The sequence below is a fragment of the Pantoea sp. SGAir0180 genome (genome assembly GCF_043546245.1).
Window position 1 is genome coordinate 57,672 of sequence record NZ_CP028072.1, and the last position, 227,319, is coordinate 284,990.

Consider the following 227,319-nt stretch of genomic DNA (forward strand, 5'->3'; position numbering starts at 1 on the left):
CCTGTGCGTTTACGGTATGGAAGGGCCCGGTGGCTATCAGTTTGTGGGCCGCACGCTTCAGATGTGGAACCGCTATCGCGACGTCATCGATTTTGCCGGAAAACCCTGGCTACTGCGCTTCTTCGATCAACTGCGTTTTTACCCCGTATCCGCCGGGGAACTGATGCAAATCCGCCGCGATTTTCCACTGGGACGCTATCCGCTGCGCATTGAGCACAGCACGCTGCGGTTAAGCGATTATCAGCAGTTTCTTGCTCAGGAGGCGCAGAGCATCGCGGCGTTTCGTGACCATCAGCAAAAGGCGTTTAATGCGGAACGCGATCGCTGGATCGCCAGCGGGCAGGCTCATTTCGACAGCCAGGAAAGCGTGGTGGAAGAGGGCGGCGATAGGTCATTACAGCAGGACGAACAGGGCGTCGAAAGCCCGGTTTCCGGCAATCTCTGGCAGGTGCAAACCACGGCGGGAAGTCGCGTGCGTGCGGGGGATGTGCTGGTCGTGCTGGAATCCATGAAAATGGAGATTCCGCTGCTGGCGCCGTGCGACGGCATCATTCAGCAGATAAACGTGCAGCCAGGCAGTGCTGTGCGCACGGGACAGCGGGTTGCGGTGATAAGGGAAGAGAACGTCTGAAGCGGGAGCGGTTTCGGGCCCCGGATAGCGATTACCGCCGGGGCTGATCACGCTCGTTGGTGATCTCCGTCTGGCAGAGGCGCGAAGCAGGTATGGCTCGTGCACATGCGCGCCGAAAGCCATGCGCTCTGGCATGTTATCGGCGCGCTGTTTGCTAAACAAAAGCGGCTGTAAAGGTGATGCGTATTCCCGGCCTTTTACGCGTCGCGGACGCTGCCACCATAAGCTTCCGGCACCAGATCCTGCTCGGCATCCCCGCTCTCAAGTAGCATTAACAGACTTTCAGCGACTTTTTCAGGTGAATGCGCAAAGGCGGCAATCTCTTTTTCCTGCGCGCTGGCCTGCTCACGGCCTGATTTAACGGACTGGTAAAATTCTGTCGCGGTCACAAAGGGATAGAAAGTCGATACCGTGATCCCCTCAGAAGCCAGCTCCAGACGGGCAACACGTGAAAGCATATTCAGTCCGGCTTTCGCGCTGGTATAGGCCGCAGAGCCTGGATAGGTTGCCAGCGTTGCACCTGAGCTGACATTAATAATGCTGCCGCGTCCTTGCTGACGCATCGCGGCTAGGACCGCCTGCATCATCCTGAGTGGCGCAACCAGATTTACGTCCAGCAGTGCCATGAAGTCCTCACTGCCGATCGTGTCAATGGCACCATGCAGCCCTTGCCCCGCATTGTTGATTAACGCGTCAATGCGCCCAAAATGGCTAAGCGTGGTCTGAACGGCGTTGGTAATCTCATCATGACGCGTCACATCACAGGCTATCGCTATGGCGTTTCCCAACGTTTGCGCCAGCGCGCTAATGCGTTCTTTACGCCGCGCGATAAGTACCACCTGCGCGCCGGATTGTGCAGCCGCCCGGGCGGTTGCTGCACCAATGCCCGACGATGCGCCGGTTATCATGATTACTGCCCCTTTAATATTCATCGCTTTTCTCGCTCCGGTTGCGGCACTCTTCGCACTGATTTTAGTGCGCACATCATTGCCGTGCGGCCTGAATTCTGCTTATTATTTGCCTGTTTCTGCTTAATTCTGCGTAAGGCGGAGCTTATGACAACGGCATTAGACGCCCTGCGCGAGAGCGTGCAGGACTGGCCTGTGGATGCAAACGCGCGTTCGGCCATCCCACGACTGGACATCTACCGGGTCACGCAACCTCTTACTCTTCCGCCTGAGGTTTATCCGCCCTTTATTAGCCTGATCCTGCAGGGTGAGAAGCAGCTGCAGATTGGATCGCGTCTCTTTCGCTATAGCGCCGGGCAGGCCTTTATCTCGTCTGTCGATCTGCCAGCAAGCGGTAAGATTGTGGGTGCCAGCGATGCAGCGCCTTATCTGGCAGTGCGCCTGACATTCGATCTTGCCGTGATAAGAGCATTACTGCATGTGTCACCCGCAGTGAGTGAACCACCGGCCGGACCGGGGTTTGCTGTTGAGGATGCAGATGCAACATTACTGGATGCCTGGTTGCGACTGGTGCGTCTGACTCATCATCCCGAAGATATTGCTGTGATGGCGCCCTTAACGGAGCGTGAAATTGTTTACCGCCTGTTGCGCGGCCCCCAGGGTGCGCTGTTGCGTCAGGCTACTGACACAAGCGGTTATTTTTCATCCATCCGCAGTGCGGTGAGCTGGTTGAAAACGCACTATGCTTCGCCGGTGCGCATTGAACAACTGGCGCATATGACCAACATGAGTATCTCGGTATTTCATCGTCGTTTTAAAGCCAGCACCGGATTTTCTCCGTTGCAGTATCAAAAGCATCTGCGGCTTTATGCGGCGCGTAATCTGCTCTTTCGTCAGCCCGGTAACGTTGCTGCCGTTGCGTCGACGGTGGGTTATGACAGTTTGACGCAGTTTACCCGCGAATATAGTCGTCTGTTTGGCATCCCGCCCGCGCGGGACGCCAGAGATCATCGTGGGGTGGGCGCGTTTCAGCAGGTGAGGTCGCTTTGATGAACCGCACCCGAATAATGCATCAGGGCACAATAACCATTTGAGAGGGCGCGCCTACGGCAACGTAGTTTCCGGTAAAGGTGATGGCACCGCTCGCTTTGTCCACTCTGAAACTGGTGATGTTATCGCTACGCTGATTCATCACGTAAATCATGCTGCCATCGGGGGATAACGTCAGCGTTCGTGGGTAATCACCGCGCGTCCACACATCATCCTTATGCGTCAGTGTGCCGTTAGCATTGACCGCAAAGTGCGCAATGCTGTCATGCAGACGGTTGGCCACGTAAAGATTTTTCCCTGCCTTATCAATAACTAACCCGGCTGCAAAACTGGTGCCTTTATAACCGGCAGGCAGCGTAGAAACCGTGGCCTTTTCCTGCAAGGCACCGGTATGCGGATTAATAAGGTAATGCGTGAGCGTCGAGGCTTCTTCATTGACTAACCAGAGCGCACGGCCGTCGGTGCTAAAGACGAAATGGCGCGGGCCTGCTCCTGCTGACGAGGCGTTTATCCATGCGGGTTTACCGGGCGTGAGCGTACCGTCTTTATTCAGGTGATACTGGTAAATGCGATCCAGTCCCAGATCTGTCGAGTACACAAACTGGCCCGTATGATCGCTGGCGACCATATGTGCATGCGGACCGTTGTGGTCGCTAATAGCAAAGCTGCCCTCGGGCGCCGCCGCGGGTTTGCCTGCGCCTGCCGGGCCACTGTCCTGATGATGATCGATGGCCTGGCTCAGTTTACCCTCTGACGTCACCGCAAACACTGTGATACTGCCGCTGACATAATTGGCGACCATCAGGTAACGCTGGTCGGGTGTCAGAGACAGATAAACCGGCCCCTTACCTTGGGTGTCGACCTGATTTAATGCCGTGAGCGAGCCGTCCGGGCCAATCTGATAAGCGGTAACACTGCCTTTTTCGGTCTCACTGGCCACATAGAGATGTTTACCATCGGCTGACGCGACCATCTGCGCCTGATTGGGCAGTTGACTCACCAACGTTTTTCCCGACAGTTCACCCTGCGCATTGATCGTGAATCGATAAACCCCTTCGCCATCAGGATTATAGGTTCCCACATACGCATAAGATGCCTGAGCCATAAACGGCACGAAGGCCGTAACGCTTGCAACGGCGGCTGCTGTCAGAATCGTTTTATTCATAATTTTTCCCTATTTACCAGTGTCATTAAGCGAATATAACGGTTGCCCGTTCGTCAATGCAGTGACTGCGCCGTGAGTAAAAGGGCAGAACGCAGCGTTTCAGTGATGCGCGCTTTGCCTTCACGTCGAAACGATTGCCAGAAAAGTGTGGCGGAGAGTATCCATCCACTTTGTCGTGTCGCTTTTCGGCCTGTCAGAAGCGCCTCTGCGTGGCACGCATGCCTGGCTGCGGTTTTCTGAAGGTGTCCGTTAAGCGTTTGTATTGGGAATGTAAAGCCAGAGTCTGGATAAATTATCAGCAAGCTCTGATGGGATACAGAGAGTGTTTTTCCGGTAGTAAGCGGAAATGTTTTGGCTGGGGATGGGGGATGTCACAGGAGGGGGGAAGTACCCAAATTTTTAATCTCTGTCCCCGCGGTGGTTGAACGTATTTCCGCGCATATGTATAGGTATTCGGTGAGAATCAATCGATCCGAGTTCGCTTTAGGTCGGTTTTCCGGCTTTTCTCCCGTATACATAGAATAACCTTGCCGGCCGCAAATAAAAAAGGTCTCTCTGGTCTGTTGGCGCACCGCAAATGACGCTAACATTCCATCAAGTATGCCAGTGTCAGAATCTATCATAAAGTAAATATTAAGGATTAAAATGGTAATCTTTAAAGAAAAAGATAGCAGTAATTTTGGATTAAGATTGAAAGCACGGTCAGCCTTTTTTTCATTTTTTTTTATGCGCTATGCTTCCTGTGCTTTTTATATATTCTGATTTTACAAAATACAGCGCTCTTGGCCATTTAAACTCACCCCTAAAAATTATTTGTGTTGCTGTATATATACTCATTTCATTTCTTATCTTAATAAAAAGAAGATGGAATTATTTATTTTTTATTTTCCTTTCATTTACTATTCTCGTGATTTACCAATATTCAGGTTGGGATAATTTAATCATCGATAAAGGATTCCATACCCTTAGAGGTAAATTTTATAAAAATCTATCACATTGTACTGCACAACATTATGGTAAAAACCAGGAGCAAATACTCGCCTATTGTTTTAGAACATATCCTGAAATCGAAGGGGGTAATTATGATATTTTTTATGATTCAGGTGGGGAGGCGATGTTAACAGAAAATAGTCGTTCTTGCTCATGGTATACAGCTTGGTATTCGATTGCTAGAAAAAAGAATGACAGCATGCTCTATGGTATTGCTAGAGAAATTAGCATGCCTTCAATACTCATGAAAACATCTAGCATTGGTCATTCTTTTTACGCTGTGGAATATGATTTATTTGATAGGGACTTTAATTATTATCCTGTCTCTTACTGCGGCATAAAATAAAAATTAAAATTTAAGAATATGGATATGGATATGGATATGGATATGGAAAAATTAGGTATTACATCAAATTTTACGGTTTCAGGCTTCGATGAACACGGTGTAGGTTATCCAGTCGTAGAGGCACATTTCATATTGAATATGGATGGTAATCCTATTGTTGATCCGGTTCCTGGCGGGTCTCAAAGTTGCAATATACATTTAGCCGATGGTACGGTTCTGAGTGGTGTTGAAGCGAATCCTAATAATTGGTTATTAGGGCCTGCTAATTATACATATAACCCCGGCGGCGGTTCGCCATTGCCAGCGGCCCAGACTCGCTATAACGAACAGGCAGACGCCGGCGCGGGGGATGGGCCTTTTGTTATTTTTGTTGTGAACCTGAAAGGCGGGGTATCAAAAACCGTCAGTACGGTGACTCTGGCGCATGGCCTGCGGGTTCATCAGGATCTTCTTCAGCACGATCTTCGTATTCTGGTTGTGGATCTCGATCCTCAGGCCTCGAGTACCATGTTTCTCAGCCAGGAAAACAGCATTGGTTCCATAATGGAAACAGCTGCACAGGCAATGCTTAACGATCTGGATGCGGGCCAGCTCAGAGAGGACATCATTAAACCCACCATTATCCCCGGTGTTGATGTCATTCCTGCTTCTATTGACGATGGTTTTATTGCAAGTCAGTGGAATGATCTCGTCAGAGAACATTTGCCTGACAGGCTTCCCTCTGAAGTGTTGCGCCGGACGATTATTGATCGTGTCGGTGCTGATTACGATTTCATCTTTATTGATACGGGTCCTCACCTCGATGCCTTCATGCTGAATGCACTCGCCGCGAGTGACCTGCTGCTGACGCCCACACCGCCCGCACAGGTCGATTTTCACTCTACCCTTAAGTATCTCACGCGGCTGCCTGAAATGATTGAGCAGCTTGAGGAAGAGGGCATCACGCCGCGGATAAAGGGAAATATTGGCTTTATGTCGAAAATGACTTCGAAGCGGGATCATGAAATGACACACGGCCTTGCCCGTGATGTTTTTACCTCTTACATTCTTGACGCGACATTGCCCAGGCTTGACGGGTTTGAACGCTGCGGCGAAAGCTTCGACACCATTGTGAGTGCCGATCCCAGTTCCTATCCGGGAAGTGCCGAGGCGCTCAAGAAAGCGAAGCGTGAGGCGGAGCGTGAGGCGGAGCGTTTCACTCAGGCTGTATTTAAAAGGATTGAATTCATCAGAGGTGTGAAATGAAAAAGGAAATGGTCAAGCTGGGCCGGCAACTGGGTAATTCCAGTTTTTCAAAAATCATGAACGAGTCAGACAGCGAGCGTGTGTTTACCCTTAAGTCCGGTGCTCAGGCCCGGTTTGTCCTGACCAAGATACTGCATGACGAAATCGAAACACAGACGTTCGTTGATGCCACGGTAAACGGCCGTGACCAGGCATTTCTGACGCGCGAATCGGTCAGTGATATTTCCCGGACCATCCGGCTTCAGCAGTTCTTTCCTGCCATCGGACGTGAGGTTAATGGTCGGACAGAGATACTGGATGGTTCACGACGTCGTGCTGCCTGAATTTACAACGGAACCGCATTTGAGGTGCTGGTGACGCGTGATGCTTTGTCTCTCTCTGATGCCCGACAACTGGCTGTGGATATTCAGACTGCAAAAGAGCATACGCTGCATGAACTCGGGAAACGTCTCAGACTGATGTATCCTGAAGACATGAATCAGTCAGAGATAGCCGCTGCAGAAGGGCTGTCTGCCGCCAAGGTGACCCGGGCTTTTCAGGCTGCCGCTGTACCTGATGAAATCATTGCTGTTTTCCCCAATGTCAGCGAACTTTCCATCAGTGACTACCGATCCCTGCTGGAGGTGACGGATAAAGCACGGGCAAAACATATCGCCACTGACGCCTTAGTTGATTGCGTCCGCAGCCGGATGGAAGAGAATGCTTCTCATGACCTTGACGAACCCGCTTACAAGAACCGAATAATCAGCTATTTTCGTGCTGAAAGCGAAGGCCCCCGCAAAGCTGCGGGTAGCAAAAAATCGTGACAGAGAAGCTGGCGGAGTTTAGTGATAAAAAGCAGTTCGCCCGAAAAAAACGGACGCTGATAAACGTCTTGTCACTTATGAATTCTCCCGTCTTTCTGCGGCCTGTCAGGCTGAACTTGATGCCGCCGTCCGGAGCGTCATTGATCGCATGACGATTAAGTCTGTGAACGACCAGTGATCTGGCCCTGCTGCCGGTGCCTCTGTGAGTGAGTACAGGGAATTCACAATAAAATTTTACCCAGTGTGGATTTTGTGTAACCTTATGATTTAAATGAATAAATTAGTTTTATTTCAAGGTGAAATTCCCGTTTATGAATCTCATAGGCGGGAAGCGATTCTGACTTTTCCGTTATCTGCTTTAAGTAAGAAAGTTAACACTGAAGAATATTTTAATTAAGCGACCGGTATCGGAGTCGCTGTCTTGAAAGTTTGCTCTGAAAGAAAAACCCTTTACCTGCATGAAGCATTGAGATGTCTAAGACAAAATATTCAGAGCGGGTAGCATCTTAAAATCATTTTTCTGTTTAGTTAGCAGTATGTCGGTTAAAAATTATTCCCGATAAAAGAGAATCAGTTTTTAATGTTGATTATCGATGTTGATACGAGTATTGAGCCATCTCTGATAACGAAATCATGGACAATCCTCGAGCTGCTGAAAAGTCAGATCCACCTTTGGTGAAGCATCCTTAGCATGGTGTTATTCTCAAATTTGCTAAAATACAGCGTTCTTTTATCTGCGCAGACGAACTCTTTAACGCATACCAAACGTTGAAGCTCTCTAGCCTTTATTCCCTTTTCCTGTAAGCCGACATATCAATTTTAAGCAATTTTCCGTTGATCCCCTGCAAAGCTTTTATGGAAGGCGTTAAGGTAAAAAAGATAAAGGAGAAAACAATGAATAAAGACGATACCGGTATCATCCACCATGGATGAGTGTCCTCTGCCACTCTTTGTAGAAAAGTCACAAAAAACATAACACCATAGACTAAATAAATGGCGCTGAAAAATCTGTATAATAACCGTTTTCTTCGGAAGGCTTTTGACGCGAACTTAAAGTAAAACTTTTTTGACCTGCTCCCCGTTGATTAACACACCGCGATGTTAGTAATGTCTTCATCAGTCACATGAGGACATCCCCATGAAGAAGCGTTTTTCCGACGAACAGATCATCAGTATTCTCCGCTATGCTGAAGCCGGGGTTTCTGCCCGGGAACTCTGCCGTAAGCATGCTATTTCAGACGCTACTTTTTACACCTGGCGCAAGAAGTATGGCGGTATGGAGGTGCCCGGGGTTAAGCGCCTGAAGTCGCCTGAGGAACAGAACGCCAGACTCAGGAAGCTGTTTGCAGAAGCCATGCTGGATAAGGAGGCACTTCAGGTGGCTCTGGGGCAAAAGTACGGACGACAGGCCAGAAGCGGGAAGCCGTTGAGTTTATGTGTGATGCGACCGGTCTGTCGTAACGTCGTGCCTGCAGGCTTACAGGTTTGTCCCTGTCGACCTGCCGCTACGAGGCTAAGCGTCCGGCGGCTGATGCGCAGCTGTCTCTACCAATCACAGAGCTGGCACTGGAGCGCAGGCGTTTTGGCTACCGCCGCATCTGGCAGTTACTGCGCCGTGAAGGCCTTCTGGTTAATCACAAGGACGTGTACCGCCTGTATCATCTGAACGGACTGGGCGTAAAACGCAGACGACGTCGTAAAGGACTGGCAACGGAACGTCTGCCGCTGCTCCGCCCGGCAGCGCCCAACCTGACCTGGTCGATGGATTTCGTTATGGATGCGCTGGCCACCGGTCGCAGAATAAAGTGCCTGACCTGCGTGGACGACTTCACGAAGGAATGCCTGACGGTCACTGTTGCCTTTGGGATTTCAGGTGTTCAGGCCACGCGTATTCTGGACAGCATCGCGCTCTTTCGGGGCTATCCGGCGACGATAAGAACTGATCAGGGCCCGGAATTTACCTGCCGCGCGCTCGATCAATGGGCCTTTGAGCATGGCGTGGAGCTTCGGCTTATCCAGCCCGGCAAGCCGACACAGAACGGATTTATTGAGAGCTTTAACGGACGATTTCGCGATGAATGTCTGAATGAGCACTGGTTCAGTGACGTCAGTCATGCCAGGGAAACCATCAGTGAATGGCGTCAGGATTATAATGAGTGCCGTCCGCACTCCGCGCTCAATTATCAGACGCCGTCTGAATTTGCGGCGGGCTGGAGAAAGGATAATTCTGAGAGCGAAGGATCCGACATTACTAACTGAGCCTTGTATCTAATACTGGGGGCAGGTCACGCGCACAGTCCCTCGGGTGGGTAGTCTGTCCGCAGTTCATGCAAGGCCTGCTGAAGAAGCTCCTGACTAATTCCGTAAGCCAGTTGTACGCCACTGGACTGGCGTGTCTTTTTGGGCGTTTCGTTTGCGGGATTTTTTACTTTTGCTATGACTAATGCCCACCTTAATGTATGTGTAATAAAGAAAGTTAGGAGACTGCCGCTCGCCTAGCATGAGGATAATGTCAAATATGAAGCTATTTTGAAACTTTTTATGTATCCGTAGGCAATACACTACACACAAAAAGCAGTGAAGTTCACGAAGCCATTCAGTGATTGGTCATCGACTAAAATCTGTAAGCTGATGTCGGTTCAGATTAAAACGTCGTAGCGTAAATATCCTGGAATATACTGGTCAGCACATAAAGGACCACCACCATCATCCCAGAGTTTGATGGTATTTCTGCTTCTGTTGACGATGGTTTTATCAGGTGTCAATGGAATGATTTTTAAGCGAGTATCATATTTCGATATTGACAAAATGATTGCATTATATATCTTTGATTTTTACATTTTTTTTAATTAGAATTTAGAGGGTGATATGAATGTAGAAATTGAAAGTGTTAAAAACCCGTCAAGTGATGGCCGTGTTATTTTTTTAATTGAAAATTTAAATGTCACTCTCAACAAAATTACAGGAAGTGATGGGTCGAAAAATGCCGACCTGACAGATTTCTTGCAAGAGAAGGCGTTATTTTTGCTGGCTTTGCGAGGTGGGGAAGCCATTGCTTGTGGCGGATTTCGGCCGTTAAATTCCGAGATTTGCGAAATCAAACGGATGTATTCTCTGGAAAAAAATACTGGTCTGGGATCTAAAATCTTGCAGGAACTGGAATTTTCAGCCCAGAAATATGGTTATAATTTTGTTTGCTTAGAAACACGGCTAGTGAATACTGATGCCGTAAATTTTTATTTAAAAAAAGGATATAAAATTATTGATAACTATGGACTTTATATCGGTCGGCCAGAAGCTGTATGTTTTGGTAAATCATTACCTACTCACCATGAATAATAATATCTTATCTTATGTTTTTATGTCATATACTTTTCTTATTGGAGCAAATAACATATTTCCCTATGTTAATCTATTGATTTGTGAGTTTTTTAATTTTTTAAAATTCTTAATGTTTTATCATGTCAAGCAGATTTTAAAACCGTAAAAGCGTTATAAACCAGCGTTAAACACTAAGTATGTATGTTTTTTATAGTCTTTTTTTTAAAGGTCACACTTTTTTTATGTATTGCAAAACTTTTATGAATTTTTTCTTGCAGTGAAGTTGACAGTAGTTTACAAAACTGGATATATTGAAATTCATAAAGTAGTCCTAAAAATAATTTATATTCATTCGTGTTTGCTTTTTTTTACCAGGAATAAGATGTGGTGCCCTCTAACCGTAGGCGCTTTTCAATATTTTATTATCTGGTGACCACGAGTGAATATAGCTATTGTTGCAATGCAAGGAGTTTTTCCCGGGGCTAACGACGTAGATTCGTTATGGCAGAATATTAAATCTGGTACTGTTTCAATTCCTGAATTTCCGCCAACTGTTGAGGCGAAAGCCGGACAAAGCTGGATCCATCGTCGTCCGCTTCTCGCAAATCCTCAATATTTTGATGCAGACTTTTTTGGATTAACTGAAATAGAAGCCGAAGCGCTGGATCCGCAACTTAGGTTGTTGATGGAGCAATCCTGGCTAGCGCTTGAGCAGGCTGGAGGATGCCACGAAGATAAGCGCCAGCGCACGGGTATTTTCGCTGGTGTGCGGCATTCCCGCTATTTCGAAGATCATTTGCAGCATAACCCCCGTCATTTAGCCGCCTTTGGTCAAGACTATTTGCAAATGATGAACCGCAAAGACAGTGCGGCTACCCTTATTGCCTATCGTCTGGGACTAGGCGGCCCGGCCATTAGTGTAAATACGGCCTGCTCAACGTCGCTGCTTGCCGTTCATCTTGCCTGTAACAGTCTTCTGACTTGGGAATGCGACGTTGCGCTGGCGGGCGGGGCAGCAATACCAGCTTTCAGCGCTGAATCTCAGTTAACCATACCCGGTGGATTCTTATCGCCGGACGGCCTGTGTCGCCCATTTTCAGTGGATGCCAATGGCACGATTGACGGTGCTGGTATTGCCATTGTGGCACTCAAGCGACTTGATGATGCGCTTAGGGATGGTAATGCTATTCATGGCGTGATCCTTGGTAGCGCTGTCAACAACGACGGTAATGACAAAGTCGGGTATTCCGCACCCAGCGTCAGCGGACAGGCTCGCGTCATTGCTGATGCGTTGGCTGTTGCGGATGTCAGTGTAGACGATATTGGTTATATAGAAACTCACGGCACCGGCACTCAGTTGGGTGATTCTATTGAAATTCGTGCGCTGACCCAGGCCTGGATGGATCACACTGTGCGACTTGGTTTTTGTGCGCTTGGCTCTATTAAGGCCAATATCGGCCATCTTGGGACCGCCGCCGGGGTCACCGGACTGATCAAGGCATGCTGTTCAGTGCGCGATGGAATTATTCCCCACAGCCGCATTGTGAAACACCTCACCCGGCATTGAAATTAACCCAGTCACCGTTTCGTATTGCGCAACATGAAGAATCCTGGCAATCCGGTCAAAAGCCGCGGCTGGCCGCAGTCAGCAGTTTTGGTATTGGCGGCACCAATGTCCATTTGATATTGCAACAACCGCCCGAAAAGGTTCCCCGGCCTGAAGCCCCCCCACAGCCGTCACTGTTGCTGCTGTCAGCTAAAAGTCAGGCAGCCCTGGAGAACCAGCGGCAAAATATGGCTTTGAAGCTGGCCTCATACAAGGATGCAGATTTAGCGGGGCTGGCGACCACGCTGGCCTTGAGTCGTAGCCACTTTGCCTGGCGCATGGCAGTCACGGCGGAAACGGTCGATCAGGCGGCAAAAAAGTTAATGGCGTCGGATGTCAGTACAAAGGTCATCAGGGGCGACAGCAGGGTGGCCTTCCTGTTCCCGGGACAAGGCTCTCAATACCCGCACATGACTCTGGCACTTTATCACCAGCGGGCGGATTACCGCGAATGGCTGGATCAGGTGGCACGTTGTCTGCATCGTCATCTCGGCGTCGACCTGCTGACACTGCTGGAGTCGGATGCAGACACGTTAATGTCCACAGAGTATGCGCAACCGGCATTGTTTGCGATCGGATGGGCGCTGGCACAATGGTGGTGTCAGCATGGCGTTGAGCCGGAGATATTACTCGGCCACAGCATTGGCGAGTGGGTTGCCGCCTGTGTGGCGGGGTATTCTCCCTTGATGATGCTATGCGTCTGGTGTGCCTGCGGGGACGCCTGATGCAGGCCGCCCGCCCGGGACGAATGATGTCAGTGTCGCAAAGTGCCACTCTGATGAAGCCTCTGCTACCGCCTGGGCTGGAAATTGCCGTGATCAACCAGCATAACGCCTGTGTGGTGGGGGGCGATGCCGCGCTGCTTGAATCGCTGGAAAAGGTTCTGCTGCAACAGGAAATCACCTTTCGCTATCTGCACACTTCACACGCATTCCACACGGTTTCAATGATGCCCGCGGCACAAGAATTCCTTAAGTCGGTGGCTGCTACGCCCCGTAATGCGCCACGCGTTAAGATAGTTTCGAATATCACCGGCCAGATATTGACTACCGAGTTGGCATTGTCTGCGCAGTACTGGGCAGATCACATCTGTGAACCGGTGCAGTTTGCGGCGGGGCTGGAATGCATTGCCGCGCAGGGTGTGGATGTCTTGCTGGAGTGCGGGCCGGGCAACGTATTGTCATCACTGGCTCGCGGCGTCTTGAATGACGCCGTGATAATCAGCAGCCAGCCACATGCCTCCCGCGCAGAACTTTCAACTGCCGCGCTGTTGCAGGCCGCAGGGGAGTTATGGACCCAAGGTGTTGCATTCGATTATGGCGCACTGATGACTGCTCCCCTGGATCTTCAACATTACAGCCTGCCGGGCTACGGATTTAACCGTAGCTACCACTGGGCGGAACCTCATCCCGTTGGGGATACCACCACAATCAGTCAGTTATTAGCGTCTCGCGGTGCCGCGCTGAGTTTTAATGGCAAAGAATATTACAGCCAGCAAGAGATTCAGACCCTTTTAAGCCAGTTAATGGTACCCCCTGTCGATTCTCACACCTCAACCCCTGTCAGGAACCTCATGATGAAACAACCCGATGCCAACAGTCCTGCTCTGGAAAGTGATATTCAGACACAAGTTACCGTTATCTGGCAGGAAGTGCTGGCTTTGCCTTCCATCAGGTCAGATGAGAATTTTTTCGATCTCGGTGGCAACTCGTTATGGGCTTTGCAGATTGTCAGCAAGATTAACGCCAACTTTGGCTGCGAGATCCATCTTTCCGAATTGCTCCATGCCGCCACGATAGCCGATCTCTCCGCGCTTATTGAACAACGTCTGTTCAGCAGTGTGGATGATGCAGAGCTGAATACATTGCTCGGCGAGTTAGGGGATCTTTCCGAAAGTGAAATTCTGGCGTTGTTGCAGGAAGGTAAAGGGAGCAACGGATGAATGAATTCCTTAAAGAAAAGCTGGCGAGCCTGACGCCTCAGCAAAGGGAGCAACTGCGTCAGCGCAGCGCGCAAAGAGCGAAGAAACCATTGCCCGAGACCAGCGGTACACTCGATTTCAGTTTGTTCTTTTTCTCGGCCAGTGATAAAGACGACGCAGACAATAAATATGACATGTTGTTCCGCTGTGCCGAATTTGGTGACCGCAACGGGATTAAAGCCATCTGGTTGCCTGAGCGGCATTTCACCCCGTTTGGCGGCATGTATCCCAACCCTTCAGTGTTGGCTGCTGCACTGGCCGTGCGCACAGAAAATCTGGAACTGCGGGCGGGCAGTGTCGTGGTTCCTTTGCACAATCCGGTGCGGATTGTCGAGGAGTGGTCAGTCGTTGATAACCTCTCCAACGGGCGGATTGCTCTGGCATTAGCCAGCGGGTGGCACAAAGGAGATTTTGCATTACGCCCTGAAGCCTGGCATGACCGTCGTGAGCGGGTGGCCAGCGGCATGGAACAAATGCAACGTTTGTGGCGAGGTGAAGCGGTCACCGTGCCAGGCGTTGACGGGGAAGACGTCGAGGTACGTACCTGGCCACGCCCGGTACAGCCCGCGCTGCGCTTCTGGCTAACCTGCAGTTCACCTGAAGGTTGGGTTCGGGCCGGAGAGCAAGGTTGCAATGTGCTTTGTATGATGGGCAATTCTCTGAACATGCTGGAAGAGAACATTACGCGCTATCGCCAGAGTAGGGAAAAAGCAGGCCTTGATCCGCAAGGGGGAACCATCAGCGTGATGTTGCATACCTATCTGGACAATGACATCGACCGGGCTAAATCACTGGTTCGTGAGCCGATGTTGCGTTATCTCGAGGGATATATACGCCAATACGATGGTCTGGTGGACGCGGATATAAGCCAAAGTGTGAATGCCAACAAAGAGCAGTTCCTCGAATTTGCCTTCGAGCGTTATTTCGAGCAGGCCGCACTCTTTGGCCCGTTAGAAAAATGCCGCCAGCTCACCCACACCCTGAGCGCCATGGGTGTCAATGAGATCGCTTGTCTGATTGATTTCGGCGTCAGTGTCGACGATACGCTGGCGAGTCTGGCACTTCTTCGCGAGCTTGCTCCCACTCAATCCTGCCCGGCAGGGCAAGAGCCAAAGGTAAACTGATATGTCTGATGTCACTCCATCATTGTCTGCCCTGAGCCCTGAATTGAAAAATAAGCTGCTGGCTCAGTTATCCCGACGCGCTAAAACGGCCAATGAAGTTCAGGAAATGCTGGAAAATCAACCTGCACCCTGGCTGACACTGGATCAGCGGCCATTATTGACGCTTTTTGCTGCCGGGGAAGAGCAACCTGTCGACGCAGTGTCCATTACCTGTCTCAACGATCGCGTGGTGGGTAACGGTTTTAGTTTGCGGGATATCACCCACGGTATTTGCGGTGATTTACCCCTGCTCAGTAATATCCGCCAGCTTCCTGAAGGACGGATCGCTACGCTGACGTTGCCGCGTACTTATGGGCAAATATATTCCCAAAGTGGGGATATCGTCCGGCTGGTTGAGCAAAGCCTGAACATTGCCCGTTCGCTGGGCGCGCGTGCCGTTTCACTCACTGGCCTGATCCCCTCGGCCACCCGCTATGGTCAGGATATTCGCCATCAGCCTGACCAGCCTCTGATCACCACGGGGCATGCTACCACTACATCGACTGTGGTGCTGTCACTGCAAAAACTGCTCAAGGTTTCCGGTCGTAATCTGGCCTATGAAGATCTGAGTTTCATTGGGCTGGGATCGGTAGGCACGGCGGCACTCACGCTGATGTTGAAGGTGTTGCCCCATCCGCGCAGTCTGACATTGTGTGATCTTTACTCCCGCCGTGAAGCCCTGGATGTACTGATGCATCATCTTCGTGAAGATCTGGGCTATGCAGGCAATCTCAGGTTTGTCCCCTCAGGGCGTGTTTGCCCAGATGAAATTTATGAGGCGACGACATTGGTTGGCGCAACCAATGTCCCCGATGTTGTGGATGTCTCGCTGCTGCGTCCGGGGACGTTAATCGTGGACGATTCTGATCCGCATTGCTTTGATACCGCCATGGCGATTGAGCGCTTGGAAACGCAGGGCGATATTCTGTTCACCGAGGGCGGAGCGCTGCGTTCGCCAGCAGAAATCCGCCACCGCATTTATGTGCCAAAAGGGCTGGAATGGGCACTGCAATACCCGGCAGACGATGACAACGCTCATCATATCACTGGCTGTATTCTTTCCAGCCTGCTCTCCGGTAAGTTTGATTATCCGGTCACCTTGGGGATGGTGGAGCCGCAACATGCCGTGACGCACTATCAGGCACTGGTGGAAAGAGGGTATCAGGCTGCCAACCTGCACTGCGGACCCTGGCGTGTACCGGCTTCGGCGATCGCCGCATTCCGCCGCCAGTTTGGCGCGGGGGAGGCTTAAATATGGTTTCTCCGGTAGAACATCTCGTCTGTTTTCATCATGTGATTCAATACTGGGCGCAAAAGCGCCCGGAAACTGTCGCTTTCCATTATTTGCCGGATGGGGAAAGCGTTACGACGACCCTGAGCTATGCGCAACTGGACAGACAGTCGCGTCAGGTTGCGCAGATGCTGCGCGATCAGGGACTGAATAAGCGGCCGGTACTGCTCCAGTTCAAACCAGGAACTGACTTTATCTTGGCATTTTTCGGCTGTTTATACGCGGGAGCGATTGCTGTCTCTGCATATCCTCCAGGGACCAACCGGTCGAAAACGGACCGCCTGCAAAAACTAATTGCCAGCAGTCAGGCCACCACAATTCTGACCAATCAGGAAACCCTGGCGGAAGTTCAGCGAGAAAGTGAAGGCGAAGCGTTTACGATGCTCTGCCTGGAAGATGCGTTGTCTGTAGAAAAAATTGAGTGGCAGGAGACGGCACTGACGGGGGAAGATATCGCATTTCTGCAATACTCCTCCGGTTCTACCGGCGATCCGAAAGGCGTAATCGTCACGCATGCTAACCTGATGAGCAACCAGCGGGCCATCCGTCAGGGGATGGGTAATGGGGACCATACGGTTTTTGCAAGCTGGCTGCCTCTGTTTCATGACATGGGGCTTATCGGCAACGTCATGCAACCGCTGTATCTGGGCGTGAGCTGCTGGCTGATGCCGCCGATGGCATTTTTACAAAAACCGCTGCGCTGGCTAAAGCTTATTTCTGAGGCGGGGGTGACCTGCACCGGGGGGCCGGATTTTGCCTATGCGCTCTGTGTAGATAAGGTCAGCGAAGAAGAGCGTGAAGGTTTAGATCTTTCACGCTGGTCGGTGGCCTACAACGGCGCGGAGCCCATCCGCAGCGAAACCGTGGCGCGTTTTCAGGCCGCCTATGCCCCTTATGGCTTGCAGCCTGAGGCCATGTATCCCTGCTATGGCCTGGCGGAGGCGACGCTGTTCGTTTCCGGAGATCGTGCGGGGTGCCTCTGACAACGTTACTTATTGACAGTGAAGCGCTCAGTGTCGGTATGGCGAAGGCCAGTCAGGAGGGTACAGGCGTTACGCTGGTGAGCAGCGGACAACTCTGGGGAGAAATGCAGGTAATTGTCGCCGATCCGCGTGCCCTTACTCACTGTGCAGACGGGCAGGTAGGTGAAATCTGGCTATCGGGTGACAGTGTTACGCAAGGGTATTGGAATGCGCCTGAAGCCAACGCAACGCTGTGGGCTTCTTTGAAGCAAGACCCGGGCAAATGCTACCTGCGTACCGGCGATCTGGGATTTCTCTATGAGGGTCAGTTGTATGTGACCGGACGCTTAAAAGAGGTGCTAATTGTCCGTGGCCGTAACCACTATCCGCAAGACATTGAGCACACAGTGCAACGTGCCTGCCCTGAGTTTGTCCGCGACAGCGGTGTCGCATTTATGGCGGGTGACGAACTGGTGGTCGTTCAGGAAATCAGACGCAGTGCCATACGCCACTTTGACTTTGAGCGGGCGCTGGAACAAACCCGCAGCGCCGTTGCCCTGCAACATGGTCTGACGCTGGCGCATCTGGTCGCTGTTAAACCCGGCACGGTAGCAAAAACGTCAAGCGGCAAACTGCGCCGGCGCTTTATGTGCAGCCAGTGGCAAGCGGGACAAATTACTGCGATCGGGACCTCACACCGCGCAACATCCTCAATGGCCCGTGATTCGGCACTTTTCACGTTGCTGGAGGCCAAAGGACTCAGCGTCCGTCCACAACATACGCTGAGCGCGCTGGGGATTGATTCGCTACAAAGGCTTGAATTGCACGCCTCTCTGGAACAAAAACTGAACAGATCAATTCCGCTGGAATGGTTACTCGACGATCTGACTCTGGACGCGATTGATCAGCAACTTCAGGCGCAGCCTGTTTCCGGGCTGGCGGAGCAAGCCCCGGAAGTCCACGAAGAGCAGGCGTCGGAGATGTCAGAAGTCACACCTTGGCAGCAGGCGATTTGGTTGCACCAGCAGGCCAATCCTGACACCGCATTCTACAATTTGGCGACCATAGTCGATCTTCCTGACGGCGTTAACTCACAACACGTGCAACGTTCACTGGATACACTGACCATTACCCATCCTCAGCTCGCGGCAACGCTGACACAAACTGGGTGGAGCACCGGCGTCAGTGTGATGTTGGAATGTGTGGATGTCTCTGACTGGACACTGGCGCAACTCACGGCATGGCTGATGAATTTCCGTTCACAACCGTTCGATTTGGCGGTGACCGCACCGTGGCGTTGTGCGCTGCTGTCCTCAGAGGGAAAGGGCAGTCAACTGGCATTGGCGGTTCATCATCTGGTTATTGACCACATGGCAGCCCAGACGTTGTTAGAGGATTTGGCTAGGGTGGTCTCCGGAGAGCATTGCACGACCGGGGCTACCCCGTTGCCAGTCATGCTGGGCGCCTCTCACGCCAGCGCTGTCTGCAATCAAAAAGCCGATGCTGGCTGGCTGGCGTCGCTGGTCATGGCACCTGAGCAAATAGAATTTAATCTGCCTGTACCGCCGCAACCGGCGGCGATGGCCAGCGTACGCCAAATCTTGCCTCCGTCTGACACTCAGGCGCTTAAACACCATACGAGACTGACGGAAACGACGCTGCATGTTCTACTCGCCAGCGGATTTGCCGCATTACTTGCACGCTACAGTGGCGAAACGCATATCACGCTGGGTGTGCCGGTTTCAGTACGTACACCCCGGCAGACGCGATGGGTAAGTAACGCGGTCAACATGCTGCCATTGCCATTGCAGTTGGATGAAGAGACGACCCTCAATACCTTGCTACAACAGGTCACGGCAAAAACGCATTTGCTGCTGCGTCATCGTTTTCTGCCGTACCTTTCGCTGCTTGAGCAAGTACGTGAGCATCAGCCGCGTCGGAACAGCCTTTATCATGCTGTATTCGCCTGCCAAAACGAAATGCCGAATGCCCCGCGTTTCATTCCCGCAGCGGCAGCGCAAAGCACATTTTCACTGCTGGTTTTCCCTTCACCGCAACAGATTGTGCTGGAGCTGGAATTTGATCCTACTCGCTGTGATATTGCCACGGCACAACGGTTATTAGGGCATTTGCAACAGTGGCTGAGTGAGGCTTTACGTCAGCCGGATACTGAAATTAACCGGTTAGGGTATCTGCCGGCACATGAGCAGGCAGCATTAGGACTGCTCTGCAGGCCTGCCGTGCCTGATTTGCGCCGGGAGGATGTGGTGACCCGTTTCTGCCAGCAGGCAGAGAAACATCCTGAGAAGATAGCTGTTGAAGACCGTAACGGCGATTGTTCTTACCGGGATTTACTGACGCTGGCTGAAGGATACTCGGCGCTGCTGCATAAGCAGAATGTTCAGCCGGGCGAGCGTATTGGCCTGGCCATGGCGCGCGATCGTCACCTGCCTGCGGCCATGCTGGCGATCCATGCTGCAGGAGCCTGCTATGTGCCCATGGATCTCAGCTACCCAGCAGAACGTCTTGCGATGATGATGGAAGACAGCCAGTGTCGTATCGTGATGACGCGCGAATCTGCAAGATTCCCAGACCATCAGGTCATCACACCGGAAGAGTTAATGCCGGAAGTCATAGGGCGTCTGGCTGCGGCAAAGCCTGACACTATCGCCTATGTTTTGTACACCTCCGGCTCTACCGGCAGACCGAAAGGGGTCCAGGTCACACATGCCAATATCGCCGCGCTTCTTGACTGGGCACAAGGCTGCCTGAGTGATGAGGAGCGGGAGCGAGTACTCGCATCAACATCCGTCTGCTTTGACCTGTCGGTGTTTGAAATTTTTGTGCCGCTGTGTCTGGGTACCTGCTGCGTTATAATTGAGCGCATCCTCGATCTGGCCGTACATCCGGTGGATGTTTCGCTGGTGAACACTGTCCCTTCTGCTGTTGAAGCCCTGCTTCAGGCTAATGCTTTCCCTGAGGGCGTTCGGGTGGCGCTGGTGGCAGGTGAACCTTTCCGCCAGTCCTTGGTTGACCGCCTGCTGAGACGCGTATCGCTCCAAAGGTTACTGGATTTATATGGGCCGACTGAAGACACCGTTTATTCCACCTGTGCGCAGAGATATCTTGGCGGCGAAGAAACGATTGGAACTCCGTTATCCGGCACCCGGGCTTATGTGTTGGACAAATTCCAGCAGCCCGTTGCGGAAAACATGCCGGGAGAGTTGTGGCTGGCTGGCGAGAAGCTGTCGCAAGGTTATTTGCAAAGGCCCGAACTAAATGCTGCAGCCTTTATGTTGCCTGTAGCGCTGAGCCATCTTGAAACCCGCGCTTACCGGACCGGTGATCGCGTCCGCCGTCTGCCTGACGGGCGTCTGATTTACCTGGGGCGTCTGGATCATCAGATAAAGCTGCACGGCTATCGTATCGAAATCGGCGAGGTTGAACGCTGCATGCTACGTGCGCCGGGTCTGCGCGAAGTCGTCGTCGATGTGATCGATAATCCCGCCGGACAGAAGCAGTTATCCGCGTGGTATATCCCCGCAGGGCGCGATCCAGGTGTTGTATCGTTACGTCGCCACCTTTTGCAGTCACTGCCAGAATGGATGGTGCCTTCGGCCTGGCTGGCGATGGATACATTCCCACAGACACCAAATGGTAAAATTGACCGCCGTGCATTACCGCAGCCCGTGGCAGTAGACGCCGCATCGCAGCCTTTGTTGCGTGAGGATGAACATCAACTGGCGGATTTGTGGCATCAGGTTTTGGGGCAGCGCCCTCAGAGCCGAGAGGCGCATTTCGTCAGTCTCGGGGGGAATTCCCTACTCGCCGTGCAACTCCGTCAGCGGTTAAATAATCTCTTTGATGTCGAGATCCCAGTCGCTTTGCTGCTCAATCACCGGGTGCTTGGGGAACAGGCGGATGCCCTGAATACCTATTTGCAACAGAACGCATCTCGTGATGATCTTGAGGAAATTGCATTATGAACCAGATAATTGCGCTCTATGAGCAGTTAACGGCGATGGGAGTATCCTTAGAACTGGCTGGGGAACAGTTACGTGTCCGGGCGCCGAAAGGGATAATGAATCAAGAACTGAAAAACCGGTTGCAGTTGCATAAAACGGGATTGTTACAACTGTTGACCGGCGAAGGTGATGGTGTGCCTGCCGGCGAAGGACAAACCCGGCTTTGGTTGTGGCAACAGCAACAGGGCGGTGATGCCTATCATCTGGCACTGGGGTTGCAACTCACCGGGCCACTGGATACGGCATTGCTTTGCCGGAGTTTGCATGAAGAAATCGCGTCGCACCCGGTACTGCGTACCCGTCTGGCAGAAACCGATCAAGGCTTATACCAGCGCCTTGCTAAGGGACCTGCGGAGATTATATTACAACCAGCGCCCGTAGGTACGCCGCAGGAGTGGCTGAATGCGCTGGCTGCTCCGGCTTTTGATTTAGCACAAGAGGCACCGCTGCGCGTACAATTACTGCGGCAGAGCGAAAATTGTCATCTGTTGCTGATGGTTTTCCATCATACGGCGATTGATGGCTGGAGCCTAGGAATAGTGCTTGGCAGACTGGCTCAGCGCTATCAGGGGCAGGCACCGGCGGAAAAAAAACTGCCTTTATATCGTCGTGCCGCCAGGACTCACGACGCTGATGCCTGGTGGGATGACTGCCTGCAAGATGCACCCGAACCCATTTTGTTCGCGTCAGCCGGACGTGAGCCATCGCAGGCTGAACATCGGGTATTTCCCATTGACGACGCGCTGTGGGCGCGCCTTTCTGATTTATCTGGCCAGAGCGGTATTAGCCTGCACCACTGGCTGAATGCGGTTTTCCATCTGCTGCTCAGTAAACTGTATGGGAAAAACGACACCGTCTTCCAAACCCCTTATGCTAACCGCAATGACGTCCAGGATACCGCGCGTGTGGGGTTTCTGGTCAATACGCTTTTCAGCCGTGCGCGCATGAAACCCGAACAAACGTTGTATTCACTTGTGCAGGCGCTGGCGGAGCAGACGCAGGAAAGTCTGCTTCACAGTCACGCCTCATATCAGGGGCTGATGTCCCGGCACCCGAATGCTGTCAGTAATATTATGTTCAGCCTTGAAAGTGATCTGACGGACAGCTTTGCCTTGCCCGGCATTGATATCAGTCTGATTCGTTATCAGCCCCGGCAACCCAAGTTTGATTTGATGCTTACCGTCATTCCGGGTAAAAAGCCGCAGTGCCTGTTCGAATTCCGTAAGGGGGCCTTAACGTCTCAGGAAGTGAGCCGAATGGGCGAGGCCTACCTGCGCCTTTTGCAACAAACGGCAGAAGCGCCCGACACGCCGCTTCAGGCAACCCGTCTCTGGCCGGATGCCGGATTACCGGTGCTGCCGCCAGCACCGGAAGGCATGCTGGCGCGCATTGAGCGCCAGGTCAGGCGCACGCCACAGGACATCGCCGTCGCGCAGGGAGATCAATGCTGGTCTTATGCACAACTTTGGGCAAGAGTCGGCCGAATAGTGGAATGGCTGTGTGCGGAGGGAATTCGTCCTGGCTCCAGCGTAGGGATTTGTCTGCCTGCCGGACCGCAGTCGCTGGCCGCGACTTTAGGTGTCCTGGCCGCTGGGTGCGCCTATGTGCCGCTCGATAATCAACAACCTCCGGCGCGATTGCAGGGCATGATTGCGGATGCCGGACTAGTGCTTGTGATTGATCCTCAGTCTCTGCCAGCGGGAGAGTGCGCTGAGAGTTGGGAGCTGTGCTCTCCTTCACCAGCAGACCCTGCCTGGTTGATATTTACCTCCGGTTCAACGGGAACGCCTAAAGCAGCGATTGTGCATCACGGCGGGGTGTCGCGGCTGCTGGACTGGTATGTGCAGGTGGTTTCGCAGGAAGAGCCGATGCGTGCACTACTAATCAGCAATACGTCTTTCGACTTAACGCAAAAAAATCTTTTTGCCCCCCTGATGTGTGGCGGGCAGGTTCTTTTCCCAGTGATGGAGCAGTTTGATCCCCAAGCCATTCTGGCGGCTCTGACGCAGTTCCGTGCCACCGTCATTAACTGCACGCCTACCGCGTTTATCTCCCTGCTGCAAGAGTCCAGAGAACGGGATTATGTCGCACTGGACTCCCTGCGGTACGTAGTGCTCGGAGGGGAACCGATCCTGCTGGCACCGCTTCGCCAGTGGCAACAAAAACGACCAACGCCATGCCATTTCATCAACAGTTATGGTCCGACAGAGTGCGCCGATGTGGTGGCCTGGCACCGGCTGACTCATCCTCTGGACGCTCGGGATAACCCTGTCCCCATCGGGCGGCCTGTTCCGGGGGCTGTTCTTTCGGTAGTCGATCTTCACGGGCAACCCCTGCCGCCGGGCACCATTGGTGAACTGATGATAGACGGAGATGGCGTTGGTCTGGGCTATCACCAACGGCCTGATATCACAGTACGGCAGTTTTTGCCCGCGGGATGCGGCATCAATCAACGGCGTTATTTAACCGGCGACCGCGCTCAATTGCGCGAAGATGGCAATTTTTACTATTTAGGCCGCAGTGATCGCCAGATTAAGCTCAATGGTTATCGTATTGAGATTGAAGAAATCGAAGCCGCATTACTCGCCACAGCCCTAGTGGATAAAACAGCCGTTGCCTTACGTGACGATACCCATGGTCACGCCATTCTTGTCGCTTTTTATTGCAGTACCCAACCCGGTTTGACGGAGCGGAGCTTGCGAGATGCTCTCAGTCAGCGGCTGGCACATTATCAGATGCCAACACGTTACGTGCTGCTGGATGATATGCCACTGACTCGCAGTGGGAAAATTGACCGTAACGCGTTACCGCAGACTCTGCCTGCGGGCCAATATGTTTCACCGGAGGGGAATTACAGCCGGGACTGGAGCAGGAAGTGGCTGAGATTTGGCAATCATTACTGGGCTGTGCGGTTGAGGATCGTGATGCCGACTTTTTTGCGCTTGGCGGGCATTCTCTGCTGGCGATGGAAATGGTGCGTGAAGTCCGTCGTCGTCTAAACCGGCCTGCGCGCACCGGCCTGCTGTTGCAAAAGCCGCGTCTTGCCGATTTTGCCGACGCACTGGCCTGTTTGCCCGTAGAGCAACTTTTACCGGCGACGTTGAACACCCGTGATCCCCATGCGCAACATCCTCTTTCCGCGATGCAGCAAAGGTTATGGTTCCTTTGGCGTCTCGGTGGGGCGGGCAGCGATTATTCCATGTGTGCCGCTTGGCAACTGGAGGGCGTTCTGGACAGTTCCCGGTTGCAGAGGGCACTGGCCGCAGTGGTCGCGAGGCATGAAATCCTGGGCAGTCGGTTAATTGAGGATCAGCACGGGCCTCGTTACTCTGTCTCGCCACAGGATGGTCCGATAGCACTGGAAGAGTACGATGTTTACGAAGAGGATTTCCAGGCGTTCCGTCAGCGGTTTCATGCGGAACCTGTCGATCTGGCAAAGGATCGTTTTATCCGTTTTGCGCTAGTGCATACGGCACAAAAACGGCACTACCTGCTGGTAAACCTGCATCATATTGCCGCTGACGGGTTGTCATTTCCAGTGCTGATGGAGGATTTACAGGCGGCATGGCACAACGCACTGCCTGCAGAGCCGGCGCCCCAGTTTTCCGGGTTAATCAGCCTGCGTGAGGTCAATTATCCTGGGTTACGCGAGCACTGGAAACGCTGGCTGGCGGATGCGCCGCAAACGTCAATGTTTCCGGCGGATGGCGCAGAAGGACAATATCCGGGGCGTGAGGCCGGGATCCAAACACTGAATCTGACGCCACAACAATGGCAACGCGTCAAGCAACAGGCGCGCCAATGGAACGTCACGCCGTTTATAGTGATGTTAAGCAGTTGGTTTATTTTGTTGCAGCGATACAGCCGGCAGGATGATCTGATTCTGGGCGTACCGGTTGCATTGCGTGATGATCCTGACAGTGCCCGAGTCATCGGCCCATTGCTCAATAACCTCCCGTTGCGGGTGCAGTGCGATAGCGCCCTGTCAGTAGAAGAGATAGTCCGGCGGGTGGCGTCATCCTTTGACCAGGCCATGAGTGCTGCCGAACTTCCTTTTGAAGAGATTGTTGATGCCGTCAACCCGGTACGAAATGCACACCAGTCCCCTTTATTCCAGATTCAGGTGGTGGAAGATCCGGCCAGTCTGAGCAGACTGGAGCTTGAGGGGATAAATGTAACAGCCTGTCCTGCGTTGTCGCAGCAGGCAAAATATGATCTTAACGTTCATTTCCAACCGCAGGACGAGAACTTCAGGGGTTATCTCGCTTATCGCAACTCTTTGTATGGCAAAGACACAATGGCCCGGCTGGCGCTGGCCTGGCAGCGGCTTCTCATCGCCATGCTTGCAACACCACATGAAGCTACGGGCAAACTGAGCCTGCTATCTGCAGAAGATTTTGCTGACCAGCAGGAAAGGTTGTGTCATACCGATCTCTCGCTCAATACCACGGGCACATTGCATGGGCTATTCGAGCAACAGGTTCAGCGTACGCCACAGGCGACGGCGGTCATAGGGCCTGAGGGCAGCCTCAGCTACACGCAACTTGATGCGTGGGCCAACCGGCTGGCACATGGCCTCATCGCCGCAGGTGTGTCCTCGGGTGACTGTGTTTCCGTGTGTTTGCCACGCAGTGCCGCCCGTATTGCGGTGCTTTATGGCGTACTTAAAGCAGGGGGGATGTATCTGCCTGTCGATCCGCAGTGGCCGGCAGAACGGCAATCTTTGGTACGTGATCAGGCACAACCTGCGCTGCATATTGATGAGCATTGCCTTGCATTACTTGCTGGAGGACAGCCTGACACGCCGGTCAACCGGAAAATTGATGCGCAGATGTGCTGTTATCTGATGTACACCTCGGGTTCTACCGGTATACCGAAAGGCGTGCCAATCAGGCACGGCGGCGTGGCGCACGACTTGGTGTTCCTGATCCGCCGTCTTGCGCTGGGGGCGGGCGACCGTGTGCTACAACTCACGTCTTTCAGTTTCGATCCCGCTGTGCGCGATCTGTTCGCCACCCTTGCCTGTGGTGCTGCCGCCATTTTGCCTGATGATGATACGGCAATGCATCCTGCACGTATTCTTAGCCTGATGGCCGAACATCGCGTCAGCCATGTGCTGTCGATGGTTCCAACGTTACTGCGTGCATTGCTGGCAGAAAACCCCGCTCCTGGCGCGCTACGGGTACTCATGCTTAACGGCGAACGACTGCGCGGTGACGATCTCACTCATGCCCGGCGTGCTTTTGGTCAGCAGCTTATCCTGATCAATCAGTACGGGCCTACCGAAGCCACCATGACCAGCGCCACGCATGTTGCGACCCACGCCGATGAGCAGGCCCTGACCGTGCCACTAGGTATTGCCAATCCCAATACGCAATTGCTGGTTATGGATGAGCAAGGGGTGGTTTTGCCAGAGGGGGCCGTGGGCGAAATTTGCATCGCCGGACCAGGTTTGTCAGACGGGTATTTTGGGCAACATGCCTCTGAAGCGTTTGTCTGGCGCACCTTACCCGATGGCGAACGCCGACGATTCTACCGCAGCGGTGACCTCGGACGCTGGAACAATGACGGTGTGCTGACCTTCCTTGGCCGGATGGATTTTCAGGTTAAATTGCGCGGTAACCGTATAGAACTGGGTGAAATTGATGCCTGTCTGGGGCAACTGCCGGAAATACGCCATTGCGCAGTTAATGTTATTGGTGATGAACGTAACCCGGTGCTGGCGGCCTGGATTGCGGAAAGTTCACCGGGTGCGGTAAGGCTCGATACCCTTAAACAGGCGATGATTGCAAAACTGCCTGCTTACATGGTGCCGTCAAGCTTCACGCTTTTGCCCGAACTGCCGTTAACGGCCAGCGGCAAGGTGGATCGCCGTCGTTTACCCCAGCAAATTCCGCAGCAATCACGAGGAAAAGTCGAACCGCTCACTTCTGATGAACAGGTTATCGCTGAAGTCTGGAAACAGTTGCTTGAATTAAACGTGCTGCCCGATTGTGATACCAACTTTTTCGAGATGGGTGCTAATTCATTGATGATGGTACAGGCCAGCGAGCGGATCTCCGGGCCTTAGGCCGTCCTCTGGCGGTCGTTGATCTGTTTGCGAACCCTAACATCAGGGCGCTGGGTCGATCCCTTGATCAAAAGATAACCGGGCCACAAGGGCTCTCTGAAATCAATACGCATGCCAACAAACGCCGCGCTGCGCTGGCTCAGGTTCGCGAACGCCGTACTCCCGTTCAGACACAAAGGAATAACTCATGAGCAACACTCAGCCGGATCGCCTGATGCGTGGAATGCAGACTATTGAATCTTTGGCATTGCCGATGGGTAACCCGCATGGGCTTCTGCACGGGATGCGTCTGCATGCCCCTCAGTTTAAGCAACATTTTTTGCAGGAACTGGGCGATCATTTTGTAACGGGACAGGCTGTCGATGAGAAAACCCGCGTCCTGTTGTCGTTAGTACTGGCCTGCGCGGCGGGTACGCCTGCCGCACTGCTGGAGTTTTGTATCGGTGCGGCGTTAAGGCAGGGTTGGCAGCGGGAACAAGTTCTGAACGCTGTTGAACTCACGGCGTTATTTAACGGCTGGCCAGCGGCGATTGAAGCGATGCAGACTGTGATCGCGACTTTCGGCAAACTCGATACTGTCACTCAGGAGACGCGAAAAAATGACACACGCTGAGACACATGGTCGCTTCTTTCCGCTGGATGAGCACGGATACATTATCAATGATACCTCACCCAGCCATTTTCCGGCTGCATTTGGTCAGAGGTTGGTCGGGGCGTTCCAGCGTGCTTTTCCGTCCGGGTTGCGGGCTGTTTATCTGCGAGGTTCCGTGGCGCGCGGCACGTTTGTCCCGCATCTGTCCGATCTGGATGCCTTTGCCGTCCTTGATGATGCGTGTCCGACAGAACCGTTGATCATAGAAGCTGCTTTAGCCACGGAATTACGCACATTACTCCCCGGTCTGACAGAGCTGGAATTCACCACCTGTCATGAACACGACGTGCTGGGTAATTACTTGGGGGTATGGCCATTTTTTATTAAAACTCAATCGCTGCTGCTTTACGGGGTCGACTATGCACGCCAGCTGGCGCCTTATCGCCCCGGCGTTTCCATCATGGGAGAAGCGTTGTGGTTAGCTCAACGGGTCGCTGAATATCAACGGCGTTTGAACCAGCCTGAGTGGCAGGCAAAGCCGCAGCTTTTGTGTGAATGGATGATGAAGGCTGTAGTACGTGCTGCGTTCGAGTTGACGATGGAACAACAGCATTGCTACACGAGGGATCTTGCACTTTGTTGTCAGGTATTTAGCATTCATTACCCCCACCAGGCCGGTCTGTGTCACCAGGCAATGGTCTGGGCCATTTCGCCGGATGATGACCTTGTCGGTCAGCAGCAGTTGCTTGCTGAATTCTGCCCGTGGATAGAAAAGCAATTGAAGCGTGTGATGACTGAGCATCACCTTGATCCCAATGATTACCATCTCGCCCCGGCCGGGGAGGCCGCGCAATGAGCAATCTGACTGAAACACTGCGTAATAAAAGTCTGCAAATCATCTGGTCAGCCGTTTTGATCAGCACGGTGGGGAATTTTTTGCTGATGCTTTCGCTGTCGGTGTATGTCTGGCGGATCACTGGCAGTAATTTCCTGGCATCGGCAGTTTTCGCCGTGCAGTGGGGAGCTATTATATTTTCCGCACCGCTGGTCAGTCGCCTTTTGCAACGCATTCCTGCTGCCAGACTGGCGGCAGGAAGTGAGTGGCTGGGGGGCTTGGTGTCGCTGGCAATTGGCCTGAGCTATCAGCATTTATGGTTGATATTTGTACTGCTTGCTTTACGAGGGTTGGTAGAAAGCCTGAGCAAAGCGGCCCGTGTGGTCGCGTTGAAAGGCAGTGTTCCTGCGCCTTTACTTGGGCGCGCCGCTTCGTTGTTCGGCACCGGCACTTTCATTGGTATTGCCGTCGGTTCCTTACTTGGCGCTGTATTAGTAGAAAAAGTCTCATTGGTTGGGTGGCATTCATTGACAGTCTGACTTTTGTGGTTTCAGGCACTCTGTATTTTCTGCTATGGCTACGTAATCGAGAAATGGAAAGCGCTGCGCCGGCTAGCAGTGGCAACGCGTTGCGCCCGGCATTCGATGCATTACGGCAGCAACCCCAACTGCGTCGGCAATTTGTCTGGGTAATTCTGACCACGGCACTTTTGCAGGGATTTCATAATGTTGCTCGGACCCTGCTGCCTATCAATCTGCTGGGGCTGGGGAAGAGGGCGTCATGTTGCTTCAGGCCATTGCCAGTGCCAGTTTCTTTTTTGGTGCGTTAGTGGTGGCTTTGCTGATGCAGGGTGAAAACCAAAGCTGGCGTAATCAGCCGTGGCTTATTGCGTTACTGAGCATTGTGCTGATGCAGTTCTCACTATTGACGCCGGTGGTCTGGCTGAGTCTGACCGGCTATACACTCTATCTGTTCCTCTTCGAGATCGCTTTCACCTTCTGCCAGAAAAATATGATTGTTCAATGCCCTCAGACGGCGATGGCGGCGGTTTCATCCAGTGCGTTATCGGTCTCCACGCTCGGGATGGTGCTGGCTATTGTTGCGGGTGGTGCGCTTTCTGACCGGGTTGGCTGGTCGCGACAGGCTGGGTTTTCTGCGCGCTATTTGCTGCCGTTTTGTTGTGGGTTGAATTGCCTTACTGGCTGGGGAAAACACGACGTTCAACGCTGGAGGAGCAGGCAAATGATTAACTGGTTGCGCAGCGATTTGAGCGAAAAGCTGGTGTGGTGGATGAAACCTGGTGCGGAAAATTCGCCGTTGTCTGAGCTGCTGAGCATCCTGCGACGCGGAACGCTGACAGGTGAACTTCCTCCCTACATATTAGGAGAACGCCGCTGCATTGCTTTTAGTGAAATTCCCGTTATTCAGGCTGCACGACTGCTACTCAATGCCCGGTCGGCAGGGTTAAATTTTGCACCTTACGGGTTGCAGTTTGATCGCAATGCCATGTTTGCCAGAGGAGCTCGGCAAACCATCCATCAGCCTCTGTCTGAAGCGGAATGCCTCAGTGCAGATCAGCGCTTTCGTCACATCACGCTTGCACCCGAAAACGGCGTGGATTTTACATGGAAACGTGAATGGCGGCTGCCGGTGGATGAGTACGCATTTGACGCAGACCAGTGCAAGCTGATTTTGCCCAACCGTCAAGCATTGCTGTGGTTGAGACAGCATTTTTCCTCGCCAGTGACTGGCAATGTTCTTCTTCTGGAGGATCTTTTATGACCCTGGCATTGTCCCTCGGTGCATCACCACAGCATAGTTTATGGTCGCTAGACTCGCTACAAGACGCACTCCTGCTTGCAGCACATCATGCGGATAATGGGATTGAAACCTTGAATGCCGAAGGGGCACGAACGTTCTGGCGATACGCAGACTTTTATCCTCAGGCTATCGCCGCCAGTCATGCGCTGGCAGAAGCGGGAATAAAGCCAGGGGAACGGGTTTTGTTACGTCTGATCTGTCCGGCAGATTTTGTGCTTTCTCTCTGGGGATGTTTGTTGCTCGGTGCTGTTGCGGTGCCGATTGCCGCTGGACAACCTTGGCCGGAGGATGAGCAAGCTTTAACACAGGCACTGGCAGCCCTGAAGTTAATTCGTCCTGCGGCAATGATTGGCGCGGGTCGCGATCTGGCACATTTTCGTTTGCTTCAGCAAAACATGCCACAGGCACAGATGCCTGTTATTGACGCTGCGATGTTGCGCGCACTGCCTGCCAGTCATGAGTTGCCTCTGACGGCAGCACGAGGGAACGATTTAGCCATCATTTTCCCTACGTCAGGCTCTACCGGACAACCCAAGCTGGTAACTCAGAGTGTCCGTGCGCTGCTCGCAATGGCAGCAGGAAGCGCACAGATGAATAATTTTACGGATCAGGATGTTTTCCTGAACTGGATGCCTATGGAACACGTCGGTTCAGTGGCATTTTTGGTATTTTGCCTGTCTGCTGCGCGGCGAAACAAATCCATCTGGCCAACGCCTGGGTAGAAGACGATCTGGGTCGTTTTCCCCGTCAGATTGCGCAGAGTCGTGCTACGGTCGGCTGGGTACCTAACCATGTTTTCAGCCAACTGGCCCAATGCCAGCCCGCATCTGACTGGACTTCAGTAGCCTACGTTTTCTGGTTAATGCCGGAGAAAGTATCAGCGATCAGATGGATCACTTTGTCAGAAAATTCGCAGATTATGGTTTAACGGCTGCTGCATTGCGTCCAGCCTTCGGCATGTCAGAAACGTGTTCTGGACTGACCTGGTCAGCAGGAAACGGCAGTCGGATCAGAGGCTACATTGATTCAGGTATGCCAATCCCCGGCGCAAGCTTGCGTATCACGGATGCTGAGGGAGAGTTACTCCGGGAAGGTGAGGTGGGCGATTTGCATGTCCGTGGCCCTTCAGTGACCCGGGGATATTTTAATGGTGAGGCAGAAAGCTGCTTCCTGCCTGAGGGCTGGTTTGTGACCGGCGACCGCGCATTTCTGCAGCAAGGGCGGTTGTATATCACCGATCGTGAGGGCGATGGTATTGATGGGATCGCGATTCCCGGTTATCAGATGGAAGCCGAGCTGGAACGCCTTCCGGGCGTCCGTGCTGGCTACACCGCCGTATGTATGGCTGCCGGGCTTATCGGTATCTTCTACGTCGTCCAGGCAGGAGCCGATGCTCAGACCGTCTCAAGCCGAATAGCAAAGCGTGCAAAAGAAATTACAGATGCTGTGCCTTACCGTTTATTCCTGTGTGAAAGCCAGAATATCCCGCGAACATCCATCGGCAAAATTCAACGTAAGGTATTGCGTCGTCGTCTGGCCGGGATGATTGAACAGGAAGCGGTTGAATGAAATGTCATGCATTCGGTTATGCCGGTAGCAGCGACAACGCCTTCATCCCGCTCAAGGCTATATGGCCACGGGCATTATCGCTGCAACAATATGTCTATCCCGGGCGAGGAAGTCGTGTGTCGGCCGAGTTCGCCGTCTCGCTGGGGTCATTGGCGCGCCAGGCGGCGCAAGAGATCGATGTAGTGCAACCGGTGATACTTTTTGGTTACAGCCTGGGAGCGCTGGTGGCTTATGAAACGGCACGGGTCCTTCGCTGCCAGAATAAACCGGTGTCGGCTCTGGTTGTATGCGCGATGAATGCACCACATTGCCAGCAGCCGTCCCGGCAGGTACATCAAATGGATTTGCCTGAACTGACCCGTTATCTGGCAGATCTCGGTGGTACGCCGCAGGAAATACTGAACTCAACAGAACTCATGGCCTGGTTTGCCCCGGCGATACAGGCCGATTATCGTTTGCTTTATGACTATTCACCGCCTTCTGAGGGCGCGCTGGACTGCCCGATAGTGGCACTTTACGGTGAAGATGATCCGCTGACGACGCTGGCGGGGATTGAGGAATGGCATAGTTGCACCCGCGCCACTTTCGAATGCGGCAGCCTCCCTGGCGGACACTTCTTCCTGCAGAATCAGCCTGAAGCCATGACTTCATTGTTATTCAATCTGTTACCTTTCCCCATACTGAAGGAAATATCTGTATGAACGCAGATCTTTGTTTCGAATTTTGTGCAATGAACAGCCGTGTTGGTGATATCGCTGGCAACAGTCAGCGGATTCAGAAAGCCTGGCTGGAGGCGCAGGCACGTCATACTGACTTGCTGTTCTTACCGGAGATGGCGCTGTCCGGTTATCCGGCAGAAGATCTGGTGTTGCGGCGCGCCTTTATGCAGCAGATCAGGCAGGAAGTCGCTACCCTGATGGCGCTGTCGGTCAGAGCGGAGACGGCGTTAATGCTGACGACGCCGTGGTATGAAGAGGGAAAACTGATCAACAGCGCGCTGCTGATTGATAAGGGCGAAATTGTACAGGTTATCGCCAAATGCGAACTACCTAACTATGGTGTTTTTGATGAAGCGCGCTGGTTCCAGTCGGGCCAGTCACCTTGTCCGGTGACGTTCCGGGGGCAAAAACTGGGGGTGATGATCTGCGAGGATGTCTGGTTGCCGCGTCTGGCCCGGCAACTTAAACATGCCGGAGCGACAGTGCTGATTTCTCTCAATGCCAGCCCGTGGACACAAAACAAGCGTACTCAGCGCCTGCAAGTGCTGCGCCAGCGGGTCAGCGAAACCCGTCTTCCGCTGATCTATCTCAATCTGCTGGGAGGACAGGATGAACTGGTATTCGACGGGGGGGCACCGTATTGAATGCGCAGGGGAGTGTGGTCATGCATTGGCCCGCCTGGCAGGAACGGTCATTCACCGTTTATCTTGACGGACAAAGTGGTCAGCCGCGTCTGCCGTCGCCGGTGCCGGAGCCCGTTGAGGACCCGCTGGAGGATTTGTACCATGCATTGATGTCAGGCTTGCGTGATTACGCTGTGAAAAATGGTTTCGACAGCGTATTGCTAGGGCTTTCCGGCGGTATTGATTCGGCTCTGGTGGCGGTGCTTGCCGCTGATGCACTGGGTGCCGGGCAGGTTCGCGCAGTGATGTTACCTTCACGTTATAGCAGCCACGGAAGTATGGTGGATGCGCAGGAACTGGCGCAACGCAGCGGTATCATGCTTTATTCACTGCCAATAGCAGAGCCACATACCGCGTTAGAACACACACTTTCCGGGGTGCTGGGTGATGAACCCTTAAAAGATCTCATGGAGCAAAATCTTCAGGCCCGCACCCGCGGTACGCTCCTGATGGCGCTATCTAATCAGTGGGGATCTCTGTTGCTTTCTACGGGAAATAAATCCGAAGTGGCCGTAGGTTATTGCACGCTCTATGGCGATATGTGCGGGGGCTTTAATCCCATCAAGGATGTTTACAAAACGCTGGTCTACGCCTCTGCCAGTGGCGTAACCAACACCAGCCTCACCACGGATACCTGCGGGCTAGGGATGTTATCCCTCAAGAAATTCTGACCAAAGCGCCCAGCGCGGAATTGAAGCCGGGTCAGCAGGACAGTGATAGTCTGCCGCCTTACGAAACTCTGGATGCCTTGCTACGGCTACTGATCGAAGAAAACCTGACTTGGGAGGAAATTAAGGCTCAGGGTTTTGCGTCTGAGGATATCCATCGGGTTGCGGGATTGTTAGAGACAGCTGAATACAAACGACGTCAGGCTGCACCTGGCATTAAAGTCAGTGAGTTAGCACTTTCAAGAGAGCGGCGCTACCCCATCACTAACGGCTTTGTTTTGCCGGGGAATCACAATGCCAGCGAGGTTTTAAACGCATCATGATTGTGTCGAACATGTTGTTAACTTTCGTTCTCACTAATTTAGCGTTAAACGTAACGCCTGGTCCGGCGGTGATCCAGGTCACGAGCCATGCGTTTACTCAGGGCTGGCAGCGGGCACAACTATCTGTGTTGGGCATTTTGTGTGGTAACGCGGTGTATTGTCTGCTTTCTGCCGTGGGGTTGGGGGCATTGTTGATGGCGTGGCCTCATGTATATCAGATCCTGCGCTATGCCGGGGCTCTTTATCTGGTCTGGCTGGCGTTAAAACGTTTGTGGCAGTCTTCCAGGGGATCTACCCTGAAAATTGCACGTAAAGAGATGCATTCCTTATCTTCACTGTTTCGTGAAAGCTTTCTGTTGCAGCTTTCTAATCCTAAATCGCTCCTGTTTTTCTGCGCGCTGTTGCCGGTTTTCATTGGTGCTTCTGACGGACAGGGCGGGATAGCTATCCTTCTGCTCGGGCTGTTGGCTATAGCGCTGGAATATCCGGTGTTACTCGGCTATACACTGGCCAGTTCGACGCTGGCAAAACGTTTTAATCAGAGAAATGAACGCGGACGCAGAGTGATCGATGTGATTTGCGCGTTTCTATTGCTGTCTTCAGCATCACTGGTGCTTTTTGCCTGAGGGATACGGAGTTTTCATGTCAAAGGGTTATCGTCGTACAGGCAAAATTGTTTTGGGGTTTGTTGCTGGCATTTTTATATTGCTGCTGCTGTCCGGCATGGCCGGCTGGCTTGCATTGCATCAGAGCCTGCCCTCGCTGGACGGTATGCTGAAAGTATCCGGACTGGCGGGAGAAGTGAAGGTCACGAGGGACCAACGGGGGTACCAGATATTATTGCTGCAGATAGCCAATCGGCCTATTTTGCTCTCGGGTTTTTACATGGTCAGGATCGGTTTTTCCAGATGGATCTGTTACGGCGGAGCGCCGCAGGCGAGCTGGCAGCACTGGTGGGCAAAGGCGGGATCAGGATAGACCGGCAGCGACGGATATTTCAGCTGCGCGAGCGGGTCCGGCGTGAGTTATTGGCGCTGCCAGAAGATCAAAGACAACGCTTAGCGTCCTACACTGCCGGGGTAAATGCCGGCTTACATGCGTTGAAAAGCCGTCCATTCGAGTACTGGTTATTACGTACGTCACCGGAGTCCTGGCGTGATGAAGACAGTTTGCTGGTCATCGCTGCCATGTATTTCGACCTCCAGGGGACTCAGCCCGGCAGGGAATATGCACGTGGATGGATTGCCAGAAACAATCCTTCACAGGCCGGTTTTCTTTTGCCTGCAGGTAGTCGCTGGGATATGCCGCTTTCTGGTAACGTGCCCTTATCATCGGTAATTCCCAACACTGCACCGGACTGGTGGGGAAAACCTGGGGATACTGGCGGGATGAAAATCGGGGAGGATATGAAAGGAAGTAACGGCTGGCTGATCGTCCGGGATGGCAAAGCTTTTCTGGCAAATGACATGCATCTCGGACTGACGTTACCCGGAATCTGGTATCAGGCGCAGATTCAATATGTGCAGCAAAATGAAAAGATAAAGCAGGCCGGGATCACGCTTCCCGGTGTGCCTTTCTTAATCAGTGGCAGTAATGGCAATATTGCCTGGGTTTTACTAATAGTTATGTTGACACATTCGATTGGGTCATCTTGGATAGCAGCGTAAAAGTACGCTCAAAACAGTTTATGCTGGCAGTGAGCCATGGCCCGGCGCAAACATTCACGGCTCGCACCAGCGACTGGGGACCTGTGGTATCAACCCCCTAGGTGATATGGCGATGCGATGGGTCATTGAACTACCCGGATCGCTTAACCTTAACCTGATGGAAATCGGTGAAGAGAAAAGTGTTGATGCAGCCCTGGAGACAGGGAAACGCGCGGGGATCCCGGTGCAGAATCTTCTGGTTGCCGACAGTCATGGTAATATTGGCTGGACCTTGGCAGGAGCACTACCCGAACGTTTGTCTCCTGGACAGCAAAACACATTTCCGCTTCAAGCTACGCCGCAGAGTCGGTGGCGTGCAGAGTCTCTTGCCCCCGATCGCCACCCACAGCGCGTTAATCCAGCGGAAGGTGATATTGTTACGGCGAATAATCGCCTGCTGTTTGATAATACAGGAGATGAACTCGGTGACGGCGGCGCGGACATGGGGGTTCGTTCTTTTGCTATTTCACAGAAGCTGAAATCGAAAATTTCTGTCAACGTCCGAAGCATGAATGAGTTGCAACTGGATAATCAGGCACTGCTGCTGCAGTCATGGCGTGACTGGTTGCTGCATAGTCTGGGCCAGCATCAGGCAGGAGAAGCCTCTGACCTCATACAGATGCGCGCCCTGCTGGCTGCATGGGATGGCAATGCCAGCGACGGTTCGGCCGCTTATGCACTCATCGCCCGATGGCGAGATGATCTCTACTCAACTCTTTTCAGTGGGCTGGACAGCCTAATGTCAAGCCAGTGGCCGCAGGCTATTTACCGGCGTGCTAATCCTCGCTGGGATGAAACCTTATTTACCTTGATGCATGCGGGAAAATGGATGCCAGAAGGCAAACGCAGTTGGGAAGATTTTACGCGTCTTACATTAAGTATTACTTGGCACGAGATGGCAGCAGGACATACGACCTGGGGTGATATAAATCGTAGTAATTATGCGCATCCGCTGGCAAAATCCCTGCCATTAGTGGGGCGTTACTTGCGTTCACCTGCCGTGGCGTTGTCTGGGGATAATAATGTTATTCATGTAAGTCGACCTTCATTTGGCGCTTCTGAGCGAATGGTCGTTTCACCTGGTGATGAGCAGCACGCAATCCTCAATTTACCCTCGGGTCAAAGTGGTAATCCGCTGAGTCCGTGGTGGCTAAATAATTTTTCTGACTGGACGCAAGGGTATGCTCAGTCAATGTTGCCGGGAAAAGCTAAACATCAATTAATTTTAGAAGGATCAAAAAGTAAATAGTGAAGTACCCCAGCGCTTTTAGCCTGGGGCAGTTCAATTTGCAATAAGAGTTATTACATTTTCTTCAAATAGGCAATAATTTCCTGAGAATACTGTGCCGGATTGGAATTTATTTGTTAGCGACGTTGTCAATCTTAAGTGAAATTTCTGAGTGTTAATATCAATATTAATTATGGCTGCTGCAGAAAAATCAAAAAAAGCATTAACTTCAGGCCAAAGCGCCTTATACAAGCTCTCTTTGGCTGAAAAAGTAATTAACAACGCAAGGTCGTAAGGCATTTCTGTTGTTTGCAAATAAATTTGTTCTTGCGTCGATGTGAATTGATCGGCAATACTGATGAACACTTCCGGATTTCTAATCTCCAAATCAACCCCGATTAAGGTCAAATTATCTACATGTGCGACAACGGCGATTGCACGATTATCAGTGTGAGAGATGGAACCTATCAGCCCTTCAGGCCATAATGGAACTCTGGCTGATGAAACTGCAACCTGTTTGTTAAAAAAACCAAGTAAATTCATTGCCATATTTGCGCACAGTCGGCCAGAAAAAAACTCAGCCCTTCTTTTAATGACGGATTCCCTTATTTTTTCGGGGAGGTGTATATTATAATCGTTGTAAAGTTTGTCTTGATAAAATTTAATATCATAAAAAACAAAATAACTACCAACCCCTTTAGGTAGAAAAGTAAAATCAGTAATAATAGGCGTTAAAAACCCGTTGTTATTCTTATTCATAGCCATTTCCTTAATGCATGATGTATTTTATACTATCATATACCCTACAAAGAATGTCACCGATACGTGAAGACCTGCAGGATCCTGAGACGGTTTACTTCATTCAGTTTGAAAAATTCCTCACCAGAAGCCGTCATAACAGGATCCTGGTAAGGTCGACAGTAGCGGCGAGGTAAACTTTGCCATGATAACCAAAATGCGCATAATACATCTTATGTTAAATAAGGTTTCCAGTTACGCACTCACCCAGACCGTTTACGCCTTTACTGATTCACCCCTTCTTATAGTCCATCTCTTACACTGCCAGCATCCCTTTAGCACAGTAATAAGGGTGCTGGCACAGAGTCGTTATAACCCCTGAGAAACGCTCATTCCTTTCTGGATTGTCAGCCCCGACAATATGTCAAAGAACTGATGGAAAGTGCCGGCAAGTAAGTACAGGTGCTGGGAATCCTCATCACCTGCGATGTCATAATCCTGTTTTGCATCATCGACGTGCAGGCATGACCGGTCCCAGTAATAAACCCCGGATTGCTCACCTTCCGTAATCAGAATATAACCGTTATCACCCGGATCAATACCGATAATGACAGCATTCTCGACGAAAGAAAGCTCATCAAGGAGCTCATCATTCATAACGGAAATATCATAATTTTCTTTGCTGACATCGTGACCGAATAAAGCATCAAATGATACGTAACCGTTATCAACTTTATCAAAAGGTAAGTCACAGTAGTCGGGTGACTCGACTCTCAGTCCGTTATATTTCGCCAGAAAATCCCTGTAATCATCAGGAAAAGTAACCGCAAAGTTTTTGGCAAGCAGATCGATATCTGACTGACCAAGCCCTGCACCCGTTAAAATAGCCACCCGCGCCTCCTAAGCTCTGTTAACAGTTAGCTTTGATATGAGACACACTACCCCTGTGTGTGAACCGGCGGTGTATTTTCTTTGGAACTTCCTGCATTGTGACGCCATTTTCATGATGATGCCAGGTATTCACGTCATAATTCGCCATGCCTTTGCTTGCCTGAGCATCCGCTTTGCCAAAGTCACCCCCGGAGACTTACTGTGGTCGCCCTTCAAATCCGGAACGTCCACGCTCTGTCTTTCGTATGGGGTAAAGTCCGGGTAACCGTCAGGGTAACGGACGACGTTCCCTTCCCAGTCCTGATAAACCCACGCCCTGCCGTCTGTTTCCTGCCAGACCGTGCCACCTTTATCCAGCCATTTAGACATATCTGGTGAGTTCAGCGGTTTTCCGGTGCGACGTGAAGGGGGTGATTTCCGGGGCCTTGGCGTCGGCAGCCTGGGGGGGCATCAAAATTTTCAGCGATGGATGTGGAACTTAACATGGTAGCTGCGGAGTCCGCTATGAGCGAAGAACGGACGTTTGAGGTTGTTCTTAAGCCCTTCTGAGGTAATCTGATATCTGTCCGTAAAACTCAGGTTGATGCTGTTTTAGCAAGTAATGTGGTCCGGGTCCGTATGATGATTTTACTGGCGGAATTATGTATTAATCGACGACAAGTAATTCAGAGGCTTAAGACAATATCTGCTTCGCCAGACGCAATGAATCTGAAATATTACTGTAAAAGGGATTTAAGCAGACTCTGACTTACTGCAACTTTCTCAGTGACAGCTTTGTCGTTTATCAATCAGGCTATAAGTCAGACTTAAGAGGAAAAGTTATGTTTAAAGGTCTAAGCGCGTTTCCACTCACTCCGTTTATATCAGGCTCTCCTGATGAGAAAAGCTTCCTGAGAATACTGAGAAGACTGACAGATGCGAAAGTCGATTCTCTCGGCGTGCTTGGGTCGACAGGCAGTTACGCCTATATGACCCGTGAACAACGTGAGCAGATAGCCAGACTGGCTGTAGACAATGCCGATAATATTCCAGTAATGGTGTGTGTTGGAGCAGTAAGCGCAGATGAAGTGTTACGGCTGGCTGATGATGCGCAGGAAGCTGGCGCCAGTGCTTTGCTCCTGCCTCCACTTTCATACCAGGCACTATATGAAGAAGAAGTATACGAACTCTTTGAAATGGTAGCCCGCAATGTCTCGGTTCCCCTCTGCGTCTATGACAATCCTGGAAAAACCCATTTTACCTTCTCAGATAACCTGCACCGTAAAATTGCAACTCTGCCAGCCGTACATTCGCTCAAAATTCCGCCCGTTCCTTCGGATATGGAAGCTGCCGCTTCCAGGGTCAGGAACCTACGCGGTATATTGCCTGCAGACGTGACAATCGGCATCAGTGGTGACAGCTCTGCTGCTAACGGCCTTATAGCCGGCTGTGAGGTCTGGTATTCTGTATTTGGTGGTCTTTTCCCTGATGTGGCAAAGAAAATAACAGATGCGGCAGTGGCAGGTGACCACACGGCAGTAAGGGAACATCACGGACGACTCAGCCCACTTTGGGCGCTTTTTCATCAGTACGGAGGTGGTTTTAGAATCATCGCAGCTGCTGCCAGTATTCTTGGAGTGGCTGATGAAAACTGCCTACCTCGTCCACTATTGCCTATTCGGGGTGAAAGGTTTGCTGAGCTGAAGCACGTCATATCCAGTCTTGAACTTACTTAATTGCTTCTTTGGACGTATGGAAGATGTCCGCTTTGAGCGAGGAGCGGACCTTGATCGATTACAACTTATTTATCGACGTACTCTATATCTGACCTGCAAGATAAAAACCACCAAAAATATATATGTTTTAACGAATGTATAGTTGCTCGCTACCCCCTACTTAGCGATACTGCTCACTGTTTGTTAAACAGGAGTTTTAATGCTCCAGCTCAATCCTCTACAGCTTTTCAAAACGCTTTCTGACGAAACACGGCTCAGTCTGGTGCTGTTGCTGCGGGAAAAGGGAGAACTTTGCGTCTGCGAACTCACATCTACTCTCAGAGAATCTCAGCCCAAAATTTCTCGTCATCTTGCATTACTTCGGGACGCCGGTCTGCTTATCGACAGGCGTGATGGCAAGTGGATTCATTACCGGCTGTCACCTCATATGCCCGCTTGGGCGGCAGCTGTAATTGAACAGGCTTATCTGTGCCAGCGGGATGACATCCTGCAGCTCAGCCAGCAGGCTGAGCTGGACAATGTAACCACCAACGGCAAGCCAATCTGCATTTAAATTTTTTAATTATTCATATGCGTTTTAACGTATGTGTATCTTTAAGCTCTCTGCGCCAGGTCTGACAGGTGCAGTATCAAAGGAGAGTATATGTTTCTGGCGGGTGCGATTTTTGTTCTGACGCTGGTACTGGTTATCTGGCAGCCGAAAGGACTGAGTATTGGCTGGAGTGCCGTTATCGGGGCCGCTCTGGCGCTACTGACCGGCGTGGTGCATATCGGTAATATTCCTGCGGTATGGCAGATTGTCTGGAATGCGACGGCCACGTTTATCGCGGTCATCATCATCAGCCTGCTGTTAGATGAGTCCGGCTTTTTTGAGTGGGCAGCACTCCATGTTTCCCGCTGGGGAGGCGGCAGAGGAAGGCTGCTGTTCACCTATATTATTTTGCTGGGCGCGGCAGTGGCATCGCTGTTCGCCAATGACGGCGCGGCGCTTATCCTGACGCCAATCGTTATTGCCATGCTCCTGGCGCTGGGCTTCAGTCCGGCTGCCACGCTGGCATTTGTAATGGCAGCGGGCTTTATCGCGGACACTTCCAGCCTGCCGCTGATCGTGTCGAACCTGGTCAACATCGTCACGGCGGACTTCTTTAAGCTGGGCTTCAGTGAGTATGCTTCCGTCATGGTGCCGGTGAATATTGCTTCCGTGGTGGCTACCCTGGTGATGCTGCATCTGTTTTTCCGCAAAGAGATACCGGCAACCTATGACCTGGCGAAGCTGAAAGCGCCAGCGGAAGCTATACGCGACATGCGCACCTTTCGGGCTGGATGGTTTATTTTACTTCTGCTGCTGGTCGGATTTTTCGGCCTTGAGCCCCTTGGAGTACCGGTCAGCCTGGTGGCAGCGGTTGGGGCGTTTGTTCTCTGGCTGGTTGCCCAAAAAGGACAGGTTATCGACACCCGCAAGGTGCTGAAAGGTGCGCCCTGGCAGATAGTCATTTTCTCGCTGGGCATGTACCTCGTGGTATATGGCCTGCGTAACGCCGGCCTGACAGATTACCTCTCTGCTGCTTTGAACCGTTTTGCTGAGCACGGCGTCTGGGGCGCCACACTTGGCACCGGCTTCCTGACTGCGGCACTCTCTTCCGTAATGAACAACATGCCTACCGTGCTGATTGGCGCGCTTTCGATTGACGGCAGCACGGCTCTGGGCGTGGTGAAAGAGGCAATGGTATACGCCAACATCATCGGCTGCGATCTCGGCCCGAAAATCACACCCATTGGCAGTCTGGCGACACTGCTGTGGCTGCATGTGCTGGCTCAGAAAAACATCACCATCAGCTGGGGCTACTACTTCCGCGTGGGCATTGTGATGACCCTGCCGGTACTTTTTGTGACGCTGGCGGCGCTGGCCCTGCGCCTGTCTTTTCAACCTTAACCCCGGGGCTGCGTCTGTGCAGCTCCTTAACGGAGTACCGTTTATGACTGATATCACTATTTATCACAATCCGGCCTGCGGAACGTCCCGTAATACTCTGGCGCTTATCCGTAACAGTGGCGTGGAGCCAACAGTGATTTTGTATCTGGAGATGCCACCATCCCGCGACGAGCTTAAAAAGCTGATAGCTGATATGGGTATTAGCGCACGCGCCCTGCTGCGCAAAAATACAGAGCCGTATGAGCAGCTGGAGCTGGCAGAAGACCGGTTCAACGATGATGAACTGCTGAATGCGATGCTGGCTCACCCTATCCTCATCAACCGCCCGTGGTTGTGACGCCGCTCGGCACAAGACTCTGTCGTCCGTCTGAAGCGGTTCTGGACATTCTGCCTGACCCGCAGCAGGGAGCATTTACGAAAGAGGACGGCGAAAAAGTCATTGATGAACACGGAAACCGGATCAGCCACTGATTTTTTCAGTGTGCTGCCGGCAGGAAGGGAGACGCAAAAACAGAAGCCGGCAGATGCCGGCTTTTTTCATATACTGCGCTGATTAACCCGCTCAGAGAGCTGCGCGGCACTTTCTTTCCTTTCGCTGTAGCGATCGGTCAGGTACTCACTGCGCCCGCGCGTCAACAGAGTGAACTTCATCAGCTCCTCCATTACGTCCACGATGCGATCGTAGTAAGGCGAAGGCTTCATGCGACCATCTTCATCAAATTCAGCCCAGGCTTTTGCCACGGATGACTGATTCGGGATAGTAATCATACGCATCCAGCGCCCCAGAATGCGCATCTGATTAACTGCGTTGAAAGACTGCGAGCCGCCGCTGACCTGCATGACGGCCAGGGTTTTTCCCTGCGACGGGCGAACCGCACCTGACGTCAGCGGTATCCAGTCAATCTGCGCCTTCATGATGCCGGTCATAGCGCCGTGACGCTCTGGGGAGCACCAGATCATGCTTTCCGACCAGAGAACCAGTTCACGCAGTTCCACAACTTTGGGATGCGTTTCAGGGGCATCATCAGGCAGTGGCAGACCGGACAGATTAAAAATTTTCACCTCTGCACCCATTGCCGTCATCAGCCGGGCGGTTTCTTCCGTCGTCAGCCGGCTATAAGATCGTTCCCGCAGCGAGCCGTAGAGCATCAGAATGCGGGGCGGGTGCGCCACTTCTGCAGCCCTCAGCTTATCTTCCGTCAGCGGCACGTCCAGGAGTGAAGTATCAACATTTTTCAGGGTATCGTTCATGTCATTCACAATGAGGTCTCTTCGTGAGTCGTCGCGGGTGACAGGCTGCAGCTACTGCCTGCGCAGCATTCTTCTGTAAGAAAGGCCATCAGTTGTTCAAGCTGCGTATAGGAAGGTCTGCAAAACAAGGTACGGCTCTGCCGTTCCTGGCTGATCAGGCCCGCGGACATCAGCGCCGAAATATGATGACTGAGCGTGGAGGGCGGAATACCGAGGCGCTTCTGCAGAACACCGACTGGCAGGCCGTCATGACCCGCTCTCACCAGCTCCCGGTATACGCTAAGACGGGTCGGGTGCCCCAGCTCCCGAAGCGCATTTGCTGCTGTTTTTAAATCCATACGCCCTCCTTGAACTATATTTCCAGAATAATAGAAATATAATCAGCGTCAAATATTTTTCCCCGGAATGGATGGCTCGCCCTTATCCCGGTTCGGTCCAGCAGAGGAAGGATGACGACGCCAGATCACTATGGAAATCGCCGTGATGAACAGGGTAAGGATGGCAGATAAAAGCAGCGTGCCGGGTGTGCCGTATTGCTCCAGCAGTATGGCGTAAACTGACGGCGCGAGCGCCGTGAGCAAAAAAGCGGGTGACAGCAGTAAGCCTGTTTTACGGGCATACTGCTGCGGATCAAACAGCAAAAGAGGCAGGACGGCCTTAATGACCGTACTCAGTCCGTTTACAGCCCCGTAACTCAGAATAAAGATGGCTGTAGCCACCGGGGTAACATTCCCTGCAAGGCCAACCAGAAAGCATAATGGCAGAATAATGCCGGTAAACAGGCTCAGACGGATCGCTGAAGTACGTGCACCGGAAGCCACGTCCAGCAGTCTGGCGCTCACCTGTCCCACCCCCACAACATACCCGCTACGGCGGGCATACCATAAGCGGCCAGTATCTGAGGAAAATGAGCGGACACGCCGGTGGAAACAAAGCTTATCAGCGCTATCAGCGTGGCGTACCACAGGCCGCTGATGAAGGCTTTCCGGTCTTCTGCTGGTCCGATCGCCTGAAGAGCGGGCTGCCCGGCAACGGGAGGTTGACGCCGATAACCTGCCGGAACGGTGGTCAAAAAAAGCAGGCTGACAATGCCTGCACAGCCGTAAACGATAATGGCATGCCGCCAGTCGGTAAAGTGCAGTAGCGCAGCGCCAGCAGGCCAGAACGCGACTGACGCGAGACCACCCAGCAGTGTGACCAGGGTGATTGCCCGGCGGGCCTCTGCGCCTGCAATTTCTACAAGCAGCGCAAATGCGGCATCATACAGGGCAAGTCGCATGCCAGCTCCCATCAGGAGCCAGACGGCAACCCACGATGTTGTTGAATGGGTAAAAGCCATCAGAAAACAACCGAGGACTATGACGAAGGTTCCCACCATCATCACCGTACGCCCGCCGGTACGTGCTATAAGGGGGCCGGTAAGTGGCGAGACAAGCCCCATAACAAGCATGGCAATAGTCAGCCCGGAGAATGTCACAACTGGTGACCGGCCTGTCTCCGACATGATGGCGGTCCCGAAGACCCCCGGCATATAGAATGTGATACCCAGTTGATTAGCTGCGTCATGCCAATGCAGAAAATGGTGCGGCCTGTCAGATGCCCGTCAGTCAACCCGTGCTCTCCGGAAATGTGGCGTCGCCCTGCCCGAGCGTACGCTGCATGATGACCGTATCAAGCCAGCGTCCGTGCTTGAAGCCCACAGATCTGAGCGTTCCTGTAATGCTGAAGCCTGCCGCGCGATGCAGGGCAAGAGAGGCGCTATTTTCGCTGTTTCCAACTACGGCCACGAGCTGGCGAAAGCTACGGTCCTCTGCCCATGTGACCGCACTCAATAACAACTTTTTTCCGATCCCCTGGCCCTGAAAGTTGGGGGCAATATATACAGAATTCTCCAGGGTGAATCTGTAGGCACACCGTTCCCGGTAGAGTGACAGGTAGCAGTATCCGCGGACATTGCCGTCCTCAACAGCCACAAACCAGGGCAGTCCTGCTGCACGCACCTTTTTCAGGCGGGCTGTCATTTCAGCCGGATCCGGCGGTTCAGTTTCAAAAGTGGCGGTGCCATGCAATACGTGATAAGCATAAATCTGCTGGATGGCAGGAATATGTCGTTCATCTGCTTCGGTTATTTCCATCGTTACGGCTCCTTCTGCGGTCATAAGCAGAGACTAACCGGAATGAATAATTTCAGACAGGCAGCAGGACTTATCAGCGGCATAAGGAAAATTTTGGCATGGCAAACCTGAACCTCGATCACCTGGCTACTTTCAGACTGGTCGTCAGCCGGGGCGGTTTCTCCGGAGCGGCTGAAGCACTTGGTCTGTCGCAGCCGGCAGTGAGCCTGCATATAAGACAACTGGAGCAGGCGCTTCAGGTCCGGCTTATTGAGCGAACCAGCCGGGGAGTAAGGCCCACGCCAGCCGGGCTGACTCTCGTTGAGCACAGCATGAAAATTGATGCAGTGGTAAGTACAGCAGTTGAATCGGTGTGCCAGCATTCTGATGAGATAACCGGCACTGTTACTGTTGGCACAGGCGCAACGGCCTGTATTCATTTACTTCCCCCTTACTACAGCAACTGCGGCAGGCCCATCCCCTGCTGAAGGTGGACGTACGCACAGGTAACACTTCCGATATAGTGCGGGGCGTGGAGGAAAATCGTATTGATATTGGCCTGGTGACTCTGCCAGCTGCAGGTAAAAACCTGAGCATCATCCCGCTGGGTACGGATGAGTTTGTTGTCATCATGGAAAAGGATGCATCAGAGCCGAGTGCGAAAATATGGAATCCGGGCGCTTTGCTGCCGCTGCCGCTGATTATCTTTGAACCGGGAAGCGGGACACGCGCCCTGATTGACCAGTGGTTCCGGGAGACGGGACATATTGCCTGCCCGGTCATGGAGCTTGGCAGTATCGAAGCTATTAAAAGAATGGTCCGTGCCGGTCTTGGCTACAGCATTGTTCCCAGAATGTCCGTTGCATGCATTGAGGAAAGATCGGGGCTCGATCTTTACTCTGTGACGCCCTCTCTTCACCGGACTCTCGGGACAGTCATGCGGGAAGACCGGATTGTAAGCAGAGGTATCAGTGAAGTGCTGAAAAACCTAAACAGCAGTTTTGCAAAAAACGAAATCAGATAAATATTCTTCGATATCTAAACCGGACAGGTCTACTCTCTCCGGCGAAGTATCACTACAGCTTTTACCAGCTACCAATGTCCGCTTTTGGCACAGAGCGGACCATGCAACTTAAGTCTCATGATAATAAGCCGGGCAACGATGCCCGGCTTATTATTTGCCGTCCTACCGGAATGACACGCCGAGATTGACCAGACCGTAGTAGCCGCCTGCCTCGCCGCCGTGCAGCGACTCAGACCAGCCGCCCTGTACGCCCAGCGTCACGTTCTGACGGATGCGCGCGTTCACACCTCCGTTCAGGCCCACGCTGGTGCCCGACAGGTTATTCCGGAATGATGCCTCTGAGCCCGCCACGCCCGGCGCGGACGCCGTAAATCCGCTGTGTCCGGCGTACGACTGTGTCACCGACGGTGTCACCCACCAGGCCAGCGTTGCCTTCGCGTCCTGCGGCGTGCCCAGCTTCAGACCGGCGCGCACCGACTGCCGGCGGCTGTCAGACCAGCTCAGCGAGGCTGCCTCGTCCTGGCCGTCGTTCAGGCTCAGGCCCTGCACCGTGTACTGAAACTGCGGCTCCAGTGCCAGAGCAGGACTGACGGAGAAGGCCTGCCCCACTTCTGCCGACGCCAGCCAGCCCGTGCCGTGGGTTGACAGGCGCGTGTCGTCATTTGAGGCTGCCTTCAGGTTGTGGCGGCTCGCCTGCAGCAGGCCGTCAATATGCAGACCGGCATGGCTGCGGCCTGACACGTAAGCGCCGCCAGTGTAGACCGTGTCACGGTCCGTGCCGGCGTCCGCACTGCCGCCGTCACGCCACACGTCGCTGCGCATCAGGCCGGTGGCACCAAAGATGCCCGCGCGCCAGTCGGCGTCTGCGCCGTCAAGCTGCCACAGGTCGCCGCCCAGCTGGAAGAAGCTGTAGGCGCTGCTGCTTTCCGGTACGCTGCCGCCCGTGAGGCTGCCGCTGTCTGGATGGCGGAGCTGGCCGGCGGCCACGCGGCCCCAGACGCGGCTGTCCGGCGCGTAGTGGAAGCGGGTGTCGGCCGAGCCCGCCACCAGGCGGTCATAGTCCATCGACAGTGACGGCATCGCCGCGTAGCTCCACATGCCGTCACGGTAATTCACCGGCCCGGCCGGAACAGTGTCGTTACTGGCTGAACCACTCTGCGCGGTCTGCTGAGACGTCAGGTACCAGCTCTGGTCAGCGTTGCGGTACAGACTGTAAGAGTAGGCACCGGCAGCCAGGGGCTGCGTCATGCTGAACGCGCCTGCATCCGTGGTGGCTCCGTTAACGGCCTGAATAACCGCAATACCGTTGCCGGTGGTCTGTGCCCCAGACCGCCGCGGTTGAGCACGCGTAGTCCCGTTCTGCCTGAGGCCCGGCCGCCGTCGATGATGACTTTATCAACCGGAGAACTGCTGTCGCCCGCTACGGTGTTGAGGGTGATGGTGCCGCCGTTGCCGATCAGATTGGTTGCCGTCAGGGTATGCGGGGTAAATGCCCCCTGCGACGGCACAAACACGATGCTGCCGGCGTTGGTCAGGGTGTCCACCAGGGAGTCGCCAGTGATGTTCCAGGTACTGCTGCTGTCGATGTTCACGTCTGTGGGGTCGATGATACCGGTCAGCGTGGCGCTGTTAATCAGCGACAGTGTGGTACCGGCCTGGGCGATGATGTTCGTGAAAGCCTGTAACCCGTCCATCACCAGCGAGCCGGCGTTGAGGTTGACCTGAGACTGGCTGAGGGTTCCACCCAGCGTCAGCAGGCCCGTGCCGTTCTTGGTGAGCTGGCCGCTGCCGGTGAGATTGGTGTTAAGTATGGCACTGGTGCTGGTGTCATAAGTAGTGACACCTTCGTTAACAAAGCTGTTATTTGCAAGGGTCAGGACGGCGCCGTCGGCGATATTCAGCAGGCCTCCCGTAGCAACAGTTGTACCTGACGCAATCCCCCGCTACTGACCGACAGCAAACCGCCGCTATTAATCGTCGCCTGCAAGGCTGTGCCGCCGCTTAATACGGATAATTTTCCGTCAGCATTAACAACCGTGCCCAGCGCTTTGCCGAATACGCTCTCAGTACCTCCGGCATTAACAACAGTGCCGCTGGAAAAATCGCCGGACTGCACGGTCAGCAACCCACCGTTTTCCAGAAGCACATTTTTTGCCTGACCGCCACTGACCGAGAAGGTACCGCGCGCATTTGTTCCACTCACTACCGCACGGGTGCTGGCCTGTAACGCTGCACCGGACGCCTGAGTCAGGCCTGACACGATACCACCGTCAGCAACAGCAACAGTACCGCCTGAGTTAGCTGAGGCACCGGTTGCAGAACCGCCTGAGCTCACACTGAGCGTACCACCTGAATTTACGCTGGCACTGGTGAGCGAACCACCGTTATTAACCACAGCAAATCCTGCGTCGGTAACGGTTGTCCACGTCGCAACGGCACCATTATTAATATACTGCGTGCCGCCAGAAACAACGGTGGAGGTCACCGTGCTGCCTGAAAACACATTCATGATACCGCCCGTGTTGACCGCAGTACTCAGTGCTGAACCGCCACTCATGACGTTAACCATACCGCTGCTGCTTACACTTGTGCCGGATGCTGCTCCGCCACTGTAAACGTTCTGCGTACCGCCGGCAGTGACACTGGTTGACGTAGCATTACCGTATACCGTTTGAGCCCCTCCGGACAGCGTGGTCGAAGATACAGTGCCTCCCGCATTAATATACTGGTATCCCCTGTGTTTACCGCTGTCGACGATGTCACACCACCATTATTGACGTATTCAGTTCCGCCAGAATTCACCAGTGACGATTTTGCGACACCACCGTTCTGGACATACAACGTTCCGCCGTTGATTACTGAAGAAATGACTGAACCGTAGTTGTTAATGTAACCATAACCGCTGACTGTTGCCCCGTAACCAGTGCCGCCGTACATGATGTACTGCTGGCCTCCTGAAACCAGAGCGGAACTGGTCGTACCGCCACTGTATACCTGTTCATAACCACCACTTTTGATTGTGGTACTGACTGCGGAGCCGCCGGCTTCAACAAACAGTCTGCCGCCGTTTTCCAGTAAGAGGCTGTTTGCATGACCGCCACTGACCGAGAAACCGCCGAGCACGTTGGTGCCGCTTACGGTTGCGCCGGTGTAAGTCTGCAACGCGCCTCCGGAGGATTGCGCGACGGTAGCGGCAGAACCGCCGTCATAGACGACCAGAATGCCGCCAGAGTTAATGGCTGTGCTGACAGCAGAACCCCGCTGCTGACGTACTGAACGCCGTTCTGCCTGATGACGGTGCCGGAGGCATTGCCGCCAGTCTCCACGAACAGCGCGCCGCCATTTTCCAGCAGCAGACTGTTTGCCTGTCCGCCGCTCACGGAGAAACTGCCAAGAACGTTGGTGCCGCTTACGGTTGCCCCCGTGTATGTCTGGAGTGCGCCACCGGAAGACTGCGCCACTGTAGCTGCAGAACCGCCGTCATAGACGACCAGCATGCCGCCAGAGTTGACAGTGGTGCTGACAGCAGAGCCTCCGTTGACAACGTACTCAATCCCGCCCTGGTTAGCGGTCGTACCCGAAGCATGGTTACCTGACAGCACATATAAAAAACCGCCGTTTTCGAGCAACAGATTACTGGCCACTCCGTTGCTGACAGAGAAATTGCCGAGTGCGTTCGTGCCGCTGACAGTCGCGCCCGTGTAGGTCTGCAGTGCGCCGCCCGACGACTGCGCCACACTGCTCGCACTGCCGCCGCTGTAAACGGTCAGCGTTCCGCCAGTCCTGATTGTTGTGCTGACCGCAGAGTTGCCGTTTTCCACGTACAAAAAGCCACCATTTTCCAGCAGGACATTGCTGGCAAGGCCACTGCTGACAGAAAATCCGCCCAGCGTGTTGGTGCCGCTTACCGTTGCGCCCGTCCATGCCTGCAATGCTCCCCCGGCTGACTGCGCCACCTGTGTCGCGGTGCCACCGTCATAAATCCGCAGCGCACCGCCTGACCGTACAGTGGTACTGACGGCAGACTGACCACTTTGCACATACAGAAATCCGCCGTTTTCCAGTAGCAGACTGTTCGCCTGGCCATTGCTGACAGAGAATCCGCCGAGCGCATTTGTGCCGCTGAGAGTTGCACCGGCATACGCCTGAAGTGCACCGCCGGAGGCCTGGCTGATACTGGTGGCAGTGCCACCAGAGGCGACGTTGAGAAAGCCGCCAGAGTTCAGTGCGGTACTGGTGGCCGTGCCGCCGCTGCTCACATAAAGATGACCGCCCGATGTGACTGCTGTGCCCGTGGCAGTACCGCCGTTATTGACGCTGATCGTTGGCAGGTAATAGCCGACAAACGCGGAGCCACCAACATAGCTGCTGGTCGCCAGCCCACCGCTGTTTACATTGAGGGTTCCCCCGCCTGATACTACGGCGCTGTTGGCAGTGTCCCTGAGTTAAGCGTGAGGGGGTTATAATAGGTAACATGTGAGCCATTATAGGTAGCCGCCGCCGCCGCGCCCGCCACGCCCAGCAGCAGGAGCGCTCCCGCCACCTTCTTCACCGCCAGCGGCGGACGCCCGCCGCTGCCTGCCTTTTCTGACGCCACTATCCACGCCTGACGCGCTGCACTCCAGACTATCCGGTACGCTCTGTTCATATCCCTGTCTCTCTCATTTTTTATTGTTTTCCGGCACGGGCAATGTGCCGGGTATCGCTTCTGCTGTGTGGCGCCGGTTTACTCTGTGCGCAGCTGCGCGTGGAGCCGGTCAATGACGCCGCTGACCTGTTTTCCTGTGATAAGTCGTGTGCACTCAAACTGACGCTCCGTGCCTTTGTGGCGCGGACACCAGAAAAAATCTTTGTGGTCAAAGTTCTCGTGCGTGCTGTCCCAGCAGCCGCTGCAGCCGTGGCTGCTGAACACCCGCCAGGGGGTATAAAACTCGGCGTTCGGCAGGCTGAAACCGCTGATGAGCACCACCGGTATCTTTGCCGCCCAGGCAAGCCAGGAGAGACCGCTGGCCAGGCCAATAAAGAAGCTGGCGTGCCTGAGCAGATCGACCCGCGCCTGCAGCGGCAGCGCGCCGGTAAAGTCCTCGGCGCCCCGGGGAATGTGGTTCCAGACGAAGCCGTGCCCTGTGGTTGCCTCACGGTCGATGCACAGTACCCGGTAGCCCAGTGATTTCAGGTGCGCCACCACCTCTGCCCAGCCGTGGCCGTTGTTCCAGAACTTGGCCTGGCAGGTGGACTGTACGGCGATGCAGACGTAAGGTTCGGCGATGGTGCGGGGTGCAGAGAGGTCGAGACGGGGCGCCTCTTCTCTGGGGTCAGTGCCGAGGATATACCCCGCAGTGCGGTGGAACCCCACCTGGCGAAAATCGACGGGCTGATGCGTGTCGTTGCCGCCAAAAAACAGCCCCACGCGATAAGTCGCATAAGGTGCGGAATTCCGGACGGCATCGGGCGGCGAAAAGCGGATGTCCGGATACTGGCTTTCCAGCAACGCGATAATATTCGGCGCCATGGTGCACTCAAGCCGGCAGCCGTGAAGCTGGCGGAAGCGCTCGGCATAATGAAACCAGCCCAGCAGGTCACCCAGGGTGCCGGTGGGAAAGGAAATCAGCACGTCACGGTTTTTAAGGGACAGGGTTTCGTCCAGCAGGGGAGCGGTCTCATCCCCGCGCCACACCTGAATACGGAAGCGGACAAAATATTTCTTGGCGGAAGTTACCCAGCCTGCGCCGGTTTCGCACCGGAACAGAACGTTACCGGAGTCGTCATCCAGCAGCGCGACGCGCCAGCGCCCCTCCGGCAGCAGCACCCGTGCCCCGTCGTTGAAGTCGTAACGAATACCACATGGCCCCGTCATGGACGGTTGTTCCGGGGGCGCGACAAAAGGATAAGGAGCAGACTCAGCCGAAATGTCAGTGGGAGCAGTAACATTCAAAGAAGGAATTACCTCGGACATGATTTTCTCCAGGCCGTATCCGAAATACAGTGCAACTGTTTCTGGTGAACAGTAAGTGCCTGTATTCACGAACGTCCTTTAAAATTTCAGCAACAAAACTGTTCTGATTTATCGGTTTGAATAAATTCAATATCGGCAGGGATAATTCTTTAATGAGGATTTTTATGTAACAGTCAGTTCCGGCTCGCGATATATGTGCTATGAAGAGGTATCAAAAGCATCTGAACCTGGGTCAGCCTGAGAGACACTCTGTCCTGGTCCTTTTACAACCAAGATATGCATCATGTAACTCATTACTGACCTGTAAAAAGCAAGTCGAAAGACCCGCACTGTGTAAAATCATTGCAGAGAAGATGTATCAGGACTGGTCGCCGGAACAAATCGTTGGTTGGCTGAACGCTGTTATCCGGATAATCAGGAAATGCACGTGTGACACGAAACGATATATAAAGCGCTTTTTATACAAATCCGGGTGCATTAAAGAAAAGATCTGCAGCCATGCCTCAGAAGCGGGAGGGTCGTGTGTAGATTCAGGTTTCTAAAAACTCCTATATCGTCACCCTCGTAGAACGCCATTCCCGCTTTGTTATGCTGGCTAAAATCAGAGGCAACAAGACAATAACGTTTAAATCTGCACTTATCAGACAAGGCCGGAAATTACCTGCTGAACTTTATAAAACATTAACATGGGACCGGGGCGCTGAAATGGCCAGCCACAACCGGTTTACTGTAGCCACAGATATTCAGATTTATTTCTGCGCCCCTCAATCCCCCTGGCAACGCGGCTCCAATGAAAATACGAGCAGATTGCTAAGGCAGTATTTTTCAAAAGGAACTGACTTATCGGTATACAGCCAGCAAAGACTCAACAGTGTCACCAGACATGCGTCGACTTCGCTAGCCTTGCTTAAAGCAAATATCGGTAACGGCATAACAGCACCGAGTTTTATGCGGCTTTTGGTTCAAAAGAGGCGCTATTTAAAGAAGTTATTGATTGCTATTTGAAAACTTATGGTGGCGTTAACGATTGTCTTTGGGACGACAGTCTCACTCCGCGTGAAGCTATTGAACTGGCATTACGCCGTTCAGTAAAGATGCAGACAGAACAGGGGCATCCAAGTAGCTGTCTTATCGCGTTATCCATTGATACCTGCTCGCCCGGGCACGAGCATATTGGCCAGATTCTTGAAGCACAACGCACCCGTACTCGCGAGGGGTTCCTTAAGTGTGTCCTAAGAGCAATTGATTCAGGCGAACTGGCCGCAGACATGGCCATGTATTTGCACAGCTTTGAGATAGGACTGTCAACTGAAGCGCGTGATGGCATAACAGGCGAAGAACTTAATGCCTCGGTATCATTTGCAATGCTGGCCTAGGGCGCAAATTGTTTACTGAGTAATATTTGAGAATAAAAATGCTCATAACGTCCGCTTCTGGCACAAATCGGTCGGTCAGGCTGAAAACACAAACTAAAAATGCCGAATCGATGACAAGAAGGCTTAAGCCGATGCTAGCGAGTCACGGCCAAAGGCCGTTTTATAAGGCCATCAGCACACTGAGGCATTGGCAATAAATTTTCAGTTTGCTGGAACTCAGCCAAAAAAATCTGCCACACAGCTAAAACGTTTCCCTAAAAAATGTATTGACCAAGGATAAATCATGAACATGCTCTCAACAAAATCGGTACTGAAGACAACAGCATTCGCTCTCACTGCGTTTTTGTTAAACCAGGGTGCAGCACTGGCTGAAACCCCTTCAGCATCTACACAGCCTATCCACAACGGTGCGGTTTCACAGCTGAAGAATACTGCGCAAGGTAACGAAAACATGATTCTGGCCAAAGAGCCAACCCTGGCGAGTGGCCAGCGCGTCAACTCTGCCTGCGACGATGGCGGCCCGTGCCCACATGACGACATCACAGATGATGCATCATAAGCGCTTAAATCTTCCGGTCGTGACCTGCTGACCCGGAGTCAGAAATAGTAAAGCCGCCTAAAGGCGGTTTTTTCATTCTTAACAGCGCAGATTCTTTAAAAATACTGAGCCATTCCCAGGCAGGCAGGAAAGCATCGACAGAGGCGGACGTGATAATTTTGACTTACTCTGATTAATCATTAATTTACAACTTTTTTGTAATTGATCTCGCTAACAATATCTCTGCTATAAGCGGGCAGCCAAAGCGGGAGCGCTCGGATAAAGAGTAAGGCATCACACCAGGTATTGCATCGGCATGGACGGGATTTAAATATGCGGAGGCCGTAAAAATTTTCCACGCCGTGTACGCGTGATATACAGGCAAGTGCATCATGCGTTCCACTAAATTTGAGTACGTCAAAAGTGTGAAAATTAAGAGGCCAATGTTATTCGTCGTATGCATTAACATTATTGAGTGCTAAATTTTGAAAGGTTAAAATTGTTGAACCTTCCAAAATACAGGACATATTAATTTGGTGAATAACGCTGATGTTTTAAAGGAGCATCTGATTCTGGTACAAAATAGGTTAATAGTAAGGTATACGATTAACGATGCCACAAGTCAGCATTTCCCCTGCTCTTGTGATTCGTTATTCCCCTGTTCCGAATGCATTGCCTCCCCGATTATTGCTTCAGGCTTTCCCGCTTAATTTAGCACCTGGCATCAACGCTCATGCACGAAATTCTGTCTCTGCAATGTTGAAGCTGCGCATTCTTAATCGCTCTGAATGCTGAGCGTGAAAATACATTTCCAGCCTCTGGATTTGATGTGGAAGCGATTACGCAGTTATTATCAACCTTCAGCGAAATAAAAACACCACGCAAACTGAGGTCGGGGTTGTACAGGCACACAGCAAGCCATCCTCCCGTAAAGATTCTGTCATGTCCGTATAACGTTCTCCCGGAGCCATATCCTGGCAAAAGCCGTCAAATAAAAAAACTGGTTGTTTGCCATGCAGTTGGCCCCAGAGCGTCATGCCCGGATAATAATTAACTCAGCCGTTATCCTTAACCGCTAAAAAAATTTTATTTTTTACACTTTCAAGTGTATTGAAACTTTTCAGAGAGTTGACCGGAAATGTTACAGCGGCTATAACCCTATTAGGTTCGATACTAAAATCATAAGATTTTAAGTTTAACCAAGTTGCTTTGGTATAGAAATATTTCACTCTTGCCCGCGATAAGTCAGGATGTTATCCGCATCTTCGTTGTTAAGATTTTTTCTGCACACAGCCAAGGTATTCTGAATATGTCAAATTCTGACAGCGACGCCCTACCGTTCCAAACGTGCGCAAGCGAGGACGCCCAACAACAGCGCGCCATCATTGACGTAGCGCCGGGAAAGCCAGGGATTGAAGCCCGCTGGACATCGAGTGCCAAGAGCGGAATTGGCACCGCCCTTTCACCTGATTCCCGCGTCTGGTTCACCTTAAGCCACGGCATTCTCAACGAAATTTATTATCCGCGCGTTGACAGCGCCTGCACCCGCGATTTCGGGTTCATCATCACCGCACCTGAAGGTTATTTTTCAGAAGAGAAGCGCGATTGCTCCACAGTAACCCATACGGTCTCGCCAGGCATTCCGGCCTTTTCGATCGTTAACACGGCCCGGGATGGTCGCTACCGGCTCGAAAAAGATATCATCACCGATCCTGCCCGTGACTGTATCCTGCAACGCATCCGTTTCACCGCGCTAAAGGGGGATGTTGCGGATTACAAGATCACCGCCCTGCTCGCTCCCCATCTGGTGAATGCCGGGCAAATGAACACCGCATGGATCAGTGAATTTGAAGACAGGCCCGTGCTTTTCGCCACGGGTCGCTCTCGTTACTTAGCGCTCGTCTGCGATATACCCTGGACGGCAATGAGCGTGGGCTTTGTCGGCACGTCAGACGGCTGGCAACAGCTGAAAAAATACGGGCGCATCGCGAACTCGTATCAGCGCGCGGACGATGGCAATGTCGCCCTTGCCGGTGAGCTGGCATTCACTAGTGCCTGCCGTGAAGCCATGCTGGCAATCGGGTTCGGCCAGACGGAATCCGAAGCCGCAGCGGCGGCAACCGCCAGTCTGAAAGCAGGCTTTGACAAAGCCCGCAAGCACTACATCAGTAACTGGCAAGCATGGCAGAACACGCTCATTCCACTCGATCAACCCGAGCGGAACGGTGTGAATACATACCGGGTGTCAACCGCAGTTCTGGCCTCGCATAAAGCAGCCGATTGCCCCGGTGCCGTTGTCGCGAGCCTGACGATTCCGTGGGGATTTTCCAGGGGCGATGACGATCTGGGAGGCTATCATCTGGTCTGGCCGCGTGACCTGGTCGAAACGGCTGGGGGATTCCTGGCAGCTGGCGATGCCAACGAAGCACTCGCCATACTGGATTATCTCCGACGCGTTCAGGAGCCCTCCGGGCGCTGGCCACAGAACCTGTGGCTCGATGGAAAACCATACTGGTCAGGTATCCAGATGGATGAGTGTGCCTTCCCTGTTCTGCTAGCCGATATGCTGCACCGACTTGGTCATCTCGATAAAAAAGCGCTGAAACACATTATGCCCATGCTGCGCGGTGCGGCCCGCTATATTTTGACCAACGGCCCGGCGACCGGCGAGGATCGCTGGGAAGAAGACGCGGGCTACAGCCCGTTTACCCTGGCGGTCGAAGTCTCCGCCCTTCTTACTGCCGCGGACCTGCTTTCGCTAGACGGCGATGAGGTGGCTGCAAACCATCTGCGCGAAACCGCCGACTGCTGGAATGAGCAGATTGAAAAATGGACCTTTGCCGGAGAGCCCGATTTTTGCGCATCGGTTGGTATTGCCGGTCACTACGTCCGCATCGCTCCCCCCGGCGCAACGGATGAAGCAAGCGCATCCGGCGAAACCGAGATCCGCAACCAGACGCCGGATCGGGCGATTCTGTCAACCACCGATGTGCTGAGTCCGGATGCTCTGGCATTGGTGCGTTTTGGTCTGCGCGCCGCCGACGACCCGCACATCGTGGATACGGTAAAAGCAATCGACCATAGTCTGCGTGTCGAACTCCCTCAGGGGCCACTATGGTATCGGTATACCGGCGATGGCTATGGTGAGCACGAAGACGGCGCGCCGTTCGATGGTATTGGCCAGGGACGTCCCTGGCCCTTGCTGGCGGGCGAACGCGCGCATTACGAGCTGGCAGCGGGCAGGCGCGAGGTCGCGGAGGCGCTCTTATCCACGCTGGAGAAGTCGGCAGGTCCGGGCGGGTTGTTACCGGAACAGACCTGGGACGGGCCCGATATTCCTGAAAGGGAGCTGTTCTTCGGCCAGCCAGCCGGGAGCGCCATGCCACTTGTCTGGGCGCATTCCGAGCATATTAAACTCGTGCGGTCGCTCCGCGATGGCGTGGTCTTCGATATGCCACCGCAGGGCGTTGAGCGCTATATCCGGAATAAAACCGCATCGCACTTGCGTATATGGCGCTTTAACAACCGCCTGTCTTCTGTTCCTGTCGGGAAGCAACTGAGGCTGGAAACGGAAGCGAACGCACTGGTGCACTGGAGCACAGATAACTGGGCGACCATCTCTGACAGCCCGGCGATCCCTTCCGGACTTGGCACATACTATGTGGACCTGCCTTTACAGCATGAGGACGCAGGAACCCGCGTTGTCTTCACCTTCTACTGGCCTGATGTTGAAAACTGGGAACACACCGACTTCACCGTTCAGGTTGTGAATGAACCGGAAAATCAAATGCGCATTGACAGAGAGGAATGATATGCAGATTGGAATGGTAGGACTCGGCCGTATGGGCGCAAACATGGTTCGTCGTCTTCTTAAACAGGGCCATGATTGCGTGGTCTTCGACGTGAATGCCGATAACGTTGACGCACTGGTTAAAGAGGGGGCAACCGGCGCGTCGTCGCCAGCCGATCTTATTGCTAAACTGGCGGCGCCGCGCGCGGTCTGGCTCATGCTGCCTGCCGCGATCACACCGAAGATTGCGCGGGATTTCGCATCAAAGCTGAATAAAGGCGACGCCATCATTGACGGGGGCAACTCCTTTTATCGTGAAGCGATCGATCTCTCTGGAGAATTTTCCCCCCTTGGGATCGACTATATCGACGTCGGTACATCGGGTGGCGTGTGGGGCCTGGAACGTGGCTATTCCCTTATGATCGGTGGCCCGCAGGCGGCTGTTAAGCGTCTGGATCCGATTTTTGCGTCGCTCGCGCCCGGTGCCGGTCAGCACATTGAGGAAGATGCGGCCGTAGGCACAGCGCCGAGAGGCTATCTTCATTGTGGGCCAGCGGGCGCCGGACACTTCGTCAAGATGGTACATAATGGCATTGAATATGGTGTGATGGCCGCCTATGCCGAAGGCCTGAATATACTGAAAGCCGCCAATGCCGGAAACGGCGAACGGGAGGCAGATGCGGAAACCGCGCCTCTGTCCCATCCTGAATATTACCGTTTTGACATCAATCTTCCCGCCGTTGCGGAGGTATGGCGACATGGCTCGGTTATCGGTTCCTGGCTGCTTGATTTGACCGCCGAGGCGTTGAAGCAGGACCCGCATCTTAAAAACTATGATGGTCGTGTGTCAGATTCCGGTGAAGGCCGCTGGACACTGCAGACAGCGGTGGAAACGGGCGTTCCCGCGCCGGTTCTCGCGTCTGCTCTCTTCGGGCGTTTCTCTTCTCGTGGTGAAGCTCTGTTTGCTGAAAAAGTTCTTTCAGCCATGCGGCACGCCTTCGGTGGCCATCTGGAAAAAAACCGCTAAAGCGGAGGGACACAGCGATGGTACAGCAACGTTCAGACGTACTGGTAGTGTTCGGTGTCACAGGCGATCTTGCCTATAAAATGATTTTCCCTTCACTCTATGCAATGGTGGAGCGTAACACGCTCAATACGCCCATTATCGGTGTGGCGTTTGAAGACTGGACGCGCGACCAGTTGATTGTGCGTGCAAAAGAGTCGGTTGAAAAACACGTTGATGAGTTCGATGAGGCAGTCTTTGCTGCGCTGGCGGACAGGCTGTCCTATGTTTCCGGCGATTATCGCATTCAGTCAACATTCGATGGATTGCGCGATGCGCTGGGGGACCATCATCACCCGCTCTATTACCTGGCTATTCCCCCTCGCTGTTTGAAACGGTCGTCACAGGTCTGCAAGAGGCAGGTATCGCGAAAGGTGCCCGCCTGATGGTGGAAAAGCCGTTCGGCCGCGATCTCGCGTCGGCAAAACAGCTGAACAACGTGCTTCACAACGTTTTCGATGAGGACGCGATTTTCCGTATCGATCACTTTTTGGGGAAGGAAGCCATCCAGAATCTCCTTTATTTTCGCTTTGCCAACAGCTTCCTCGAACCAATATGGAATCGCGATCATATCGAAAGCGTTCAGATTACTATGGCCGAGGACTTTGGTATTAAAGGACGTGGCAAATTTTATGATGAAGTTGGCTGCCTCCGCGATGTGATCCAAAATCACCTGGTGAATGTGCTTCTGTTGCTGACTATGGAACCTCCCGCCTCCGGCGCGTCTGACGATCTGGTTGATGAGAAAGTTCAGGTGCTGAAGGCCATTCCTCCCCTGTCAGACGATGATGTGGTTCGTGGACAGTTTGCAGGCTATACCGATGAACCCGGTGTCAACCCTTCCTCTTCGACAGAGACGTTCGCTGCGGTTCGTTTCCGGATTGCGACATGGCGCTGGAGTGGTGTTCCCTTTTTTATCCGTGCCGGAAAAAATCTGCCTGCGCATGCGACGGAAGTGATCGTGCGCTTCCGGCGACCACCCGTTACACTTTTCGATGACATTGCCAACGAGGCCGCTAACTATATCCGCTTTCGCCTTGGTCCGGATATTACGATCGGCATTGGGGCGCGACGCAAGGCGGCTGGCGAAAAGATGCGAGGTGAGGCCGTTGAGCTAACGGCGCTTGACGATGGCATCGGCGATATGGCGCCCTATGAGCGGCTGATAGGCGATGCGATGGCTGGCGATCGTCATCTTTTTACCCGACAAGACGCAGCGGAACTGGCCTGGAAGATCGTTGAGCCAGTACTGGATAAGAAAACCGTCCCCCTTTCCTACAAGCCCGGAACCTGGGGGCCGGATACGATGGCAGACTTTGCGCCCCCCGGCGGCTGGGTCGATCCCGATTGAGTTATGGAGCACTATCAATGACGCGGCAACCTAAAAAGAAAAAAGATGAAATCGTTCTGGCCATCGACATCGGCGGAAGCCATGTAAAAATCCTCTCCAGCGCTGGCGGGGTGAAAAAGAAGGCGGACAGTGGAAAGACAATGTCTGCGGCTGAAATGGTTGCTGTGGTTAAGAGCCTGGCTGAAGGCATGACCTACGATGTGATTGCAATGGGATATCCCGGTCCGGTCGCCCACAACAAACCGCTTCGGGAACCCGCCAACCTCGGTGAGGGCTGGGTGGGATTTGACTATGCGGGCGCATTCGGTTGCCCTGTTCGTATCGTCAACGACGCCCTGATGCAGGCGCTGGGTTCCTATCAGGGCGGACGCATGCTCTTTCTCGGTCTTGGCACGGGATTAGGTGCTGCGATGATCGTTGAGAATGTCGCTCAGCCCATGGAGATTGCTCACTTACCTTATCGCAAGGGCAATAGCTATGAACATTATGTGGGTGAAGCCTATCGGATAAAAAAGGGCAACAAAAAATGGCAAGAGCGTGTTTTTGATGTAGTGGAGATGCTGACCGCCGCGTTACAGCCTGAGTACGTCGTCTTAGGCGGCGGAAACGTAGGTGAACTCGATTCACTTCCGCCCAACTGCCGGAAAGGCGACAACACGCTGGCATTCGAAGGTGGATTTCGTCTCTGGAACGACCCAAACTTGATCACGTGATTCCTGCCTTTTAAGAAAGCCAGAATAGCGGTGCTGTGTTTTAGGTTTACTGCCGTGAACGTTTATTCGCGGCAGACTAACGAAAACCGCCAGCGAATGCGACATTCATAGCTGGCCGACCCGCCCCGTCATTGCCGGTGACCGGCATCGGTGGGTTAAGAAAACCTGTCAGAAACCCCAAAAAAGCCTGAAAATGGCGTTTTTTATTGCTGCTTCATACTGACTGACATCACCCACTTTATCCCCTAACGCTTTCACCGGGACAGATGCAATGTCGGTTGTCACAACGCGGTACTTGCTGCCGTTAACCAGTACCTCAGGATAAAGTTCACCTGAACCCACGAACTCGCCCGGAAGAGCAAGGGGGGCAACCATTAAACGGCCTGGTGTGTCTATCAGGTAGCTTTGTATTTCAACAAGATAAGGATATTTTTTACCATTCTTGTGTGAGTAAACGTCAAATTGCATCCCTACCAGTTCCTGTACATATCAGAAAGCGATCCCTCTTCTCCCACAAAGTCAGAGAAGGCTTTCATGCTTTCACGGTTTTCTTCTTTCCAGCGTTCAGCCCGGATTCTGCGAGCCTCAGTAGTGACAAGCTCGTTAACCATTTTAGAAAGGTTTAAACCCGCAGATGAAAATATCTCGTAGGCTTCTTTATCAATGGTGACGTTAGTTCTGTATTTCATGTGCACCTCCGAAGTGTGAGTTATAAGTATACACTGCTGATACACACCAGCAAGGAACGATTTTTAGGTGTACTTTGCTTTCACGTGCGCCTGGTTTGACCCGCCCGAAAAGCGTTGTTCAGCTTGTCAGACTGCTTATGACCCTGAATGTACGATCGCACTGGCCCAGAGAAAAATGTCTGCTCAGATAACAGGCTCTTTCTGAATAAGTGGCCACTTTGTTTACGGTCTTGCACGGGCCAAAGCAGATAGCCGTGAAGAAAAACGAAACGGTGACGATATACTAGCTGACCACTTGTCCGCGTTTCTGAAGCGGATAGCTTTCTGTTGAAACCTTTCAGCGACAGGAAGGAAGGTGAATGCAGGAAGCGGATTAATGTAAGTGCAGGTTTAACTCTCGTTGTGCGGCAAGAGCAGAGGGACGGCAAAAAGCTCGTCCTGGTGGTCCGTCTGCCGTGGTTACTCATACACAATAAAAAAGTTTCAAGCTAGCCATTTAACTGGAGCACCGCATGTTAGACACCAGCATATATCACACCTCAGAAACAACCACCGGCGTTTCCTGCTCACCCACTAACCTGGTGACCCTCAGGGACAGAAATAATAAAACATGGATGATCCAGAAAGAGCTTATTGCCTGGGTCCGTGAAGAAGAATTTTCAAAAGGTTGCCGCGTCGTTCTGTCTAACGACAAATGGTTTGACGTTCCTCTCGGTATCGATGAACTGGTAAGCGCGCTAGGTTTGCCGGTTCCACCACATACTGACGACTAAGTAGGCGCCGTGAGACAGGTGCATAAGTGCCTGTCCAAAAAATATCACAGAACTGCGATGCCATAGGTTGAGTGCGTGTGCCGCTCAGAACGTATCGTTGAGTCTGTTGTTATCAGCATGGACATACGTAGGGTGACACTGCGTTCGCCCGGCGCAACAGCTTATCAGTCCAGTACATCAGCTCATAACAGGCATTCGGCACTAACATACCAACGACTTTTCCAGCAAAGTAATATTTTTGCCCGCCGAGTATTCGATCCGAAATTTATCCACATACCACAAAATCAATTTCAGCCCTCTGCCGCTTTCCTGGGTCATTGTCTGGTCAGAAAAAGCATCACAACGTGCCGCCTGGAGGCGTTCAGCGGGAAATACACTCCCCTCGTCCATAAAGCGAAGCGTAATGCTGATGTCTGACGCAATAAATTCCACTGTAAACCGGCGGTGACTGTCTTCGTTTAGCGCATGACGAATGATATTGGTTGCTGTCTCACACGCGGCGAGATCGAGTGAGAACCGCCAGTCATCATTCACGGGTAACGCATTGAGAATCAAAACGGGAAAACGGTGGGCAGTAATGTCCATGAGGAAAGCATTCAACGTGACGACTAAGGTAAATTGCCTGAAAACCCACGGTTTTTTTGCGAAAACCTCTTATGGAGTTGGGCTGATGCTACCGTGTACGGAGCACAGCCCTGTTTCACTGGCGGGCAGAGCGTTTTTCTTCCGCTTAGCCTCTTTGTTTCCTGAATGATGCTTTACGGGTACGTAAAAAACACCTGGTTGTCGTTCCGGCCCGCTCCGCCCTTCCTGCTTCTCCGGCTGAGGAAAAGATCCCGGTTTACTCCTTCACCACCGCCTCCGTCTTCACCCCTGGCTGTGCGCTTGCCATTTTGCTTCGGCTCAAAAATGCATTCAGCAAAATCGCCCCGAAGGTCGCAGTGCCGATCCCGCCCATGCTGAAGCTGCCGAGCGTCAGGGTAAAATTGCCTGCGCCTAAAACCAGCGTGACCGCGACCATGATAAGGTTGCCGTTCAGCCCCAGGTCGACGTGGTTTTGTACCCAGATGCGGGCACCTGCCACGGCAATCAGCCCAAATACTACAATGGATGCGCCGCCGAGCACCGGGCCGGGAATGGTGTGGATCAGTGCGCCAAATTTAGGTGAGAAGCCCAGCACAATGGCAATGACCGCCGCGGCGACGAAAATCAGCGTGGAGTAAATTTTGGTGACAGCCATAACACCTATGTTTTCTGCATAGGTTGTCACGCCTGTTCCGCCTGCGGAGGCGGACAGCATCGTCGCCAGGCCATCACCGACAAACGCGCGGCCCATGTAGGGATCAAGGTTTTTACCGGTCATACCGGCCACCGCTTTAATATGGCCGAGGTTTTCTGCGACAAGGATTACTGCGACCGGCGCGATCATCAGCATGGCATGCGCGCTGAATACCGGCGTCGTAACGGTTGGTGCGCCAAACCAGGGTGCCTGAGCGACCGCGCTAAAATCCACTGGCGTGCCCAGTCCAAGGCCGTTGGTGATGACCATATAAATCAGATAAGCGGCCACCAGCCCCAGTAACAGCAACAGGCGCTGCACCAGACCGCGGGTGAATACGGCTACCGAACCGATGCAAAGCACGGTCATGACGGCCATCCAGCTGTCAAACGAGGAGGCGGAGACGCTGTGAATCGCAATCGGCGCGAGGTTTAGCCCAATCGCCATGACCACGGTACCGGTCACGACGGGCGGCATCAGACGTTCAATCCACCGCGTGCCAACCGCCATTACGATAAAACCGATCACCATATAGAGCAGGCCGCAGGCAATAATCCCGCCAAGGGCCACACCGATATTGGGATTCGCACCCTGACCACTGTAGCCGGTTATCGCGATAACCAGTCCGACGAAGGCGGCACTGGACCCGAGGTAACTTGGTACGCGGCCGCCTACCACCAGGAAGAACAGTAAGGTACCGATCCCCGACATCAGGATGGCCATATTAGCGTCAAAGCCCATCAGTAAGGGCATGAGGACCGTGGCGCCAAACATCGCTACCGTATGTTGCAATCCCATAATGATCGTCGTGCCTGACGGCAGCCGTTCATCCGGCGCGATGACGACGCCCTCCAGATTGCCTTCTCTTTTACGCCATTGCGGAAACCAGGTATTTGCCATGCACGACCCTTACTAAGTTGAGAGGAGTGAGTTAACAGGCTGTCTGACGCATCAGTGGGTGATAGCGCCGGTCGAAATACACCAGTCCATGGCCGTTGTCGTTGCGCTGAATAGCAACGACTTCACAAAACAAAATATCGTGGGTGCCGACGCTGGTGATCTGCGTAATGTTGCAGTCAAACGACACCAGCGCATCGGTGAGGATCGGCGATCCGGTGGCAAGGCTGGCCCAGTCAGCGGCCGCGAAACGCGCATCCATCGGTGTCTTTCCGCCGAACAGATTGGACAGCGACGCATGACCGTCTGAGAGCGTGTTAACGCACAGCACCTGGTTTTGCGTAAACGCCGCATGAACAGAGGCCGCGCGGTTCAGGCATACCAGCAACGTCGGTGGCGTATCGGTCACGCTGCATACCGCAGAGGCAGTAAAACCGGCCCGTCCACCTGCCCCGTCTGTGGTGATGATGTTGACGGCGGAACCCAGGTGCGCCATCGCATCGCGGAACTCTTGCTTTTCAACGGCAGCCTGTTTAGCAGCGGTTGCGGGCTGTGTGGCGTTCAGAGTGGATTGCATGCTCGTGTCCTCATAATGAAACAGGGTGCTTACAGCACGCGGCAGGCGCGGTCAAAGTCAAGACGCGGTGCGCGCGGATACAGTTTGCTGCTGTCGCCGTAACCGATGTTGATGAGAAAGTTGGATTTCCAGCCCGTCTGCGCCAGGAAGGTTTCATCCACTTTCGCATTGTCGAAACCAGACATCGGTCCGGTGTCCAGTCCGAGTGAGCGGCAGGCCATAATCAGATAGGCTGCCTGCAGACTGCTGTTGCGAAATGCCGTATCGTGCGCCAGCTGCGGGCTGGAGGTGAACCACGAACGCGCATCGCCGGAGGGAAACAGTTCGGGCAGTAATTCATAAAACGCAGGATCCCAGGCAATGATCGCCGTCACCGGTGCAGTCAGGGTTTTCTTCAGATTGCCGCTGGACAGCGCCGGTGCCAGTTTCTCTTTGGCCGCCTGGCTCTGGATAAACACAATGCGCACCGGGCTGCAGTTTGCAGATGTTGGCCCCATGCGCGCCAGCGCGTAAATCGTTTCCAGCTGTTCATGGGTCACCGGTTTATCCAGCCAGCCGTTATGGGTGCGGGCGTCGGTGAACAGGGTTGCCAGGGCGCTGGCGGTTAAGGCTTCGGCCATGATATCTCCGTTGAAAAGGGCTCGGACACGATGTCAGCTGCATGAAAAGCATGCCGCCGCAGCCAGTCCAGTAAAATCGGGTTAAACGTATCGGGGTCGGTCACACTCATGGCGTGACCGCCATACTGCATTTGCTGGTGCTCCCCCAGAGGAAGACGGGCAGCGAGATCGGCCGAGCGCTGCCAGGGCACCAGCAAATCGTCTTTACAGCTCAGCGCCAGCGTCGGTGCGATCACCCCGTCGAGCGAGGCGGTCAGGTCAGACGTCATCAGCGCCTGTAAGCGATGCAGCAGATTTTCCATTCCCTGAAAATGCGCCACCTGATGCTGGCGCTCTTCCTGCAATAACGTCTCATGCTCAGAAAGCCAGTCGCCCGGATACAGAAACAGGGGCTGCGCCTGAACATACGCATCCACCCCGCTGTTAAGCAGCAGGTTCTGACGGACCTCAAAGCAGCGACGCGTCTGGCTGTCGAGCGTTGCCCATCCGTTGATGACCACCAGACTTTGCAGTAAGGCCGGATAACGCAGTGCAAGATGCAGGCCAACGATGCCGCCGAGTGCGTGACCGACCAGATGGCAGCGGCGGATATCCAGCCCATTGAGCATGCCCGCCAGCTCATCGGCCATATCCTCCATGCGGTAACCGGCCGGAACGGTGCCCTGACTCAGGCCGGTGCCGTGCTGGTCATAAATCACGACGCGAAAATACTGTGTCAGTACAGGCAGTTGCGGCTGCCAGAAACTGCCGGAACCGCCCAGCCCTGAAGAGAGCACGACCGTGTCTGCATCGGCATTATCTTTACCTAATACCTTGTAATACATGCTGTTTCCTCAGGGTTATCAGAACAGATGCCGGTAAACAGATTACTTGCCGATGTGGGCAATCGTTGCGATCTCAATCAGGGCATCCGGCTTCACCAGCCCGCACTGAATACAGAAACGCGCGGGTTTTTCACCGGGAAAATACTCGGCGTAGACTTGATTGATTGCCCCGTAGTTGGCCCAGTCGGTGATAAAGATGGAATTCATGGTGACGTCCTCCATTGTGCCGCCTGCGGTTTCAATCACGTTTTTGATGATCTCCAGAACGTGACGGGTTTGTGCCGCGGCATCGCCAACGTGCACCACGTTGTTGTCTTTATCAAACGGCAGCGTCCCGGAAACGTACACCACGCCATCGGCGAGCGTGCCCGGAACAAAAGGTGCCAGTGGCACTCCACTGCCAGCGGGAATAATGGCGCTTTTAGGCATCGTTGATTGTCCTTTGTAAAAGCGGTCAGGCCGCGTGTTGTTCAGTTTTGTAACCTACAGCGTCACAGAACTGACGCACGTTAGAGACCCAGCCAAAAAAGGTTTCAATGTTATAGATCGCGGCTTTCTGTGCGAATTCCGGGCCGGCCTGGTGCGTCGCGTCTTCCAGTACGACGCCAAAATATTCCAGGAAAAAGCCATCGCGCAGGGTGGATTCCACGCAGACATTCGTGGCGATGCCGGTAAAGACCAGATGATGAATGCCATAGCTGCGCAGCAGACTGTCGAGCTGGGTATTAAAGAAACCGCTGTAACGGGGTTTGGGCAGCACAATATCGCCCGGCTGCGGCTGAAGCTCATCGACCAGGTCGTAATCCCAGTCGCCTTTTGCCAGCAGTTTGCCCATCAGCTCCGGGCGTTTGCGCATGGTTTTTAGCGCATTGGATTTATGGAAGTTCGGCGACCCCGCACCGCCGGCTTCGACATACTGATTATCCCAGCCGTTCTGGAAGAAAATCACTTTGATGCCCGCCGCGCGTGCGGCGGCAATCGCCACTTTAATATTGGCGATCACCGGCGCGGTGGCAGAGACATCAAAGCCCGCCAGATCCAGGTAACCGCCCTGTGACGCATAGGCATTTTGCATATCCACGACAATCAGCGCGGTTTGCTGCGGGGTAAAAGCGATGGCTTCAGGACGGGCTGTGAGGACCGTTTCCTCGCCGGTATTGTGGGGTTCGCGGCGGACCACTGACGGATTCTCAACAACGTTCATTATGCGACCTCTTTCTGCGCAATGCCGATGTGCTGGCGGGTTTTCATTAATGGCTGAATGTAGCGGCCAAAGTTTTCGATGCCCTCAACGAAGTCGTCAAAGGTCAGCAGGACGCCGCCGGCGCCGGGCACGGTGTCGATTTCATCGAGCATTCTGGCGACGCTGGCCCAGGAGCCGACCAGTGTGCCCATATTGATGTTGACCGCTGAGGTGGGATCCGCCATCTGACGGACATTGGTATCGCTGCCGGATTGGGTGTCCTTGCTGCTCTGATCGGTCAGCCACGCGAGCGCCTCGGCGTCAGCCCCGGCTTTATACAGCTCCCATTTGGCGCGCGCGGCCTCATCGGTTTCATCAGCGATGACCATGAACAGCACATAAGAAGACACGTCGCGGTTTTCAGCCTCTGCCGCTTTTTTCATGCGGGCGGCGGTTGGCGCGAAGGCCGTTGGTGTATTGACGCCCTTGCCGAAGCAGAAATTAAAGTCGGCATGTCTGGCAGAAAACGCCATGCCTGCATCACTTTGCCCGGCGCAGATCACTTTCATCTCGCTTTGAGGGCGCGGGCTGACGCGGCAGTCGTCCATTTTGAAGAATTCGCCGTCGAGCGTGCAGTGGCCGGTGCCCCACAGATCGCGCAGCACGCTGACGTATTCGGTCAGGTAATCATAGCGGCGGGTAAAATAGTCATCGCCCGGCCACATGCCCATTTGCTCGTACTCGGGTTTTTGCCAGCCGGTGACAACGTTGACACCGAAACGGCCGTTAGAGATGGAATCAATGGTGGCGGCCATGCGCGCGACGATCGCCGGCGGCATCACCAGCGTAGCGGCCGTGGCGTAAAGTTGAATGCGAGAGGTCACGGCGGCCAGTCCGGCCATCAGCGTGAACGACTCCATATTGTGTTCCCAAAATTCGGTTTTACCACCGAAGCCGCGCAGTTTAATCATGGAAAGCGCAAAATCGAAATGGTAGTGCTCCGCTTTTTGCACGATGGTTTTGTTCAGGTCGAAGGTCGGTTTGTACTGCGGTGCAGTTTCTGAAATTAACCAACCGTTGTTGCCGATAGGAATAAAGACACCGATTTTCATCGCTCACCTCGATTAAAAGTAATAAGTACCAATACAAGGGCTTACGAAAATCTCTGCGCGGCTTGAGTGCGTCCTGCGGGTTCCGAATTGCACCGTGCTGAAATCTCCAGACGCAAGAGTCTTTGCAAAGCGGGTGCCAGTTTTAAAATAAATAACCTTTTCATAGGGTTGAAAGTTTGAATGGAAGATAACTGGAGCAAACGGTCCGTTTCGGACCCATTGTTCAAAAATAACTGCACAGATAACAGGCAAGATTGAGCAAAAAGGGTGCAAATCGCTCAACTGTTGATTTCAGAGCGCGTGAATAATGAGCGTTGCGATGGTCGCCCCTGCCCCCATTTGTTATGATTCACGCCTTGCTGTTTGTCTCAGGAGATGTTGTGAAGCCATTGGTCGAACACCCGCACGCTGCCGCCGGAGAGCAAAAATCCGTTAGCCCAGGCTCCAAAACCACAACGCGACGCTCGCGGGCGGTTGCTGCCAAACGTGGCGCTATCATGACCGCCGCACTGGAATTTTTTTCACTCTATGGCTTTCACGGCACCCGGCTGGAGCAGGTTGCAGAACGGGCTGACGTCTCGAAAACCAACCTCTTTTATTACTTCCCGACAAAAGAAGCGCTCTATATTGATGTGCTGAAAGGACTGCTGGATATCTGGCTGGCGCCGTTAAAGGCGTTACAGCCCGATCAGCATCCACTGGAAGCCATTAGAGAATATATTCGCCTGAAACTCTGTGTGTCCCGCGATCATCCGCAGGCTTCGCGTCTTTTTTGCCTGGAGATGGTTCAGGGCGCGCCGTTGCTGAAACAGGAGCTGGGGGCGGCCTGAAAACCCTGGTAGAAGAGAAATGCGATGTCATTCGGGGCTGGATTAAAGATGAGCGCATTGCCCCCGTCGATCCAATGCAGTTGATTTTTATGCTCTGGGCAACGACGCAGCATTACGCCGATTTTAGCGTGCAGGTTGAGGCAATCACCGGTAAAACGCTCAGCGATCCGGCGTTTTTCGACCAGACGGTAAAAAACCTTCAGCACATTATTACTGAAGGCATTCAGATGCGGGCTTAATCCGCCTGGCGGGGGCGTTTGTACCGACGCCTAAGCGAAAGGTTGCCAAAGATTTTGCTCGACGCAGCGTCGGGTGACATGCAGGCCGCTCATCTCTGCTGAATGGCTAGCGAAGCCCGATCAAACGGGTCGTTTGAATTAGGTATTCATCAGACTCTGTACGCCTGTATTGCCCAGTACGCGGCGCAGGAAATCCTGCGTGCGCGCTTCCTGAGGCCGCAGCAGCACCTCATCCGCATGACCCTGCTCTACAATCTGTCCGCTGTGCAGGAAACACACGCGATCGGCGACCTCTCTTGCAAACTGCATCTCATGCGTTACCACGATCATGGTCATTCCCTGCTGGGCCAGGTTGCGCATAACCTGCAGCACTTCGCCGACCAGTTCTGGGTCCAGCGCGGATGTCGGCTCATCAAAAAGAATGGCTTTAGGCTGCAGGGCCAGCGTGCGGGCAATTGCTACGCGCTGCTGCTGACCACCGGAAAGCTGCGACGGCCAGGCGGAAACTTTGTCGCCCAGCCCTACTCTTTCCAGCAGCTCTTTGGCCATCTTTTCGGCTTTACTGCGTGTCTCGCCATTGACGTAAATCGGCCCTTCCATCACGTTTTCCAGCACGCTACGGTGAGGAAACAGATTAAAGCGTTGAAAAACCATACCGATCTGGCGACGCAGCGCGTTGATACGTTTGCTTTTACTGTCAACATGCTGATCAAGCACGCGGATGGTGCCGCTTTCATAGGTTTCCAGCCCGTTGATACAGCGCAGCACCGTCGATTTCCCGGAGCCTGAAGGCCGACCAGGCACACCACTTCGCCCTCTTCGACGCGAAAACTCACCCCTTTCAGCACTTCAACTGCACCAAAGCGCTTATGGACATCAAGAATTTCAATCATCTCATGCTCCTTTTTTCTGGCGATTTTCAAGGTGCCTGGTAAAAGCCAGCAACGGCATGCATAACGTCAGGTAGAGCAACGCCACCAGCGTATACACAGTGGTGTTATCAAAGGTCGAAGCCGCCAGAAGCTGGCCCTGGCGGGTCATTTCGGTAACCGCGATCGTTGACGCCAGCGCTGAGTCTTTCAGCATCATGACCAGGGTATTGCTGTATGGCGGCAGCGCGACATGAAAAGCCTGAGGCAGAATGACGCGTCGCATCGCTTTAAAGAAGCTCATGCCCATAGAGCGCGCCGCCTCAAGCTGACCACGATCGACCGATTCAATACCGGAACGAAAAATCTCGGCCAGGAAGGTTGAAAAGCAAAACGCGATACCGATGACGCTGGCCTGAAAGGATGTCAGGGTAATGCCGATATCGGGAAAAACGAAATAGATGTAGAACAGCACCACAATCATCGGCAGTGCGCGAGTGATATTAATGATGACGCTGACGGGCCAGGAAATGATTTTAAAAGGACACATTTTTGCGGCAGCGAAGATCAACCCCAGCGGCGTACTGATGAGCAAGGACAGTAGCGTGATATAAATCGTCATTTCAGCCCCTTGCAAAAGAAAGGGAAGGTAAACATGAATGCTGCTCCAATCCATTATGCGCTCCCGCCGGTGTTGAGTGTCATGCTTCAAATTCATTTAAATGAATATGTTTATCAGTAAATACTGTCAAACTTTTCATCTGATGACGTCATAGCATTAACTTATTAGTGTAATAAAGTGCATTGAAAGCCCACTGACTGGGGAAATCAAAGGGTTTTATGTTAATTTGTGAGGCGCAACATTTTTAGAAAAGAAAAGATTGACAGGCAGGAATTTAATTTCATTATAGTGAAATTAATTGTTCACATGTCAATCAGGAGTAAGTGATGTCTCTTCGGTCGCACGTTACCATGGCTTTATTCTCTGTTGCCCTTGGCCTCACTTGCAGTGCACAGGCAGCGCCACTGACGGCAGGTTCTCCGCCTTCCAGCGCGCCTACCACGTTTCTGGATACCAAAACCGGTAAAATTGAAGGCTTCATGCCGGACGTGGCCGCGGAAGTGGCCAAACGTCAGAAGCTTGACATCAACTTTACCGCGGTGCCTTTCTCGACGCTGATTCAGTCTGTAATTGCGGGCAAAATCGACATGATTGTGGCCGGGATGACACCCACACCAGAGCGCGAAAAACGTATTGCGTTCTCGCAGCCAGTCACTGCGTTTGGACCGGGGCTGGTCGTGCGTGATGACAATAAAAAAGTCTATCGCTCGCAGCAGGATCTGAAAGGCGACATCGTCGGCACCATGGCGGGCACCGATTATACGCAGGCGCTGATTAAGAGCGGTATCGCGAAAGAGGTGAAAGTGTATGACAGTCCGGCAGATATGATGCGCGATCTGTCCCTGGGCCGTATCGCTGCGGGGATGAACGATTACCCGATAATGAAATATCAGGAAAAATCTGGCGCGTACAAAGGCATGCATGTGGTGGACGGTTACAAGCCTGAGCATATCGCACCTATGGCCTTTGGCGTGAAAAAAGGGAACGATAAGCTACTTGCCGATATTAATACTGCCCTGACGGCAATGAAGGCCGACGGCACATTGCAAAAAATCAAAGCGAAGTGGGGAATGCCTTAATCGCGTGTTGATGCACGGAGGCACGCAACCTTAAGGAACATGGTGATGAAAACAGCGTTAATGCACTCAGAGGATCTGAGTGCCGTCGAGATGACGATTGGCTTACGGCTAAAGCAGATACGCAAGTCGCGCAATATGACCATCAAGGCACTGGCGGAACAGGCTAATGTGTCGGCGGGAGCCATCAGCCAGATTGAGCGCAATCTGGCTAACCCCACGGTACGGGTGCTTGAGCAACTTCGCGTGGTCCTGAATGTCCCACTGACCGCTTTTCTTGAACAAAATGAAGAGATGCGCCCCGGTGCTGAACATTATGTCCGGCGCTGGCGTGAGCGGCCACATTTTGAAGTTGGCAGGCAGGGCATAACCAAGGCGATGTTATCGCCTTCTGGCGAACATGATATTCAGTTTATGTATATCAGCATCCCTCCCCGCACGCGTTCGGAAGAAATGCTGACAGGCATTGGTGAAAAAGCAGGTGTAGTTATGGAAGGCCGTCTCACGCTGGAGGTGAACGGTGAGGCGACTTTCATCGAAGCGGGCGACAGTTTTCAGTTTAAAAGTCATCTTCCGCATAACATTTTTAACGACAGCGACACTGAAGCCCGCGTGTTGTGGATTATGCATATTCCGCCCCGACATCATATTTGAAACAAGGTTAACCCATGCGAATTAAGGTCGATAGCGTCAGTGACAGTTCCGTCTTCCCCACCTCTGTTGATGTTGTTGTGATAGGCGGTGGGATTGTGGGGACGTCAACGGCATATGAACTGGCAAAACAGGGGGTTTCTGTTGCGCTGTTTGAGAAAGGTGTGATTGCCGGTGAACAGTCAGGCCGAAACTGGGGCTGGGTTCGTCAACAGAACCGTGATTTGCATGAGTTACCAATGGCGATGCGAAGCCTGCAGCGCTGGGATGAGCTGAGTGGTGAAATCGGGATGGATTTGGGCTTCAGGCGCAGCGGTATCCTCTATGGCACGCTAAATGAAGCTGACCTGGCGCGCTGGGAAAAATGGGGACAGCAGGCAAAACAGATTGGCTTTACCAGCCAGTTGCTCTCCGCGCGTGAAGCACAGGAGCGCATTGGGAACAAAACTCCATGGCGAGGCGGTGTATGGTCACCGACAGATGGTCGTGCAGAACCGTCGCAGGCGGTACCGGCCATTGCGAAAGGCGCGCAAAAGCTGGGAGCCAGCATTTTTCAGCGTTGCGCGGTGCGCGCACTGGATATCAGCGCGGGCCGTGTTTCTGGCGTCTGGACAGAACGCGGACTGGTTAAAGCCAGCCGGGTAATTTGCTGCGGCGGTGCGTGGAGTTCGCGTTTCTGCAGACAATATGGCGTAGAACTCCCCGCCGCCAATATTCTGGGTACGGTATTTAAAACAACCGCCGCTCCTGAGGTCGTCAAAGGCTGTCTGAGCACGCCTAATCTTTGCCTTCGCCGCCGTCTGGACGGCAGTTACACCGTTGCCGTTCCGGGCCTTGGCCAGATTGATTTAGCACCGCAGAACATCCGTTATGCTGCAAAGTTTTATCCCATGTTCCGCAGCAAGGTCGCTAAAAAACTGAAAATCCGCCTGAACGGTTCATTCTTTTCTGGTCCTGAAGCGTCTGGAAGCTGGTCGCCCGACAGACCCTCGCCGTTTGAAAAGATCCGGGTGCTTGATCCCACGCCGGACAAGCGCATCATTCACGATGGCCTGGCCGAGTTGATTCGCGTCTTCCCCGAACTGGAGGGCATCAAAGTCGATTATGCCTGGGCCGGCTGGATTGATACCACACCGGATTTGGTGCCGGTGATTGATCAGGTGAGCCAGCTCCCCGGCATGTTTATTGCCTCAGGCTTTAGTGGCCACGGTTTTGCCATCGGACCCGGTGCGGGACTGATGTGTGCACAGATGTTAACGAATAAGCCCGTTTATACGGACCTGACGCCCTACCGGCTCTCACGCTTCGAGAAAGGCAATGCGATTCGCCAACCGCAAATGATGTAACCGCGCTGATAACAGACAGGCCATGCGAACAGCGCATGGCCGTTATCGAATGACAAACAGCCCGCTCAGGCATGTTTTTAGCGCTGTAGCGCCGCCTGATTTATCCGACATGAAAACCCCTGCCCGGCCCTACTCAACCCGCACCTGAATATGGCCGCGGGATTTCGCACAACTCTCCAGACTCAACGCGGCCTTTTCTGCGTGTCCGTTACTGTGAGTCCCGCTTGTGATGCATAGAAAAGTAACGGTTATCAATGCTTTCGCGGAAAAAGCTATCGGGATCCACCGCGGCACAAAATCCCTGGTAAACCCGGGCAGGAACGGCCAGCCAGCGCCGGCAACTTCCGTTGCGATATTCAAGCTCGAGCACACCCGAAGTGGGATCGAATCCTGCGCTGCGAAATAAAGAAGAGTTAATATCGTGTCGTTTCATGAAAGATAGTCCGTATCGGTTAAGCCCAGGCCTGCATCATTGCCGCGCTGGCAGAGCGGCAATGTATCACAGACTTCCCCATTGTTGAGCAACCTTCAATGCGCTGACAAATAACAGTTATTGATGACACCGCGCGCTGACATGGCTTTTACCGGATCAAGCCCGTCTTCAGTAAAGGCTGGTCCTGCTAATATACATGGGCAATGTGGCAGTGATTTTTCACCAACCAGAACCACAGCTGAAAGGCGTTGACGACGTCTGACAAAATCATTGTGGTACCTTATCTGAAACCGTCCCTCGATTTATCCTCACCAGGGGATGTAAATAAATATTTCAAACGTAAGCGTTAACGATTTTTAAAATTCTTTTTTGTTGAGTGAGCAGTGCCGTAAAAATAAAAACTTTAGGGCTAAAAGAAAGATAAAAGGCAAATGCATCGATTAGGATTTAATGATTTTTTAATAATAAATAATTTGAGTTAGCGCCCTATTTCCTTCTGGTCACGCCAGGTGGGGGTTATTCACAGCAGGTTTCAGCTGCACGACCGTACTTGTCTCGTCAAAGTGCACAGGTTTAGCGACACCGCCAACACGACTGCAATTTAATTTCATGATTAGCAAAGGGTTAATTTGCCCGTTTACGAATACACTCAATAAAAAGACCTAAAAAAAATGACAATCTGTTTTGCTGTTAACATTTTTTTACCAGCTTAACGAAAAATTGATGGTCATGAAATGACCATAAACCGATTTGCAACGACGCGCAAAATCAGAAAAATGCCTGATTAATGCGTTGTATCTTCATGTCTGGTGTCACTTCATCAGGACAAGAAAATGGCAAGCATAAGCTCACTTGGCGCTGGTACTAACCTCGACCTCAACACGTTATATGATAATTTACAGTCAGCTGAAGAAGCGCAGTTGACTCCAATTACCACACAGCAGGCGTCATACAATGCGCAACTGACCGCCTGGGGCGTGGTACAAAGTTCAATGTCAAAATTGCAGACAGCCGCTGCGGCTTTGCAAAACGCATCAAGCATAGCGACCACGAAGGTCACCAGTACGAATACGGCGTTTACCGCCACGCTTGCCAGCAATGCCGCTGCCGGAAACTATTCCGTTGAAGTGGATCAGTTGGCCGCGTCACAGTCACTGCTCTCTAAATCAGCCAGTAGTGAAACAGCGCAGCTTGGCGACAGCAGCATGGCTTCCCGCACGATCACGATTAGCCAGCCTGGACAGAAATCCCCGCTGACCGTGACGTTAAACCAGAACCAGACAAGCCTGACTGCTATTCGTGACGCGATTAACCAGCAACAGGGCAGCGTAAACGCCAGCGTTATTATGGCGAACGACAATACCTATTATTTGTCCCTGACCGCACGTGACAGCGGGACGGCGAATGAAATGACCGTCAGTACCAACGACTCAACGTTGGCACAGTATGTCAATTACAGCAGTGGTGGCAGTAATAATGGTATGACAGAACAGGTTGCCGCTCAGGATGCGCAGATAAAAGTGAATGGCTTATCAATTACCCGCAGCAGCAACATTGTGACGGATGCACCGGAAGGTGTAACCCTGAATTTAAATAAAGTGAATACCGGCTCGCCGGAAACGTTATCCATCGCGTCAGATACATCGCCGATGTCGACAGCAATCCAGACATATGTGGATGCGTATAATTCGCTGCAAAAAACCATTGCCGATCAAACAAACTATACGCCTGTACAAGCCGGACAGGCGCAGAGTGCTGACAATGGCGATCTGCTCGGTGATAACACGTTAATGAATATTCAGACCAGCCTGCGCAGTCAGTTTTCTGATCCTCAGTCGGGTAATATTCAGGAGCTGTCTCAACTGGGCATTACACAGGATGATAAAGGTGATCTGACCGTGGACAGTACGAAACTGAATAATGCGCTGACGAATCAGCCCGCCGATGTTTTAGCGTTTCTGACCGGCGATGGAAAGACAACCGGCTTTGCGACAGAGGTGACGAATAATCTCAACCAAATGCTGGCGAGTAATGGTACCGTTTCGAACGCCACAACAGGGATTAATACGTCGTTGAAGCAGCTCTCAGATCAATACAATACTGTTAACGACCAAATCACAACGATTATGGCGCAGTATAAAACGGAATTTACCAATCTGAGTACGCTGGTTTCTTCTATGACGCAGACCGGTAACTATCTGGCTGCACAATTCGCAAAAATGTAATAGCTGCCTTATCTTATTACTCTTCAGACAGATATCTTGTAAAAGATATCTGTCTGGTCATTATCTTCCCTCCATCGTTCTGCTTTACTGTTTCTGAATAGCGGTAACGCTTTACCACTCTCTTTCAGAGCTGAGTCATACGTAATACAGGTTTAGATTAATTTCTTCCGTTTCTGTGAAACCAGCGGCAGTGATTGGGCCGTGCTACCCTGCCCACTTGCTTTGCAATGCAATACCACTCATCCTCTCTGACCACGTTGCGCCAGGACGTAAAACGATTTTCGCATAACTTTCATTATTTCAAAGTGTTACACGGAAGTAATGATATATCTTGGCGGGCTTTTTTAGACAGGTTTAATACAGGTTTTCTTATCAATGCATAAACAGGAAGAAAATAAGGCAACCGCCTGGCATCAGGGACTTTTTCTGATATTTAATTATCCGTGCTATTTAACAGTAAATGCTGTAACAAAAAGTTTTTAAGGTTAAGGAATTAAGTAATTTGGTTGTATTTGATGTGTGGCAATAATTCTTTTTTACAAGGATACCGCAGGCGTTTCCTTTCGCTTAAAACGGCACTTCTGCTATTCACGAATTAATCTTATCTGGCGATTTTTAATTAAAGTTCTGTGGTTTCGTTTCGATAATAATAATGCGTAAATCATACGTTCTCCTTAGAAGGAATTTATCATGTCAGTGATTAACACTAACGTTCTGTCGCTCATCACTCAGAATAACCTGGATAAGTCTCAGTCTTCTCTGGGTACCGCTATTGAACGTCTGTCATCGGGCCTGCGTATTAACAGCGCAAAAGATGATGCCGCGGGTGAAGCGATTGCTAACCGTTTTACGTCAAACATCAACGGTCTGACCGTTGCTGCGCGTAACGCGAACGACGGTATTTCATTGTCTCAGACAGCGGAAGGTGCGCTGGATGAGATAAACAACAATCTGCAGCGCGTCCGCGATCTGACCGTTCAGGCGCAGAACAGCTCCAACTCTGCTTCGGATATCGATTCGATTCAGGCTGAAGTTAACCAGCGCATGCAGGAAATCGACCGCGATACCAAGCAGACCGATTTTAACGGACTCAAAGTACTGAACACCGGTTCAGGCAGCACCACCTACAACTTCCAGGTTGGTGCGCAGGATGGCCAAACGATCGGAATTACCATCAGTTCAAGTGACAGTTTTGACCTGGCCGCAGCAGGTAACGCCTCTTCTGGTAACGTGCAAAACACCAGTTCAACAACCGGTCAGACAGTGAATGGTACAGCCCGCAGCACCGCGGCTATCGGCTTTGACGTACTGAAAGGTGCCGTTACCGGTGGATCGGGCGGTACAGCATCTGGCAGCACACCGCTGGCAGATATTGATAAAGCGATTAAAGCCGTTGACAGTCAGCGTAGCCTGTTGGGTGCGTCTCAGAACCGTTTTGAGTCCACCATCAGCAACCTGAACAACACTGTCACCAACCTGACTGCTGCCCGCAGCCGTATTCAGGATGCGGATTACGCGACGGAAGTGTCGAATATGTCACGTGCTCAGATCCTCCAGCAGGCAGGTTCCTCGGTACTGGCGCAGGCCAACCAGGTGCCACAGACGATGCTGTCATTACTGCGTTAAGAGCCAATTCAGGAACCACGCCTGTTACAGGCGTGGTTCTTATCACTCAGCGGCGGTTTGTCAGCTCACCTTTCGAATGAAGTCGCTAAATGCCGCTAACTGCTTAGCCAGATGCTCTCTTGTACCCTGTTCAATCACCTCTCCGGCCTGCTCATCCACTTTATTCTGGATAACGCCCCCCATGAATTCCGGTTTGTTTAACACCATCGCATCCAGAAAAACCAGAATCTGCCGCAGATGATACTGACAGCGTGCGCCACCGATAGCCCCCATTGAACTCGTTTGAATCGCCACGGGCTTACCGGCTAAAGGCTGATTGGGCACGCGAGACAACCAGTCGATGGCATTTTTCAGTCCGCCAGGAACGGAGTAGTTGTATTCAGGGGTCACGATAATGACGCCATCAGCCTGGCGGATCTGTTCAGCCAGCGCCGTGACGGTATCTGGAAAGCCTGCTTCCTGCTGGATATCCGCATCATAAAGTGGAATATCCCGGATTGACGGCAGCGCTTCTACCACCACGCCCTGCGGTGCCAGTTGCGGTAGCGCATGCGCAATCATCGCGTTATACGATCCTTTTCTCAGGCTGCCCAGTAAGGTAACCATTTTTAACGGCTTGTCTGACATTGTCGTTCCTCTTTTCGATGGCTAAGTGCGTTTTCACGCCACGTCTGGAATATAATATGGCGTTTCTGACGGATTAAAAGTGAGTGGTTATGCGGCAATTTTTGTTGGTTTTAACATCAATTTTGGTCGTGGGCTGTGCGCCGGATCATCGCACCCGCACATCAGGCCTCGCCAATCCTGCCTCACAGCATTGTCTGGCCGTTGGCGGAAAAAGCGATATTGTAAAAACGCCAACGGGTGAAGTGGACTACTGTACGCTGCCTTCGGGTGAACATATCGAGGAATGGACCTTGTACCGCCGTGACGAATCGAAGGGGTAAGCTGTGGTGAATTCTGACCGCTCGGTTATCAGACTGGCGACCCTGCACGATCTGGCCGGAATTACAGCCCTGCTTCAGGCAAACTCGGCCGGACGCGGCGGCACACTGAATGGGGATTTTCCTGCCGATAAAGTTGAAGGGATGCTGCGTCGTGCCGGTGCCAGGACAGTGGTTGCCCAGCGCGATGAGGCGATTACCGGCGTATTATTTAGCGCCATTCCCACTCAGCACGAACCCGAGATGATTAACGCGATGCTTCATGCGTGGCCACCGGGGTGGCACCGTTGGCTCTACGGCCCGGTTTGTATCAGTGAGGCTGAACGGGGAAAGGGATTACTAAAACGCCTTTATCACCACATGTGCCAGTATCATCAGGGCGCACCTGTGTTATTTATTCAGGCGCAAAACAGCCGTTCAATTCCGGCCCATCAACGCCTTGGCATGTACCCGGTGGCACAGTTTGCTATGCAAGATGAAGATTTTTTTGTCTATAGCCATCAGGGTTAGCAACCTCAAAACCGCCGCGCATAGCACAAAAGGAAACCTGCTTCCGATGCAGATTCTACAATGAATCTAAGACATTAACGGGGGAGAACAGGATGACAAAGATCTGTGTCACATGCGGAACCGCCTACTCGCAGATGGAAACAACCCACTGCATAATTTGCGAAGATGAACGTCAGTACGTGCCGGCTTCAGGGCAACAATGGACATCCAGTGAAGCGCTCCATGCCGCGCACAGCAACAAATGGCAGCAACCTGAAACGGGATTGTTTAGCCTGCAGTCTGTGCCTGATTTTGCCATCGGCCAGCGCGCGTTTTTGATTAAAGGACAACAGGGCAACGTGCTGTGGGACTGCATACCTAACCTTGATGCCGCCACCGTCGATATCATTCGTGCGCTGGGCGGTATCGACGCAATTGCGATTTCACATCCCCACTATTACAGCAACATGCAAGACTGGGCAGCAATATTTGATGCGCCATTGTATATCCACGCCAGCGACAGCGAATGGATTGTGCGTGACAGCCCACATCTGCAGTTATGGGATGGCGATGTCCTGACTCTGCTCCCTGACATAAGTTTGTTGCGGCTGGGTGGCCACTTCGCGGGCGGCACGGTACTGCACTGGGCAAAAAATGAAGGCATCCTGTTGTCTGGCGATATTATTCAGGTTGCGCCGGGGGCAAATGCTGTGTCCTTCATGTGGAGTTATCCCAACATGCTGCCTTTACCGGCGGACAACATCAGGACAATAACCGAGCGTCTGACCCCCTTTGCCTTTGATCGACTTTATAGTGCGTTTGAAGGGCGCGATATTGCGTCTGACGCGAAACAGGTGGTGAACCGCTCAGCTCAAAAATATATAGACTGCCTGCAGTAAGACAGAGCAGTGACGGACGGTTAAGCGGCCAACGCCATCACCCGCTTAACCCACGTTTTTCATTCGTCGATATACCTCAGACAGGCTTTATGACTCACCCTTACGGCGATGAGGCAGCCTCATCATCTACGCTACGATCCCTGTCAGTGGCGCTATCAACGGATTCATCTGTTGGCCGCATTCAGCAAAAACGACACCGTCATCAACGCCTGCGCGCGGGCCGCATGAGCACCGTCGTTCCGGTCTGTAGCGGCACAGGAACGTCAGGGCGAGTTCAGTTGACTCACCCTTTCGCGCGGGATCAGGGTGCCAGCGATGCACCACTGGTGGCGATAACCTCTTTATACCACCAGAAACTTTTCTTGCGGCTGCGCGCCAGCGTGCCGTTCCCATTGTCATCGCGGTCAACATAAATAAAACCATAGCGCTTGGACAGCTCGGCTCTGGAGGCGCTGACCAGATCGATGGGCCCCCAGCTGGTATAGCCCATCACCTCTACACCGTCGTCAATCGCCTCGCGCACCTGTACTAAATGGTCATTAAGGTAGCTGATGCGGTAGTCATCCTGCACTACGCCGTCCGCGTCAGGTTTATCCTTCGCACCCAGGCCGTTTTCCACGATAAACAGCGGTTTCTGATAACGATCCCAGAGCACGTTGAGCAGCGTACGCAGACCGACAGGATCTATCTGCCAGCCCATTCGGAGCTTGCCAGATGCGGGTTTGGCACCATGCTCAGGATGTTGCTCCGTGCCTGCTGATTTAACGCCTCATCGGTGGTGACACAGCCGCTCATATAGTAGCTGAACGAGATAAAGTCGACCGTTGATGTCAGCGCCTCGCGGTCGGCATCGGTGATGTCAATCTGAATACCGTTGTCACGGAAGAAGCGCAGCATATAGCCCGGGTAGGCACCGCGGCACTGCACGTCACCGAAGAACTGCCAGCTGCGGTTCTCCTGTAGCGCTTCCAGCACGTCTTCTGGCTTGCAGGTCAGCGGGTATACCCGGCCGCCCAACAGCATATTGCAGATTCTGGCATCAGGAATAATGTCATGACAGGCTTTTACCGCCAGCGCGCTGGCGACCAGTTGATGATGGATTGCCTGGTACACTTCGCCTTTATTGCTGGTTTCCGGCAGACCAACGCCAGTCAGCGGCGCGTGCAAGGACATGTTGATCTCGTTGAAAGTCAGCCACAGCTTCACCTTCTCTTTGTAGCGCGCAAACACAGTGCGGGCGTAGCGTTCAAAAAAACCGATAGTCTGACGACTTCCCCAGCCGCCGTACTGCTTTACCAGCGCCCATGGCATTTCATAATGTGACAGCGTGACAAGCGGCTTGATACCGTGCGCGGCCAGCTCGTCAAACAGCCTGTCGTAAAAAGCCAGCCCTGCCTCGTTCGGCTGCTGCTCATCACCGTTCGGGAAAATACGCGTCCAGGCAATCGAGACGCGCAGGCATTTAAAACCCATTTCAGCAAAAAGTTTGATGTCTTCCGGATAGCAGTGATAGAAGTCGATAGCCACATCCTTGATACTGCTGTCTCCCGCGACGCGCTCTACCACCGGACCAAAAACCCCCTGTGGCTGAACGTCAGAAGTTGACAGCCCTTTTCCATCGTCCAGATAAGCACCCTCTGTTTGGTTGGCGGCTAACGCCCCACCCCATAAAAAATCATCCGGGAAAGTCTTCATTATGTTCTCCTGTTATTGATGGCTTACGCAGATTAGCGGTACACCGGCATTGGCGAATGTTGCCGCCACGGTCGCTACCTCGCGATATTCGTCGCTGTTGCTGATAATAATCGGGGTCGTCAGGTCGTAACCGGCATCGATAATTGCATGACGATCAAACTCCAGCAGCAGATCGCCCGGCTGCACGCTGTCACCTACCTTCACGTGAGCGGTAAAGGGGATGCCATTGAGCTTCACGGTGTCGATGCCCACGTGAATCAATACTTCAATGCCGCTGTCGCTGAGCAGGCCAATGGCATGTTTGGTCTGAAAAAGCGAGGCAACAACGCCGGTGAAAGGGGCAACGACGTTGTTATCAGACGGAATGATAGCGGCACCGCTGCCCAGCAGGCCGCTGGCGAAGGTGGTATCCGGTACCTGGTCAAGTGCCAGAACGGTGCCGGTCATCGGCGATAACACCGTGTTTTTGCCTGCTGATGCGTGCCCGTTAGGCGTTGCGCGCGCTGGCATCCCGGCGACCAACGTCAGGCCGCAACTCAGGACCAGTGCCACCATTGTGCCGAAAAGGCCGCCCCACAGCGTGGCATCCACGCCGCCCGGCGGTATCATCTGGGCGAGGGTAAAAATATTGGCAAAGCCAAACGAATAAACGTGGGTATCGCTGAAGCCAACAATAGCTCCACCGACAGCTCCCGCCACGCAGCCAAAGATAAAGGGGCGGCGCAGCGGCAGATTGACACCATAGACCGCGGGTTCGGTAATGCCGAAGATCCCTGCCGTCACGGACGATCCGGCCAGCATTTTTTGACGCGCATCGCGGGTGCGCAGGAAGACCCCTAACGCCGCACCCACCTGACCGAAGACCGCAGGCAGCAGCATCGGCAACATAGAGTCGTGGCCCAGCACCGCCACGTTGTTGATCATCAACGGTACCAGCCCCCAGTGCAGACCAAAGATGACGCAGACCTGCCAGAGCGCGCCCATTGCCGCGCCCGCCAGCCACGGTGCCAGTGCATAGATCCACTGATAACCGTTTGCCAGCATCTGGCTGAGCCAGGTTGCCAGTGGGCCAATCACCAGGAAAGTCAGGGGGACCGTCACGCCCAGGCAAATGAGCGGCGCGAAGAAATTTTTCATCGAGGATGGCAGCAGCTTCGTACTCAGTCTTTCCAGCCAGCAGCTTACCCACGCGGCAAGAATAATCGGGATTACGGACGAGCTGTAGTTAAACCAGGTCACCGGAATGCCGAGAAACGCCTCGGTCACCGCATCCGGCTGCTGGCTGGCGTTGAACGCAGCGATCATGATCGGATGGGTCAGCGCGCCGCCAATGACCATGGTGATAAAAGGATTACCGCCGAACTTTTTCCCAGCGGTGTAGCCCAGCACTAATGGAAAAAAGAAAAACAGCGCGTCGCTGGCGGCGAACCATATTTTATAGGTGCCGCTTTCCGTGGTGAGCCAACCGCAGACCACTGCCAGCGCCAGTAACCCTTTGAGGATACCAGAGGCCGCCAGGACGCCGATAAATGGCGTAAAAATTCCGGAGACAATGTCGATCAGGCGGCCAGATAAGGTGCCCTTGTCGCCCTTTTCCTCCACGACAGGCGCGTCATCAGTCAGCCCGGCCTCGTTGCGCACCGCCTGCCAGACGTCATGGACGTGGTTCCCAATGACGACCTGAAATTGGCCGCCGCTTTCTACCACCATAATCACATCCGGGTTGTTCTTCAGCCCCTCGGCATCTGCTTTCTGCTTGTCTTTCAGTTTAAAACGAAGCCGGGTTGCGCAATGCACAAGGCTGATGATGTTCTCTTTTCCGCCAGCGTGGCTGAGAATATCCTTCGCTAAAGCCTGGTATTCCATCTCGTTTTCCTTACATCCGGTGCCTGTAGCCACCTGTTGAATTAAAAAAAACCTGAGGGCGTCCTTCGTCAGAAGGCCGCACTCAGGTTTTGCCTGCGTAATGCAGTAACAATCCCGTGTTGAGGCTTAACGCCCCTCTTTTCTCACCCGCTCAATATGGAGGGTGAGAAACATGATTTCTTCGGTTGTCAGCTCGCGCTGATAGTTTTTATTCAGGTGCTGAGCGATTTTTCCGGCGCATTTCCAGGCCATGCCGTAATTGTCTTTAACCGCCGCATGCAAAGACACATCGTCATCCTGCACCACCGTGCGGGTCAGCATTCGCTGGGCAAAAAACTTCAGATGAGTAACGAAACGCTGATAGCTGAGCGACTCTTCGTCGTACTCCAGGTGCAGTTGATACTTCACCAGTTGCAGGATCTCCTGCATGATCCTGGTGACATGCATCACTTCAGGCATTTCACTGTCCAACTGGGCCGTGACCAGATGCAGAGCAATAAATCCCGCCTCATCCTCGGCCAAATCGACATGCAGACGTCGGGCAATAATGGCCCTCGCCTCCTGACCCAGCCCAAATTCTCTGGGATAGAGACGTTTAATATCCCACAGCAACACATTTTTGATTGCCAGCCCTTTCTTTTGCCGCTCAATCGCAAAGTAGCAGTGGTCGGTTAAGGTGATATACAAACTATCCTGCAGCTTTCCCAGCCGCTGTCCTGCCAGCCTGATGATCTGGTCACAGGTCGTCATCACCTCAAGTGGGATCTGACTCAGCAGTTCCCCTAGCCGACGCACCAGCACGTCATTCTGCAGCGCAAACACCTTTTCAATCAGTGCGGTTTCCAGCGTGTCCCCTGCGCGCTTCTGAAAGGCCAGCCCACGTCCCATGACAACCTGTTCGGACCCACGCTCATCCAGAGCAACCACCACATTGTTATTAAGAATTTTGGCGATTTTCATCGGAACCCCAGAAACAAAAAAACCTGACATCCGGCAGAAGCCAGAAAATCAGGTTTTGCCTGCTTTTAGCAGTCACAATCCAGTGAGGGAACTCTATCAGTTTCAATTGCAACCTATCCGTATCATACGTAAAAAACGTGACACATATCGTACTTTTGCTGTGGGGTCAGAAAGTTACCGCGGTTTTCAGCGTGGTGACCCAGGCATCCTGCGTGCGCGATACGCCGCCCGGATGGTGCCAGTACTGTATGCCCGGCTGTAGCTCCAGCCACGACAGAGGACGGAAGCGATAGTAAAACTCCCCGTTCAGGGAATGGCCCGGTACCGGATGATACATCGGATTGTTATGATCACTCAGCCCGCTAAGTGTATTCATATAGCGCTGATTTCGGGCATAGCCAGTGCTCATATCAATCCAGCTGAGACCAAGACCCATCCAGTCTTCCGGTCGTGCGTCAAACAGTCCCCGATAGCGCACTGAGGCGGCATAAACCTGATGAATATAATTAGTACGCTGGTCGGCAAGGCTCATACTGGCGGAGGCACTTAACCCACGATTCGAATCGTCCTTATGCTGCGTGAGTTGCTGATTCATTCCGGCGTACACAAACCAGGTACGATTGCGTTGTGTATAACCTTCTGGGTCTGTTGCCCCTGCCCCACCCGATCTTCCGTGATAAAGATCCGTTTGTGGCGCATTGGTGAATACCACGCCCAGGTTATACGCTCCGGGAAGATGATTGATCATCGGGCGCGCTTCAATTTCAACCGGAAGTAATATGCCTTTGCTGCCCTTCGTCGACCCGCTCCAGGCATGATGACGGCTGGAGGCATCCGGGTTCTGCTCCATCACACCCCCTTTTAATGTGATGGCCGGCGTCACGTTATACGCCAGCGTGGTGCCCCAGGTGTGGACGTTCCAGTTATGCCAGGTGAGCGCGTTAGCCGACTTGCCGCCGCACTGGGAAAGTAGCTGGAAGTCACAGGGAATGATCTGATCGAAGGTCTGGACCTTATTCATCATCCCGATTCGCCAGGTGATGCGGCGATCGTCAAAACTGCGCGCAAAGGTCAGCCAGCCCAGACGGGTAATGGACTGGCCGCCCCAGCTTTCCTGCGTCAGGTCGTTGATATTCACTCGCGGATCCTGTACGCGTCTGGTGGTGAGGTCATCATTGTGGTTACGATTGACGATATTCCCCTCAATTCGTGCATCGGGAATACCTGTCCAGCGCGCCAAATCCTGAGTGAAGGTCAACGCAAACTGATCGATATAAGCCACATGCGAGTCTTGATGGTAGCCCCCGCCAGCATTCCAGCCGATTTCGTTCAGATAACCCAGATTGTAGGTAAAACCGTTATCATTAAGGATGTTACGAATACCCAACATATCGCCCAGCATGGGAGCGGGAGAAGCGTCAAAACCTAATACCGTGCCATTCCATTCCTGGCCGACTGATAGCGGTGAAACCAGCAAAAGCGCGAGTTCATACTGTTTGTAGCGAGCATTTATCATCTTTCTTTACATCCTGATAAACATACATATGTGAAAATGGGGAATGTTCAGTTTGTTAGGGTGTTGCCTGTTCTTTAAGCCAAAAAAAACCTGAACGCTTAATGGGTTATCCCATATCGCGTTCAGGTTTTGCCTGTTGACCAGTAACAATCCTGAATTCAGTCGCCAAAAACCTTATCATCTGTAAGGTTTTCAGGAAGCATGTATTGGCTACGTATGTGATTCAGGTAGCAGTTTTGTCGGAAGAAACAGTCGTGCGCCGAGCAGAATGAGTGCATTACCTGCGCGTATCAAAAGGGGATTTCCGGCATAACAGCCAGGAAGTGAAAACAGCATCGCCCGCCTGACAGGACGGGCGTGATGTTGCAATGCAGATATAATGAGAAGTCGTTCGTTATTTATCGCGTGTACGCTGGCGGCACGTTACCGCTTTAGTTTAATTTGCTCAAGTCCCTGTAAAACGTTATTAATATCATCCCCACTCAGATGTTGCACATCCAGTTGGTGATGAAGAGAGGTTAAATCGCCTTTCGAAAAACTGCCCTGCGACAGTTGCTGATGAATCGCTTGCAGAATTTGTTCATCTAACTGATTGATTTGCTTTCTCAACTCAGCCAGATCTTTAGCCGGTGGGACCGACTGAGGTTTGGCCAGCCAGTCCGCCATGTAGCGATACTGAATCGCTTTGCTGGCATCCATCAACGCCTGAAAGAAGACGGTAACAGATTGGGGATCCAGCCCGGCCTGAGCCGATTTTTCCTGCGCTTCTGCCAGCACATCCTTTTCCCTGGTCAGGTCTTCAACTGGCTTGTTATGCACTTTTTTGAACGCTGCGACGTCTTTCATCAGCAGCATTCTTTCATGCAGTGCGCGTGAGAGCAGAGAGACAGGTTGAGATGCTGCAGGCGCAGCAGCAGCGGAGCCGCTAAAAATAAGGGCGGCCAGCAGAAAGGTCATATATTGCATGTTTGGTTAGCCTGTTTCCAAATAGTTGAAAAAGATTAATCATATTAAACGCACCTCTCAATAATGAAGTGTCTGTGAAACATTAGTTAATCTCTGTAATTAACTAATACAAATTATAAACACACCCAGGGTTGAAGATCATAAATCATTAGAATACCTACACTAACATTATGGCCACCTTAACCGCGCCGCTTCAATGTTAATATTTAGTCAACAAGTTGAGCGGACAATCAGTGAGAAATCAATCAGCTTACTGATTAAGCTATTGAATATTTTTATAAAATTATAAATTTATGGAAGTTTGAAACAGTAAAATTTTTGTTCTCATAACGCCAGAAAAGGTAAAAAAACGTCAGACAGAACTCGCCTCTTATTATTCGCAAGCTAATTATCATGCCTTTTATTAATGACGTTTAAAGTTTTAATTTTTCTTTTAAAACAGTGCAAATGCATCACCTCCATATTTGTGAAGTTTTATTTCAAAACGTCTCTAAAGTTTTCAACGTGACAGTCGATAAGTTTTATTAAGCAGTAGAAGCCTGTTTCTCGCTGCAAATTATTTCCCTTACCGGCTATCAGGGTGGAATCATGTTTATTACGCGTACGTTTTCCGATATGAAAATGGGGAAAAAGCTGGGGCTCAGTTTTGTTGTGCTGATAGTTGCAACCCTGACCATCGCACTGTTAGCGTTTAAAGGCTTTGAAACCATTAAAGAGAATGCGCAAAAACAGGACATTACTGTCGATTTTGTCAACACACTCGGTGAAGCACGAACCAGCCGGCTGCTTTATCAGTACACGAAAGACGAACATTATGCGCAGGTTAACGCAAAAGCGCTGAACGATTTAACAGCACAGGTAAACAAACTTAAAACGTTTAGCTGGGACAGTCAGGGCGAAAACACACTTACTACTGCCGCAAACGAACTGGAAAACTATAAGACGCACCGCGAGGTTTTTTATAATGCCTCGCAAAAAACGTTTGCTGCCGCCTCCCTCATTCAAAACAATGATCTGCTGGCTGTCGGTCAACGGCTTGATGGTATCACGATTCCCGCTCAGCCTGAGGCCATGCTCCAGGTGTTGCGCTTAGCATCGATACTGAAAGAGATCGCCGGTGATGTAGAGCGTTTTGTCGACAAACCGACCGAATCCAGTAAAAGTGAAATCAGCGACAACATTTCCACCGTTACCCAGTTGCGCGCGCAGTTGCTCGCGCTGTCTGTCCCGGATATCCAGGCGGTGCTGGCGACGCAGAAAACGGATTTGGCGCAACTCAGGCAGGCCTTTACTGACTATCTGTCAGCCGTGGCGGTAGAGACAACCGCGTCCAAACAACTGAACATCACCGCCGGAAAACTGAATACGTCCGTTGCGGAGCTTTTTAACTATCAGGCGTCCGAATCCGCAAATGCGTTACACAAAGCGGAAACGCAGATTGCGATTGTCGCCGCGATTTGTGTGCTGCTTAGTCTGCTGATCGCCTGGCGAATAACGCTTTCCATTACGGTTCCGTTGAAAGAAACGCTCAGCGTAGCCAAACGCATAGCGGAAGGCGATTTGACCGCCTCGCTGTCCACGGCTCGTCGTGATGAACTGGGGCAATTGATGCAGGCCGTCAGCGTGATGAACGACAGCCTGCAAAACATCATTACCCATGTACGCGACGGCGTGAACGGCGTGGCTCGGGCTTCTTCAGAGATCGCTGCCGGCAATATGGATCTGTCTTCCCGGACCGAGCAACAGTCTGCCGCCGTGGTGCAAACTGCGGCCAGTATGGAAGAGTTAACCTCCACCGTGAAACAGAATGCGGAAAACGCGCATCACGCCAGCCAACTCGCTACTAAGGCTTCTGCCAATGCCGGACGCGGCGGTGAAATCATCCGAAGCGTTGTCACCACCATGCAAGGCATTACGACCAGTTCAGGTAAGATTGGCGAAATTATCAGTGTCATTAACGGTATTTCCTTCCAGACGAATATTCTGGCCCTGAACGCTGCCGTGGAGGCGGCCCGTGCCGGCGAACAAGGGCGTGGTTTTGCCGTTGTCGCTGGCGAAGTCAGAAACCTGGCGCAGCGCAGCGCTGTTGCGGCTAAGGAAATTGAGACGCTGATCCGCGATTCACTGAATCGCGTCAATGAAGGTTCGACCCTGGTGGATCAGGCGGGAACGACAATGGACGAGATCGTGCTGTCGGTGACCCAGGTTAAAGATATTATGAGCGAAATCGCGGCAGCCTCGGACGAGCAGAATCGTGGCATATCGCAGATCGCCCAGGCGATGACAGAGATGGACACCACGACGCAACAAAACGCCGCGCTGGTTGAAGAGTCCTCAGCCGCTGCCAGCTCACTGGAATCACAGGCAGAAGCGCTGGAAAAAACGGTTGCTGTATTCCGGGTACCCAGTAATAAGAAAAGTGTGGTGGCCAGTCAGGCTATATCGTCCGCGGCACCTAAAGTCGTGGTGTCTGCACGCCAGTCCAGCGTAACTGAAGCCAACTGGGAAACGTTCTGATACCGGAAACAGTGACGCCGGCAAGTTGCCGGCGTCACTGTAGTTGGCTGAAAAGAGCGGTGCAACACGTATCCTGAACTGATTTTGTTGCCCTGCTTTATAACGATGCCGGTTCCGGGCTGGTCATTTCAGTCGGTTTTTTGCGGCTTAATGCACATACAGAGTAATCCTGCCAGCACCAACATGACGCCGACCATCGCGCCTGTATGAAAAGGCTCAGCGAACAGCGGCAGACTGATTGCCATCAACCAGACCAGTACATAGCTGATGCTCAGCAACGGATAGGCCCGGCTGAGCGGCAGATGACGCAGTGCCAGAAACCAGCTCACCATCGAACAGGCGTAAGCAGTCAGTCCGCCACACAGAATCAGCAGCGGCAGCCAGTTCACGGGATGCTGGATCAACACGGCCTGCAAACTGGGCAACTGAAGCATCGCCCAGCGCAGCATTAACTGAGCGAGTGTCACCAGCAAAACGCTGCATAAGGCCAGCAAATAACCCTTCATGCGTAGCTCCCTATCAGGGCGACGCCTGCGACAATCAGTACCGTGCCAGCCCATTGCAGAGGCGACATTTTTTCACGCCAGATAAACCGTGCGGCCAGGGCAACCAGAATAAAGTTAATACTCAGCATCGGGTAGGCCAGGCTTACCGGCAAACGCTGCAACACCAGCAACCAGGCCACCATCCCCAGCGCTAACATGATAAGACTGGCCAGCAGCCAGCCGGCCAGGTTAGCCCTGTTTGTTTGCCGTGCCGCCTGTTTCTGACAGAGCTGGCCTGCGCAGGTGAGTAAACTGGTGAGCAGCACCAATAATAAACTCACGATCAGTTAGCCGCATTGTATTGCAGTAACAGCATCCGGCCGTTGCGATAGACCGCATCCGCTGGCGGTAAATCTGTGGGTGTCGCTTCACCGCGTTCCAGCATCATGATCAACGAGACATTGCCCTGCTTACGGTGCGCCTGAAGCCATTGCGGGAAATCCTCGCTGCTGACATAGGCAGACTGGGCATCGGGATAGCTAAGACCATACTGCAGCTCGCCCTTTTGACTGTAGGCAATGATATCGCTGCGTTTCAGCGTCCAGGCGATGGCTGACGACACGCCGGAATTATCACTTAAGATATAGCGGCTGTTCGCCAGGCTGTTTTCAATACTGCGGATGAAGACCTGGGGTTGCTTGGTATTCTCAACGCTTTCCGGAATTGCCGAACCGACACAGAGCGCCAGCGCCAAAGGGCAAAGCGCGGCGGCCAGCCAGTTGCGTTGTGGCGATTTCAGGCTGAAAGCCCCCGCGACAGCCCAGCCCGCAAACGCGATCACGGCCATAATGAGTGCAACCAGCTGATGTGCGCCATAGAGCGGACGATGGCTTAATCCCCAGGGTGCCAGCACGACCAGCAACGTAACCACACAGATCGCGCCAAACAGGATATTGATCCAGGCGTTGACTTTAAAGACGCGCGTGTTCTCACCCACTTTACGCCAGGCATAGTCAGCCATCAGCAGCGCCAGCGGCGCAAAGCAAGGCAGGATATACGTCGGCAGTTTCCCTTTCGCAATGCTGAAAAACACCAAGGGGATCACGACCCAGCTCAACAGATAAACACCACCTGAGGACTGCTGGCGTTGGGTCCAGCCTGAACGCAGTGCGCCCGGTAACAACGCCAGCCAGGGCAGCGCGCCGGCAATCAGCACTGGCAGGTAGTACCAGAAAGGTGCCTTATGCTGTGCGTTGTCTTCGGCAAAACGCTGGATATGCTCAACCCAGAAAAAATAATGCCAGAAATCAGGTTGCTGCTGCTGAATGGCAATCGCCCAGGGGGCACTGATGGCTGCCGCACTGACAATCGCCAGTGGGCCATAAATAACCAGTTCCCGAAAACGCTGGTTCCAGATCGCCCATGGAAGGATCACCAGTACAGGAACCGCCAGGGCAAGGAAACCTTTGGTCATAAAGCCCATGCCGCAGGCTAAGCCCAAAATCAGATAACGGAGGATACGTTGCCGCACATTTTGCGCTTCGCTGGCGAACCAGTAGCTGCACATCGCCGCAACCATCCATAACGTCAGCATCGGATCCAGCACGGCATAAGTACCAATACCGTAGACCAGAAGTGAGGTCATAAAGATAACGCTGGCCGTGAGAGCAACGGTACGGCGAGCAAACAGGCGACAACCCAGCCAGTAAATCAGGATGGCGCTCATCAGGGTTGAAAAGACCGAACCAATCCTGACGGCGAAGTTATTGTGACCAAAAATGGCCTGTCCAACAGTATTGAACCAGTAGCCGGCGATGGGTTTTTCGAAATAACGCAGACCGAAGAAGTGCGGCGTAATCCAGTTGCCGTTTTGCAGCATTTCACGGCTGATTTCGGCATAACGCGTTTCATCAGGCTGCCAGAGATTGCGGAACTCCAGAGGAAGTAAATAATAAAGAACGAAAAGTGAAACCAGTAGTACCGTCTTTTTGGTGGCAGTCATGGTGCTTACCTTGTTAAATTCTCACAACCCAACCAGCCTTCCCGGCCAGCAATGTGCCCACGAACAACCTTGCCGACAGGCAATGTATCGAGGTCGTCAGGCAAGAGGTCGCTCAGCGGGCAAAATTGTATTCCCTGCTCGCGGGCACGCTGTAACAACGTATCGAACGCATTGAGTTGACTGATACCTTCGACTTCAGCATGGATGGTATACACCGGGGTGCCCTGATCGGCGTGGATCTGTTCCAGGATGTAATCGTTGAACCGTTCAGCACTCAGCGTGGGACCGACCACTTCGTCCCAGGTGGGTAACGTCACGGGGATCTGTACCGTACCCGGCTCGCCATTTCTCAACTGTGGGCGAAAAGGCGCGGTACCGCGGCAATCGCTGTTGTAGGCAAAACCAAATGTTTGCTTGGCCTGAATAACACGACCATCTGCGCGCCAGCCCGCCACGGCGGAACAGGTGACAGGTTTGCCGATAATGGCCTCCAGCGCATCCCGTCCTTTCGCAATCTGCTGAATAAGCTGTTCTTCATTCCAGACGCCTGCCCACGTTTGCCAGGCAAAGTGATCCCAGGCGTGCAGGCCAACTTCATGGTAATCGGCCGTCATGCGGATAATATCGCGCATCCCTGCCCCAATCTGTTTTCCTGGCCAGGCGGTCCCGGCCAACAGGATATCCCAGCCATAAAGCGATGCTGCGCGTGAGCGCAGCATTTTCCACAGAAAGCGCGGCTTCATCAGACGCCATAAATGGCGTCCCATGTTGTCAGGCCCGACACTGAAGAAAAAGGATGACTGGACATCGTGTTTCTTGAAGACCTCAATCAGCGCGGGCACGCCAAGTTTTGTCCCGCGCCAGGTATCGACATCGACACGTAGACCGACTTTCCTCATGCCTGATCGTCCTGAAGCTCAACAGTGCGCAGGAAGAAGTCGAGAGTGTTATCGATGGTCGTATTCATTTGCACTTCAGGTGTCCAGCCCAGCAGGCGTTTTGCATTACGGATTGAAGGCTTACGGTGCTCAACATCCTGATAGCCCTTGCCATAATAGCTGCTGCTTTCCACTTCACGGAAACCGGCAAACGGCGGGAAGCTGGCACGCAGCGGGTGACGCTCAAAGCTCTCCAGCAGACGTTCTGCCAGCTCTTTGATACTCGCTTCGTTGTCTGGATTACCGATGTTAATGATCTGCCCGTCGCAGTTATTGTTTTTGTTTTCAATAATTCTGAACAGGGCTTCAACACCATCACTGATATCTGTAAAGCAGCGCTTCTGACGACCACCATCAAACAGCTTGATAGGCGAACCTTCCACCAGGTTTAAAATCAACTGGGTAATGGCACGCGAACTTCCGATGCGCGCGGCATTGAGGTTGTCCAGGCGCGGGCCCATCCAGTTAAACGGACGGAACAGGGTGAAGCGCAGACCTTCTTTTTCACCGTAAGCCCAGATAACCCGGTCTAACAGCTGCTTGGAAACCGAGTAGATCCAGCGCTGTTTGTTAATCGGACCGACGACCAGGTTCGAGTGGTCTTCATCAAAGTTACTGTCGGTACACATCCCATACACTTCGGACGTTGACGGGAAAATGATACGTTTGCCGTACTTCACGCAGTCGCGAACGATTTTGAGGTTTTCTTCAAAATCCAGCTCAAAGACGCGCAGCGGGTTGCGGGTATACTCAATCGGCGTGGCGATAGCGACCAACGGCAGAATGACGTCACATTTTTTAATGTGGTATTCGATCCACTCTGAGTGGATGCTGATATCGCCTTCAACAAACTGGAAGCGCGGATGACCAACAAAGCGGCTGATCGCGTCGGAACCAATATCCAGGCCAAACACTTCGAAGTTGTCGTCTTGCAGCAGGCGCTCGGTCAGATGGTTACCAATAAAGCCGTTAACACCCAGGATCAACACGCGGGTGCGACGCTTCACGGCGGCCACAGCCTGAGAATACAGCAGTGCGCCATTTACCATGCCCAGATGTTGCGCCAGCTGGACACCGTTCATGTAAACGCTGTTCGGGGTTTGCCCCGTCTGGATTTCCAGCGCGCCTTCACCACAAGCCACAACAAACGGATCGGCTGACAGCACGGTTCCCGGACGAGCATTGTGCGCGGTCGTTAAAACTTTAGCTTTCCAGACCACAAACTTTGTGGTGCCGGCAAACGCAAACGCGCCCGGCCATGGATCGGTAACGGCACGGACCAGATTATTGATTTGTTTAGCAGGCAGGCTCCAGTTGATGCGACCATCTTCTGGTGTTCTGCGACCCACAACCGTGGCTTCCGCTTCGTTTTGCGGCTTGCCGACGATATTGCCCTGTTTCATCGCGGGCAAGATGCTTTCCAGCAGCTCACTGGCACAGTCAACCAGTTTGCGGTGCAGGGTTAACGCGTTGTCTTCTTCAGCAATGGCGATGCGCTGTTGCGCGATGATTTCACCCGCATCGGCTTTTTTCACCATGCGGTGTAAGGTCACACCGGTTTCCGTTTCGCCATTCACCAGCGCCCAGTTTAATGGCGCACGACCGCGGTATTTTGGCAGCAGTGAACCGTGCAGGTTAAAAGCGCCCTGCTTCGCGCAGTTCAGAATGTCGTCACACAACAGGTTGCGGTAGTAAAAGGAGAAAATAACATCAGGTTCTGCTGATTTAATGCGATCGATCCACAGCGGATGGTTAACCTCATCCGGAGCATAAACCGGGATTGAATTTTCAGCCGCAATTCGCGCCACTGAGCCAAAAAAGTGATTTTCTGACGCCGTGTCGGCATGGGTGTAGATGGCGCTGATAGTGAAGCCTGCTTTCAACAGCGCATTAATGCCCGCACAACCCATGTCGTGATAAGCGAAGACGATAGTTTTCATTACTCGGTTTCCTGTACAGAACGGTCTTTCTGAGGATTGATAACACGTTGAATAAAATAGCGTGGACGGGCACGTACATCGTTGTAGATACGACCAATGTATTCACCCAGCAGTCCCATGCCGATAAATTGCGCGCCGATGAAGATAAACAGGACGGCAAACAACATAAAAACACCATCGCCAGCCCAGGCTGCGCCCAGAAACAGCCGCAGCAGAATCAGAATCACGGAGAACGCAAAACCTGCAATCGCAATCAGGCTACCCAGTACACTTAGCATGCGTAGTGGTGTGGTTGTGAGACAGGTGACAAGGTCGTACATCAGGTTAATAAGGCGCATAAAGCTGTACTTCGAACTGCCGTGTTCACGTTCTGCGTGAGTAACCGGGAGTTCAATCGTACGACGCGCAAAGGTGTTAGCCAGGATCGGGATAAACGTGCTGCGCTCATGGCAGTTAAGCATGGCATCGATAATGTGACGGCGATAAGCCCGCAGCATACAACCGTAATCCCCCATCGATTTACCGGTCACACGTTGGATCATCTGGTTGATGGTGCGTGATGCCTGACGACGGAACCAGCTGTCCTGACGATTCTGGCGTACCGTGCCGACAACGTCATAGCCTTCCTGAGCGGCGGCCACCAGACGGGGAATTTCTTCGGGTGGGTTTTGCAAATCGGCATCCAGCGTGATGATGAGATCGCCGCTGACATTGCTGAATCCCGCCATAATCGCGGAGTGCTGACCATAGTTACGGTTGAGCAAAACGGCGACAATATGACTGCCGGGCAGTGAGGCTGCATCGGCGATCATCGTCGCGGACGCATCCTGGCTGCCGTCGTCGACCAGCAGAATTTCATAGTCCAGGTTCAGGCTCTTACAGGCATCATCGGTACGCTGAATCAATGCCGGTAAGCTTTCCTGCTCATTGTAAACCGGGATGACTACCGATACTTTTTCAATCTTTTTATCGTCGAACATTTAAACCCCAGCCAGTCCACGTAGTGCGCTGATAACGCGTTCAACGTCATCGTCAGTCATGTCGGGAAACAACGGAATGGAACAAATACGCTCGCTGTTCCACTCAGTGGCAGGCAGCGATAAATGCGGATAATGCTCACGGTAATATTTGTGCGTATGCGCTGCACGGAAATGCAGCCCCGTGCCGATGTCCTGCTCTTTCAGCGCCTGCATCAGTGCATCACGGGTCATACCGCACGCCTGCTCATCAACGCGAATAATGAAGAGATGCCAGGCGTGCTGATGCTGCCAGGCGGGCGGAACAAGAGGCTTAAACGGCGTATCTTTAAGGGCATCGAGGTAACGTTGCGCTATTGCCGCGCGACGCTGATTGATTTCGGGGAGCTTCTCCAGCTGAACCAGCGCAATGGCCGCGCTGATATCCGGCAGATTGTATTTAAAGCCCGGCATAATCACTTCTGCCTGCGGCTGACGGCCATGTGTTTGACGATCAAACGCGTCGACGCCCAGACCATGAAACTTCAGGCTGCGAATGCGATCGGCCAGAGCCGCGTCGTCGGTGACGACCAGGCCACCTTCTGCGCAGGTCATGTTTTTGATGGCATGGAAGGAAAAAATAGCATTTCCCTGGCCACCCACGTGTTTACCTTTGTAGTGGGTACCGGCCGCATGCGCGGCATCTTCAATGACCGGAATGCCATGGCGTTGGCCGATAGCATAGATCGCGTCCATATCCGCAGGCGCACCCGCATAATGGACAGGGATAATCGCCCTGGTTTTCGGCGTAATCGCCGCTTCGATAGCTTCAGGGGTCACCATCAGATTATCGATATCCACATCGATCATCACCGGCGTCGCACCAAGTAACGTGATGATATTTAACGTAGAAACCCAGGTCAGGGAAGGTGTGATGACTTCATCACCGGCTTTGATGCCCAACGCCATTAACATGACGTGCATACCGGCAGTAGCAGACGTGACGGCAATAGCGTGTTGATTGCCGGTTAACTGGCAAAATGCGCGCTCAAGTTCAGCACACTTCGGCCCGGTCGTAATCCAGCCAGACGCAAAGACCTCACGCACTGCAAACAATTCAGTCTCGCCTAAAGAAGGACGAGAAAACGGAAGAAACGCCATTAAGTAATGTCCTTAAACTGTTTTGCCTTTTTTCCAGAAGAAAGAGGATAAGTTTGAAATATGAAAACAGCCAAAATGTAATCTTATGCTCATTTTTTTCCGTTAAAATCCGCGAAAAGAGGCAAAGTACACTGACCTCTGATCGTGAAGTCAAATATTAGAAAAATATTCACTTCATAACGATGCCAAATGATACGCTCGTAACCTTAACCAAACATTAAACGCTTCATTCAATTCACAAATTGACACGATCTTTATTAGGTTTACCAGATTAATCACATTAAATAAACAGATATGTTTGACAGTTTCATGAAGAGATTACCGCACATTCTGCAAATGCTGCCAGGCGGTATCTACATTGTTGACAGATAGCATTTTCTAAGGGAAATTCGGAGTTTTGATACACGCGTTGCACTCATAAAGTGACGGTGATCACTTTTCTAACTTTTAGATTTTTTTCTTATGAACAAGGAATTACGCGTCACTACATTGTCAGTTGAACCTGCTGATTCTCGCTTCTGGAATTCGATGGTGCCGGAACTGACTGTCACTGATTTTGCCAGATCCTTTGCGTTTTATGTCGATGAACTGGGGTTTACTGTGAGAATAAGACGCATTCACCCAGACTTCGCTTATCTCTGTTATGGTGAAGCGCAATTAATGATTGAACAGCAGCATGACGCGGGCTGGCACACCGCAGAGATGCAGTATCCTTTGGGACGCGGTATTAACTTCCAGACAGAAGTCTCCAATATTCAGCAGCTTCACACGCGCCTGGTGAAAACGGGCACGCCCTTGTTCCGACCACTTAGCGAAAACGCCTACTATACGGGTGAGAAATATTAACGCCAGCAGGCGTTACTGGTTCAGGATCCAGATGGCTACCTGCTGCGTTTTTGTCAGGTCTTAGACTGAAAAAACATTACAGCGCGACCACCTCGCTGACCTGATGGTGAAAGACATAGGGATCGGAGATCAACCCAAACTGTTCATCATCCGCATAGGTAACTGCCACCGGGTAATCCTCGCCAGCAAACGCTTTCACTGCCGCCAGATCCCGCCAGTATGTGGCCAGAAAGAAATGCTGCCACTCTCCCTGTGCAACCTGATGAATAAAAGCGCCTGTGTTACCGGGTACCGATTCTGCATGCTGCACGCCCGTCTTCTGTAGATGCGTAAAAAATGCCTCTGCGTGCTGCTGAGGGACACAACCATGCCAGGTTCTGACAATCATCGTTTTCTCCTTTTAATGACGTAATGTCATGGTAACACGCTGTTTTTATAAAAAATTAAGACTGGCAGTGAAAAATAATGTTGTCGGCTGGCACAAATCCGAATTTGTTCTACATTTAGTGGCCCGACCAGGGGAACGACATTCATCACAGCAAAAAACAAAAACGGTAAAAATTATGGAATTGAGCAAGTTTGAGGTCAGAACGGGCCTGTGGCCACACATGCATTTCACGGATATTGAATACGATCACCGTGGCGGAAGTTACGAAATTTATGCCACCGATGTGACCAATCAAACCAAGAGTAAACTGTTTATCTGTCGTACCACGGATGAACAACAGGCGAAGCAACTGGCGGAGCAATTTAAAATCTGGCTGCCCAAAGTTAACAGCAGAAAGCGTAAAGCGACGGCGAAATCCGCACTTACCGGTTACGATCGCGTCGCGTGCCATAAAGGGTAAATACGGATTCATGCTGGCCGCCCCGTAGCAGATGAAGGCTGCTGTGGGGCGGCCTTGCACAGAAGCGATAAATCACGCGACCGATCAGGTTTGCGCCAGACATTACGCGGCGGCGTTATTAAGCCGGACGGTTTTTCACCGAATCAGTCGGACAGCCTTGTATGAATGTTACCTGGCCTGCCCGTAACCACTTCCTGCCCGGCACCATACCAGTCTTGCCTGAGCAAAACGCTCACCCTAAAAGTGACAGTGTCATGTTTTCTGCCCAGCGCTACGCACCGGCATCGCAGACATTTCTCACACTGAGACCCCCGTAATGCCTTAAACGTAAACGTCTGGCTCCGCCTGGTCAGCCGTTTGGTAACAACCTGAAAAAGCGTCTGATGTCCGTTCATTATTTCTGATCGCGCCCTTTTTCATCACGTTTTTTCATTAGGCGTATTGTTCCTCTCTCTGGCATCCTGCGCATTCCCTTCTCTTCCTCCAGCCGACATTAAACTGACCATGTCTTGCCGATTTTTTCAGGTTATTATCGTTTTGCTTAATCACATTAAATGCAGACGACACGGCTGACATGCCAATAAAGCGGTGCGGGCACATACGGGAAATGAGGGAGAAAAAGTCAAAGTGGCCCCAATGAAGTCTAAACGTGTACTGATTATCGAAGATGATGCCGATGCAGCCAGCGTACTTGAAGCCTATCTTAAACGTGAAGGCTACACGGTGATGATTGCTGGCGATGGAATGACAGGACTTGACCACGCGCAACGCTGGCAGCCCGATCTCATTCTGCTTGATGTGATGCTGCCCGTTATGAACGGCACGGAAGTTCTGGCGGCTCTTCGACGCAGGGGAAATACACCAGTGATTATGGTGACAGCAATGGGAGATGCCCCCGACAGGATCGGCGCATTACGCTATGGTGCAGATGATTATGTGGTGAAACCCTACCATCCTGGCGAGGTCGTCGCACGTGTTCAGGCCGTTTTACGTCGCACCCAACAAAGTACCGTCCCCGACAGCACATTATGTTGGGCGGGTCTGGAAGTCGATACTGAATCGCTGACAGCAGTAGTAAAAAATGAACAGGGCATTCAGCGGCTCGATCTGACCCCAACGGAGTTTTCGATTCTGGTGACGTTGATGCGCGCCCCAACCCGCCCGTTTAGTCGCTTATTCTTGCTTGAACACTGCCTGCCTGAAAGTGATGCGCTTGAGCGCGTAGTTGATACCCATGTTTATAACCTGCGACGCAAACTGGAAGCCGCAGGCATGTCAGATATTTTACCTGCGGTTCGCAGTGTGGGTTACAGGTTCAGACAACCATGAAACTAAAAACGCACGACTCAATGTGGCGCTGGATCTGCATCCGTATTTTGATAATCGGTCTGGGAAGCGTCATCCTTATCGCGTTTTGCATGTGGCTGCGTTTCGCGCTGCAAATGCTCTGGGTTTACTCTCGCATGCCTGCGGACGTCTGGGCGGAGTTTTCCCGTATACGGTTACACCCGGAGCAGGCACCGGCTCGCTTTCATCAGATTGTCGATCAATGGTGGGGCGTCGGCTTTTCCGACCCGTCAATCGCCTCGGCTGACTGGCTGACGGTCGCCGTACTGGTCGCCGTGGTGATTCCGTTCTTTATTGTAATGGGGCTGCGCTTCGCCCGACCGCTGGCGAAACAGTTTAGTCAGTTGGCGAATGCGGCACGCGATGTGGCACAGGGGAAATTCGGCACATCGGTCGGTCAGGTCGAAGGCGCGCCACAGGAATTAGTGCGGTTTACGGAAGACTTTAATCTGATGACCCAGCAGTTAGCCCGTTACGAACGCGAGCTTAAAGCTTCGCAGGTTGCCATTGCTCATGAACTACGATCGCCACTCACCGCAGCCATTGGCCGCTTACAAGGCATTGTCGACGGCGTATTTGCGCCGGAACCTCAGCAGTTCTCCATGATCATGAAGCAGCTGACGCAGCTGAGCCGCCTGACGGATGAACTGCACTTATTATCGTTAGCGGAAGCTGGCCAGCTTACGCTCAGCCTGAGCCGGTTTAACCTTACCGAGCTGTTACGCGAACGTACAGCGTGGCTGGCGCCTCAGGCTGAAGCCGAACAGATGGTGATTGAGGTGCAGTCGCCCGGCCAACTCTCTTTCACTGGCGATGCCTCCCGGCTGGGCCAGGTGGTAACCATCTTGACGGAAAATGCACTGCGCTATGCCGCAGAGGGGAAACGGTTTTCTGTGACCGCTCATACCTCGCCCGCCGCTGTCACACTGCAGTTTCGCGACTATGGGCCGGGCGTGGATCCTCAGTTTCTGCCTGTCATTTTCGACCGTTTCACCCGGGCAGAATCGTCGCGCGCACGGCATTCCGGCGGAAGCGGTCTCGGCATGTCTATTGCGAAGGCTATCGTTGAGGCGCACGGTGGGGAGATATTTGCACGTTTGCCTGCGGACGGCGGACTGCAGATTACAATCGTTTTGCCTTTATCTGACGACGCGCGCTCAATCTGAGTGCGTACTGGCCTGCACAGGCTTTTTTGTCTGCCTTGACCATTTCTTGATAATTCATCGAAGGTTTCTGGACATAACCCGCTTTAAATGAGCCTGTCTCATTTCAGGAATACGGTTATGACAGATTTTATTCCCGCTTTTGCCCGCCAGGCGCTGCGTCATCTGAGCTTTCCGGGTTATGTGTTACCGTCACTGTTTGTCGTGGCAGGCATGCTTATCCTGTCAGGCTGCCGGGAGGAAGCGCCGCCTGCGCGTGAGGCGCCTCGTCCCGTCCGGACAGTGCTGGTTCCTCCCTTCTCCAGCGGTGGACTGATGACGCAGACGGGTGAAATTCGTGCCCATGAAGAAATTTCGCTGGCTTTCAGGCTGGATGGCCGCGTCATTACCCGCACCACGGACATTGGACAGCATGTGAATGCCGGTCAGGTTCTGGCGACCTTAGACAGTAATGCCGCTCAAAACCAGCTCAGCAGTGCCACTGCCGATCTGGCGAGTGCGCGCGCCTCAGAACATGTTGCCGCACTAACGCTGCGTCGTATGCAGCAGCTGATGCCCGGAGGGGCCATTTCCCGTTCGCAGTTAGACAGTGCAAAAGGTGACTGGCAGGCGGCCGTTTCCCGGCGTCAGAGCAGTGAAGCCGCGCTTAAAAATGCCCAGGATAATCTCAACTGGACGCAACTTACCGCGCCGCGCGCCGGTGTTATTACCGCCGTCAATGTCCAGCCGGGTCAGGTGGTCAGCGCTGCGCAGTCCGTAATGACGCTTGCCGCTGATGGCGATCGCGATGCTGTCTTTGACCTTGCTGAACCCTCGCTGGCGGAGTACGCCTCCTCCACGCCCTTCAGCATTACGTTGTTATCGAACCCTGCGATAAAGACACAAGGGCATTTTCGCGATATCAGTCCGCAGGCCGATCCGCAGACCCGCACCTGGCGACTACGTATCATGCTGCCTCAACCGCCGGTCGCTATGGCGTTGGGGTCGACCGTCGTGGGGGCCTTTCCCGGTAAAGCCGAACAGGTTGTCACCCTGCCCGCCAGCGCTCTCACGCGTGCCGGCGATCGTCCCGCCGTTTTTGTGGTGAACACCCAGTCCCATCAGCTTTCACTCAGGCCGGTCACGCTGGCGCGCTTCGATGCCCAACATATCTATCTCAGTGCCGGCGTGATACCGGGTGAGCGCATAGTCACCTCAGGCGTGAAAACGCTCTTGCCGGGAGAGCGGGTACAGCCCGGGGAGGATGAAAAATGAGAAGATCGGCTGAAAGGGCCCGCTTTAATCTCTCTGCCTGGGCGTTAGCACATCAGCAACTGGTGGTGTTTTTCATGCTGTTGGTGATGACGACGGGCGTACTGAGCTACATCGATCTGCCCCGTAATGAAGATCCGGCGTTTACCATCAAAACGGCGGTCGTGTCCGCACAATGGCCCGGTGCCACGGTGGAAGACACGATGCAGTTAGTGACGGATACGCTGGAAAAAAAACTGCAGGAAACACCGTTCCTGGATTTTATCGAGAGTGAAACCCGGGCCGGAAAGGTGGTCATCTTTGTTAACCTGCGTGATGCTACGCCGCCGGATCAGGTCCCGACTATCTGGTACCAGATTCGGAAAAAAATGCAGGATATCGCCTCATCGCTTCCACAAGGCGTTCAGGGTCCCGCTGTTAATGACGAATTTGGCGACACCTATGGCACGATTTATGGCTTTACGGCCGATGGTTTCAGTCCGCGAGAACTGCGGGATAAAGTCGATGAGATCCGTCGAAGCCTGATGGATGTGCCAGACATGGGTAAAATTACCCTGCCTGGCGAACAGGAAGAACACATTGTTATCGCGTTTTCGCCACGGCAGTTAGCGGGCATGGGCCTTACGCTTCGGGAGGTAAGTGATGCTCTGGCCGCGCAAAATGCCGTTGCGCCCGCAGGTGTAATACGCACTGATAAAGAAAATATTGCACTTCATGTCAGTGGTGCATTGACCTCGGCTGATAACCTTAAGGCCATTACCTTACATATCGGCCAGCGCTTTATCCCGCTGACCAGTATTGCCACGATAACGCTTCAGCCTGCTGAACCGCCAGCGTCAACCTTCCGGGTCAACGGCGAGCCTGGCATTGGCCTGGCCATCTCCATGGCCCCGACGGGTAATATGCTGAAATTTGGTCAGGCCATTCATGCGCGTATGGAGACGATTGCCGCCCAGCTCCCGCATGGCATCACGATGGTGAAGATCGCCGATCAATCCACCGTTGTTAAAACCGCCGTCAGTGGCTTTGTGCGGGTGCTGGCGGAAGCGGTACTGATCGTTCTGGCAATCTCGTTTTTCTCGCTGGGTTTCCGTGCCGGGCTGGTGGTCGCCGCTGCGATTCCCCTCGTTCTGGCCATGACATTCGTCGGCATGACAGTGGCCGGTATTGGCCTGCAACGCATTTCGCTGGGGGCTCTCATTATTGCGCTGGGTTTACTGGTCGATGATGCCATGATCACGGTTGAAACCATGGTTTCCCGCCTTGAGGCGGGAGACAGCAAAGCGCAGGCCGCAACCTTTGCGTTTAAAACCACCGCGTTTCCTATGCTGACGGGAACACTGGTGATGATCGCCGGTTTTATTCCGGTCGGTTTTGCGGCCTCCAGCGCCGGTGAATATTGTTACTCCCTTTTTGCAGTCGTGCTGATCTCGCTGCTGTGCTCCTGGGTCGTGGCGATTCTGTTTTCCCCTGTTATCGGCACCTGGCTGTTAACTGAGCAGGTGACAGCCCCATCACCACCTCCCGGGCTGATGGCCCGCTGCTATCGTCGTCTGCTTGATCGGGTTTTACACTACCGCTGGACAACCGTGATAAGCGCCTTGTTATTGCTGGGAATGGGGATTGCAGGCACTACATTGATGCAGGGCGAATTCTTCCCCGCGTCCGATCGTCCCGAGCTGTTAGTGAATCTTTCGCTGGCGGCAAATGCCTCTCAAAGTGAAACGACACGGCGTACCGCACAGCTGGAAACCCTGTTACGCGCCGATCACGATGTCGATCACTTCTCCAGCTATGTCGGCGCAGGTGCCGTGCGGTTTTATTTGCCCATGGAAGTCTTGCTGGACAATGAAAATGTGGCGCAACTGGTTGTGGTGACTAAGAACCTGGAAGCGCGTGATCGGGTTCGACGCCGCCTGGAGGCGACACTGGCGCGGGATTTCAGCGATCTGACTGCCCGTGTGGCCCCTCTCGAACTGGGTCCCCCCGTAGGCTGGCCATTGAAATACCGCGTCACCGGCCCTGACTACAGCAAAGTGCGGGACATCGCGGAAAAACTGGCTGCTCAACTTTCGCGTTCGCCGAATACGCGTGAGGTAAATATGACGGCTGGCGAGCCCGAGCGGGAAATCAATGTTGAGGTAAACCAGACTGCTGCACGCGCCGTCGGCGTCTCCTCAGAAAGCATTGCTTCCACACTGAATACTGTCATGTCCGGCAGTACCGTGACCACTGTTCGCGATCATAACCGGCTGATAGATGTGGTTCTGCGCGGCAACGATCGGGAACGACAGGACACAGCGATCTTAGACAGCCTGATGCTCAACACAGCTTCCGGGCAAAAAATTCCGCTTGGGCAGGTCGCCACACTGAAATGGCAGCTCGACGATCCGGTGATTTGGCGACGACAGCGTTTGCCCTATATCACCGTGCAAACCGATATTGCACCTGAGCAACGGGCCGAAACGGTGTCTGATCAACTGAGACCTGGCCTGGATACTCTGCGGGCAACCTTGCCCGCAGGTTACGCCATTGAAGAAGGTGGAACCGTCGCCGAGTCGAATAAAGGTAACAGTTCGGTGTTTGCCGTTTTGCCTGTCACCCTGTGCTGCATGCTTGTGTTATTGATGCTGCAGTTGAAGCGGTTCTCCAGAATGCTGCTTGCGCTGCTGATGGCACCTTTTGGCCTGCCGGGGATTGTCCTGGCAATGTTACCGGGTGGCACGCCGATGGGGTTTGTCGCACTGCTGGGCATCATTGCGCTGGCGGGCATGATTATCCGTAACGCCGTAATCATGATCAGCGAGGTGGACAGCCATGCGCAGGCTGGCATGGCACAGGGTGACGCCATCCGCCATGCCGCACTGCACCGGGCGCGTCCCATCCTGCTCACTGCCTGCGCGGCAATCTTCGGCATGTTACCTATTTCACATCAGGTTTTCTGGGGGCCGATGGCATTCGCGATCATCGGTGGGCTGATCACCGGCACATTGGTCACGCTGACCCTGCTGCCCGCCTCACTCAGCCTGATAATGGCATGGGAAAACCGCCGCGCGCCCCGATCGCGCACATGAGGGCGGCGAACATTGTCACTGGGTTACGGATCGCAGTGCGCAACGGAATCAGGCATACGGTCCGGGTATGTGAAGGAGGGCATGAATAACGCACAAGGCCTGCACAGTATCACTAGCGTGCATCGAAGGAGAGAAACGCGTCTTATGCGCCAAAAAGAAGGCTTTTTCGCCACGCAAAACGCATTTCAATAAGAAAGCGCTGCGATATCGCAGCGCACGTGTTCTGGGCCTGAAGCGATCAGGCCCAGTGACAGCGCATCAGAAACTTTCCCAGTTAACCTTGTCTGCGCCGGTGGTATTCAGTTGCGGTCTTTTTAACACAGGCGATGCATAGCTCACGGCTACAGGGGACGATACTGCCACCTGCGTGACGCTCTCGTTAACTTTGAACGTTGACACCAGTCTCGACAACGTTTCCGCCTGCTCCTGTAAAGATTTGGATGCAGATGAAGCTTCCTCAACCAGGGAGGCGTTCTGCTGCGTGACCTCATCCATCTGGCCGATAGCCTGGTGCACCTGCTCAATGCCTTTGCTTTGCTCGGCTGTAGCAGCGGCAATTTCATTAACCAGATCGGCAACCTGCTGAATAGCATGGCCCACGTTATCGGAGTTACTGCCTACGCTTGTTGCCTGCGTCAGCCCCTGTTCAACCTGCGAAACAGACGTGGTGATTAACTCTTTAATTTCACGAGCCGCGGATGACGAACGTTGTGCCAGATTGCGAACTTCTGATGCCACGACCGCAAAACCACGGCCATGCTCACCCGCACGGGCAGCTTCAACGGCGGCGTTAAGGGCCAGAATATTCGTCTGAAATGCAATACCTTCGATCAGCCCTGTGATATCAGATATTTTGGCTGAGCTACCGCGAATTTCATCCATCGTGGTCAGCATCTGACTCACGGCTTCGCCGTTCTGCCTGGACAGTTTATTGGCGTTATTGGCCAGGTTGCTGGCCTGGACTGCGCCCTCGGCATTTTGCCGTACGGTATCGCTGAGCGTAGCCATACTAACCGATGTCTCTTCCAGCGAGGCGGCCTGTTGCTCAGTGCGAGATGACAAATCTTCGTTGCCAGCCGCAATCTGCGTCGATCCTGTGCTGACGGATTGCGCCGCATGATTGACTGACAGCAGCGTAGTCGATACACGCTTAAGCAGATCATTAAACGCCATAGCCGTTTGACCAATCTCATCCTTTCTCAACACCGGCGCTAAGCGTGTCAGATCCAAATTGCTGCTCACTTCGGCCATGGTATCTTTGATGCTGGTAAGGCTACGTTTAATGCCAACAATAATGTTTATTGAGAACGCACCGAGCAGCAAAATAACCAACAGTGAGGCACAGGTCATCATCCAGACGGTTTTAGAATAAATCTGATTATTCTGTGCTCTGAGTGCATCACCAATCTGAATGTTCAGCTCAATTTGTTTAGTAAAATCAGACTCCATTTTACGTGCGGCAGCGCCAATGCCATTGTCACTTTGCAGGAGAGAAAGTGACAGTTCATTATTATGGCTACGTGAGGCAGCAAGAAAAGCAGGTAACGCGCTGCGGACCGCATCGAGGTTACGATTGGCCCCAACGGTCATTTCTTTATCTTCATCACTGGAAATATCATTCGCCATATAATAATCATTTAATGACTTGATGTTATTAATGATGGTATTAATTTTTTGCTCTGCTTCAGCCTGCTTAGCGCTGTCTGTCGCCGTCTGATGGCGATACAGGGCCAGCCCCAGTTGGTTAGTTGCGCTAATTGATTTATTCAGATCTTTAATGCTGGGAATAGCATTAACCTGAACATATTCAAAGCGCGACTGAAAGCCCGAAATCACAGATAAAGAAACAGCAACAAGCGCACAAAGTGATAAAGCAAGCAAAGAAAATGCCAGCACTAAACGCTGCGTGATTGTCATAGAAAAAACTCCCCCGGATAGGTAAAAACTACAATTATTTTCACAGGCCTTTATCGGCAAATAACTAACCGGCTTTACAACGTAATTTTATTTCCAGAACCTTGAAAAAAAGAAAACAGCGACTATGACGGGATATTTTGTCACTAACAGAAACTATAGGGTTAAATGTGAACAGGTTGTTTCATTAAAATATAACTCCATGATAATAAGCGCATATTGCTACGCACCGCCTGTGCGTTAAAATAGAACGTTCTCCATAATGACAACCGCAGTTCGTGCAGCTAAGGTAGCGGTTTTTACACAGAGATAATGATGGAAAGGTTATTCGTTTATGGCACTTTGCGCCCGGGCCACAGTAATGCCCACATTCTCGACAGGGTCGGAGGCAACTGGCAGGCAGGCTTTGTAAGCGGCATTTTCTATCCTCAGGGGTGCGGAGCAGCCGCAGGCTTTCCTGGTCTGGTGCTGGATAGCCGAGGTCCGCGCGTTGAGGGTTACGTTTTTAGTTCTGATAATCTCTTATCATACTGGTCCATGCTGGACGAATTTGAAGACGGGTACGATCGCCTCAGGACGGAAGTGACCCTTGAAAACGGTGACACTGTCACCGCTTACGTCTATCAACTGCAACCGCAATGCACACCGCCGCGCGCATAAACAGCTAATGCGCGTTTGTCAGCGCTTTACGCCTGAACCATTGCATGGGGCGGGCAAACATCACCAGGTTACCGCTTAAAATCAGTAGCAAGCCGGCCACACTATGACTTTGCCAGGTATAGCCTTCAAAAAGTGTGGAGAACGATAACGCGACCAGAGGGAACATAAGTGTGGTGTAGGCGGCTTTGCCCGCACTTGTGCGTTTGATCAGGGTGAAATAAGCCCAGAAAGCGATGACGGAACCAAACACCGCCAGATAAAGTAAGGCGCCGAGATAAGTGAAGGTCCATTGCGGTGAGAAGCTGGCACCACGAATAATAGCGATAAGGCCCATAACGAGAGCACCATAAAACATGGCCCAGGCGTTGGTGGTCATCGTCTCAAGATGCCGACGCTGATGGCGCAGGCTGATCATATTGCCTAATGAAAAACCAAAGGTACCCAGTGCTGACAGCCCCATTCCCATGAGCGCGTTACTGTTCCAGTCGCTGATATGCAGATCGTGCCAGAACAGGACGACCATGCCGGTTAATCCCAGTGCGGCGGCAAACCAGAAACGGGGGAGTGGGCGCTGGCCAAAGAAAATATAACTGTTTACCGCGTTATAGAGTACGGCCATCGAAAAAATCACCGACTCCAGGCCTGTATTAATGTAAGCCGCAGCCGTGTAAAAACACCAAAAATTAAAGCAAAACACACAGCATCCCTGGATCAGACAAAACAGATGGTCCTGCCATGCCAGACGGCGCAGGCGTCCCAGTAGCGTTAACAGGATCAGCATAATGACGCTGGCGATGGCAAACCGCCAGAATACCGAAACCGTGACATCCACGGGCCCCTGCTGTAAAAAAATAGCGATCCAGGTTGTTCCCCAAATCACGACCACAATGGCGTAAAGTAATGCGTTCATCGTTATCCCTCTGCCTCAAACTCTCTTCACTGTGACGTAATCGCGAGGGGTTGGCTTTCATCATGTTGCGGTCGGGTTGCAAAATCTTGCGCATTTTAGCGTGATACATCTGGCTACCTGACGTCTCTCATCCTAGACTGGACCCCTGTTTATCAAGCGGAAGCATGCCATGTCTCGCGTTTACGACACCTTTGAAACACTGCGTCAAAAAAAGGCCGTGCTACGGGAATCGGTGATGCTTAATTCGGGCATCCGACTGGCCGCCTGGCACAACAAACAAGACCGCGTTACCGTTAACAGCAATCATCATACGCTCAGCCTGTATATTGCTGATGGTTATGAGAGTTACCACAAAACGGCAAACGGATGGCGCAACGGCGGCGGACCGAATAAATTTTGCCTGATGCCGCAGCACAGTGAATCGACCTGGGATGTACGCAGCGATCTCTCCTTCGTGCATCTCTACTGCACAGATGAGCACCTGCGAGAGGTCGGTGAAAAGATTTGGGATCGCAGCCCGGCCTCGTTATCCCTCGATGAAAAGATTTTTGCCAGTGATGACACGATTACAGCGTTGTATCGCCAGTTTTTACTTAGCTGCGACTGGCAGCAGCCAGCCAATCAGCTGATGCTGAGTACCGCCAGCACGTTGTTGTTAACCCATCTGATTCAACACTATTCGTGTGTTCAGTGGCGGCTTCCCTCTGTCACGGGCGGACTTGCTCCCTATGTGTTGCGCAATACCCTGGCGTTTATTGATGCGCACCTGGCTCTGCCCCTTACTCTGAACGTTCTCGCCAGCCAGGCCAGTCTGAGTGAATATCATTTTGCCCGGATGTTTCGTCAGTCACTCGGCGTTGCACCTCACCAGTACGTGATGCAGCGCCGGATGGAAAACGCGCGTCAGATGATCGTATCGACATCATTGTCGTTAACCGAGATTGCACTGGAGAATGGTTTTAACTCACTGAGCCATTTCAGTAACCGGTTTAAGCAGGTGACCGGATCGACGCCGTCGCAGTTACGCATGGCCAGCGGCCCTGAATTGTTGTGAATCGTCTCAGTCATGGACGAAGTACCCCGCGAGTTAACCTAAACCAATCCTCACACATCGGCGGTTCGTGCTTTGACGCATTGTGTAACCTGATTACACTACGTGCAGATTCATTCGGACGCCCTGTGACGGGATAACTTTTTTTTACCCTTCCGGTGAGTAAAACGCTTTCGTGATGGTTTTGCTCACTCTGGAGGACAACAGACTTCCCGTCGCGATCACTGGCCTTTTGTCCGGTTAATCATGAATCAGACCATAAGGACCACCGTCATGTTTATGTTCAAAAATGCGCTATTCCCGCCTCCCGGATGGACGGCATCCTTGCTGTAAGGCATCCGTAAAGCGTTTTTAAACGCGAAACGGCAATGCGGCGATCCTGCCTTGCACAGCGGAACCACACCCTGACGTACTGGCAGACCTCACGCTGTTCCTGTGACGCGCTAATCCCGTTTTGAGTGAGGCGACTTTACGCCTTTACCAGAAACCGGTGAGCCCCTGCTCTGCCTGAAGCCATGAAACAAACCTGTCCTGCCCCGATTTGTTGCTTTCTGCACAGTAGGGTCAGGCGCTCATCATTAACCAGGGAGGAATACTATGAATCGTTCATCCGAAACCGCGATTACCCTGATCTTTCTTTTTGTCGGCTTTATCGTGATGTCGGCAGGTATTTGGCAAATACTGACGCAGTGAGGGAATGCAATGCGCAAGTTCACGCTTAACCAGATTTTTATTCAGGTTGTTGCCATAGCGGCCATCCTCATCCTGCTGACGATCGTGATTCGTTAACCACTCAGGACCAGACATTACCTGCGTCTGGTCCGTCAGATACCGGACCCGGTGGGCGCAGCGTAATGCCCACGACGGTGCCTGAGAACCCATTAAATTTTCTGGTCAAACATCCACTTTCACGGAACACACGTAACCAACCCCCATAAAACCTTCGCTTTCATAATCTTGCTCAACACCGCGCTATGCCTTATGCGCTACCGTCTGCTGGCAAAGGCTGAACGCCCCTGCAACCTTTTAAAAACCCTTAACAATTCACACTTTCTTTCAACGTCTCAGGGAATAATTATGAATGTATGCCACACTTTTTTTATTGGGGGACTGGCCGTAATCATGACGATGAGTAACGCGATGGCAACGAAAAATACTGAACTGAACGGATACCGTGAAGGCGCAAAGGTGATTGAAGTCCAACCTGTGCGCAACCAGATTGATGCGATCACTGGCGTGGTTTATTCGCAGATTACAACGCTACGATCGGTCAGACCGCTTCACATGTCATTACTGGTGCCCCGCACCGATACAGTCAAACCCGCAATTGTTTATTTTCCGGGCGGCGGTTTCACCAGTGCCGACCACGAGAAATTTATTCAAATGCGCATGGCGCTGGCAGAAGCCGGTTTTGTTGTAGCCGCTGCCGAATATCGCGTCGTACCGGATACCTTCCCTGCGCCGGTTGTTGACGGGAAAGCAGCCGTGCGCTATTTGAGACAACATGCAGAAACGTACGGTATTGATCCTCATCGTATTGGCGTTCTGGGCGACTCGGCTGGTGGCTGGATGGCTCAAATGCTGGGCATGACAAATGGCCAGACCGTGTTCGATCAAGGGGATTTCACAGATAAATCGTCTGATGTTCAGGCCGCCGCTACGATTTACGGTATTTCCGATCTGCGCAATATTGGCGAAGGCTTCTCTGAAGAGAATCAACAGGTCCACGCCTCACCGGCCGTCACTGAAGCCCTTTTGATTCATGGACCGGCCTTCCACAATTTTGCAGGCGCGTCTGTCATGGATGATCCCGATAAAGCCCGTCAGGCAAGTCCCATGGGCCATCTTGCGAACCCCAAACCGCCTTTCCTGATTATGCACGGTGATAAAGATTCACTCGTTTCACCGCATCAAAGTGCGCAACTCTTTGATGCGCTAAAAAAGGCAGGTGATCAGGTTGAGTACGTCGTGGTGAAAGGTGCAGAACATGGTGATGAGGTCTGGTATCAACCTGACGTCATCCGCCTGGTTGTGAACTGGTTTTCAGAGGTGCTGCACCCTGATACACGAACAGGCAGCAAGAGCACAGCCAATTTAAACGACAATTTGTAATGCACCAGGCAAACCACTTTATGTGGTTTGCCTGATCATCAATCTGCTGACACGTCAGCCATCAGGTCCGCGACAGTCTGTTTTGCCCCTTTGTCCAGTAGATGGAGATAGAACTTAACCACCTGCTGCACAAAACAGGGATTATCGGGTAGCGTGTGGCCGAATATAGCTTCCAGTCCTAACAGCGCTTTTACCCTCGCCTCCCCTTCTACGCTGCCGTCAACGACGGTTCGTATAGACGCCAATAAAGGATCGCAGACCTCAATCTCTTTTCCCTGGTCATCCTTACCGCTGACATAGCGCATCCATGCGGCAATACCTAATGCAAGCAGATCAAAACGGCTGCCGCGCTTGAGGTGCCTGCAAACGGAATGTAACCAACGTTGCGGTAACTTCTGGCTGCCATCCATCGCAATTTGCCAGGTACGATGCTGTAGCGCGGGATTTTCATAGCGTGCAATCAGCCGATCGGCATAATCGATCAAATCAACGTTCTTAACGGTTAGCGTCGGTGCCTGTTCTGTCAACATTAAGCGTCGTGCCGCAAGGCGAAAGTTCGGGTCCTGCATACAGTCATAAATATGCTCATAACCCGCAAGGTTGCCCAGGTAAGCCAGAAATGAATGGCTGCCGTTCAACATACGCAGTTTCATCTCTTCGTAGGGCAGCACGTCTTTGACTAACTCTGCACCGGCTTTTTCCCATGCCGGCCGCCCTGCGACGAAATTATCCTCAATAACCCACTGGCGAAAGGGCTCACAGGCTACCGCGACGGGATCGGCCACCTGAATAAGCGCCGCGATCGCGTCAAGACTCTGCGGATTCATCGCCGGTACGATACGGTCCACCATGGTTGAAGGGAACGTCACCTGCTGTTCAATCCAGTCTGCCAGGTCGTTGTCACGTTGTCGGGCAAAAGCACGCACGACCTGACCGATCACTTTTCCGTTTTCTGGAATATTGTCGCAGGACAACACAGTAAACGCAGGCAGACCAGCAGCCTTGCGACGCGCCAGTGCTTCAACGATGATCCCTGGCGCAGAAAGCGGCTGGTGAGGCTGAGCCAGATCAGCGACAATCTGAGGATGGTCGCGCATCAGCTCGCCCGTTGCCGGTGAATGACAATAGCCTTTCTCGGTAATCGTTAAGGAAACGATGGCAATTTCGGGCTGACACAGGGCGTGAAGTACGGCTTCGGTTCCATCGACCTGAGCGTGAAGCGCCTGCTTCACCACACCAATTACGCGCCCTTCCCAGCCATGAGCCGACATTTCTGCCACGCTGTACAATAATCCCTGACGTTTCAGATCGGCAATCTGTTGTTCCCCGCCGATGAGATTAACTTCGACGTAGCCCCAGTCGCTGTTATGTTCTGCTGCAAGAACATCGGCATAGACCGCCTGATGAGCCCGATGAAAAGCACCGAATCCAAGATGGACAATACGCGGGACGAGCTTATTCCTGTTCCATTTTGGAACCGTCGCCTTCGCATTCAGTAGAGTAGTTTGCATTTCTTTCTCACCTTATTTTTTATTAGCTGCGTGGACACTGACGTTAAATAACGGCAGCACCTGGAGATCGCCTTGATGTTTTCCTGTGCGGCGCCGTTTGGATCAAGCGCCTGAGAACACCACGGCAAAAGGAAAGTTTTTAAAACAGAACAGGTGCGAGAAGCCTATCGTCAGCGGCAGAATTGTTCCACTACCATACCAGTTATAAATAAAAAATGTGATGAATGGCAATTATGTCTTTGGGCAAAGTATTATTAATTAACAAAGAAAATAAAAATCATAACTTCTTTATAACTATAAATATTACTGGCACTACAGAAGAATTAACTTTCAAAAAGGCTGATACGTATTAACACGCTGTTTTGCGGTGCGAGTGAATAACCAAAATTTAAAAAAATACGAAAGATTGCTTATAAAAACGGCCGACCTCATCAGGCGTCATGTATAAAAAGACTTAATCGCACCAATGGGTTTAAGAGCACGGTGAGCTATTTCGCTACGGACAAAACGAAAATCAGGCAGAAACTCAACGCCGTGTTTGACAGGCGGGACATTAACGCTGAACGCTTTTTATTCCCTCATCTGGCGTCATTCGACGCGTACGTGGTAAGGCCGTCAGTTATGCCTCTGTGGAGCCGGAGCATTTAAACCAGTCCGATACGGTGCTGTATTGATATTGCACCCGCATGCGATGACAGACACCCGTTTCCCGACGCGTCGCTGTATTAAGGTTATATAGGTTCAGGTGCCTGTTTTATCGCGAAGGTTTTCACAGCCGCCCAGAAGCCGTATGCAGGGCAACGCAATCATGTCACCCTGAGCCTCCCTTCCCGCACAACACTATGCTTGCGTAATTTGCAGCGCCATATCAATCGAGATAGCCATACTTTCGGGATTCGCTTTACCGGTCCAGGCAATGTTAAAGGCCGTGCCATGATCGGCTGAGGTGCGCAGGAACGGTAAGCCTGCGGTAATATTTAAACCGTCGTAAAAGCCCAACAACTTGAGCGGAATATGGCCTTGATCATGATACATAGCCACAACAATGTCATACATGCCCTCATTGCATTGCATAAATACGGTGTCCGGCGGGCACGGGCCATAGACGTCTATGCCCTGCGCCTTCATCGCCTCAATCGCCGGTGTCAGCACGCGAATTTCCTCATCACCGAACAACCCATTTTCACCCGCGTGTGGGTTAACGCCCGCAACCGCAATACGCGGCTGGCTAAAGCCGACACGGCGCAAAAACGTATCGGCAATTCTGATTACCGTTTCAACGCGCGCCTGGCTGAGCGTATCCAGGAATGTCCGTAGAGAAATATGCGTGCTGACGTGGATCACTTTGAGTTTATCGGTGTAGAGCACCATCGAATAATCTTTGGTGTCAGTTAATTTTGCCAGTAATTCCGTATGGCCTGGATAATGATGGCCGGCCATATGCAGCGCTTCTTTATTCAGCGGAGCCGTCGCAATCGCTTTCACATCACCGCGCATCGCCATTTCTGTTGCACGTTTGATGCATCGATAAGCCACATCGCCCGCTTCAGGCTGCACAACCCCACACTGTAGTGCCTCCGGATGTGCCACTTTCTCATCGATAATATGAATAACGCCGGGCATAAAGAGGGCTTCGGACACGTTATTAATGACGTTTAATTCCGCCTGCGGCGTTATGTTCATTGCCAGTATGCGGCGGAACGTTTGTACACAACCGATAACCACAACGGGCGAACCCGCTAACGCGCCCTCGGTTAAGGCCTTAATAATAATTTCAGGACCGATCCCAGCCGGATCGCCCATCGTAATCGCCACAACATTCGTCACTTGTTTTCTCCTCAACGACGCTCAAAATTTTTAAAGGGGGAGGTTCATTACCCAAACACCGGCTTTCGTTAATACCGCCTGACGTCAGTCACAACCGGATGCATGCCCACCCGGAACATACCCCGCCGCCCTTCTGGGCCGGGTTACGCCCGGGCCGAGACGATTGCAGCAGTCCATTTAGCCAACCCTGACGTCTTGTCGCTAAAATCAGCCCAGCGTGCAAACCCACACTGCCGTCGTTGAGCGATTTCACTCATCCGGTCAACGGTCAGAGATCTGGCCCTCTTGTTTTGTCGCCCATGTCGTCAAAAGCGCCTGAATATCAGAGGCACAACGCACCTCATCAGTTTTCAGCCCTCACCCTAATGATTATATTCAATCATATTAGATTATATGTGAGCAAGATCAATTTAATAAAGCGCCATTTTATTTATAAATTTAGCCAGTGAGTGAGCGAAGTTAAGCGGAATGAAGAATTTCAGTCATTTATGGGGAGACAGACGTGGCATTAATTAACAGCACAATATTGAGCGGTTCCGGCGCGATAAAGGCACTGACGCCGGTCGTTACGGACAAACAACACCTGCTGGTTTTAACAGACAAGAACATTGTAAATTTGCCCGCGACCACGCAAATCCTGACGTTGCTCAGTCAGGATGGCCGTCACGTTAAACTGATCGATGATGTTCCGGCAGAACCCACGCATACCGATGTTGAAGCGGTGCTGTCGCGTACAGCAGGTAAAACGTTTGATTTAGTGGTGGGCATTGGCGGTGGAAGCGTACTGGATGTGGCGAAGCTGCTTTCTGTGTTATGTCACGTTGCGTCACCCTCCCTTAAAGCGCTGCTTGATGGCGGGAAAATTACAGCCCGTTTACCCTCACTGCTTATTCCCTCGACGGCGGGAACGGGTTCGGAAGCAACGCCCAATGCTATTCTGGCTATCCCTGAAAAAAACACCAAATCAGGCATCATTTCCCCTGTGATGCTGCCGGACTATGTCGCGTTAATTCCAGAACTGACCACCAGCATGCCTGCGCATATCGCCTCATCAACGGGCATTGATGCACTGTGCCATTTACTGGAATGTTATACCGCCACCATTTCGAACCCTGTGGGTGACAACGTTGCGCTGATGGGCCTGCATAAGCTGTTCCGGAATCTGGAAACATCCGTCACTGAACCGCATAACCTGAACGCGAAGCTGGAAATGCTATGGGCTTCTTATTATGGCGGCGCGGCAATCGCGCACGCCGGCACCCATCTTGTTCATGCGCTTTCGTATCCTCTGGGAGGCGCTTATCACCTGCCTCACGGCGTCGCCAATGCCATTCTGCTGGCACCCTGTATGAAAGTGGTGCGCCCGTTTGCCATCGACAAATTTGCCACTGTCTGGGACCTCATTCCGGGCGCCGATATCACATTGACCCCGGAAGAAAAATCGCACGCGCTGGTCGACTATCTCGCCAAATTAGTTAAACGGCTCAATCTGCCGGATAACCTGGAAACATTAGGTGTGCCGTCAGATGATATTGATGCGCTGAGCGAATCTGCACTCAATGTGAAGCGTTTAATGAACAATTCACCCTGCGCTGTAAGTCATCAGGATGTGGCTGATATTTACCGGGCCCTGTTCCCTAAAATTTAACCACCGAAAGGAGTGGGTAAAGATGAAAAAAATAGAAGGTGTACTTACAGCGATTGTGACGCCTTTTACTCAGGAAGGTGATCTTTATCTTGATGAACTGAAGCGCCAGGTTACCCGACAACTCAATGCCGGTAACGGTATTTTTTGCGGCGGCACAAATGGTGAGTTCTTTGTTCTCAACGAAAAAGAAAAGCTTACTGTTACAGAAACCTGTGTTAACGAAGTGTCGGGGCGGGCAAAGGTTGTTGCCCATATTGGTGAGATATCGACCCGGGACACCCTTCGCCTGGGTAAACAAATTGAAAAGCTGGGCGTGGATGCGGTTTCAGTAATCACGCCCTATTTTGTGCCGTTAAATCAACGCGAACTGATTAACCATTACACGGCAATTGCGGATGGCCTTTCCGTACCGGTTTTTCTGTACAACATTCCGGCCAGAACAGGCAATACGATTGAACCAGAAACCGCCCGCACCCTTGCTGCCCATCCCAATATCATTGGTGTAAAAGACAGTGCCGGAAGTCATGAAAGCCTGCGCGGCTATCTGGACGCGGTAAAAGAATGCGACAACTTTGACGTGCTTAACGGCCCTGATTCACTTATCCATCAAGGCTTTGTTGAAGGGTGCTCTGCCTGTATATCAGGTCTGGCTAACGTTGCACCGCGCCAGATAAATGCGATCTGGTCACGCTTTCATGCCGGCGATATTGACGGATCACGTCAGGCGCAGGAACAGGTCACAGGGTTACGCACCGATCTTTATAAGGTCGCCTTTTCACCTGCAGCAGTAAAAAAAGCGCTACAAATTTTAGGCCATAACGTGGGCGAGAGCCGTTATGCCATTCATTTTGACGCTGCGCAGAAAGAGGAAATTCGCAGAATCACTAACCTGTACCTGAAATGATAATAAGAATTTATAAATTTTAAATACCGGGAGCATAAAGCGCTCCCCGAATTTATCTTGCTCTATCTGAGGCTATAATGAAAACATTCAACGCTCAGGACACCCTGATAATTATCGGCATTGTATTGGCATATATTCTTTTTACCACCTGGCTGACATTCCGGTTACGTAGTAAAAACGCGGGCGATTTTATGGAAGGCTCAAGAGCCATGCCTGCCTTTATTGTAGGTATTCTGCTGATGTCAGAATATATCGGTGCAAAATCGACGATCGGCACGGCTCAGGCCGCCTTTGAAGGTGGGATTGCCGCGTCCTGGTCAGTCATTGGCGCCGCTATTGGCTTTCCCCTTTTTGGCATGATTCTGGTGAAACGCATTTATAATACCGGTAAAATTACCATCTCGGGTGCGATTGCTGAGAAGTACGGTAACAGCACCAAGAATATTATTTCACTGATCATGATTTATGCCCTGCTTTTGGTCAATGTGGGAAATTATGTCAGTGGTGCGGCGGCAATCGCCACTGTATTACACGTGACATTGCCGGTTGCCGCTTTTATTACGGCTGTAGTCAGTACGTTCTATTTTGCCTTCGGCGGTTTAAAAGGAATCGCCTGGGTCACCATGCTACACAGCGCGCTGAAATATTTTGGTATCCTGGCTATTCTTTGGTTTGCATTGTCACAAACGGGCGGCCTCAAGCCTATGATCAATGAAATGCCCGCTTATTACTGGACCTGGGACGGTAATATTGGCGCGTCAACCATTGTCGCCTGGCTTATCGGGACGATTGGCTCGATCTTCTGCACCCAGTTTGTCATTCAGGCTATCTCGTCGACCAGAAGTGTGAAGTCGGCGCAGCGCTCGACCTGGATTGCCTTTCTGTTCTGTATGCCGATTGCGTTGGCGATTGCCGTTATCGGTGTGGCAGCCAAATATCTCCACCCCAATATTGACAGCCTGTATGCATTGCCGGTGTTTCTGCAGGATATGAATCCCTGGCTGGCTGGTCTGGTAACGACCTCACTGGTTGCCTCTATATTTGTCAGCGTCAGTACCGTTGCCCTGGCTATCGCGTCGCTGGTGGTGAAGGATTTCTATGTGCCTTATTTCAAACCCACGACAGAGCAGGAATTTAAAACCACGCGCTGGTTGTCGCTGCTGATTGGCTTTCTGCCGCTGATCTTTGTCCTGTTTGTCCCTGAAGTTCTGAAACTGTCCTTCTTTACCCGAGCGATTCGCCTGTCTATCACCGTTGTCGCGGTCATTGCCTTCTATGCCCCGTTCTACAGAAGTACTCGCGGTGCCAATGCCGGCCTGATTGGTGCATGTGTCGTGACCTCAGTCTGGTATCTGGCAGGCGATCCGTTCGGTATTAATAACATGTATATCGCCCTACTGACGCCTGCATTGATCATGGCGATTGACCATATGATCCCCAGCAAAGCCAGAACCGCAGCGGCAGAACACGCCAGAGCTGCCGCAGGAAAAGGAGAATAAAATGACTGTAACCGTAACGCGTGATGGCATCCTGACGCCATGGGAAAAAGATGACCGCGTACTGACCGCAATGCTGCCTTCGTCATGTCCACAGAACCACGCCGCCAATATTTTACCGCTGCACGATGGTTCTCTGCTCTGCGTCTGGTTTGGCGGCACACAGGAAGGCATAGCCGATATCTCTGTCTGGTGCTCGCGCTTACCTGCAGGCAGCCATATCTGGAGTGAGGCGATAAAACTGTCCGACGATCCAACCCGTTCTGAGCAGAATCCCGTTCTGTTCCTCGCGCCCGACAACGTGCTGTGGCTGTTGTGGACCGCACAGCTGTCCGGTAATCAGTATACGGCGATTGTCCGCTACCGCCAGTCTGGCGATCTGGGTAAAACCTGGGGGCCCATTGACACGTTACTGGATAAACCGGGCACCTTTATTCGTCAGCCCATCACCGTGCTGGAAAACGGCAACTGGTTACTGCCGGTGTTTTACTGCCGCACGCAGCCGGGTGAAAAGTGGGTGGGTAACGACGATATCAGTGCGGTGAAGATTTCATCCGACCAGGGTAAAAGCTGGCGGGATGTGGTTGTGCCGGAAAGCCTGGGGTGCGTACATATGAATATCACTGCCCTGCAGGATGGTTCGCTGGTTGCCCTTTACCGCAGCCGTTGGGCAGACAATATCTATCTCAGCCGATCCACCGATGGTGGTGAGAGCTGGACAGCGCCTGAAGCCACGGTGTTACCTAACAACAATTCGTCAATTCAGGTGACGACGCTGCAAAGTGGCGAACTGGCGCTGGTGTTTAATAGCATGAGTGCAGCCGGGGCAACGGAACGTCGCGCGTCACTCTATGATGAGATCGATGACGGTGACGGCAGAAAGGAGCCAGAAGCAACCGGACGAAGCGCTTTCTGGGGGGCGCCACGCGCCCCAATGACTGTCGCAATTTCCGCCGATGGCGGCAAAACCTGGCCGTGGCAGAAAAACCTGGATGAAGGTGACGGTTACTGTATGACAAACAATTCTCAGGAAAAACTGAACCGTGAGTTTTCCTACCCGAGCATTAAACAGGATGCACAGGGTACCTTACATATCGCGTATACCTATTTCCGCCAGGCGATTAAATATGCGCGCGTCACACCCGACTGGGTGAAGGAGTAAGCAAATGATTATCGGCAATCTGAACGCCCTGCCACTGGCAGGGTTACCCGAACCCTTACTGGCTCTGCTCCGGTTACCCGACTGTTCTCTTGAAGCGCTGGCCGCAAGGGATATCGGTAGATGGCAGCCGGAAAATGCAGCGTGGTTTTGCACGATCCAACAGGCCACCACCCAGGACGCCACGCTGCGTCATACGGAATACCACCATCTTTGGACTGACATTCAGGTGATGCTGGAGGGTGAAGAGGTCATTTATGCTGGCACCCATTCCATTGCCAGGGCCGGAGATGAAGAGCGCAAACCCGATTTGTATATCGCGCAGCCAGAACCATTACCGGTTAGCATCACTTTGCGTAAGGGAGACTTTGCGGTCTTTTTGCCCGGTGAACCCCATCAGGCCCTCTGTGCCGCAGGCGCGCCAGTAGCCGTTCGTAAAGCCGTCTTTAAGGTACCGAAATCGATGTCAGGAGGTTGAGATGCGTCACGCTATCGTTACAGGCTACAGTTCTGGCATCGGCAAAGCGATTACTCAGGATTTATTACAAAAGGGCTGGAAAGTTACGGGGCTGAGCCGGACGCAGGGCGAGGCAGCCTTACCCAACCTGAACGGCATCGCCGTTGATCTCACTGATGCCGATCAATTCAGGTCGGCAATCAGCGGGCTTGAAACGCCGGATGCGCTGATTCACGCCGCAGGAATGATCGTCGCCGCCCCGCTGGGCGAACTGGACGGAGCGGCCAGCAAACGCTTGTGGTCGTTGCACGTTCACGCAGCCGAAGTGCTGATCAATCACTTTGCGCCAACGCTTAAGCCAGGCAGCAGGATCGTCGTTATCGGCAGTCGTACCTCGCGCGGTGCCGCCAATCGCTCGCAGTATGCGGCAACCAAAGCGGCGCTGGTTGGCATGGTCCGCTCATGGGGAATGGAACTGGCTCCTCGGCAGATTACGGTGAATGTTGTCGCTCCCGGCGCAACCGAAACGCCGATGCTGACCAAACCTGAACGGGCCTCATCCGCCCCCATCCTGCCGCCAATGGGACGCCTGATTCAGCCAGAAGAAGTGGCTTCACTGGTGAGTTATTTACTCAGTGAACGCGCTGCTCCCATCACAGGGCAGGAGCTGGTGATATGTGGAGGCGCTTCACTTAAAGCCTGATTTGCCGCGTGGTTAAACCCGCGTTTACCGGCTGGTTTAACCACGGCTGTCGCGCTTATTCCGGTGAAATGGCGTGAGCCCTTCCCCTTTTTCATTCACATTACGTCACAGGCTTTGCCCGCATAGCGATCTAAAACTCTTCCGGCTCGCCGGGTAGTGGTTCGGTCAGTGCCTGCCCTTTCACACCCGCGTACGTGATAATCAGCTCAGCAGAACTTTCCAGCGTAAAACCACGATGCGCACTGTTGATGGTTTCATTCAACGCTTCACCAGCCTGAAAAGTTTGCTGCTCACCCGTTTCTTTATCCTCCACCACTAACGTCCCTGAAAGGACAAACGCTGCATTGGGCATCGGATGAGTATGCCAGGGCAAGGCGGTTTGCGCCGGAAGGGTTAAGCGTATGACTGTCAGTTCGGGTTGTCCCTGCGGATAAGCGTCAATATGTTGGCCATTCCATGCTTGGCAACTTTTGAGCAGCGTTACCGCCTTAATTTCTGATGCTGATGCGTTATCGCTGTTTTCACCTGACATCGTTTCTCCTGTTAATGACGCCCCGGGCCGGGCTGAGTGACTCGTTTAAAAATAGCTGATAATTCGCCAGCACACTTAATATCAGCAATTGAAAGGCGGCGGAGACAGCGATAACAGCGCTGATGTTTTTTTATCCCAATCAGAGCATGATGGTTATATCTTATAGCGACGCGTAAGTACGCAATACCGTGAATTTGTATTAGGCTTTCGGCATCAAATACTGATGGGAATCCCTACACATGAAAGGTTTATTGACGGCGCTAATCGCCAGTTCCGTATTATTATTGTCCGCCTGCTCGCCTGATAACGATCATAAAGTGAAAGTGGCTATTAATACGGGTCCTGATGAAGCTATCTGGAAAGAAGTACAGAAAGTAGCCAAAGATAAGTATCAGCTGGATGTTGAAGTGCTGAACTTCAATGATTATGTTTTGCCCAATGAAGCACTGAATAATAAAGAAGTGGATGCGAACGCCTTTCAAAGCCTGCCTTACCTTGAAGAGCAGTCAAAGGAGCGCGGCTATAAATTTGCCGTTGTGGGCAAAACGTTTGTTTTCCCTATCGCTGCCTATTCGCACAAAATTAAAAATATCAGTGAGCTGAAGGATGGCGATACCATTACGATATCAAATGAAGCCACCACGCTTGGACGCAGCCTGCTGCTATTACAGGCTCAGGGGCTGATTAAGCTAAAAGACGGTGTGGGTTATTTACCAACATCGCTGGATATTACCGATAATCCCAAACATCTGAAGCTAGTCGAAGTGGATACACCACAGCTTACCCGCACGCTGGACGACCCAAACGTCACCCTTTCCATTATTAATACCAACTTCTCTGCGCAGGCGGGGTTATCTGCTCATCGCGATGGTTTGTTTATGGAAAGCGCCTCTTCGCCGTACGTTAACGCCCTGGTTTCACGTCAGGACAATAAAGACAGCGATAAGATTCAAAAGCTGAAAGCTGCATTTCAGTCTCCTGAGGTCGCAGCAAAAGCAGAAGACGTTTATAAAGGCGATGCCATTAAAGGTTGGTAAATCCGACAGCCTGGGGCAAGCCGCGCAGCAGGCGGCCTGTTCCAGGCATAACGTGCCGTCAGGCGGCAGCGCCTTTGGTTTGTGCGGAAAGATGCCCGGCCCATAAGCTGGCAATCCACCGGACCCCTTTCGTGGTAAACCGCGCCTGTGAGAAAGTATGCTGATTTTCTGCCGTTCCTGCGTGCAGGGTAAAGTAACCCGCCTGCAGATGGTAATGCTGTGGTGTCAATGCGCCCTTTTCACGGTACATGATATTGCGGTCGAGCAGAAACTGACGAAAATCCGTTTCTTTCACTTTCAGCATTTTACACAGCTGACGAAAACCGAGCGCGGTGTCCACATTCACGAAATCGTCGAAAAAGGCGGCTTTTGGCGCAGATTCGGCCAGTTGCTTTTCTGCAGCACGGCGCTGTTCAAACTGCTCCGCCCAGGCGCGGGCCGCCTCGGCGGGATTCGTGAAATCAGGGAGATGAACGCGTTCTTCACGCGCCTGCCAGCGATCAAGCGCTTCCGCGGTAAAGCCAGGCGAAAGCCGGGCCACCGCCAGAAGGGAATCGCGTTTATTCAGGTGATATTCCTGGCGCATTTCGCCCTGGTGTTCATAGAGATTGACCAAAAGTGGCTGGGACAGGCGCTGTGCCGTTTCAAGGCTTTTGATTAACCGTTTAACTTCACCATGTGTATTTCCGGTCATTTGAGCAATTTCCCGGCTACTCATTGTGATGGCATGATCCGTTGCGTTGAAAGTTTCTGTCGACATCATCATGGGCTTTACCCCCTAATCATTCCAGACAACACCCAGCGGGCAGTGGAATAATTATACAATTACCTGTTTAAATATCCAGTATTATTTTTAAGCAACATCATAAATGGAATGCGTTACACAATCGAACAGCGATCGCGATACCGGAGGCACGCAAAGCATGGCCCTGTGCTTTTCACCTTGCCAGGGAACCCGGGGCACACGCGGAAGACCGCAAAAGCGAGTGAAAGGTAAGCGCACGGGGTTTACATCGGTTTATACTGTCCGCTATTCATCACTGAATTCAGCCGGATACTGCTGTCCGGCAGCGGGATCGATGTCTTTATGATGTGTGACTGGCAATGGTACGCATCAGAGAATTTATAGTCATTCGGTAAGATGAGCGCGTCTGCCGATCTCTCAGGAACCGGATGTCACGTTGACTGGAGTAAGTTATGCAACCGTTAAGAGTCGCCTTTATCAAGGCAAACTGGCACAGCGAGATTGTTTCTCAAACCCTGGCTGGATTTCAGCAGGAAATGGACAACAGCAGCACGCCCTGTGAAATTAAAACCTGGGATGTGCCTGGCGCCTTCGAAATGCCGTTACTGGCACAACGCCTGGCACAAACCGGTAAGTTCGATGCAATCGTCTGTGCGGCTCTGGTCGTGGATGGTGGCATTTACCGCCACGATTTTGTCGCTCAGGCCGTCGTGAACGGACTCATGCAGGCACAACTGGCGACCAACGTGCCCGTGTTTTCCGTCTCACTGACACCACATAATTTTCAGCCTGCCGATGAATTCATTCGCTTCTACACCGAGCATTTTGTGAAAAAAGGCAAAGAAGCGGCACGCGCAGTCCGTCAAATTCACGCCATTTCACTGTAAACGCACGTGGTTTTGTCTGTTTAACAGTCTGTTTATCACAGCCAGGCGGCGCGCTTATCCAGAGTGCCGCTATTTCAGGAGACAGTATGGAAGCCCCACGCCAGCCTTTACCACCGTTTACCGATGTACAACAGGCCATAACGAAAGTGCGTCTGGCCGAAGATGCCTGGAACAGCCGCGACCCCGAACGCGTTTCACTGGCTTACTCGCCTGACAGCGTCTGGCGAAATCGCGATATCTTCCTGAGCGGACGTAGCGAAATCGTGGCGTTTTTGCGCGAGAAATGGCAGCAAGAAGCCGAGTATCGGCTGATAAAAGAGCTGTGGAGTTTTCACTCAAACCGCATTGCGGTTCGGTTTGCCTATGAATGGCATGACAGCGCGGCAAACTGGTTTCGTTCTTATGGCAATGAAAACTGGGAATTTGACGAGAATGGCTTCATGGTCAGGCGCCACGCCAGCATAAACGATGTGGCGATTGCCGAGAGTCAGCGTTTGTTTCACTGGCCTCAGGGCCGCCGACCGGACGACCATCCTTCACTCAGTGATCTTGGCCTGTAGGCAATTTCCGTGAAACATGTCTGAGATCCACCTGACGCACCTTCTCGCGTCGGGTGAGACAGAAAAGAACAGCACCATATTGTCTGAACCGTTCACCTTCAGGCTGTAAACAGCAGCCCTGACTTTCACACTACCTGGGCATTTTAGTTCCGGCAAGGCTGTTCACGCCGACAATTCAGGTCAGTCACATCGAACTGACCATTCCGCCCAATGCCTTAACCTTGTTCCTGCGCGGCGTCGTTTGATTTAGGCTGCTCAACAAAGGTCGCTTTATTGCGCGTCACCGTGTAGGCCACTTTTTTCACGTCGTTAGGTGACGTTGTCACCTCAAGGGGATCAATGGTCACGCGTCCCAGACCAAATAAGGTACGGACGTAACCGCCGACTTCATGTTTACCCGCCGGGACATGCAGGACTTTACTTTCGCCATTCGGCAATTCACCAGCATCTTTACCATCCACGGTCAGGTAGATATGGGAACCGTCGTCAGCACGCGTAATCACATGAGAGACATCAATCTGCGTTTGTCCTTCAGCAAAGGCGTCAGCAGGATTGGCGGCAGGCTGCTTTTTGGCGCAGCCTGACAAGGCAGTGGCGACCGCGAGTGCGGCAAACAGATAACGATAACGCATTGTGGCTGTGTGACTCCCTGACAAATGAGCACGTTATTTTAGCGATTTCAGAGCATGATGGAAGCCCGCAGGCGCTCGGCATGCTCTGAATTTTGTCAGTAAGCAATGCGAAGAGTAACGAGAAACGGCCTGGCTGAACAGAGGTCGCCTGGCACAAGCGTGCCAGGCCTGATCGCGATCAGCTAAAGACCATTCCGCCATCAACCAGGATAGACTGGCCGGTAATATAATCCGAGTCCGGTCCTGCGAGGAAGGCTACACAGGCGGCCACATCGTCGGGCTCGGATAAACGGCCCAGAGTGATTCTTTTGGCGAAGGCCTCAGTACCATAACCTGCAGGCTGACCTGCGGCTTCGGAAATTTGCCGATCAATTTCTGCCCACATGGGGGTTTTGACAATGCCCGGGCAAAAACCGTTTACAGTAATGCCCGCCGGGGCGAGATCCCGGGCTGCCGTTTGGGTCAGACCGCGCACGGCAAACTTACTCGAACTGTATATCGCCAGTTCAGGATTTCCGACGTGGCCAGCCTGGGAGCAGGCATTAATGATCTTTCCGCCGTGCCCCTCCGCAGCAAAGGCTTCAACCGCGGCCTGCATCCCCCAAATCACGCCTTTCACGTTGACGTTGTAGACTTTATCAATGATGTCTTCCGTGATGTCCTGAACAGGCGTGGACGGCGCAATCCCGGCATTATTGACAATGACATTAAAGTCGCCCAGCACTTCACGTGCCTGCTCAACCGCGTGAAAAACCTGATCACGCTTTGATACATCAACCTTGATGGCTAATGCACTGCCCTGCGCTTTTTTAATTTTTTCCGCGACCTGAGAAGCGGTATCAAAATTAAAATCCGCTACCGCAACGGCAAAGCCATCTTTCGCCAGGCGTAACGCAATGGCCTCACCAATGCCCTGGCCCGCACCTGTTACCAGCGCCACTCGATTTTTCATTATCATGTCCTCCGTTCCTTCGTGATTAAAGAAGCTGACTCAGATGGAGTTGTCCCATCAAAAGGGGGTTATCCGCATAATCCACCGGTACAGCCACAACCGCCGGCCCCTGCACATCCATTGCTTTGCGCAGTGTCGGCTCAAGTTCAGCTGCGCTGGTCACCGCAAACCCCGCGGCGCCAAACGCCTCGGCATAGGCTTTAAAATCAATGGGCCCAAAATTGACACCGGACACACGTTGATATTTTTTCTCTTCCTGCATCGCCACCATGTTGTAGGCATTGTCAACCCAGATAATGTGCAGGATATTGGCGTTGAGCCTGACCGCCGTTTCCAGCTCCATACTGGACTGGAGAAAACCGCCATCCCCTGATACCGACACCACTTTACGTGATGGATCGACAAGCCAGGCACCGATAGCCCAGGGCAGGGCAACGCCCATGGTTTGTTGTCCGTTAGAAATCATGATTTGACGCGCACGGAAGCTGTAGAGGTAGCGGGCAATCCAGATATGAAAACTGCCCATGTCCACGGTAAGACTGACGTCACTGTTGATGATGTCCTGCATCGCCCGGACAATACGCAGGGGATGAAGTGCAAACTGATTCAGACTGGCCCCCTGAAGCGCCAGTAACTGTCGCTGTTGTTGGCGATCGTCCAGTATGCTGGCAGCCTGCTGACTAAGTTGTAAGGGTGAGGTTATCCGCGTCGCCAGCTTGCCCACCGTTGCCGCGATATTCCCCACTAACTCAGCATCAGGTAAATAGCGGTTGTCGGTTTCCGCCGGGACGACATCAATATGAATTAACGTCGCATTGCCGGTATTCCACATCGCCGGTTCGTACTCAACCGGGCTGTAGCCAATCGTGATAATCAGATCCGCCTGCTGGAGGAGTTTGTCACCGGCCTGGTTGTTGAAAAGACCCACGCGGCCAGCAAAACGGGAAAAGTGCTCCTGACGTATCGCGCCTGCTGCCTGATAGGTGCTGGTAACAGGGATATGGCTGCGGTTTAACAGATCGTGAATGGCCTCGCTGTTCTCAGGCTGGCTTGCCATCAGGCCAAGCAAAATCACCGGATTTTTTGCTTTGGCTATTTCACGACTGACCGCATCAATCATGACGTCGGGTGCCGCCCCCAGGGTGATACCGCCTTTGCTGGCCAGGACTTTGCCCGTCACCGGCTGGTCGACAATATCCTGTGGCAGGCTGACAAACGCACCGCCTCCGCGACCATGCTCCGCATGGCGAAAGGAATTTGACACGCATTCAGCCAGTGCGGAGGGATCGGTCACCTCTACCGCATATTTTGTGACCGGGCGGAACATAGAGACGGTATCCAGGCTTTGGTGGACCTGCTTGGCGCTGTCAGAGCGTTTGACGGCGCCCCCCAGCGCCACAACCGGATCGCCTTCGCTGGTCGCGGTCGCCATACCGGTCACCAGATTGGAGCAACCAGGACCGGAGGTGACCAGCGCCACCCCTGCTTTTCCGGTCAGTCTGCCCACCGCAGCGGCCATAAACGCAGCATTGGCTTCATGCCGCACGGGAATGGTCTGAACAGACGAATCCAGCAATGAATCAAAGACTTTATCGATTTTTGCACCCGGAATACCAAACACATGGCTGACGCCCTGTGCTTCCAGTTGTGCGACAACCAGGTCGGCGCCGCAGGTCCAGAGGGTTGTATCTGAGAGGGTTTTCATATTCAGGCCTCGTTATTAGCTTTCGACAGAACGGATAGCGTCATCCAGGTTTTCGGGCGTCAAATTGGCGTGCAGGAAATCACTGTTTTCCGGCAGGTCAATGACCAGCTTGCTGATGGCGCCAAAGGCCAGCGTGCCCTCTTCAAGCACGTAGTCGAGAATGTGACCGCCTCCGGTTCTGTCGTCGGTGATAAAATGTTCGTGGTACCCGGCGACGTTAATGCCCTGCATGTACTGTGGCGTACGGAACCCGATAAGCTCACCGCTGCGATGAGAAAATTCAAAGATGGGCTGATTGCCGAGCACTTCTGGCATCGAGCGGTATGGGCGGCACTGACACGGGACGGTACGGGTTTGTACCGATGAAAAGTGGCCGCTGACACGTAAGGCACAGAACTGATTGTCCGAGGTGATTTCACTGTCAATTAACTGGTGCAGCTCATGACGTGGAACAGCACGTTCGAAAGTGTGTTTATGCTGAGGCTGGAAGAAGGTCATAACAGCAAAGGGCGTTTTCTGCTCAGGATGGGCAGGACGGGCGCTGCCATCCGCCCGTAGCTGATAAACATTGCTGTCGAATGCAATCAATTCTCCGTCGAGCTGGTTGAACGTGCCCAGGCCAAAGTCGCCTTTACGCAGTAAATCTGCAATTCGGGTTTCACCTTCGTAAACACCGCTCAGAAGTGCACTCATCAAAGAGGTTTGATACATAACACTTTCTGGCATATTTTTTTGCAGTTTGTTCACCGTATCTTTAAGTTGATCCTCGCAGGAACAATCAGTTACAAAATTGCTCATTGGATGCCTCATGGGTTAACTGTTAAGCCGTGTTAACATTATGGTGGTCCCGTTTGCCGACAGAATCCAATAGCAAAACCTGTTAACTTTGAGACGTTTTTAATATGGAACTGCGCCATCTACGTTATTTTGTTGCGGTCGCACAGACTCAACACTTCACCCGAGCGGCTGAACTACTGGGCATTTCGCAGCCGCCGCTGAGTCAACAAATTCAGCGCCTGGAGCATGAAATTGGTACCCCGCTGTTGAAGCGGCTGACACGTGGTGTGGAACTGACAGAGGCTGGAAAGACTTTTCTTACAGACGCGATTGAAATTGTTCAGCTGGCCGATTATGCCCTGGAGAAAGCCAGAGGCGTTGCCCGTGGGATGAGCGGAAAAATGTCATTAGGTTTTGCGAGTTCGGTGGCGTTTAATCCTCGTGTGTTCGAAATCATTCGGCACTTTAAAGCCCGCTATCCTGCACTGGAATTAATGACCCGCGAAGAAAACATGTCTTTACTGATACAGGATCTTCAGGAAGGACTACTGGACGCGGCGTTTATTCGTTTACCCTGTGAAAGCAGTCGGTCATTTAATTTGCGGGTTATTTCGACCGAGCGGATGGTGTTGGCACTGCCTGCCGACCATCATCTGAAACATAAAACGGCCATTGCGCTAAGTGAGTTGGCAGACGAAACGTTGATTATTTTTCCACGTGAAGTTTCGCCCAGTTTGTATGAACTCATTGTCAGTGCCTGTTTACGGGCAGGTTTTTCGTCTTCCTCTTTCCAGCAGGCCCCGCAAATCAGCTCTTCGCTGGGGATGGTCAGCGCGGGCTGCGGGATTGCGCTGATCCCTGAATCCATGATTTGCGTACAGAATCCCCACATTTGCTTTCGTGACATTGCAGAGAATACGCTCTTTACGGATGTCGCTTTTGCCTGGCGGCGTAATAATGCGTCCAAGGCCGTGAACCATTTATTAGCACTCATTCCTGCGCGTTAAACACTCACCGTTCACTCCTTTCGGTGGCAGAAACGAAGCGGGAAAAATAAAAGATGCAGTATGAAAAGGGGAAATAAGCGCTGCGAATATATTCCCCTGATGCGTCACCGGGGCTATTTCATGTTGCCTTTGTGTTTTCACATAAATGAAATTTTCATTCACATTAGCTGAATTAATGCACCACATTGGTGCAAAAAAGTCAATGCCATTTCTAACATTTAATTAACTTTTTGAACCTTCTCAAAGAACTGATAAATGGCTGATTTTTTAGTTTATGCACCTTTTATGCATTTCTTATGCAACCAGCGCGGGGATTTTACCCGGTTTATCTGCACTATTATTCACTCTTATTCAGCGTTAATCGAAATAGCATAGCGATAATGCGTGCCGGGCCGACATCATATTTTTTCTGGCAGTGATAAATTATATATGCGCTGAAAGCGTGTTGTTTCCACGGCTCAACACAATAAATAACGTCGATAAGAAAGGTTTTGTATGGATAAGTTATCTTACGCGTCTGACAGTAGTACATCCGCCTGGTCTACCTACCTTCAACAAATCGATCGCGTTGCCCCTTATTTGGGCGATCTCTCTCGCTGGATCGATACGTTACGTCATCCTAAACGTGCCTTAATCGTTGATATTCCTTTGCAAATGGATGACGGTACGATTCGTCATTTTGAGGGTTACCGTGTTCAACATAATCTGTCACGCGGCCCCGGCAAAGGCGGAATCCGCTATCATCCGGATGTTGACCTGAATGAAGTCATGGCACTCTCCGCCTGGATGACCATCAAATGTGCCGCTGTGAACCTGCCTTATGGTGGTGCTAAAGGCGGGATTCGTGTAGATCCCTTCAAATTGTCTGAAGGTGAGCTTGAGCGTTTAACCCGCCGCTATACCAGCGAAATTGGTATCATCATCGGTCCACAAAAAGACATTCCGGCACCCGATGTCGGTACCAACGGTAAAGTTATGGCCTGGATGATGGATACCTACTCCATGAATCTGGGCACCACCGTGACGGGCGTCGTGACAGGTAAACCTATTCACCTGGGTGGATCGCTGGGTCGCGAAAAAGCCACCGGTCGCGGCGTTTTTGTTACAGGTCGCGAAGTGGCGCGCCGTGCCGGTATTGAGATTGAAGGTGCGCGCGTCGCCGTTCAGGGTTTCGGTAACGTTGGCAGTGAAGCGGCACGTCTGTTCAGCCAGGCTGGCGCACGCGTCGTGGTGATTCAGGATCATACCGCTACCCTATTCAATGCCGACGGTATTGATATGGATGCACTGACGCAATGGCAGGCCGAAAATAAACAGATTGCTGGCTTCAAAGGCGCACAAAGCATTGATAAAGAGGCCTTCTGGCACACGGAAATGGATATTCTCATTCCGGCAGCCCTTGAAGGTCAGATTACCCGTGAACGCGCTGAGACCCTGAGCTGTAAACTGGTACTTGAAGGTGCCAACGGTCCTACCTATCCCGATGCTGACGATGTGCTGGCAAACCGTGGCGTGATTGTGGTCCCAGACGTTATCTGTAACGCCGGCGGTGTGACGGTCAGTTACTTCGAATGGGTGCAGGATATGGCCAGTTTCTTCTGGAGTGAAGACGAGATTAATAAACGGTCTGATAAAATCATGACTGAAGCCATGATCCACGTTTGGGAAAAAGCCAAAGAGAAAGACTGCTCTCTGCGCACCGCTGCCTATATCGTTGCCTGTGAGCGTATTCTGATGGCCCGTAAAGATCGCGGTATCTATCCGGGCTAAGCCAGTAAAAAACAACCCGCGATGTGCGCGGGTTGTTTTTATTCAGCGGCTTTCGCTTAACGGAATTGCTGCACCGTCTGGGCCAGCTGTTGCGCCTGATCTTCAAGCGAACTGGCTGCCGCCGACATTTGTTGCACCAAAGCCGCGTTTTGCTGCGTTGTTCCGTCCATTTCATTTACCGCAATCGTCACCTGACTAATTCCTCGCGCCTGTTCATCTGACGCGGCAACGATTTCGTTGATGATACTTTGTACAGAGGAGACAGCCTGGGTCATTTCATGCATCGTTTTGCCTGCCTCATTGACCAGCGTGACGCCGCTTTGTACCCGGGCACTGGACTCCTCAATAAGCGCGGCAATGTCTTTGACCGCACCGGCACTGCGTTGCGCCAGGTTTCTGACCTCAGAGGCCACTACCGCAAATCCGCGCCCCTGCTCGCCCGCCCTGGCCGCCTCGACGGCTGCGTTGAGCGCCAGGATATTGGTCTGGAAGGCAATGCTGTTGATCATGGTGGTGATATCGCCAATTTTCTTTGAGCTGTCATCGATTTGCGACATGGTCTGTACCACCTGGCCCACCAGGTTTTCACCCCGGCTGGCAATAGTGGTCGCATTTCCGGTCAGGTGCGTAGCCTGCTGGGCGTTATCCGCGTTCAGGCGAACCGTGGCGCTGATTTGTTCCATGCTGGCTGCTGTCTCTTCCAGTGCTGCCGCTTGTTGTTCGGTGCGCGAGGCTAAATCCAGGTTGCCGCTGGCTATCTCACTGGCCCCCTCTCTGACAGACGCGCTGGCATCTTTAATCTGGCCCACAATGGATTGCAACTGGCTCTGCATGGTGTGCAGGGCGTAAAACAGGCTGGCGTTGTCACCGTGCGCGACCTTAATATCATTGCTGAGTTTGCCTTCCGCAACGGCCAGCGCGATGCGGGCTGCTTCTGCAGGTTCGCCACCAAGCGGGCGCATTACTTTGCGATTAAATAATAACCCCAGTACGGCACCTACCAGCAGGATGCTCACAAGCATTAAACCGATAGCCCAATAGAGCTGGCGGTTTGCGGCGGCCATGACCTGGCTGACAGGGGCGACAATTCCCACATACCAGGGCTTATCGCTGTTGCCTATCACCACCGGATACCAGGTGTACATGGCTCTTTCACCCAACACCGGATCATCATGTTCGACGATCTGACGGGTAAAATTGTCTTTGTCGCCTTTCCATTCCTTACCGGCGTCATTTTTAACAGGTGAAGATACCACTTTGCCACTGTTCGAAAGCAACAGCGCATAACCCGTATCCTGCCAGGGTTTTATCTGGTTCACTTTTTGCTGTAATGACGCAAGCGAAATATCCGATGTGACCACCGCCATGAGCTTGCCTTGATCGATAATGGGTGAGGCAACCGAGGTCAGTAAGGTTGGCACGCCGTTGTACGGGTAGCTGTAGGGCTCTATCAGGGTATCTTTACGCGACTGTTGAGGGACAAGATAATAATCCCCCTGGCCAGGCGTCAAATAGGAGAGCAGCGGATGCATGGCATAGTTGCCGGACTGATCGCGGTCAACAAACCAGGCATAGCGGCCCTGAGGTGGCTGTCCTTTCTGACCAACAAACTCCGCATCGCGACCGTCAAACGCGTCAGGTTCAAAAATCACGGACATAGAGAGATAGTCAGGGTTGGCCCTGAGGGAATACTCCATAATTTTGTCGGCAATTTTCCGGTCATTAACGCCCGCTTTTGGTAAGGCAATCAGGCTTTGGCCAAGGCTGTGTGCCATATCGCGCGCGTAATTCAGCTCTTGCTGAATCTGCAGGCCGCGACTTTGTGCAATCTGTTGAAGATAATTTTCCGCTAAGTTTTTTTGCTCTTTTGCCGATTGCCAGCTCAGGACGCCAATAGTGACGGTAAAACCAAGCGTAATAGTCAGGCCACCGGCAAGCAGCATCTGGGTGCGGGTGGTCAGTGTTTTTTTTGCGGGTTGAGAAGTCATGCGGATTCCCCTGAAATCGATCGGCTTAATTGACTTCCCTGCCAGACAGACGCTTTTATGTTCCTTAAGGATCTATCGGCGCTCAATAAACGAACTTTAATTCTCATGACTCAAGTCAGACCTTAATCACAACGTTCATCATCAGGGGGAAAGCGCATGATTTCGAAAGAGAACGCAGAACATTATTTCTGGGGTGAGCAGTGTGAGGGTTGGCATCTGCTTAAAAGACACGATCTGAGCATTATTTATGAGCAGATGCCGCCTGCAACACATGAAATACGGCATTATCATGTGCGATCGCGGCAGTTCTTTTTTGTGCTGGAAGGCCAGCTCAGCCTTGAGGTGGAAGGTGTGGTGCATCATCTACAGACGCAACAGGGAATTGAAATTCCCCCCGGCGCAAAACATCAGGCTCGCAATATCAGCGATAACAGCGTCACTTTTTTAGTCATTTCTCATCCCACAACGCGTGGCGATCGTCATGATGTCGTCTGAACACCGGGCGGGAAAGTGAAATTTTGGTAACTTATCGCGATGATTTTGACCTGAAACAATAAACGGGCGGAAAAAATATGTCAGTTTGTGCCCTCTTTTTTGGCGGGATTAAAACCGGACTTATTCATGTGGAATCATACTGGCTGGCTTCACAGCTCTGCGCTTTGTTTTGGCTGGCTTGCCAGATATCTCCATCACTACGCTTTTGCCATCACACATTTGACTGGCTGATCGTAATGCAGGCAAGCACGGCGTAAACCAGTCAGTGCGCGCGAAGCGTTATGGGGAGAGCGTTGTGCGGGATAACAGGCAGGCAGTTCACAGGTAATGAACTGCCAGGAATGAACCATCAGGCCGCTTTAACGGCGCGGACTTTTTTCTCACTTTGCACAGTCGCGTCAGCTGTTTCTGACACATTTTGCGCCGTGCCAGGTAATTTGCTGGTGCGAAGAATATGCTGTACCGCGTCTTTTTGCTCTGCCAGCAACAACCCTAAGGTTTCAGCCTGCGATTCGTCCATATCGGCCTGGTGTGCCAGTAACCAGTCGGTGAACGCCTCTGCCATATCCAGCATTTTGTCGTAGGCATCGGCCTCTTTCTTATTGGCAAATGTCATCTTCTCTTCACCCTTTCTGACTACTACAAATTTGGTTTCGACAGCCATTTTATTGCCCTCACATACTGTTTATTTATACAGTATAACACAGTCGGCGACGTTTTCCAGTGAAGAAAAGACACAACGGTTAAACCTGCCCTGCTTACGCCATTCGGTGTGCATCAGGCCAGTAATTCTTCCATAAACTCAGCCAGCGCTTTACGGGGATCGTCCTCTTCCGACACGATCATTTCGATTCCCCATTGCCCCAATACTTCTTTTGCCACCGGGTTATTGCGATTGGTAAAAAGGTAAGATTTGGGTCGGGCGGTTGCCAGGCCTGTGCGCCCCCACATTTTTGTCAGCCGATAGAAGAGCAGACGAATATTAAAATCACTGATGCTGTAGCCAACAAACAAAACCGAATTGCCCATGACATCATGGGTCAGCTTGATATCTAACGGCGAATCAAAATAGAGGCGTTCAAAGTAGCTGCTTTCATCCAGTACGATAGAAGTATCGTCATCAAAGTCGCCATGAAGTTTGATGATATGACGTTTATCTTCGGTGAGTGAAACCAGATCGGCTGCATTCGCCACTTTTGAATAAGGCACGCCATGGGCCTCATGCGCGGCTTCCAGCCACCGATCGTAATTCGTGGTATAGATGCGTGAAAAGTTGCCCTGAGTGATCATGGTATGAATTTCAGAGCTGCGGACATCAATATCAGGCCGGTGCCATTCGCGATCCATCCAGCTTCGTAACGGTCCTAACGAACCTTTTTTCTGCTTGTAGTACTCAGCCAGAGAGAGGTGCGTACCGTAAGTATTAAAAATTTTCGGATCGTACCCCAGTTCATTAGCCAGATGAGCGATAAGCTCATGCCATTCAGGCAGGCCGAGATTACGGGAAAGACCGGCTCCGGCAAACAGAATGAGCTTGCCGGAATCGTATGCGCGTTTGAGCTCAGGTTTCATGCCACGCCTCGTGCAGTTTTTAAAAAGGCAGCAAAACGATCCAGCGCAATGCGACGGTTGGAAATTTCGTTTTTCTTCTCGCCCATCTCAGCGAAGGTTTGATCGTATCCTTCGGGAATAAAGATACAGTCCCACTGGAATCCATGGGGACCGGCAGGTTCAGGTGCAATAGTGCCGCGCAATTCGCCGAAAAACTGGTACATTTTGCGTCCGTCGCAATAACCCAGTACGGTTTTGGCGGTTACACCCTGACTGTCGAGGCCCTGTACCAGCGATGCAAAGCGATCGGCACCGAGGCGATTCCAGAAAATACGCGTCAGCCCCGCAGGCAAACCATTCAGGCCATCCAGATACAGCCCGGTGTGCTCAACAAAAAGCGGACGTCCGATAATAGAGAAGGCCTTCGTCAGTTTATCTCGCACTAAATCCAGTTCATTTTCCGTTTGAATTTCTTCAATGCGACGCGCGATGGGTACGACGTCCACGCCCACAGGTTCCAGTATTCCGCGGACCTCCGCCAGTTTTTGCTCATTGGCCGAAAGGAATCTGATTTTCATGCTTCTTCCACGTTGATTACGCTGCCTCAGTCAAATTTATCATTGAGACAGAACAAGAGGTTATCGCTGGTGAGTGTAGCGCAAATTCGCGCCTTTCTGGCGTGAACATTTGCGCAAAACGCGGGGTTACAGAGTAGAGCGGATAAAACAGAACAACGCAGGACGTGAATAAGTCCGAATAAGGCATGATGTAAAACACCGCTCCGTTTAATAAGCACCCGCTGCATTGGCTATTTAAAGACACACAATCTTTTGCGCATCGTCTGCGTTTTTGCACCTTTCCAAAGCGCGGAAATACCGTAAGCCACAGAGAAACCGGCCGCGAAGTTCTTTCAGGGGCTCTGTTCGCCAGCCAGACTGATGCAGGCGTCATCATAGTACTGACAGTATCAAGTCACTAACGTTTTATTTTCCATCCAGTGCCTGACAGATGAATCGAAAATATTACGCATAGCATAAGCCGTTTATCCTGCGCTCTCTGTTCCGTTCGTCAAAGCCGCATCACTCGTCAGGGGCTGAACCTGTCTTTCACTGGCAGAGAGTGCTCTGGCGAGACTGTATAAAAGAATCGGGAAGAAAGTGGGACGTGACGCCCTGACAAGGACCTGTGTATTTATCGGTGGCAAAGCGGTTTTGCAAACGGCAGCGATGAACGTTTATATCTTTTATTGCTAATGTACGGCATGTGCAGACCAGTGCCGCCCTTCACACCGACTGTTCACCCTTCCGGCATTTCAAAATTCATCCTGAGGAAAATGATAAAGACGCCGCACTACGCATGTTTTTGTGAAAAGCGGTTTTGAATGGTTCCAGAAACCCCCTGCACGTTATTCTGTCAGACAGAGCGACTCACTTTTCAGACGTGGAATGAAAAGCATCCCATAGCGGAAAAGATGACAATATCTGCCTTAGCGAAAAGTGCAAGAATCTAATGGCAGCAATACGTTGTGTTTTCATGAGCAAATGGCATCACGTCCGCGGCCATATAAATGTTGTAGATCGGATAAATTCTTATAGCGACGATAACCTCCCGACTGGCTTTAAGTACAGTGACGGAGAGAGGCCATCAGGATGATATTAGCTACCCGTTTTTATTCTTGCCGTCAGTTGTCAACGCTCCGCTTATAGCTCTGCTTTACAGCACGAAATGTGTGATTAAACCTTAAGGCAGACAGGCGCGCGTACCCACAATGTTATCCATCATAGCAATCTATATTGCGCTGACTAACCGTGTTAAAAGAAGGATTTGTCCTGTAAGAAAAGTTGCAGACTTCAGTAATCGTCTGGCTTCACAAAAACTAATCCCGTGAACAGGAATGAACAAGACGGTTAACGCATTATCCGGCGATTAAGACACAACCATTTTGGGGCAGAATGAAGATAAGGACAATTTATCATGGGGAATTATTAACCTGACGTTATCATTTACCTGCGCTGGAATGAAGCGACTTTATTATGCCGTAATATCCCTGTAACTGGTAAGGAGGAAATACATTACATACTGATTTTTATTGCTTTTTTAAGTAAATAAATGGGCGTTATTTTCAATACGTCACCGTAATATGCTACCGTTTATCACCTGGACCTCAACGAAAAAGGCGCTGACAATGCGTCTGGCATTTAAATTTTATGTATGTTTAATGCGTTTAAAATGCCGTAATAATCCTAAGCGGTAACAAATTTGTACATTTCAGACAGAAGAGATATTTCTTTCCTTGATTATTTTTCGTAGAATGACCCTGTTTAAATATTCGCTGTAATTTAAGGATTAACCAATGGATGCGCTCAAAGCATTAAATAACCTTCGTATTCTACGCGCACAAGCCCGGGAAATTGAGCTTGATGTGTTAAATGAAATGCTCGAAAAGCTTTCTGTCGTTGTCGCTGAACGCCGTGAAGAAGAAGAAGCTGAGCAAGCTATGCTGCGCGAGAAAGCAGATAAGTTAGCTAAGTATAAAGAAATGCTGATGAATGACGGCATTGATATTTCTGAACTGGTTGATTTGCCCACAGAGACAAAAACAAAAGCTAAGCGCGCACCTCGCCCTGCTAAATATCGCTATACCGATGAAAACGGTGAAACTAAATCGTGGACAGGCCAGGGCCGTACACCATCGCCAATTAAAAAGGCGCTGGACGCTGGCGGTTCGCTTGACGATTTCCTGATCTGACAAAATGCGCGGTATTGATTTCGATACCGCGCATTTTATTGGAAACATTGTTTTAAGAGATTATCTGCTCATCATCATTATTGATGAACTGGCTAATTGTAGCGTCTCATTCTCATACCGATGAGGGAGATGATGGTAGCTGTCGCTTTCAGTAATACGCTCAACCGTTTCTGAATACCGCTCCAGCGCAGTCCGCATTTGCACAACATAATCATGCGTATCGTAAACCCGATCGATTCCCTCTAATGCATGATTCATAATTTTTCTTGCCACATCGTTTGGCGTGTCCAGCGCGGCGAGTTTCGAACGTGCCGTTCGACGTAAATCACGCGGCGTGAAAGGTTCCAGCCCTAATCCCCGAGGCGCACGCAACATCCGGCGTAGTGCCTGATTCAGCGCACCTTTCGAAAGCGGCTGCATGACATCACGCGGCGCAGGTACGAGCCAGGGAGAAGCCGGATCGCTGGCAGCAATTAAGGCCTCAATACAACGGCGCATTAACGCTGAAATGGGTAAAGTATGTTCGCGCTGGGACTTGTTACGTGTTCCCTGCTTCCATAATCCGGATTGCAGATTAAATTCTGATTTCCGCGCCTGAACAACTTCGTCAGGCCGACGGGCACTGACCAGACACAGACGTAAGGCCCAGCGTACCTGTTCTGACAGCGACCAGTTATCCAGACCATGCCAGAAAACCCAAATCTCCGCGTCTGACAGTTGCCGGCTTCGTGGAGGTGACGCACGGCCCGCAATATCACGTTTCCTCAGTGAAGCCACGGGCGAATGCGCCAGGTAACCCTGCATTTCGGCCCAGGACAAAAACTGTTTAGTCAGAGCAAAAACGCGCCGGGCTTCCTCTTTTTTACCTTCAGAAATCAGGACGTTATAGAGCCTGTTTAATCGTAAACGCGTCAGGTTTTTTAGCGGTAAAGTGCCAATATTCGGCAACACATGCCTGAGTAGTGATGATATGGCAATTTCGGGACGACGTCGGGTGACAAGCAACGACAGTTTTACCCACACGCGGATAACCTGCTCCACTGTTCCTTCGTCGCCAAAATTATCCAGATCAGACAAGGAAGCATGTCTGATCTGATTGAGCCAACACATGACGTGACGGCCCACATGCGGCGATGTCATTTCTGTCAAAATTTCTGCCACTGCCTCTCCTGATCGTAAAACTGTCGGCCAGATTCTACCTTCCAACAGCCTGTGACTCCAGACCTGTTAAGTCTGGAGTCACAATGGTAGCGCTGTGCGCTTTTTAAGAAAGTCATTAAGGAAAAGACTCTCATTATTTTTAAAAGGATTGGTTAATAAACCCGCAGAGAACAACGCGATAAATGATGGATTATTTCCACAACGGCGCTTTCTCAGGAGATAAAGACGATGAATGGGATACGTCAGCTAACTGAAAAGTATGCGGTCAAAAATTCCGCGATGCGTTTTGTGCATTTGACAGCTATTCGCTGTACGGAGATCCGGGCAGGAAACCTCTGCGCACGTTCAGATGAACAGGCGCTGTAATAGCAAGTGAGACAGCTTCACCAATATCAGGAGGCGCAGATAAATTACGGGATTCTGATCGTCGTGCTACCGCTTCATGAGTACGCCCCCTGCCATAAATTATGAGGCGCACCGCCAGCAAGATCTCTGCAATACCTGGCTCGGGCTACGGGAGAGATTATCGATAAGAAGGCACTCTCGGGTTGACCATGTGGTCAGAATGCATTTGATACAGCGGCACTGCACTCTAACATTGAAAATGAGACAATTGCGCGTAACACCAGCCGCTTCAGCTCTTGCTAAACGTATAGTTAAAAACTCGTCCATTTTGAGTTTGCACAGTCAGCGTCTTTCCCGCCGATGTATCCAGAGCCCTGGCCTGACTGTATTTCCACATCATGACCTGCTGCCCGTTGGGATAAGGTGATTCTGTATCAGGCGGTCCAAACATACGAATGAGCTCTGCACGTGTCGTCTGACCGGGTTTAATCTTCTGAATAGTCGCCGTATCGAAATTGTGTCCCACAGAGTTAGAACATGCAGCAAGAACCCACACCAGGCCCATGATAATTAGTGATCGCATTACGTTGTTCCGGGAGATGAGGTTGACATGCGTTGCATCGCGCTGTGTTACAAGGGTTGTACTATTATGATATCGGCAAAATAAGCATTCACTGCAATAAATGTCCGAATGCGTATTATGGCCTACATACCGCCCGATGGCGTACTAAAATTCCGTACTGGCATGTCGACATTATTAAAAACGTTGCGTGATGAATTACCGCTGCTCTCTGTCAATACGATTTCCTCTTTCGCCACCGCAAGACAAAGGCTGAAGGTGACGGATATGGCCGTGCTGCATGTGGACGACTCGCTTGTTCACCCTGACGACAGTCGTTAATTCTGCCGCCTGAATGACATCGATAAATCCCTATTTTTCAGGTGGTTAGCCAGAAATCACCCTTTAAAACACCCATTCAATTTCGTGTGCAATATAGGATTGATCGCCATGTCATGCTGAACGCCAGCTTACCGGAAAAAAAATGCAGGCCGTTAACTGGCCTGCTCGCGTTATCCTGAAAATGGCTGGAACGATTTTTATGTCTGTAAAAAAGGGACAACTGCCCCTTTGTACAGAATAAAAAAATCACTTATTAGTTACACTGTAACTTTTTTGGTCTGGCAGACAGTCGCTTCATTTTTTCAGCGAAGGCCTTAGCACACAGGCGTTCTTATAGACTCTCCAGATTCAGTGAAAGCCAGTTACCCTGTGCATAGCGTGCCAGACCGGCCTCTTCAAAGCGCCAGAGATGGAGCCAGCCGTTATCGAGCAGTTTCCGGATAACCTCATGCTTACTAATCACTGTGTCAATGGCGCTTTGCGGCGCGTCGATAACAACGGTCAGGCGCAACGGCTCGTGCATCCAGTGCTCGCCGTCATGGAGCGACTGACGTGATAAACCGATCCGCAGATCGCCGCCATTGCCCTCAAAGACACCGATACGCCCGCCCACTACGTTGTGCAGCACCTTATTACCGCTCCCCATCCTTTGCGGATCGCATGTTGACGCGTGGTACTGCCAGTTAATCCAGTGTGTGACCAGCATGGGTGCGGTCATCAGGCCTTCCAGTAAACTACCATCACTATCCTGACTCGCATCGTAGTCATGCAGAAAGCTGCGCCCGCCCAGGACTACGCCACGACTTCTGTGACGAGGGGCAATAAGAAAGGCTGCGTTGCCCGAAAGACCCCATTCGGGACGGGTTTGTGCCCCGTCATTAGCGCGACGGCGTAGTTGTCCGAGCAACACATCTTCGGGCGCACGCGGGTCCAGCTTAAGGGCGGGTGCCCGCTCGCGGCGGACCTGATCACTGGCTTGATTAAAAATCGGTTGCAATCGCTCACAGCGGGCGCGCGCACTTTGCGGCAACAAATCGAGATCAAACCACTCGATTTCATCGGTAGTGGTGTTATGCAGGGCGGCCACAAACGCCGTAGAGTCCGGAATCACTGTTCCTTGCGCTTGCAGCCCCTGGCGAACCTGTGGTTCGTTAAGCAATTGCGCCAGGCTGCGTGCATTCACTTCACCGGTCTGGCCACAACAGGCACCACAGTCCAGTGCCGCTGCGTGGGCATTGTTAGCTGACTGGCTGCCATGTCCCACGAGGAGCACTATAGGTGCCAGATGCTGTTCCAGGCCCATGGCGTGAAGAACCCCGGCAGCGAGCTTAACTTTAGCCTCAGTATCCAGCCCAACCAGTTGTGGGCGGCACGTCTCCCGAAACCGCGCAGGTAAGCCAGCAAGATCATCTCTGGCACGTGCTTTATTGCCCGGGCGTAACCAGTTTACCAGCTTGACCGAGTAGCCCAGTCCAACCGCTTCCACAAACGAGAAGGCAGCCCCCGGCCAGCGGCTAATCGCATTCCATTGATCGACCATGGCAAATCGGGCGTGACGCGAACGACTGGCCTGGCTTTGCAGTGCCGCATCGGCTTTATATTGCGAACCCGCCTCCACGATACGGTCAGCGACCTCCAGGGAAGGCGCAAGTAAGCCGGGTAACTGGGGACGGCGGGCTTGCGTGCCCAGCGGTGTGTAGGCAACGGGAAGGCCAAAGAATCCTGCACAACCGATGGTCTGTATACCAGCATTCACGGTCTCAAGCGCACGGCGCAACGGTTCACTGCGCACATCAATGCAGAAAGCAGCCTGAGCTTCGATTGCCTGATGTTCCGTACCATGACCTTTTGCCAAGGCCAGCCGATGCGCCAATTCACGCTGATAGCCAATCTCCAGCGCCAGTTGCCATACTTCGTCAACCAGCATCGCCTGTTCCGCCGCATCCAGCACCTGGTGAGCCTGTTTCCAGGCGTGCTGAAGCGAAGCAAGCGCGTGCCGGGTTGCTGCATCATCTTTGCATTCCAACAGGATTACGCCCCAGGCTAAGCGAATCGTCAGCAACTCGCGCAGGTGTGGGTCCTTACCCCCCGCCAGTCCCGCCTGCCAGCTCAGACAGGCACACCAGGAAGCCCACCCATTCACGGTAAGCAGTACCGATTCCAGATAATCCGCCCATACAGCCTCAGGCAGGCCCAGACGTGCGATAAGCCAACGCTCCGCATCGGTAGCATTATCGGGTAAGGCATTGATAGCGTTTGTGATATGGGGCAGACCCATTAAAAAACCGATACCCTGATCGTGTCCCAGCGTATCCCGCCAGAAGGCATATAAGCCCTGTCGCTGAGGTTGCCAGTTCGCCTGATCTTCATCGAAGTAGGCGGCGCAGGTTTGACCAACCTGGTGCGTGATAGCCTGCCGCCAGGATAATCTCTGGTGCCGATCAGGATCGTTGTCGAGCACATCGATTAGCAGCGGCAATTGCACTGGTGAGGTTCTTGCCTGTAACGCATCCAGGCACTGTTCAGCCGTCAGACCGGTCGCTTGTGCTTCGGGCAGCTGATGTAGCGCCAGATTGAGATCGGCAAGGCTGATACGGCCCTCGCGCCAGGCCAGGAACTGCTGATCGCGCGATGGGAATACCTGGATACCGCCGAGTACCGCCATCCGGGCGGCCACCCTGCGTACCGGCATGCCAATACGCGACCAGTGAGGGTTGACAGCAATGGCGCGATCCAGCGGCCATGTTGGTGCAATCGCCTGGCAGGCCTGGCTGCAAGCCTGCTCAATTGCAGCATGCCGGGAACAGGCGTTTTGTGTCGATTGCGTCAGGCTCGCCGAACCGGTTTTTTCGTTATTGACTAAGGTATCCATCAGTAGGCTCTCCAGTTTATTCGTGTGGTTCAGCTCAGCCTGTCAGCAACAGGCGCGGTTGGTACTTCAGGTTCAACGTGCATAGAAACCCGGGATGTGAGGTTAACTGGCCATAAGCGCAGCGCCAGACGTGTGAAGGCTTCGTCAAGGTAAAAACCCGCATAGCTCCATTGACGCAAGCGCGACAGGTGTTGCGGCTGCTTTTGCAATAACACCTGACAGAGATACAGGGCCGCCATGCCTGCCAGCGCGATCAGACCCAGACTGTCATCCGGCATATCCTGCAGGCCAAGCGGCAGCGCATGTGCTGACAGCGCAACTGTCGTCAGAGCGATCACCGTGACGCACCCGAAAAGAAGCTGCGCCGACTTTCCAGACCTGCCCTCTGAAGCCTCGGGTAACCACAGTAACGGTGCCCAGGCCATACCAAGCACCACACTCCACCACCAGGGCCAGGCGGCAAGACCTGAGAGCATCAGCACCAGAAACACGGCGGTAATTGTCAGCACGGGGGCAAAAAACACGCTAAGGGTGCTGGGCAAAGCGGCCCGGTGCAAAGCCTGCAGGCGAGTGTCCCTTACACCTTCCGAGGCCGACAGGAAAGCATGGGCTTTATAGAGTGAATGGCCAATCAGATGCAGTGCCGCCAGCGTATAAAGGCCAAGCGCGCATTCGAGCAGCATGAAGCCCATCTGCGCAACGGTTGACCAGGCCAACCGCACTTTAATACTGATGCGAGTCAACATGACAATGCCTGCCAGCACAGCGGTCGCCAGCGCGAAAATCAGCAACAGGATGCGCGCAGCGTTTGCCTGATCTAACATGGGTGCGAAGCGAATAAGCACAAAGCCCCCCAGATTGACGACGCCAGCATGTAAGAGCGCCGATACAGGTGTTGGCGCCTCCATCACCTGTATCAGCCAGCCATGCACGGGTAGCAAGGCCGTACGAAAGATGACCGCCATTACGAGCAGAACGGCGCTCGCCTGTAAGGACAGCGACATGCCATGCTGAGCGATATGCATCCCCAGAGCTGACAGCGAGAAACTACCTACATCCCACCAGGCGAGCGCGGCAGCGCCAAGCAACATCACGTCAGCCATGCGATCCGCAATGTGCTTTTTGTGTGCCGCAAGTCGCGCAAAAGGCCGATCGGGATAAAAGCAAAGCAAGTGCTGAAGTGCCACACCGACTGCGGCCCAGGCCGCGATGAGCAGCAGCCAGTTATCGGCGATCACGAGCAGATGCACGCTGCACAGCACAACGGCCAGTGCGCCAATATAGCCTCGCTGGTTGGCTTCCCCTTCAAGGTAACGCGCAGAAAATGAAGCGATAACCTTACCCAGCACTTGCACCAGTAAAGCCAAAACCAGGCCAAAAGAGGTTGCCATTATTACGCCCGTCCATTGCGCACCACTGATGCCCGCGGCAAGACACAGTCCGGTTAAGGCAATGGTACTCAACGAGACTCCCTGTAATACACGCCAAAGCATCGGCGTGGTAATCCAACTAAACCGCGTCAGTCCCGCTAATGCGGCCATTAGAAATGCTGGCGCCAAAAAACAGACCAGATGCAGAACATCAAGGATATTCATTGTATTTCCCTCATACGCTTAATTAGCCGTATGATCATTGACCTGAACTATTCTGTAAAATATATTTATTTGCACATTTCAATATTAAAAAACGAACAATGAACCTCAACCAGTTGAATTTTCATCACCTTTATTATTTCTGGCGCGTGGCCAGGCTTGGGCATCTGACGCGGGCTGCCGAAGAGTTGGCCACCTCGCAATCGGCCGTTTCGGTGCAAATTCGGCAACTGGAGGATCGACTTGGAGAAAGTTTGTTAATCCGTAAAGGTCGCCGTCTGATGCTGACAGACACAGGTCAGCTGGTTATGGCCTATGCCGACAACATCTTTGGTCTGAGCCAGGAGATGTTGGGACGGTTAAAAGGCACGTCAGCCGGTGTTACACGGTTACGCGTGGGCAGCGTGGCAACGCTGTCGCGAAATTATCAGGAAAACTGGATTCGGCCCGCGCTTACCGACCCTGCCATAGTACTGACACTGGAGTCCGGATTACTGGAGGGCCTGCTGGCCAGGCTGACGCAGCATAAGCTGGATGTGGTGCTGGCTAATGAGACAGTACCTGCCGATCCCGATCGTCCGTTGCGCTGCGTGTTCCTGGGCAGCCAGTCTATCTCCGTCGTCGGCCCCGCGAGCAAATGGGCGTCACAAAGCCTGCGCATCCCGGAAGACCTGGATGGCGTGGAGATTGCCCTGCCCGGCCCGCGCCATGCCCTGCGTGCGCAATTTGATGCTTTATGTTCTAAGGCCGGCGTGACGCCAAGACTGCGAGCCGAGGTGGACGACATGGCGATGCTGCGTCTGATCGCCCGCGACAGCGGCTGGCTCACCGTGTTGCCCGAGGTTGTGGTTCAGGATGAGCTACGCGCCGGCATTCTTGTCTCCGTGGGCCAGTCAGACGAACTGCAGGAGCGCTTCTTTGCCATCACAACACCACACCGGCATCGTATTGACGTGCTGGAGCAACTGCTGGCAGGGGCGCAAAAATTACAGGTGCCCAACTGAGTATCACGCCGATTGCAGGTTGCCTGGCAATGTATTGAATCGTCCAATAGCTAGAATTATGAGCTTTCACACTAAAATATAAATTTGAGTTGGTGTGAAAAATACAGATGAACGTCGTGTAAATTTCACACATTTTAAGATGCCCAGGAATTTTCATTGCAATTTCCACTGCAGGCATTACCCTGTATATAAAACGCATACACTTTATATACAGGATGAATATGGGCATCGTAAAAATATCCGACGTGATGCATGAGAATCTTCGTATTGCCAGTCAGGCAATGAGCCGCTCGATCAACTCGCAGGCTGAGCACTGGTTAAAACTGGGCATGCTGGCCGAGCTCTATCCGCAGTTAACGCAAAATGAACTGGCGCAAACGCTCATTCGTATAGAAATGAACGGCGGTGCCGATATTCGCCAGGTGCTGCCTAAGAGTGACCTGGCCTCACAGGGAGAAGTGTAATGGGAACAGTGAAAATACATTCCGCCGAAGAAATCGAAAAAGCTCGCGCGGCAGGTCATGCTGCAGCACAGGTGCTGGCCATGATCACACCGCACGTTCGTCCAGGCATTACGACGGAAGAGCTGGACGATATTTGCCACGATTTTATTGTCAATGAACTCAACGTGACGCCGGCTAATATCGGTTATCACGGTTATACGCGAACCACCTGCACCTCTGTAAACCACGTTGTCTGTCACGGCATCCCTGCGGCAAAAAAACTGAAAGACGGTGATATCGTGAATATCGATGTCGCCATTATTAAAGATGGCTGGTATGGCGACACAAGCCGCATGTATTTTGTTGGCACACCGTCCGTGCGCGCCAAACGCCTGGTCGATATCACTTATCAGTCGCTGGTTGCCGGTATTAAAACTGTCCGTCCTGGCGCGACCTTAGGAGATATCGGGGCAGCCATTCAGCGCATTGCTGAAAATGCCGGCTTTTCGGTTGTCAGAGAATATTGCGGTCATGGCGTCGGCGAGATTTATCATACCGACCCACAAATTTTGCATTACGGTACGCCCGGTGAAGGGATGCCCTTGAAAGCTGGTATGATTTTTACTATCGAGCCGATGATCAATGCCGGAAAAGCGGGCACCAGCGTGCTTTCCGATGGCTGGACGGTAGTCACGAAGGATCGATCACTCTCCGCACAGTGGGAGCATACCGTTGCCGTTACCGACACGGGTTTTGACCTGCTCACGCCCTGGCCCGAGGGAACGGGCGATTATCCCGCTATCTGAGTCAATAAAGCCGCTTTTAACAGGCGGCTTTATTTTTGCGGTATAAGATATCGCGCCCTGTGCTTAAAGACCTCGCCATAACTTCAAACCATTACGTCCCGAACGCTTAACGTCATATAACGCTTCATCGGCACGGCGCAACCATTCGTGTATCGAACTGGCTTTTTCTGCACAGGCAATACCAATACTGACTGAACAGGTAAAATCGGGCGAAGCAGGCAACCGTAACTGCGCAATGCGCCACTGAATATGCTCAGCGAGTCTGACAATACCAGCGTCATCAGCATCACGGACAATGACGCCCAGTTCATCGCCACCGAACCGCGCCGGTGTGTCTTTCATTCCCACACTGTCACGTAATAAACCCGAAATTTCCGCCAGAAGAAAATCCCCTGCTTCGTGACCATAGGTATCGTTAACATGTTTGAAATGGTCAACATCGATCATGATCAGGTAGGCTTTACTGTCTCCACGGCGGGTACGCAGAAATTCGCTTTCGAGTCGACGTTCAAAAAGACGTCGATTAGGAATTTGCAGACCCGGATCCATTAATGCAATGCGTTCAAGCTCGCGATTTTTTTGACGCAGCATATACGTCAGATTATGGGATACGACGCTTAACGCCAGCATATAAAAGGTCGCCAGCGGTAATGTCAGCCAGACTGTACGCAGGCTGAATGTCATTGATACCGGCGCGCCTTCAAGCGTCCAGACCAGAAGAAAGGCAAACAGAAATGACTGAAAGGCGGACAGGAGCTGTGGCCAGCCGCCTGCTGCGTAACGGTCGGAAATTAATACTGCCATGATCACAAAACACGGCATGGGACTCAGCGCCAGCAACGCGACCCAGATACCGCCAAACGCCGCATCAAGCGTCAGATTTATTCTTTCCCTCGCGGTTGAATCACGCGCGGAAGCCGCAAGGCGATAGGCCAGAGACGGCCAGACGATGACATTACCGATCAGTAACGCAAAAATAGAGATGCCGTGACCCTGTTCGACTAATACAGAAGCGATTGGCATGGCACATAAAATCGTCCCTAATTGGCGCATTGCGAACATGCGACGAACAAATCGCGTCGATCGCATTTTGAGATGATTATCATCGGGTGAGTAATAGGTCATTCGAAGGCGTAATTAGCAGTCTATATAACGCAGTTTATCTACAAAAAGAGCAGGCAGCATGACTTTTTAAGATTCTTTCCGCTTTATTTATTATTTTTTCTGGTGAGAAAAAAATGTTAGCTGCCCGCATTTAAAAAAATACGTTTAAGCCTAACGCGCAACATCATCTCATTGTCATGCATCAGGCTGTCAATTTAGCAATACATTGCCGCTATCTCCTGCGGCCCTTCGCGACCGACGCAGACCAGTTAAAATCGCTGACTTCACTGGCAGTCAGTGAGGACGGTTTCTTTTTTCGGACAGGTTTTTTGTTTTCCTTTTCTGCTTTTAACTTTTCTTTAAGCAATTTATCCGCCATCACCTGCTGACGCGCTTCAAGGTTAAGCGCTTTCTCTTTTTTGACGTCCGGTTCTTTACCCGTACGCTGGCGGTATTTTTCAATCAAATGATGAAGCATTTCATTGACGGCAAGTCGCTCTTCATCACTGAACTGATCGATGGAAATCATTTTCTTGTCATTCATCGTCGCTTTCCTCGTCGTGGGATCATCGGCAGTGTACAACAAGCCGGATGAACAAAAGGCATTTGCTTGCCTTTTAACGCATTTTAACCGGGAACGTGAGTATCATTTCGTCTCAGGACAGCTAAAATAAGCGAAAATTAACAACGAGAATCTGGATAATGAAAATCCCCCTGCCTGACGATCACAAAGCATTTATCACCGCACTTCTGGACGAACCCGTTGACGTCATTGAGATGCACTCTCCCCACGCTGAACACATTGATCGCGCTTATACTGTCGCGCTACAGCAAAAAAATCATGAGGCTGAGGCAGACTGGAAACGGACGATCACGTTTCTGGCCCTGTTCGTTTTTCTCTATGCGGCGCTGGGTGCATCGCTGACGCTGGACCTGAGTCCCGCCGGGGCGAGTCACAAAAGTATTGAATACGCGTTAGAAGCCGTGCCGGTGCTTATCGCCTTTTCCGGCTTTTTTATTTCTGTGCTTTACCTGTTTCTTGTGCGCGCAGGTTCACGTCAACGCCGTAACTGGCAACGAACACTTTTGATTCTGGAAAGGTATACCACAGGTCATGTATTTAAACTGACGCATCAGCAAGGCGCGGGTACCAGCAACTACTCGCTTTCATCCATCATGCTGGCGCTCGCGATGTTCATTTGCCTCACATGGTTAATCATCTATAACTACCTTACCTTCACTACCAGCGGTGTGTTTGGTAGCGTCATTTCACTGTTTATCAGTACGATGGTTTATGTCATTTTGGATATTCAGCTCCTGAAGCCTTGGCAGTCAGAGGCTGAAAACGATCCCTCCGGTGTTGATGAAAATAAAGCCGATCGCTAACCTTCCATGGCCCGATATGCATCGGGCCAGCCCTTGCATCTGGCAGGCGAAACAGGCACATAGGTTAATCCCGGGGATAACCTAAAACGCTTAAAGTATGTTGTAACTATATTATGCCTCGTTGATGCTCAGCTTACGTTCAGGCTCGTCAGGGGCTGCTCACGATGAGTGAGCAGCCCCTGAAAACATCGCTACAAGTGACAACGTCACCTGTGGTTTCCGCAAGACGTGATTTGGGTTGGTTGATATCTGATTAGTGAAATCAGTCGAATGGAAATTCACGAGCCAGAACGCGGGCAATCACATTCAGCGCGCCCTCGTCCGTATTACTCTCGGTTTTAAAACGCGCGACAGCCGAGACAGCCTCACCCGCATTGGCCATTGCAAAACTAAAGCAGGCCTGACGTAACATCTCGATATCATTCGCGCTGTCGCCGACAGCCACCACTTCACAATCGCTAATGCCCCATTTTTGCTGAAGCAAAGCGATACCGTGCGCTTTATGGCAACCCGGAATAATCAGGTCAATAAAGCCATAACCGCTGGAAACGGGATGCATGATGTGATCGATTTCGCCCAATTGGGTATGCAAACGCGTCATCAGGCTTTCAATCCCTTCGTGCGCCAGATTGAGCGAGAACTTAAAGACAGTGTCATCAATATCGTAAAGGTTGTCGCGCTTCTCGAGTCGGTAATAATGATTTTTTAGCATGCCGATCACGCTATCCGGCATGGACGCGTGAACATAAGCGCTTTTGCGGCCACAAACAACGACGCTGATATCCGGTTCTCTGGCCAGAATATCGAGTACGCTGTGTACCCTTTCTTTTGCCAGCTCGCCACAAAATATCACTTCATCGCCATGCGACACCCACGCACCGTTTTCTGCCACGAAGGCAATTTCATTTTTGATGTCAGGAAAATATCGCTGTAACTGGTAATACTGATTGCCGCTGGCGACCACAAAATGAATACCTTTTTCTTTGAGCAGAGCATACTGGCGTGAAAAGCGCTGGACATTGTACTGCTTGTTTTCATCAAGAAAGGTACCGTCCATATCCACTGCAATCATCCTTACTGCCATTTTACTCCCCCTTTGCTCCCGGCCTTAACAGGCTAACTGTGTGGTTAAGCTTACTCGCTGTAAGGATTATTGAAAGTTACAAACGCTGAATTTCCGCCTGTTATGGCAAATTGTGCCGTCGCGCCCAGATTGAAAGTTAAAGCTCTGTTAATAATGACTACCACCTTCGAATGAAGGTTATATAAATTTCATTCGAAATGACATCATCTGTTGAGAGGTTAATCTATGCGCGAAGGACTTCACTACACCCCACTTCCTGAGGACATCTCTGCCTCTATCCGTGACTTTAAGCAGCGCGCACGTGAGCAGATCGGTGACGTTGAGCGCGTATTTCGGCAAGTCTGTCAGAAAACAGAAGAGGCCATTGCCGAAGCGAGGCAGGAAGAGGCTCAAACCGGGAGCGCCTGGCCCATCGTCACGGGCGAGGCGATAGCCTCAGGCACGGTTTCACCGGAAACGCGGGCGCGAATCAAGCGGCGCGGCTGTGTCGTCGTCAGGCAGCATTTCCCCCGTGAGCAGGCACTGGCCTGGGACGCCGACATGTTGCGTTATCTGGATGAAAACCAGTTTGATGCACAGTACCGCGGGCCAGGAGACAATTTTTTTGGCAGTCTTGAGGCATCCCGTCCAGAGATTTACCCCATTTACTGGTCTCAGGCTCAAATGCAGGCCCGTCAACGCCCGGAAATGCATCAGGTACAGTCGTTTCTGAACCGGTTATGGACCTATGAAGCGGAGGGGCAGCGATGGTTTGATCCTGACGTGAATATCCTCTATCCAGACCGAATTCGTCGACGGCTACCGGGCACCACGTCAAAGGGACTGGGTGCGCATACCGATTCAGGCGCGCTGGAACGGTGGCTGTTGCCTGCTTATCAACGCGTCTTTCACGCCGTTTTTAACGGGGATATTGATCGCTACGATCCCTGGAACGCCGCTCACCGCAGCGACGTCGATGAATACGATGTACCGGACACCACAAAATGTTCTGTCTTCCGCACTTTCCAGGGCTGGACCGCGCTGTCCGATATGATCCCGGGTCAGGGTTTACTTCACGTTGTGCCCGTCCCCATGGCAATGGCCTATCTTCTGTTACGTCCACTGCTCTCCGATGTGCCGGAAGATGAACTGTGCGGTGTCGCACCCGGCCGCGTCCTGCCTGTTAATGAAAAATGGCATCCCCATTTGATGAAGGGCTTATGCCCGGTACCGGCTATTACCGCCGGCGATTCCGTTTGGTGGCATTGTGACCTTATTCACGCAGTCGCGCCGGTCGAAAACCAACAAGGCTGGGGAAATGTGATGTATATTCCTGCTGCGCCGATGTGCGATAAAAACCACGCGTATGCGCATCATGTGGCGCATGCGCTGAAGCAAGGTCATTCCCCTGCGGACTTCCCACCGGAGCATTACGAAGCTGACTGGAAGAATCGCTTTACCCTGGCCGACCTTAACCCACTCGGGAAACGCAGCCTGTGCCAGTCCTGATAAAAAAGAGTAAGCGGGTTAATGCCCGCTTTGGTTCAGTAGGATAAAGGGAGCCGGTATGAATACGCGCCAGGAAAAAATTATCGAACTGGTCAATGCGCGTGGCAGCATCACCGTCAGTGAACTGGCTCGCGTTGTCAGTGTGTCTGAGGTGACGATACGGCAGGATTTAACACAACTTGAACAGCAGCGCGTGTTACGTCGCGTTCACGGTGCAGCCGTCGCGCTGGACAGTGATAATGTGAGCACACGGATGAACACACGTTTCAGCATCAAACAGGCTCTGGCCCGTTATGCCGCCGGACGCGTCAATGAGGGCGAATCAGTTTTTATCGAGGGCGGCAGTACGAATGCCTTACTGGCACTTGCGCTTGCCGGTCGAAAAAATCTGACGCTTATCACCGTCAGTCACTATATCGCTCATCTGTTGAAAGAAGCCGATTGTGAGGTCATTGTGCTGGGAGGCCGGTTACAAAAGAGCAGTGAATCGATGACCGGGCCACTGACGCGTTACTGCATTCAGCAGACCCACTTTCATAAAGCGTTTATTGGTGCTGATGGCTGGCACCCGGAAACCGGTTTTACCGGTCGCGACATGCTACGGTGTGACGTGGTGGACGCTGTCCTAGCAAAAGACGCTGAGAGCTATGTCCTGACAGACAGCAGTAAATTCGGACAGCTTTATCCCTATCCTTTATCGCCCGGTTATGCGCCGCGTCATGTCATCACGGAACACGGGTTGCCCGCGGATACCGTGAACCGGCTTACAGAGCAAGGCACCGAGGTGATACCAGTGACGATCGCTTAAAGGTGGCTGACGGTTTCAGGGTGCGACGCTGACAGAATCGCGCGAAACCAGACTGGCGATAAAAGGCTTACGCTGCATTAACTCGCCGCCATCAAGCATGGCGACCAGCCGGTTGATAGTTTCATTGATCATGTCGGTAACCGGAAACTTCATGCTGGAGAGCGAGGGAATCACATACGGAGCCAGCGGGATGTCATCAAAACCTATCACCGAAACTCTGGCCGGTACGGCAATGTTGTTTTCCGTGAGTTGTTTAATGGCGCCAATTGCCATTTCATCGTTGCTGGCTACGATAGCGCTGAAAGACTCGCCGCCGGCGAGCAGGGATTTGACCGCCAGCATGCCGCTTTGTGCAGTCCACTTACCCTGCACAATCAGCTGGTGATTAGGCGCAATGCCCGCCGCGCTTAATGCAGCCTGATAACCGGAAAGTCGTTCCTGACTGGTAGGAGAATCCAGCGAGCCGGTGATAAACGCGATATCACGATGCCCCTGTTCAAGCAGATGATTGACAGCCAGCCGCCCTGCTGCCTGCTGGTCGCTGAATACACAAAAACTTTCATGAATGCGCAGGCGGCGATTGATTACCAGAATGGGTTGTTTGTGGTCGGAAATAATAGCATCCAGTTCATCAATACTCAGAAAGCGCGGATAGATGATGATGCCATCGCAGCGTAGATCGAGCAAAAACTGAATCGCCGCGCGCTCCTCAGCGGCGGTGTGCTTCCCGTCAGCCAGAATTAACTGACGATTCTGCTGCTCCATAATCCTGGCGGAATGCGACATTAACTCGCTGAAAATATTGCCGCTGTACAGTGTGTTAGTCACCACCAGCCCTATGGTTTGTGTACTTTTATTTGCCAGATTACGGGCCAGTAAATTGGGCCGATAGCCTGTCTCAGCGATAGCCTGCAAAACGTGTTCACGTTTCTCTTTGCCGACGTAACCGTTGCCCGACAACACCCGGGAAACCGTTGCTTTTGAGACACCAGCGCGTTTTGCCACTTCTGAAATCGTTGTCATATGAGGATCGCCAGAATTCTCAGCCTGAAAGCAGTCTACCTAAGTCTTTCATTATTTAAAATATTTACACGCCAGCCCACAGGGCGCGCCAGATCATTGACAGTGACCTTAATCACAGAAATAACACAGGGTGATTATTGGCGCTTGTGTCAGCCCCAAAACAGCTTCATGATTTTGTGAAACCGGTTTCCTATTTTGCCGTGCCGATCGTCAGTGGTCACGCAACGTTCCCCTGGCGAAAGACGTAAAACAATAAGACAGCCGTCATGAGCGGAAACCAGAACGCACTTCCCTCTACCCTACGAGAGAAACATCATGTCAGGAAATTATGCCGGGATTTCACAGGCTATCGTTACCGCCTTAGGTGGCCTGAACAACATTAGCGCCATTACGCATTGTATGACGCGCCTGCGTTTTGTCGTGAAAGACGACGACAGTGTCGATCTGGCGGCCCTGAAGGCCGTCAACGGCATCATGGGCGTCGTGCATACCGATACACAGTATCAGGTGATCATCGGGAATAATGTTGCCAAAGCCTATCAGGCCGTTCTGGCGCTCGGTCAACCGCAGGCTGAAAGCGCTGCGCCAGTTAAACGTCGTATCACGCTGAAAAGCATTGGTGCCGGTATTCTCGATGCGCTTGTCGGTACCATGTCACCACTGATTCCGGCGATCATTGGCGGATCGATGGTCAAACTGCTGGCCATGATTCTGGATATGGCGGGCGTTTTTGACAAAGGCTCGTCCACGCTGATCATCCTGAACGTTATCGGGGATGGGGCATTCTTCTTTTTACCGGTCATGGTAGCGGCTTCTGCCGCACTGAAATTTAAAACCAATATGTCACTGGCGATTGCTATTGCCGGCGTCCTGGTGCACCCCACTTTCATCGATTTAATGGCCAAAGCAGCTCAAGGCCAGCATGTCGAGTTTGCTTCTGTTCCGGTGACAGCGGTGAAATATACCTATACGGTAATCCCCGCCCTCGTGATGACGTGGATTCTGTCCCATATCGAACGTGGCGTGGATCGGATTACGCCTGCCGTCACCAAAAACTTCCTCAAGCCGATGCTGATTGTGCTGATTGCGGCACCGATTGCGATTGTATTAATAGGTCCCATTGGCATCTGGATCGGCAGCGGTATCTCTGCGCTGGTCTACACCATTCACGGCTATCTGGGCTGGCTTTCCGTGGCCATCATGGGCGGGCTGTGGCCGCTACTGGTAATGACCGGCATGCACCGGGTTTTTACCCCTACCATCATCCAGACGATTGCAGAAACAGGTAAAGAAGGCATGGTGATGCCTTCAGAAATTGGGGCCAACTTATCACTTGGCGGTTCGTCGCTGGCCGTCGCCTTCAAAACGAAAAACCGCGAATTACGCCAAACGGCGCTTGCAGCCGCGGCCTCCGCTATTGTGGCCGGTATTTCTGAGCCTGCTCTTTACGGTGTCGCCGTGCGCCTGAAACGCCCATTAATCGCCAGCCTGATGAGTGGCTTTATCTGCGGTGCCGTTGCCGGAATCGGCGGGCTTGCCAGCCATTCAATGGCTTCGCCAGGATTATTTACCAGCGTGCAGTTTTTTGATCCGTCCAACCCCTTGTCGATTGTCTGGGTCGTGGCGGTAATGGTGCTTTCTGTCGTGCTGTCGTTCATTCTTACTCTCATTCTGGGGTTTGAAGATATCCCTGAAACGACCCAGCCGTCTGCGCCCTCGTCCGTCGTCACCGCAGAAAAAGCGAACGCGGTTAACGCCAGTTAATTAATGATTACAGTATCAAAGAGGATGTCATGTCTGAGTCAGTATTCCCGGAAGGATTTTTATGGGGCGGTGCCCTGTCCGCAAACCAGTCAGAGGGCGCCTTTCTTGAAGGCGGGAAAGGATTAACGACCGTTGACATGTTACCGCTTGGCCCGGCACGCATGCCGGTGAAACTGGGGCAGGAAAAACGCGTCACACTGCGCGATGATGAATTTTATCCCAGCCATACCGCTATCGACTTTTATCATCGCTATCGTGAAGATATTGCGCTGATGGCAGAAATGGGATTCACCGTCTTTCGCACCTCTATCGCCTGGAGCCGACTTTTCCCTCGTGGGGATGAATTAACGCCTAACGAGCAGGGGCTGGCGTTTTACCGTGATCTGTTTGCCGAATGTCGTCGCTATGGCATTGAGCCATTGGTGACGCTGTGCCATTTTGATGTGCCGATGCATCTGGTAACGGAATATGGATCGTGGCGTCATCGTAAAATGATCGCGTTTTTCGCACGCTATGCACGAAGCTGTTTTGAGGCATTCGACGGCCTTGTGAAATACTGGCTTACCTTCAATGAAATTAACATCATGCTGCATAGTCCGTTTTCAGGCGCTGGGCTGGTGTTTGAACCGGGTGAAAACACCGAGCAGGTTAAATATCAGGCCGCCCATCATGAACTGGTTGCCAGTGCGCTGGTAACGAAAATTGCTCATGAGGTCAACCCGGCCAACCAGGTAGGCTGCATGCTGGCCGGCGGCAATTTTTATCCCTGGTCAAGTAAACCCGACGATGTCTGGGCGGCACTGCAAAAGGATCGTGAAAATCTGTTTTTTATCGATGTGCAGGCACGGGGCACCTACCCAGCGTATTCCGCGCGTCTGTTTCGTGAGAAAGGCATTAAGATCGTTATGGCGGAAGACGATGCGGAGATCCTTAAAAACACTGTCGATTTTGTTTCATTCAGTTATTACGCCTCTCGCTGCGCATCTGCTGATATGCATGACCAGAACAGCAGCGCAGCCAATGTCGTCAAATCGCTGACTAATCCACACATCGCACGCAGTGAATGGGGTTGGGGCATTGATCCGCTTGGACTTCGCATCACCATGAATATGATGTACGACCGCTATCAGAAGCCGCTGTTTTTAGTCGAGAACGGTCTGGGTGCACGTGACGAGTTAACACCAGAAGGCGAAATCATAGACGATTATCGTATCAGCTACCTGCGTGAGCATATTCGCGCCATGGCTGATGCGATTGGCGACGGTATTCCCGTACTGGGTTATACCACATGGGGCTGCATTGATTTGGTGGCGGCTTCAACCGGTGAAATGAGCAAGCGCTATGGTTTTGTCTATGTTGATCGGGACGACCACGGTAACGGGACGCTGGAAAGACGACGGAAAAAATCGTTCTGGTGGTACAAGAAAGTCATTGCCAGCAATGGGCGCGATCTGAATTGAGTCGGTGTGCAGCCACGAGACGTGACCAGACGCGACGGCGGTGAAGCATTTAAAGGGATAAGGCGACAGATAATACTGTCGCCTTTTGGTCCGGTTATTTTTGCAGCAGCCAGTGTTCAATCTCGCTGGCTGGCAGCGGTTTAGAAAAAAAGTAGCCCTGAATCTGGTCGCAACCATATTGCTTCAGCAGACTCAGCGTCGCTTCGGTTTCGACCCCTTCCGCCAGAACCGTATAATTCAGCTCCTTCAACATCTGAATAATGCTTCTGACAATCACTCTGGACGCCTGATCGTTGTCCATGCGGTTAATCAGAGACATATCAACTTTGATAACGTCTAAGGGAATTTCCTGTAGATAGCTGATGTTGCTGTAGCCTGTGCCAAAATCATCCAGAGAGATAACAAACCCCTCGGTTCTCAGCGCTTCCAGGCCGTTTATAGCAACATGGCTTTCTGTAATGAGTTCATTTTCAAGGCACTCCACGCCCATAAAGGACGTAGGCAAATCAGCAGCCTGCATTTTACTGGCCAAATCTGCCGCAAAGCCGGGGCGTGAAAAGTCACGTTCACTGACGTTAACTGAGACAGGAATTAACTGATATTCCTGTTTCCACGTTTTGAGTTGAACGATGACACGATCGATGACCCAGTCCGTCAGCACCGAGATCAGGTTTGTTTTTACAGCCAGGGGAACGAAATCGGCAGGGAACAGCTCGCCTCGTTCCGGATGATGCCACCGGATCAACGCTTCCAGCCCCACGGTTTTGCCGGTTTTTAAACACACTTTGGGCTGATAAGCCAGATAAAGACCTTCGTCTTTTTTCAGCGCCTGTGCCAAATCATTCATGATGAGAAAATCATCCGTGCGGCGCGAATCATAAGCATGATCGAAGGTCATGGCACCGCAGTTCTGATAGATGCATTCATGCAGTGCGCTTACCGCCTGACGAACGATTTCATTGGCATCTATCTCTCGGGAAACAAATTCTGTTTCACCTGCATAAACGTCGATATCAATCGTGATATTGTCCGCTAAATCCGCCTTCAAATCCCTGAGAACATCAATCGTGCTTTGTGCCGTGTACCTTTCAAGATGGGGCTGGATGAGGGCAAACCGACCCGGTGCAAATGAATAAAGCATATCATCGGACTCAAGTTCGAGGCGCGCACTAACCAGGCCGGCGATTCGCCGGAGCAGGTTTTCTACCGGTGCAATACCAAAGGTGCGCGAGAGTTCATAAGCATGCGGAATATCAATGCAGTCGATAAGAATAAGGCGGAAGCGTCGATCAGGATTGCTCACGGCAAGCTGCTGCATATCACGCAACAACCGCGGGCGATTAGGAAGATGCGTAATCAGGTCAGTAAAACTGGCCAGATTCCAGGCATCCAGAAATGAGGTGACCAGCCTCGCTAACGACTTTAAGGTTTCGAGTTGCGCATCGTTAAAGGTATGGGGTTGCGTATCTGTGACGCATAACGTGCCCAGAACCAACCCTTCAACATTACATAATGACACGCCCGCATAGAAGCGGATATGCGGCTCGCCTTCCACTAACGGATGGAAAGAGAACCGATTGTCTTGCAGTGTATCCTGAATGACCAGTTGGCCGTCGCCATCAATAACATGTCGACATAAGGAAACATCACGTGACGACGCTTTAAGATTGAAGTTGCGGGAAACTTTAATGTATTGATTTTTGTCGTCAATAATTGAGATAAAACTGCCCGAAATGCCGAGTGCCTGCGCGGCAAGCTGTACAAATTTTTCCAGCACCTCATCCCTGGTTACATCAGGTGACAAAAGTGCTTTAACCGCTTTAAGACGATTTTCTTCATTGCCACTTTGATTATCGTGCACAACAGCCTCCCCATGTGCGGGTGCAAAACGCAGAAAACAATTTAGCCTAATTTTAAATATTTAGCGCCACATTGACCGACAATTTATAGCAAACAAGAGGCCATGCGAGACTGTATAACATGCAAGAAAAGGTTTTAAGTCATTTTTAACCGTAAATGTCACAACGTTCTGCATTATGCCCGACACGCAGGCGTCACTTTTGGTGCGGAGACGACATCGCTGTCAATGTTCAGGCACAATAATCGATCCGCTTAACCCATTAAGGGTATTGGTCCACATTAAGCGATTTTTTCTCCCAACGCTTCATCTTGTCACAGGCTGCCTCTCGCAGTAATGAATGCGCATTCAGTTATTACCTGTTGCGCGCCTGTAAGACTGCCTTTATGAAATATTACTTAAGCTTTTTTGTCAGAGATAAGAACTTAATAATGGCAAAACATCCCGACGGCACAGGCGTTAATTAAATGCAAAATGTAAAGTTATGGAAGCAAAGATTAACAAACACGGTCGGGGCTTCGTGATGGCGCGAGGAATACAGAACAGTTCAGGCATCTTAGTGTCGGCAGACACGATAAATGTCAGCAGACTTCTGGCTGAAAGCATAAGGAAATGGACGTTAGCCCGCTATCGCCGGCTACGGTATGCTGAACAGCTTTTCTTTTCGCTTATTAAACGACGTCCTGACGGTAATGATGGGCTGACACGCTGATAATTGGTACACTTATTGCCTTGGCGGAACAATGCCAGTGCTGAACTCGATTAACAGGTTAAACAACCCTGCCAGTTGGCGCCAGCAGGTCTGGGTTGCTCAGGAAATGAAGTATGCTGACTGACGATCAACTGAATTACATTCTCAGCCACCCCGACGAATTTTCAGAACAGGTTGTGGCAATGGCGAAAGAGATACGGGTTTACCGTGCTGCGTTCGCACAGCCCTATGCGATCATTGAACCATTAGGTATGACGTTTATTGGCGATGAAAATGGCGCGATGGTGTGGCATCCGAAACACTACGAAGAAGGCGATACGCCGCTCTACCTCAGACCATCAATGGAAGAATAACCGTTGTGACGCATTCATACTTACACATCTGTAAATCCCCGTCCTGGCACGCCCCCGTTCACCTTCATTCATGTCAACGCTGCGAGACTCATGTTACGCACTGATCATCCCTTCGTCAGCCCTGCTCTTCACCCCGTAGCATCAACACTTCATCTATCCATGTTTAGTTTGATTCGAGACACTGACTGGCGCAGCCATGATGAGAGTGACGTGACCACCCGCTCTGCAGAAAGATAAGCGATTCGGTCACTTTTCATCGTCAACGCATACCGATGCCGTCCATTGTGGTTGTTAGCATCTGTCCCGGCTCTGCACTTACTGAATCACTGATGTGATGCGACAAGCGCGTGTTTTAAGCGAGACCCTAATCATCACAACACGCGATCACCGTTTTCAGCCGCCACCGGGCGAGTCAGAAAACGCGGGTTGACCGCATTTCTCTGGGCCACATCGTTGCGGCTTCTGCGCCCATCAGTTTTTGTAAGTTGTTACTGGCAAAATAATGCAGGCAACTCAGGCAGGATGAGCGATAGTCAACGCAGGCACGCTGCTGGACAGGAGCGCTTTCCTGACGTCTGCGTCCAGATTAGCGTCAGTGACAATATCCGTCAGCGCATCCAGATGAACCACATTGAAAAGAGACCAGGCACCGTATTTTGAACTGTCTGCCAGCAAAACACGTCGCCTCGCATTGATGATCAAATCGTGTTTCAGAGCCGCTTTTTCTTCCGTGGGCGATGTCACGCCTTTCGTCATATCCCATCCATTACCACTCAGGAAAGCAATGTCAGGATTGATATTGTTCAGCATCTTTCGACCGTGATCGCCAATGCAGGACTGGCTGCTTTCATCGATTCGCCCACCAATGATGGTTACTTCAATCTGCTTAAACTCGGAGAGGAACAGCGCAATATGTAAGTCATTGGTGATCACACGTAGCGGCATATGGGTAATTTGCCGGGCCAGCTCAAACATCGTCGTCCCTGCATCAAGGATTACAGCATCGCCTGCTTTAATGAAGGTGGCTGCAACGCGCGCAATAGCATGTTTTTCAGGCTGATTCCGTGACGATTTTTCCAGCGTGGTCGGCTGCGATGGAATAAAGCGGTTAAGCGTTACGCCCCCGTGCGTGCGGCTGACCACTCCTTCCTGATCGAGTTTAATCAGATCACGCCTGATAGTGGCAGGAGAAGCGCCTGTGACCGAAACAAGCTGTTCAACCGTTACCAGATTATTTCCTTTCAGGTAATTCATTATCGATTCTAAGCGACTGTTTTCTTTCATCTTCACATTGACCAGGACGTTTTCTTTTTTTAGATCATGCAGATATGATCGCAAAGTGCGATTTTTCTGTCCAGGTAATATCTAAAGAGATGATTGACTCAGCTCATGGGTGAGTAAATACCTTTGGATTCCTCACTGCACGACTGAAGTGACGGTGATCCACTTTCCTGCGCCATGCTTACTCTCATCGCGAAAGCATTCTCTTAAGCATGACTTCTCAGCGAGCGATGGCGTGTTGATGCTCTTAGATAAAGTCACACTTCGTCTGAACCGAGCACGGTAAAAATTTGATGTGAAAGGCGAGATGACTGATGCAGGCGTGAAGTCGGGACAGGTTGAATGCGGTATCTGGAGCACTGCTGACGCAATCAAAACGGCAGCGGTCCCTGCTGCGAGTGATACGATGTCTTTATCGTGACATATAATATTAACCGGACCTTACATCGCGCTTCGATATTCCGGCCAGGCCACCGCGTCTGAATGAAGCGCACCTGAAGGAGCAAATAAACTGCCCTGGAAATTAATCACGCCCGCCGCTTCCAGCCACATCCACTCCTCCGCTTTCACGATGCCGGCAGCAATGACCGTAATCTCTAAGGCAGAGCAACATTTTATAATGGCCTGAACCACGGCTTGTTTCGGACCACTGCGGTGAACATCGGAAGTGATACTTGAGTCAATGCGAATCCGGTCGGGCTGAATATGTGTCAATAACGAGAGCCCGGCGGAACCGGCACCAAAATTATCGACGGACAGACTGATGCCCGCAGCCTTAAGCTCCCTGACGGCAACCGAAAAAGCTTCCACGCGTGAAATAACTTCCGTTTCGCTGACACCAATCACCACCTGCTCAGGGACCAGCCCTGCAGCATTTATGGCCGCAACAATGGTCTGAACCGCATCAGGTACGACAACCAGCGTCATAGGCAGCAGACTGACATACAGCGTCATCTCGTCCGGGCAGGCCCGCCCGGCCATCCTGAACGCTGTAATCACCGCGTCAAGATCGGCATCATGTAACTGCTTTGACGAATCGCGCTGTTCAGTACGACGAAGCCGTGCGTCCGCTATCGCCTCAATCGCCGTTACTTGACGGGCAAGCGGATCGACGACGGGACGGAAGGTAATACCCGATACCGAAGGCGTCACCTTGCTGGCAGTGGTGCTTTCCGGAATGAATTCCCAGTATTCGGAGGGCAATACCTCGAAGTAATTCTCTTTCTCACGCGCCTCAACAAAGGTACGCAGGAACTGCAACGCGCGGTCAGCATAAGTTAACTGGTACTTCGACGTGCCTTTATCGAGCACCGCCTGAAGCACAGTGGAACGATCATGCTCACGTAAATCAAATAATTCCATGCCGGCATTACCGAACCGACGCGAGGGCGCATAATCACGCATCAACTCGACCAGGTTATGGTGACGTCGATCAGCACAAATGCGCTGATAAATGGCAAGCACGCCCTCTTCCGGGCCTTCCAGTAACTGGAAAAAATGCGTGCCATTGAACAACAGAATACCTGTCACATCATGAGACGCATTCAGTATGCTGGCATCATCCACCATTCCGGGTAGCGTCTTAACAGGAACGTCATCCGAGATATGGCTGCGATAAATTATTGTGGTCAGCAAAGGGCATCTCCAACATCAACGTGATTGTAGTCGTCAGCTTATCAGTTATTCCTTTAACATGCAGGTCTCGGTGCGCGGACTGACGCAATAATTTACATTAAATTGCATCAGGGAGGAACGGTGATGGCGTGCGAGACAAAATAACACAAGGTAAACCCGGAAAAACTTCTCATTAATTATCGTTACTTTTTCAGCGGGGAACGATTGCTACCCTGACCTCTTTTAAAAGAGATATTTTTTAACTGCGAATGAGTGCGCTTTTACTTATTTTTAACTCTATGTTTTAAAAGGTTTTAACCCACCTGCCGGTGACTCGCACTTCTGGGCTTGCAGATTTATCCACCTGAAGCCGGCCCGACATGCCGCACGGAGCACGTCGGGAAATGTATCGCAGCCAGAAATTTGCCTTATAAAAAAGCGTAAGCGAAAATAAAATCTTCGTCCGAGGCTCCAGGGTTTCTGTTCTTTCCTCACCTGCCGTATTAATCAATACGCATTAACTCAAAAAAATGAACGGCCTTCACCCAGGACGTAAAATGGTTATTCCATGACGGTTTAACATCGCAACGCATTAATTGCTTTCGCCTTTTATAGTGATTGGCTTTTATTTTTTAAAATCAACGTACAATTATTTTTTGCAATATCATTCAGCATATGGGCAGGAGCGGCAATGGCTCAGGAACCTGGCGACAAGGAATATCACCGCACCAGAACAACACAGTCACTGCGCTTCTCAGACAGAGGCCGGGATGAGGTGCTGAAAAAGTTTTTACGTCTGGCCTGTCAGTTAGTTGGTATTAATGGAAGTTATATCGCTGTCTTAAATGACGATAAGCATAGTGTGCGTGCCAATTACAATATCGAGCTGAGTGACACGACGCGCGAACAGGCCTTATGCCGGCATGTTGTCGAAAGTGATACGACGGTCATTGCACCCGATACCCGACTTGATCCGCGTTATGCCCATCACCCTTTGATTGTCCATGCCCCTTATATTCGCTTTTATGTCGGTACGCCGCTGAAAAACGCTCATGGACAGATACTGGGAACGCTATGCCTGACGGATACGGTGCCACGGACTTTTAGCCACCAGCAGAAACAGATCATTGAGTCACTGGCTGGATTGGTTGTTGCCTTTCTTGAAGCCTGGCATTCGGCGGCCTTTATCGAACCTGTTACCGGCATGGCCAATCGGGAACGTCTTTTTCGCGACATTCTGCATCTTGCCACGCTGAATGACACGGCACTGCGCCGTCTGGTGCTTATCGACTGTATTGATATGTCACGCGCCTACGACCTGTCCCGGTCACTGGGCATGGCGTCGCTGGAGTCCTTGCTTAAGGATGTCGCCACCCTGTTAAGGTTACGTGTTCGGCCTGCCAGTGGTGAGTCGATTTACACGATCGCGACTGGCCGCTTTGCGATTTTGACCCGTGCAGAAAGCCACGTTAGCGCAAAATGGGTTGAGGAACGGTTAAACGGGATTCATGCCGATATGGGCGACGGCCTCACTATGGCGTTGGCGACCTGTACCGCGCAGATCGACTTTATCGCCGGCCAGACCTTCCCCCAGGACGCTCTCAGACAGGCAGTCAATGCGCTGGAACGTGTGAGCGGTCCGTCCGTTCGTCTGTGTGATGCTGTTAGTGATGGAATTAAAGACGCGAGTTCCCCCGCTGATTTCACCTTAATGCGTGATCTGGCAGAAGCGCTGCGGCGCAACCAGGGACTATATCTGGTTTTCCAGCCCAACGTGTGCTTGCTCAGTGGTAAACCGGTTGGCCTCGAAGCGCAGATCCGTTGGCATCATCCCCAACGTGGAGAGTTGGCAGCCGATAACTTTACTTCACTGGCCGTTGGGACTGAGCTGGGCACAACACTCACGACCTGGCTGATTGACAACACCATTGCCCGGCTTAAACGTCTACGTAATCATCCTATTCAGTTACCTGTCACGATCAGTATTCATGAGCGGGATGTGACAGATCGGGCGTTTGCAGAAAAGCTGGCGGAAAAAATGCTTAAGGCAACCTTACCTGTGTCAATGCTGGTCATCAAAATCGTTCAAAAAGAGCATATCATTGACAGCCCCTCAGCCATGCTGGGCCTGGAAATGCTAAGACGTATGGGATTCACAATGACATGGGAATATATCGCGAAAGGCTATCGCAAGATACGCTACCTGCGCGGGACGCCGCCTGATGTTATAAAACTGGATAAAACACTGGCCAACGAAATCCATACAAATATTACTTCCCGACTTATCGCACACAGTATTTTTACGACGCTTAAAGAGCTCAATCTCCTTGTTTTAGCCTACAGCGATCGTCCCGCCTCTGTGGTCACCTCAGATAACAGTGAGGCTACCTATGAATATTTCAACATTAAACCCATGACAGAAACGGAACTCGATCCCTGGCTGAAATGGAAGTTACCGGGGTAAGCGTTTTCTCCCCGTTCTGTACTCGTGGACCATCCTGCTGGTATTTATTTTCTGGCCAGATGGCGTTTCGTATCACGGGCCTGGATACGCGCTTCTGTGGGTGAGGGAAACAGATAATGGTACAGATCGCGATACAGGCTCAGATGTTTCACCACGCCCTCATGGATAGTCTTGGTAATATCGTTGATTAAAAAATCGCAGGTGGTGTTGAAGTTTCCCATTTTAAAAAAGGCTTTATCAAAAACCGTAATAATGCCTTCCCATTTCATCTGATATTCATCCCTGATCGGATCATGAGTTGCAATGAACAGGCCTTTGTGGGACTTCACACCATGTTTGCCCACATAGGTGGTTTGCGAATCGTAGCCACGTTTACTCCGCCAACGGCAAAATTCATAGGGCACATCATAATGGGGCAAAATAAAGTCGGGACAGCGGAAATTCTCGTCGCTTAACAGACCATCCAGCGTCACCGTGAAATGCAAAAAATCCTGCATAAAATCGAACTGACGCGTCTTGGTTAAGGTGACATTGATGGTGAAATTGCCTGAATGCACATACCAGTAGTTAGTAAAACCGTTGACCAGAATACAAAATACCTGCCAGTCGCTAAGCCGCCGGTCACCGGCTAATCCTCTGAAACGACTTATCATTAGCCTTGCTTTGGGATGCTGATACGCTTTGAACAACGGATCATTCATACCTTTCAGTAACATCAGGCCCACTCCTTTGTAATTTAGCGTATCCTGCCATGCCATTTTACTACTGAAAAGGTGCCGTCATCTGATTATGCGACGTTGCGCTTTCCTTTTGGGCACCGTCTTACTTATCGTTCTGTGATGCCGTCTGTAGCCATAAGCATCAGGCTGCATCATTGAATGTGCAGACAAGGCAAGGCTAAATTTTGCAAAAGGAAAATAAAGACGCGTTCAGAGAGATAATTCAGAAGGGATAGAGGGCTAGTGCGCGTTGCTGATGGGTCTGAACAAACGCATTTTTTAATTCACAGTAAACGTTACTCTCCCCCCGGCAGTCACGTTGCGCGGCGTATTTCACTGCCGCATAGCTGTCGCGGATGTCTGGATATTTTCGCAAATAATCCCGAAACGCCAGATGCCGGATGATATCTGGACTGCCCTGGATAAAAGCATGGACGTGATGCGTACGGCGGCCCTGAAGGCCCTTGGTATAATAGCGTCTTCCTGGCATACCGTTTTCGCCACGCGCCTGATAGCCAGAGGCGCACAACGCTGACGTAATGTCAGACGAATCATGAGTAATCACTTCCAGCAAAATATCGATGATCGGTTTGGCCGCTAATTCTGGCACCGCAGTGCTACCAATATGATGAATAGCGACAAGGTGTTTACCCAATCTCGCCGCTAACACAGCCGCCTCAGCAGAGAAATGATTCGCCCATTCAGGGCAATACTCACTCACGATTATCTGACGCCCGTTTATCATTTCGCTTTTTAGCGCCCTTTTTTCTTGCGACCCGGCTGCGTAAATCGCTTGCGTGAAGCGGGCTTATCATCAGCTTTTACGCCCGATTTAGGTTGGCTATTCCCTGGTTTTTTTGCAGGAGATTTTTTCTGCGGCGTCTTTTTTGCCGATTTGTCATCAGAAGTGGAATTTTCGAGCAGCTTAAACAGTTCGATTAATTCATCATCCGTCAGATCGCGCCATTCACCCAAAGGAATACCTTTGAGATTTACATTCATAATGCGCGTGCGTTCCAGTTTGGTGACTTCATACCCAAAGTGTTTGCACATACGACGGATCTGCCGATTAAGCCCCTGTACCAGCGTAATACGAAACACGTAGGGTGCTTCTTTCTTCACTTTGCACTTTTTGGTTACCGTGCCCAACATGGGAACGCCGGCTGCCATACCGGCAATAAATTCATCGGTAACGGGCTTATCAACAGTGACGACATATTCTTTTTCGTGGTTATTGCCTGCACGCAAAATTTTATTGACCAGATCGCCATGATTGGTCAGGAAAATAAGTCCCTGCGAATCCTTATCGAGACGACCAATGGGAAAAACGCGTTTACTGTGATTAACAAAATCACTGATGTTATCGCGTTCGCCCTCTTCCATTGTGGTGATAATGCCTGTGGGTTTATTCAGCGCAATCAGCACCAAATCATCTTCATCACGAGGCTCAATCAGCTGACCATTCACTTTTACGACATCGCCAGCAAAAACCTGGGCACCAACGGCTGCGCGTTTACCATTGATAGAAACGTTGCCCTGTTCGATAAAGCGATCAGCATCGCGGCGGGAGCAGATTCCGCTCTCACTGATGTATTTATTGAGTCGTGTTGATGAATGCGTCAGCATGGTTCCTCCAAAAACGCGCACTATACCTTACCCGCTCTCGCTTGCGAAGCAGAAGGCATTAAACTTTTGGCCCCTTCATCGGCCAGTAAAATCAGGCCATATCCTCTGCGTTTTGAACCTGAAAGTGCAGGCAGACGACGTGACACATCAGTCTCGTCCCGCGCCTTTTCGATGGCGCTGACCCGGGCCTGATCGATGCGACGCCCATAGCTCTGCACCGGGCAGGTACTAAAACCGCGCGCTCATGCCAAGGTTCCAGGTGACCTCATGATAATCACGTGCGCCCGCCACCGTCGACACAGCGGCAAAAGCGCTAACCGCGTCGCCGATGGGGACATTGGCCCCTACAGCTATATCCGCCCAGTCTTTATCCTGATTCGAACGGCTTTGTCGGAAAGCCGTTCGTGTCGATTTCAGACCTGCACTCACCGATGTATCCGTGTCGCCAAACTGATGGTTATAACTGACCTGTGCCCAGGGATTGATTCCTAATCCCTGGGTATCAATGCGCCACCCCACTGCGCCAGTTTGTGAATGCCGTGTTTGATCGGAGAAACGCATCGCACTGCTGCTGTCGCCGCGTTCCTGATAACCGTCGGCCCGCACATAATCCAGCGCATAGCTGACAACAGGCCCCGTGGTAATCGTCTCGTTTAAGGGAAAATCCCAACCGGTTTGAACCCGCGTGCCCATCAGCTTTCCACTACTGCTGCCCTGTTCAGTGCGGACCGCAGGGCCAAGTTTTATCTGACGTTCAATGCTGTCGTAATCCAGATCCGCATAATGGATATCGGCGTTGACCCACAGTCTGTCCATTAGTTGTAGCTGGCTCCAGAGTGCCACCATGTTGCCGTGCAGCCGGTAATCATAACGTTCAGAGGGATGCTGTCGTTGGCTGGCCGTTGACAGCAACGCCCCTGCCTGCAGGTTGTCGGTCAGCTGATAACCCATGCCGGCTGACAGGTTTGCAGTATCTGTGTCGCCATCATTAAAAACATCACTTTTGTTGCGCGCGTGCTGACCGGCGTAACCGCCAAACACGGTGAATTCTCCGGCTTCAGCGGGTTGCCTGCGCTGCTGCTGGAGATGACTGTCCAGCGTGTTATGCACATCCTGCAGCATCGTCAGCGGTGCCTGCGTCAGTACCGCGACCTGGGCTGGTGCATCCAGGATTGACTGAATGTAGTCAGCAATCAGGGCATGTACCGCAGGGCTGGGATGAAGACGATCGGCAAACAAAAAAGTCTGTTGCGACGAGAAACCCGCTGTCGACGAAGTACAGACGGCGGAAGAGATGCCCGGTGGACAGGCCATGCCTGCGGTGTTAGTAAGACCATAAAGCGCCGGACTGGCGATCACTTCATTAAAAAGCCCATTTATATCGACCCGAACAATATTCCCCTGTGCAGCCGCCAGCGCGTTTTCTTCCTGCTGATTGTAACGGGCCGTCAGAGAAGCCGCCTGATCGCTTAACTGCTGCCAGGCGGCGAACAGCTGTTGTGCGATCAGGTCACGAACCGCCGGTATGGCAGAGAGCTGCGCAGCGGCCTGACCGAAAGCCGTCTGGATAGCCTGCTGCCGTTCCGCCGTAGTGAACGTGGTCGCCGCGTTCAGTGACTGAAACGCCGCCGCCACCGCTGCGGAACCGGCCCCCTGAAGTATTCCTTCTATCAGGGCAGGCGTCGCACCGACATTCGGCACGGTTGGCACTATCACCGTACCAGCGCCCGCATTCAGTAACGCGCTGACCTGGCTGGCGGCCGCACCGGCGCTGTTGTCAACCAGAGAAAGCGCCAACGAGGGGCTGGGAATGAGCGTGGCAGCGGCCAGGTCATTCCCGCCGATCCAGTGAATATAGAGCCCGTTGGAATCGGCCCGGCCATTCGTTGACGACAGATAGCGGGCAACCTGATCCTGGGTATTAAACTGCGGATTGAGAGCAGGCACCGCCACAGCACCGCCTGCCGCGTAATTACTCCCGCCCTGAGAGGACGGCTGCAGCATCAGTCCCGCGTCACGGGCGATGATTTCATCATAGAGTGGATGACTGGCAGAATCGTAGGTAAAACGGCCGACGTTGCCTGTATCACTCAGGCTGTCGCCAAATACGGTAAGACTGTCCCAGGCCATCACCGCTTGTGGGCTTACCAGGATGGCAAGCGCGACGAACGACACAGGAAACCATGCACGATTTTTCTTCATGACCAGCTCCGTTCAGGGAAATAACAAGGATGGATAAATCAAAAGAACAGCAAATAAACATCACGGCTGAGTAATAGCCGCAGATTGAAGAACGCTCCAGACGAAAGCTGACGTGAGTTCGCAAAAACGAAAAATTTTTAAGCCATTCCGAAAAGTGTCAGCCACTTTTGCAAACCCGATCACGCCAGGTATTGAGGAAACACATCCAGGCGATGCAGGGTGAGCGAAAGCGTTAAGCTGCGCCAGCCATGTACTGGCTCAACTCTCCTCTTGTCGTGTGACATCTGAACGAAAGATTTATTTTTTTATGGCAGGCTTAAGACCACGGTAGAAATCCTGTAGCCGTTTCATGGTTTTAGTCGTACGATCTGGCAGGGAAGCGGCCACCGAGAGAATCAACATTTCAAGGCAAACCATCACTGTGCCGTGTAACGGGATGCGCCCTTTTTCCCCGCCGCGTGGCACGTCAATAACCACATCCGCTTCCCGGGCAAAGAAGGCGTCGGTCGCATGGGTGAGAAGAATTATCGGAATGCCCAGCCTTTTGGCCTCACGCACCACTGTTGCTCCTTCGCGATGTGCCGACTTTTGCGCCATCATGATCAGCACATCGCCCCGTTGCAGCGCCAGCATCTGTTCCGCCAGCGCAATACCTGAACGGTTAAGTGAGAAGGCTGGCAAACCGATGCGATTTAACAGGCGGACGGTGTAGTCAGCCAGAATACCCGAGGCGTTAATCCCGAAAACGGCCACCTGGCGGGCTTCACTCAGTAACCCCGTCGCTTCGGCCAGCGCCTGGCGGTTTTGCTCAGAGGCCAGTACCTGACACGCATGGAGATGCCCCTGCAATACGAAGTCTATCGACGACGAAACATCCCGCGTCATAGCATTGACGGTGCTCAGCATTTTCTCTTCTGAAGAGAGGCCGGGACCAAACCAGGCCTGAAGGACGTTTTTCAAATCGCGCAGTCCTGAAAAACCCAGCGCCTGAATGGCGCGAATCACAGTCGCATCCGATGTGTTATTCGCGCGGGCGATATCCATGGCAGTGCTGTCCAGAACCGTTTCCCGGTTGGTGTGAAGATAATGTGCAACAGCCAGCAGGCGGGGTGAGAGTTGCTGTTCCCGCGAACGCAAACGCTCGCCCAATATATCTGTACGACTTCTGGCCTGCATCAAGGAAGCCTGTCACGCTGATTACTGTTAAAAACACCGATGAGATGAAACACTCTCACGCCCCCGTTAAATCCTGAACGATAATGTGTGAACCTGACAGGGTAAGCCCCTTCGACGATACTGTTCTTGCTTCGCCTGCGCTAAGCATGTCTCGCCCGGCTGTAGTCAGCAAGCCTTTTCTCCCTCACGAACAGCAAGGTTATGCTTCTTCCCCTGGATACACTTTGCCAGAATAAGTTTTTTAATTCATGAAAATTAATGACTTAAAAATATAAAAACAGTTAAATCATCGTTAATACACTCTCCTGGAAATGTAGTAAAAATAAATGTTTTTATATTTACTACTACATTACTCAATGATTGAATGATTCTCAATTACAAAACAGCCTACCAGGACGGACGCAAAAACCTCCACCTGAAGGCGACCCCCCCCACGTTTAACGTGGCCTTTTACGTTTATTTTGTTTTTGATGATCAGCGAAAAAATATAATGAAAACACGTCCAGGCGAGAGTAAGAACCTCAGATTTCAGCAGGCTTTAATAGTGGCGATCTGTTCCAGCGCCTGGCTTCCGGCCGGTAACAGCCTTGCCGCCACCGGGGATGATACCGTCACTGTCACCAGCGATGCTGACCGTGAAGAGGGCTATGCAGCCACCACCAGCAGCGTTGGCAGTAAAATGCCGACAGCGCGTCTCGACGAGGCCCAGTCTGTCAGTACCGTGACACAACAGCAGCTTGATGATTATCAGGTCAGCAATCTGAGCGATGCGATGCGCTTCGTCAGTGGTGTTGCGGAAGCCAACACGTTGGCAGGAACAGAGGACGGTTTCGTTCGCCGTGGCTTCGGTAGCAATTCTGATGGCTCGATATATCGCGATGGTATACGAAGCAGCCAGGGGTTAAATCTGGATGCGACCACGGAGCGGGTTGAGGTACTCAAGGGATCGGCATCTCTGCTCTATGGCATTCAAAATCCGGGCGGTATCATCAACGTCATCAGCAAAAAACCACGCTATTCATGGCAGTCTTCCGTCAGTGGGCGCTACGCAAGTGAAGGCGGTGGAGCCGGTACGCTCGATGTCACCGGCCCGCTGGGTAATGGTTTTGCTTTCAGGCTCATCGCAGAGAAGCAGAGTCAGGATTACTGGCGCAATTTTGGCAGTGATGCGCATTCTCTGCTCGCGCCGTCATTGCAATGGTACGGTGAGAAAGCCAGCCTGTTGGTCAGCTACAGCGACTATCGTTATGACATTCCTTACGATCGCGGTACCGCTTTTATTAATGGCGCACCACTCGATGTCGGTTACAAACAGCGACTGGATGACAAAGCGAATCATGCCTGGGGACGTAATCAGGCACTGAACGCGCATTACGACTGGCAGTTCAACGACAGCTGGAGCACGCGCCTGACGCTTGGCTGGAATCAGCGCCGTTATGACAATAACGAAGTTCGGGTCACGGCGATTAATCCTGCTACCGGCGTGGTTACCCGGCGCGCCGATGCCAATCGCGGATTTAATCAGCAAACCAAATATCTGTCATGGGACGTCCTGGGGAATCCGGAGATATTCGGCATGGCGCATGCGCTGGTCTTCGGTACGGATTATGAAATGAACCAGACGTACCGGGCGCACCAGTATCAGGGCAAAAATGACCGCCGCTTTAACTACCTCAACCCCACTTATGACCTGCTGTCACCGGTAACCGACAGCACAACCGAAAATACGGCAAATGCTAACAACCTTAACCGTATCCACAGCCGTTCGGTCTATTTGAAAGACAGTATTTCGCTTACTCCAGACTGGATTGCGGTCATTGGCGGACGTTATCAACATTACGAACAACGCGCGTCAAAAGGATTTAATCCGGTCGTTGAAACGCTGAATGATGAGGGAAATACCTTCCTGCCACAAACCGGACTGATTTACAAAATTACACCGGATGTTTCGCTCTATGCCAGCATGAGTAAATCGTTCACCCCATCGACGGATGTCGACGATGAAGGAAACGTCAGTAAGCCTGAGCAGGGCACCACCTGGGAGGTTGGCAGCAAATGGCAACTTTCTCCGCGCCTCTTCGCCTCGCTGGCGCTGTACAGAATCGATGAAAAGCGGATGACACTGAACATCAACGGTACTAACCGTCCGATCAACAAGGCGCACTCGCAGGGCGTTGAGGTTGAGCTTAATGGTGAAGTGGTCCAGGACTGGGATGTCAGTGCCAGTTACAGCTATGACAACGCTGAAATTGTCGATGACCGGATTAACCCGGCGAATAATGGCAATCGCTTACAGAACGCACCAGAGCAGTCCGGTGCGCTTTACCTGAGCCATAATCTGATCGTCAGCAACGTGCCCGGTGATTTTCGTGTCGGCGGCGGCGCCCGCTATGTTGGCAGTCGTGCTGGCGATTCTGACAACAGTTTCACCTTACCGGATTATGTCGTAGCGGACAGCTTTATTGCCTGGAACAACGCGTTGCTGGGCAAGAAAACACAGATACGACTGAATCTGAATAACCTGTTTAATAAACACTATTACACGTCGAGCGGCGGAAACCTGCGCGTACGTGAAGGTGAAACCCGCAACCTGATGGTACAAGCCCGTGTTGAATTCTGATTTCTGTAAGCGCAGCCTGCTACGAACGCTCCTGCTGTTGGCTTTGACCTTCAGTAGCCTGGTCTGGGGCAAAACCATCACCGATATCAACGGCGATAAGGTCACCGTTCCCGACCATCCTGTGCGTATTGTGCTGGGCGAAAGCCGGATGCTTTACACCTACGCACTGCTGGAGCCCGGCAACCCTTTCAAAAGGCTGGTCGGCTGGCCCGAGGATCTGAAAAAGTACGATCGTCAGACATGGGATATTTTCGCGCGTCAGTTTCCTGAGATGCAGCATATCGCGTCATTAGGTCAGGAGGGATCAAATGACATCAACCCTGAGAAGGTGATCGCATTACAACCCGATGTGGTAATTTTGCCGGCACTGGCGCGCAGCAGTGAGGCCGGACAACGGCTGGAGCGCGTCCTGAAATCCGCGCATATCCCGGTCGTGAAAATCGACCTGCGGGTGCATCTCCTTGAAAATACGACCCGCAGCGTAGCCATTCTGGGAGAGGTGCTCGATCAGGGTGAGCGAGCCTCGGCTTTTAATGGGTTTTATCAGCAACATATGCAGACCCTTGCGCAGCGCCTCGCTCAGTTTCGCGGGAAGAAGCCCACCGTACTTCTGCAGTTGCATCTGGGACGTCGAAATGAATGCTGTGTGACGTCGGTAAACGGCAGCCTTGGTGAGATACTGGCGTTTGCCGGCGGCGAAAACATTGCCAGCAAAACGGTTTCCGGCGTTTTCGGCCGGTTGAATGAAGAAACGGTGATTGCGTCACATCCGGACTTCTATTTTGCAACGGGCAGCGGCGATCGTAATGATACGTCCGATTTGCGTATTGGCCCTGCCATCACGCAGGCTGAAACGCGCGCCTCGCTGCGGCAACTGACCGCGCAACAAACGGGCCTGAAGTCGTTGCGTGCGTTGCAGGACGGCCACGCGGCGGCCCTGTGGCATAATTTTTACCTCAGCCCCTGGCACGTTGTCGCGGCAGAATTTTTTGCCAAAACGCTTCATCCCGCGCTCTTTAACGATATTGATCCTGAAAAAACGCTGCGCCAGCTGTTTACTGATTTTCTGCCGGTTCCGTATTCCGGCACCTATTTCTGTCAGCTGACACCCAATACCTGATCACGGATTGTCCGGCGGCGTAATGGTGACGCCGGACAACGCAACGTCTTAACAGTGATTTTTTACCCGTACGATGTCGGCCATGACAGACAGCGCGATTTCCGCGGGGGTTTTACTTCCGATAGCCAGACCAACAGGCGCAATGATCCGTGCGAGCTCATCGTTATCCAACCCTGCAATGGTCTGTAAACGCGACTTGCGCCTGGCCGTATTTTTAGCGGACCCCATAATGCCAATGTAAAACGCATGAGTGTTGACCGCTTCCATCATGGTTAGCTCATCTATGCGCGGATCGTGGGTTAATGAGACGATGGCTACCGCAGCATGCGCACCGTTGAGCTCCAGCCAGCGCGCGGGATGCTGAGGGACGATCGTAATCGTATCCTGGCCCGTAAAATGACCTTCCAGCTCACTTAACATCTCTGAGCGATGCTCACATACTCGAACATGAAAGCCCAGGATTTGTGCCAGCCGGATGCACTCAAAGGCCACGGTAGAGTAACCTGCCACCAGCAATTCCGGGACGGCACCAACCGGTAACACGACCTCTGGATGCTGATAACGAAGCACCGGCAGCGCCGCCGTCATCGCCATAGTTTGCCAGGTGGCACGTTTGCTCACAGTGACCGTTTTGAGCAGTCGTGTTTTGCCACGCAACGCCTGATGCATCGCTTGTAACATCTGGCCGCTGTCGTTATCGGCAACCAAATATTCCACCAGCACGTCGAGGCTACCGCCACAGGGCAACTGCACCTGCGTTTGCCTTCCGCCTTCACCATAACGGACAACCTGACTGTGGATGCGGTAATGCCCCTCAGCCAGCCGTGCCAGAAAGTCTTCTTCTATACAGCCGCCGGAAAGCGAGCCGCATCCTTCTCCACTGTCACTGATCACCATCATCGTGCCAGGTGCGCGCGGTGAAGAGCCCCAGGTCTGCAACACAGTGCACAGCCAGACGGCCCGTCCCGCATGATGCCAGCCTAATGCCGTTTCAATCACTCGTTGATCTAACGTCATCATGGGCTGCACCTCATTCGCCGTAAATCATCCGGATAATCAACATCCTCCAGGCAACCGCGATCCCGAAGTGGCACGTAATGTACAGGATGATGTTGTAACAGTTGCTGCGCACCAGTATCACCGGTCAGCTGGCGCAGCGCGGGGAAAAAAGCGGCCGAAAAACCCACAGGATGACCAGCACGGTCGTCAACCCAGGGACGCACCAGCGGATACGTGCTTAACGCCCTGTTTACCGCCCTGTAGCTTGCAGCGGTAAGCCACGGCATATCGCCCAGCGCCACGATCACGCCATCATAATCCGTGCAGGCACTGACGCCCGCCGCTATCGACTCGCCCAGCCCGGCGCTGGCACACAACACCCGCACCGCATCACCTAGCAGAGAATGAATGGCCACGTCTTCGGGACGCGATACCACGACCACCTCCATTCCGCTCGCCCTCGCCTGATCAAGCGTATGTTTCAGCACGGCTTTGCCATTCAACGCCGTCAGTAGCTTATGTTCGCCACTGGCATGCCGAAACCGGCGGCCCATCCCTGCCGCCGTTAATACAATGGCCGTTTTCATCTCAGCGCGTTCCTTCGCATGTTTAGAGAATCTTATCCAGCGTGATGGGCAGATCGCGGACCCGCTTGCCCGTAGCATGGTAAACCGCGTTACTGATCGCGGCCGCCACGCCCACGATGCCCAGTTCACCCACCGTTTTGCCGCCCATCCGGGTCGCTTTATAATCCGGCAGGCCAACATCAATCGTGGTAATCGCCGGGATATCCGCGTTCACGGGAATCAGATAATCGGCAAGATTGTTGTTCAGCACTCTGCCGTTGCGCGGATCGATAATGCCTTCCTCAAGCAAGGCCTGTCCCACGCCCATAATCATGCCGCCAACCCACTGACTGCGGGCCAGTTTGGGGTTATAAAGCCGGCCGCTGTCAAACGCCGCGACCATACGTTTAATCCGGATGGTGCCAAAGTCCTCGTCCACTCTCACTTCGACAAACTGTGCACTCCAGCTGTGTGCGGAGACGTCTTCCGGGCGGCTCATTTCACCCAGGCTACCGGTCACACTGTCCCGTTCCTCGGCAGACATATCCGCTGAGAACGTGCCGCCTTCGACGCACAGCACGGATGCATTCGTCAGGCTGACCAGTGCACCAAAAGAAACAGTCTGAGAAGGGTTAGCGGTAACACAAATCGCCCCGTTCGCCAGGCTGAGTTCATGCGGAGGGATGCCTTTCAGAGGCGAGCCCGTTAATTCGCTTGCGAGCGTGACTAAGCGCGCGCGCATTTTTTTGGCGGTGTCATCAACCGCAGCCGTCAGGTTTCCTGCCAGCTGAGAGCCCCCCGCAACGCCGGCTCGTGGCAGTTGCGTATCGCCCAGTTCAACTTCAATGCAGTGTGAATCCACCCCTAAGATATCAGCGGCGGTTTGCGCCAGAATCGTGTACGTCCCGGTGCCGATGTCAGCTCCCGCGCACTGCACAACAATCTGCCCCTGAAAGGAAAGCAGGATTTTTGCCTCAGCCGGCATGGTATTAACCGGATACGTGCCCGATGCCATGCCCCACCCAATTAATTCACGCCCTTCGCGCATCGAACGGGGCGCCATAATGCGTTTATCCCAACCGAAGGCTTCCGCCCCTTTTTCATAGGCTTCTTTCAGACGACGTGAACTCCAGGGCAACCCCAACTGATAATCGTGATCTGCCCAGTTGCGTAAGCGAAAGGCCAGCGGATCGAGATTTAGCGCATAAGCCATTTCATCCATCGCCACCTCAAGCCCGAATGCACTGGGATTCTCACCCGGTGCGCGCATCCAGCCTGGCGTGACGGTATTGATGGGCCTGACCTGGTGCTGCGCCGAGAGATTTTCAATGGCGTACATGCGCCCCGTCACCTTACTGCAGTTTTCAGCGAAGACATCAATCAGTGACGTTTCACTGAAGCTGCGCAAAATCACCGACTGAATTTTCCCGTCGCGTGTCGCTCCCATCTCCAGCTGCTGTGAGGTGGCAGGACGCCCCCCTAAACCCGTGAAGGTTTGTGGCCGCGTCAGTGACACGCGAACCGGACGATTAAGCGCGCGCGAGGCCACGCAGGCCAGCGCTACGTGCGTATAAGGCACTGGCTTAGAGCCAAAACCTCCACCCACATAGGGCGAGATGACGTGAACATCTTTTGGCGAGATCCCCATCCATTCGGCGATTTCAACCTGCGCCCCTGCCACCCACTGGCTGGGTTCCCAGACGGTTATGCGGCCCTGCTCCCAGTGTGCAATACAGGCATGGGGCTCCATCGGCATGTTATATTCGCGTGGCGTGGTATAACGCTGATTAATCCGCACGTCCGCACGTTCCATGGCGGCCTGAGCCTCACCTAAATCGATGTCCTGCTTTGTAGTCGGCTTAGGCTCCACCCCTTCATCCGTCGCCGAGATCAGAGCAGGCGTCGTCTCATAGTGGATATCGACAAGGGAAGCGGCATAAGTTGCCTGTTCAAATGTCTCTGCTACGACCAGGCCAATGTTCTGACCATTGTGAATAATCACATCGTCCTGAATGGGCGTATAGGTTGTCTGCGCCGCACCGCCATCAGCGATAGCCGTCGGCTTATTGATTCTAAGTGAATTAAGATGCGTATAAACGGCAATCACACCTGTCGCACGTTCCGCTTTGGCCGTATCGATATTTGAGATGCGGCCACTGGCAATTGTCGATTGCAGGACGACGCCATGCAGCACGCGGTCGGGCTTATGCTCTACAGCATAACGGGCTTTTCCCGTGACTTTGACCTTGCCCTCACCGCGGGTTCGCGGTGTGCCAAGACCGGAAGGGCTGGCAGAGGCGCGACGGTGAGGATTGACGCTTTGCTTATCCGCGGACAGCACATCGTTGTCGGACCGCGCCAGGCCGTTGTTATGTTTTGTCATGCCTGCTCCCCCGCAGCCAGCAGCGCGCGGGCAATCACGCGCGGCGTTAACGTTATTTTGTAAGCGTTGTGCGCCAGCGCGCGCGTTTCCTGAGTGATTAATTCTGCGGCCTTATACAGGCTTTGTTCCTCAAACCGTTGTCCGGTTAACGCATGCTCCACATGACGGGCACGCCAGGGCTTGGTTGCGACACCACCTAAGGCGATATGAACGGTCTCTATCCGTCCCTGCGCAAGTGTTAATCCCACGGCCGCACTCGCGCTGGCGAATTCGTAAGAAGTCCGATCGCGTACTTTCAGGTAATGGGACTGTTTTAATGCTAAGGAACGGGGAATCTCGATGGCGACGATAATTTCATCGGGTTGTAAGGCGTGCTCATGCTGCGGCGTCTCGCCGGGCAACAGAAAAAAGTCGTCAACCGGAATGCGCCGCGTATCCTGATGGCTGTTTTGGACAATAATCGTCGCGTCAAAGGCCGTCAGCGCGACGGCCAGATCACCAGGATAGACCGCCACACATTGTTCACTGCCGCCCAGAATAGCGTGACTCGCATTGATGCCGTGCAGCGCTGCACATCCTGAGCCCGGCGTGCGTTTATTGCAGGCGGAAAAGGTGGCCGGATCGCGGTAATAGGCGCAACGGGTACGCTGGCAGAGATTGCCGCCGATGGTTGCCATATTGCGGATTTGAGGCGACGCCGCCTGCCACAGACTGCTATACAGCGCGGGGGCCAGGGCCTCACAATCAGGATGACTGGCCAGTTCACTCATGGTGACCAGCGCCCCAATGGTGATTTTATCGTCGCGGAATTCGAGCGTTGACAGATCCGACAAGCCGGCAATATCGGTGAGGAGTGAGGGAGTCAGTACGCCACATTTCATCAAATCAAGTTGCGTCGTTCCGCCCGCGATAAGCTGATTGTCAGCGTGCTGTTTAGCGCCTGCTGCATCCGTTACTGACCGGGCAACCTGCCAGCGAAATTCGTTCATCGTACGTCCTCCGCCATTTCAGCTGCAGCCTGCTTTATCGCATCAATGATAAAAGGATACGCGCCACAGCGGCAGAGATTACCGCTCATGTATTCACGAATCTCGTCGTCTGAGCCTGTATGACCTTCTTTAATACAGGCGACCGCAGACATAATCTGCCCGGGCGTGCAGTAGCCGCACTGAAAACCGTCATGTTCAATAAAACAGCGCTGTACCGGGTGCAGCTCACCCGATGCCTGTTCCAGACCTTCAATCGTGGTGACGGCTTTTTCTTGCGTCTGAACAGCCAGCGTCAGGCAACTCAGGACACGCTGACCGTTCACCAGCACTGTACAGGCGCCGCACTGGCCCTGATCGCATCCTTTTTTAGTGCCGGTCAGATCAAGATGATCGCGCAGTGCATCTAATAATGTGACGCGAGGATCGACCGTTAACTGCCGGGTCTCACCATTGACCTGCATCGTGAGTGGTATTTTTTCTGACATTATCTGTTTCCCATGGTTGCAGGGCCGGTTACGTGATATGAGGCTTATCGCTAACGGGCGAAATTAAAAACGTGAAGCGCGGATAACCCTGATGTTTACATGCGTATGTCCGTCATTAGGTTTAGCACTTATTTTTTGGGTCGGAGATAAAAACGAGAAGAATGTCTGCTGTGCTTGACGCTGACCGTCCAGACAAGGGTGACGGTCAGCGAAACAGCGAAGATTAATGGGCAGGTAAACGTGGGCCTTTAACGTGCGTGATCAACAAACTGATCATAAAAACGAAAGCGAATAAGACAACGATGGTCGGTGCTGGGGCACTGTCGATAAAAAATGACAAATATACACCGCTGAGCGATACCATTACGGAAATGAGAGCGGCCAGAATCAACGCATGTGAAAAACGACGTGTCAGTAAGACAGCAATCGCGCCGGGCGCAATCAACAAAGAAATGGAAAGAATGATGCCCACCGCTTTTAACGTCGCCACAATCGTCAGAGAAACCATGGCTAACAAGCCATAATGCAGCCAGCGCACCGCCAGGCCACAAGCCCGCGCCTGCTGGACATCGAAACTGAATACCATCAGGTCACGCCATTTCAGGATAACAAGTATTACCACTGTCGCAGCCATCGCCCCTGTCTGAATAATGTCATCACGGCTGATTCCCAGCATATCGCCAAAGAGAATATGGTCGAGATGAATCGCGGGTTTTAACGCAACAAACATAATCAGGCCGGTGGCAAACATGCCCGAAAAAACAATCCCCAGTACCGTATCCTGTTTGATTCTGCTGTTATCTTTAAGATAGCCGCTGGCAATCGCGCAGAAAAAACCCGCGCTGAAAGCGCCTGTGGCAAGTGGTAATGACAGCATCCATGCCAGCACAACACCGGGAAACACGGCATGGCTCATGGCATCCCCCATCAGCGCCCACCCTTTCAGAACCAGAAAGACAGACAACAGCGCACAGGGAATAGCAACGATACAGGCAATTAACAGGGCGTGGTTCATAAAACCAAACTGAAAAGGTTCAAGCCACATCATCATATCTCCTGCATCCGGCGACGCCGATGGTTCGCGAGTAAACCGTGCTTAGGTGCAAACACAAAAGCCAGCAGAAACAGCAACGTCTGGGCCACCACAATGATTCCTCCTGTCGCACCATCGAGATAATAACTTGCCCAGGCACCCGCAAAGCTGGTCAGGCTGCCGATGGCGACAGCAATAGCCAGTAAACGTGGAAAGCGATCGGTCAGCAGCCATGCGGTTGCGCCCGGTGTTACCACCAGACTGATTACTAAAAAAGCCCCAACCGTTTGTAATGCCGCAACGGTTGAAACTGCAAGTAAGGTGAAAAACAGTATTTTGAGCCGTCCCGGCTGTAACCCTACAGCGCGAGCATGGTTCTCATCGAAGAAAGCCACCATTAAATCTTTCCATTTGAAAAATAAAATCGTGGCAGACGTGATCCCGATAACGGCCAACTGAACAATATCTGCGGGGGCGATAGCCAGAATATTGCCCAGTATGATGGTTTGAATATTCACCGACAGGGGATTCAGTGAAACCATAAACAGCCCTAACCCAAAAAACGAAGAAAATACCAGACCAATAATGGCATCTTCTTTTAAACGTGTACGCTGATTCAGCACTAGCATGCTCCCCGCCGCTAATCCCCCCGACAGGAATGCACCAAAGGCAAACGGAAGCCCCAGCATGTACGCGCCTGCCACGCCCGGCACGATAGCGTGCGACAGCGCATCACCGATAAGCGACCAGCCTTTTAGCATCAGGTAGCATGAAAGGAAGGCACACAATCCACCCACCATTGCGGCAATCCACATGGCATTCAACATGTATTGATAACTGAAGGGTTCAAATAATAGCGTCATGGCTGACCTCGTACTGAACGCCTGTCAGGCGATGCGGGTAAAAGAGGCTTATCATCCATGACCTCACGCAGCTCACCCTCAACCATCGCATGGCGAAGTACACCGCTAAATGCCCGTTCGAGATTTGCCTGTGTAAAGGTGGTGCGCGTCGGCCCACTGGCCAGAACGGTACCTTTGACCATCACGGTGTAGTCACAAAATGCCATCACCGAACTGAGGTTGTGCGTTGAGACCAGCAGGGTTTTCCCTTCATCGCGCAGTTCACGCAACAGACTAATGATTTTGGCTTCGGTTTTTACATCGACGCCTGTAAAAGGTTCGTCCAGTAAAATTACCTCTCCCTGCTGAGCAATGGCCCGGGCGAGAAAGACACGTTTTTTCTGACCGCCTGAGAGCTCGCCGATTTGCCGCTCCCGGTATTCGAGCATATCTACCCGTCCGAGCGCAGCCATGACTTTGTCACGATCCTGTTGTCTGGGCCTGCGCATCAGACCCATGTGACCATAACGCCCCATCATGACAACATCCTCAACCCGGACAGGAAAAGACCAGTCGACCTCTTCTGCCTGCGGCACATAAGCCACCAGACTACGGCGTAAGGCCTGTCGCGTTGTCATACCGAGGATACTGACCGTACCTGCACGGACAGGAACAAACCCCATCAGCGCTTTAAAAAGCGTTGATTTCCCCGAGCCATTGACGCCAAGCAATGCGGCAATGGAACCGGCTGGCACGCAAAAACTGGCCTTGTCGAGGGCAATATGGCCATTGCGGTAGATTACCGAGAGGTCAGAAACATCAATTGTCGGCGTCATTGTTTTTTCATCCCATCATTAATGCCTTTCACCAATGTCTGAGTGGTGACCTTAAGTAAGTCCAGATACGTTGGTACGGGTCCACTGGCGGTACTGAGAGAATCGACATACAGAACGCCGCCATAGTGCGCCTGTGTTTCACGTGCTACCTGACGAGCCGGTTTATCCGATACGGTGCTTTCACTGAAAATAACGGGAATGGCATGTTTCTTCATCTGGTCAATAACCTGGCGTACCTGTTGAGGCGTCCCCTGCTGATCGGCATTGACAGGCCAGAGATAACGTTCCTTAAGCCCCAAATCGCGCGCAAGGTAGGAAAATGCCCCCTCGCTGGTCACGAGCCAGCGTTTGTTCTCAGGGATGTCGGCGATTTGTTTTCGGAAAGGCTCAAGCGATGCGATGATTTTCTGCTTATAGGCAGAGGCGTTCTCCGCATAGATCTGGGCATTGGTCGGATCATATTTACTCAGCGCGTCACGAATATTGTCGACATAGATAAGTGCATTATCGGGCGACATCCACGCATGAGGATTGGGTTTGCCATTGTAAGGCCCCTCCCCTATCCCCATGGGCTCGATTCCGGCAGAAACGACAACGTCAGGTACGCCTTTCAGGTGCTGATAAAAGCGCTGGAACCATAGCTCAAGATTCAGGCCGTTAGCCATCACCAGTTGCGCCCCCTGAGCCCGCTTTATGTCTCCGGGCGTCGGCTGATAATCATGAATTTCTGCTCCGGGCTTAGTGATGGATGTTACTTCAGCCGCCTCCCCCGCGACATTTTTTGCCATATCGGCAATAACGGTAAATGTCGTTACAACTTTAAATTTTTCAGCGGCATGGCTGTTTGTTGTCATTGCAACACCGAGCATGACACTCAGCGCGGTTATCCAATACCTTTTAAACCTGTTCATCGTACTGTCCTCAGCTTAATGCGCAAATATAGCTCGTGCTAACTTGTATAGCACAAGCTATAAATCAGGGACAGAAACACTTTGTGAAGTTTTTTAATGAAATGAATGGAAGTTTCATTTTTTCTGACAGGAGGTATGTAATTCGTTATTTTAAAGAGTAAAAAATAGATCCACCCCTCTCCAGCTAATGCAGATTTTCTGCCTAAACAGGTGCACTGAGTTCGTGTAAGCGTACAAACAGCGCTGTACGGTAAGGCGGATTGTATTCTTTGCTAAAATTACGAATGTGGAACACATGCCAAAGGAGGTTATTTTGCTACTTTCACAACAGTATCTGACTAACACTATCATTGGCGAGGCCGCTCTGAACCTAATAGCAATTAATCAGGACGTAAGTGTTGAGTCCCTGGTGGATGAGCTCAGGGTAATGAAAGAATCTGAAGTTGATGAAAAACGACTTCTACAACTGGCCGATGCAACAAAGTGGCTCATGGGATTCAGAAAAATCGGTGCACGGTCATCTGCCGGCACAGGCTGGTCTGCACGCAAGCACCCTTTTTCAGCGTCTTCTGACAATGACTATGATGATATTTTCTTTAAATAGTAATAAGCTTGTTTTTCATCCCTGTTGGTGGGAAACAAGCTTAACCGCACGCCATAATTGTTAAAAAAGTTTAAACGCCAACCTCTATAACCCTCTGTTTTACCTCAATTAGCACTTTTTGCACAAAAACATTCCTTCAAGATCATCAAAATTCTGTACAAGTTTTTAAACTATGTATAACTTTCGCTTAGCGGCGAAGTATATTTTAACCACTTGAGGATATGAGCATGCGTCAGAACGGACATGCACCGGATAATACCAGCGACATTGCCCGTTATTTTAACCAGGCCAGCCAGCCCTCTCAGCAGGAAACATTGGGCGAAATTGTTGTGGAACTCCTGCGCGCTGGTCAAACGCTCTCTCGTAAAGCTATCTGCAGTAAACTTCTCCATCGTCTTGATGGGTGCGCTTCATCAGAACAACAGCAGCATTATCAGGCCCTGATTGGTTTGCTGTTTAGCCGTGAAGGCTGATAAATTTTGCATTAATCGTTAATTCGTTTTTAAAGTAAATTCTGATCGGACAGTACTGCGTTTAGTCACAGGGAGTGTACTGTCCACAGCTGACGCGGGAAGGTTAGCTGTCCCCGTCATCGTGACCGGACTATGGCCACACATTCGTAATCAGAGAAGCCAGTATGTACAGAAGTGAAGAAGAAAAAATAACGGATGTGATGATAGGTGAGGCCGTGCTGACCTTACTCAAGTCCGAAAGTCCGATTTCCAGCAATGCATTAATTGCCCAGCTTGAGGTGATGGCGGGCGAAACGGAAGATGCAACACGACTGCATGCGATTAAAGTTGCCATCATTGAAGTGCAAAAAGGAATGGCTTCTGCAAACAGTCGTCGAAGAGTGGATCTTTCCGAACGTGATAAGCACCGTTTAAACAATGATGGTCCGCCTGAAGGTTCTAAAAAGCACTGAGCTTAATGTTTGTGGCTGGTCATCAGGCAATGATGCGGTGTGATTGCAGACAGGTAAGTTACCTGATTAACCCTGATAAATAATAATACTGTCGGCTGACTTCCTGCTATTCAACTGACAATTTTCTTAGAGAATTGAGACTATGCAACAGAGCACATCAGATTTAGCCATCATCGAATTTTTCCGCAGTGAGGGCGATCACCTCGCCAAAGAAACTGAATTGCTTGGTCGGGTAATCAGAAATATTGTCAGCGATGAAAAACGCGTGACAAATAAAGCTATCATTCTTTACTTAATTGCTGAACTTGAGTGCACTGACGATGCAACTCAGACAGAACTGTTACGCAACACACTGGAGATTGTCGTAGGCCGTACTCCGGACGACGCAGGCATTTAATGTTCATGCCAGGAAATGAAATCATTAGCATTTCCTGGCTCCCCCTACCCTGCAACACCTTGATATAGCCATAAACATTAATGCATTTTACGCGCAAAAAAATGGATGGCGCGCTTGCAAAGAAGTTTAACTCTCTTATCACCGCTGTCCTGACTCATACGAAATAGTGCATCTGTAATTTGATGAAACTGCACGGGCTAGCCCATCTTTAAAAGCTTACTGACTACTTCTCCAATCGACGCACGAATATCGTTGTCTTCATGGTTATTCACATAACCTCCAACTGGTGTATATATATACAGACTAACATTTTTATAATGTTAAAAACAAAGAAGATTACCGAAATATAATGTAAGCGAAGCGGTAGTATTGCGTTATGTTCTTGATTTCATTCCGGGTTATATCTTTTTGAATTAATATATCTGGCAAAATTTCCTTCCCCGAATAAGTTGACAAAATACGACATTAAGTAAATTTATATTTCATGACACGGCAGAATAAGAAGAAAATTTAGTGATGCCTACGTTAGTGCTGAGGGTTAGCTTTCGGGTTATATCAAAGACAGGGCAGCTTAATCGCTGCCCAATGAAATGAGATTTTAAAACTTCCTTGCATTATTTAAGGCGATGAGGATTGCAATTGTTGCCAGGATGATCAGAAAAATACCTAATGCAATCATCGCATTGAATGCATAAGCTTTAAAAAGAATTAACCCGATAATACAGCCCGACAAAAATGAAAAAACGGTAGTCAGGTGCGTGTGTAACTGCTTTTGAGCAAAACGTCTGTCGCAGGGCTCGGCACGAGAAACAAACGATGACACGTACGTTCCGAGTGCAATACCGGCATCTGTAAGCGTCCCTGTGATATGGGTTGATCTGACACGGCCGTTCGAGAGTTGGGTTGACGTCGCATTATGCACTCCCATCAGGAATGCCAGTATCAATAAGACCTCATCATTATAGCTGGGAGAATAGAAAAGTTTTTCAAAAACCGAAGCAAGCGTGAGCGCTATCCCTTCAGCCAGAATGATCAGACAAAAAACCGTTCTGATTTTTCGCCTTTCTCCAGCTATGATAAATAATCTTGCCGCTGTACATCCAATAACAAACGCCGCGATTAACCCGGCAAGGAATGTCAAACTGTCAAAATCTGACGTAAAAACTTCAGTAGAAATTTGAGAGGTGTTTCCGCTCATATGTGACGGGAAAAAACCAAATGCGCCAAGCGCCATCGCATTCAGTATCCCGGCGGTTGTGGCTAATGCCAGAGCAAGATAACGGTCTTCTGTATGTGAACGCAACTTCTTCTTTTTTATCAGCACCCGATTCCCCTACTGTTTTTTACACCATTGATGATTTTACTTTTATACATTTTTATCATAGTAAAGTTTAAAAAACGCAGCGCTAAATACGGACAAGTCTGCATGGGTAAGCGGTTAATTGTATTGATATTTATGTGCTTTATGGGAATAGTGGTTACATGTAAAAAATTCAAAAGACTTTTAAGATTTTTTTACGCATCAGCAAAAATTTTTTTTGTACCCCTTTCTCTGATGTATTTAACACTGCTGCCAATTTATGGCAGGATACGCCCCCTGAATTAATCCATCACAAGCCATATGTAAGATTTTCAAGGTCAGGTCATGAAAAGAAGTCACCGTAAATTTATTATTCCTGTGGTTATTATATTTGTTTGTCTGGCCTGGTGGCTCATCCCACATTATGATGCTGAACACGAGGCTTATTATGTTTCAGTGCTTTGCGCGGTGCCCCAGCAAAATGAACAACAGTTATACAAAGCAATGCGCACTGTCATTGAAGGCAGTAATTCTGACTATGCATTGCAAAAAATCCATTTTATCCCGGGACTGGCTAAACGTGTCATCACTGTCTGGAAAAATCTGACGCCCGACCAGCAGCAACTCGCCGCCAGTAATAACACGCAGTGCCAGCACTTGCTCACCCACAATAAATAACTGCGCAAAGGGTCACTTAATCATGCTGCAACGCAAAAACTACGCTGCGCTGGGCCAAATAACAGCGCCATATGTCCACGCCGTCAGCCATAACGGAACACTGTATGTTTCAGGCCTTACCGCCCACGGCACGACAGCAAGCCAGCGTGACATAGCAGCTCAGGCAGAAGCGATATTCGATCAGCTTGAGGTTATCGCCAGCGCTGAGCAAACGTCGTTAGAGAATTTGATAAAGGTGACCCTGTTCATTACTTCATTCACTGATATTGATGCACTTCGTAAGGTATTGTTTAAACGCTATGGCACCGCTCTCCCAGCCAGTTCACTGGTTCAGGTTAACGCCCTCTTTGCACCTGAATTGTTAATTGAGATTGAGGCGATCATTGCACTTTAAGAAAAGTTCGCCCTGCCCTTTTCATACGTGTAATGTCACCAACGGGTAAGAACATGCTTTTCGCACAGCATGTTCTTAATGTATTTTCCATCACCTATCCTTTTCTGACTTCACATCATTTCAGATAAGTGCAGTACATGTTTGCTCTGCACGTTGACATGGTATTCCTCTTATGACGCCGGCTTTTATACTTTCCCCTCTTGCCTATCTGGTTTTCAGGCATGCTCAACGCGAAAGATGCTGGCTGGCTATTAATATTGCAGCGATCGCGCTTGTATTCATACTTATGAAAGCTTTTTGACATGCCATACAGATATGCCACATTGTCGTTGCGATACGAATAACAAACCGAGTGGCTGACGTTTCGCAGCTCACTTATCAGCCTTTCGCATACCTGTCATAACCAGAATTGCGGTTTATCTGCACAAGGCTTTCTCATTCAGACAAACTGGCTGTACCTGTCAAAAGGAACCTGATTAATTAATTCGTATTTCGCGTGGGCCTTGGTAAAAGGGATTCATTCAGAAACCCATGACATGTGAATTTCAGCCTGAAATCGCCAAAGAGAAGCACTGACTACAGTGAATGTTTGAGTATTCACTGTAGTCAGTTCGCGTGAACAGATGACTGCGTTATTGGCACACTTATTCTAGAAACAGATAAAAAGGACGGCTAACAGCGATGCTGCGGCGATGTTAAGATCGAAGCTAGTGGCAGCTCTAGACCGCTTGATATTAAGGTCATTGAGCCGGCCTGAAAGACAAGCGCGCTGAACATGAATCTCGGACAGCAATACGGGTACCGCAGGCTTGCGATATGCAGCAAGCCGCTAAAATGTCACGGTCATCTTAGCTGGACGCGCATTTTATAGTGCCGTGATTTATTAATTTTAACTTTTACCCGATTTCGCTTTGCGGCCTTCCGGATTATATTAATTCTGAATTTCTTTAATAACGATGCGAGTCAGTTTCAGCGTGGTGAGTTGTAAAACATTGACTCAGGCGCGTAACCGCATTCACAGCTTAGCTTTTAGCGTCCGCCCGGAAAGGTTGATGACCAAATTTCAGCCTGAAATCGCCAAACTCATCTTGCACACTGATTACAGTGAACATGTAGCAGGCGTCCACTGTAATCAGTAATCAACTGCATTTTTACACACAGCCCCTTCAGGCTAAGCGAGAGATTTCATGTCAGTGCCATACTCATCCCAGGCTGCGCATCGCGCCATAAGTAAACGACATATTCCTGACTAACAGCGGTATCAATGCGTGGCAAGTGATTCACTGTAATCTGTAGTGTGAAGCATTGGCAAGCGTTAAAGCCTGAGCAACATGCTCATGGCACCAGAATACTGATTACAGTGAATTCAATATTAAAACCTGAGCTCTCATCGCGTTGTCCTTTTGAACATGATTAGTCGGAGCAGATGTAATGAGCCTTTCTTCGTTTTCAAAAAGTGAGATTCAAGCCAATGAATGTGTCACCTGTATTCAAGTGCCTGAAACGTTTTGCGGCCGATTCAACAGCAATGATACTGACGCAACCCGCAGACTTAAGCGGTTTTTATTGACACACCCCGAATTTGCATCATAAGTCACAGCGCCTTACAGAAAACGGGGTGATATCATTTGTCTCACCTTTCCTCACTCGCTGGCGCCAGTCCTACAGTGTGCGGTCGACTACAGGCTTCACTTTTAAAGGAAGAAGGGATGAGGGCGTTAATCAGTGTGTGAGAGAGATGCGGGCAAAGTCTTGATGGTGCCATGCATCGACAACTTTGGCTTACTCATTACCAAACACTTTCCCGTTAGTACATCATCATTCAGAGTGATTTATCCATCACAGCCACAGTTATCCACTTTTTCTGTGGATAACTAAGGGATATTTTCTGTATATCGTCATTATTGATAATTTTATTGTTTATCAGATTTTCTCGCGGCAAATAAGTTTAGTCATGATATGGTGTCAGCTCATATCAATGAGGTTTACATTGCTGGCAGATTCAGAAAAATTTCAGGGTGAAATCGCCAAAAAAAAGCTATATAATACAAGTAGATATAAGAGAAAATCGCAAATTTATCGCCGTCATGGTGCTACATTAAAGCATTCCATCATTCCTTCAAACTTTCCTTTTAGTACGAACAGTCGAGAGAAAGCCTGTAGAGCTGATAAATGCGGAAGCGGTTGAACAAATATCACCCATAAGATGGGTTTGAGACCTGATTTGTAAGCGTCAGGCTTTCATTACAGTCTCACAGATCGTGCACAATTTCGACCAGCACAGCCAAGACCCGAAACCGAATTTCGGGCGAAATTTTACGGCACTGAGATAAAAAAACTTATTTTTCAATATATTAATATCGACAAGGAAGATTATTAGATGGCGATTTCAGCCTGAAATTGCGAGTGTAAATAGCAGCATAAACAAGGCAGGAAGGGAGGAAAGAAACCAGGCAAAGGCTATTTGCCTGGTCAGGGTTAGACGCTCATCGTGTCATGAATTTTTTCAGGGTTTCTGATATCACTTTATCCAGCTCATCCTGCAGCTCTTTAGACTGGCGATTAAATTCATAACTGAACATCCTTCCTCGCGTTTTTTTACGCGCAAAACGATCTTTATCTGCGAAAGACCACAACGCAATGGCAGTGGTTTTGTCTTTTTCGGGCTCTTTAATCAACGTCTGGCTGCCCTGACGGATTAAGCGAAGAATATTATTCTTTAGCTCATCTTCAGCTAAATTTTCACGCGCTCTGACCACATCGATTTCAGCAGAAATCGCATTAATCAATGCGTCAACTGACTGCCCTGTTTCACTGAGCTTGTCTGAAGCCTGGAGCAGAGCTTTATAATCAGGATAAGTCAGTTCAGATTGATTGGGGAAAAGCGAAATCAGATCGGCAGGCACACTCGCCGCCTGTAATGCACGGGTCACTTTAGCCTGAGACAGACCCTGATTTTCAGCAATTTCCTTTTGTGAAAGTCCGCCTTCTTTAAGCGCAAGCAAACGCATGCCGACTTCACGTAAATTATGTTCGCGCGCCGTCTGTATATCCTGTGCAAGCTTGCGTGCCTCATCGGGCGTGATTGCAGCATCGGTAACCAACACATCAAGACCGGTTTTACAGTGCAACGCTGCGGCCCGTCGCCTTGAACCATCCAGTATCTCGATACGTTCGTCATGCATGATGCCAATGGCAGGAAAAAACTGCTGGAGTTTGATGGTACGAATAATGTCGCGTAATGAATCGGGTGTGAGACCAGACTGGTCGCGACCATTGGTTTCCATATTTACGAAGGTTTTAGCAGCCACTTCGCTGGCAGGTATATGATTAAACCTGAACACGGCGCGTTTCCCCGTCGAAAGCACAAAGGTTTGTGAGGGGAGTTCAGAGGATTTTTCGGTAGTTAACGGCGTCTGGCTGAAGGTTCGACCAATCGTTATTCTTTTTGCACTCATAAAAACCTCAGTTCAGGCGAATAAATTCGATGCGGTCAAAAACCGCTTTTGCAAAATCTTCAGCGGCAGAACGCGCATTTTTTAACGCTTCGCTGCTGCCCACATAGGTGGATGGATTGGCAGATATAACGGTGTCAAATGACTCTCCACAGCGTTCAAAACCATCCAGTCGCGGAAGCGTTGCATCTAACATATCGCCGCCAAAAATTTCTTTAGCAAGACTGTGACACAGCTTATGGTCAGCTTTATTCGAGAGTTTCGACATAAAGCCGATATTTCCCTGAAGGCGACACTCTGCCCCCGATTCTTCAATGATGCCAATCAACTCAGGTAAACGCGTCAGATATTTGAGAGTGGAATGAAAATCCACCTGTGCAGGCGGCACCGGCGTCATCAGAAGATCAGAAGCAGCAATCGCGTTCTTTAAAAAGGCATCCAGATGGGGACCACTGTCGATGAAGATAAAGTCGTAATCTTTTTTGAGTTTTGAGACAACATTGTCATAAAGCACTGAATGAACATTCTGTCCAGAAAGATGCGTGGCACAGAGCTCATCCCAGCTAGATGCAATAAACGCATCATCGATGGAGGCGGGCAGCACATCCACGCCTGGTATGATGGACGATACGATAAACTCATTCACCAGCTCGTCACGACTTACGTTCTGTAGCATGGCCTGCGCGGCCGTAGCCTCAACTAAACCGACTGAGCGTTCATGATTTAAAAACATGGTTGCTGAGGATTGTGGGTCAAGATCGATAACCAGAATGCGCAGGTCTTCATAGAGCAGGTGAGGGTGAGCGCGAAGCGCATGCGCCAGAGAAACTGTCGAAACGGTTTTAGATACGCCGCCTTTTAAATTTCCGACAAACAAAGTAAAGGCTTCAGGATGGCGATCACGGTATTTCGGTACGCCGCGATGGTGATAAATATCAATGATATTCTGTATGGACATGGCGTACTTGACCGAACTTCCCGCAGCGCGCTTATCAAACTGGTAGCCACTTTCTTCCATCTCATTGACAGCATAATCCACACTGGCGCGGGTTAATTTTGGCAGTTTAGCCAGCGCAGCCTTCGCATAAATCTGGTAATAACTGTTTTCCTGTAACTCAAGCTTTTGCGCCTGAATTTGTTCAGTAAGGCTCAATAGCATCCGTTCAGAACGCTGAGCAACTTTCATGACCTGACTGTCATCGTTAGCCATACTTACTCCAGATATGTAGGATTTACGACTTTATACCTAAATCCTGCACATCGGGCAACAATTTATCTTATAAACGCTATCCTGTGTTTAATGCTGAACTTATGATTTATGTGACGCTATACACATAATTTACTGTAATAAGCATCTGCGATGCGTTCAGGAGTGGACTATACAGGTGGATGAACTTAATCCGTCTCGCCCATAAAACTGGACAAAGATACCGTGAGGCTATCTTCGCTCGGTTTATACAGTAAAAGTAGAACGTCAGTACGTACAACGAGAAGCGAACATTCACTGTAATCAGTAAAGCCCGCCGATCACATGAGCGCAAAACAGCGTAGCAGAGGGTCAGCAGCTACCGTGCTTGTGGCGTCACTGCTGGCGAATGTATTTAACTGGCATCTGACCAGCAGGTGCCTTTTAACCTGCATTCGTTCACTGTAATCAGTAAAAGATTCACTGTATTCAGTAGAGGATGAGCACCGATCGTGTGGCCAGAATCAGGATGACAGACAGCCAAAACAGCACAGCAGGTGATTCAGCATCAATATCTGTTACTCAGGCTCAGCGGGGTGTTCTGGACCCATCCTGTGTTCACTGAAGCAAGCTGTGTCTCAATGCTAACTCTCTAAAAATCTGACAGAACGAACATATACATCCGCAATGTTCACTATAATCAGTATCCCTTCCAGCTGCCTGCAGATGAAAAGCCTGACCACAGAGATGCCGCTGTTTGCCACACGACTTGCTTCTGTCGCAACAGATGTGGAAAGGCATCGACTAAAACATTCACTGTAATCAGTAAGCGATGCTGGGCCAGCTTCAAGGCCGTGCCTGGCGATAAAGACGTAGCGATACAGACCGTAACGAGCCTTTAGCGAAAAATAAACAGGGAAAGGGAATGACGTAAACATTCACTGTAATCAGTAGCAGAAACCCATACCAGCGTGGCAGTCTTTGTTGTCGGGTAAAGAAGTCCGGAGAGGCTTCATCAGCCCGGCCCCCTGAATATTCACTGTAATCAGTAACACATGCAGCCTTCAGAAGGAGAAAATACTCATGGCATCAGGCTAGAAAGGCTATAAGAATGATACACTTCCCAGTAACATTCACTGTAATCAGTAAACGCCCTGATCTGAATCAGCCTCTGCCTGACATTCTGGTCCATCCATGACACGTCGATAGCATTCACTGTAATCAGTAAACGTAGCTGCCACCGTCAGTAATCTGGATCTAACTCCTGAACGTTCACTGTAATCAGCAGGAACCTCGCGACGAACAAAAGACAGATTCACTGGAATCAGTAAGTGCATTTTGTCGGCTTAACCCGTCATAACATTCACTGTAATCAGCGTACCACTAACCCTGTCACTTTTTTTCTGTGATTGTTCATTAATGCCAACGTGTTCAACCCTGCGTTGTCTAACCCCAAAAAATACAAATAAAATCAATTAATTAATAACAAGATTCACTATAATCAGTTATATCATTCTTCACAAACGTACACTGTAATCAGTGGAAGACAGGACGCTAGTAAACGCAGCCAGTATTCACTGTAATCAGTAAGACGAGGCAAAAAAGGATAAGCAGAAAATCAATAAAATAATAGTAAGCACACACTTACTTATAAGTTATTGAAAAGATAGTAAAAAAAGACAAGATGACAGGCGTTTCAGCAGCATAACTTCCGGCGCGTTACTGACTATAGTGAATGCCGCTGATTACAGTGAATGATTGTAGGTAAGGAGTGAAAGAAGTATATGAACTGGCGTGCAGTGTCACTTTTTCGTTAAAAGTGACACTGCAACGCAAAACTTACTGATTACAGTAAATGCGCGCGCTATTCTTCAAATTCAATGTCTTCAAGGGTATCAATGCCTTCAAGATTGCCGATACCATCCAGTTTAGGCGTTCTGCTGTGGATAATGAAAAACACAGAGCGTCCGCGTTTGACTTCAGAATAGTCGAGATAGCCAATCTCTTTAAGCTGCTCCATTGCGCGTCGCACAACGTGGTTCTGCGTCGTAATTTTAGATCCTAAATTCAGGCGCATACGCAGGCGTGCCAGTGATATAGGCGCAGGGTTGGTGGGAAGGCTCTCAAGGAACGTATAGAGCGCCTGAGCCGATTCTTTACGTTTCAGACGGGAGATGGCGCGTAGCTGAAGTAAAACCTTGTGATCGAAGTTATAAAGCTCAAAAAGCTTGGGATCAGCTTGTATGCGAACAATATCTTTTTCACGATCATAGTAGGCAGACTGAACAAGGTGCGTGTGATAGGCCTTACCGTTTCCTTCAAAGGACAGCGTATTGGTCGCAATTCGCCGTAGGGATGCATCAAGCCGCTTACGTAAGGCAGCAGAAGAGTTTGCTGAAGGTATCCCACACATTTTAACGAAATCGATAAAGGGCAGCGTGACCGTATCGCCCTGAGTAGGATAACGCGAAAAAGACTGGATGATGCCTGCCCATGTCTTGAAATCATTATCCATATCCAGCCTGGCACCGGTGATGGTAATCTTTTCATACCCTTCCGCTTTCACCAGCGAGAGATTTTTAAGTTCTTTCGTCGCATCGGTGGACGCCATCGCGCCTGAAATCCCGCGCGCGGTGGATTTAAGCGTTGGTACAAACAGTCCCAGTCGCATCAAGGCAACAGGCTGAACAGTGTTATTTTTATTGGGATGAAGCTGAATAACTTCACCGCTGTTTTTGGTCACAGACAGAAAAGGCTCTAGTAACGCTTTGTTTTCACTATCTTTATCTGCCATGGGATAAGATCTTCATTCTGTGGATGAAAAGGATCGTTTTCTGATTACAGTGAACATTAGCACTGATTATAGTGAACTTTCTACAGTGTGTAGTGAATAAAGTACTGATTACAGTGAATAGTTTGCTGATTACAGTGAACACCAACCCCCTCTCAGCCCTTGTGTGGTGCGGCCTGCAGCGATCGGGGATCTCTTTGGTTCTATTATGGATCTCTCTATGATCGTTATATAGGAACTATTCACTGTATAAGTGGATAACTCAGCAATAACAGATCATAGTGATGTTTATCTGAATAGCTTTTTTTTTAAAAACGATAAGGTAACTGCCACCAGCCCCGGACAAACGCACTCACTCGCACCTTCATTTTTCAGAAACAAGTTCATCACTATTATTCATTTTTCATCAGCATTACGACGGCGTATGGTGACAGAATTTCGTCATTAATAAGGATCACGATCATGACTGACTTTGCCATTTCCCGTAATCCAACAACGGGTGAAATTCTTGCAAAATATCCAATGCAAACCGCTTCTGAACTGGAGCAGACGTTAGACTCAAGTGCCAAGGCCAATAAAGCTTGGCGGCAAAGCAGCATGGACATGCGTGTCAACGTACTTCGTCAACTGAGTGAACAACTTCGCCAGCGTGAGCCAGAACTGACGCGAATGATAACCCTGGAAATGGGTAAACCTGTTGCACAGGCTAGAGCAGAGATCCTGAAATGTGCCAGTTTGTGTGACTGGTACGCTGAGTTTGGCCCTGCCATGCTGCAAGACCAACCCTCACAGATTCCCGATGCGTGGCAGTCATTCCGTCCAATCGGGACTATCCTGGCGGTAATGCCCTGGAATTTCCCCTTCTGGCAGGTTCTGCGTGGTGCTGTAGGGATGCTGCTGGCGGGTAACACTTATCTGCTGAAACACGCCCCTAATGTCATGGGAAGCGCAATGCTGATGGCAGAGCTGTTCGATGCTACAGATTTGCCTGGAGGCGGTTTTAACCTGATAAACGTCGATAACGAGGGCGTTTCAACCGCAATCCGGGATGATCGCATCGCAGCGGTCGCAGTAACAGGCAGCGTCCGGGCGGGTGCCGCTATTGCTGCACAGGCGGGTGCGGCGCTGAAAAAAACCGTGCTGGAGTTAGGTGGTTCAGATCCTTTCATCGTGCTGGCTGATGCTGATCTTGATGAAGCCGTTAAATCCGCAGTTACAGGCCGTTTCCAGAACACCGGGCAGGTTTGTATGGCAGCGAAACGCTTTATCGTTGAAGCGCCGATTGTGGAAGCGTTTGAAATGCGTTTTGTTGAAGCCGTTAAGGCGCTTAAAATCGGCGATCCGCTAGATGAACAAACGTACATTGGCCCAATGGCCCGTTACGATCTCCGCGATGAACTGGATGAACAGGTCAAAGCGAGTCTGCGTGAAGGTGCACGTCTGGTGTTAGGTGGCGAAAAAATAGCAGGGCAGGGCAATTATTATGCACCGACGCTCCTGTCTGATGTAACAAGTGACATGACAGCATTCAGGCAAGAGCTTTTTGGGCCTGTCGCCGCTATCGCAGTCGCCCGTGATGCGGATCATGCGCTGGAAATCGCTAATAACAGCGAATTCGGACTCAGTGCAACGGTATGGACGAACAACACCGATCGTGCTGAGCAGATGACGGCAAACCTTGAAGTGGGTGCTGTATTTATCAATGGCAATGGTGCATCAGATCCACGCGTGACTATCGGTGGCGTGAAGAAGAGCGGCTATGGTCGTGAGTTATCGCACTTTGGCGTCCATGAGTTCTGTAATATTCAGACAGTCTGGAAAAACCGGCGCTAACCAGTATTTTATTATCCCCTGAGTCTACACCGGCGCAGCAGTGCGCCGGCTTACTGTCTTTTCCCATCGGATAACAACATTGATTTCTGCCTGACACAAAACAGGATCCTTTGCAGAAAAAGATCCGTTACGATTCTGCGTCATCGAACCAGCCGGGCAGGGGATCGGAAAGCGTCACCCAGTATCCCGGCCCCGCCGCCATTTCCTGAGGGGTTAACAAGGCGTGATCAAGCGCAGCACGCACTGCCGTTTCATCCATATCGATGCCGATAAAAACCAGTTCCTGTCGTGCATCGCCTGTCCCGTCTATCCAGTTGTCGGCAATAAACGCGAGGGATTCACTGTCCTGTGGCCATTTATCACGCGGGATACTGGCCCACCAGCTGCCTGCATAGCCATGCCGGGCTATCGCACCCGCCTGAGACCACGACGCTGCATATTCAGGACGGCTGGCCAGCCAGAAATAACCTTTCGAACGAATCACCCCCTCAAGCTGATGATTAACCGCATGCCAGAATCGTTCAGGATGAAACGGACGCCTTGCGCGATAGACAAAGCTACGAATACCGTACTCTTCTGTTTCTGGCTGATGCTCGCCGCGAAGTTCTTTTAGCCAGCCTGGTGCCTGAGCCGCCTGGTCAAAGTCAAACAGGCCGGTATCCAGTACCTGATCGAGCGGAACATTACCAAAATGGCTGGTGATAATGCGCGCCCGTGGATTCAACCTGTGCAGCATCGCTTTGAGCGTGCGTTGATCCTCATGGCTGATAAGATCGGTTTTGTTCACAATCAAAACATCGCAAAATTCAATCTGATCGATCAGCAAATCCACAACCGAGCGCTCATCCTCTTCGCCCAGTGATTCGCCACGCGCCTGTAAGGAGTCCAGTGAACGGTAGTCACGAAGAAAGTTATAACCATCCACAACAGTGATCATGGTATCCAGCCTTGCCACCGTCGACAGGCTTTCACCTTCTTCATCGGCAAAGTTAAACGTTTCGGCAACGGGCAGCGGTTCGGAAATGCCGGTTGATTCAATGACCAGATGGTCGAAACGACCTTCCGACGCCAGCCGTTTCACCTCCAGCAAAAGATCCTCACGTAGTGTGCAACAGATGCAGCCGTTGCTCATTTCCACCAGCTTTTCATCCGTACGAGACAGTGCCGCACCGCCATTACGTACTAAGGCTGCATCAATGTTGACTTCCGACATGTCATTGACAATCACGGCGATGCGCCTGCCTTCACGGTTATTGAGGATATGGTTGAGAAGGGTGGTTTTGCCTGCCCCGAGAAAGCCGGACAGCACGGAAACGGGCAAACGTTTGTCTGTGGGCGATGAAAGAGAGTGGCCTGACATGAAGTGATCCTTAAATGGCGAATATATTATGTTATAACATAACAAAAAAGCGGCCATTTTCAATATGCTTTGTTGGATTCAGGGTTTCCATTTCTTTGCTGTTAAGACTGAAAGCGAGCAGGCTGATGCGACTGGCTGAGCGTTAAACGGGTTCATATTTTAATCGTTATGTTATAACATAATTAATCCTGGGAAACATTATGTGGTAAACAGACATATCATGACACAATTCAAATACTGGTTTTTCGGTACGCTTACTGGCCTGCTGTTTGCGTCATTAAGTGCTTACGCCGATCGCAATCAGCCCGTTCGCATTGCCGCACCTTTCGAGATTAAAGGTCCCGATCCCGCCCTTTCAGGCGACATTCTGCTTCGTATGGATGTGGTCGAAACGCTGGTGGAAACGGATGAGAAAGGCAAGGCGGTACCCGCGTTAGCCGAAAGCTGGGACATTTCGCCTGATGGGCTGCAATGGCATTTTACGCTACGGAGCAACGCCCATTTTCATGATGGATCGCCTGTTACTGCTGAGAGCGTCGTAAAATCGCTGAATACCGCCCGCAGTAAGCCAGGTTTACTCGACAAAGCACCCATTACGTCGGTCAGCGGAGAAGATCGGCGTGTGACGGTCACGCTGAGCGAGCCTTTCACGCCGCTGCTGGCAGTGCTGGCTGAAAGCCGTTCGCAAATCCTCGCGCTGAGTTCTTGGGACGATACCAATACCATTACGCGCGTCATCGGCAGTGGTCCTTTCCAGCTCGTCAGTTTTCAGCCACCTCAGTCACTGAGTGTAAAACGGTTTGAAGGATACTGGGGAGAGAAACCCAGCATTGAACGTGCCCGTTATTTGTCCGCGGGTCGGGCCGAAACGCGCGCATTACTTGCAGAAAGTGGTGATGCGGATTACGTCTTTAATCTGGACGCCGCCAGCCGTCAGCGCTTGTCACACAAAAGTTCACTACAGGTGCTTACCGTTTCCGTACCCCGTACGGTGATGCTGAAGCTGAACGTCGCTCATCCGTTCCTGAAGGAACAAACCACGCGCGAAGCGCTCAGCCTGGCGATCAATCGGAATGCGCTGTCTGCGGCCATATTACGCTATCCCGGTGCGGCAACACAGATGTTCCCGCCCTCTATGGCCGGGTGGCACAACGCGTCTTTACAGCCTCTGGATTATGCTCCTCAGCGTGCCGCCGCCTTACTGGCACAGTCCGGATGGATGTCCGGCCGGGACGGCATGTTAACCCGCGCTGGCCAGCGCTTTACCCTCACGCTGCTGACATATCCCGATCGCCCCGAGCTGCCCTTAATCGCCATGGTCATTCAGCAACAACTGCGAGAGGTCGGAATCGAGGTCATCATCAATTCAACCAATTCCAGTGAGATACCCGCGCGTCATCATGATGGCAGCCTGCAAATGGCGCTCTATGCCCGTAATTTCGCCCTGACGCCGGATCCTGGCGGCACGCTACTTCAGGATTACGGTTCGCAGGGAGGTGACTGGGGCGCAATGAACTGGCACGACAACGCGTTTGATAAGGCGCTCAGCACGCTTTCACGTAGCAACGATCCTGATCAACGACAGCCGGCAAGAGCGGTCATCACCGCCGCATTACAGCGTGATTTACCGGTTATTCCGGTTGCCTGGTACCAGCAGTCAGCAGCAGTAAACGCGAAGCTCGCCGCCATAAAACTGGATCCCTTTGAACGCCATTTTGGCCTGCGTGAAATGAAATGGACGGAATAATGCTTAAACAACTCGTCTGGCGCCTGGGTCAGGCTGCCTTTGTGATTTTTGCCGTCGGTATTTTAACGTTCGTTTTAGTACAGGCGTTACCGGGCGATATGGCATGGCGCATTGCGTCGGGACGATATGGTTATGACCGGGTCGACCTGGCGGCGGTTACCCGCGTGCAGCAACAGCTGACGGACTTTTCCGCTCAGGGAAATGCACTATGGCACTGGATGTGGGATCTGCTGCGCTTCGATTTCGGGCGATCTCTCGTCTCAGGCGAGCCGGTCAGCAGTGAGCTGGGCTGGCAGTTAACACAAACCCTTGCTCTGGCCGGTGTAGCACTGCTGATGATGTTGATTCTCATTATTCCTGCGGGGGTCTGGGCAGGATGTCGGCCGGGCGGTGTTATTGATCGGCTCATTAACGTGCTGGCACCCACGTTTAAATCGATTCCACATTTTGCCCTGGGTTTACTTCTGATTATGTTGTTTTCGCTGCGCCTGAACTGGCTACCCAGTGCGGGGCATGGGGAAGGGCAACATGTCATCCTGCCGGCGCTGACGCTGGCATTAACGCTGAGCGCGGTAGGGGCGCGTGTTGTCCGTGAGGCAACCTGTCAGGCTGTGAAAGCAGGCTGGTATCGCTGGGGAGCGCAAAAGGGCCTTTCCGCGCCGTACCTGTTTTTGCGACATGGTTTGCGCAATCTCAGTGTCCCTGTCGTCACCTGGATAGGCATGCAGTTCGTCTGGTTAGTGGAAGGTGTGGTGGTGATCGAAACTCTTTTTGCCTGGCCAGGTGTCGGACACGCGCTGGTACATGCGATTTTTGCCCGGGATGTTCCGGTGATTCAGGCCAGTGCGGTGGTACTGGGATTGACCTTTGTCACCTTAAATATGGTTGTCGATGGCGTGTGTTATGTCCTGGATCCCCGAGGTAAACGCGTATGACGTACCGCCAAAAAACGGGGCTGCTGATAATTTTAACCTTGCTGGCCTTTGCATGGCTGATGCCGTTGTTGAATCAGAACGATCCCCTGCAGCAGGATTTGTTACAGATGTTAACGCCGCCATCGGGTAACGCGTGGCTGGGTTATGACCATTTAGGGCGTTCGATGCTGGCGCGCCTGAGTGCGGCGCTGAGATTGTCGCTGGGGCTGGCGGCCCTGTGTGTGATTACAGCAATGCTCATGGGGCTGCTGGCGGGAATAGCCAGCGCCTGGTACGGCGGATGGGTCGATCGACTTTTCGGTATGCTGGCCGACATGTGTCTGGCGCTGCCGGGCCTGCTGTTAGTCCTGCTGCTCGCCGCAATCGCACCTGACGCGCCGCTCATGTTATGGCTGGGACTTTCACTGGTACTGTGGGTGGAATTTTTCCGTGTGACGCGCGCCACGCTGCGGCCTGTGGTCATGTCGCCAGCCGTTCAGTCATCTTCACTGCTTGGCTTCTCCATTGTTTATCTCTTTCGCCGACATCTTTGGCCGGCCCTGTCTCCGTTATTGCTGACACTGACCGTCTATGCATTCAGCAATGCCATTATGGCCGTATCGGCGCTGGGATTTATCAGTGTTGGCGTTCGTCCACCCACACCTGAGCTGGGCCTGATGATGACGGAGCTGTTCCCCTATACCTGGGAAGCGCCCTGGCTATTACTGCAGCCTGTGGTTGTGCTGTTTATCCTGCTGGTGGGGCTGAATTTGTTGGTCAACAAGGAGCGCAAATGGCAAGTATCGTAATCAAACAGGTCGCCGTCTTCGCGGATACCTGCATTGTTGAGCCTGTAAGTCTGAGCATCCATCCCGGCAGGCCCGTCACCTTCATTGGTGAGACAGGATCGGGAAAAAGTTTGTTTGCGCAGGCGATTTTCGGCACCTTACCCGACGGACTGAGGGCTGAAGGAACAGTAGTCATTGACGGGCAGCAATATAATCTGCAAACCGATCTGACAGCACTCCGTGCGCTGTGGGGACACCGTATTGCCGCGTTACCTCAGGAGCCCTTGCTGGCGCTTGATCCGACGATGCGTGTGAAAGGCCAGACAGAAGAGGGTTATCGGTACATACAGGGGTACACGCGTCAGGGCGCACAGCAGGCGGCAGGTTTGGCGCTGGACTCGCTGGGGCTGGCCCACGCGGCAGAGCGTTTCCCCTGGCAGCTTTCCGGTGGAATGGCCCAACGGGTGTGCTTTGCCGCTGCGCGGGCGGGCGGTGCCACTCTGCTTATCGCGGATGAACCGACGAAAGGACTGGATGTGGCGCGACGGGACGAAATTGGTGACATGCTCAACCTGGCCGTAGCCCGCGGCGAAGCCTTGCTGACCATCACCCATGATATCGCGCTGGCCAGGCAGTTAGGCGGTGACATTGTCGTGATGCATAAGGGAAAGGTGATTGAGCAGGGCAATGCCACGCAAGTCCTGAATGCGCCGCAGAAGGCTTATACGAAACAGTTGCTGGCCGCCGAACCCCATGCCTGGCCACCAGCCACGTTGTTGCCCTGTGATGACACCCTCGTATTACGGGCCGAAGGGCTTACTCTGAAACGCGCCGGGAAAACGTTGTTCCGCAATGTAAATTTATGCTTTCGCGCCGGTGAAATCGTTGGGCTTTATGGTGAGAGCGGCAGTGGCAAAAGCAGCCTGGGAGATACGCTATCGGGCTTGATTAAGCCCGATAAGGGAACGATAACCCGACCGGGCAGGTTTCATCCGTTGCGTTATCAAAAACTGTACCAGGATCCTTCTGCGGTTTTTCCACCGGATATCACTATGGCCCAGATCATCGACGATCTGCTGCAGCGCCACACAATTCCGGTGAGGCGACGTGATGAGCGGATGCGCCAATTGGGGCTCGGACAGGCGTTGTTACACCGTCCGGCTTCAGGATTGTCAGGCGGTGAGCTTCAGCGGTTTTCGCTGCTTCGGGCGATGTTGCTGAATCCCGTGTTCCTGTTTGCCGATGAACCCACGTCGCGTCTCGATCCTGTGGTTCAGCAACAGACGCTGGCCTTACTGACTGATCTGGCCATGCAGCAACGCTGCGCCATTCTGCTGGTCAGTCATGATCTCACGCTACTTGAGAGGAGTGCACATCGGGTCATTTCCCTTGATGCGATTAGCCTGCCTGATGACTGAGGCAGAGCACCCTCAGATGTGCTCCATGACCAGCACGGCCAGCGTATCCGGCTCCAGCGCACGAAAAATATGTTCAGTGTCGCCGGGATAGCTGATGTAGTCGCCCGGTGCCAGTTCGACGGGCGAGTCTGTGGGCCCGACCAGCGCGCGTCCCTGAGTCAAGATGAGATGCTCAATGGTGTTCGGCGAATGCGGTTGCGAGCGGCGCTCGCTGCCGGGCTGGATGTTTAGCAGATAGATATCCCGGCGCGCGCCGGGCGGACAGGTTGCCAGCAGGACGGCTTTATAATCCGCCTGCTCGGCGGCAACGGCAGGGCCTTCACCGCGACGAATAACCTGCAGGCGGTTCGCTTCCGGCTCCATCAGGCGGGCAAACGGAATATTCAGGGCAACGCAAAGTGACCACAACGTCTCAATGCCAGGATTACCGTTCCCCGCCTCAAGTTGAGAGAGGGTCGATTTTGCTATGCCGGCCCGACGCGCGACTTCTGCAAGTGTCAGTCCTGCCCGCTGGCGCTCTCTGACTAAACTGCTGGCGATAATATCAATGGGTGTACTCATCCTGCATCCTGTTCGTTATGGCGAACATATCGTTCATCTTGTAATGCTGCTGCGGTCCGTTCATTATAATGGGTATATCGTTCGTTATGGGATCTAATCGTGATGCTGGATAAAAAAGAGACGCTGGACAAGGGCGTGATAAAAGCCATTTTCCTTGTCTGTCTTGCCGATGGCATTGTTGGCCTGTCATATGGTTCGCTCGCTCTTGCAGAGGGTTTTCCGTTTTGGGTGCCGCTGGCGTTATCGACGTTGGTGCTGGCGGGGGCGTCTGAATTCCTGTTTATCGGTATCGTGGCGGGCGGTGGCAGTCCTCTCACGGCGGCAGCGGCGGGGCTGTTGGTCAATGCGCGTCATCTTCCTTTTGGTATCACTGTCAAGGATTTGGTCGGTCAGGGCAGACGGGGTCTGCTAGGATGCCACATCATGAATGACGAAAGTGTCGTGTTTGGCATTTCCCAGCCTACGCTGGCGCAACGTCGCCAGGCATTCTGGATATGCGGCATCAGTATTGGCGTGATCTGGCCTGTGACCGTAATGGCTGGCGCGGCGATAGGGCAGTTTATTCCGAATGTGTCTGCTATCGGCCTGGATGCGGTCTTTCCCGCGATCCTGATTGCGCTGATCTTTCCTGCCTTACGCAAAGCGCGCACCCGCATTCCTGCTATGACTGGTGCGTTTTTGTCGCTGGTGGTCACGCCTTTCGTACCTGCCGGTATGCCCGTATTGTTTTCCTTGCTGGGCCTCTTTACATGGAGATCGCGCAAATGAATCACGCCATGATTATTGCAGGTATTGCGTTGCTGGCTGCTGGCACCTACGCCATCCGTTTCGCGGGTGTTAAACTCGGCAATCGTCTGCCCGTCAGTGAACGAACCCAAAACATGTTATCCGATGCTGCCACTATACTGCTGCTTGCGGTTGCGGCAACCACCACGCTGTTTGAAGGCCAGCATTTTGCAGGGATGGCCAGAGTGCTGGGCGTCGGGTTTGCCCTGTTCCTTGCCTGGCGTAGAGCTCCGCTGATTTTCATTATTCTGGGCGCGGCCTGCATGACGGCGTTGTTGCGCTATATGGGTGTACCCTGAATGCGCTATTTATCTTGCCGGACCCGGCGATAAATTGCGTGTCAGCCTTGACGAACAGCGTCGCTTAAAATACAACTAGAACCCGTCAGGGGAGTCTCGCCAGAGAGACTGAGAGGCTAATAGCGCCATGCGCGGCTTAGCGACCCTTAGAACCTGACCCAGTTGATACTGGCGTAGGAAGACGGGCATCTGCGCATCGCGTAGATGCTTGCCGCAGAGCCTGTTTCTGTCAGGCTTGTGCTTTTTCCCTTCTTGTATCGCGGGTCTCTGAGAGCTAACAGAGAGGCCAATGTGACTATCCTTATTCCGTTTTTACCCCATCAGGATGGCGGACAATGAGCCGCTGGTCAGTGCTGGGCAGCGGTGTATCCGGACTCTGTATCGCGACGTTACTGGCCGAACACGGCGAGAAGGTTGAAGTCATTACACGACCGAATTGTCAGGCGGCGTCCCACTGGGCTGGCGGCATGCTGGCACCCTGGTGTGAGGCAGAAAGTGCGCCTCAGCAGGTCGTTGAATGGGGACAGCACGCTGCAGCGTGGTGGGCAGCCCGCGTAAGTGGCGTTGAACAGCAGGGCACACTCGTACTCACGCCACCGCGTGACAGCGCCGAACTTACCCGGTTTGCCAGCATGACCCTAGCGCATCAGTGGGTTGCGCCAGGTGACATCGAACCCGCGCTGGAAAACCGCTTCGCCCGGGGATTATTTTTCCCGGCTGAAGCGCATCTCGATCCGCGTCAGGCAATGCAACAGTTACGTGCACGTCTGGTCAGCGCGGGCGTCAGTATTCACGCTGGCAAGCCCAGCGGACGCATTATTGATTGCCGCGGTATTCATGCGCGTGAGGCACAGCCAGCCTTGCGTGCGGTGCGGGGCGAAATGCTAATACTGCAAACGGATGAGATCACGTTTTCCCGACCTTTACGCCTGCTGCATCCCCGTTTTCCTTGCTATCTGGTTCCCCGGGCGCAGGGGCACTTTATGCTCGGGGCCACCATGGTTGAGAGTCAGGATACCAGCCCCATCAGCGCGCGCGCCATGATGGAGCTGCTGAGCGCTGCTTACAGCATTCATCCTGCGCTTGCCGAAGCGCGCATTATCGAAAGCGGGACGGGGTTACGTCCTGCTTATCACGACAACCTCCCCGACGTGCGTTATGAAAACGGTGTCTTTTCCATTAACGGTATGTATCGCCATGGCTTTTTGCTGGCACCGGTTATGGCCGAAAAGCTCATGCATCAACTTGCAACAGAGAGACTACTATGCGAATCGAACTAAATGGTCGTGCTATCGAGACGAAAGCCGGGACGCTTGCGGAGTTGTTAGAAGAGCAGGGTATTGACGCTGGCTGTGTGGCCAGTGCCCTCGATGGAACCTTTGTTCCCAGAGAGCGCTATGCCTCGCAGTTGCTTGAGGCCAACTGCCGTCTGGAAGTGCTGTCGCCAATGCAGGGAGGTTGATCATGTTTTACGACTACAAGGGCGACTCCCGTTTTTTACTGGGTACGGCCGGTTATCCCTCACCGGATATTCTTCAGCAGGCTGTTGTGGCCTCCGGTGCGGATATCATCACGGTCAGTCTGCGTCGGGAAGGGAATCAGGGTGGGGCCTTTCGCGATTTACTGAAAACGCTGAATAAGCGCGTGTTACCCAATACAGCGGGTTGCCATACCGTCAGGGAAGCCGTCACGACGGCGCATATGGCGCGCGAACTGTTTGCCACGCCATGGATCAAACTGGAAGTGATCGGGCACGCGGATACCCTGCAACCGGATCCTTTCGCCCTGGTGGAGGCCGCCCGTATTTTATGTGCCGAAGGTTTTCATGTTTTTCCTTACACCACAGAAGATCTGATTGTGGGCGAAAAACTGCTGGAAGCGGGCTGTCAGGTGCTGATGCCCTGGGGCGCGCCCATTGGCTCGGGGCAGGGGCTACGCAATATTGACGGTTTACGCACCATGCGTGCCTGGTTTAAAGACGTTCCGCTGATCATTGACGCGGGTATCGGTGCTCCCAGCCAGGCGGCGCAGGCGATGGAGCTGGGCTTTGATGCCGTGTTGCTGAATACCGCCGTCGCGAAATCCCACGATCCGGTACGCATGGCGGGAGCGTTTGCCAGTGCCATTCAGTCAGGACATCAGGCGCGGTTGGCCGGCATGATGGAACGTCGGGATATGGCGGTCGCCTCCACGCCCGTTTTTGGTCTGGCGCAGTTCAGTTAAGGAGCGAAAATGTCGCGATATCAAAGACAGACTATGTTGCCCGAAGTCGGGGATGAGGGGCAGCAGGCGCTGGCTGCAGCCCGCGTTCTGGTCGTGGGCGCGGGTGGACTCGCGTCAACCCTGTTGCCCCTGCTCGCAGGTGCCGGCGTGGGCTATATTCGGCTGTATGATCATGATGTCGTGACGCTGCATAATTTGCATCGCCAGACGTTGTTTACCGTTGCCGACATTGGCGAGCCCAAGGTTTTCTGCGCGCAGCGTGCGCTGGCGCAACGCAATCCTGACATACTCATCGAGCCGCATGTTGATGCCCTTCGTGCCAGCATTATCGATACGGCAATGACAGGGATTGATTTGGTCATTGACGCCGCAGACAATTTTGCAGTGACCTATCTGCTCTCCGACAACTGCTATGCCCGACGAATTCCCCTGGTGAGTGCCTCAGTGCTGGGAAGACAAGGCTATGTTGGCGGATTCTGCGGCGGAGCGCCCAGCTATCGCGCGCTGTTTCCCCGTTTACCCAAAGCATCAGGCAACTGCAACACTGCGGGGGTTTTAGGCCCGGCGGTCGCCACCTTAGGCGCCATGCAGGCTCAGATGTCGCTCAGCATACTGCTAACGCTGTCGCCGTCACCGTTAGGGGGCATGATCAACTGTGATTTTGTGTCATGGCAACTGCGTCAGTTCCGCTTTGACGCGGCACCGGAACCGGAAAAACCCGGGATTCCGTTTATTGATCCTGCCTTGTTGACGCCAGACGACTGCGTGGTGGAGCTACGTGGGATGGATGAAGCCCCCGTGAGCGTCAGCACGAATGCTGAGAGGCTACTGCCACAGGATATTGCCTGCTGGCAGCCGCCCGCGGATAAGCGCATTGTTCTGGTCTGCGCCAGCGGCATGCGTGCCGCTCAGGCCGCGCAGGCACTGGAAGCGCGTGGCTGTGAGCGGCTGGCCATCATCGCCGACCGCTAAATCTGACGGAAAAGCAGGCTTATCAGGCCCGGTCTGAACGACGGGCCTGATAGATATCGGGTCGGGTAATCGTCCAGGCGTAATCGGGCCGGTTGACGGGCTCGTAACCGAACTTTTTATATAGCCATGGCGCGGTTGAGGTGAACAGTAGCATCCTGCGAAGTTTATCCACGATGGGATGGGACTGACAGCAGGTAATCAGCCAACCTCCCAGACCTGCGCCCTGATACTCTTCCAGCACGTAGACATCACATAAATAGGCAAAGGTGGCGTAATCAGTAACAAAGCGTGCAAATCCGATCTGCTGTTGATGATGAAAAAGGCCAAAATTTAAGCTGTTCTCTACCGACAGGGCCACGGTTTCTCCATCAATACCGGCTGCCCATGTTGAGCGGGTGAGATAGCGATGAATCGCCTCAATATCCATCCTTGCGCGATCTGTCGTGATCAGATAATCGTCTTTATACCATTGCTGAACGGCTACCATCTGTTTCCCCCTGCCTTCCGATATGAATGAAAGTTATGATGACCGCGTTGAACGCACGATCAGGATACCAGGTTGTGTACGGCAATCACTATCAGCAAAAGGCCCCCTGCCATGTTTACATAGCGTTTCAGAACAACGGGATTCACGCTTTGCGCTGAAAAAACCAGTAGCTGGCTGATAAGCGTGAGCCAGAGACACATCACTACAATGTGCACGGTGGCCAGGCTCAGGAAGGCAGCCAAATCGGTTCTGTCGCCTGTAAACTGGGAAACCACCGTCAGATAAAACAGGATAGCTTTAGGGTTAATGACGTTGGCCAGCCAGGCGCCTTTTATCGTCACCGCGCTGTCCATAGCGTTCAGCGTAAAGGTTTTTGTCTTTATCCCGGTGATAAACAGCAGTCCGCCAAGCCACAGTAAATAAACGCCCCCCACGATTTTTAACCAGGTGAACAGTGTGGATGACGCCACCAGCGCCGTCGACAGCCCCAGTCCAATCAGCAGCGCGTGCGTGTAAATACCCAGCGCAGTGCCGAACAGTGTTTTAAACAAGCCTCTGTAGCCTGATGTAAGTGCACTGTTCATCGCCAGAGTGAAACTCGCCCCAGGTGACAGCGCAATCGGCAACAGTGCAGGCAGAAAGCCAGCGAGATTAATATCCAACGGCTCTCCGTTTACAAGGCTTTTTCGCTGCGTGTACAGAACCGGTCATACACTATGACGGATTGTAAAAAGCACACAGCTTGTTACCGGTGGGATCTCTGAGATAAGCGACACAGCGACCATCGGTTTCTCTGATATGCGGTGGGGATTCAGCCGAGGTTCCGCCGTTTTCGAGACCCTGCTGATGCCAGCGGAAGACGGCGTCAGATGAGGGCATCGCAAAGCCGATGGTTCCGCCATTGGCAAAGGTGGCGGGTTGACCATTAATGGGCTTAGTGACAATAAAACGCTGGTTATTTTTCGAATAAAAAGGGCGGCCTATGGCATCAATTCCCTGCTCTTCACACGCTATTACGGCAAAAATGGCGTCATAGAATTTTTTAGCCTGTTCAATATCGTCTGTACCAACAACCATATGACTAAACATGATTAACTCCTTTTAACATCGGTAAGCATATACTTAACATACCCGCAATGTGTGCGGAAGAGCTGATGAATGAGCTACCTGTTTTACAGGTTATCAGACGATGCGACAGGGCGATGACTTCCCGTGGTTACGATGCATTGATGCAGCACTATTCATAGGATGCCTGCCTGATGATAAAGCCGGGAATGACGGTAACGCGCAAAGCCGCCATGCGTCGTGCTTTTAAGGCCATTGTTCAGGATAAGCGTGTGGTTGAGCAGGGCAGAATGGCGGTCATTGAGGGGGGAAACGGCGCTGGTGATCATGGAAACCGTGCTGCGTGATCCCTGTCAGCAGGAAAACCATGTTGAAACGACCCGGCGCGCCACCTATGTGTTTCGCCGGGACCGTGATGGTCAATGGCGCTGCACCGTTGATTCGGCCTGCTGCCGCGGAATGAAACCGCCCGTTCGGATGTAATACGAACGGGCGGTTAGTCAGATGACTTCCACCAGCTGGAAGGTTTCAAAGATCAGCTCCATTTCGGGACTGAATCCGCCGTTGCGCTGGAAGAAGCGTTGATGTTCACGCTGCCAGTACTCAAGACTCAGGTCGCCTTCTCCTTCCATCATGGCCATTTCCGGCGTGACGCGATCAAAGCGCGTCAGAAAAAGCCCGGTCGTTCTGACGACGCACAGCGGTTTTTTCTCGCCATCTAAAATAATGTTGTAACCGCCAGGCAGCGGCCTGACGTCGTCATCGTACCAGCCCTGCAGCGAGCTGCAGGTGGCGATTTTCTTCCCGGTCAGGACCAGGGTCGCCAGTTCATTCGCCAGCTCAGGTGAATCGCCAAATGACCACGACAGTGCGCCAGGATATTTAGCCTTTATTTGTTCCACATTCATTGTCATGGGAATATTACGTCCGTTTATGGGTTATCCACTCAGTTTGTGTGCATCGCAGGGGAATATCAGGCCAGAAGGCGTTCTGCCCACTGTTCAACCGAATCGCCGCTGCCGATATCGGGCTGGACCAGACCATTAATCATGAAGGTTGGCGAAACATGAATACCGTTCTGACGGGCATACTTACAGTGCCATTTCACCAGATTTTGTAAGTCAGGGCGATCGAAAGCCGCATAAGCATCAACGCCGCTGTAATCCCTGAGCCGTGCCAGGAGTTGGTTCGGCGTGGTGTCCATGTTAGGACCACGGCAGTGGTCAGTGAACTCAAACGCTTCGCGGTGATCGGCCACCGCCTGGAGGACGGCTTTAGCCGCCGCTTTACCTTGTACTGAGGCGGCAAGAATATAGCGCACAATAACCCCGGAATACATATGCCAGGGCTGGGACTGAAGATGGACTTTAAGCGTCATCTTATTTTCTCCGACCAGGCTAAGGAGCGCATCCAGCTTATTGAAAGCCCGAACGGAGAAAGGGCAGGTGGGCTCGATAAAAACTTCAAAAAGATGAGGCCCATGACCCCAGGTAAGCGGTTCTGCCCGTAGTGTTTCAGTGTTCATAGCGGCTCCTGTTGTAAAGCATAAAAGTTGGCTTCAATGACTGTGACAAACTTAGCCAGGTTCTGCCAGCGCAGACCTTATTTTTAACCGATAAGGATTAATCTCATTTCTCCCACATCAAACCAAACCAAACTAGAATTAGCTATCCGGCGGTTTCGCTTTAAAGGCCAGCACTATCAGATTTCATCAATGTTAAATCATGATATTAAACATTATTTTTAACGTTAAGGCACAAAGCGGCAAACTGAAGCGAAATAAAAGCCGCTAAGGTAACGCGCTTTATTCCCTGATATTGGGGTTCAGTCGCGTCATTTATGCCTGGTTCAGGTCTGAGGAACACTGCATGTCGCATTTTCGTCCGGTAGCGCTGGAACACGCAAGCCGTCTGCTTAATCACGGTCCCACGGTGTTAATTACCAGTCGCGACAGTCAGTCAAAGCGCCGCAACATCATGGCCGCAGCCTGGTCGGTACCCGTTGAGTTCACACCAGCAAGAATGGCTATCGTTGTGGATAAATCCACATTGTCACGTGAGATCATTGAAGCCAGCGGGGCATTTGGCATTTGTGTACCGGCGGCGGGTTTTGTGGATATGGCTTATGCGGTGGGCAGCACGTCCGGGCGCGATCAGGACAAGTTTGCCGACTTCGCTATTCAGGCACACGAAAGTCCGCACTATGGCGTGCCGTTGCTGGAAGAGAGCTGTGTCGCGTGGATGGAGTGCCGTCTGCTGCCTGAAACGGAAGCGCAACAGGCCTATGACACGCTGTTTGGTGAGGTGATCACTGCGGCGGCTGACAGCCGGGTATTTTATGACGGCCGCTGGCATTTCGAGGCCGTGGATCCCGCGCTCCATACATTACATCATCTTGGCGGTGGTCAGTTCGTGACCGTTGCGAATACGCTGACTGCCAAATCAACGCGTTAAAAGAGGTACAGAATGACAATTAAGAGTTACGCAGCCATGCAGGCGGGACAAGCGCTGGAGCGTTACGACTATGATCCCGGCCCGTTGGACGCTGAAGATGTTGAAGTCGAGGTTGAGTATTGTGGTGTCTGTCACTCCGACCTGTCGATGATCGATAACGAGTGGGGAATTTCGGCTTATCCCGTGGTTGCTGGTCATGAGGTCATCGGACGCGTAGCCGCACTGGGCGACAGTGCAAAAAATAAAGGGCTGAAAGTTGGTCAGCGCGTGGGCATTGGCTGGACGGCCAAGAGCTGCCAGCACTGCGATCCCTGCATCAGTGGCGATCACGTTAACTGTGCACAGGGTACGACGACGACCATCGGCAACCACGGCGGTTTCGCTGAGAAGCTGCGTGCTAACTGGCAATGGGTCATTCCGCTGCCGGAAAAACTGGATCCTGCCACGGCAGGCCCACTGCTCTGCGGCGGTATCACGGTATTTAAGCCTCTGCTGATGCACAACATCACGGCGATGAGCCGGGTTGGTGTGATCGGGATTGGTGGACTGGGTCATATCGCCATTAAAATCCTGCATGCCATGGGGGCGGAAGTAACGGCGTTCAGTTCATCTGAAAGCAAAAAGCAGGCTATCCTCGACATGGGGGCAGACCATGTGGTGAACAGTCGCGATCCCGAGGCGCTGAAAGCGCTGGCCGGTCAGTTCGATCTGATTATCAGCACTGTCGCGGTCGATCTTGACTGGCAGCCTTACTTTGCGGCACTGGCTCCTCGCGGCAAGTTCCATACAGTCGGCGCGGTGCTGAAACCTTTCGATGTCCCGGCTTTTAGTCTGATTCTGGGCGACCGTGCCGTTACTGGCTCGTCAACAGGCTCTCCGGCTCAGTTACGTTCACTGCTGAAGCTGGCTGGTCGTGCAGATATCGCCCCGACGGTAGAGTGCTTCCCAATGTCCAAAATTAACGATGCGCTGGCGCACGTACGCGCGGGTAAAGCCAATTACCGCGTGGTTCTGAAGGCAGATTTCTGATGCCAGGCGCGCCTTTCTGGCGCGCCTTTTCTCTTTCCCGTAAGTAGACGGGCTAATCTCTGTTAAAATTAACTCCTCACGCTTGATGCCGGACGTCTGTACTGGAGAGATTATGTTGTGGATTTGGAATGCCCTGATCGTGTTTATCACCGTGGTCGGCATGGAAGTGGTTGCTGCACTGGCACATAAATACATCATGCACGGCTGGGGTTGGGGCTGGCATCTTTCACATCATGAACCGCGTAAAGGCGCATTTGAAGTTAACGATCTCTATGCCGTGGTATTCGCCATTGTGTCGATTGCCCTGATTTACTTCGGCAGTACAGGAATCTGGCCGCTCCAGTGGATTGGTGCAGGCATGACCGCTTATGGTTTACTGTATTTTATGGTCCACGACGGACTGGTACACCAGCGCTGGCCGTTCCGCTACATACCGCGCAAAGGCTACCTGAAACGGTTATACATGGCCCACCGTATGCATCATGCTGTAAGGGGAAAAGAGGGCTGCGTGTCCTTTGGTTTTCTGTACGCGCCACCGTTATCTAAACTTCAGGCGACGCTGAGAGAAAGGCATGCGGTTAGATCGGGCGCTGCCAGAGATGAGCAGGACGGGGTGGATACGTCTTCATCCGGGAAGTAACTGCCTGACCGGATGCCGTCAGCAAAAGCGTTAATTTTTCGGCGGTGGACGTGGACTGGCGATGATCCCAGGCCTGCTTACCGGCCTGTTCAACTTTCACGCCAATTTTTCGGTACACCTGCTTCGCTGTCGCGATGGCCCAGGCCGAGCGTAAGGGTAATTGTGCCAGACCGGCCATTGATGATACGTAATAGGGTTCCGCTTCCCGTACCAGTCGCCCGGCGATACGGCTTAATGCCTGCCGGTTTTCTGGCGCAGCATAATTCGCTTTCGTCAGTCCTTCCTCTTCCAGCCAGCTTTCAGGCAGATAACAGCGGCCCACCTGAGCATCGTCGACAATATCACGCGCAATGTTGGTCAGCTGGAAAGCCAGCCCGAGATCGCAGGCGCGATCGAGCGTGGCGTTATCGCGAACGCCCATAATTTGCGCCATCATCAGGCCCACAACACCGGCGACGTGATAGCAATAACGCAGCGTATCGTCCAGTGTCAGGTAGCGCGTTTCGCGCACATCCATGGCAAAACCTTCCAGATGGTCGAACGCGTAGGCGGGAGCGATATCATGCGCCATCGCGACCTCCTGAAACGCGGCAAAAGCGGGCTCGTGCATTTGCGAACCGGCGTAGGCCTGACGCGTTTTCATTTCAAGCTGCTGCAGGCGCTGCTCAGGCATCTGCGAAGAGGGCTGGTCGGCATGAAAGCCCAGTGTTTGATCGTCAATGACGTCGTCGCAGTGGCGGCACCATGCGTAAAGCATCAGCACGCTGCGACGGGTTTTGGCGTCGAAAAGCGTCGATGCAGTCGCAAAGCTTTTCGAGCCAACCGCCATGGTTTCGACGGCATGATTCAGTAATGACGTATTCGTCAAATCAGGTCCTCCAGCATTAAGCCTGCCGTCGCCTTCGCCGAGCCGATTACGCCGGGAATGCCCGCGCCAGGATGGGTGCCTGCGCCAACCAGATAAAGATTATCAATGTGCTTATCGCGGTTATGTGGTCGGAACCAGGCGCTCTGGGTCAGAATAGGTTCAACCGAGAAGGCCGAACCTTGCCAGGCATTGAGCTCGTCGCGGAAATCGAACGGCGTAAACATACGGTGCGTCACCAACTGGCTTCGCAAGCCAGGCATGTAATGTTGCTCAAGGTAGTCAAAAATACGATCGCGCAGTCGGGGTCCTTCTACCGCCCAGTCGAGGTTCGCCGTGCCTAAGTGTGGAACAGGCGCCAGCACATAATAGCTGCCGCACCCTTCCGGTGCCAGTGACGGATCCGTGACACAAGGTGCGTGTAAATAAAGCGAAAAATCCTCAGCCAGACCATCATGGTTAAAAATTTCGTGAATCAGTTCACGGTAGCGTGGCCCAAAACAGACGGTATGATGGGCGAGTTGATCGTGATGATGGTTGAGACCAAAATAGAGTACAAACAGTGAGTTACTCATACGCTTGGATTGCAGTTTTTTCGCCTGCTTAGCGGCTGCGGGATGCTGAGACAGCAGATCGCGATAGGTATGTACAACATCAGCGTTCGACGCCACCGCGCAGGTTTCAAACCGTCTGCCGTCTTCCAACTGCACGGCCTGAATCTTGTCCCCAACGGTTTCCATATGACTGACCCGGGCGTTAAGCACGACTTCGCCGCCCAGATCCTGAAACAGCTTGATCATGCCATTGACCAGCGCACCGGTTCCACCGCGTGGAAACCAGACGCCCCATTCCCGTTCTAACGCGTGAATCAGCGTATAAATGGACGAGGTTGCAAACGGATTCCCCCCCACTAAGAGCGAGTGAAAAGAAAACGCCTGCCGAAGATGCTCATCCTCAATGTAGCCGGCAACTTTACTGTAAACGCTGCGCCACGCCTGCAGCTTTGCCAACTGGGGCGCGGCCCGAAGCATGTCTTTGAACGATAAAAAAGGCACAGTGCCGAGCTTCAGATAGCCCTCATTGAATACGGCACGCGAATAGTCAAGGAACGCTCGATAACCCGCAACATCGCGCGGATTAAACTGCTGTATCTGCGCTTCTAACTGGGCCTGGTCGTTATCGTAATTGAAGACCTTGCCGGACTCCCAGCACAGGCGATAAAACGGCGTGACCGGCAACAGCTCGACGTAATCCTTAAGCTGTTTACCGGCCAGAGCAAACAGTTCTTCAATCGCGCTGGGATCGGTGATAACGGTAGGGCCTGCATCAAAAGTAAAGCCCTGCTCCTGATAAACATAAGCCCGGCCACCCGGCTTGTCGCGCTGCTCAAGCAGCAAAACAGGAATACCTGCGGCCTGTAAACGAATTGCCAGTGCCAGGCCACCAAAGCCCGCACCAATTACCGTAGTTGGTTTCATGTAGTCGCTCTTCAACGATGAGTCGTCATAATTGCCTGCAATGCCGCGAAAACGGGAACGGGCGGCTTGCCGCTCAGAATGCGTAGCCGATCGGTCACGGTGAGTTTTCCCGCATAAAAGCGGGCAATCAAATCCTCGGGTAAGCCATAGAAACGCTGCATCACACGCCAGCGTGACTCGGCCGGTCCGGCTAAAAACAACATGCGATTCAGCATGCGGAAAAACCCCTGTTGCTGCCAACGTTGCTGGGCAAAGTGAGCAATCGTCTGGTGAACAGAGGAAGAGGTAAACACATCCAGCGCGCTGAGACGATCGGCCAGCGCCACCGCGAGCGGTAGGGAGTAGCCGGTTGTCGGATGAAACAGCCCGGCGCGTAATCCGCTACAGGCTTGCGGTTGCTGTTGCCAAAACTGACGATTATCGCCCGTTAACGTAATGGGCAATGCACCCTGTTCTTCCCGCAGCAACGTCTGTAACGGCCAACCCTGTCGCGCAGCATAATCGCGAATGTTCTGACGCGCCCGTTCGGCCTGAAGATTAGCCTTGTCAATGTAGTGTGTGTCTTCGATCAGCAGTGCGGTTGCGGAAAGCGGCAGGGTATAAACAAAGCGGTAGCCATTTTGCTGATCGACCGTCGCATCCATGATAATCGGTGACGATAAACCATGCGGCGCGCTCAGTTGCCACTCCTGACCGATAAATGCCTGGAATCCTACGCGTAGTGCAGAATCAGGCGTGTAACCCCGTCCATCGATCACTGTACTGGCATGAATAATCCGGCCATCCGCTAACTGGACCGATTCAGCATGAACGGCTGAAACCGCGGTATGCAGCCATAAATGTTGTCCAAACTGTTGCCGGAGTATCCCGGCGAAATGCCGGGAGGTCACGCAGTAGTAGCCACTGTTCACATGGCGACGGCGTTGGGGGAAACGAACCTGGTAGTCGGGCCAGTGATGGACCACAAGCGGCGCTATCCAGCGATGCTGATTCAGCGTTAAATCCTCTTCGTGAAAGGACCAGGTATGGTTCCCTCCCGCCTCAGGACCCGCCTCAATAAGCAAGATCCGCATATCCGGATGCTGTTGCTGAAGCCGGAGCGCGATAAGGCCATTAGCCAGACCGGCACCGACCAGAATTAGATCATAGTGCGGTTGCATAATCCTGCCCACTGAGTACTGGCTGACAGGTCCGCATCGCCTGTTCAACAATATCGGCGGCGGCTGGTGTGCCGCCTGCCAGACGCAATGCGGCCTGAATTTTTGTTATACGCTGCGGGTAATCGGTGTTAGTCAGTAGCGATCGAATCTGCCGCGCCAGCGCATGGCTGGTGGTAAACCGAGACGCACGCTTGCCGATGCCATGATAAACAATTCGTGATGCCACGCCAGGTTGATCAAATGCCAGCGGCAGCGCCAGTAGCGGTGTGCGGGAAGCAATAGCGTCCAGTACCGTATTCATCCCACCATGTGTGATTGCCAACTGTGCCTGTGAAAGTGCTGCGGATTGATCGGCAAAATCCACAACCTGAATGTCCCCGCCCCGGGCCAGTTCACCTGCCTGCGTGGCTGAGAGGCCGCCACAGTGTGCCAACAGTAACTGCGCATCCACTTCTTCGCAGGCTTTGGCGATGGTCCTGAACAGGCCATAACGATGCCCCTGCAGGGTGCCCAGCGAGGCAAAAATACGGGGTTTGTCCGGGGACGGAAAATAAGAAGTTGCTGACCCCGGCGTCCCCTGGGGTTGCCGTAACGGTCCAACCGCATGAAAGCAGTCGGGCAGCGCTTTGCGGGGAAAATCCAGTTCGGGGATCAACTGGCTGATTTGTGCCAGTGGAGAAAAGCAGTGATGCAGTTTTTCACGCGGGGCTAAACCCATTCTGCATGCATGATGCGCGATCACACGATCGTGACGTCGCATCAGCCAGTCATAAATTTTTTCGCTGGTGGTATAGCGTTCCCGAGCCGCATCGCTGGTGCCGTATTCGAAAGGCATCACCGCCAGAGGCAAACCCGGTTCGCGGTTGAGCGGCAGCGCGCAGGCCACCGAAACAAACGGCAGGCCTGACGCTTCTGCGACTACTGCACCTGCCGGCTCCATTTGATCAACGATCACGCCCTCTATCTGCAACGCATGAAAAGCGGCGGGCAGTTCCCGGCAAAGCATATCGCTGGTACGTGCCATTTCATTGATCAGTCGTAACATCGAGGGTCCGAGTGGGTGCGCGGCCAGATGCAGCAGGTGCGATAAGGAACCGGGAGAATGCGTTTGCAGTCCGACGGTCTGGAATCCGATATCGCTGGCCGTTACCAGCGCTTTGCAGTCATGTTGCTGAAAAAACGTAACACGATGACCGCGGGCCACTAATTCCTGAGCAAGGTTTTGCAGAGCGCGAACATGGCTGAAAAAGGGCGGTGCGATCACCGCAAAATGGCTCATGCAGCATCCTTAACTGACGGCAGCGAGTTTTTTGTCAAACCAGGCCTGAATAAAAAGTTGGGTGGTGGAATGGCCGTTTTGGCATGCCGCGGAAAGGTGTTCACTGGCCAGGCGCAAATGCTGTCGCAGGCGTTCTTCGACCGCGCTTGAGCCTAATAAATTGACCAGCGTTGATTTACCTGCGTCCTGATTGATGTCTTTGCCGGTATCGGTCATGCCATCGGTAAGATCGTCAAGCAACTGAAAGGCCTGACCGAGATCGAGCGAGAAACGATGCAGGTTCTCACGCGCTTCGCAGGACGCGTTGGCCGCAATGGACGCCATTTGCGTTGACGCGCAAAACAGCGTGCTGGTTTTAAACTGATTGGTTAGCAGTATGGCATCGGCGCTACGGGGGGTATCGCCCTCCGAGAGGTCCTTAAACTGGCCCTGAACCAGACCCTGCATGCCAATCGCAGTGGACAGCTCCGATACCGCGCGAGTTTTGGCTATCGGCGTCAGACCTTCAGCCTCGGCAATCACCCCAAACGCTTTGCTGAGTAAAGCGACCGCCGCCAGAATCGCCACATGTTCACCGTACTGCATGTGAATGGTGGGACGCCCCCGACGCATCTGCGCATCGTCCATGCAGGGCATATCATCCAGAATCAGCGAGGCAGCATGCACCATTTCAACCGCGCAGGCTAAATCCAGTAATCCCCCGTGACTGATCGCACAGCCAAGATCGCGCGCTGTTAATAACAGCAGCATCGGACGAATACGTTTGCCCGGTGCCAGCGTGCCTTCACGCATCGCGGCACCCACACAATCCCGCTCACCCTGAACCGGCAGTAACTGATCAAGGCGGCTATCGATATCAGCCAGCAACTGCTCAGCCGAAATGCCAGTAAGGTGAACGTGTTTTTTTGCGCAGACCGTCATTCGGGCTGTCCTTATTAACGGATACATTTACGACAACGCTAAAACGTGCGATGCCATTTTAAAAGACACTTTAACTGCCAGAGCATCGTTGGCAGGGCTACCCGTTTTTTTACCGTTCGGGTTTTCAGTTTTTTTGGGGCTAAACCCATATAATTAATACTAGTTGAGCTTTAAGAAAAGAGGGGAAATTCATCAACCTCCGTCACTGCCCTCTGCCGGACAGCTCTTAATCACCTGGATCGTTCTTCAGCGCGTCAGCGTCCGCAATAGCGAAATAATCTGCGAAATGTCATCCGCGCTCAGAGGAGTGTCTTTGGCAAATTGCACATTGCCTTGTGCGTCAAGAACAATTGCCGCCGCCTCGCCCGGTTTAAGCTGCCAGCGATGGCGGGCAAGGCCACTGCTGTCAATGATGAACTGCTGCCACGGCGACGCTTTTTTACTGGCGCGAATGCTGTTAATCACAAAAATACTGCTGCCCGGCAGCGCATCGTCGGTATTAACGATGGTGGTTGTCTGAAAGGTCTTTTCCGGCAGACTGGCCTGCTGAATGGCGCTGATGAGGCCTGCGGACTGCTCTTTAGCCGATAACCGGCCAGCCACATGAATAAGTAAACGGGCTTTTCCTGTAAGTGACTGACTGTTCCAGGTTTGGTAGTGAATTTGACCGTTGCGTAACTGCATTTCACCTTTATCTGCGACAGAAACGGCCGGAACAGGTTTGCCCATCGTAAATGTGTGAGCATGAGACCAACAGGAAAAAAGAAAAAGCACCATCAATCCATAACGTTGCACGTGGTCTTCTCATGTTGTCTTAAGCAGAACTTCCAGCTTAGCAACTTTCTCCCTCTTTCGTCTGTTTAATGCGTGTATATGACGCAGATCAATAAGAACCGCCCTGAATTGAACAAAAATGCAGCATTAACGACAGGTTGGGAGGTGAACATGCATGCAGAGTTTATGACATTACCCGAAATGGCGACCTATCTGGGTATTTCGCAAACAAGCCTGGTCAGAGCGCTTTGCAATCGTGGGGCGTTATATGGGGTACCGTTGCCTGAGGGGCTGGAGCATCTGCCGTTGACGCAGCGTCACTGGTTACGCGAGGATGTGCGGCAGTTTAAACATGCGCTACAACGTGCCCATGTTATCCATCATCACTGAACGGACAAAACGTTATTATGCCTGACAGCAATGTCGCCCGCTAAAAGCGGGCGACATTGTTTATTTACCTTGCTCGTCGCTTTCACCCAGGAAGAAGTACCAGAGTGGAATGGACATTAAGCCTGTAAACACTGTTGTATAAAGCAAAATCATCAAGGCCTGCGTGATATACATCATCGTGGTCCAGTCGCTGAACGGAATATTGTATTGCTCAATCACACCACTCACCATGGCGCGAGCCATCACCGTTCCGACAATGATGGCGAGAATAGCGACACTGCGCAGGAAATAGCGCATCTCTTTACGCTTTACTGCAAAACGGGACTGCACAATCGCCAGCGGCGATTGTTGATCTTCCGGCGTAGCGACCACCTGACGTACCGCACGCTGCGCTTTACGCCAGCGTTGCAGATCCAGCAGCACAAAGACCACTAAACTGACGCCCATCAGCGGCAACGCATAACCCAGAGCCAGGGCGAGAATCAGGCTTGAGCCCTGAAGATAGCGGGGTAACGCGAGCCAGGCCGCGAGCAGCGTTTGCACTGGATTGGCCTGCGGTAGTGCCGGGCGTCGAATCCACCACATGCGGTAGCCGAGCACGATCATGGCGCATAAACCAAAACCAAAGAACGCGAGAAGCAACTGATTGGGTAAGCCAAACAGCACGCCCATATGCGCATCCACGCCCCAGCGCGTAAGTTTTGCGACCAGCGGGAAACGGGCAAACTCAACGTGATCAACAATGCTGAAGTCATGCGGATTTACGGATACCGAGTCGACCTGCGTCGGCCAGCGACGCTCTATCTCACTGACCGTCCAGGCCTGGTCAGGGTTTTTGGGCTGGCGCAGTTCAATTTTAGCAGCGTGTAAACCGGCCAGGCGCGCGGCGTGTTCAACGCTGTCCCAGTCCGCGTCCGGCTGATTGAATACGGCGGCCATACTGGCATGATGACCCGGCATTGAAGTCTCCATCACCATGCCGTCCATGTCGGGATGATGATCGGCGTGGGGATCGGCAGGCGCAGACGGTGCAGCCCCGTTTAACGCCGTTCTGACCTGCGGTGTCAGCCAGCCAAGATCGCTACGCATTTTATCAATATTGCTCCCGGCCCACTGCGACCAGGTCAATCCCGTAACGGAGAAAAAGATCAACCCCAGAGATAACACCAGGCCCAGCGTAATATGCCAGTATCGTGTCAGTGCAAAACCTGTCTTGCGCGTTTTTACCTTACGCCGGGGCAGGGTACCAGACCACAACACGATCCCGCCCAGCGCCGCCACCCACAACCACGACGCCGCGAGTTCACTGTAGTTGCGGCCAACATCCCCCAGCAGCAGTCCACGATGCATCTGGTCAAGCCACATCCGCAGAGGTAACACGCCGCTGGTGCCGTATACGGTCATATCACCTTTGACGCGAAGCGTATAAGGATCGATGAAAACAGAGCGTGACTCTGATGGGCCTGACTGTGCATCCGTAAATTGCACGCGAGTGGTGTTATGAGCGCCGGGCGCAGGCCGTACCGCATAAATCCGCGCATCACCAACATATCGCCGCGCCGCAGCAATCTGAGCGGACAGCGGCTGAGCGGCACCCACAGGTTCCGCGGTTAACGCATCTTTATAAATTACGTTTTCTATCTGTGGCGTCAGGACATAAAGCGTGCCGGTTAATGCCGCAATAAAAATAAACGGCGCAATAAACAGGCCAATGTAAAAATGCAAACGGCGCAAAACATTCAGTACCGTGCCGCGCGGCGGCGATGTTATTTCTTGTGAAACACTCATAGCGATTCCATATTTCGAGAATACCGGGCTTTTCTTCTTCGTGGATGACGAAGAAGAAAAGATCACATTAAGCTGAGGCGCGCATTTGCAGTGGTGGGGCGCGCTGCCGGTAAACCCGCTTGTGGCGCGGTAACAGGGGGCAAAACGTATCGGGAGTCGGTGGGGCCCGGCTAATTAAACACATTAACCAGATGAACGGAATAAACACCCATAGCATAAAGGGGATATGGACCAGCAGATCGCAATAACCACAGGCACTCATCATCATGCTGTGATCGCCCATGGCCATATCGCTATGGTGATCCCCCATCGGCATGTCGGCCATGATCATATCGTTATGCTGATCCAGCATCGACATGTCGGACATCGCCATCGCGTCACGACGTTCAGCCAGATTTTTGGATACCATCGGTGCAATGAACAACAGCAGCACCGCCAGTATCGCAAGACAGGCGGTAAAACGTTGTCGATTATAATGGGTGGCGTTAATCATCTGAACGGCGATAGTCGGGTACACGATAGAGGCGGCAGTGTAACGCGTCAGAGAGTTTAGGGTTAAAAGAAATGCCTTTTTGCCCCAAAAAATTAGCACCTTTTGAACACCTTCACTTAATTAGATATTAAGAATAACTTATCTGTTACTGCTGCCATACATTTGAGCAACATTATTCATCCGCAAAACGTGATAAAGGATACGTC

General features: G+C 52.1%; 198 protein-coding genes, 16 pseudogenes and 1 riboswitch (1 of these 215 cut by a window edge). Of the genes and pseudogenes, 111 read left to right on the forward strand and 103 right to left on the reverse strand.

What is annotated here, in order from left to right:
* On the forward strand, nucleotides 1-631 hold the end of the coding sequence (uca, locus tag C1N58_RS20905; RefSeq protein ID WP_394564938.1) for an urea carboxylase. Its footprint begins 2,972 nt before the window's first position; only the last 631 of its 3,603 coding nucleotides appear in the window; the start codon falls outside the window, past its left edge; the stop codon is at nucleotides 629-631.
* Between the two features lie 197 nt (nucleotides 632-828).
* On the opposite strand, the gene C1N58_RS20910 is transcribed toward uca, so the two are convergent.
* Complete coding sequence (locus C1N58_RS20910) at nucleotides 829-1,539, reverse strand: SDR family oxidoreductase (RefSeq protein WP_394564939.1); 711 nt, start codon at nucleotides 1,537-1,539, stop codon at nucleotides 829-831.
* Nucleotides 1,540-1,686: 147 nt separating this feature from the next.
* Between C1N58_RS20910 and C1N58_RS20915 the strand changes: the two genes are divergently transcribed.
* Nucleotides 1,687-2,589 carry an AraC family transcriptional regulator gene (locus C1N58_RS20915; protein WP_394564940.1) on the forward strand — a complete coding sequence of 301 codons (903 nt, stop codon included), beginning with the start codon at nucleotides 1,687-1,689 and terminating at the stop codon, nucleotides 2,587-2,589.
* Between the two features lie 22 nt (nucleotides 2,590-2,611).
* On the opposite strand, the gene C1N58_RS20920 is transcribed toward C1N58_RS20915, so the two are convergent.
* A complete protein-coding gene (locus C1N58_RS20920; RefSeq protein ID WP_394564941.1) occupies nucleotides 2,612-3,754 on the reverse strand; it encodes a lactonase family protein in 1,143 nt (380 codons plus the stop codon).
* 733 nt (nucleotides 3,755-4,487) lie between these two features.
* On the opposite strand from C1N58_RS20920, the gene C1N58_RS20925 reads away from it, so the two are divergent.
* The 27 genes and pseudogenes from C1N58_RS20925 (at nucleotide 4,488) to C1N58_RS21055 (ending at nucleotide 37,725) form a co-directional block, all read left to right on the forward strand.
* The gene (locus C1N58_RS20925; RefSeq protein WP_394564942.1) at nucleotides 4,488-5,090 is read left to right on the forward strand and encodes a hypothetical protein; all 603 of its coding nucleotides are present in this window, start codon (nucleotides 4,488-4,490) and stop codon (nucleotides 5,088-5,090) included.
* 24 nt (nucleotides 5,091-5,114) lie between these two features.
* Nucleotides 5,115-6,335: a ParA family protein gene (locus C1N58_RS20930; RefSeq protein ID WP_394564943.1), complete on the forward strand. Its 1,221-nt coding sequence runs from the start codon at nucleotides 5,115-5,117 to the stop codon at nucleotides 6,333-6,335.
* Nucleotides 6,332-7,319 (forward strand): annotated as a pseudogene (locus tag C1N58_RS20935) (ParB/RepB/Spo0J family partition protein). Before C1N58_RS20930 ends, C1N58_RS20935 begins: the two are co-directional and overlap by 4 nt.
* A gap of 960 nt (nucleotides 7,320-8,279) precedes the next feature.
* A pseudogene (locus C1N58_RS20940) lies at nucleotides 8,280-9,400 on the forward strand (IS3 family transposase).
* Between the two features lie 609 nt (nucleotides 9,401-10,009).
* A complete protein-coding gene (locus C1N58_RS20945; protein WP_394564944.1) occupies nucleotides 10,010-10,480 on the forward strand; it encodes a GNAT family N-acetyltransferase in 471 nt (156 codons plus the stop codon).
* 421 nt (nucleotides 10,481-10,901) lie between these two features.
* Complete coding sequence (locus tag C1N58_RS20950) at nucleotides 10,902-12,029, forward strand: beta-ketoacyl [acyl carrier protein] synthase domain-containing protein (protein WP_394564945.1); 1,128 nt, start codon at nucleotides 10,902-10,904, stop codon at nucleotides 12,027-12,029.
* Nucleotides 11,963-13,194 (forward strand): annotated as a pseudogene (locus C1N58_RS20955) (acyltransferase domain-containing protein); the annotation flags it as partial. The gene C1N58_RS20950 and the pseudogene C1N58_RS20955, both read left to right, overlap by 67 nt.
* Before the next feature lie 450 nt (nucleotides 13,195-13,644).
* Nucleotides 13,645-14,010 (forward strand): phosphopantetheine-binding protein, encoded by a 366-nt coding sequence (locus tag C1N58_RS20960; protein WP_394564976.1) that lies wholly within the window; start codon nucleotides 13,645-13,647, stop codon nucleotides 14,008-14,010.
* Nucleotides 14,007-15,173 carry a MupA/Atu3671 family FMN-dependent luciferase-like monooxygenase gene (locus tag C1N58_RS20965; protein ID WP_394564946.1) on the forward strand — a complete coding sequence of 389 codons (1,167 nt, stop codon included), beginning with the start codon at nucleotides 14,007-14,009 and terminating at the stop codon, nucleotides 15,171-15,173. The genes C1N58_RS20960 and C1N58_RS20965 overlap by 4 nt, the downstream gene beginning before the upstream one ends.
* Before the next feature lies 1 nt (nucleotide 15,174).
* Nucleotides 15,175-16,464 carry a hypothetical protein gene (locus C1N58_RS20970; RefSeq protein ID WP_347449507.1) on the forward strand — a complete coding sequence of 430 codons (1,290 nt, stop codon included), beginning with the start codon at nucleotides 15,175-15,177 and terminating at the stop codon, nucleotides 16,462-16,464.
* A 2-nt stretch (nucleotides 16,465-16,466) separates the two neighbouring features.
* Entirely contained in the window at nucleotides 16,467-17,486 is a 1,020-nt protein-coding gene (locus C1N58_RS20975) for an AMP-binding protein (RefSeq protein WP_394564947.1), read from the forward strand.
* On the forward strand, nucleotides 17,477-21,451 hold the full coding sequence (locus C1N58_RS20980; protein ID WP_394564948.1) for an amino acid adenylation domain-containing protein: 3,975 nt from the start codon (nucleotides 17,477-17,479) through the stop codon (nucleotides 21,449-21,451). Before C1N58_RS20975 ends, C1N58_RS20980 begins: the two co-directional genes overlap by 10 nt.
* On the forward strand, nucleotides 21,448-24,489 hold the full coding sequence (locus tag C1N58_RS20985) for a non-ribosomal peptide synthetase (protein ID WP_394564949.1): 3,042 nt from the start codon (nucleotides 21,448-21,450) through the stop codon (nucleotides 24,487-24,489). Before C1N58_RS20980 ends, C1N58_RS20985 begins: the two co-directional genes overlap by 4 nt.
* Entirely contained in the window at nucleotides 24,375-27,560 is a 3,186-nt protein-coding gene (locus C1N58_RS20990) for a non-ribosomal peptide synthetase (protein ID WP_394564977.1), read from the forward strand. Before C1N58_RS20985 ends, C1N58_RS20990 begins: the two co-directional genes overlap by 115 nt.
* A gap of 187 nt (nucleotides 27,561-27,747) precedes the next feature.
* Entirely contained in the window at nucleotides 27,748-28,173 is a 426-nt protein-coding gene (locus tag C1N58_RS20995; RefSeq protein ID WP_394564950.1) for a carboxymuconolactone decarboxylase family protein, read from the forward strand.
* Complete coding sequence (locus C1N58_RS21000) at nucleotides 28,160-29,008, forward strand: nucleotidyltransferase domain-containing protein (protein ID WP_394564951.1); 849 nt, start codon at nucleotides 28,160-28,162, stop codon at nucleotides 29,006-29,008. The genes C1N58_RS20995 and C1N58_RS21000 overlap by 14 nt, the downstream gene beginning before the upstream one ends.
* Entirely contained in the window at nucleotides 29,005-29,526 is a 522-nt protein-coding gene (locus C1N58_RS21005; protein ID WP_394564952.1) for an MFS transporter, read from the forward strand. The genes C1N58_RS21000 and C1N58_RS21005 overlap by 4 nt, the downstream gene beginning before the upstream one ends.
* A gap of 241 nt (nucleotides 29,527-29,767) precedes the next feature.
* Nucleotides 29,768-30,769, forward strand: coding sequence for a hypothetical protein (locus C1N58_RS21010; protein WP_394564953.1), 1,002 nt, complete (start codon nucleotides 29,768-29,770; stop codon nucleotides 30,767-30,769).
* Nucleotides 30,766-31,530 carry an AMP-binding protein gene (locus C1N58_RS21015; protein WP_394564954.1) on the forward strand — a complete coding sequence of 255 codons (765 nt, stop codon included), beginning with the start codon at nucleotides 30,766-30,768 and terminating at the stop codon, nucleotides 31,528-31,530. Before C1N58_RS21010 ends, C1N58_RS21015 begins: the two co-directional genes overlap by 4 nt.
* A gap of 109 nt (nucleotides 31,531-31,639) precedes the next feature.
* Nucleotides 31,640-32,377 carry an AMP-binding protein gene (locus C1N58_RS21020; RefSeq protein WP_394564978.1) on the forward strand — a complete coding sequence of 246 codons (738 nt, stop codon included), beginning with the start codon at nucleotides 31,640-31,642 and terminating at the stop codon, nucleotides 32,375-32,377.
* Nucleotides 32,374-33,078, forward strand: coding sequence for a thioesterase II family protein (locus C1N58_RS21025; RefSeq protein WP_347449495.1), 705 nt, complete (start codon nucleotides 32,374-32,376; stop codon nucleotides 33,076-33,078). Before C1N58_RS21020 ends, C1N58_RS21025 begins: the two co-directional genes overlap by 4 nt.
* Nucleotides 33,075-33,740, forward strand: coding sequence for a nitrilase-related carbon-nitrogen hydrolase (locus C1N58_RS21030; RefSeq protein ID WP_394564955.1), 666 nt, complete (start codon nucleotides 33,075-33,077; stop codon nucleotides 33,738-33,740). The genes C1N58_RS21025 and C1N58_RS21030 overlap by 4 nt, the downstream gene beginning before the upstream one ends.
* 20 nt (nucleotides 33,741-33,760) lie before the next feature.
* A complete protein-coding gene (nadE, locus tag C1N58_RS21035) occupies nucleotides 33,761-34,450 on the forward strand; it encodes an NAD(+) synthase (protein ID WP_394564956.1) in 690 nt (229 codons plus the stop codon).
* A 20-nt stretch (nucleotides 34,451-34,470) separates the two neighbouring features.
* Nucleotides 34,471-34,770 (forward strand): hypothetical protein, encoded by a 300-nt coding sequence (locus C1N58_RS21040; RefSeq protein WP_394564957.1) that lies wholly within the window; start codon nucleotides 34,471-34,473, stop codon nucleotides 34,768-34,770.
* Nucleotides 34,767-35,396, forward strand: a complete 630-nt coding sequence (locus tag C1N58_RS21045; protein WP_394564958.1) for a LysE family translocator — start codon at nucleotides 34,767-34,769, stop codon at nucleotides 35,394-35,396. Before C1N58_RS21040 ends, C1N58_RS21045 begins: the two co-directional genes overlap by 4 nt.
* A 213-nt stretch (nucleotides 35,397-35,609) precedes the next feature.
* Complete coding sequence (locus C1N58_RS21050; RefSeq protein ID WP_394564979.1) at nucleotides 35,610-36,437, forward strand: penicillin acylase family protein; 828 nt, start codon at nucleotides 35,610-35,612, stop codon at nucleotides 36,435-36,437.
* Between the two features lie 112 nt (nucleotides 36,438-36,549).
* Nucleotides 36,550-37,725 (forward strand): penicillin acylase family protein, encoded by a 1,176-nt coding sequence (locus C1N58_RS21055; protein ID WP_394564959.1) that lies wholly within the window; start codon nucleotides 36,550-36,552, stop codon nucleotides 37,723-37,725.
* Nucleotides 37,726-37,758: 33 nt separating this feature from the next.
* Here the strand turns inward: C1N58_RS21055 and C1N58_RS21060 are convergent, their stop codons facing one another.
* The 3 genes from C1N58_RS21060 to C1N58_RS21070 form a co-directional block, all read right to left on the reverse strand.
* Nucleotides 37,759-38,463 carry a 4'-phosphopantetheinyl transferase family protein gene (locus tag C1N58_RS21060; RefSeq protein WP_394564960.1) on the reverse strand — a complete coding sequence of 235 codons (705 nt, stop codon included), beginning with the start codon at nucleotides 38,461-38,463 and terminating at the stop codon, nucleotides 37,759-37,761.
* 348 nt (nucleotides 38,464-38,811) lie between these two features.
* Nucleotides 38,812-39,333, reverse strand: a complete 522-nt coding sequence (locus C1N58_RS21065) for an SMI1/KNR4 family protein (protein ID WP_394564961.1) — start codon at nucleotides 39,331-39,333, stop codon at nucleotides 38,812-38,814.
* Between the two features lie 19 nt (nucleotides 39,334-39,352).
* Complete coding sequence (locus C1N58_RS21070; RefSeq protein WP_394564962.1) at nucleotides 39,353-39,481, reverse strand: HNH endonuclease; 129 nt, start codon at nucleotides 39,479-39,481, stop codon at nucleotides 39,353-39,355.
* Between the two features lie 673 nt (nucleotides 39,482-40,154).
* Here C1N58_RS21070 and C1N58_RS21075 point away from each other — a divergent pair.
* The 4 genes and pseudogenes from C1N58_RS21075 to arsC all read left to right on the forward strand — a co-directional run bounded on the left by C1N58_RS21075 (nucleotide 40,155) and on the right by arsC (nucleotide 43,452).
* A complete protein-coding gene (locus tag C1N58_RS21075; protein ID WP_394564963.1) occupies nucleotides 40,155-41,048 on the forward strand; it encodes a dihydrodipicolinate synthase family protein in 894 nt (297 codons plus the stop codon).
* Between the two features lie 199 nt (nucleotides 41,049-41,247).
* Nucleotides 41,248-41,601, forward strand: coding sequence for a metalloregulator ArsR/SmtB family transcription factor (locus C1N58_RS21080; RefSeq protein WP_054634133.1), 354 nt, complete (start codon nucleotides 41,248-41,250; stop codon nucleotides 41,599-41,601).
* A 90-nt stretch (nucleotides 41,602-41,691) separates the two neighbouring features.
* On the forward strand, nucleotides 41,692-42,981 hold the full coding sequence (locus C1N58_RS21085) for an arsenic transporter (RefSeq protein WP_394564964.1): 1,290 nt from the start codon (nucleotides 41,692-41,694) through the stop codon (nucleotides 42,979-42,981).
* A gap of 43 nt (nucleotides 42,982-43,024) precedes the next feature.
* Nucleotides 43,025-43,452, forward strand: a pseudogene (gene arsC / locus C1N58_RS21090) (glutaredoxin-dependent arsenate reductase).
* 66 nt (nucleotides 43,453-43,518) lie between these two features.
* Here arsC and arsH read toward each other — a convergent pair.
* From arsH to C1N58_RS21115, 5 genes are all read right to left on the reverse strand, one after another.
* Nucleotides 43,519-44,232, reverse strand: coding sequence for an arsenical resistance protein ArsH (arsH, locus tag C1N58_RS21095; RefSeq protein WP_394564965.1), 714 nt, complete (start codon nucleotides 44,230-44,232; stop codon nucleotides 43,519-43,521).
* A gap of 5 nt (nucleotides 44,233-44,237) precedes the next feature.
* Complete coding sequence (locus C1N58_RS21100; RefSeq protein WP_375096460.1) at nucleotides 44,238-44,570, reverse strand: ArsR/SmtB family transcription factor; 333 nt, start codon at nucleotides 44,568-44,570, stop codon at nucleotides 44,238-44,240.
* Between the two features lie 48 nt (nucleotides 44,571-44,618).
* On the reverse strand, nucleotides 44,619-45,074 hold the full coding sequence (locus C1N58_RS21105; RefSeq protein ID WP_394564966.1) for a hypothetical protein: 456 nt from the start codon (nucleotides 45,072-45,074) through the stop codon (nucleotides 44,619-44,621).
* Nucleotides 45,071-45,736, reverse strand: a complete 666-nt coding sequence (locus C1N58_RS21110) for an MFS transporter (RefSeq protein WP_394564967.1) — start codon at nucleotides 45,734-45,736, stop codon at nucleotides 45,071-45,073. Before C1N58_RS21110 ends, C1N58_RS21105 begins: the two co-directional genes overlap by 4 nt.
* 103 nt (nucleotides 45,737-45,839) lie before the next feature.
* Nucleotides 45,840-46,367 (reverse strand): GNAT family N-acetyltransferase, encoded by a 528-nt coding sequence (locus C1N58_RS21115; RefSeq protein ID WP_058702411.1) that lies wholly within the window; start codon nucleotides 46,365-46,367, stop codon nucleotides 45,840-45,842.
* Nucleotides 46,368-46,465: 98 nt separating this feature from the next.
* Here C1N58_RS21115 and C1N58_RS21120 point away from each other — a divergent pair.
* Nucleotides 46,466-47,370 (forward strand): annotated as a pseudogene (locus C1N58_RS21120) (LysR family transcriptional regulator).
* A 162-nt stretch (nucleotides 47,371-47,532) separates the two neighbouring features.
* Here C1N58_RS21120 and C1N58_RS21125 read toward each other — a convergent pair.
* The 8 genes and pseudogenes from C1N58_RS21125 to C1N58_RS21160 form a co-directional block, all read right to left on the reverse strand.
* Entirely contained in the window at nucleotides 47,533-48,618 is a 1,086-nt protein-coding gene (locus tag C1N58_RS21125; RefSeq protein ID WP_394564980.1) for an autotransporter domain-containing protein, read from the reverse strand.
* 24 nt (nucleotides 48,619-48,642) lie between these two features.
* Nucleotides 48,643-49,064, reverse strand: a pseudogene (locus tag C1N58_RS21130) (autotransporter outer membrane beta-barrel domain-containing protein); the annotation flags it as partial.
* 203 nt (nucleotides 49,065-49,267) lie between these two features.
* Nucleotides 49,268-49,939 (reverse strand): AIDA repeat-containing protein, encoded by a 672-nt coding sequence (locus tag C1N58_RS21135; protein ID WP_394564968.1) that lies wholly within the window; start codon nucleotides 49,937-49,939, stop codon nucleotides 49,268-49,270.
* A 27-nt stretch (nucleotides 49,940-49,966) separates the two neighbouring features.
* Nucleotides 49,967-50,128 (reverse strand): annotated as a pseudogene (locus tag C1N58_RS21140) (hypothetical protein); the annotation flags it as partial.
* Between the two features lie 56 nt (nucleotides 50,129-50,184).
* Nucleotides 50,185-50,493 (reverse strand): annotated as a pseudogene (locus C1N58_RS21145) (AIDA repeat-containing protein); the annotation flags it as partial.
* An 11-nt stretch (nucleotides 50,494-50,504) separates the two neighbouring features.
* On the reverse strand, nucleotides 50,505-51,629 hold the full coding sequence (locus tag C1N58_RS21150; protein WP_394564969.1) for an AIDA repeat-containing protein: 1,125 nt from the start codon (nucleotides 51,627-51,629) through the stop codon (nucleotides 50,505-50,507).
* Between the two features lie 158 nt (nucleotides 51,630-51,787).
* Nucleotides 51,788-52,018, reverse strand: coding sequence for an ESPR domain-containing protein (locus C1N58_RS21155; protein ID WP_394564970.1), 231 nt, complete (start codon nucleotides 52,016-52,018; stop codon nucleotides 51,788-51,790).
* 78 nt (nucleotides 52,019-52,096) lie between these two features.
* Complete coding sequence (locus C1N58_RS21160) at nucleotides 52,097-53,227, reverse strand: autotransporter strand-loop-strand O-heptosyltransferase (protein ID WP_394551302.1); 1,131 nt, start codon at nucleotides 53,225-53,227, stop codon at nucleotides 52,097-52,099.
* A gap of 407 nt (nucleotides 53,228-53,634) precedes the next feature.
* On the opposite strand from C1N58_RS21160, the pseudogene C1N58_RS21165 reads away from it, so the two are divergent.
* The 7 genes and pseudogenes from C1N58_RS21165 to C1N58_RS21195 all read left to right on the forward strand — a co-directional run.
* Nucleotides 53,635-54,208 (forward strand): annotated as a pseudogene (locus C1N58_RS21165) (IS30 family transposase); the annotation flags it as partial.
* A pseudogene (locus C1N58_RS21170) lies at nucleotides 54,209-54,702 on the forward strand (TetR/AcrR family transcriptional regulator); the annotation flags it as partial. It abuts the pseudogene before it with no gap.
* Between the two features lie 283 nt (nucleotides 54,703-54,985).
* The gene (locus C1N58_RS21175; RefSeq protein WP_054634106.1) at nucleotides 54,986-55,261 is read left to right on the forward strand and encodes a hypothetical protein; all 276 of its coding nucleotides are present in this window, start codon (nucleotides 54,986-54,988) and stop codon (nucleotides 55,259-55,261) included.
* Nucleotides 55,262-56,549: 1,288 nt separating this feature from the next.
* Nucleotides 56,550-59,051, forward strand: a complete 2,502-nt coding sequence (locus C1N58_RS21180) for a glucan 1,4-alpha-glucosidase (RefSeq protein ID WP_394564971.1) — start codon at nucleotides 56,550-56,552, stop codon at nucleotides 59,049-59,051.
* A 1-nt stretch (nucleotide 59,052) separates the two neighbouring features.
* A complete protein-coding gene (gene gnd / locus C1N58_RS21185; RefSeq protein ID WP_058702568.1) occupies nucleotides 59,053-60,057 on the forward strand; it encodes a phosphogluconate dehydrogenase (NAD(+)-dependent, decarboxylating) in 1,005 nt (334 codons plus the stop codon).
* Nucleotides 60,058-60,074: 17 nt separating this feature from the next.
* Nucleotides 60,075-61,444 (forward strand): annotated as a pseudogene (gene zwf, locus C1N58_RS21190) (glucose-6-phosphate dehydrogenase).
* A gap of 17 nt (nucleotides 61,445-61,461) precedes the next feature.
* Complete coding sequence (locus tag C1N58_RS21195) at nucleotides 61,462-62,157, forward strand: ROK family protein (RefSeq protein ID WP_324030716.1); 696 nt, start codon at nucleotides 61,462-61,464, stop codon at nucleotides 62,155-62,157.
* Between the two features lie 168 nt (nucleotides 62,158-62,325).
* Here the strand turns inward: C1N58_RS21195 and C1N58_RS21200 are convergent, their stop codons facing one another.
* The gene (locus C1N58_RS21200) at nucleotides 62,326-62,625 is read right to left on the reverse strand and encodes a CcdB family protein (protein ID WP_324030717.1); all 300 of its coding nucleotides are present in this window, start codon (nucleotides 62,623-62,625) and stop codon (nucleotides 62,326-62,328) included.
* 2 nt (nucleotides 62,626-62,627) lie between these two features.
* On the reverse strand, nucleotides 62,628-62,846 hold the full coding sequence (locus C1N58_RS21205; protein WP_006121899.1) for a type II toxin-antitoxin system CcdA family antitoxin: 219 nt from the start codon (nucleotides 62,844-62,846) through the stop codon (nucleotides 62,628-62,630).
* Nucleotides 62,847-63,358: 512 nt separating this feature from the next.
* Between C1N58_RS21205 and C1N58_RS21210 the strand changes: the two genes are divergently transcribed.
* Entirely contained in the window at nucleotides 63,359-63,619 is a 261-nt protein-coding gene (locus tag C1N58_RS21210) for a hypothetical protein (protein ID WP_054633991.1), read from the forward strand.
* Nucleotides 63,620-63,820: 201 nt separating this feature from the next.
* Here the strand turns inward: C1N58_RS21210 and C1N58_RS21215 are convergent, their stop codons facing one another.
* The 8 genes from C1N58_RS21215 to rutA form a co-directional block, all read right to left on the reverse strand.
* The gene (locus C1N58_RS21215) at nucleotides 63,821-64,204 is read right to left on the reverse strand and encodes an ATP-binding protein (RefSeq protein ID WP_054633992.1); all 384 of its coding nucleotides are present in this window, start codon (nucleotides 64,202-64,204) and stop codon (nucleotides 63,821-63,823) included.
* 256 nt (nucleotides 64,205-64,460) lie between these two features.
* A complete protein-coding gene (gene rutG / locus C1N58_RS21220) occupies nucleotides 64,461-65,798 on the reverse strand; it encodes a pyrimidine utilization transport protein G (RefSeq protein WP_394564972.1) in 1,338 nt (445 codons plus the stop codon).
* Between the two features lie 31 nt (nucleotides 65,799-65,829).
* A complete protein-coding gene (rutF, locus tag C1N58_RS21225) occupies nucleotides 65,830-66,372 on the reverse strand; it encodes an NADH-dependent FMN reductase RutF (RefSeq protein ID WP_039339420.1) in 543 nt (180 codons plus the stop codon).
* Nucleotides 66,373-66,401: 29 nt separating this feature from the next.
* Nucleotides 66,402-66,992, reverse strand: a complete 591-nt coding sequence (locus tag C1N58_RS21230) for a malonic semialdehyde reductase (protein ID WP_006121913.1) — start codon at nucleotides 66,990-66,992, stop codon at nucleotides 66,402-66,404.
* Nucleotides 66,977-67,816: a pyrimidine utilization protein D gene (gene rutD / locus C1N58_RS21235; protein ID WP_283789004.1), complete on the reverse strand. Its 840-nt coding sequence runs from the start codon at nucleotides 67,814-67,816 to the stop codon at nucleotides 66,977-66,979. Before rutD ends, C1N58_RS21230 begins: the two co-directional genes overlap by 16 nt.
* Nucleotides 67,817-67,858: 42 nt before the next feature.
* Nucleotides 67,859-68,245 (reverse strand): pyrimidine utilization protein C, encoded by a 387-nt coding sequence (rutC, locus tag C1N58_RS21240; protein ID WP_006121916.1) that lies wholly within the window; start codon nucleotides 68,243-68,245, stop codon nucleotides 67,859-67,861.
* Between the two features lie 25 nt (nucleotides 68,246-68,270).
* Nucleotides 68,271-69,020, reverse strand: coding sequence for a pyrimidine utilization protein B (gene rutB, locus C1N58_RS21245; protein WP_006121917.1), 750 nt, complete (start codon nucleotides 69,018-69,020; stop codon nucleotides 68,271-68,273).
* Nucleotides 69,020-70,111 carry a pyrimidine utilization protein A gene (rutA, locus tag C1N58_RS21250; RefSeq protein ID WP_006121918.1) on the reverse strand — a complete coding sequence of 364 codons (1,092 nt, stop codon included), beginning with the start codon at nucleotides 70,109-70,111 and terminating at the stop codon, nucleotides 69,020-69,022. The genes rutB and rutA overlap by 1 nt, the downstream gene beginning before the upstream one ends.
* Before the next feature lie 380 nt (nucleotides 70,112-70,491).
* On the opposite strand from rutA, the pseudogene rutR reads away from it, so the two are divergent.
* Nucleotides 70,492-71,180: pseudogene (rutR, locus tag C1N58_RS21255) on the forward strand (HTH-type transcriptional regulator RutR).
* Between the two features lie 138 nt (nucleotides 71,181-71,318).
* Here rutR and C1N58_RS21260 read toward each other — a convergent pair.
* A pseudogene (locus C1N58_RS21260) lies at nucleotides 71,319-72,073 on the reverse strand (amino acid ABC transporter ATP-binding protein).
* 1 nt (nucleotide 72,074) lies between these two features.
* Nucleotides 72,075-72,725, reverse strand: coding sequence for an amino acid ABC transporter permease (locus C1N58_RS21265; protein ID WP_006121921.1), 651 nt, complete (start codon nucleotides 72,723-72,725; stop codon nucleotides 72,075-72,077).
* Between the two features lie 272 nt (nucleotides 72,726-72,997).
* On the opposite strand from C1N58_RS21265, the gene C1N58_RS21270 reads away from it, so the two are divergent.
* From C1N58_RS21270 to C1N58_RS21280, 3 genes are read left to right on the forward strand one after another with little or no spacing between them, the layout of a single operon-like run.
* The gene (locus C1N58_RS21270) at nucleotides 72,998-73,750 is read left to right on the forward strand and encodes an ABC transporter substrate-binding protein (RefSeq protein ID WP_006121922.1); all 753 of its coding nucleotides are present in this window, start codon (nucleotides 72,998-73,000) and stop codon (nucleotides 73,748-73,750) included.
* Nucleotides 73,751-73,795: 45 nt separating this feature from the next.
* Complete coding sequence (locus C1N58_RS21275; RefSeq protein WP_006121924.1) at nucleotides 73,796-74,401, forward strand: cupin domain-containing protein; 606 nt, start codon at nucleotides 73,796-73,798, stop codon at nucleotides 74,399-74,401.
* Between the two features lie 14 nt (nucleotides 74,402-74,415).
* Entirely contained in the window at nucleotides 74,416-75,744 is a 1,329-nt protein-coding gene (locus C1N58_RS21280) for an NAD(P)/FAD-dependent oxidoreductase (protein ID WP_394551126.1), read from the forward strand.
* A 208-nt stretch (nucleotides 75,745-75,952) separates the two neighbouring features.
* Here C1N58_RS21280 and C1N58_RS21285 read toward each other — a convergent pair whose 3' ends face one another.
* A complete protein-coding gene (locus C1N58_RS21285; RefSeq protein WP_006121926.1) occupies nucleotides 75,953-76,177 on the reverse strand; it encodes a KTSC domain-containing protein in 225 nt (74 codons plus the stop codon).
* Between the two features lie 833 nt (nucleotides 76,178-77,010).
* Here C1N58_RS21285 and fliD point away from each other — a divergent pair.
* Together fliD and C1N58_RS21295 are read left to right on the forward strand one after the other, a co-directional pair.
* Entirely contained in the window at nucleotides 77,011-78,402 is a 1,392-nt protein-coding gene (fliD, locus tag C1N58_RS21290; protein ID WP_033742492.1) for a flagellar filament capping protein FliD, read from the forward strand.
* Nucleotides 78,403-79,092: 690 nt separating this feature from the next.
* Nucleotides 79,093-80,028 (forward strand): flagellin N-terminal helical domain-containing protein, encoded by a 936-nt coding sequence (locus tag C1N58_RS21295; RefSeq protein WP_006121927.1) that lies wholly within the window; start codon nucleotides 79,093-79,095, stop codon nucleotides 80,026-80,028.
* 60 nt (nucleotides 80,029-80,088) lie between these two features.
* On the opposite strand, the gene C1N58_RS21300 is transcribed toward C1N58_RS21295, so the two are convergent.
* Nucleotides 80,089-80,655 carry an NADPH-dependent FMN reductase gene (locus tag C1N58_RS21300; protein WP_110268477.1) on the reverse strand — a complete coding sequence of 189 codons (567 nt, stop codon included), beginning with the start codon at nucleotides 80,653-80,655 and terminating at the stop codon, nucleotides 80,089-80,091.
* Nucleotides 80,656-80,744: 89 nt separating this feature from the next.
* Here C1N58_RS21300 and C1N58_RS21305 point away from each other — a divergent pair, with 89 nt between their 5' ends.
* The 3 genes from C1N58_RS21305 (at nucleotide 80,745) to C1N58_RS21315 (ending at nucleotide 82,360) form a co-directional block, all read left to right on the forward strand.
* Nucleotides 80,745-80,975: a putative hemolysin gene (locus tag C1N58_RS21305; protein WP_394564973.1), complete on the forward strand. Its 231-nt coding sequence runs from the start codon at nucleotides 80,745-80,747 to the stop codon at nucleotides 80,973-80,975.
* Between the two features lie 3 nt (nucleotides 80,976-80,978).
* Complete coding sequence (locus C1N58_RS21310; protein ID WP_394564974.1) at nucleotides 80,979-81,482, forward strand: GNAT family N-acetyltransferase; 504 nt, start codon at nucleotides 80,979-80,981, stop codon at nucleotides 81,480-81,482.
* A gap of 92 nt (nucleotides 81,483-81,574) precedes the next feature.
* Complete coding sequence (locus C1N58_RS21315) at nucleotides 81,575-82,360, forward strand: MBL fold metallo-hydrolase (RefSeq protein WP_039339434.1); 786 nt, start codon at nucleotides 81,575-81,577, stop codon at nucleotides 82,358-82,360.
* A gap of 301 nt (nucleotides 82,361-82,661) precedes the next feature.
* On the opposite strand, the pseudogene C1N58_RS21320 reads toward C1N58_RS21315, so the two are convergent.
* The 5 genes and pseudogenes from C1N58_RS21320 to C1N58_RS21340 all read right to left on the reverse strand — a co-directional run bounded on the left by C1N58_RS21320 (nucleotide 82,662) and on the right by C1N58_RS21340 (nucleotide 89,363).
* Nucleotides 82,662-84,055: pseudogene (locus tag C1N58_RS21320) on the reverse strand (glycoside hydrolase family 1 protein).
* A 12-nt stretch (nucleotides 84,056-84,067) separates the two neighbouring features.
* A complete protein-coding gene (gene bglF / locus C1N58_RS21325; protein ID WP_394564975.1) occupies nucleotides 84,068-85,921 on the reverse strand; it encodes a PTS beta-glucoside transporter subunit IIABC in 1,854 nt (617 codons plus the stop codon).
* Between the two features lie 126 nt (nucleotides 85,922-86,047).
* On the reverse strand, nucleotides 86,048-86,881 hold the full coding sequence (gene licT, locus C1N58_RS21330; RefSeq protein WP_205956042.1) for a BglG family transcription antiterminator LicT: 834 nt from the start codon (nucleotides 86,879-86,881) through the stop codon (nucleotides 86,048-86,050).
* Nucleotides 86,882-87,047: 166 nt separating this feature from the next.
* Complete coding sequence (locus C1N58_RS21335) at nucleotides 87,048-88,283, reverse strand: carbohydrate porin (RefSeq protein WP_394551300.1); 1,236 nt, start codon at nucleotides 88,281-88,283, stop codon at nucleotides 87,048-87,050.
* A 537-nt stretch (nucleotides 88,284-88,820) separates the two neighbouring features.
* Nucleotides 88,821-89,363 carry a chorismate mutase gene (locus C1N58_RS21340; protein ID WP_058702549.1) on the reverse strand — a complete coding sequence of 181 codons (543 nt, stop codon included), beginning with the start codon at nucleotides 89,361-89,363 and terminating at the stop codon, nucleotides 88,821-88,823.
* A gap of 588 nt (nucleotides 89,364-89,951) precedes the next feature.
* On the opposite strand from C1N58_RS21340, the gene C1N58_RS21345 reads away from it, so the two are divergent.
* Complete coding sequence (locus tag C1N58_RS21345) at nucleotides 89,952-91,880, forward strand: methyl-accepting chemotaxis protein (RefSeq protein ID WP_394551116.1); 1,929 nt, start codon at nucleotides 89,952-89,954, stop codon at nucleotides 91,878-91,880.
* A 128-nt stretch (nucleotides 91,881-92,008) separates the two neighbouring features.
* On the opposite strand, the gene arnF is transcribed toward C1N58_RS21345, so the two are convergent.
* The 7 genes from arnF to arnB are packed head-to-tail and all read right to left on the reverse strand — an operon-like array spanning nucleotide 92,009 to nucleotide 99,362.
* Nucleotides 92,009-92,386 carry a 4-amino-4-deoxy-L-arabinose-phosphoundecaprenol flippase subunit ArnF gene (gene arnF, locus C1N58_RS21350; RefSeq protein ID WP_367144127.1) on the reverse strand — a complete coding sequence of 126 codons (378 nt, stop codon included), beginning with the start codon at nucleotides 92,384-92,386 and terminating at the stop codon, nucleotides 92,009-92,011.
* Complete coding sequence (gene arnE / locus C1N58_RS21355) at nucleotides 92,383-92,706, reverse strand: 4-amino-4-deoxy-L-arabinose-phosphoundecaprenol flippase subunit ArnE (protein WP_039339447.1); 324 nt, start codon at nucleotides 92,704-92,706, stop codon at nucleotides 92,383-92,385. The genes arnF and arnE overlap by 4 nt, the downstream gene beginning before the upstream one ends.
* Nucleotides 92,707-92,708: 2 nt before the next feature.
* Nucleotides 92,709-94,367 carry a lipid IV(A) 4-amino-4-deoxy-L-arabinosyltransferase gene (arnT, locus tag C1N58_RS21360; RefSeq protein WP_394564908.1) on the reverse strand — a complete coding sequence of 553 codons (1,659 nt, stop codon included), beginning with the start codon at nucleotides 94,365-94,367 and terminating at the stop codon, nucleotides 92,709-92,711.
* A gap of 5 nt (nucleotides 94,368-94,372) precedes the next feature.
* Nucleotides 94,373-95,266, reverse strand: a complete 894-nt coding sequence (gene arnD, locus C1N58_RS21365; RefSeq protein WP_039339451.1) for a 4-deoxy-4-formamido-L-arabinose-phosphoundecaprenol deformylase — start codon at nucleotides 95,264-95,266, stop codon at nucleotides 94,373-94,375.
* Entirely contained in the window at nucleotides 95,263-97,245 is a 1,983-nt protein-coding gene (gene arnA / locus C1N58_RS21370; protein WP_394564909.1) for a bifunctional UDP-4-amino-4-deoxy-L-arabinose formyltransferase/UDP-glucuronic acid oxidase ArnA, read from the reverse strand. The genes arnD and arnA overlap by 4 nt, the downstream gene beginning before the upstream one ends.
* Nucleotides 97,245-98,225 carry an undecaprenyl-phosphate 4-deoxy-4-formamido-L-arabinose transferase gene (gene arnC / locus C1N58_RS21375; protein WP_033742463.1) on the reverse strand — a complete coding sequence of 327 codons (981 nt, stop codon included), beginning with the start codon at nucleotides 98,223-98,225 and terminating at the stop codon, nucleotides 97,245-97,247. Before arnC ends, arnA begins: the two co-directional genes overlap by 1 nt.
* Nucleotides 98,226-99,362, reverse strand: a complete 1,137-nt coding sequence (gene arnB / locus C1N58_RS21380) for a UDP-4-amino-4-deoxy-L-arabinose aminotransferase (RefSeq protein ID WP_283789036.1) — start codon at nucleotides 99,360-99,362, stop codon at nucleotides 98,226-98,228. It lies immediately after the preceding gene.
* Nucleotides 99,363-99,890: 528 nt separating this feature from the next.
* On the opposite strand from arnB, the pseudogene C1N58_RS21385 reads away from it, so the two are divergent.
* Nucleotides 99,891-100,277: pseudogene (locus C1N58_RS21385) on the forward strand (bleomycin resistance protein).
* A gap of 7 nt (nucleotides 100,278-100,284) precedes the next feature.
* Here C1N58_RS21385 and C1N58_RS21390 read toward each other — a convergent pair.
* Nucleotides 100,285-100,596 carry a hypothetical protein gene (locus C1N58_RS21390; RefSeq protein ID WP_006121950.1) on the reverse strand — a complete coding sequence of 104 codons (312 nt, stop codon included), beginning with the start codon at nucleotides 100,594-100,596 and terminating at the stop codon, nucleotides 100,285-100,287.
* A 175-nt stretch (nucleotides 100,597-100,771) separates the two neighbouring features.
* Here C1N58_RS21390 and C1N58_RS21395 point away from each other — a divergent pair, with 175 nt between their 5' ends.
* The 5 genes from C1N58_RS21395 to C1N58_RS21415 all read left to right on the forward strand — a co-directional run bounded on the left by C1N58_RS21395 (nucleotide 100,772) and on the right by C1N58_RS21415 (nucleotide 107,891).
* Nucleotides 100,772-101,056 (forward strand): hypothetical protein, encoded by a 285-nt coding sequence (locus C1N58_RS21395; RefSeq protein WP_006121951.1) that lies wholly within the window; start codon nucleotides 100,772-100,774, stop codon nucleotides 101,054-101,056.
* A gap of 636 nt (nucleotides 101,057-101,692) precedes the next feature.
* Complete coding sequence (locus C1N58_RS21400) at nucleotides 101,693-102,385, forward strand: response regulator (protein WP_283789038.1); 693 nt, start codon at nucleotides 101,693-101,695, stop codon at nucleotides 102,383-102,385.
* Entirely contained in the window at nucleotides 102,382-103,569 is a 1,188-nt protein-coding gene (locus C1N58_RS21405; RefSeq protein WP_394564910.1) for a sensor histidine kinase, read from the forward strand. Before C1N58_RS21400 ends, C1N58_RS21405 begins: the two co-directional genes overlap by 4 nt.
* Before the next feature lie 117 nt (nucleotides 103,570-103,686).
* Entirely contained in the window at nucleotides 103,687-104,820 is a 1,134-nt protein-coding gene (locus C1N58_RS21410; RefSeq protein ID WP_394564911.1) for an efflux RND transporter periplasmic adaptor subunit, read from the forward strand.
* Nucleotides 104,817-107,891, forward strand: coding sequence for an efflux RND transporter permease subunit (locus C1N58_RS21415; protein WP_394551108.1), 3,075 nt, complete (start codon nucleotides 104,817-104,819; stop codon nucleotides 107,889-107,891). The genes C1N58_RS21410 and C1N58_RS21415 overlap by 4 nt, the downstream gene beginning before the upstream one ends.
* A 258-nt stretch (nucleotides 107,892-108,149) precedes the next feature.
* Here the strand turns inward: C1N58_RS21415 and C1N58_RS21420 are convergent, their stop codons facing one another.
* Nucleotides 108,150-109,808, reverse strand: coding sequence for a methyl-accepting chemotaxis protein (locus C1N58_RS21420; RefSeq protein WP_394564912.1), 1,659 nt, complete (start codon nucleotides 109,806-109,808; stop codon nucleotides 108,150-108,152).
* A 312-nt stretch (nucleotides 109,809-110,120) separates the two neighbouring features.
* Here C1N58_RS21420 and C1N58_RS21425 point away from each other — a divergent pair, with 312 nt between their 5' ends.
* Complete coding sequence (locus C1N58_RS21425) at nucleotides 110,121-110,465, forward strand: gamma-glutamylcyclotransferase family protein (RefSeq protein ID WP_044243074.1); 345 nt, start codon at nucleotides 110,121-110,123, stop codon at nucleotides 110,463-110,465.
* A gap of 4 nt (nucleotides 110,466-110,469) precedes the next feature.
* Here C1N58_RS21425 and C1N58_RS21430 read toward each other — a convergent pair whose 3' ends face one another.
* Nucleotides 110,470-111,375, reverse strand: coding sequence for a DMT family transporter (locus tag C1N58_RS21430; RefSeq protein ID WP_394551104.1), 906 nt, complete (start codon nucleotides 111,373-111,375; stop codon nucleotides 110,470-110,472).
* A 169-nt stretch (nucleotides 111,376-111,544) separates the two neighbouring features.
* Between C1N58_RS21430 and C1N58_RS21435 the strand changes: the two genes are divergently transcribed.
* The 4 genes from C1N58_RS21435 to C1N58_RS21450 all read left to right on the forward strand — a co-directional run bounded on the left by C1N58_RS21435 (nucleotide 111,545) and on the right by C1N58_RS21450 (nucleotide 114,538).
* Nucleotides 111,545-112,429, forward strand: coding sequence for a helix-turn-helix transcriptional regulator (locus C1N58_RS21435; RefSeq protein WP_394551102.1), 885 nt, complete (start codon nucleotides 111,545-111,547; stop codon nucleotides 112,427-112,429).
* A gap of 594 nt (nucleotides 112,430-113,023) precedes the next feature.
* Nucleotides 113,024-113,119 (forward strand): protein MgtR, encoded by a 96-nt coding sequence (mgtR, locus tag C1N58_RS21440; RefSeq protein WP_110268492.1) that lies wholly within the window; start codon nucleotides 113,024-113,026, stop codon nucleotides 113,117-113,119.
* 9 nt (nucleotides 113,120-113,128) lie between these two features.
* Nucleotides 113,129-113,215 carry a magnesium transporter protection protein MgtU gene (gene mgtU, locus C1N58_RS21445; RefSeq protein WP_353247409.1) on the forward strand — a complete coding sequence of 29 codons (87 nt, stop codon included), beginning with the start codon at nucleotides 113,129-113,131 and terminating at the stop codon, nucleotides 113,213-113,215.
* Nucleotides 113,216-113,503: 288 nt separating this feature from the next.
* Nucleotides 113,504-114,538, forward strand: a complete 1,035-nt coding sequence (locus C1N58_RS21450; RefSeq protein ID WP_394551100.1) for an alpha/beta hydrolase fold domain-containing protein — start codon at nucleotides 113,504-113,506, stop codon at nucleotides 114,536-114,538.
* Nucleotides 114,539-114,576: 38 nt separating this feature from the next.
* Here the strand turns inward: C1N58_RS21450 and C1N58_RS21455 are convergent, their stop codons facing one another.
* Entirely contained in the window at nucleotides 114,577-116,049 is a 1,473-nt protein-coding gene (locus C1N58_RS21455) for a mannitol dehydrogenase family protein (protein ID WP_394564913.1), read from the reverse strand.
* Nucleotides 116,050-116,889: 840 nt separating this feature from the next.
* The gene (locus tag C1N58_RS21460; RefSeq protein WP_394564914.1) at nucleotides 116,890-117,876 is read right to left on the reverse strand and encodes a D-threonate 4-phosphate dehydrogenase; all 987 of its coding nucleotides are present in this window, start codon (nucleotides 117,874-117,876) and stop codon (nucleotides 116,890-116,892) included.
* A 502-nt stretch (nucleotides 117,877-118,378) separates the two neighbouring features.
* Here C1N58_RS21460 and C1N58_RS21465 point away from each other — a divergent pair.
* From C1N58_RS21465 to C1N58_RS21490, 6 genes are all read left to right on the forward strand, one after another.
* A complete protein-coding gene (locus C1N58_RS21465; RefSeq protein WP_394564915.1) occupies nucleotides 118,379-119,524 on the forward strand; it encodes an iron-containing alcohol dehydrogenase in 1,146 nt (381 codons plus the stop codon).
* A 22-nt stretch (nucleotides 119,525-119,546) separates the two neighbouring features.
* On the forward strand, nucleotides 119,547-120,428 hold the full coding sequence (locus C1N58_RS21470; protein ID WP_394551092.1) for a dihydrodipicolinate synthase family protein: 882 nt from the start codon (nucleotides 119,547-119,549) through the stop codon (nucleotides 120,426-120,428).
* A gap of 77 nt (nucleotides 120,429-120,505) precedes the next feature.
* Nucleotides 120,506-121,927 (forward strand): sodium:solute symporter family protein, encoded by a 1,422-nt coding sequence (locus C1N58_RS21475; protein ID WP_039339478.1) that lies wholly within the window; start codon nucleotides 120,506-120,508, stop codon nucleotides 121,925-121,927.
* 1 nt (nucleotide 121,928) lies between these two features.
* The gene (locus C1N58_RS21480) at nucleotides 121,929-123,086 is read left to right on the forward strand and encodes a sialidase family protein (RefSeq protein ID WP_394564916.1); all 1,158 of its coding nucleotides are present in this window, start codon (nucleotides 121,929-121,931) and stop codon (nucleotides 123,084-123,086) included.
* A gap of 4 nt (nucleotides 123,087-123,090) precedes the next feature.
* Nucleotides 123,091-123,561, forward strand: coding sequence for a YhcH/YjgK/YiaL family protein (locus C1N58_RS21485; protein WP_394551088.1), 471 nt, complete (start codon nucleotides 123,091-123,093; stop codon nucleotides 123,559-123,561).
* A gap of 1 nt (nucleotide 123,562) precedes the next feature.
* Nucleotides 123,563-124,243: an SDR family NAD(P)-dependent oxidoreductase gene (locus C1N58_RS21490; RefSeq protein WP_394551085.1), complete on the forward strand. Its 681-nt coding sequence runs from the start codon at nucleotides 123,563-123,565 to the stop codon at nucleotides 124,241-124,243.
* A gap of 130 nt (nucleotides 124,244-124,373) precedes the next feature.
* On the opposite strand, the gene C1N58_RS21495 is transcribed toward C1N58_RS21490, so the two are convergent.
* On the reverse strand, nucleotides 124,374-124,775 hold the full coding sequence (locus C1N58_RS21495) for a cupin domain-containing protein (RefSeq protein ID WP_394564917.1): 402 nt from the start codon (nucleotides 124,773-124,775) through the stop codon (nucleotides 124,374-124,376).
* A 239-nt stretch (nucleotides 124,776-125,014) separates the two neighbouring features.
* Between C1N58_RS21495 and C1N58_RS21500 the strand changes: the two genes are divergently transcribed.
* Nucleotides 125,015-125,812 (forward strand): MetQ/NlpA family ABC transporter substrate-binding protein, encoded by a 798-nt coding sequence (locus tag C1N58_RS21500; RefSeq protein ID WP_033742422.1) that lies wholly within the window; start codon nucleotides 125,015-125,017, stop codon nucleotides 125,810-125,812.
* A gap of 58 nt (nucleotides 125,813-125,870) precedes the next feature.
* Here the strand turns inward: C1N58_RS21500 and C1N58_RS21505 are convergent, their stop codons facing one another.
* Nucleotides 125,871-126,578, reverse strand: coding sequence for a phage antirepressor KilAC domain-containing protein (locus C1N58_RS21505; protein WP_006121973.1), 708 nt, complete (start codon nucleotides 126,576-126,578; stop codon nucleotides 125,871-125,873).
* A 431-nt stretch (nucleotides 126,579-127,009) separates the two neighbouring features.
* On the opposite strand from C1N58_RS21505, the gene C1N58_RS21510 reads away from it, so the two are divergent.
* Both C1N58_RS21510 and C1N58_RS21515 read left to right on the forward strand, forming a co-directional pair.
* Nucleotides 127,010-127,444, forward strand: coding sequence for a 6,7-dimethyl-8-ribityllumazine synthase (locus tag C1N58_RS21510; protein WP_006121974.1), 435 nt, complete (start codon nucleotides 127,010-127,012; stop codon nucleotides 127,442-127,444).
* Nucleotides 127,445-127,530: 86 nt separating this feature from the next.
* Entirely contained in the window at nucleotides 127,531-128,004 is a 474-nt protein-coding gene (locus tag C1N58_RS21515; protein WP_394564918.1) for a nuclear transport factor 2 family protein, read from the forward strand.
* A gap of 215 nt (nucleotides 128,005-128,219) precedes the next feature.
* Here the strand turns inward: C1N58_RS21515 and C1N58_RS21520 are convergent, their stop codons facing one another.
* From C1N58_RS21520 to budA, 4 genes are all read right to left on the reverse strand, one after another.
* Nucleotides 128,220-128,636, reverse strand: coding sequence for a hypothetical protein (locus tag C1N58_RS21520; protein WP_006121976.1), 417 nt, complete (start codon nucleotides 128,634-128,636; stop codon nucleotides 128,220-128,222).
* A 178-nt stretch (nucleotides 128,637-128,814) separates the two neighbouring features.
* Nucleotides 128,815-129,588, reverse strand: a complete 774-nt coding sequence (locus tag C1N58_RS21525; protein ID WP_033742618.1) for a (S)-acetoin forming diacetyl reductase — start codon at nucleotides 129,586-129,588, stop codon at nucleotides 128,815-128,817.
* Nucleotides 129,589-129,613: 25 nt separating this feature from the next.
* The gene (gene alsS, locus C1N58_RS21530; protein WP_394551079.1) at nucleotides 129,614-131,293 is read right to left on the reverse strand and encodes an acetolactate synthase AlsS; all 1,680 of its coding nucleotides are present in this window, start codon (nucleotides 131,291-131,293) and stop codon (nucleotides 129,614-129,616) included.
* 15 nt (nucleotides 131,294-131,308) lie between these two features.
* On the reverse strand, nucleotides 131,309-132,091 hold the full coding sequence (gene budA, locus C1N58_RS21535; RefSeq protein ID WP_394564919.1) for an acetolactate decarboxylase: 783 nt from the start codon (nucleotides 132,089-132,091) through the stop codon (nucleotides 131,309-131,311).
* 104 nt (nucleotides 132,092-132,195) lie between these two features.
* Here budA and C1N58_RS21540 point away from each other — a divergent pair, with 104 nt between their 5' ends.
* A complete protein-coding gene (locus C1N58_RS21540; RefSeq protein ID WP_394551075.1) occupies nucleotides 132,196-133,077 on the forward strand; it encodes a LysR family transcriptional regulator in 882 nt (293 codons plus the stop codon).
* Nucleotides 133,078-133,572: 495 nt separating this feature from the next.
* Nucleotides 133,573-134,847, forward strand: a complete 1,275-nt coding sequence (locus C1N58_RS21545) for a Glu/Leu/Phe/Val family dehydrogenase (protein ID WP_054687846.1) — start codon at nucleotides 133,573-133,575, stop codon at nucleotides 134,845-134,847.
* A 56-nt stretch (nucleotides 134,848-134,903) separates the two neighbouring features.
* On the opposite strand, the gene C1N58_RS21550 is transcribed toward C1N58_RS21545, so the two are convergent.
* Nucleotides 134,904-136,835 (reverse strand): methyl-accepting chemotaxis protein, encoded by a 1,932-nt coding sequence (locus C1N58_RS21550; protein WP_394551072.1) that lies wholly within the window; start codon nucleotides 136,833-136,835, stop codon nucleotides 134,904-134,906.
* Nucleotides 136,836-136,991: 156 nt separating this feature from the next.
* Here C1N58_RS21550 and C1N58_RS21555 point away from each other — a divergent pair, with 156 nt between their 5' ends.
* A complete protein-coding gene (locus C1N58_RS21555; RefSeq protein ID WP_058702524.1) occupies nucleotides 136,992-137,330 on the forward strand; it encodes a cupin domain-containing protein in 339 nt (112 codons plus the stop codon).
* Nucleotides 137,331-137,679: 349 nt separating this feature from the next.
* Here the strand turns inward: C1N58_RS21555 and C1N58_RS21560 are convergent, their stop codons facing one another.
* The 3 genes from C1N58_RS21560 to C1N58_RS21570 form a co-directional block, all read right to left on the reverse strand.
* Complete coding sequence (locus C1N58_RS21560) at nucleotides 137,680-137,994, reverse strand: YebG family protein (protein ID WP_205954587.1); 315 nt, start codon at nucleotides 137,992-137,994, stop codon at nucleotides 137,680-137,682.
* A 113-nt stretch (nucleotides 137,995-138,107) separates the two neighbouring features.
* Nucleotides 138,108-138,902 (reverse strand): SIR2 family protein, encoded by a 795-nt coding sequence (locus C1N58_RS21565; protein WP_033742404.1) that lies wholly within the window; start codon nucleotides 138,900-138,902, stop codon nucleotides 138,108-138,110.
* Entirely contained in the window at nucleotides 138,899-139,459 is a 561-nt protein-coding gene (locus C1N58_RS21570; RefSeq protein WP_033742402.1) for a non-canonical purine NTP pyrophosphatase, read from the reverse strand. The genes C1N58_RS21565 and C1N58_RS21570 overlap by 4 nt, the downstream gene beginning before the upstream one ends.
* 1,775 nt (nucleotides 139,460-141,234) lie before the next feature.
* On the opposite strand from C1N58_RS21570, the gene C1N58_RS21575 reads away from it, so the two are divergent.
* Entirely contained in the window at nucleotides 141,235-141,630 is a 396-nt protein-coding gene (locus C1N58_RS21575) for an H-NS family histone-like protein (RefSeq protein WP_006121986.1), read from the forward strand.
* 60 nt (nucleotides 141,631-141,690) lie between these two features.
* Here the strand turns inward: C1N58_RS21575 and C1N58_RS21580 are convergent, their stop codons facing one another.
* Both C1N58_RS21580 and C1N58_RS21585 read right to left on the reverse strand, forming a co-directional pair.
* On the reverse strand, nucleotides 141,691-142,770 hold the full coding sequence (locus C1N58_RS21580; RefSeq protein ID WP_039339626.1) for a tyrosine-type recombinase/integrase: 1,080 nt from the start codon (nucleotides 142,768-142,770) through the stop codon (nucleotides 141,691-141,693).
* Between the two features lie 655 nt (nucleotides 142,771-143,425).
* Nucleotides 143,426-143,719 (reverse strand): hypothetical protein, encoded by a 294-nt coding sequence (locus tag C1N58_RS21585; RefSeq protein WP_033742399.1) that lies wholly within the window; start codon nucleotides 143,717-143,719, stop codon nucleotides 143,426-143,428.
* 117 nt (nucleotides 143,720-143,836) lie between these two features.
* Here C1N58_RS21585 and C1N58_RS21590 point away from each other — a divergent pair, with 117 nt between their 5' ends.
* Nucleotides 143,837-144,037, forward strand: coding sequence for a hypothetical protein (locus C1N58_RS21590; RefSeq protein WP_367144111.1), 201 nt, complete (start codon nucleotides 143,837-143,839; stop codon nucleotides 144,035-144,037).
* Between the two features lie 331 nt (nucleotides 144,038-144,368).
* On the opposite strand, the gene C1N58_RS21595 is transcribed toward C1N58_RS21590, so the two are convergent.
* Together C1N58_RS21595 and C1N58_RS21600 are read right to left on the reverse strand one after the other, a co-directional pair.
* Nucleotides 144,369-146,909 (reverse strand): YbcC family protein, encoded by a 2,541-nt coding sequence (locus tag C1N58_RS21595; RefSeq protein ID WP_394564920.1) that lies wholly within the window; start codon nucleotides 146,907-146,909, stop codon nucleotides 144,369-144,371.
* Between the two features lie 29 nt (nucleotides 146,910-146,938).
* The gene (locus C1N58_RS21600; RefSeq protein WP_394551067.1) at nucleotides 146,939-148,504 is read right to left on the reverse strand and encodes an NADH-quinone oxidoreductase subunit L; all 1,566 of its coding nucleotides are present in this window, start codon (nucleotides 148,502-148,504) and stop codon (nucleotides 146,939-146,941) included.
* Between the two features lie 98 nt (nucleotides 148,505-148,602).
* Here C1N58_RS21600 and C1N58_RS21605 point away from each other — a divergent pair, with 98 nt between their 5' ends.
* The 3 genes from C1N58_RS21605 to map all read left to right on the forward strand — a co-directional run bounded on the left by C1N58_RS21605 (nucleotide 148,603) and on the right by map (nucleotide 150,754).
* Nucleotides 148,603-149,505: a LysR family transcriptional regulator gene (locus C1N58_RS21605; RefSeq protein WP_394564921.1), complete on the forward strand. Its 903-nt coding sequence runs from the start codon at nucleotides 148,603-148,605 to the stop codon at nucleotides 149,503-149,505.
* Between the two features lie 221 nt (nucleotides 149,506-149,726).
* The gene (locus tag C1N58_RS21610; protein ID WP_367144108.1) at nucleotides 149,727-149,969 is read left to right on the forward strand and encodes a ParD-like family protein; all 243 of its coding nucleotides are present in this window, start codon (nucleotides 149,727-149,729) and stop codon (nucleotides 149,967-149,969) included.
* The gene (gene map, locus C1N58_RS21615) at nucleotides 149,969-150,754 is read left to right on the forward strand and encodes a type I methionyl aminopeptidase (RefSeq protein ID WP_006121994.1); all 786 of its coding nucleotides are present in this window, start codon (nucleotides 149,969-149,971) and stop codon (nucleotides 150,752-150,754) included. Before C1N58_RS21610 ends, map begins: the two co-directional genes overlap by 1 nt.
* A 63-nt stretch (nucleotides 150,755-150,817) precedes the next feature.
* Here the strand turns inward: map and C1N58_RS21620 are convergent, their stop codons facing one another.
* Both C1N58_RS21620 and C1N58_RS21625 read right to left on the reverse strand, forming a co-directional pair.
* The gene (locus C1N58_RS21620) at nucleotides 150,818-151,879 is read right to left on the reverse strand and encodes a diguanylate cyclase (RefSeq protein ID WP_367144107.1); all 1,062 of its coding nucleotides are present in this window, start codon (nucleotides 151,877-151,879) and stop codon (nucleotides 150,818-150,820) included.
* Nucleotides 151,880-152,090: 211 nt separating this feature from the next.
* Entirely contained in the window at nucleotides 152,091-152,402 is a 312-nt protein-coding gene (locus tag C1N58_RS21625; RefSeq protein ID WP_367144106.1) for a hypothetical protein, read from the reverse strand.
* Between the two features lie 158 nt (nucleotides 152,403-152,560).
* Here C1N58_RS21625 and C1N58_RS21630 point away from each other — a divergent pair, with 158 nt between their 5' ends.
* Nucleotides 152,561-153,244, forward strand: coding sequence for a RipA family octameric membrane protein (locus tag C1N58_RS21630; protein WP_006121996.1), 684 nt, complete (start codon nucleotides 152,561-152,563; stop codon nucleotides 153,242-153,244).
* 262 nt (nucleotides 153,245-153,506) lie between these two features.
* Here C1N58_RS21630 and C1N58_RS21635 read toward each other — a convergent pair whose 3' ends face one another.
* Entirely contained in the window at nucleotides 153,507-154,328 is an 822-nt protein-coding gene (locus C1N58_RS21635) for a Cof-type HAD-IIB family hydrolase (protein ID WP_033742381.1), read from the reverse strand.
* A gap of 225 nt (nucleotides 154,329-154,553) precedes the next feature.
* Here C1N58_RS21635 and C1N58_RS21640 point away from each other — a divergent pair, with 225 nt between their 5' ends.
* Both C1N58_RS21640 and C1N58_RS21645 read left to right on the forward strand, forming a co-directional pair.
* Nucleotides 154,554-155,816 (forward strand): DUF1479 domain-containing protein, encoded by a 1,263-nt coding sequence (locus tag C1N58_RS21640; RefSeq protein WP_367144104.1) that lies wholly within the window; start codon nucleotides 154,554-154,556, stop codon nucleotides 155,814-155,816.
* 58 nt (nucleotides 155,817-155,874) lie between these two features.
* Nucleotides 155,875-156,624: a DeoR family transcriptional regulator gene (locus tag C1N58_RS21645; RefSeq protein ID WP_394564922.1), complete on the forward strand. Its 750-nt coding sequence runs from the start codon at nucleotides 155,875-155,877 to the stop codon at nucleotides 156,622-156,624.
* A gap of 15 nt (nucleotides 156,625-156,639) precedes the next feature.
* Here the strand turns inward: C1N58_RS21645 and C1N58_RS21650 are convergent, their stop codons facing one another.
* Entirely contained in the window at nucleotides 156,640-157,647 is a 1,008-nt protein-coding gene (locus tag C1N58_RS21650) for a LacI family DNA-binding transcriptional regulator (protein ID WP_394551060.1), read from the reverse strand.
* A 315-nt stretch (nucleotides 157,648-157,962) separates the two neighbouring features.
* Between C1N58_RS21650 and ascF the strand changes: the two genes are divergently transcribed.
* Both ascF and C1N58_RS21660 read left to right on the forward strand, forming a co-directional pair.
* Entirely contained in the window at nucleotides 157,963-159,411 is a 1,449-nt protein-coding gene (gene ascF / locus C1N58_RS21655; protein ID WP_058702514.1) for a PTS cellobiose/arbutin/salicin transporter subunit IIBC, read from the forward strand.
* Between the two features lie 29 nt (nucleotides 159,412-159,440).
* A complete protein-coding gene (locus C1N58_RS21660) occupies nucleotides 159,441-160,871 on the forward strand; it encodes a 6-phospho-beta-glucosidase (protein ID WP_394551058.1) in 1,431 nt (476 codons plus the stop codon).
* Between the two features lie 94 nt (nucleotides 160,872-160,965).
* Here the strand turns inward: C1N58_RS21660 and C1N58_RS21665 are convergent, their stop codons facing one another.
* Nucleotides 160,966-162,732 (reverse strand): sensor domain-containing phosphodiesterase, encoded by a 1,767-nt coding sequence (locus C1N58_RS21665; RefSeq protein WP_394551056.1) that lies wholly within the window; start codon nucleotides 162,730-162,732, stop codon nucleotides 160,966-160,968.
* An 822-nt stretch (nucleotides 162,733-163,554) separates the two neighbouring features.
* On the opposite strand from C1N58_RS21665, the gene C1N58_RS21670 reads away from it, so the two are divergent.
* Nucleotides 163,555-163,794 (forward strand): hypothetical protein, encoded by a 240-nt coding sequence (locus C1N58_RS21670; protein WP_394551054.1) that lies wholly within the window; start codon nucleotides 163,555-163,557, stop codon nucleotides 163,792-163,794.
* Between the two features lie 513 nt (nucleotides 163,795-164,307).
* Here the strand turns inward: C1N58_RS21670 and C1N58_RS21675 are convergent.
* On the reverse strand, nucleotides 164,308-165,078 hold the full coding sequence (locus C1N58_RS21675; protein WP_033742616.1) for a DeoR/GlpR family DNA-binding transcription regulator: 771 nt from the start codon (nucleotides 165,076-165,078) through the stop codon (nucleotides 164,308-164,310).
* A 438-nt stretch (nucleotides 165,079-165,516) separates the two neighbouring features.
* A complete protein-coding gene (locus C1N58_RS21680) occupies nucleotides 165,517-166,710 on the reverse strand; it encodes a diguanylate phosphodiesterase (protein ID WP_054634040.1) in 1,194 nt (397 codons plus the stop codon).
* A gap of 670 nt (nucleotides 166,711-167,380) precedes the next feature.
* Between C1N58_RS21680 and C1N58_RS21685 the strand changes: the two genes are divergently transcribed.
* Nucleotides 167,381-169,153 carry an EAL domain-containing protein gene (locus C1N58_RS21685; protein WP_394551052.1) on the forward strand — a complete coding sequence of 591 codons (1,773 nt, stop codon included), beginning with the start codon at nucleotides 167,381-167,383 and terminating at the stop codon, nucleotides 169,151-169,153.
* Between the two features lie 44 nt (nucleotides 169,154-169,197).
* On the opposite strand, the gene C1N58_RS21690 is transcribed toward C1N58_RS21685, so the two are convergent.
* From C1N58_RS21690 to C1N58_RS21710, 5 genes are all read right to left on the reverse strand, one after another.
* Complete coding sequence (locus C1N58_RS21690) at nucleotides 169,198-169,869, reverse strand: hypothetical protein (protein ID WP_033742365.1); 672 nt, start codon at nucleotides 169,867-169,869, stop codon at nucleotides 169,198-169,200.
* Nucleotides 169,870-170,095: 226 nt separating this feature from the next.
* Complete coding sequence (locus C1N58_RS21695; RefSeq protein ID WP_394551048.1) at nucleotides 170,096-170,617, reverse strand: GrpB family protein; 522 nt, start codon at nucleotides 170,615-170,617, stop codon at nucleotides 170,096-170,098.
* Nucleotides 170,618-170,625: 8 nt separating this feature from the next.
* Nucleotides 170,626-171,498, reverse strand: a complete 873-nt coding sequence (rluF, locus tag C1N58_RS21700; protein ID WP_394551046.1) for a 23S rRNA pseudouridine(2604) synthase RluF — start codon at nucleotides 171,496-171,498, stop codon at nucleotides 170,626-170,628.
* 228 nt (nucleotides 171,499-171,726) lie between these two features.
* Nucleotides 171,727-173,700 carry an autotransporter outer membrane beta-barrel domain-containing protein gene (locus tag C1N58_RS21705; protein ID WP_394551044.1) on the reverse strand — a complete coding sequence of 658 codons (1,974 nt, stop codon included), beginning with the start codon at nucleotides 173,698-173,700 and terminating at the stop codon, nucleotides 171,727-171,729.
* A gap of 297 nt (nucleotides 173,701-173,997) precedes the next feature.
* A complete protein-coding gene (locus tag C1N58_RS21710; RefSeq protein WP_394551042.1) occupies nucleotides 173,998-174,876 on the reverse strand; it encodes a MurR/RpiR family transcriptional regulator in 879 nt (292 codons plus the stop codon).
* A 490-nt stretch (nucleotides 174,877-175,366) separates the two neighbouring features.
* Between C1N58_RS21710 and C1N58_RS21715 the strand changes: the two genes are divergently transcribed.
* Both C1N58_RS21715 and C1N58_RS21720 read left to right on the forward strand, forming a co-directional pair.
* Nucleotides 175,367-177,496, forward strand: a complete 2,130-nt coding sequence (locus tag C1N58_RS21715; RefSeq protein ID WP_394564923.1) for a TonB-dependent siderophore receptor — start codon at nucleotides 175,367-175,369, stop codon at nucleotides 177,494-177,496.
* Nucleotides 177,483-178,616: an ABC transporter substrate-binding protein gene (locus tag C1N58_RS21720; RefSeq protein WP_394551038.1), complete on the forward strand. Its 1,134-nt coding sequence runs from the start codon at nucleotides 177,483-177,485 to the stop codon at nucleotides 178,614-178,616. The genes C1N58_RS21715 and C1N58_RS21720 overlap by 14 nt, the downstream gene beginning before the upstream one ends.
* A gap of 48 nt (nucleotides 178,617-178,664) precedes the next feature.
* Here C1N58_RS21720 and C1N58_RS21725 read toward each other — a convergent pair whose 3' ends face one another.
* The 9 genes from C1N58_RS21725 to C1N58_RS21765 all read right to left on the reverse strand — a co-directional run bounded on the left by C1N58_RS21725 (nucleotide 178,665) and on the right by C1N58_RS21765 (nucleotide 187,603).
* Nucleotides 178,665-179,636, reverse strand: a complete 972-nt coding sequence (locus C1N58_RS21725; protein WP_054634046.1) for an XdhC family protein — start codon at nucleotides 179,634-179,636, stop codon at nucleotides 178,665-178,667.
* The gene (locus C1N58_RS21730) at nucleotides 179,633-180,202 is read right to left on the reverse strand and encodes a nucleotidyltransferase family protein (protein ID WP_289368371.1); all 570 of its coding nucleotides are present in this window, start codon (nucleotides 180,200-180,202) and stop codon (nucleotides 179,633-179,635) included. Before C1N58_RS21730 ends, C1N58_RS21725 begins: the two co-directional genes overlap by 4 nt.
* A gap of 22 nt (nucleotides 180,203-180,224) precedes the next feature.
* Nucleotides 180,225-182,564, reverse strand: coding sequence for a xanthine dehydrogenase family protein molybdopterin-binding subunit (locus C1N58_RS21735; protein WP_394551035.1), 2,340 nt, complete (start codon nucleotides 182,562-182,564; stop codon nucleotides 180,225-180,227).
* The gene (locus C1N58_RS21740) at nucleotides 182,561-183,553 is read right to left on the reverse strand and encodes an FAD binding domain-containing protein (RefSeq protein WP_394564924.1); all 993 of its coding nucleotides are present in this window, start codon (nucleotides 183,551-183,553) and stop codon (nucleotides 182,561-182,563) included. The genes C1N58_RS21735 and C1N58_RS21740 overlap by 4 nt, the downstream gene beginning before the upstream one ends.
* Complete coding sequence (locus C1N58_RS21745) at nucleotides 183,550-184,038, reverse strand: (2Fe-2S)-binding protein (protein ID WP_033742349.1); 489 nt, start codon at nucleotides 184,036-184,038, stop codon at nucleotides 183,550-183,552. Before C1N58_RS21745 ends, C1N58_RS21740 begins: the two co-directional genes overlap by 4 nt.
* 223 nt (nucleotides 184,039-184,261) lie before the next feature.
* Nucleotides 184,262-185,083, reverse strand: coding sequence for a metal ABC transporter permease (locus tag C1N58_RS21750; protein ID WP_058702585.1), 822 nt, complete (start codon nucleotides 185,081-185,083; stop codon nucleotides 184,262-184,264).
* Nucleotides 185,084-185,085: 2 nt separating this feature from the next.
* A complete protein-coding gene (sitC, locus tag C1N58_RS21755; protein WP_054687852.1) occupies nucleotides 185,086-185,934 on the reverse strand; it encodes an iron/manganese ABC transporter permease subunit SitC in 849 nt (282 codons plus the stop codon).
* The gene (locus C1N58_RS21760) at nucleotides 185,931-186,749 is read right to left on the reverse strand and encodes a manganese/iron ABC transporter ATP-binding protein (RefSeq protein WP_058708871.1); all 819 of its coding nucleotides are present in this window, start codon (nucleotides 186,747-186,749) and stop codon (nucleotides 185,931-185,933) included. Before C1N58_RS21760 ends, sitC begins: the two co-directional genes overlap by 4 nt.
* Nucleotides 186,746-187,603 carry a metal ABC transporter substrate-binding protein gene (locus C1N58_RS21765; protein WP_394564925.1) on the reverse strand — a complete coding sequence of 286 codons (858 nt, stop codon included), beginning with the start codon at nucleotides 187,601-187,603 and terminating at the stop codon, nucleotides 186,746-186,748. The genes C1N58_RS21760 and C1N58_RS21765 overlap by 4 nt, the downstream gene beginning before the upstream one ends.
* Nucleotides 187,604-187,955: 352 nt before the next feature.
* Between C1N58_RS21765 and C1N58_RS21770 the strand changes: the two genes are divergently transcribed.
* The 4 genes from C1N58_RS21770 to C1N58_RS21785 all read left to right on the forward strand — a co-directional run bounded on the left by C1N58_RS21770 (nucleotide 187,956) and on the right by C1N58_RS21785 (nucleotide 189,586).
* The gene (locus C1N58_RS21770) at nucleotides 187,956-188,264 is read left to right on the forward strand and encodes a hypothetical protein (RefSeq protein ID WP_240156271.1); all 309 of its coding nucleotides are present in this window, start codon (nucleotides 187,956-187,958) and stop codon (nucleotides 188,262-188,264) included.
* 227 nt (nucleotides 188,265-188,491) lie between these two features.
* Nucleotides 188,492-188,737, forward strand: coding sequence for a regulatory protein YcgZ (ycgZ, locus tag C1N58_RS21775; protein ID WP_033742343.1), 246 nt, complete (start codon nucleotides 188,492-188,494; stop codon nucleotides 188,735-188,737).
* A gap of 164 nt (nucleotides 188,738-188,901) precedes the next feature.
* A complete protein-coding gene (locus C1N58_RS21780) occupies nucleotides 188,902-189,189 on the forward strand; it encodes a hypothetical protein (RefSeq protein ID WP_394551030.1) in 288 nt (95 codons plus the stop codon).
* 142 nt (nucleotides 189,190-189,331) lie between these two features.
* Nucleotides 189,332-189,586, forward strand: a complete 255-nt coding sequence (locus tag C1N58_RS21785) for a biofilm/acid-resistance regulator YmgB/AriR (RefSeq protein ID WP_054634055.1) — start codon at nucleotides 189,332-189,334, stop codon at nucleotides 189,584-189,586.
* Between the two features lie 598 nt (nucleotides 189,587-190,184).
* Here the strand turns inward: C1N58_RS21785 and C1N58_RS21790 are convergent.
* Nucleotides 190,185-190,910 (reverse strand): YoaK family protein, encoded by a 726-nt coding sequence (locus tag C1N58_RS21790; protein ID WP_394551028.1) that lies wholly within the window; start codon nucleotides 190,908-190,910, stop codon nucleotides 190,185-190,187.
* Nucleotides 190,911-191,231: 321 nt separating this feature from the next.
* On the opposite strand from C1N58_RS21790, the gene C1N58_RS21795 reads away from it, so the two are divergent.
* Both C1N58_RS21795 and C1N58_RS21800 read left to right on the forward strand, forming a co-directional pair.
* Nucleotides 191,232-191,564 carry a hypothetical protein gene (locus C1N58_RS21795; RefSeq protein WP_394551026.1) on the forward strand — a complete coding sequence of 111 codons (333 nt, stop codon included), beginning with the start codon at nucleotides 191,232-191,234 and terminating at the stop codon, nucleotides 191,562-191,564.
* Nucleotides 191,565-191,586: 22 nt separating this feature from the next.
* Nucleotides 191,587-191,958 carry a RidA family protein gene (locus C1N58_RS21800; protein ID WP_006122018.1) on the forward strand — a complete coding sequence of 124 codons (372 nt, stop codon included), beginning with the start codon at nucleotides 191,587-191,589 and terminating at the stop codon, nucleotides 191,956-191,958.
* Nucleotides 191,959-194,444: 2,486 nt separating this feature from the next.
* On the opposite strand, the gene C1N58_RS21805 is transcribed toward C1N58_RS21800, so the two are convergent.
* From C1N58_RS21805 to C1N58_RS21815, 3 genes are all read right to left on the reverse strand, one after another.
* Nucleotides 194,445-195,416 carry a ParB family protein gene (locus C1N58_RS21805; protein WP_058702499.1) on the reverse strand — a complete coding sequence of 324 codons (972 nt, stop codon included), beginning with the start codon at nucleotides 195,414-195,416 and terminating at the stop codon, nucleotides 194,445-194,447.
* 7 nt (nucleotides 195,417-195,423) lie between these two features.
* The gene (locus C1N58_RS21810; protein ID WP_394551024.1) at nucleotides 195,424-196,623 is read right to left on the reverse strand and encodes an AAA family ATPase; all 1,200 of its coding nucleotides are present in this window, start codon (nucleotides 196,621-196,623) and stop codon (nucleotides 195,424-195,426) included.
* Nucleotides 196,624-198,463: 1,840 nt separating this feature from the next.
* Complete coding sequence (locus C1N58_RS21815) at nucleotides 198,464-199,393, reverse strand: RepB family plasmid replication initiator protein (protein ID WP_006122024.1); 930 nt, start codon at nucleotides 199,391-199,393, stop codon at nucleotides 198,464-198,466.
* A 459-nt stretch (nucleotides 199,394-199,852) separates the two neighbouring features.
* Here C1N58_RS21815 and C1N58_RS21820 point away from each other — a divergent pair, with 459 nt between their 5' ends.
* Nucleotides 199,853-201,223, forward strand: a complete 1,371-nt coding sequence (locus tag C1N58_RS21820) for an aldehyde dehydrogenase family protein (RefSeq protein ID WP_394564926.1) — start codon at nucleotides 199,853-199,855, stop codon at nucleotides 201,221-201,223.
* Between the two features lie 127 nt (nucleotides 201,224-201,350).
* Here C1N58_RS21820 and zigA read toward each other — a convergent pair whose 3' ends face one another.
* Nucleotides 201,351-202,583: a zinc metallochaperone GTPase ZigA gene (gene zigA, locus C1N58_RS21825; RefSeq protein ID WP_394564927.1), complete on the reverse strand. Its 1,233-nt coding sequence runs from the start codon at nucleotides 202,581-202,583 to the stop codon at nucleotides 201,351-201,353.
* A 220-nt stretch (nucleotides 202,584-202,803) separates the two neighbouring features.
* Here zigA and C1N58_RS21830 point away from each other — a divergent pair, with 220 nt between their 5' ends.
* The 4 genes from C1N58_RS21830 to C1N58_RS21845 are packed head-to-tail and all read left to right on the forward strand — an operon-like array spanning nucleotide 202,804 to nucleotide 207,450.
* Nucleotides 202,804-204,330 (forward strand): ABC transporter substrate-binding protein, encoded by a 1,527-nt coding sequence (locus tag C1N58_RS21830; protein WP_394564928.1) that lies wholly within the window; start codon nucleotides 202,804-202,806, stop codon nucleotides 204,328-204,330.
* Nucleotides 204,330-205,265: an ABC transporter permease gene (locus tag C1N58_RS21835; RefSeq protein WP_367144088.1), complete on the forward strand. Its 936-nt coding sequence runs from the start codon at nucleotides 204,330-204,332 to the stop codon at nucleotides 205,263-205,265. Before C1N58_RS21830 ends, C1N58_RS21835 begins: the two co-directional genes overlap by 1 nt.
* Complete coding sequence (locus C1N58_RS21840) at nucleotides 205,262-206,053, forward strand: ABC transporter permease (RefSeq protein ID WP_394551285.1); 792 nt, start codon at nucleotides 205,262-205,264, stop codon at nucleotides 206,051-206,053. Before C1N58_RS21835 ends, C1N58_RS21840 begins: the two co-directional genes overlap by 4 nt.
* Nucleotides 206,038-207,450, forward strand: coding sequence for an ABC transporter ATP-binding protein (locus C1N58_RS21845; protein ID WP_394551284.1), 1,413 nt, complete (start codon nucleotides 206,038-206,040; stop codon nucleotides 207,448-207,450). Before C1N58_RS21840 ends, C1N58_RS21845 begins: the two co-directional genes overlap by 16 nt.
* Nucleotides 207,451-207,462: 12 nt before the next feature.
* Here the strand turns inward: C1N58_RS21845 and C1N58_RS21850 are convergent, their stop codons facing one another.
* Nucleotides 207,463-208,011: a helix-turn-helix domain-containing protein gene (locus tag C1N58_RS21850; RefSeq protein WP_033742317.1), complete on the reverse strand. Its 549-nt coding sequence runs from the start codon at nucleotides 208,009-208,011 to the stop codon at nucleotides 207,463-207,465.
* Nucleotides 208,012-208,113: 102 nt separating this feature from the next.
* On the opposite strand from C1N58_RS21850, the gene C1N58_RS21855 reads away from it, so the two are divergent.
* The 6 genes from C1N58_RS21855 to C1N58_RS21880 all read left to right on the forward strand — a co-directional run bounded on the left by C1N58_RS21855 (nucleotide 208,114) and on the right by C1N58_RS21880 (nucleotide 212,291).
* On the forward strand, nucleotides 208,114-208,779 hold the full coding sequence (locus C1N58_RS21855; protein WP_039339577.1) for an AzlC family ABC transporter permease: 666 nt from the start codon (nucleotides 208,114-208,116) through the stop codon (nucleotides 208,777-208,779).
* On the forward strand, nucleotides 208,776-209,096 hold the full coding sequence (locus tag C1N58_RS21860; RefSeq protein WP_054634066.1) for an AzlD domain-containing protein: 321 nt from the start codon (nucleotides 208,776-208,778) through the stop codon (nucleotides 209,094-209,096). Before C1N58_RS21855 ends, C1N58_RS21860 begins: the two co-directional genes overlap by 4 nt.
* Nucleotides 209,097-209,173: 77 nt before the next feature.
* Nucleotides 209,174-209,293, forward strand: a riboswitch (TPP riboswitch).
* A 138-nt stretch (nucleotides 209,294-209,431) separates the two neighbouring features.
* On the forward strand, nucleotides 209,432-210,376 hold the full coding sequence (locus C1N58_RS21865) for an FAD-dependent oxidoreductase (protein WP_054687864.1): 945 nt from the start codon (nucleotides 209,432-209,434) through the stop codon (nucleotides 210,374-210,376).
* Entirely contained in the window at nucleotides 210,361-210,558 is a 198-nt protein-coding gene (thiS, locus tag C1N58_RS21870; RefSeq protein WP_006122036.1) for a sulfur carrier protein ThiS, read from the forward strand. The genes C1N58_RS21865 and thiS overlap by 16 nt, the downstream gene beginning before the upstream one ends.
* A 2-nt stretch (nucleotides 210,559-210,560) precedes the next feature.
* Entirely contained in the window at nucleotides 210,561-211,319 is a 759-nt protein-coding gene (locus C1N58_RS21875) for a thiazole synthase (protein WP_054634068.1), read from the forward strand.
* Nucleotides 211,320-211,328: 9 nt separating this feature from the next.
* Nucleotides 211,329-212,291, forward strand: a complete 963-nt coding sequence (locus C1N58_RS21880; protein ID WP_054634069.1) for a HesA/MoeB/ThiF family protein — start codon at nucleotides 211,329-211,331, stop codon at nucleotides 212,289-212,291.
* 22 nt (nucleotides 212,292-212,313) lie between these two features.
* On the opposite strand, the gene C1N58_RS21885 is transcribed toward C1N58_RS21880, so the two are convergent.
* Genes C1N58_RS21885 through C1N58_RS21895 form a run of 3 tightly spaced genes read right to left on the reverse strand, consistent with a single transcriptional unit; the run spans nucleotide 212,314 to nucleotide 213,867 of the window.
* The gene (locus C1N58_RS21885) at nucleotides 212,314-212,778 is read right to left on the reverse strand and encodes a GNAT family N-acetyltransferase (RefSeq protein ID WP_006122039.1); all 465 of its coding nucleotides are present in this window, start codon (nucleotides 212,776-212,778) and stop codon (nucleotides 212,314-212,316) included.
* Nucleotides 212,779-212,837: 59 nt separating this feature from the next.
* Nucleotides 212,838-213,440 carry a LysE family translocator gene (locus tag C1N58_RS21890; RefSeq protein ID WP_054634070.1) on the reverse strand — a complete coding sequence of 201 codons (603 nt, stop codon included), beginning with the start codon at nucleotides 213,438-213,440 and terminating at the stop codon, nucleotides 212,838-212,840.
* Nucleotides 213,441-213,492: 52 nt separating this feature from the next.
* Complete coding sequence (locus tag C1N58_RS21895) at nucleotides 213,493-213,867, reverse strand: VOC family protein (RefSeq protein ID WP_006122041.1); 375 nt, start codon at nucleotides 213,865-213,867, stop codon at nucleotides 213,493-213,495.
* 65 nt (nucleotides 213,868-213,932) lie between these two features.
* On the opposite strand from C1N58_RS21895, the pseudogene C1N58_RS21900 reads away from it, so the two are divergent.
* Nucleotides 213,933-214,326: pseudogene (locus C1N58_RS21900) on the forward strand (YybH family protein).
* Between the two features lie 17 nt (nucleotides 214,327-214,343).
* Here C1N58_RS21900 and C1N58_RS21905 read toward each other — a convergent pair.
* Together C1N58_RS21905 and C1N58_RS21910 are read right to left on the reverse strand one after the other, a co-directional pair.
* Nucleotides 214,344-214,757 (reverse strand): ASCH domain-containing protein, encoded by a 414-nt coding sequence (locus tag C1N58_RS21905; RefSeq protein ID WP_006122042.1) that lies wholly within the window; start codon nucleotides 214,755-214,757, stop codon nucleotides 214,344-214,346.
* 59 nt (nucleotides 214,758-214,816) lie between these two features.
* Complete coding sequence (locus C1N58_RS21910) at nucleotides 214,817-215,368, reverse strand: DsbA family protein (protein ID WP_054634072.1); 552 nt, start codon at nucleotides 215,366-215,368, stop codon at nucleotides 214,817-214,819.
* Nucleotides 215,369-215,711: 343 nt separating this feature from the next.
* Between C1N58_RS21910 and C1N58_RS21915 the strand changes: the two genes are divergently transcribed.
* The 3 genes from C1N58_RS21915 to C1N58_RS21925 all read left to right on the forward strand — a co-directional run bounded on the left by C1N58_RS21915 (nucleotide 215,712) and on the right by C1N58_RS21925 (nucleotide 217,965).
* Entirely contained in the window at nucleotides 215,712-216,296 is a 585-nt protein-coding gene (locus C1N58_RS21915; protein ID WP_058702484.1) for a flavin reductase family protein, read from the forward strand.
* 12 nt (nucleotides 216,297-216,308) lie between these two features.
* Nucleotides 216,309-217,325 carry an NADPH-dependent aldehyde reductase Ahr gene (locus tag C1N58_RS21920; protein WP_394564929.1) on the forward strand — a complete coding sequence of 339 codons (1,017 nt, stop codon included), beginning with the start codon at nucleotides 216,309-216,311 and terminating at the stop codon, nucleotides 217,323-217,325.
* Nucleotides 217,326-217,437: 112 nt separating this feature from the next.
* Nucleotides 217,438-217,965 (forward strand): sterol desaturase family protein, encoded by a 528-nt coding sequence (locus C1N58_RS21925; RefSeq protein WP_394551278.1) that lies wholly within the window; start codon nucleotides 217,438-217,440, stop codon nucleotides 217,963-217,965.
* On the opposite strand, the gene crtB is transcribed toward C1N58_RS21925, so the two are convergent.
* The 6 genes from crtB to C1N58_RS21955 all read right to left on the reverse strand — a co-directional run bounded on the left by crtB (nucleotide 217,904) and on the right by C1N58_RS21955 (nucleotide 224,445).
* Nucleotides 217,904-218,833 carry a 15-cis-phytoene synthase CrtB gene (gene crtB, locus C1N58_RS21930; RefSeq protein ID WP_006122047.1) on the reverse strand — a complete coding sequence of 310 codons (930 nt, stop codon included), beginning with the start codon at nucleotides 218,831-218,833 and terminating at the stop codon, nucleotides 217,904-217,906. The two genes, C1N58_RS21925 and crtB, sit on opposite strands and share 62 nt — an antisense overlap.
* Nucleotides 218,830-220,308 (reverse strand): phytoene desaturase, encoded by a 1,479-nt coding sequence (locus C1N58_RS21935; protein ID WP_006122048.1) that lies wholly within the window; start codon nucleotides 220,306-220,308, stop codon nucleotides 218,830-218,832. Before C1N58_RS21935 ends, crtB begins: the two co-directional genes overlap by 4 nt.
* An 11-nt stretch (nucleotides 220,309-220,319) precedes the next feature.
* Nucleotides 220,320-221,468 carry a lycopene beta-cyclase CrtY gene (crtY, locus tag C1N58_RS21940; RefSeq protein ID WP_006122049.1) on the reverse strand — a complete coding sequence of 383 codons (1,149 nt, stop codon included), beginning with the start codon at nucleotides 221,466-221,468 and terminating at the stop codon, nucleotides 220,320-220,322.
* Nucleotides 221,452-222,747 (reverse strand): glycosyltransferase, encoded by a 1,296-nt coding sequence (locus C1N58_RS21945; RefSeq protein ID WP_394564930.1) that lies wholly within the window; start codon nucleotides 222,745-222,747, stop codon nucleotides 221,452-221,454. The genes crtY and C1N58_RS21945 overlap by 17 nt, the downstream gene beginning before the upstream one ends.
* A 9-nt stretch (nucleotides 222,748-222,756) precedes the next feature.
* Entirely contained in the window at nucleotides 222,757-223,668 is a 912-nt protein-coding gene (locus C1N58_RS21950; protein WP_394551272.1) for a polyprenyl synthetase family protein, read from the reverse strand.
* Between the two features lie 246 nt (nucleotides 223,669-223,914).
* Entirely contained in the window at nucleotides 223,915-224,445 is a 531-nt protein-coding gene (locus C1N58_RS21955) for a YtfJ family protein (protein ID WP_394551297.1), read from the reverse strand.
* A 168-nt stretch (nucleotides 224,446-224,613) separates the two neighbouring features.
* Here C1N58_RS21955 and C1N58_RS21960 point away from each other — a divergent pair, with 168 nt between their 5' ends.
* A complete protein-coding gene (locus C1N58_RS21960) occupies nucleotides 224,614-224,832 on the forward strand; it encodes a MerR family transcriptional regulator (protein ID WP_033742609.1) in 219 nt (72 codons plus the stop codon).
* Nucleotides 224,833-224,892: 60 nt separating this feature from the next.
* Here C1N58_RS21960 and C1N58_RS21965 read toward each other — a convergent pair whose 3' ends face one another.
* Complete coding sequence (locus tag C1N58_RS21965; protein ID WP_394551270.1) at nucleotides 224,893-226,620, reverse strand: DUF2534 family protein; 1,728 nt, start codon at nucleotides 226,618-226,620, stop codon at nucleotides 224,893-224,895.
* 67 nt (nucleotides 226,621-226,687) lie between these two features.
* Complete coding sequence (locus tag C1N58_RS21970; RefSeq protein ID WP_054687897.1) at nucleotides 226,688-227,113, reverse strand: DUF2946 domain-containing protein; 426 nt, start codon at nucleotides 227,111-227,113, stop codon at nucleotides 226,688-226,690.
* Nucleotides 227,114-227,319: the final 206 nt, after the last annotated feature.

What these genes read in the sequence shown, in the direction of transcription:
- licT (WP_205956042.1), bottom strand. Translation starts at nt 86,881, where the DNA reads ATGAAAATCGCCAAAATTCTTAATAACAATGTGGTGGTTGCTCTGGAT.
- C1N58_RS21690 (WP_033742365.1), bottom strand. Translation starts at nt 169,869, where the DNA reads ATGTTACTGAAAGGTATGAATGATCCGTTGTTCAAAGCGTATCAGCAT.
- C1N58_RS21200 (WP_324030717.1), bottom strand. Translation starts at nt 62,625, where the DNA reads ATGCAATTTGACGTTTACTCACACAAGAATGGTAAAAAATATCCTTAT.
- C1N58_RS20960 (WP_394564976.1), top strand. Translation starts at nt 13,645, where the DNA reads ATGAAACAACCCGATGCCAACAGTCCTGCTCTGGAAAGTGATATTCAG.
- C1N58_RS21880 (WP_054634069.1), top strand. Translation starts at nt 211,329, where the DNA reads ATGTCGCGATATCAAAGACAGACTATGTTGCCCGAAGTCGGGGATGAG.
- C1N58_RS21730 (WP_289368371.1), bottom strand. Translation starts at nt 180,202, where the DNA reads ATGAAAACGGCCATTGTATTAACGGCGGCAGGGATGGGCCGCCGGTTT.
- C1N58_RS21905 (WP_006122042.1), bottom strand. Translation starts at nt 214,757, where the DNA reads ATGACAATGAATGTGGAACAAATAAAGGCTAAATATCCTGGCGCACTG.
- C1N58_RS21420 (WP_394564912.1), bottom strand. Translation starts at nt 109,808, where the DNA reads ATGACAATCACGCAGCGTTTAGTGCTGGCATTTTCTTTGCTTGCTTTA.
- C1N58_RS21715 (WP_394564923.1), top strand. Translation starts at nt 175,367, where the DNA reads ATGAAAACACGTCCAGGCGAGAGTAAGAACCTCAGATTTCAGCAGGCT.
- C1N58_RS21265 (WP_006121921.1), bottom strand. Translation starts at nt 72,725, where the DNA reads ATGGATTGGAGCAGCATTCATGTTTACCTTCCCTTTCTTTTGCAAGGG.
- mgtU (WP_353247409.1), top strand. Translation starts at nt 113,129, where the DNA reads ATGCGCAAGTTCACGCTTAACCAGATTTTTATTCAGGTTGTTGCCATA.
- C1N58_RS21025 (WP_347449495.1), top strand. Translation starts at nt 32,374, where the DNA reads ATGAAATGTCATGCATTCGGTTATGCCGGTAGCAGCGACAACGCCTTC.
- C1N58_RS21495 (WP_394564917.1), bottom strand. Translation starts at nt 124,775, where the DNA reads ATGTCAGGTGAAAACAGCGATAACGCATCAGCATCAGAAATTAAGGCG.
- budA (WP_394564919.1), bottom strand. Translation starts at nt 132,091, where the DNA reads ATGAGCAATTTTGTAACTGATTGTTCCTGCGAGGATCAACTTAAAGAT.
- C1N58_RS21965 (WP_394551270.1), bottom strand. Translation starts at nt 226,620, where the DNA reads ATGAGTGTTTCACAAGAAATAACATCGCCGCCGCGCGGCACGGTACTG.
- arnF (WP_367144127.1), bottom strand. Translation starts at nt 92,386, where the DNA reads ATGAAGGGTTATTTGCTGGCCTTATGCAGCGTTTTGCTGGTGACACTC.
- arnD (WP_039339451.1), bottom strand. Translation starts at nt 95,266, where the DNA reads ATGAGGAAAGTCGGTCTACGTGTCGATGTCGATACCTGGCGCGGGACA.
- C1N58_RS21865 (WP_054687864.1), top strand. Translation starts at nt 209,432, where the DNA reads ATGAGCCGCTGGTCAGTGCTGGGCAGCGGTGTATCCGGACTCTGTATC.
- C1N58_RS21345 (WP_394551116.1), top strand. Translation starts at nt 89,952, where the DNA reads ATGTTTATTACGCGTACGTTTTCCGATATGAAAATGGGGAAAAAGCTG.
- C1N58_RS21945 (WP_394564930.1), bottom strand. Translation starts at nt 222,747, where the DNA reads ATGAGCCATTTTGCGGTGATCGCACCGCCCTTTTTCAGCCATGTTCGC.
- fliD (WP_033742492.1), top strand. Translation starts at nt 77,011, where the DNA reads ATGGCAAGCATAAGCTCACTTGGCGCTGGTACTAACCTCGACCTCAAC.
- rutD (WP_283789004.1), bottom strand. Translation starts at nt 67,816, where the DNA reads ATGTATTACAAGGTATTAGGTAAAGATAATGCCGATGCAGACACGGTC.
- C1N58_RS21630 (WP_006121996.1), top strand. Translation starts at nt 152,561, where the DNA reads ATGAAAATCCCCCTGCCTGACGATCACAAAGCATTTATCACCGCACTT.
- C1N58_RS21520 (WP_006121976.1), bottom strand. Translation starts at nt 128,636, where the DNA reads ATGCGTTATCGTTATCTGTTTGCCGCACTCGCGGTCGCCACTGCCTTG.
- C1N58_RS21335 (WP_394551300.1), bottom strand. Translation starts at nt 88,283, where the DNA reads ATGCTGGGCGATATGTTGGGTATTCGTAACATCCTTAATGATAACGGT.
- C1N58_RS20965 (WP_394564946.1), top strand. Translation starts at nt 14,007, where the DNA reads ATGAATGAATTCCTTAAAGAAAAGCTGGCGAGCCTGACGCCTCAGCAA.
- C1N58_RS21175 (WP_054634106.1), top strand. Translation starts at nt 54,986, where the DNA reads ATGAACATGCTCTCAACAAAATCGGTACTGAAGACAACAGCATTCGCT.
- C1N58_RS21935 (WP_006122048.1), bottom strand. Translation starts at nt 220,308, where the DNA reads ATGAAACCAACTACGGTAATTGGTGCGGGCTTTGGTGGCCTGGCACTG.
- C1N58_RS21505 (WP_006121973.1), bottom strand. Translation starts at nt 126,578, where the DNA reads ATGATGATGTCGACAGAAACTTTCAACGCAACGGATCATGCCATCACA.
- rluF (WP_394551046.1), bottom strand. Translation starts at nt 171,498, where the DNA reads ATGCTGACGCATTCATCAACACGACTCAATAAATACATCAGTGAGAGC.
- C1N58_RS21215 (WP_054633992.1), bottom strand. Translation starts at nt 64,204, where the DNA reads ATGGACATTACTGCCCACCGTTTTCCCGTTTTGATTCTCAATGCGTTA.
- C1N58_RS20975 (WP_394564947.1), top strand. Translation starts at nt 16,467, where the DNA reads ATGGTTTCTCCGGTAGAACATCTCGTCTGTTTTCATCATGTGATTCAA.
- C1N58_RS21075 (WP_394564963.1), top strand. Translation starts at nt 40,155, where the DNA reads ATGTTTAAAGGTCTAAGCGCGTTTCCACTCACTCCGTTTATATCAGGC.
- C1N58_RS20985 (WP_394564949.1), top strand. Translation starts at nt 21,448, where the DNA reads ATGAACCAGATAATTGCGCTCTATGAGCAGTTAACGGCGATGGGAGTA.
- C1N58_RS21745 (WP_033742349.1), bottom strand. Translation starts at nt 184,038, where the DNA reads ATGTCAGAAAAAATACCACTCACGATGCAGGTCAATGGTGAGACCCGG.
- C1N58_RS21910 (WP_054634072.1), bottom strand. Translation starts at nt 215,368, where the DNA reads ATGAACACTGAAACACTACGGGCAGAACCGCTTACCTGGGGTCATGGG.
- C1N58_RS21470 (WP_394551092.1), top strand. Translation starts at nt 119,547, where the DNA reads ATGAAAAAAATAGAAGGTGTACTTACAGCGATTGTGACGCCTTTTACT.
- C1N58_RS21430 (WP_394551104.1), bottom strand. Translation starts at nt 111,375, where the DNA reads ATGAACGCATTACTTTACGCCATTGTGGTCGTGATTTGGGGAACAACC.
- C1N58_RS21055 (WP_394564959.1), top strand. Translation starts at nt 36,550, where the DNA reads ATGCGATGGGTCATTGAACTACCCGGATCGCTTAACCTTAACCTGATG.
- nadE (WP_394564956.1), top strand. Translation starts at nt 33,761, where the DNA reads ATGCATTGGCCCGCCTGGCAGGAACGGTCATTCACCGTTTATCTTGAC.
- C1N58_RS21500 (WP_033742422.1), top strand. Translation starts at nt 125,015, where the DNA reads ATGAAAGGTTTATTGACGGCGCTAATCGCCAGTTCCGTATTATTATTG.
- C1N58_RS21625 (WP_367144106.1), bottom strand. Translation starts at nt 152,402, where the DNA reads ATGAATGACAAGAAAATGATTTCCATCGATCAGTTCAGTGATGAAGAG.
- C1N58_RS21640 (WP_367144104.1), top strand. Translation starts at nt 154,554, where the DNA reads ATGCGCGAAGGACTTCACTACACCCCACTTCCTGAGGACATCTCTGCC.
- C1N58_RS21575 (WP_006121986.1), top strand. Translation starts at nt 141,235, where the DNA reads ATGGATGCGCTCAAAGCATTAAATAACCTTCGTATTCTACGCGCACAA.
- C1N58_RS21590 (WP_367144111.1), top strand. Translation starts at nt 143,837, where the DNA reads ATGGCCTACATACCGCCCGATGGCGTACTAAAATTCCGTACTGGCATG.
- C1N58_RS21475 (WP_039339478.1), top strand. Translation starts at nt 120,506, where the DNA reads ATGAAAACATTCAACGCTCAGGACACCCTGATAATTATCGGCATTGTA.
- arnC (WP_033742463.1), bottom strand. Translation starts at nt 98,225, where the DNA reads ATGTTCGACGATAAAAAGATTGAAAAAGTATCGGTAGTCATCCCGGTT.
- C1N58_RS21270 (WP_006121922.1), top strand. Translation starts at nt 72,998, where the DNA reads ATGTCTCTTCGGTCGCACGTTACCATGGCTTTATTCTCTGTTGCCCTT.
- C1N58_RS21805 (WP_058702499.1), bottom strand. Translation starts at nt 195,416, where the DNA reads ATGAGTGCAAAAAGAATAACGATTGGTCGAACCTTCAGCCAGACGCCG.
- C1N58_RS21550 (WP_394551072.1), bottom strand. Translation starts at nt 136,835, where the DNA reads ATGACTTCTCAACCCGCAAAAAAAACACTGACCACCCGCACCCAGATG.
- C1N58_RS21620 (WP_367144107.1), bottom strand. Translation starts at nt 151,879, where the DNA reads ATGACCTATTACTCACCCGATGATAATCATCTCAAAATGCGATCGACG.
- C1N58_RS21070 (WP_394564962.1), bottom strand. Translation starts at nt 39,481, where the DNA reads ATGGCGAATTATGACGTGAATACCTGGCATCATCATGAAAATGGCGTC.
- C1N58_RS21960 (WP_033742609.1), top strand. Translation starts at nt 224,614, where the DNA reads ATGCATGCAGAGTTTATGACATTACCCGAAATGGCGACCTATCTGGGT.
- C1N58_RS21595 (WP_394564920.1), bottom strand. Translation starts at nt 146,909, where the DNA reads ATGGATACCTTAGTCAATAACGAAAAAACCGGTTCGGCGAGCCTGACG.
- C1N58_RS21855 (WP_039339577.1), top strand. Translation starts at nt 208,114, where the DNA reads ATGCTGGATAAAAAAGAGACGCTGGACAAGGGCGTGATAAAAGCCATT.
- C1N58_RS21920 (WP_394564929.1), top strand. Translation starts at nt 216,309, where the DNA reads ATGACAATTAAGAGTTACGCAGCCATGCAGGCGGGACAAGCGCTGGAG.
- sitC (WP_054687852.1), bottom strand. Translation starts at nt 185,934, where the DNA reads ATGACGCTATTATTTGAACCCTTCAGTTATCAATACATGTTGAATGCC.
- C1N58_RS21735 (WP_394551035.1), bottom strand. Translation starts at nt 182,564, where the DNA reads ATGACAAAACATAACAACGGCCTGGCGCGGTCCGACAACGATGTGCTG.
- C1N58_RS21450 (WP_394551100.1), top strand. Translation starts at nt 113,504, where the DNA reads ATGAATGTATGCCACACTTTTTTTATTGGGGGACTGGCCGTAATCATG.
- C1N58_RS21545 (WP_054687846.1), top strand. Translation starts at nt 133,573, where the DNA reads ATGGATAAGTTATCTTACGCGTCTGACAGTAGTACATCCGCCTGGTCT.
- C1N58_RS20945 (WP_394564944.1), top strand. Translation starts at nt 10,010, where the DNA reads ATGAATGTAGAAATTGAAAGTGTTAAAAACCCGTCAAGTGATGGCCGT.
- C1N58_RS21670 (WP_394551054.1), top strand. Translation starts at nt 163,555, where the DNA reads ATGCTGACTGACGATCAACTGAATTACATTCTCAGCCACCCCGACGAA.
- C1N58_RS21835 (WP_367144088.1), top strand. Translation starts at nt 204,330, where the DNA reads ATGCTTAAACAACTCGTCTGGCGCCTGGGTCAGGCTGCCTTTGTGATT.
- C1N58_RS21085 (WP_394564964.1), top strand. Translation starts at nt 41,692, where the DNA reads ATGTTTCTGGCGGGTGCGATTTTTGTTCTGACGCTGGTACTGGTTATC.
- C1N58_RS21280 (WP_394551126.1), top strand. Translation starts at nt 74,416, where the DNA reads ATGCGAATTAAGGTCGATAGCGTCAGTGACAGTTCCGTCTTCCCCACC.
- C1N58_RS21600 (WP_394551067.1), bottom strand. Translation starts at nt 148,504, where the DNA reads ATGAATATCCTTGATGTTCTGCATCTGGTCTGTTTTTTGGCGCCAGCA.
- C1N58_RS21435 (WP_394551102.1), top strand. Translation starts at nt 111,545, where the DNA reads ATGTCTCGCGTTTACGACACCTTTGAAACACTGCGTCAAAAAAAGGCC.
- C1N58_RS21010 (WP_394564953.1), top strand. Translation starts at nt 29,768, where the DNA reads ATGTTGCTTCAGGCCATTGCCAGTGCCAGTTTCTTTTTTGGTGCGTTA.
- C1N58_RS21760 (WP_058708871.1), bottom strand. Translation starts at nt 186,749, where the DNA reads ATGACGCCGACAATTGATGTTTCTGACCTCTCGGTAATCTACCGCAAT.
- C1N58_RS21410 (WP_394564911.1), top strand. Translation starts at nt 103,687, where the DNA reads ATGACAGATTTTATTCCCGCTTTTGCCCGCCAGGCGCTGCGTCATCTG.
- C1N58_RS21315 (WP_039339434.1), top strand. Translation starts at nt 81,575, where the DNA reads ATGACAAAGATCTGTGTCACATGCGGAACCGCCTACTCGCAGATGGAA.
- C1N58_RS21405 (WP_394564910.1), top strand. Translation starts at nt 102,382, where the DNA reads ATGAAACTAAAAACGCACGACTCAATGTGGCGCTGGATCTGCATCCGT.
- C1N58_RS21525 (WP_033742618.1), bottom strand. Translation starts at nt 129,588, where the DNA reads ATGAAAAATCGAGTGGCGCTGGTAACAGGTGCGGGCCAGGGCATTGGT.
- C1N58_RS21230 (WP_006121913.1), bottom strand. Translation starts at nt 66,992, where the DNA reads ATGGCCGAAGCCTTAACCGCCAGCGCCCTGGCAACCCTGTTCACCGAC.
- C1N58_RS21795 (WP_394551026.1), top strand. Translation starts at nt 191,232, where the DNA reads ATGAAAAGAAGTCACCGTAAATTTATTATTCCTGTGGTTATTATATTT.
- C1N58_RS21030 (WP_394564955.1), top strand. Translation starts at nt 33,075, where the DNA reads ATGAACGCAGATCTTTGTTTCGAATTTTGTGCAATGAACAGCCGTGTT.
- C1N58_RS21275 (WP_006121924.1), top strand. Translation starts at nt 73,796, where the DNA reads ATGAAAACAGCGTTAATGCACTCAGAGGATCTGAGTGCCGTCGAGATG.
- C1N58_RS21740 (WP_394564924.1), bottom strand. Translation starts at nt 183,553, where the DNA reads ATGAACGAATTTCGCTGGCAGGTTGCCCGGTCAGTAACGGATGCAGCA.
- rutA (WP_006121918.1), bottom strand. Translation starts at nt 70,111, where the DNA reads ATGAAAATCGGTGTCTTTATTCCTATCGGCAACAACGGTTGGTTAATT.
- C1N58_RS21205 (WP_006121899.1), bottom strand. Translation starts at nt 62,846, where the DNA reads ATGAAATACAGAACTAACGTCACCATTGATAAAGAAGCCTACGAGATA.
- rutC (WP_006121916.1), bottom strand. Translation starts at nt 68,245, where the DNA reads ATGCCTAAAAGCGCCATTATTCCCGCTGGCAGTGGAGTGCCACTGGCA.
- C1N58_RS21080 (WP_054634133.1), top strand. Translation starts at nt 41,248, where the DNA reads ATGCTCCAGCTCAATCCTCTACAGCTTTTCAAAACGCTTTCTGACGAA.
- C1N58_RS21555 (WP_058702524.1), top strand. Translation starts at nt 136,992, where the DNA reads ATGATTTCGAAAGAGAACGCAGAACATTATTTCTGGGGTGAGCAGTGT.
- C1N58_RS21180 (WP_394564971.1), top strand. Translation starts at nt 56,550, where the DNA reads ATGTCAAATTCTGACAGCGACGCCCTACCGTTCCAAACGTGCGCAAGC.
- C1N58_RS20915 (WP_394564940.1), top strand. Translation starts at nt 1,687, where the DNA reads ATGACAACGGCATTAGACGCCCTGCGCGAGAGCGTGCAGGACTGGCCT.
- C1N58_RS21155 (WP_394564970.1), bottom strand. Translation starts at nt 52,018, where the DNA reads ATGAACAGAGCGTACCGGATAGTCTGGAGTGCAGCGCGTCAGGCGTGG.
- C1N58_RS21300 (WP_110268477.1), bottom strand. Translation starts at nt 80,655, where the DNA reads ATGTCAGACAAGCCGTTAAAAATGGTTACCTTACTGGGCAGCCTGAGA.
- C1N58_RS21645 (WP_394564922.1), top strand. Translation starts at nt 155,875, where the DNA reads ATGAATACGCGCCAGGAAAAAATTATCGAACTGGTCAATGCGCGTGGC.
- C1N58_RS21110 (WP_394564967.1), bottom strand. Translation starts at nt 45,736, where the DNA reads ATGTCGGAGACAGGCCGGTCACCAGTTGTGACATTCTCCGGGCTGACT.
- C1N58_RS20925 (WP_394564942.1), top strand. Translation starts at nt 4,488, where the DNA reads ATGCTTCCTGTGCTTTTTATATATTCTGATTTTACAAAATACAGCGCT.
- C1N58_RS21850 (WP_033742317.1), bottom strand. Translation starts at nt 208,011, where the DNA reads ATGAGTACACCCATTGATATTATCGCCAGCAGTTTAGTCAGAGAGCGC.
- arnB (WP_283789036.1), bottom strand. Translation starts at nt 99,362, where the DNA reads ATGGCGTTTCTTCCGTTTTCTCGTCCTTCTTTAGGCGAGACTGAATTG.
- C1N58_RS21955 (WP_394551297.1), bottom strand. Translation starts at nt 224,445, where the DNA reads ATGGTGCTTTTTCTTTTTTCCTGTTGGTCTCATGCTCACACATTTACG.
- C1N58_RS21305 (WP_394564973.1), top strand. Translation starts at nt 80,745, where the DNA reads ATGCGGCAATTTTTGTTGGTTTTAACATCAATTTTGGTCGTGGGCTGT.
- C1N58_RS21115 (WP_058702411.1), bottom strand. Translation starts at nt 46,367, where the DNA reads ATGGAAATAACCGAAGCAGATGAACGACATATTCCTGCCATCCAGCAG.
- C1N58_RS20995 (WP_394564950.1), top strand. Translation starts at nt 27,748, where the DNA reads ATGAGCAACACTCAGCCGGATCGCCTGATGCGTGGAATGCAGACTATT.
- crtY (WP_006122049.1), bottom strand. Translation starts at nt 221,468, where the DNA reads ATGCAACCGCACTATGATCTAATTCTGGTCGGTGCCGGTCTGGCTAAT.
- C1N58_RS21210 (WP_054633991.1), top strand. Translation starts at nt 63,359, where the DNA reads ATGTTAGACACCAGCATATATCACACCTCAGAAACAACCACCGGCGTT.
- C1N58_RS21490 (WP_394551085.1), top strand. Translation starts at nt 123,563, where the DNA reads ATGCGTCACGCTATCGTTACAGGCTACAGTTCTGGCATCGGCAAAGCG.
- C1N58_RS21780 (WP_394551030.1), top strand. Translation starts at nt 188,902, where the DNA reads ATGTACAGAAGTGAAGAAGAAAAAATAACGGATGTGATGATAGGTGAG.
- C1N58_RS20970 (WP_347449507.1), top strand. Translation starts at nt 15,175, where the DNA reads ATGTCTGATGTCACTCCATCATTGTCTGCCCTGAGCCCTGAATTGAAA.
- C1N58_RS21565 (WP_033742404.1), bottom strand. Translation starts at nt 138,902, where the DNA reads ATGAAACCTGAGCTCAAACGCGCATACGATTCCGGCAAGCTCATTCTG.
- C1N58_RS21195 (WP_324030716.1), top strand. Translation starts at nt 61,462, where the DNA reads ATGACGCGGCAACCTAAAAAGAAAAAAGATGAAATCGTTCTGGCCATC.
- C1N58_RS21125 (WP_394564980.1), bottom strand. Translation starts at nt 48,618, where the DNA reads ATGACGCAGCCCCTGGCTGCCGGTGCCTACTCTTACAGTCTGTACCGC.
- C1N58_RS21340 (WP_058702549.1), bottom strand. Translation starts at nt 89,363, where the DNA reads ATGCAATATATGACCTTTCTGCTGGCCGCCCTTATTTTTAGCGGCTCC.
- C1N58_RS21725 (WP_054634046.1), bottom strand. Translation starts at nt 179,636, where the DNA reads ATGATGACGTTAGATCAACGAGTGATTGAAACGGCATTAGGCTGGCAT.
- C1N58_RS21585 (WP_033742399.1), bottom strand. Translation starts at nt 143,719, where the DNA reads ATGCGATCACTAATTATCATGGGCCTGGTGTGGGTTCTTGCTGCATGT.
- C1N58_RS21610 (WP_367144108.1), top strand. Translation starts at nt 149,727, where the DNA reads ATGGGCATCGTAAAAATATCCGACGTGATGCATGAGAATCTTCGTATT.
- C1N58_RS21970 (WP_054687897.1), bottom strand. Translation starts at nt 227,113, where the DNA reads ATGATTAACGCCACCCATTATAATCGACAACGTTTTACCGCCTGTCTT.
- C1N58_RS21045 (WP_394564958.1), top strand. Translation starts at nt 34,767, where the DNA reads ATGATTGTGTCGAACATGTTGTTAACTTTCGTTCTCACTAATTTAGCG.
- C1N58_RS21650 (WP_394551060.1), bottom strand. Translation starts at nt 157,647, where the DNA reads ATGACAACGATTTCAGAAGTGGCAAAACGCGCTGGTGTCTCAAAAGCA.
- C1N58_RS21395 (WP_006121951.1), top strand. Translation starts at nt 100,772, where the DNA reads ATGGAATTGAGCAAGTTTGAGGTCAGAACGGGCCTGTGGCCACACATG.
- C1N58_RS21160 (WP_394551302.1), bottom strand. Translation starts at nt 53,227, where the DNA reads ATGACGGGGCCATGTGGTATTCGTTACGACTTCAACGACGGGGCACGG.
- C1N58_RS21695 (WP_394551048.1), bottom strand. Translation starts at nt 170,617, where the DNA reads ATGATAAACGGGCGTCAGATAATCGTGAGTGAGTATTGCCCTGAATGG.
- zigA (WP_394564927.1), bottom strand. Translation starts at nt 202,583, where the DNA reads ATGTCAGGCCACTCTCTTTCATCGCCCACAGACAAACGTTTGCCCGTT.
- C1N58_RS21135 (WP_394564968.1), bottom strand. Translation starts at nt 49,939, where the DNA reads ATGGTTAACGTCATGAGTGGCGGTTCAGCACTGAGTACTGCGGTCAAC.
- C1N58_RS21750 (WP_058702585.1), bottom strand. Translation starts at nt 185,083, where the DNA reads ATGTGGCTTGAACCTTTTCAGTTTGGTTTTATGAACCACGCCCTGTTA.
- C1N58_RS21000 (WP_394564951.1), top strand. Translation starts at nt 28,160, where the DNA reads ATGACACACGCTGAGACACATGGTCGCTTCTTTCCGCTGGATGAGCAC.
- C1N58_RS21830 (WP_394564928.1), top strand. Translation starts at nt 202,804, where the DNA reads ATGACACAATTCAAATACTGGTTTTTCGGTACGCTTACTGGCCTGCTG.
- C1N58_RS21785 (WP_054634055.1), top strand. Translation starts at nt 189,332, where the DNA reads ATGCAACAGAGCACATCAGATTTAGCCATCATCGAATTTTTCCGCAGT.
- C1N58_RS21390 (WP_006121950.1), bottom strand. Translation starts at nt 100,596, where the DNA reads ATGATTGTCAGAACCTGGCATGGTTGTGTCCCTCAGCAGCACGCAGAG.
- C1N58_RS21570 (WP_033742402.1), bottom strand. Translation starts at nt 139,459, where the DNA reads ATGAAAATCAGATTCCTTTCGGCCAATGAGCAAAAACTGGCGGAGGTC.
- rutG (WP_394564972.1), bottom strand. Translation starts at nt 65,798, where the DNA reads ATGGCAAATACCTGGTTTCCGCAATGGCGTAAAAGAGAAGGCAATCTG.
- C1N58_RS21605 (WP_394564921.1), top strand. Translation starts at nt 148,603, where the DNA reads ATGAACCTCAACCAGTTGAATTTTCATCACCTTTATTATTTCTGGCGC.
- C1N58_RS21705 (WP_394551044.1), bottom strand. Translation starts at nt 173,700, where the DNA reads ATGAAGAAAAATCGTGCATGGTTTCCTGTGTCGTTCGTCGCGCTTGCC.
- C1N58_RS21815 (WP_006122024.1), bottom strand. Translation starts at nt 199,393, where the DNA reads ATGGCAGATAAAGATAGTGAAAACAAAGCGTTACTAGAGCCTTTTCTG.
- C1N58_RS21885 (WP_006122039.1), bottom strand. Translation starts at nt 212,778, where the DNA reads ATGGTAGCCGTTCAGCAATGGTATAAAGACGATTATCTGATCACGACA.
- C1N58_RS21295 (WP_006121927.1), top strand. Translation starts at nt 79,093, where the DNA reads ATGTCAGTGATTAACACTAACGTTCTGTCGCTCATCACTCAGAATAAC.
- C1N58_RS20910 (WP_394564939.1), bottom strand. Translation starts at nt 1,539, where the DNA reads ATGATAACCGGCGCATCGTCGGGCATTGGTGCAGCAACCGCCCGGGCG.
- C1N58_RS21580 (WP_039339626.1), bottom strand. Translation starts at nt 142,770, where the DNA reads ATGACATCGCCGCATGTGGGCCGTCACGTCATGTGTTGGCTCAATCAG.
- C1N58_RS20930 (WP_394564943.1), top strand. Translation starts at nt 5,115, where the DNA reads ATGGATATGGATATGGATATGGAAAAATTAGGTATTACATCAAATTTT.
- C1N58_RS21285 (WP_006121926.1), bottom strand. Translation starts at nt 76,177, where the DNA reads ATGAAACGACACGATATTAACTCTTCTTTATTTCGCAGCGCAGGATTC.
- C1N58_RS21635 (WP_033742381.1), bottom strand. Translation starts at nt 154,328, where the DNA reads ATGGCAGTAAGGATGATTGCAGTGGATATGGACGGTACCTTTCTTGAT.
- C1N58_RS21765 (WP_394564925.1), bottom strand. Translation starts at nt 187,603, where the DNA reads ATGACAACAAACAGCCATGCCGCTGAAAAATTTAAAGTTGTAACGACA.
- C1N58_RS21675 (WP_033742616.1), bottom strand. Translation starts at nt 165,078, where the DNA reads ATGAAAGAAAACAGTCGCTTAGAATCGATAATGAATTACCTGAAAGGA.
- ycgZ (WP_033742343.1), top strand. Translation starts at nt 188,492, where the DNA reads ATGCGTCAGAACGGACATGCACCGGATAATACCAGCGACATTGCCCGT.
- C1N58_RS21540 (WP_394551075.1), top strand. Translation starts at nt 132,196, where the DNA reads ATGGAACTGCGCCATCTACGTTATTTTGTTGCGGTCGCACAGACTCAA.
- C1N58_RS21915 (WP_058702484.1), top strand. Translation starts at nt 215,712, where the DNA reads ATGTCGCATTTTCGTCCGGTAGCGCTGGAACACGCAAGCCGTCTGCTT.
- C1N58_RS21485 (WP_394551088.1), top strand. Translation starts at nt 123,091, where the DNA reads ATGATTATCGGCAATCTGAACGCCCTGCCACTGGCAGGGTTACCCGAA.
- C1N58_RS21875 (WP_054634068.1), top strand. Translation starts at nt 210,561, where the DNA reads ATGTTTTACGACTACAAGGGCGACTCCCGTTTTTTACTGGGTACGGCC.
- C1N58_RS21710 (WP_394551042.1), bottom strand. Translation starts at nt 174,876, where the DNA reads ATGCAGGCCAGAAGTCGTACAGATATATTGGGCGAGCGTTTGCGTTCG.
- C1N58_RS21400 (WP_283789038.1), top strand. Translation starts at nt 101,693, where the DNA reads ATGAAGTCTAAACGTGTACTGATTATCGAAGATGATGCCGATGCAGCC.
- C1N58_RS21425 (WP_044243074.1), top strand. Translation starts at nt 110,121, where the DNA reads ATGGAAAGGTTATTCGTTTATGGCACTTTGCGCCCGGGCCACAGTAAT.
- map (WP_006121994.1), top strand. Translation starts at nt 149,969, where the DNA reads ATGGGAACAGTGAAAATACATTCCGCCGAAGAAATCGAAAAAGCTCGC.
- C1N58_RS21455 (WP_394564913.1), bottom strand. Translation starts at nt 116,049, where the DNA reads ATGCAAACTACTCTACTGAATGCGAAGGCGACGGTTCCAAAATGGAAC.
- C1N58_RS21685 (WP_394551052.1), top strand. Translation starts at nt 167,381, where the DNA reads ATGGCTCAGGAACCTGGCGACAAGGAATATCACCGCACCAGAACAACA.
- C1N58_RS21515 (WP_394564918.1), top strand. Translation starts at nt 127,531, where the DNA reads ATGGAAGCCCCACGCCAGCCTTTACCACCGTTTACCGATGTACAACAG.
- arnA (WP_394564909.1), bottom strand. Translation starts at nt 97,245, where the DNA reads ATGAAAACTATCGTCTTCGCTTATCACGACATGGGTTGTGCGGGCATT.
- C1N58_RS21840 (WP_394551285.1), top strand. Translation starts at nt 205,262, where the DNA reads ATGACGTACCGCCAAAAAACGGGGCTGCTGATAATTTTAACCTTGCTG.
- C1N58_RS21015 (WP_394564954.1), top strand. Translation starts at nt 30,766, where the DNA reads ATGACCCTGGCATTGTCCCTCGGTGCATCACCACAGCATAGTTTATGG.
- C1N58_RS21860 (WP_054634066.1), top strand. Translation starts at nt 208,776, where the DNA reads ATGAATCACGCCATGATTATTGCAGGTATTGCGTTGCTGGCTGCTGGC.
- C1N58_RS21800 (WP_006122018.1), top strand. Translation starts at nt 191,587, where the DNA reads ATGCTGCAACGCAAAAACTACGCTGCGCTGGGCCAAATAACAGCGCCA.
- C1N58_RS21770 (WP_240156271.1), top strand. Translation starts at nt 187,956, where the DNA reads ATGCCAAAGGAGGTTATTTTGCTACTTTCACAACAGTATCTGACTAAC.
- C1N58_RS21005 (WP_394564952.1), top strand. Translation starts at nt 29,005, where the DNA reads ATGAGCAATCTGACTGAAACACTGCGTAATAAAAGTCTGCAAATCATC.
- C1N58_RS21820 (WP_394564926.1), top strand. Translation starts at nt 199,853, where the DNA reads ATGACTGACTTTGCCATTTCCCGTAATCCAACAACGGGTGAAATTCTT.
- ascF (WP_058702514.1), top strand. Translation starts at nt 157,963, where the DNA reads ATGTCAGGAAATTATGCCGGGATTTCACAGGCTATCGTTACCGCCTTA.
- arsH (WP_394564965.1), bottom strand. Translation starts at nt 44,232, where the DNA reads ATGAACGATACCCTGAAAAATGTTGATACTTCACTCCTGGACGTGCCG.
- C1N58_RS21895 (WP_006122041.1), bottom strand. Translation starts at nt 213,867, where the DNA reads ATGTTTAGTCATATGGTTGTTGGTACAGACGATATTGAACAGGCTAAA.
- C1N58_RS21660 (WP_394551058.1), top strand. Translation starts at nt 159,441, where the DNA reads ATGTCTGAGTCAGTATTCCCGGAAGGATTTTTATGGGGCGGTGCCCTG.
- thiS (WP_006122036.1), top strand. Translation starts at nt 210,361, where the DNA reads ATGCGAATCGAACTAAATGGTCGTGCTATCGAGACGAAAGCCGGGACG.
- arnT (WP_394564908.1), bottom strand. Translation starts at nt 94,367, where the DNA reads ATGACTGCCACCAAAAAGACGGTACTACTGGTTTCACTTTTCGTTCTT.
- C1N58_RS21845 (WP_394551284.1), top strand. Translation starts at nt 206,038, where the DNA reads ATGGCAAGTATCGTAATCAAACAGGTCGCCGTCTTCGCGGATACCTGC.
- C1N58_RS21415 (WP_394551108.1), top strand. Translation starts at nt 104,817, where the DNA reads ATGAGAAGATCGGCTGAAAGGGCCCGCTTTAATCTCTCTGCCTGGGCG.
- C1N58_RS20920 (WP_394564941.1), bottom strand. Translation starts at nt 3,754, where the DNA reads ATGAATAAAACGATTCTGACAGCAGCCGCCGTTGCAAGCGTTACGGCC.
- alsS (WP_394551079.1), bottom strand. Translation starts at nt 131,293, where the DNA reads ATGAAAACCCTCTCAGATACAACCCTCTGGACCTGCGGCGCCGACCTG.
- bglF (WP_394564975.1), bottom strand. Translation starts at nt 85,921, where the DNA reads ATGGAATACCAGGCTTTAGCGAAGGATATTCTCAGCCACGCTGGCGGA.
- C1N58_RS21560 (WP_205954587.1), bottom strand. Translation starts at nt 137,994, where the DNA reads ATGGCTGTCGAAACCAAATTTGTAGTAGTCAGAAAGGGTGAAGAGAAG.
- rutF (WP_039339420.1), bottom strand. Translation starts at nt 66,372, where the DNA reads ATGCAATCCACTCTGAACGCCACACAGCCCGCAACCGCTGCTAAACAG.
- C1N58_RS21925 (WP_394551278.1), top strand. Translation starts at nt 217,438, where the DNA reads ATGTTGTGGATTTGGAATGCCCTGATCGTGTTTATCACCGTGGTCGGC.
- mgtR (WP_110268492.1), top strand. Translation starts at nt 113,024, where the DNA reads ATGAATCGTTCATCCGAAACCGCGATTACCCTGATCTTTCTTTTTGTC.
- gnd (WP_058702568.1), top strand. Translation starts at nt 59,053, where the DNA reads ATGCAGATTGGAATGGTAGGACTCGGCCGTATGGGCGCAAACATGGTT.
- rutB (WP_006121917.1), bottom strand. Translation starts at nt 69,020, where the DNA reads ATGAACGTTGTTGAGAATCCGTCAGTGGTCCGCCGCGAACCCCACAAT.
- C1N58_RS21510 (WP_006121974.1), top strand. Translation starts at nt 127,010, where the DNA reads ATGCAACCGTTAAGAGTCGCCTTTATCAAGGCAAACTGGCACAGCGAG.
- C1N58_RS21100 (WP_375096460.1), bottom strand. Translation starts at nt 44,570, where the DNA reads ATGGATTTAAAAACAGCAGCAAATGCGCTTCGGGAGCTGGGGCACCCG.
- C1N58_RS21950 (WP_394551272.1), bottom strand. Translation starts at nt 223,668, where the DNA reads ATGACGGTCTGCGCAAAAAAACACGTTCACCTTACTGGCATTTCGGCT.
- C1N58_RS21810 (WP_394551024.1), bottom strand. Translation starts at nt 196,623, where the DNA reads ATGGCTAACGATGACAGTCAGGTCATGAAAGTTGCTCAGCGTTCTGAA.
- C1N58_RS21480 (WP_394564916.1), top strand. Translation starts at nt 121,929, where the DNA reads ATGACTGTAACCGTAACGCGTGATGGCATCCTGACGCCATGGGAAAAA.
- C1N58_RS21060 (WP_394564960.1), bottom strand. Translation starts at nt 38,463, where the DNA reads ATGAATAAGAATAACAACGGGTTTTTAACGCCTATTATTACTGATTTT.